Raw genomic sequence first — 175,367 nt, forward strand, 5'->3', positions numbered from 1 at the left:
GAACCACCACCATGTTGCCAGCCGTCTTTCACAGCTTGTGGTTTCAACCAGGTACGTGTACCCAATTCTTTTTCGCCAACTTTCAGTTGATCGTTAGGGATCTTTTTGAAAGAACCACCTTGTTTGTTACCACCGTTTACGTCTTCGTATACTGACAGAGCGTTGTATTGTGGGTTATCTTTGTTGGTGTTAGCGTCGTGCAAGATTTCGCTGTCTGGACCTGTTGAGTAAGCTTTCCAAGCCAGAGAACCATCTTTCAAGTTGTATGCAGCGATAAAGCAACGTACGCCGAACTCAGCACCAGAGCAACCTGTCAGGACTTTGTCTTTGATCACGTGTGGAGCGTTGGTGTTAGTTGCGCCAACTTTTGGATCAGTGTTTTTAACGTCCCAAACTTTAGCACCGGTTTTTGCATCCAAAGCAACCAGCATACCGTCGTTTTGTTGCAGATAGATTTTACCGTCGCCGTAGCCCAGACCACGAGAAACGTTGTCACAGCACAGTACTGCTTGTACGCTTGGGTCTTGTTTTGGGAAATAAGACCAAACGATTTTTTGGTTGTCGTTCAGGTCAAGGGCGTATACGTTGTTTGGGAATGCTGTATGAACATACATCATGTTGCCCACAACCACTGGTGAACCTTCGTGACCACGGTTTACACCGGTTGCAAATGTCCAGGCAGCTTTCAGGTTTTTAACGTTGCCCTTGTTGATTTGTGCCAAGGCGCTGTAACCGTTGTTTGAGTGGTTACCACGTGGGTGGGCCCAGTTGTTAGGATCTTTAATCGCAGCTTCTTGGTCAGCAGCAGCAAATGCAACCATTGGCAAAGCAGCAACCAGACCCAAGGCTAGTTTGATTTTATTAACTTGCATATTGATCTCCAAAGTTAGTACTAAGGGTTTAATATTAAGTACGCATCTTAATCGCTGACACTAGGAATGAGCTTTAAACATGCATACTTTACACACCAGAGACAAGGGAAAATATCCTGAAATAAACTTGGAAATAATCACTTGCTACATGTGAGGATTGCAATATAGAACAATTTGTTTTCAATTGCAACACTTTAGTTACAAATTGGTTACAATTTTTTCAAATTATTTTTTGGGTTATTTTGCCCACACACAAACATTATTTTTTTACATCTAAAATCAAATAGTTAAACAAAGCTCTCTTATGAAAAACCTCGCCCTCTTTCCAGAATGCCAGCCATTCAAACAGTGGCATCTTGCCGTGACTCCGTTACATTCTGTTTATATTGAACAGTGCGGTAATCCAGATGGCATTCCTGTGATTTTTTTACATGGTGGTCCAGGCAGTGGCTGTAATCCGGCACAAAGGCGCTTTTTCGATCCGGCGCATTACCACATCATTCTGTTTGATCAGCGTGGCTGTGGACGCAGCACGCCAGCAGGGGAAACTAAAGACAACACCACGCAACATTTGATCGCGGACATTGAACAGATTCGCACCAAGCTGAATATTCCGCGCTGGCATGTGTTCGGCGGCTCATGGGGGAGCACCTTGGCACTCGCTTACGCCAATCAACACCCCGAAACTGTGATCAGCCTGACTTTACGTGGCATTTTTCTAAGCCGGCCGCATGAAATTAACTGGTTTCTGGGGCAGGTGGCATTATTTTTCCCAGAAGCATGGCAAACATTGCTGGCCCCTGTGCCGTTACAAAACCGCAGCCAGGTGCTTGAGTATTATGCCACCCAGGTTTTCCATCCTGACCCAGCCATCAGCATTCCGGCAGCCATTCATTGGAATGCATTTGAGTCCAGTATCATGAGCCTACTCCCCAAGATGGACAGCAGCGCACCGGATGGCGAGATTGAACTCGCACGCGCCAGGGTACAAATTCATTACATCCGTCATTTATGTTTTGTCGATGGCGAGCAGATGCTGATTGATGCGGGCGAAAAACTGAGGAAGATTCCAACAACCATTGTTCAGGGCCGTTATGACATGGTGTGCCCGCCGCAAACGGCCTGGGCCTTGAGCCAAGTTATGCCCCATGCCAATTTTGTGATGGTGCCAGATGCTGGTCACTCTGCGATGGAGCCGGGAACCTGCCTTGCTTTATTGAATGCAACCGAGCAATACAAGCAGCTATCAAGCTGAGACTCAACGGACAGAAGTCATGAGGCCATCCGCATTCTGGACAACGTTGCAGCAACATTGGCAAGGATTGATACATCAGTTCTCTGCTTATCTTTATTGCACGCCTTTATTTGTTCTGCAAACGACCTGGCATGGCGTGATTCGCCACCGCCTGATGGCGCTGGCGGCGGCACTCTCGTTTTACGCTTTGTTCGCCCTCATTCCGCTCATCGTGCTGATTTTCTTTTTACTCAGCCATCTGGTCTACTCGTCTGATTATGCGATTGTCAAACTGGCTATTCTGACCAGCAACCTGTTACCGGAATTCAGTCAGCGCATCATGGTAGAGGTCTATCACAACACACAAACAGAAGCAGCCTGGGGTGCAGTCGGTTTCTTTATATTGTTATGGACCATTACACCTTTGGCGGCCCATATGCGCTCAAGCTTTTACTTGATCGCCAGTAGCCAGGATGTCCCATCGTTCTGGCATAAAAAATTGCGTGACATCATGGCGGTGCTGGGTGTACTACTAGTATTTTTTCTGTTTACGGCAGCCGGGTTTGTCCTGGAGTCTGTCATTGTATTTTTAGCACAGCACCTGCCAACAGCAATCATTACCGGAGCGGGTATGCTTGCTTCACTTTTGCTCACCACCCTCCTCATCGCCGGTTTCTATCATAGCTTTTGTCCAATCAACGTCCGCTGGCGACACCTGTTCATCTCTGCCTTGTTAACTGCCAGCTTGTGGATGTTAATGCGTCCGGCTTTTGGCCTATTTTTGAGTGTGAATAAAAATTTTGGGGCGGTGTTTGGCAGCATGAAAGCCATGTTTGTCTCTATCAGCTGGCTTTATATGAATTTTGCCGTCTTTTTGGCGGGGCTAGAATTAATGGTGACGCTAAAACAAAAAGAAGTCTTATTACTGAAAGGGCTGTTTGATGACCTGCCCAACCAGCAACATTACTTGCAGGCACTCATGCAAACCTATGGAGTGTCCTGCAGTCAGGGCGACTACCTGATCCGCCAAGGTGCTTTGAATCCCTATTACTATATGGTGGTAGAAGGCACCTTGCATCTAACCCAGCAATCTGCGGGACAAGAACACACATTACGCATTTTGCAGTACGGTGACTTCTTTGGTGAAATCGCCTTGTTTTCACAACACCCCGCCACCGCTAGCGTCGTCGTCGCCTCTAAACATGCCTCGGTGATCAGAATAGACAGCGAATGCATGCAAAGCCTGCTACAACAAGCCCCGGAGATTGCCGTGCGGCTGCTGCATCAGCGCGCCCACCAAACCCAACTCCATTAACACCCCAGCAACCCCTTATAGCCAAAATCCACCCAAATAGACGGTGTTTGCGGCACATCAACACAGGCAATCATTGCGGAATTGTAATATCTGTTACAAAATTGTAACTATATTGGAATTTTTCATGATGGCGACTTCACTGACACAAGAAATTAACGCGTTGATACAGCAATTGAACCATGGCCAGTTTGAACGCGTGATTGCGCGCGCACGTCCATTGATCAGCCAGCATCCGCGTGAGTTTATTCTGCATCACTTGCTGGCACTGGCCTTGGATCAACAGCAAGCTTATCCGCAAGCAGCAGAGGCTTACCAGAACGCGCTCAACCTGAACCCCAAAGCGCCTGAGCTGTGGTTTAACTATGCGATCGTCAAAACCCACCTCAATGATCTGGTTGCTGCAGAGCAGGCCTATGGCAAAGCCATCGCCTTGAATCCGCAATTTTTCGAGGCCCACGGCAACCTGGGGACCATCCTGCAAAAACAAGGTCGGCTGGACGAAGCGGTTGCCAGTTATCAGCGCGGTTTGCGCATCCAGCCACAAGATGCACGTGGCCACTTTAATTTGGGCACGGCACTGCGCGACAAAGGCGAGCTCCAAGCCGCCGTGCAAAGCTATGAGCGAGCCATTGCCCTTTTTCCCAACTACACAGATGCCTATAACAATTTGGGCGAAACCTGGCGGGATCAGGGGGAGATGACGCATGCCGTAGACTGTTATCAGCAAGCCTTGCAGCGCAATCCACAACACCCTGCGGCCAATTACAACATGGGCGAGTTTCTTTATCTGGCCAAGGGTTTCGAAGAAGCGATCCCTTACTTTGAGGCATCACAACTGGAGGATTGGCAAGCAAGAGTCTTGTATTGCTTATATCGCGCTGAAAAGTTTGACGCATTTAAACAGCACCGGGACGCACTCATCTCGCAAGGGCCCCATACCGCCCCTTTTATCGCCACCCTCTCTACCCACTACAGTATTAATCATGGCGAAGCTGACCCTTACCAGTTTTGCCCGGATGGCCTCTCGTTTGTCTATCATCGCAGCCTGCCTGAGCTGGCCGCAGGCAGCCCCTTGCTTGCCGAACTGTTACAGGATATTGCCCAGGCAGAAATTGCTGAGCGCAAGCAAGCCCGTCTCACAAATGGCAAACAATCTGCTGGCAATTTGTTCAAGCGCCCCGAGTCTTCGTTCAGGGCACTGGGTGAGATCGTCAAACGTGAATTCCGCTTATACCAGGAACAATTCAAGCAGGCGGACTGCGCCTTGATTACGCATTTTCCAACGGCGCTGGAATTCACCAGCTCATGGTACGTCAAGATGCAAAAAGGCGGCCATCTGGATGCGCATATCCATGAGATTGGCTGGATCAGTGGTGCCGTTTACCTGGCCATGCCAGACACGGAGGACGCACGGGAAGGCGCATTTGAATATGGCACACATGGCGACCAATACCCGCAATTGCATGACCAGTTTCCCACGCGTTTCATCAAGCCTGCCGTAGGTGATATCGTGCTTTTCCCTTCCTCCCTGTTTCACCGAACGATTCCCTTTCACGCAGAGGCTGAGCGCATCTGCATTGCCTTTGACTTGAAACCTGCGACGTCCAGCGGCATGTCCAGCAATCATTACTAGCGCGGCGTCCGCGCAGGCCGACGTCACCTTATCAAACCGATACAGAATTTATCAATTTTGCTGATTGTGGATGATAAGTCCCAAGGTATGATAGACGTTGCATCAAACGGCTGACCCTTAACCGGCCCCGTGCCGGGAAGTGCGCAGTTTCAATGGCCGCCGTTCGATCAGATCCGCCACACTTTTGGAGTCAGATCAAGATGATTTCCGCACGCCCCTCTTATACCTGCCTGATCTTGCTTCCGCTTATGCTCTGCTGTCCCTGGCTGATACCACAGGCACATGCCAGTCTGGATGAGGCACGCACTTCAAAAAGCGAGCTACTGTATAACCTGGCCCTGTTAAGCCAGACGCCTAACCGTCCCCGGCAGGAGATTTATACCGTATGCGCATTTGAGGAAGACATTGGCCACCTCAAGGCAACCTCGCTAGAGTCGCAAAAATTACAACAATCGCAGATATTTTTAGTGACGCTAAAAACACAAGCCGATGTGAAACGCTGCAATTTGCTATATATTCAAGATGTCATCTCACAAAAGCCGTTAGAATTGCAGCAAATCATCCAAAAAGAGTCTGTGCTCACTGTTGTCCATCAGGGCAACAAGTTTGCCGAATTTGGCCATGTAGAAATCAGCGAACAAGAAAAACGCTACCAGTTCGTACTCCATTTGGGTTCAGCCAAACAGGCTGGCATTGTTTTTGATTCCCGCTTAATCAAACTGGCGAATAACCTTATTCAGTGATTGTGTATGTTTAAACTGCTGCCTCATCTCAAGATTGCCCACAAGCTCCTACTCACCGAACTGGTGATGACCTTGAGCATGTTTCTGGTGTTTATCGTGTTTGCATTTGGCAGCCACTACCACAATCTGCGCACACATATGATCCGTGACATCCTGGTGCAAACCCAGGTGGTGGCGACTTCGATTGGTCCCGCAGTGATGTTTGGGGAGGTCAACTCGTTGACTAAAACCCTGGAGCCTTTGACGGAGAATCAAAATATCCGCAGCATCACGATTTTTAACCAGCACCATCAAGCCATTCAGCAACTTAATCCGCAACACCCGCAATCCACTGCCGTCTGGCAATGGCTGTATCCTTTTTTTAGAGATATGGAAGTGTCGACCCCGATTGTGGTCAATGAAAAAACCGTGGGCACCTTACAAGCGACAATCAAGCAAGCGCAAATTGTCGATGTACTGATTGGGTTCGCATGGTCTAACGCCCTTGCCGTCTTGGCAGCGGCATTAGTGGGCTGCCTGATTATTTGGCGGCTCAACCGCAACATCGTCAATCCGATTCACGCTTTGCAAAGCTTTGTCAGTAACATCACGCGCAATCACCATTACGACCAGCGGATAACAATCCGTAGCCAGGATGAAATTGGCATGCTGGGTCATGACATTAACAATATGCTGGAAAGCATCCGCCAGCGCGACGCGCAGTTACAAACCGAGCTGGAACACCGTAAGATTATTGAAGAAAAATTGCAATTTTTGGCCCACTACGACAAAAACACGCAATTACTTAACCGACATGCCTTTGAAGAAGCGATTACCCGCAAAATCACCGCGCCTCCGACCAGCCAATCCAATGTCTACCTGCTCTTGCTGGATCTGGACCGCTTTAAAATCGTCAACGACACCTTTGGTCACAACACGGGCGATAAACTCTTACTCCAAGTGGCGCACCGCCTGCGTGGCAACTTGTCGCAAAAAGATGCGATTTTCCGATTGGGCGGAGACGAATTTGCCATTCTGCTGGATGCCCCCGGCAGGCAGACGATAGAGCAAGTCTGCAAGCGCATCATCCAGACCATTTCAGCCCAGTTTATTGTCGATGACCACGAGATTCACATAGGCGTCAGCATCGGTATCGCCCAATTGCGGGCCGGCTTCGACTCTAAAACTGAAGTGATGAAGAATGCAGATGTGGCGCTCTATCAAGCCAAAGACGCCGGCCGCAACACTTATCGCTTTTACAGTGAAATGGATGAAGCCAACACCTCCGAGCTACGCAACCTGCGTGAGGCCCTGCACTTTGCTTTGCAGAACCAGGAGCTGGAGTTGTACTACCAACCCATTATCCATACACAACTCTTGAAAACCATAGGCTTTGAAGCCTTGCTCAGATGGCGCCACCCGACCAAAGGCCTGCTAAGTCCTGACCAGTTTATTCATCTGGCAGAAGGCTCGGGACTGATTGTCAGCATCGGCGCCTGGGTCATTCACCAATCCCTCAAACAACTGGCCATGTGGCAAGAAATGTTCGACCAGGACCTGTTCATGAACGTGAACATTTCTTCGCGGCAGATTGATGATGATAGTCTGTCAGATACCATCCGCCATGCGCTGGATTTTTACCACATTTCCCCACGCACCCTGAACCTGGAGATCACAGAATCCATGGTCATGCGCAATATTGATGCCGCCAAACAAATTTTGTATTCGCTGAAACAGTTGGGCATAGGCATTGCGATTGATGATTTTGGCATTGGTCACTCATCGATGAATTACTTGAAACAGTTGCCGGTCGATATTCTAAAAATTGACAAGCAATTTACCGCTGGCATTCCGCATGACAAAGTGGATATCGCGATTGTCGACGCCCTGGTTGCGCTCGCGGTCAGCCTGAATTTAAAAGTGGTGGCAGAAGGCGTGGAAAGTGCTATCCAGTTTGAATACCTGCAATACAAACTCTGCCACCATGTACAAGGCTACTTGTTCAGTGCCGCTTTGTCCGCCAGCCAGACCACCACGTTTATGGCAGATTTTCCGGAGAGTATTCCAGCCGTATTCCGCAAAATCGCCAGCGCAGATAACCAGTGAAAATAATTAACGCCGTCACAATCACGGCGTATGATGGCGATTGCCAACCATTAAAAACAAAAAGTCGTTTAGGGGATTACATGTCACGTTTACCATCGGCCAGCCTCGGGCTGGGACTAATGCTGATGAGCATGCATGGGGCCAGTGTTGCCGCAGGCTTCGCCCTGTCTGAACAAAGTGGTAGCGGCCTGGGTAACGCTTTTGCTGGCGCTGCCGCCGTGGCAGAGGATGCCAGTACTATTTTTTTCAATCCAGCCGGCATGACTTATTTGCAAGGTCGCCAGGCGGTGGGTGCACTCAACCTGATTAATGTCAGAGGCGATTTTGATAACGAAGGCAGCATCGCACCTTCGGGCCGCCAAGCTGGGGGTGAAGGTGGTAATCTAGGCAGTTTTGCCGCTATACCCAATCTCTATTACAAACAGGATATCAATGATCAGCTCAAAATCGGGGTGGGCATTGGCAGCCCATTTGGACTTAAAACCGAATACGACAAGAACTGGATAGGCCGCTTTCAAGCCATTAAGTCAGAACTTAAAACCGTGAATATCAACCCCTCACTCGCATGGAAACTCAATGAGCAGTGGTCCGTAGGCCTGGGCGTGTCGGCGATGTGGGCGCAGGCAGAGCTCACCAGCGCCGTAAATCCGCCCTCATTGGCGCTCAGCGAATCATCCATCAAGAGCAAAGGACAAGACTGGGGCTTTGGTTACAATCTCGGTGCAATTTATCAAGTCACTCCCGATACCCGTCTAGGCTTGGCTTACCGTTCAAAAGTCGACCAGCATTTGAAAGGTCAAGCGCGATCGCCTTTTACGTTGGCCAATGCGAATCCAGCCGGCACATTGAATACTGACATTACTGCAGACCTCACTTTGCCAGAGACGTTGTCGCTGAGTAGCTTTAGCAAGCTGGACCCACACTGGGAGCTATTAGCAGATATCACCTGGACGCACTGGAGCCGCTTTCAAGCCTTAAGCATCATGCGGGACAATGGTTCGAACACTGCTATTGGCACCACTCAGGAACGCTGGAACAATACCTTACGTTACTCGGTCGGGCTTAATTATCTATACTCTGACAGCCTCAAACTCAGGACCGGCTTTGCTTACGATGAAGAGGCCATAGACAAGCAACATAGAACCCCACGCATTCCTGGTAATGACCGCATCTGGCTTTCTTTTGGCGCCAGCTGGCAATACAGCCAGCAAACCAAACTGGATATTGGCTATGCGCACCTGTTTATCCAGGAAGCCAGCATCTACGACGACCAGCGGGCACTGAACAGAGGATTGGTAGCCGGCAAATACAACGGCAGTGCCGATATTCTCAGCCTGCAGTTTAATCACCAGTTTTAAGGCTTAAAGGCGCTGCGATGCAGCGCCTAACCAGTCATCTCCCCCTCATTTGTGACGAGTGAATTATGACAGGCGTAAGTTTCGCGTAAGCCGTATGTCATCTAATCGTCATTTGCCAACCCGAGAATGCATTGTCTTGTGACAACCCGCAATACTGCATACAACATTGAGATTAAGATGACCATCAGACACCTTTTTAAACTGGCATTTGTTCCCCTTGCAATCAGCCAGGCATTCAGCGCCCAGGCACAAACCCCAGCAGCAACGACGACTACCAATGATCAAGGCAGCAGCTCGTTCATGACCCGTTTTATGAACGATGATAATCCATTGCGCCTGGACTTCAACGTGGGCGATCACCCATCGAATGTACAACTGTATGGCATCATCGATATTGCACGCACCAGCATTAATCACTCTTTGCCAGAAAACTACGAATTACCGAACAACTTCTATCCTTACAATGGTGCAAAAATCACACCGAGAACGACCTCAAGAACTGAGTGGGTCAATGGTGGTTTGCAAGCCTCCCGCCTGGGGATCAAAGGTGAAGTCGGCAAGCTACAAATGTGGGACCGTGATTTTAAATTCATGTACCAGTTTGAGGCTGGCTTTAACCCACTAGACATGAAGTTACACAATGCGGCACAGACCTTGGCAGATAACTCCGGCACCAACGCCAACTCCAGCGTCAGCGCTGACTCGTCAATGAACGGTGAGTTTTTTGCGCGCCAAGCCTGGGTAGGCATTGATGGCGGCAAACTGGGCCGTGTTTCTTATGGTACCCAATACAACCCGTTTTTTGAGATTACCAACCCGTATGACCCGAACAGCAAGGCGGATACTTTCTCGCCTCTGGGTGAGAGCGGCACTGTTGGCGGCGGTGGCGGTATCTCTGAAAACTCCCGGATGAAAAACACCATCAAGTACGGCAATACTTTTGATGTCGAATGGCTGGGTAAGGTCAACTACGCCGGCATGTACCAATTTGGCAATACTGCGGGCACTTCTGAGGGCTATGGTTACACCGGCCAACTGGGGTTTGAAAACAGCGTATTTGGCCTGCAATTCGCCTTTAACGGCTTTAATGATGCGGTCAAGGCGGGCTCTGCGGCGGCAGGCAATCCAGCAGCCAATGACACCATTACGGCTTCATTGTATAACACCGAAGCCACTTTGCTCGCTTTCAAATGGATGCCGAACAAGGAAATCAAATTCACTGGCGGCTGGGAATGGTACCGTTTGAAGCCTTCATCAGACCGGACCATCAAATACAGCAAACTGTTTGACCAGACGGTATTTGGTGGCATCGCCACCTCTGCATTACAACCAGGCTATAAACAAGATAACAATGTGTACTACATTGGTGCCAGCTACGATTTTTCACAGCGCATTCCAGCCCTGGCAGGCCTGACAGCGTCGGTCGGCTACTATGCGACGCGCTTTGATGCGATTGATGGCCCCACCGTTTCTACCAATTCGGAAGGTAAAATCGACACTTGGACGTCAGTCATTGACTACAAGATCAACAAGCGTGTGGATACCTACATGGCATACACCAACAACCACTTTTCAGGTGATAAGTACCCGCGCTCAACCTGGTATCAGGACGTGAAGGCCGTTGGTGCTGGCGTGCGCTTCCGCTTCTAACGCGCCTGTTTGCTTCTGAAAGGCTCAAGCCATGCTTGGGCCTTTTTGCATTGAACAACCCTAATCACTGAATCAGCGCCGCTTCATCACGCGACTGCTGCAATAGCATGTGCTCAAACGCTTCCGCAGGTACGGGTGGTGAGTAGAAAAATCCCTGGGCAAAATCACAGTGGATATCCACCAGCAAATCCCGTTGCAGGGCTGTTTCCACACCTTCGGCAATGACCTTCAGGCCTAACTTGTGCGCCATGACGATAATGGCTTCACATAAGACATAACTTTCATTGCCCGCATTCAGGTTACGCGTAAAAGACTGGTCGATTTTCAAATAATCAATATCAAATCTGCTCAGGTACGAAAGCGAAGAATAGCCTGTGCCAAAATCATCAATGGCAACTTGTATACCCATATCCCGATACTGGAGCAATCGCTGCTCGACAATCGGGTCTGGATTCAGCAACAGGCCTTCGGTGATCTCAACCACCAGATGTTTGCCGGCCAATTGCGTTTCCTGCAAAACTTGCACCCAGTCATTAATCATACGTTTTTCATCGACGAACTGTACCGGTGACTTATTGACGCTAATGGCAAAATTTTCTCCCACCATGCCATGCCATTGTGCTGCATAACGCGCCGCCTGGCGGAATATCCAGTCGCCCATGGCAATAATATCCCCGGTCTCTTCAGCCACCGGAATAAACAGGCTGGGACTGATCAAGCCACGCTGCGGATGCTGCCAGCGCATCAACGCTTCTGCTTTTGCAATTTTGCCTGTGGTGAGATCGACGATGGGTTGGTAATAATCGCGCAACTCACCATTTTCAAGCGCCACGCGCAAATCACGCGCCAAACTGACGCGCTGCGAGAGGGCTTCTTTAATCGCCAGTGAGAAAAAACGCAGGTTGTTACGGCCGCGATTTTTCGCCTCATACATGGCTTGGTCTGCATGCTGTATCATTTCCTCAGCATTAACCGCATCTTCTGGATATTGACTGATGCCAATACTGACAGTGACATAGACGCGTTCGCCTCCCAGAATCATCGCTTTAGAGATTTCCTGCAGCACCTGCTGGCCAAAGGCTTGAACATCCGCGCAGACGGGCTCTGGCAAAATAATGGCAAATTCATCACCGCCTAAACGGGCCACCAGCATTTGGTCAGACAGGCACTGGCGGATGCGTTGACCGATCTCTATCAGCAATTCGTCGCCACTCCGGTGACCCAGCGTATCATTGACCTCTTTAAAACGGTCCAGATCCAGTAACAACAGGCTGAGTTTTTGCTGATGGTTAGCGGCCTCAGCAATCGCCTCACCCAGGTGACGATTGAAATAATGCCGGTTGGGCAGTTGCGTCAGGCTGTCGTAATTGGCCTGTTGCCAAATCACCGCATCCGCTTCTTTCTTGTCAGTGATATCAATATGGGTACCCCGCATGATCCATGGCTCACCACTGCTGGTACGCGAAATCAGCCGCCCCCTATCGGTCACCCATACCCAGTGCCCGTCGTGATGCCGCATCCGGATATCGCACTCATAAAAATCAATTTCACCCTTGAGATGGCGTTCCACTACCGCAAGCGCAGTTTGCCAGTCATCAGGATGCGTTAATGATCTGATCTTGTCTGTATTGAGCGGGGCCACCGCTTCAAGCGTATAACCCAGCATGTCTGCCCAACGGTGATTCACCTGGCAAACACCTGTTTGTATATCCCATTCCCAGGTCCCGGCGCGGGTGGCATCAATAATGTCAGTCAGCCGTAACCGCTCCAACTCAAGCTCCCCACGTTTACTTTCTATTTCAGCGGTTTTCCGTTTCACAGCAAGCCTGAGCATGAACACCAGCAACACCAAACTCACAGCAATAATCAAAGCCACCGCCAACACCCACAAGGCTTGGCCGTCATAGAGCTCTTGCTGCAAAGAGCGGCCCTTCCATTTTGCCTCAATGGCCGTCATTTCAGCAGGCGTGATCATCGCCATGCCCTTTGCAATCAAACTGAGTGTTTGCTCGTTGCCTTTTAGCACTGCCCGGTGGAATTCGCCCTGATAAAGCGTAAAAGCGCGCAATATTGTGTGGTCCAGATGGGCGCGATAGAGGTAATAAGTGGCAGGATAATCATCCATACACAGGATTTTGATCTCGCCCTTACGGGTGGCCGCGATCATTTCCTCGTAATTGTTATATAGCCTGAATGATTGAACCCCTGCTTGTTTGAGATGAAAAATACAGCCATCGCCTTTTTGCACCCCCACCGTGAAACCACTTAAATGGCTGGCTGTGGCAAGCCCGCCTATGCTTTTATGCGCATAAATGCCGACGGGCAAGGTGGCATAGGGTGCACTGAAACTGAACCGCTTTTCTCGCTCAGGATCCTGATAGATCATTTCGATGACATCGGCATGCCCGCTCTGTAATTGCTTTAGCGCCTGTTCCCAGACGATGGCCAGCAAAGTCACCTTGACCCCGGTTTTTTGCTCCCACAACTTCCAGGTATCCGCAACAATGCCCACCGTGTTGCCGTCCGCATCCTTGAATAAATACGGCGGATAGTTATCATCACTGACGATGGTAATTTCTGATACAGGCTCTGCTTGAGCCAGGCAGGGATAGAGCATGACAGCGGACAGCATCCATGCAAACAGCATGACGCGCAGCATCGTCTTTCTGGCAACCCTGTATGCAATCTGGCTGTTCACGGCGTGCTGCATCCCCTCATTGAAATCGCTATCTCACCTGCATCTTACAAGCATTGGTGACAATTTTGTTTCGCATGAATGTTTAGTTTCAGAAAATATTACACTCTCCACCACCTAGCATGCAAAATACCTGAAAGAGGCTAAAGCTGCCAAGCGTTATCTTGCGCAAACATCAATAAAAAAGCGCAACCTGTGTTGCGCTTTTTTCAGCATAAAACCGATCGTTTTTTAATCGCTCTCAAACATCCGGCGCACCGGCCTTGATCTTGGCCATCCAGTCTTCTGGTTGAATGAAGCCTGCCTGCTGTGCCTTTTGTGCATCCTCTGCAGAAATCACATCCTGCATCAACTCCATCCGCTTCCACTCGGCGAGTGGCGTTTCACATTGTGCAGAAGGCACATAACGCGACGCGCTGTCCCGCTGGTAGCGGTGAATATACCGTGGGCAATTTTGCCAAAGCTCTGACAACTTCACCTTAACGACAAATTCCGCCTCCTTGTAATGCGCCAGCAACGCCGGATCAGTCGAGACTTCACTCACGCCTTGCAATCGGATGCGATGCGGGCGCTCAAAAGAAATAAACAGCAAGCCAACCTCGCCTTGACCCATCATATTACCGACGGAAAGTTGCATGCCATTGCCATTGTAAATCGGGAACATCAATGTCTGGTTATCGACGACGCGGACAAATCCCGGAAAGCCCCCTTTGTAAGACACCGTAGGTCTACCATTGTGATCTACCGTGGAAAGAAAAAACATATCCAGCGACTCAATAAAGCCTTTGGCATCTTCATCAATTTCTGTTTTACAGACAATTTCTTCAACACGGTCCGCCAGTTTGCGTGTCCCTTGCGCGTCTTGCACCTGGCGATGAATGTCTCCAAATAAACGACTCATAAATCCCCCAATTAGTTAGATGTTGGTTTGTAGCAATTAATCTCTGCACGGCTAATCTTAACTTGCTTGGGGCATCATACTTGATTTAAACGGTACTGGATCTATGAAATATGCCTTCTTGCTGGGAACCGTAGCAAAACATGTGCGCCTAAAGTGCGGTCCGTTTTCAGGCATCCAGAAAGCCATTAGCAAACGCCAGCGCAATGAGGAGGAACAGCAATAAAGTGAACGCCAGCCGGGCATCCATTCCCCAGCCAGCCCGATAAAAACCTGCCCGCCCCACCTGCGCCATGGCAAGTGTACAAAGCACAACCAACAAGGCACTGATCATCTTGTTCTCCTGTACTTTCTAGCGCGTTTACCAAAGCAATGGCCTTGTACCTTACGCTTTTGCTATCGCCATCCGTTTGGATCAACCGCAGTAATCCCCTAAAAAACATGGCATCAGATGCATCGAGCATTACGTATGAGGGGAAGCAAGACACTCACTCCACCGTCACCAACACAGCGTTTGAATCAGTGTTTTTGCTACACCCCTCATGCTTTTCTGCTCAATCAGGTATGTTAGGCTGGGAGATGCCATTCAATGCCTCGCCTGCCGCTTGCCGCTGGCTCAAAGAGACATCGCCTAGCGACACAATGCCTACGAGTTGGTGTTCGTGATTCACCACAGGCAAACGCCTTACTTGTAACTCGCTCATGTAGCGTGCGGCTTCTTCGACCGAGTCATCCTCAAAAATATAAGCGATCTCTGCACTCATAATTTTTTCCACTGGCTCCGTGGGGGACAATCCCTCTGCCACGGCACGGATGGCGATATCGCGATCTGACAACATCCCGACCAATTTCGTTTGCTCGCCCACCGGTAATAAGCCGACATCACATTCCCGCATCATTTGCGCGGCAGTTTGCAAGCTGTCATTAAGGGTCACAATCGTGACATCACGCGTCATGACCTGGCTAATATTAAGCGTAGTGGTATTAAGCGTACTGGGCATCATGCGTCTCCTTGTTACAGGTTTAAAACCCCAGTTTAACTAAGCAGCCACGCCTATGCAGTCAGCCCGCATAGCAAGACAATGTAGGACTTGTCAAACCGGTAGCGAAGCATCGCTATAGCGAATGCATGCCCAGCCCCAACCGTTTGCGCTAGGAATTCTGACAGGGCGATCAGGGCCTTACTGATAAAAAAGGCAGCCTATCCTGGCTACGCTACAAATCTACTGGCACCGCCAGTCATTTCAAACCCATGCAAGGAGGCCTGAATGCCCTATTTTTCACATACCCTACATTTGCCGCATGCACCAAAGCATTCGCCTGGTCATCCGGCTTCGCCAGAAGAAATTCACAAGCCAGTTAACCCAGACCCTGATACACCGTATGAACCGATAGAACCTGCCGAACCAGATGTGCAACCACCCATTATTGGTGACCGCTAGTGGCAGTTGCCATCCCCCGCGACCCGGTATTTGACAGTACCTTATCGTTGCTGTGGCAAGGCTATCCTTTTGTTGCCCAAAAGTGCAGGCAATTAAACAGCGATATTTTTAAAACGCGGTTGTTGCTGCAGCCAGTGATTTGCATGCAAGGCGCAGACGCGGCACGGTTGTTTTACGACCCGCAAAGATTCGAGCGTCATGACGCGATGCCGATGCGGGTACAACGGACACTGACGGGTGTCGGAGGCGTACAAGGCCTGGATGGCGTGGCACATCAACAGCGCAAACACCTGTTTTTGCGGCACCTCATGCAGCAGGACAGCATTGATGCACTGGCGGCCCTCCATCGTAACCATTGGCATTTGGCACTCTCGCACTGGCCGCTGCATCAAGAGATGGTGCTCTTTGACCAAGCCCAGATTTTGTTATGCCAATCTATCTGTGAGTGGGCAGGTATTCCCGTCGCGGAGCAAGCACTCACCTCGCATGCAAAAGACTTGGGGCAAATGATCGCGGGCGGGGCACGCCTGGGTCTGCCGCATTGGCGGGGACGCTGGGCGCGAGCACGCTGTGAAGAATGGATACGTCAGGAGATTGAACGCGTGCGCAGGGAATCTCCCCAGCCCGCTGTGAGCTTATTGCAGGCCTTCGCCTGGCACCGCGATGAACATGGACGGCTGCTTTCTTCTCAAATTGCCGCGGTGGAAGTATTGAATATCGTGCGCCCCACCGTGGCGATTGCGCAATTGATTGTATTTTGCGCCTTGGCGATGCATGAATACCCGCACGTCAAAACAGCCTTGCGCACGGGCGATCCTGATTACTTGCATTGGTTTATTCAAGAGGTCAGGCGTTTTTATCCCTTTTTTCCTTTCCTCGCCGCCTATACCCGCCATCCATTCAACTGGAAAGGCTATATATTTCCGGCCCACACGCTGACACTCCTGGATATTTATGGCACTCACCATCATCCCAGCGACTGGCCGCAAGCCGGGCATTTTCTTCCTTCCCGTTTTCAAAGCTGGCAGGACGATGGTTTTCATTTGCTGGCAAATGGTGGTGGCGAGTATAGCCATCACCGCTGTCCTGGCGAGTGGATCACCGTGACGCTCCTGAAAGAGGTGGTCACGCTACTGGTGAATGACCTTGATTACACCGTGCCCGCGCAGAATTTGAACCTGTCGTTGCGCAATATCCCAACCTTGCCTAGTAGTGGTTTTATCTTGCGCCCAAGACGTTATACCCCGTCCTCGTCATTATTCGCGAAACACGGTCACTGACTGCATCTGTTTGAAGACTCTAGCGATTAAGCCCGCGTTTACGGTGATGCATCCAGACCGGTGATGACGAACCGACCACTTGATATCCCGCTTTGGTGAGCCTGAATGCGTCATCCAGAGGATCAATCCATTCATGGGACTTGGCATAAGCAATCGCCTTCACTAAGTCTTGCTGGCTGCGGTCACGGTCATACCACACCCCGCTTAATTGCTGAACACGTAATGCCTCACCTGACTGCCGTTGAAAATCGGTGACAAAAATGTCCAGTAGTAACCGCGCGCCTTCCTCCGCACTGAGGATGCGAGAAGAAGCCCGCTGGGCCTGCGCAGCCGTCACCGAATAAGGGAATTGCCGTGTATCACGCATAGGCTTACCCGCCTCTCATCAATAGCAATAACACAATCAGTAACAAGACGAGGCCACCACTTGGGAAATAGCCCCAGCCGGTGCTATAAGTCCAGGTGGGTAAAGCACCAATGACGGCAACAATTAAAATCACCATTAAAACGGTATTCAACATAGATATGCTCCTCTCATTCATCCGGGAAGCGCTTAACCTGCGTGCCGCAGCCACGGACGATACTCATTGATCGAACCGCTATCATGCCTGCTCGCCCCACGCAGCAACCATGCTCACCAGACTGAAATCGGTGTAGGAAGATTGAGGTCGCTAGGTTTTCCTACAGTCGTTGTTAACTTCCACTGACAGATGAGAAGCCCCATACTTTGTATGCTGGCAAGCCCAATTGGTATGAATGAATGAATGTATGTATGGATGCAGCCTTATTTCAATTAAGCGTGCCGTGGTGGGAAATCGTGCTGCGTGGCAGCCTGATGTTCTGGTTTTTGTTCCTCATTTTCAGATGCCTGTTACGGCGTGATATGGGCAACGTGGGGATCGGGGACTTTTTGTTCGTCGTGATTGTGGCCGATGCCTCTCAAAATGCGATGAGTGGGGACGCCAAGTCGATTACCGACGGGATGGTCTTGGTGGCAGTTTTGGTCGGCTGGAATTTGTTGCTGGATTGGTTAAGCTTTAGAAGTCCACGCCTGAGGCGGCTACTCGAAGCGCCGCCTTTGCCACTGATCCACCATGGGCAACTGCAAACGCGGGCCATGCGCCGTGAATTCATCACCAAAGAGGAGATACTCGCTAAACTCAGAGAGGCCGGGATAGAAAAAATTTCCCAGGTCAAATACATGCAACTGGAAACCGACGGACAGTTAAGCATTATTCCCTATGACAAAAAATAAAAGCCCCGCTTCAGGCGGGGCTTGATCACTGAGTCGTTCATGCAAATCATCAGGATTTGAAAAACTGGATCGGGTAACTATGCTTATGCTCATCCACACACACGCCATCGCCAATCACATAGACGCTACCGAGTAATCCATCCCCTTCAATATTGATCTTGAAGTCACAATTAAGCACGGCCTTTTGGTTGGCGATTAAAAAACTTTTGCCTGAATAGGCCCGGCGTACCACCGCGTCAGAAGCACTTTGCGCATCCACCGTACGCACCACCGGCGCGACCGCACTGGTAGCCGTCCATTTGCCAGCAAGCGTCCCATAAGGCGATTCATCAAACTCAATATCACCATCATTACTGATATCGTTAATCAAGATGCTCCCCGCATATACCGTCCCATCTGTCCCAATCAACTGCGCTTTATTTTTATACACGCCCAGTTTTACCATATTCACAGAACAACCCGCTAACAACCACATTGCTGTCAGCAATACACCCATCTTTTTCATGCACCGGACTCCCTTAGCCAGTTATTTATTCATATGCCTGCTCAAGCAGCTTTAACGCATACAAGCTTTCGTGACAGTTTATCAGTACTTAACTTATTTTTAATGACAGTCACTCGTTTTAATTAGCTGCTGATAAAGCTTCACGCCTGCATGAACAGTCAACCACACTGATAGTCTAATTTAACTGACGCTGACATATTTAAATAAAAAACTGCAAAAATGACTTTATCTTTTGCATTTAACACAGTAGCACTCGTATACCATTTAAGGCTACATTTACCCAAAATAATAAAGGGGATTTAGATCATGGCTTGCCGCAGTGTAGACTGGCTCGGCGCGGTCGCCCGCTTTCTTGGACTTTTGTGTCTGGTGCTTGGCATCAGCATGGCCGGGGGCACGCTACAAGCCGAAGAAATTTTGCCTGGCGACTTATCTCAGGCAACAGTGCTGCCGCTCACCGAACAAGAGTATGCCTGGTTGCAACAGCATCCCCGCCTAAAGGTAGCGGTAAAAAATGGCTGGATGCCAGTCGAGTTTCAGCTGGAAAACCACAACCATGCCGGCGTCTCCGTCCAGTATTTAGAAAAAATCAGCCAACTGACCGGTTTAACCTTTGTACTGGTCAATGACCTTGAAAATATCACGCCAGCTGAAGCGCTCTTGCGCTCGGGCATCCGTGGACAAAATCCGCCAGCAGGCTTTCAGTTGCTGGAACAACCATACCTAGTCTCTAACAATGCCATTTATATGGCCGCTCACCATCCATTGGCACACCATGAGGTCAACCTTGGTGATCTCGCAGGAAAAACGGTAGCGGTCTTCAAGGGCGGCTCCGTCGCGCAAAAGCTTAAACAAGCGGTCCCCACCATCAAAATCAAACTGATTGATATCGCCGATGAAGCGTTCGAGTATTTAGCGTCCGGCTATGTCGATGCTTACGTCGGCAACGAACTGGTATTGGACTACCATCTTGACCTGCATAAAATCGATTCGATCAAAAAAGTCGGCGTCACTGCGATTACCAGTGACGTCTGGATGGCAGTAGATGCGCGCCAACCTTTATTAATCAGCATCCTCAATAAAGCAACGCAACAGATTGGGACCAATCCGCCGGAAATCATGAATACCTGGAAAGTATCGCCAGCGCCGGATCACACGCAATACCTGATTGCGATCCCCGGCATCTTGGTCTTGCTTTTATTACTACAATTGCTCAACGTCTACCGCAAGAGCAAAAAACAGGCAGTAGCCGCCCAACGGGAAATCTGGTTCCAGGCCAACCATGACTTTCTCACCAAGCTGCCTAACCGCTTCCAGTTGAAACATGAAATCGACCAGGCCATGCAACTTGCCCGGCAATCAAAGCAATCCTTAGGGGTCATCATTATTGATCTCGATAATTTTAAGCAGATCAACGACACAGCCGGTCATAGCTTTGGGGATGAGGTACTCATACAAGTCGCCAGGCGCATACAATCCGTCGCGCAACCACCCAGCCTTACTGCACGCTTTGGCGGTGACGAGTTCTTGATCATGATCCCCTCCGGCATCGACCAGCAAGGCCTGCATGCATTATGCGAGCAACTGTTGCGAGTCATGGCCTTGCCCCTCGAGGTTCAATCCAAATCAGTGAGCGTCTCCATGAGCATAGGTGCGGCGCTGTTTCCTGACCATGGCCAACATGCCGACGAATTGATTATGTTTGCCGATCAGGCGCTGTATCAGGCAAAAAAAGCGGGCAAGCATCAATGCGTGTTATTCAACCAGGCCATCTATGAAGAGTTTGTCAGAAAAACCCAACTCACAGAGGCCTTAAAATCTGCCATCAGCGCGCAGCAACTATCATTGCATTACCAGCCTATCTTTAATTTGACAGAGATGCGCTGCGAAAAACTTGAGGCCTTGCTACGCTGGCATCATCCGCAGCTCGGTACCATCCCCCCCGACATTTTCATTCCGATCGCCGAAGAAAATAATTTTATTATTACGCTGGGCGAATGGGTCTTTGCGCAAGCCATCCGCGATTTGCCACAGATCCAGCACCAATTCGGCAAGGTTGAGATCTGTCTGAATATTTCGCCTTTGCAATTTGCCCGCCCTGGCAACATTGAGCATTTTCTCTTAGCGATTCACGCGCGCAATATTCCCGGAAACCAGTTCTGTTTTGAAATTACCGAGCGGCTGTTACTTGAGCTCTCGCCCAATACAATGGAGATGCTGGAAAGACTGCACAACGTAGGGATCAAACTGGCCATTGATGACTTTGGCACCGGCTACTCTTCGCTCGCCTACTTGCATAAATTCATGATTGATTATGTCAAGATAGACAAATCATTTATCAGCCGACTGACCGATAACGAGAAAAATCAGGCCTTATGCAAAACCATGATCTATATGGGTAACCAGCTAAACATCAAGCTGATTGCAGAGGGTGTAGAGACCGTCGCACAAGAAACGCTACTCAAGCAAATGGGTTGCCATTATTCACAAGGCTACCTGCGGGCAAAACCTGCCCCGCTAGGCAGTGTTTAGCTATCACGCGCTTTATTGCATGGCATGCAGCCGGTCAATTTCAGTGTTATTTTCTATCGTATGGCATTGCAGAAGATCAGCATCGCCTTTACCCAAGGTGAGTTTTTCGACTGTATTGATATTGCTGGCAAATTTGCTATCCAGCTCGCCACATTTTTTGGTGCGGTGGCTGACAAAACTTAAGTATTCTTTTTTTCTTGCGTCCAGCTGTGCGGCTGGTACCGCACTATCATTCATATAAGACGCGTACGCACTTCTCAGCCTGAGCTCGGAAACACTCCAAATATTAAATACAATCATTTTCTTTGAAGGGTCTTTTTGCAGGGGCTCTTCACTCGCGGCAGGGGGGGCGGCATCAGTGACCACATGTTCATGTTGCACGACCACAGCGCTTGAAGCTGCCTGTTCAGGGTTGGATGCCGGCGCCACATTTTTTTTGTGACGGGAATGATCAGCTTTGTTGATGTCCTTTTTGGCAGGCATCTCCTCGGCGGCAGGGGGAGGGGGCGGTTCCGCCACCGCTTGCGTCAACTGTTGGGTTGTTTCTGCACTGACTTCAGGGGAGGCTACTGCAGATACCTGATTCTGAAAACGCATGGATGCAGAATTGCCTTCTTCGCGCTCTTCTCCCTTGATAATCAGGCCAAATAAAATAACGATCAATACACCAATTAATAGCACATTGATTTTACCAATCTGGATTTCGCCACGCTGAGTAGGCGCAAAATGGTACGAACAGTAGATCATGATTGATACACCCTTATTCGCAAGGGCGATGGTTGATTTTCAAGACAAAGCATATTTCTAAAAATTCGGCCGGATATAGTTTTACACCAATAGGATATGCAATGTCGAACAATGCCTTAAAATTTGATAAATTTCAATATTTGCTTGTATGTTTACACCCTTTTGCATCCTAAGCAATGATACCTAAATCCTGCCATTATGCATTCACCCGCTTAACCGCACGGCAATGGCCTAGGCACGAAGCACCCCTTGCCGTCGCCAAATAAGTTCTGGGGAGTTGCACATTCGGCAAGGCGGCAACTTCGTCAGAGTCTTCCGCAATCATTTCTGCACCTTCCCTGAACAATGCATCGCTCAGGTGTGGGCTTCTCAACGTTTCTACTGGAACTCGCTCATCGCCCGGCAAAGCGACCGCAACAGCACGGGGCATTTGCTGCACTACCGCAGCCGCCTGCACATTCACTTTGGCGGAAGTATCTACCGAAATAATGGTGACATACATACCGATGCACATCACAATTAAAGCCGCTGACACGGCACCGACGGTAATTGCCAGTAAAGAAAGTGCGCTTGCAAACGCGTTTGGTGATTTTTTTGTTGGCATCATAAACCTCCCAGATCTCTTTTACTTATTTCACAGGGCCTATGATCCAACAATCGGTGCCATTATCGAATACAAACGAGGCTGAACCTCGTGTAGGAATTTTCGTACAAGAGAGATCAAGCTGCGTTTAGTCTCCGGCATAAAACTTGAGATCAAATGACGCACCAAACAAAAAAGCATCTCCGAAGAGATGCCTTTTTGTAGCATTGAGATCAATATGCGTTTAATCGAATGCGGGGGTTGGTTTACCCCGCTGAAAATAACCGAGGTGACGTTCAGTGGTCCTAGTGGTAAATCAAGCCCTTGAATGGCATCATGCCGGGATCGCGTAGAGTTGCCTATAGGAGTTTTTCCCGAATCGCTACCCGGCATATGCGATAGCATGAATAGTGCTCTGTTTAATGGCTAGGTGACTCACTCCATTGCTGCATCGCCTGCTCGCCAGGGCGATCCACCACCACCCTGCCATCCTCTGTACTGGTCACCCAACTGGTAGGAATATAGTGATGCTTGCCCTGCGCATCTTTTTTCAACTTGATTGAGTCACTGCCCTCCATATGGTCCACCGTGGCAAACTGACCGCCCTGTGAACACACCACTGGCATTTCTGGCAAAATCTCCTGCGGATTCATACGCATTCTCCTGTCATCAACAATGTATTAATCAAGCAAACAGCATAGCCGGCCAAGGAGGGGCAGCTTATCGCAATCGCGCTGATTGTGTTGTAGGCGCCTGCATAAAATTCAAAAGCAATTTTCAGGGTGTTTTACTGTGGATGTACTGGTATCTTTGAAAATAATAAGCAAGTGAGAACGCCATGCATAAGACAATCAAGCCGCTTCCAGCAGCCACAGTCACCGTAAACGACCCTCGCTGGCAACAAGTTGTTGCCCGTGACCACAACGCTGATGGGCAATTCTTTTATGCGGTCACAACCACCGGGATTTATTGCCGCCCCTCCTGTGGCGCGCGCCAGCCACGCCCCGAGCATGTGAATTTTTACCTCACCCCTGCCGCCGCTGAAGCTGCCGGATTCCGTGCCTGCAAACGCTGCAAGCCTAACCAACACGCCCCAAAGGAGACCGATGCACTGAAAATAACCCACGCCTGCAGGTTAATAGAAACCTCGGAAAGGCTCCCTGGCCTGGCCGAACTCGCTGAACAAGCAGGCCTAAGCGCCTCCCATTTCCACCGCCTATTTAAATCGGTGACTGGCCTAACACCCAAAGCCTACGCCTCCGCGCACAAGGCGAAGCGATTGCGCAAACTGCTCGCGGGCAACATGCCCGTGACTGACGCGATTTATGCTGCTGGCTACGAATCAAGCAGTCCGGTCTATGCGGTTGCCACTCCGCTACTGGGCATGAAACCACGTCAATATGCACAAGGCGGCACCAATACCACCATCCATTTTGCACTCACCGAATGTACCCTGGGCAGCCTCTTGGTCGCCATCAGCGAAAAAGGCGTATGCGCGATTTCCCTGGGTGATGAGCCAGAACGTTTGCTAAAAGAATTACAAGACCGCTTTCCGCATGCCAACCTGATTGGCACTGACAGCGCATTTGAAGCCATGATCGCCCAAGTCATCGCCTTTGTTGAAGCGCCCAATATTGGCCTAGAATTACCGCTAGATATCCGCGGAACCGCCTTCCAGCAACGTGTCTGGCAAGCTCTCCAAGATATCCCCTATGGGCAAACCACCACCTACACAGAGCTTGCTCACAAAATCGGCAAGCCTAAAGCCATACGCGCAGTCGCCAGTGCGTGCGCGGCAAACATCCTGGCTATTGCCATTCCATGCCACCGGGTAATCAGGCAAGATGGCTCACTCTCAGGATATCGCTGGGGAGTTGTGCGCAAGCACGCATTATTGAAGAAGGAAAGCAAAAAATAAAGACCCAAGGCGTTAACCTTGAGTCTCTCTATCAATGGTGGCCCCTCTGTGAGTCGAACACAGCACCAACGGATTATGAGTCCGCTGCTCTAACCAAGCATGAGCTAAGGGGCCGGAAAGCGTGGGATTATAAACTAATCCTGACCGTTTTCTAAGAAGCTGCGCAGGCGTTCCGAGCGGGTCGGGTGACGCAGTTTACGCAGAGCCTTAGCTTCGATCTGGCGGATACGTTCGCGGGTGACATCAAACTGTTTGCCGACTTCTTCCAGCGTGTGGTCGGTGTTCATTTCAATACCAAAGCGCATGCGCAGCACTTTGGCTTCACGTGGGGTGAGTGATTCCAGCACTTCACTGGTGGCATCACGCAGGCTGGCGTACACCGCTGCGTCCATTGGCGCCAGTGTGGTGTTGTCTTCGATAAAGTCACCCAAGTGGCTATCTTCGTCGTCACCGATTGGGGTTTCCATGGAGATCGGCTCTTTGCTGATTTTGAGGATTTTGCGGATTTTTTCTTCCGGCATATCCATTTTTTCAGCTAGGGTGGCAGGATCAGGCTCCAAACCAGTTTCTTGCAGGATCTGGCGGCTGATACGGTTCATCTTGTTGATGGTTTCGATCATGTGCACCGGGATACGGATGGTACGCGCCTGGTCAGCGATAGAACGCGTAATCGCCTGGCGAATCCACCATGTCGCATAGGTAGAAAATTTGTAACCACGGCGGTATTCAAACTTATCCACGGCTTTCATCAGGCCAATGTTACCTTCCTGGATCAGGTCAAGGAACTGCAAGCCACGGTTGGTGTATTTTTTAGCAATAGAGATCACCAGACGCAAGTTAGCCTCGATCATTTCGCGTTTGGCGCGACGGGCACGGGCTTCGCCGGTGGTCATTTGCTTATTGATTTCACGCAACTCTTTAATTGGCAGGCCAACGCGGGTTTGCAGGTTTTGCAAACGCTCTTGCTGGTCGAGAATAGAGTGTCTAAAACGCTCTAAACGCTCACCGTAGGCAGGTTTACCTGCCAGCTCGTCATCCAGCCAGTTGAGGTTGATCTCGTTGCCAACAAAGCTCTTGATGAATTGCTGGCGTGGCATATTGGCTTTTTCTACGCAGAAATCCATGATTTTGCGCTCGTGCGTACGCACTTCTTCGACCATGTTGCGCACTTGGTCGCACAATGCTTCAACCTGTTTGGCTGAGAAGCGGAAAGCGGTCAGCTCATCGAGCACTTGCTGATGCAAGGTTTTATACTCAGCATCGTTCGTGCCTTTGGCTTCGCGGATAGTGTTCATTTGCGTATTGGCGGCGCGAATCACGGCAAAGCGTGACAACACTTCTTCCTTCAGTTTCGCCAGCGCTTCAGCAGAAAGCGCAGAGGCTTTGGCATCGCTGTCTTCGTCCTCGTCTTCGTCTTCCTCGTCGGCGGCTTCCTCTTCCTCAGCATCGGCCACAGCCAAGGCGTCATCCAGGCCCAAATCGCTGTCGATCAAACCATCGACCAGCTCGTCCACGCTCATTTCGTCTTTTTCAACCTTGTCTACCATCTCCAGCAATTGGGCGATGGTGGTTGGACAGGCAGCAATGGCTTGAACCATATGCTTGAGGCCATCCTCGATACGCTTGGCAATCTCAATTTCGCCTTCGCGGGTCAGCAGGTCTACCGTCCCCATTTCACGCATATACATACGCACTGGGTCAGTGGTACGGCCAAACTCTGAATCCACGGTAGCCAAGGCTTGCTCAGCTTCTTCGGCGGCATCTTCGTCAGTCACGGCTGGCGGCGCATCAGACATCAGCAACACTTCGGCATCTGGCGCTTCTTCATACACCTGAATACCCATGTCGTTGATCATGCCGATAATGCTCTCGATCTGCTCGGAGTCTTGTACATCGTCTGGCAGGTGGTCGTTGATTTCGGCGTAGGTAAGGTAACCGCGCTCTTTACCTAAAACAATCAGGGTTTTGAGGCGGGTGCGGCGTGCCTCGGCATCCATTGCCTGGGTGGCGGGGTCTTTGTGTGTTTCGACTTCGTTGATTCCGAGTTCTTTGTCTAAACTTTTATCTGCTTTGGGTCTGGCCATGGCCGATTCCACCTCTAAAATGATTGATGCCGAGTGCTGGCAAATGCTACAGGCACATCACTCGATTTAACATTACGGGAAACCCTCTATTTTACCAGATTTTTGCATGTTTTTTAAGCATGCCCTCATGGTTTTTAGGGAATTACCGACTAGCGCTTGCTGGTTAATTGCCGCAAGGCTTCACGCTCTTCTTCAGACAACATTGAAAAGGGTTTTTCAGTCAACTGCCCTAGCAGCGACTTTTCACGCGCAATCAGCGCCATCTCTGATAATTGGGTACACGCCCCCTCAAATTCAAGCGTAAAGTCCAGGCTCTCATCCAACAAAGACAACTCACGCTGCAATTGGTGTCTTAATGCCTCAGAAATATATGGTGCAATCATTTGCAGCAACACGACTGGTCTGGAGGCCGGCTTAGCAATCGCGGCCCTCATCACCACCCGCAACATCTGCGCCTCATCGCTATCACCAACCACTTGCTCAAGCAATGCGGCTTGCGCCAACTGCGGGCGCATCAGCAACATCAAGGCCAAACGCACATGTAATGACAAAGGCGTGCGCGCCCGTTGACGGACTGATTTTTCTTGCGTTTTAGCCGGATTGGGTAATTTAAGCATGCGCTGCATTTCACCTTGCGCCAACCCGGTCATCTCAGCCACTTTTTTGCGCAACAGCATGGCGTAACGCGGCGCCTGAATCTGCTTGAGTATGGGTTCAGCATCATTCAAAAATTGCACTTTGTCTTCTTGCGAGGCCAAGGGATTATGTTCACTTAAATGCTGAATGATATATTGCGACAAGGGCATGGCTTGATTCATCTCGGCCTCAAAGGCTTCTTTACCGAATTCGCGCACAAAACTGTCTGGATCATGCTCCGCAGGCAAAAACAAAAACCTTAATTTCAGGCCATCTTTAATCGCAGGCAAGGCATTCATTACCGCGCGCCAGGCCGCCGTGCGCCCGGCTTTATCCCCGTCAAAGCTAAAGACAATTTCATCCGTTTGCCGCATCAGCTTGGCAATATGAAAAGGCGTGGTTGCCGTGCCCAACGCGGCGACGGCATATTCAATCCCATACTGTGCCAGCGCCACCACATCCATATACCCTTCTACCACCAACACCCGACCCGCATCGCGGATGGCACGGCGTGCCATAAACAACCCATACAGTTCGTGCCCCTTTTGAAACACAGGCGTTTCCGGCGAGTTGTAATACTTGGGGGTATCTTCCGGATTGATCACACGGCCACCAAAACCGATCACCTCACCTTTTTGGTTGTGTATGGGGAACATAATGCGATCGCGGAAACGGTCATAGCGGCGGCCTTGCTCGTTTTGCACCACCAAGCCAGCAGTTTCCAGCGGCTCGGCATCATATTGCGGAAAAACGGTTTGCAGATTTTGCCAGCCAGCAGGCGCGTAACCAATCTGGAACTTTGCCGCGACCTGACCGCTTAAACCTCGCGCTTTCAGGTAATCAATCGCTCGCTGCGATTGCTTTAACTCAGCTTTATAATAGTTGGCCGCCTGTTGCAAGGTTTCCTGCAAACTCAGCAAAACCGCTTTAGAGGCTGGCGCAGGCTGGTTAGGGTCGCGCTGCTCTTGCGGCACGATCATTCCGACTTGCTTGGCGAGGTCATGCACCGCCTCGACAAAACTCAAGCCGTTGTATTCCATTAAAAAACTCAAGGCGGACCCATGCGCACCACACCCAAAGCAATGGTAAAACTGCTTGGTCGGGCTCACAGTAAAACTGGGGGATTTTTCGTTATGAAACGGACAACAGGCGGAGTAATTGGCCCCGGCTTTTTTCAGTGGTACTGCCTTGTCGATCACATCAACAATATCTACGCGATTCAGCAGTTCTTGAATAAAACTTTCGGGGATCATAAATGCAAGTATCGCTGATGCGGGTTAAAAAAACAAAGGGCGCAAATGCGCCCCTTACTCAATGCCAGCAAGCGCTTCTTATCCCAAGGCAAGCTTGATCAAACCAGACACCTTTGCCATATCGGCCTTACCAGCCACCAATGGTTTCACAGCCCCCACGACTTTACCCATATCTTTGGCACCAGCTGCGCCTGTGTCAGCAATCACTTTAGCGATCACCGCATTGATTTCTTCTTCGCTTAACTGCGCAGGCAAATAAGCTTGCAACACCGTAACTTCAAACTTCTCCTGATCAGCCAAGTCATGGCGATTGGCGCCTTCAAACGCAGCAATCGAGTCACGGCGCTGCTTAAGCATTTTCTCAATCGCGGCAATCACAGCATCATCGTCCAACTCAATCCGCTCATCCACTTCCCGCTGCTTGATAGCAGCTTGCAACAAACGAATCACGCCCAGCTTGGGCATGTCTTTCGCCCGCATCGCGGTTTTCATGTCTTCGGAGATTTGTGCTTTCAGGCTCATAGAAGTATCTTTATTTGAATAAATGGGCTGTATAAATAGCTAAAGGTTGCGGAAACCCACAACCTTCGCATCATCGGTTAACCTGGAGTAGGCTAACCGTTCACATCCACTAAAAAATTAGTAGAGTTTTGTTGGCAACTGTTGGTTGCGCAGACGGCGGTACTGACGTTTAACCGCAGCAGCCGCTTTACGCTTACGCTCCCAAGTTGGCTTCTCGTAGAACTCGCGAGCACGCAAGTCGTTCAACAAACCAGTTTTCTCAATCAAACGCTTGAAACGGCGCATTGCAACGTCAAACGGTTCGTTCTCTTTCACACGAATAGCGGTCATGTAAATCCCTATCCTTACAAATATTGGTTAGACAATGGTGCTTGCGGATTGATGCAGCACTGAAAACCGCGTATTCTATCGCGCTTATTTGGATTTATCAATCCTTTCTGCAAAAAAACGTATGTGAGACTTATCTTAGATGTTGGTATTGGGCATTGAATCCTCTTGTGACGAAACCGGCGTAGCGTTATACGACACCCGCCGCGGCTTGCTGGCACACGCCTTGCACTCGCAAATCGATATGCATGCCGCTTATGGCGGCGTGGTGCCAGAGCTGGCTTCACGTGACCATATCCGCCGTGCGCTCCCCTTGACGCAGCAAGTGCTGACACAAGCCGACAAAACTCTGCAAGACATCGAAGGCATTGCCTACACCCAAGGCCCCGGGCTGGCTGGCGCCTTATTGGTAGGCACCAGCATCGCTCAATCGCTGGCCATGGCGCTGAATGTGCCTTCTATTGGTGTGCATCACCTTGAAGGTCATTTGCTGGCGCCCATGCTGGAAGAAAATCCGCCGGCGTTCCCATTTGTTGCCCTGTTGGTTTCTGGTGGACATAGCCAACTGATGCGGGTAGATGGCATTGGCCAATACGAGTTACTAGGCGATACGCTGGACGATGCCGCTGGCGAAGCTTTTGATAAGACCGCAAAACTTTTGGGCCTTGGCTATCCCGGCGGACCCGCAGTCTCAAAACTGGCCGATCAAGGTAAGCCCCAGTTTCAGCTACCTCGCCCCATGCTGAACAGCAAAGATTTAAACTTCAGCTTTAGCGGACTCAAAACCGCAGTGCTCACCTTGGTAAACAACCAGCCAGAACTAGATGATGAAACGGTTAAAGATATTGCTTGGGAATTTCAAGAGTCCGTCACTGAGATTCTGGTCAACAAATGCTTAAAGGCACTCAAGCAGACCAAACTCAAACGCTTGGTAGTCTCTGGCGGCGTGGGCGCAAACAAGCGGCTGCGAACCAGATTGAATGAAGCGGCTACCAAACGTGGTTTCAGTGTGAGTTATCCACGCCTGGAATTCTGCACCGATAACGGTGCCATGATTGCTTTTGCCGGCGCCATGCGCCTGCATGCTATGCAAACAGGCAAACAGGATTACAGCTTTAGCATCCGGCCGCGCTGGGATTTGGCAGAACTCAAAGCCCCAGCTTAAATCTTAGCCGGATTATTTTTTGCCAAACCGGCTTTCAGTGCCGGCCAATAATTTTTCAATATTGGACTGATGGCGAATAATCAAAAACGCCGACATCACCACGACCACCGCCACATATACCGGGTAAGGTGACAAGAACTGCCAAGCAATAATGGGGGCCAATACGGCAGCCACCAAAGCAGACAAAGAAGAAATGCGGCTGATTAAAAATACCACCAACCAAACCGCTACCACGCTTAACGCCAACCAGCCAGAAAAGGCAATCATCACGCCTAATGCCGTCGCTACCCCTTTACCGCCTTTAAACTTATGGTAAATCGGGTACAAGTGACCAATAAACACCGCCAACCCCACCAGCGCCACCACGTCCATGAGCATGCCCGCCTGCAGCGCCAGCCATGTCGGCAACCAGCCCTTAAAGGCATCGCCCAACAAGGTCAAAATTGCAGCGGATTTTTTACCACTACGCGCCACATTGGTCGCACCGATATTGCCACTCCCCACGGTGCGTGGATCTGGCAGGCGATACAACTTGCTGATAATAATGCCAAAAGCAATCGAACCTATCAGGTAAGCTGCCACGATCCATACTAGCGCTTCAATATCAAAACCAATTTCATTCATTCACTTAATTCCACTGAAATGCAGCCACTTAGCCAGCCTCTGCACGATGTTGTATGATGCCGAATCATACTGGATTCCGGCCTGCGCGGAAATAAAAGGACACAGATTCATGGACACAATTTTTCTCGAACAAGTCAAAGTGCAAACCAAACTGGGCGTGCCAGAATGGGAGCGTACCGTGCCGCAAACTGTGATTCTGGATATTGAAATTGGCTATGACTTTAGCAAAGCATGCCTGAGTGATGCGATTGAGGATACGATAGATTACGGCCAAGTGGCAGCGCGGATTCGGGAAACATTAGCCGAGCATAGTTTCAAACTGGTTGAGGCATTGGGTGAACATGTGTGTCAGCTGATTTTGCAGGAGTTTAAAGCTCAAAGTGTGAAGTTGAAGGTGAGCAAGCCGGGGATATTGCCGGGGTTGAAAGCCTTAGGAGTATTTATCGAAAGAGGAAACGATGCCTAACAACCAATGTCCGATTTGCAAATCAACCAATCTTAAAGAAACAGTCATTGGTGATGGTGCAGTAATAAATTGTCCCAGATGTGGGCAATTCACGATATCAGAAACGGCTGCAGAAATATGGCGTAATAAATACCCATCTCTCCGCAAAATCGCTAATGCTAGCGGATGGATCAAAGAGCACCAAGATTGTGAAATTAACTCCGATCAAATTGAATCTCTTTTAAAAATTCCCACTCCTTCTGTTGCAGAGAGAGCCAAAAGGTTATTAATACTATTAAGTAGCTTGCTCCCAGATATTTCCTCTCGAATTTCGTTTGACCTTGGCGGAGAAACTAACCAATGGTTAGCTACAACCTACTCAGATAATAGTCTTGAGCTTCTCTATTTATTCAGAGACTTCTTAAAAGAAGAGTCTGGCTTTATCAATTTTACTGAAAGCATTACTAATGAATTACTTCAACTCAGAATCACACCCAAAGGCTATAGCTTTTTGGACTCATTAAAGCAGAGAAATGACTCAAGCAATATAGGCTTTTGTGCAATGTGGTTTGACCATTCAGTTTTCGAGGTGTGGCAAGAAGCAATAGAACCAGCCATAAGATCGGCAGGTTATCTACCAAAAAGAATAGACTCACACGCCCATAACAATAGAATTGATGACGAGATTATAGCAATGATCCGACAAAGCAAATTCGTCGTTGCTGACTTTACAGGCCAAAGAGGAGGCGTGTATTTTGAGGCAGGCTTTGCGCTAGGTTTAGGATTACCGGTGATTTGGACCTGCAAAAAATCTGACCTGAGTTCAGTTCACTTTGACAACAGACAATATAACTTTGTACTTTGGGACGAAACCAAGTTAGACGAGTTCAAGTCTGCATTGCAAAACAGAATTGAAGCAACGATTGGCAAAGGTTCGCTTAGATTATAAACCAGATGCACCCCCATCATCCCCTTGGATGATGCACCTTATGCAACTGCTGCAACCGCTCCCTCGCCACATGCGTATAAATCTGCGTCGTAGAAATATCCGCATGTCCTAACAGCATCTGCACCACCCGTAAATCCGCGCCATGATTGAGCAAATGCGTGGCAAACGCATGGCGCAACACATGCGGGCTGATATGTTGCGAAATCCCCGCCTGCAAAGCATAGCGCTGGATAATGTGCCAGAACGCATGCCGTGTCATGGCATCGCCACGCGTGGTGACAAATACCGAGTCACTCAAACCACCTTTTAAAATCTCTGCGCGGGCGCCTGCCAAGTAACGGTCTATCCACTCCGCAGCCTCCTGCCCCATAGGCACCAGCCTGGTTTTACTGCCCTTGCCCGTCACCTGCACCACACCATCCTGTGTGCTGATTTCAGCAATACTCACATTCACCAACTCCGATACGCGCAGCCCACTGGCATAGAGCAACTCCAGCATCGCCCGGTCACGCATTCCGAGCGGCGTATTCACATTCGGCGCTTGCAATAATGCCTCCACTTGCGACTCACTTAGCGTTTTTGGCAGCGATTTTGGCATTTTCGGTGCTTCAATATGCAGGGTGGGATCTTGCTTGATCAGATTAGCAGCCAGCGTGTAACGGTAAAAACGGCGCAAAGTGGCAATCAAGCGGTTAATACTGCGCACTTTAACTAGGGGAAAGCGGTGGGCAAGATACTCCTGCAGGTGGTGTGACTGTACCTCCCATAAACTCAAAGACTGCTGGTGACACCACTGGGCAAATCCTTTGAGGTCATTGCGATAGCTAGACAATGTATTCGGTGACAGCCCATCTTCCAGCCAGAGCTGGTCGATGAAGGTATCGATTTCCGGGAAATGGCCCGCCTCTGTGGAGATATTCTTTTTTTGCCGCATCTGCTTTATTTTTTGCGTTGCTCATGCGCCAGTAACCAGCGCTTAATTTCCAACCCACCGTCGATGCCTTGCATAAAACCGCCTAAGCCATTGCTGGCGACCACCCGGTGGCAAGGATTAAACAAGGGCAAGGGATTGGCGCCACAGGCATTGGCGACGGCACGTGGCCCAGATCCCACTGCCGCGGCTAACTGAGTGTAAGTCCAGGTTTCACCGACAGGGATGGTACGCATGGCTTGCCAGACACGTTGTTGAAATGGCGTGCCACGACTGGATTGTATGGGTTGCCAAGCAATATACGGATCTTCAAGATACGCCGCGACTTGGTCAGCAACAATTTGTGCACGCGGATTTGGTCTGGCTTTCACTGGTAAAGCATGCAGCAGGAATTGAAGTGTTTCGCCCGTCTCATCACTGCGCACCCCTACAAAACCAAATGGCGCCAAAATTAAAGCATCAAGTGCATCATCAAGACTTTTCATACGGCTATTTAACTGTAATCCTGCCTAAGCTGCAACTCTCTACAGCCTGTCCATGGCAATAAAAAAGCCCTTCATTTGAAGGGCTTTTTTGTGCAACGCTTGAATTAAGAGTTGTCTGCTGCGATTTCTTTTTCGCGGGCAACCAATTTCTCTTTAATACGTGCAGATTTACCTGAACGCTCACGCAAGTAGTACAACTTGGCACGACGAACGTCACCACGGCGTTTCACTTCGATGGAAGCAATTTGTGGAGAGTAAGTCTGGAATGTACGCTCAACGCCTTCACCGGAAGAGATTTTACGTACGATGAAGGATGAGTTCAGACCTTTGTTACGTTTAGCGATCACTACGCCTTCGTAAGCCTGTACACGTTTACGGTTACCTTCAACCACGTTTACACCTACGATTACAGTGTCACCTGGCGCAAAGCTAGGGATAGTTTTGTTCAAGCGAGCAATTTCTTCTTGCTCTAACATTTTGATAATGTCTGCCATGCTGGTTCCTTTTAATTGTAAAGTGACTCGTTCCTACTCCCAAGTCCACTGATTCAAACTGCGCGTATCGTCTACTGCGTTGCGCGGTGCTCAACATCCTCATGTACCGAATGTACATTCCGGTGTTTGTGCGCCGTGCGCCTTGTATCCAATGACGCTCGTTCTTGACTCAGTGGTCTTGGCTATCTTTAAGTAGCCTAGCCTCTTCTTTCGTCAACGGCCTTTCAGCCAATAAATCCGGGCGTTTAGCCCTTGTTAGCAACAGCGATTGTTGTAATCGCCATTGTCTAATCTTTTGGTGGTGCCCTGACAGTAATACCTCAGGCACCTTCAATCCTGCAAATTCCTCCGGGCGTGTGTAGTGCGGATAATCAAGCAGGCCATTCACGAACGAATCTTCCTGCGCTGAATCAGCGTCGCCTAGCGCACCTGGTAGCTGGCGTATCATCGCATCCAGCAACACCATGGCAGGCAACTCACCACCACTTAACACATAATCGCCGATGGAGATTTCTTCATCCACCAGGGTATCCAGCACTCGCTGGTCTACTCCTTCATAGCGACTGGCTAACAACACCACTCCTTTTAATTCTTTGAGCTGCAACACTTTTTCGTGTGTCAGCGGTTTGCCTCGGGGTGACAAATGGATCACTCTGGGCGTGATGTTTTGCGACTGTAACCGCGCTTTTGCATCCCCAATGGCATTTGCCAGTGGTTCCGCCAGCATCACCATGCCAGGGCCACCGCCATAAGGTCTGTCATCAACCGTATGGTGTACATCCTGCGTATACTGGCGCGGATTGGTCAGAGTTATCTGGTACAAACCACGCTGTCTGGCGCGGCTGGTAATGCCATATTCCGTCAGTGCTGCAAACATCTCAGGAAACAAACTGATCACTTCAATCTGCATCATGAGATCAGCTTTCTTTTAAAAATCGGCATCCCAGTCCACCAGCACGGTGCCAGCCTGAATATCCACCTCTGGCACAGCTTCGCTGGTAAATGGAATCAAACGCTCGCGGTACTCTTCGCGTAATTTGCCATCCTTGCCTTTAACTTGCGTCGGCTGTAACTCACGCACGACCAGCACGTCGTTGGCACCCGTTTCAAATACTTGTGTAACCTTGCCGAAATCCACACCTTCAGTATTGCTGACATGCAAGCCGACCAGATCAGACCAGTAATACTCGCCTTCTTCTGTCTCAGGCAATGCCTCACGGGGCACAGCAATCTGCTGACCTTTGAGCGCAAAAGCCGCATTGCGGTCACTCACGCCCGACAGCTTGACCAACAACACATCGTTATGGATTTTGGCTTGCTCTACGGAGGTTTCACGCCAGTGAGGTGCTTTACCTATCCACCATGCCTCGTAGTCGAGCAGGCCATCCAGATACTCCGTGTCAGGCACAACTTTCACCCAGCCATAAACGCCATATGGGGCGACAATGCGCCCCATCACAACCATGTTCTCAAACGCCATCTGAATTCAGGCGTTGAAACAATTACTCAGCAGCTGGCGCTTCAGCGGCGGCAGCTTCTGCAGCAGCAGCGTCGGCTTCTGCTTTAACCTTGGCAGCAGCTTCTGCAGCGGCAGCAGCAATAGCTTTCTCTTTGGCAGCTTCAGCTTTAGCAACTTCTTTTGCTTTAGCAGCAGCCATACCTTCAACGCCTTTGGCGTGGAATTTAACCAGACGTGCTACGGTGTCAGACAGTTGCGCACCGTTCTCAACCCAGTATTGGGTACGTGCTTCATCGATACGCAGGCCTTCAGCGCCAGCGCGTGCAGATGGATTGTAGAAACCAACGCGCTCGATAAAACGACCGTCACGACGGTTGCGGGAATCTGCCACAACAACGCTGTAAAACGGGTTCTTTTTGGAGCCACCACGTGATAAACGAATAACGACCATAATCTTGTTCTCTTAAAAATGAATTTCTTTGCAGAAAGGCGCGGATTATACTTGATTTTATAAAACCGTGGCAAGTCTTTTTCACGCACCATGCTGTGTGTGTTTATAGGGTGTCGGATCAGGTACGCCAGCCTGTGCAAACCCCGCTTTGCGAAAGCGGCAGGAATCACAGACGCCACAAGCAGCCCCATGATCATCAGCCTGATAACAGGACACGGTTAAACCGTAATCCACACCCAATGCATGGCCAGTGCGGATAATTTCAGCCTTGGTCATGTCGATCAAGGGCGCATATACGGTAATGGTTTGCCCCTCTACCGCGGCCTTGGTGGCAAGATTGGCCATTTGCTGGAAAGCTTTGACATACTCACCACGGCAATCTGGATAGCCAGAATAATCCAGCGCATTGACACCGATAAAAATATCCCGCGATTGCAACACCTCTGCCCAGGCCAACGACAGGGAAAGCATAATAGTGTTACGGGCTGGCACATAAGTGACAGGAATACCCTGTGTCTCATGCTCCGGCACGGCGATACTATTATCAGTGAGGGCTGAGCCGCCAAACAGTGACAAATCAAGCTGGACCGTTTTATGTTCAGTCGCCCCCAGCGCGTGAGCCACGCGTTGCGCCGCCAGCAATTCGACATTGTGACGTTGATGATAGTCCAGACTCAGGCAATAACAATCATACCCTTGTGATTTTGCAATCGCTAATACCGTACTTGAATCCAGGCCGCCGGATAACAAAATCACGGCTTTTGGTTTTGCTGCTGCCACACTTAAACTCCTTGTTTCTCGCCCCAGAGAATTTTATGCAGCTGGAGCTGCATCCGCACCTTAAGGTGGTCTTGTAAAATCCAGCTGGCTAAAGTTTCACCACTCACCTGATGAAAACTGGGCGAAAATAATTGATCACAATGTCCTGGAAATGGCCGTGTCTGCAACATTTGTTTCGCCCAGTCATAATCTTCACGGCTGCAAATCACCCATTTCACCTCATCACCCGCTTTGAGCAAAGGTAAGTTTTCCCAGAGGTTTTTCTCTACTTCACCAGACCCAGGCGTTTTAATGTCCATCACGACTTTCACACGCTGATCGACTTCGGCGATGTCCATGGCACCACTGGTTTCCAGCGAGACGTGGTAACCGGCATCACCAAGCTTGGTCAGCAATTCGATACAGCCTTTTTGCGCCAACGGCTCGCCGCCGGTCACGCAGATATAACGCGTATCATACGTTTCGATCTGCTGCATGATCTGATCCAGCGTCATATTGCTACCGCCTTTAAACGCATATTCGGTATCACAATAACCACAACGTAACGGACAGCCGGTTAGCCGGATAAAAATGGTAGGCAGCCCGACGCGTGAGCTTTCGCCCTGCAGGGAGTAAAAAATCTCGAAAATTTTGAGTGTGGTCATGGCTAGACTAAAAATAAACGGGCAGATATTGCTATCTGCCCGTTATTATCGCCGAAATAAGCGAAATGCTATAACGAAAAACTGCTACTTGATGGTTTCAAGCACTTTCAGGCGCTTTTGAGCACTGGGCGTCACTTCCGCCGATGGGTACGCCGCAATCAGGTCCTTCAACGTCTTTTTGGCGGCCGGAATTTGCCCTAACTGAATTTGGCTATTTGCCAAATTCAACATGGCATTGGGCGCCAAAGGATGCGAAGCATAACTTTCCAGAAATTTCTGCTGCGTCGCCGCAGAGGATTTGTAGCTCTTCAGTGCAAACTGCGTATACCCCATGCCATACATGGCATCCGGCACCAACTTGCTGTTAGAGTAGGTTTTCAGGAAAGTATCATAAGCATTAAAAGCGTCTTTATACTTACCAGCCTGGTTCAGCGCCTCAGCCTCGGCAAAGGCACTGGTTTCTTGCTGGGAAATATCTGCTTTATCATCACCTGTGCTGCCAGCCGTTCCAGTGGCTGGCAAACCTTGACCACTGGTTACAGACTGCGCCAAGGTTTCCAGCTTGCGTACACGCGTATCCAGATCGGTGTAAGAAGCATTCTGCTTGGTACGCATATCTTCAAGCTGATGTGTCACCACTTCAAGGTCGCCTTTCAGCTGCGCTACATCCTGGCGGATCTGCTCCAGCTGGTTCTGCATGTCCAGCAAGCCCTTGCCGTTGATCAGCATTTCAAGACTTTGCACACGTCTGTCCAGTGATTGCTGGGTGCGTGTCAGGTCGGTGATGGCTTTTTGCTGGGCATCATAATCAGCACCCTGCTTGGTTTCGAGCTCAAGAATACGTTTTCTGGCTTCCGTATCATCGAACAAAGCCGCCTGGCTGACGATGGATACCGTCAAACCAAGCGCCATCAATAATGCAGCGTATCGCAAATTACTGACCTGCATAGACGATGTCTACACGGCGGTCTTGCTGGAAGCAAGCATCATCCGCGCAGTTTTGTTTTGCACGCTCTTCACCGTAGCTGACTGTTTCAATTTGGCTATCACTCACACCCAATACGTTCAAGGCATTTTTTACAGCCACTGAACGACGCTGACCCAAAGCCAGGTTGTATTCGTGCGTACCACGCTCATCGGTGTTACCTTGCAGTACCACTTTAGTTTGTGGATGTGCCACCAGGTATTTTGCATGGTTAGCAACCAGGCTCTTGTACTCTTCACGGATCGCATCGCTATCGTAGTCAAAGAATACCTGACGCTTGGCCAATTCAGCAGCACTCAACTCATCTTTGCTGGTGTCTACATCAACAGTTTTGATGTTGATTTTGTCTGTGCTTGCAGAACCATCGCTACCATTACCATTTTGTTTTGCCATTGGGCGAGTCACGCTGGAATCTTCCACTTTGGCCGGGTTCATCGGGGTGCTTTTACAAGCGGTCAACACTAATGCAAGTGCTGCAATTGTCCAAATACTCTTCTTCATACTTTCTCCTTAAAAATGATTGACTGAATAAAATTAACCTAGCAGAGACTGTTAGCCGCTACTTGGCTGAAGCTTGTGCAGGCCCCCAGGCGGGTTCACGGATATCACCACCGGCCTCAGACAGACGCTGTCTGACCAAGCCGTCGACGGTGACCGTTGCCAACGTCCCTTTTCCGCCAACGCGGGTGGCATACATGATGGTACGTGCGTTAGGCGCAAAGCTGGGGGATTCATCTTGCGGGCCATTACTCAGCAATTTGACATTGCCAGTTGCCAGTTCCTGAACGGCTACTTTAAAAGAACCACCGTCGTTGCGAATGTAGGTTAAATATTTTCCATCGGGTGAAAAGCGTGGGCTTACGTTATAGCCGCCCTCAAAAGTCACCCGTGAAGGCGAGCCTCCAGAAGCAGACACCTTGTAAATTTGTGGGCGGCCACCACGGTCAGAGCTGAAATAAATGAACTGGCCATCCGGCGAAAACGCTGGTTCAGTATCAATCGCACTACTCTTGGTGATTTGTTGCAGATTAGACCCATCGGCAGCAATGGTATAAATCTGCGAATTGGCCCCGTAGGTCAACACCACGGCCAATTTACTGCCATCTGGCGACCACGCAGGCGCGCTGTTATTGCCTTTAAAGTTAGCCACCACTTTACGCTCGCCCGTGTACAAGGACTGCACAAATACGATGGGTTTCTTTTTCTCAAAAGACACATAAGCCATTTTGGTTCCATCAGGCGACCAGGCCGGAGAGATAATCGGCTCGTTCGAAGACACCAACGTTTGCGCATTGTAACCATCGTAGTCTGCTATTTGCAGCGTAAAGCGCTTACCAACCTTAGTCACATAGGCGATGCGGGTAGCGAAGGCGCCAGGCTGACCGGTAAATTTTTCATAAATCTGGTCAGCGATCATATGTGCGACATGACGATACTGGCTGGAAGAAACCGTATAAGTCAGTTGCAACAAAGCCGTCTGCCGCAACACATCCATTACCTGCACCGAGATTTTCAGATTACCGTTACCAGTCGACTGCACCTCACCCAGGCTCAAGCCTTGTGCCTTGAGGGCTGTCCAGTCTGTATATTTGATCTGTGAAGCACTGGTTGGCAACGCAGGCATGCCACTGGTATTAATGATGCGGAACATGCCACTGCTGCGCAGATCGTTGCTGATGATCTCATGCAGCTTACTTTGCGCTTGTGGATTATCCGTTTCAGCCATCGGCAAAATCGCCACTGGAATCTGTATGGCACTGCCACCACTAATCTCGAGTTCCAGGGCTGCATGGGCGGGGACCACGGCCAATAATGCCAATAACCCGGCAACCATGGTGGTTGTAAAAGCGTGAATCAAACCTCGTGTGTGTGTTTTCATGGTAACAATATTATTCATCTGGTTTGCTTATATATCTGAATTATAACGAAAAGCCGCTTCATCGTCATTGCTTGCTTAGCCACGTGGCTTCAGCTTCAAACGAATCTGGTCCACCATTTTTCTGCGTGCGGCCGGATCATCTGGCAAGTCAAAGGGTTTTGCAGCCAAAATGGCACGGATGACTGCGTCATCACAAATCGCATCCCCGGAACCTCTCACCAGCTTAGGCATGCCGGAAATATCCCCAGAATTCATCATCTGAATATCCACCAGCAACTCAGGGTTAGAGACCGGACACAAGCCCGGGTTCACATTGCTGCGGATTTTACGGCTCATCAAGCCCATGTAATAACTCAGGACTGAAGGATCAACCGCGGCAGCCGCCGCTGCCTGCTGAGCGTCCAACTCTTGTTGGCGCATCGCATCCTGAATTTTTTTGAGCTTGTCCTCTTCCTCTTGTTTACGCAAAGCTTCCTGTATTTTTTTCAGCTTTTCTTCCTGCTTTTTCTGCTCAAGTTCTTTCTTTTTCTCTTCTTCTAGCTGGCGTTTCTTCTCATCTTCTTGCTTTTTGAGTGCAATTTCCGCTTCTTGTTCCGCCTGCTTAACCTGAGGCGCTGGCTCAGGTTTGGGTTCGGGCTTAGGCGCTGGCTCTGGCGGCTTTGGTGGTGGCGTCGGTTCTGGCTCAGGCTCAGGAGGTGGCGGCTCTACTGGCTTGGCCACCGGTTTGGCAGGTTGTTTACTGGGCAGACTATCCCACAAAGTCGCCTCCATCACACTGGGATTCACATGCACAGCCTTCCAGTCAATCATGAAGACCATCCCCATGAACAGCAGCACGTGCATGAGCACAGAGAGAACTGCCGCACGCTTGCGAATGGCTTGATCTTGTGGGGAGTAAGTCACTTTCATGGGGATTCAGCAACCTGCCCGTTATTTCTCATTCTGAAACAGCAAACCAACTTGATTCACTTGTGCCTGCTTGAGCAGATCCATGACAGACACCACTTCACCATAAGGCGTGTTTTTGTCTGCGGAAACCACTACCGGCTTTTGCGTTTCCGACAGGCGTTGTCGGATCAAGGCCAGCATATCGTCTCGCTGCATCTCTTTACCCTCCATCAGCACAGTGCCTTCTTTTTGCACGGTAATGACAATCGGGTCACCACTCTGCTTGAGCGCCTGCCCCACTTTAGGCAACTCCACCATGCCAGGATTGGTCATGGGTGCGGTCACCATAAAAATCACCAGCAATACCAGCGTGACGTCGATATAGGGGACGACGTTAATCTGGTTCATCATGCGACGTTTACGCGTTCTGCTCATCGCGGCTCCTATCAGGCTCTACGTTGCAAAATGTTGGTAAATTCTTCAATAAAGCTTTCGTAACGCACAGATAACCGGTCTACGCCCGCCGCAAACCGGTTATAGGCGATCACCGCGGGAATCGCCGCAAATAAGCCGATAGCAGTCGCCACAAGCGCCTCGGCAATGCCAGGGGCAACCTGGCTCAACGTCGCCTGCGCCACATTAGAGAGGCCGCGGAAGGCATTCATGATGCCCCATACGGTGCCAAACAGACCAATATAAGGACTGACTGACCCCACCGAAGCCAAGAATGGCAAATGCGCATCGAGATAATCGAGCTCGCGGTTATACGCCGCACGCATGGCACGACGGGTGGCTTCCATCACATCGCTGACTTCTGCATCTTTTTGCTGCTTGTAGCGGACAAATTCTTTTAACCCTGCCTGAAAAATGCTGGCCATGCCTTGAGGTGTCTTGCGGCCAGCCGTAATACGCTCATAAAGCTCATTCAAATCGCCACCGGACCAGAATTGCGCCTCAAACTGATCAACGTTTTCGTTAGCCGCCTTGATTGAAAACACTTTAATAAAGATATACCACCATGAAGCAAGTGAGGTCAGCAGCAAAACCAGCATTACCAGCTGAACTGGCAGACTTGCCCCGCTCACCAGGGTAAAAATCGACATATCGTTTGCTACATTCATGAAGACTCCAGTGCAATTTTGATACGGGCCGGAATACCCGTGGGTTTAAATGAATCCGCATCAACACAGGCGACTTTCACCTGTGCCTCAATTAAAATCGTTTCATCACGCATGATCTGCTGCTGGCAGCTAAAACTGCCACGCCCCATCTCGAGCAACTGCGAAACTACCCGTAACTGGTCATCCAGCCGGGCCGGTTTTTTGAATTGTAACTGCATGCTGTGAACAACAAACAACACATGTTCTTGTTGCTTGAGGACACTTTGATCAAAGCCCGCTGCCCGCAACCATTCGGTGCGCGCACGCTCCATAAAGTTCAGGTAGCGGCTGTGATACACCACACCACCCGCATCAGTATCCTCGTAATATACCCTGAGTGGAAACTCGGCCATCTTATTGCCCGGCATCTTGCCATAAATCAGCTGACACCATGCTGACAGGCGCTTTCAAGCCAAAATGCTGGTACGTCAACTGCGTTGCAACCCGCCCACGCGGAGTACGCATCAGGTAGCCCTGCTGGATCAAATATGGCTCCAGTACATCTTCTATGGTGTCGCGCTCTTCACCAATGGCGGCCGCAAGGTTATCCAGCCCAACCGGTCCGCCACCAAATTTTTCAACGACCGCTTGCAACAGCTTGCGGTCCATCACATCCAACCCTTGCTGATCCACGTCCAGCATTTTCAATGCTGCATCCGCAATCGTATCGGTGACAACGCCATCCGATTTAACTTGCGCATAATCTCTTACCCGGCGCAGCAGACGGTTGGCAATTCGGGGGGTGCCGCGCGAACGTCTGGCAATTTCCAGCGCCCCTGCCGCTTGCATCTCAACCTCAAGCAAATTGGCTGAGCGCATGACAATCTTGGACAATTCCGCATGACTGTAAAACTCCAGCCGCGCCACAATCCCAAACCGGTCACGCAAGGGATTGGTCAACATACCCGCACGCGTCGTTGCCCCCACCAGCGTAAATGGCGGCAAATCGAGCCGTACGCTGCGTGCCGCCGGGCCTTCACCGATCATGATATCCAGCCGGTAATCTTCCATGGCTGGATATAAAATTTCTTCGACCACTGGACTCAAACGATGAATCTCATCAATAAACAAGACATCATTGGGTTCAAGATTAGTCAACAATGCAGCCAAATCCCCAGCCCGCTCTAACACAGGGCCAGAGGTCATCCGCAGGTTGACACCCATCTCCTTAGCCACAATATGGGCAAGCGTGGTTTTACCCAAGCCAGGCGGGCCGAATAGCAGCACGTGATCCAAGGCCTCTTGCCGGCCACGGGCGGCATTGATGAAAATCTCTAATTGACCGCGCGCCTTCTCCTGGCCCACATACTCATCCAAATGTTTGGGGCGTAAGGCACGCTCAAGCGCTTCTTCTTGAGCACTGGCAGTAGCGGGGGCAACAAGTCTGTCGGTTTCTATCATGGGTGATGGGCGATGAAGTGCAATGCGATACTCAACAATGAAGGCCTCATGCCGCGATTGAATCAATTATTTTTGCCATCATACCATGCAGCGTATGACTATTACAGACTCGCAGTCAGTCTGGCCGGACTACTTGGCGAGAGACTTGAGGGCCTGGCGGATACCGTCACTCACACTCACACCAGGCTCCAGTAACTTGATCGCGGCAGCTGCTTCCCGCTCATGGTAGCCCAGTGCCACCAGTGCATTGAGGATATCATCGGTCGCTGCTTTGACAGAGGGTTGCGCAGAAGTCGAGCCTGTCACCACAAACTTGTCTTTCAGCTCGAGCAACAGGCGCTCGGCGGTTTTTTTACCGATGCCGGGGATGCGTGTCAGCAAGGTCACTTCTTGCTGGCTCACCGCCAGCATTAAATCATTGACACTGACACCGCTCAAAATCGCCAGCGCCGATTTGGCGCCTATGCCGTTCACTTTCAGCAATTGCTTAAACGTATTTTTCTCTTGCTCACTGCCAAAACCATACAGCAGCTGCGCATCTTCACGCACCACCATATGCGTCAAAATCTGCACAGATTGCCCCAGCTCAGGCAAATTATAGAAAGTGCTCATGGGCACTTCGACCTCATAGCCGACGCCATTGCAGTCGACCACGATTAAAGGCGGGGACTTTTCCAGCAAGCGGCCGTTCAAGCGTGCAATCATATTAATCTTCCATTTCTAACCCTGAAGCCGGTCGTAGCCATCGCCCCCAAGCCCTGACCGCCATGTGCATGACAAATTGCGCAAGCCAAGGCATCTGCAGAATCTGGGCTGGGTGTAGCTGGCAATTTAAGCAGGCGCTTGACCATTTCTTGCACCTGCTCTTTTTGGGCATGCCCGTTACCGACCACGGCTTGCTTCACTTGCAACGCTGTATACTCGGCCACGGGTAACTGGCGGATGACCGCTGCCGAAATAGCAGCACCGCGTGCCTGGCCCAATAACAGGGTGGATTGCGGATTGACGTTGACAAACACTTTCTCAATCGCCATTTGTGTCGGTTGATAGGTGGCAATCACCTCGAACAAGCCGTCCAGAATCACTTTCAGACGTTCTGGCAACGCTTCTTTTTCGGACTCGCCCTCTTCGGTTTTTTTCGCTGACGCAGTTTTAATCACGCCACTGGTTACATAGGATAATTTGCCATCGATGGCCTCTATCACACCGAAACCGGTAATCCTGAGGCCGGGATCTATCCCTAAAATGCGCTGTGAGGCCATTAAAAAATAAGCTGTAGAACCAATGGCAAATCTCAGCGGCTAATCTTCGATCACAGCAGAAGTATAGACCTCCTGCACGTCATCCAAGTCCTCTAGCATATCGAGGATTTTTTGCATTTTGACCGCATCATCGCCAGTGAACACCACTTCATTCAAAGGTTTCATGGTCACTTGCGCCATCACCGCCTTCAGGCCCGCAGCCTCAAGCGCTTCTTTCACCGTGACAAAATCGCCAGGGGCTGTAATCACTTCAATACTGCCGTCGTCATCGGTAATCACGTCTTCAGCGCCTGCTTCCAGAGCAGCTTCCATCACCGCATCCTCAGAGACACCAGGCTCAAACACCAGTTGGCCACAATGCTTGAACATAAAAGCCACACTGCCATCGGTGCCCAGGTTACCCCCATGCTTGGTTAAGGCGTGGCGCACGTCCATCACCGCCCGCTGCCGGTTGTCAGTGAGGCAGTCAATAATGATGGCTGCACCATTGATGCCATAGCCTTCATACCGAATCTCTTCGTAGTTGACGCCTTCCAACTCGCCGGTGCCTTTTTTGATGGCACGCGTGATATTGTCCGAAGGCATATTCTCTTCTTTGGCCGCCGCTACCGCCGCGCGCAAACGCGGGTTCATCGCTGTATCACCACCACCCATGCGGGCAGAGACGGTAATCTCCTTAATCAGCTTGGTGAAGATTTTGCCACGCTTGGCATCCTGGCGGCCTTTACGATGTTGAATATTGGCCCATTTACTATGTCCAGCCATATTACTTCCTTGTATTTTTTAACAACGGGATTGAATGTTTAACTGGCGGATTTTACCACAGCCACAGACCGGCTTGGCGGCCGCTTGATGGCGCAAAGATAGGCGAGCAGGGAAAAGCCAGACCCAACGAGGTCAGGTCTGGCATGATAGAAAACTCAGAAAAATGGCTTGCTGCTGTACTTAAACATTGGTGGCCGCAGGTGGAATCCCGTGATACGCGGGCCGCATCATCAAAATAGAAATCAAACTGAGCGAAAACAGTATCAGCGCCATCCCCGTCATTTCCATGCCATCCGGCACTTCATTGAGTTGTATCCACGCCGCAATCACCCCAATGACGGGGGCCAACATGGAGGCCATACTGGCCACCCCGGCCGGTAGCCGTTGCAAGGCAAACAACCATAACAACCAGGCCAAGGCTCCGCACAAAACCACATTAAACAATACTGCCCCGATCAGATAACCCGACCATTGCATAGGCGGGGCGGGCACCAGGTAAGCAATCAGCACCATGGGTAAAGAACCCAGGAGCATGGGCCAAGCCGTCAGGTTGATCAGGTCCAGCGTTGGATGACGTCTATGCAGCTGCTTGGTCATAATCGCAGACACCGCCCACGACACGCCAGATAACACCGCCAACAGCATGCTAAAACTGTCTGCACGCAGATGTAAGGGATCAAAAATAAACAGCATGCCCAACACCGCAGAAATCACTGCCAGCCATTGCCAACCGTGTATGCGCTCGCCGAGCATGGGCCAGGCAAATAACAAGGTCCAGAAAGGCATGGTATAAGTCAGGACAGCCGTCTTGCCGGCGCCGCCTTGCACCAACGCCCACATGAGCACACCGGTAAATCCCACATTTTGCAATATCCCCAGCAGCAACATGGTTGGAAACTCGGTCAACCCCATGGGTCTGCGCGTAACATATAACACCAGGAACAATACCAATGCGCCAAAAAAAGTACGCATGGCTGCAAACTGGAACGGCCCTGCATATTGCAACGCACTCTTCATCACCACCCAGTTATACCCCCAGATGATCGTCAACACGAGGAGTGCTGTCAGTGCCTGTGACCGCTGCTTAAGCAATTGATCCATGATTTATTCCGCTGCTTTAATTCCAGATATGGGTCACTGCCAACCACTGGCCATCGGGTTGCTTTTGAAACACCACCTGTACATTGCCCCCAAACTGTTGCTTGACCCCATCTTCCCCCATCATGGCCGCAGCCCAATGCCCGGTCTGGGTAACCAGCGTGTCACTGACCACCGCCTCTTTCATACTCAAAGCATGCTCAACCACCCCTGCCTGAATCAAGCCAGCAAAAAAATCTGCCACCGCCTGGCGGCCCTTCACCACTTGGCCAGCTGGTGCTGGCATTACGATTGCCTGCTCGGCATATAAGGCAGCAATCGCTTGTGGATTCTTGCTGTTAAATGCAGCATCAAACTGTTGGTTTAACGCGATGAAGTGATCAACATTGGTCATACAAAACTCCTGAATAAAATACACCTTACTGTTTAAAATCCCAGGCAGAGATTCCTTGGTCTATCACGCCTAAAATCATTTGCAAATCGTTGCGCTGCTGCTCGCTTAGCCCCTGCATACACTGTCGTAGCCGGGTGTAATAATCTGGCATCACCGCATCCAGCCTGGCTTGCCCAGCTTCGGTTAAACGCACTTTGACGCTACGCCTGTCCTCTGGCACCAAAATGCGCTGTACCAATCCACCCTGCTCCAGCCCATCCAGCAAGCCTGTCATGGTGGCGCGGCTAACACCCAATTTTTCAGCCAGCACCGAGGGAGTTGAAGTCAGGTCGGTTTCGCGCATGAGTAATATCAACACCCACCAGCGCCCTTGCAACAAGTCATGCTTGCTAAGGCAAGCATCCAGCGCGACCGACAAATCGGTTGCCACGCGCAACAACATCAAAAAACTGGCAATAGCCGTCACATCCGCAGCCGGATAGCGCTGGGCGAACCGCTGCAGGACTTCTGGCGTTGGAAGGTCTCTAAGCTGTAACATAATTAGCCACATTATAGTTAGCTGGCTAATTATGTCAACAAAAATCTAAGGTTTTGCTTGTCGGCACATGGGTGTATATTAGTGATTCGTGCCCTATGAAAGGAGGAAGTAATGAAGACGCTTCAGCAAGTACTCTCTCATAAAACACATCAAGGCATCATTAGTATTGCGCCTAACCGCCCCGTGTATGACGCACTGGTGATTCTGGCGGAATACCAGATTGGTGCACTGGCCGTGATCAAGGATGGTGAATTGGTCGGGATTTTCTCGGAGCGCGATTACGCCCGTGAGATTATCCTCAAAGGCCGCTCATCCAAAACCACACACATCAGTGAAGTGATGACGGAAAAAGTCATTACCGGCAAACCAACCGACCTGGTGGAGTCCGCCATGAATACCATGCTGGAAAAACGCATTCGCCACCTCCCCGTGGTTGATCATGGCAAAATGCTGGGAATGCTGTCGATTGGTGACATCCTGAAAGAAACCATTCATTACCAGCAAGAGTTGATCAAACAACTCGAAAGTTATATTCATAGCTGATCGTTTTAAGCATGCAATAAAAAAGGGGAGCGCGCTCCCCTTTGATCGCTGCCTGGCCTAGTCTAGCCAAACCTAGCCTTACAAATACTTGGCGACCATTGCATTCTCAAGACTGGTGGCTGCAATCGGCAATTTGACAAAATGCCCGCTGCCAGCCGCTTGCTGCACGCGTTCGCCCCGCTTATCAAATAATTGTTCCACCACAATATCACGGTTGCCACTGGGGTGTATCAGTTGCAACTTGTCGCCAACGGCAAACTTGTTACGTGCCTGAATGGAAGCCAAGCCCTGTGCAGCATCATAGGCCACCACATCGCCGACATACTGGCTGCGATTGGCACTCGAGTGCCCTTGGACGTAATTCTGGTGTTCAGCGGTATGGTGGCGCTGGTAGAAACCATCGGTATAGCCACGGTTAGCCAGGTTTTCCAGCTCACCCAACAAGCGCCAATCAAACGGACGCCCGGCTACGGCATCATCAATCGCCTGACGGTAATTCTGGCTAGTGCGCGCCACGTAATAGCGTGACTTGGTGCGACCTTCTATTTTCAGCGAGTCTACGCCTAACGCGATCAGCTTCTCCACGTGTTCAATCGCGCGCAAGTCCTTGCTGTTCATGATATAGGTGCCGTGTTCATCTTCCATGATCGGCAACAATTCACCTGGACGGCCTTTTTCCTCGATCAGGTACACCTGATCAGCAGCGGGATGGCGCGGCAAGGAACCACAGGAAGACAGATTGGACTGCTCCAGTTCAGCCTGAAAATCAAACTCTTTCAACCGGATCACGCCTGCAGCGTCAGGTTGGGCGTCATGCACTTTGTAATCCCAGCGGCAACTATTGGTACAGGTCCCCTGATTTGGGTCACGCGAATTGAAATACCCGGAGAGCAGGCAACGGCCAGAATAAGCGATACACAATGCGCCGTGAATAAACACTTCCAACTCCATATCCGGGCATTCCTGGCGGATTTCGGCGATCTCATCCAGCGACAACTCGCGTGACAAAATCACGCGCGTCAGCCCCATGCGCTGCCAGAATTTGACCGAGGCGTAATTGACCGCATTGGCCTGTACCGACAAATGGATAGGCATGTCCGGCCATTGCTCGCGCACCATCATAATCAGGCCAGGGTCGGCCATAATCAGGGCATCGGGCTGCATGTCAATCACCGGCGCCATATCGCGCATATAGGTTTTGACTTTGGCGTTATGCGGGGAAATATTGCTGGCGACAAAAAACTTTTTGCCGCGCGCATGCGCCTCCTGAATGCCAATCGCCAGATTCTGCATCGAAAAGTCATTTTCACGCACACGCAAGCTATAGCGAGGCTGCCCGGCATACACCGCATCTGCGCCATAATCAAATGCCGTCCGCATACGGTCAAGATCACCGGCGGGCGCTAACAATTCAGGGGATTTCATTTCAATTTATTCCATAAAAAAATACATCACCGCTCAAACACTTGCAGCGAAAGCGATTATTCACCAATGATTTTCACCAGCACCCGTTTGTTACGGCGGCCATCAAACTCGCCGTAAAAAATCTGTTCCCACGGACCGAAATCCAGCTTGCCTTCAGTAATGGCAACCATCACTTCACGCCCCATGATCTGGCGCTTGATATGCGCATCGGCATTATCTTCACCAGTATCATTATGGCGATAACCACTCACTGGCTCGTGTGGCGCCAGCTTTTCCAGCCAGACCTTATAGTCATGATGCAGGCCACGCTCGTCATCATTGATAAAAACACTGGCCGAAATATGCATGGCATTAATCAGTACCAGGCCCTCTTTCACACCACTTTCACGTACGCACGCAACCACATCGGTGGTGATGTTTTTGAAGTCCATACGCGCCGGAATGTTAAACCACAGCTCTTTACGAAAACTTTTCATGCTTACCCTTTCTCCAAATAGTGTTATTTTAGCATCCACGGTCATCAGGCCAAGCAGCCAATATTTTGCACATACCCGTGCCACACAAATAAAAAGCCCTGCAAATAAAAAAGGCCTCCTAAGAGACCTTTTTCATCTGCGCAACGTTTAACTATGGACATCCACGCTTTGCGTAAACGTCTTGCCTTCGTTATCCGTCGCCACCACTTCGAGCTTGCCAGGCGCATCTGGAATAAAACTGAATTTCATGTAAGGATCTTCACTGGTACCGACGCCAACATCGACAGTCATCAACTCTTTGCCATTGTAGCTAAACGTGGTTTTGTTGATATAAAACGCCGGCACATAGCCTTGTGAAACCAGGTCACGTTGCAGGCCAGTCCGCATCACATGCTTGATGTTGAACGTTGCCGTGGCAGGCTCACCAAATTTTGGCGCATCCACACTCATTTTGATCTTGCCAGCCGCGGCACGTACTTCGGATTCATTATTATCGACGGTGCCACCGCAGCCGCCTGCGGCACGAATCTCGCGTTTACCCATATACAACTTGCCATCTGCAGTTTCGCCAATCAGACGCACATAAGAATCGGTTTCCTGGCGAATACGGGTCGCCATCTGAAACCCATTCAAGCTATCGGTTAAATGATAGGTTGATGCCAACTGGATAGGATTGGCATCGACGATCACATAGAGTTTTTTTAACTGGATGCCATTGGCAGCGGCTTTATCGTAAATGAAAGTGACAGGTACCTGTGCACCACTTTCGGCACGGCGCGGCCCTTCCACTTTTAGAAAATCCACTTCTTGAATCTCCCGCTTGGGGAAAAAAGCCTCTTTCACCACCGGCCATAATTTTGGATCAGCCTCAGCCTGAACCAGGCTAGCCGTACAAAAAGCCAACAATCCTACTGCCATCACCCATGTTTTTTGCATACGTTTCCCCATCTTCCATTTTTTAATCTTAGATTGCATGAAACGGATTTTCTTATGCTTTGGCAAAGACAATATGTGATACGCATCACATTGCCAGTCACATTTTGCTCGGATCCCCAGATGGACGCATGACATACGTCGCGTCACGGTATTCTTCAAAGTTGAGTTCAACACCATTGCCAGCCGGGTCGCGCAAATTGATCTGGCGAACACCATTGGCCAGGATACGCGTGGTGTAGGTAATGCCATGCGTCTGCAAATGTGCCTCCATAGCGGGCATGTCTGTGCAGGTAAACGATACGTGATCGTAGGTCCCATGTACATGCAGCTGCGGGGCTTCGGCCGTTTTGTACTCGGCCAGGTGGATCACATCGTTATCCCCAATATACAGCCAATACCCATAAGTGGTGCTTGCTACGCGCTTGCCGACGGTCAGCCCAAGCACCTCGCAATAAAAATCGCGCAGTTTGTGCATCGTTTCGCGGTCAGAGCGAAAATTGACATGATTGATTTCGGTCAGTGGCATAGTAATCCTGTATGAGATCCCGCGTGTTAAATGGCGTGCAAGTCGGCCACTATAGTACAAAAATTAATCGCCCTCAAATTGATACAAGGCAAAGCCTTGGACGCCTGCATTGGTCAAATGTTGCATCCCGCCCAAATCGGGCAGATCAATGATAAAAGCGGCCTGCGTGACTACCCCGCCGAGTTGCCGGATCAACGCGACCGCGGCTAGTGCGGTGCCACCGGTGGCGATCAGATCATCCACCAGCAAAATTCGCTCATTCGCCAGAATCGCATCGGCATGGAGTTCCAGCGTGTCGGTGCCATATTCAAGGCTGTAAGACTGCTTGATGGTCTGCGCTGGCAATTTGCCTGGTTTACGCACCGGCACAAAGCCTGCACCCAGACGGGCAGCCAGAGCTGCGCCAATAATAAAACCGCGTGCCTCTACGGCAACCACTTTATCTACGGCCTGTTTGCAGCAATGTGCTGACAATGCATCCAATATAGAAGCAAACCCTTGCTTATCCTGCAACAAAGGCGTGATATCGCGGAATTGAATGCCAGGTTTCGGGTAATCAGGAATCGTGCGTATCAGTGACAACATTGTTTGATCATCCAATAAAAAACGCGCCCAGACGGGCGCGTTAATCAGGGCAAGTAGCCTGCAACAATTTCGTGGCAAGCCGCCCGCATATTAGCTCCCGGCAACATTTTGCTGGCGGACGCGGATATGCAATTCACGCAGTTGTTTCTCGTCAACCTCATTTGGCGCATTGGTCATCAGACATTGTGCACGCTGCGTTTTCGGGAAGGCAATCACGTCACGGATAGACTCAGCCCCGGTCATCAGCGTGACCAAGCGGTCCAAGCCAAACGCCAAGCCACCATGCGGCGGCGCACCGTATTGCAACGCATCCAGCAAGAAGCCAAACTTCTCTTGCGCCTCTTCTTTGCTGATTTTCAATGCATCAAAGACTTTGGATTGTACGTCCTGTTTGTGGATACGCACGGAACCGCCACCCACTTCCCAGCCATTGAGCACCATGTCATAGGCTTTGGACAAGCAAGCGCCTGGATTGCTGACCAGCAAATCTTCATGGCCATCTTTTGGTGAAGTGAACGGGTGATGCAAGGCGACCCAGCGATCCGCTTCTTCGTCATGCTCAAACATTGGAAAATCCACCACCCACAAAGGCGCCCACTGGCGACCATCCACATGGCCTTTTTCATGGCCAACCTTGGTACGCAAAGCCCCCAATGCTTCGTTCACGATCTTGGCCTTGTCGGCGCCAAAAAAGACGATATCGCCGTTTTGCGCACCGGTACGTTCAATGATTGCTTGCAGCGCATTGACGTGAATGTTTTTCACGATCGGGCTTTGCAGGCCTTCTTCGTTCAGTTTGGTGATGTCGTTGACTTTGATATAAGCCAGACCTTTGGCACCGTAAATCTTGACGAACTCGGTATACGCATCAATTTCTGAACGACTGATGGCGGCGCCGTTCGGTACGCGGATCGCAGCCACGCGGCCACCGGCCATATTGGCAGCACTAGCAAACACTTTGAAATCCACATCTTTCATCACATCGCTGAGCTCGGTGATTTCCAGGGTCACGCGCATATCAGGCTTGTCCGAACCATATTTATTCATCGCTTCGGAGAACGGCATGCGTGGGAACTTGGCTGGCAAGTCGACGTTTTGCACTTTTTTCAGCATCTGGCGGATCATCTCTTCGACGATATCCATGATGTCATTTTCTTCCAGGAACGAAGTCTCGATATCCACCTGGGTAAATTCTGGCTGGCGGTCCGCACGCAAGTCTTCGTCACGGAAGCACTTGGTAATCTGGAAATAGCGGTCAAAGCCAGACACCATCAGCAATTGTTTGAACAACTGCGGTGATTGTGGCAAGGCAAAAAACATCCCGTGGTGCACACGGGATGGCACCAGGTAATCGCGCGCGCCTTCAGGCGTTGAGCGGGTCAGCATCGGTGTTTCCACCTCAATAAAGCCGTTTTCGTCCAGGTAGTCACGCAAGTTTTTTGCGACCTTGTAACGCAACATGAGATTTTTCTGCATGGCTGGGCGACGCAGGTCAATATAACGATGCTCCAGACGGACGGTCTCGGTCAGATTATCGTCATCCAGCATGAAAGGTGGCGTCAAGGAAGCGTTCAGCACTTCGATTTCGGTCGCCAGCATTTCCACTTCGCCAGTCGGCAAGTTTGGGTTCACTGTGCCTTCTGGACGGGCACGCACTTTACAGACCACGCGCAACACAAACTCGTTACGTACCGTTTCGGCAATGGCAAAAGCGTCTTTAGTGTCCGGGTCGATGACGATTTGCGCCAAACCTTCGCGGTCGCGCAAGTCAATAAAAATCACCCCCCCATGGTCACGACGACGGTGAGCCCAGCCACACAGGGTCACGGTTTGTCCAATATGTTCGCGGTTCAAGTGACCGCAGTAGTGTGTACGCATCATAATAATTGTATAAAGTTAAAGTGGTGTTGCGGTTAATGTTGTTTAGGCAAGGGCGCCACTGTACCCATGCTGATGATGTATTTCAAGGCCTGATCCACACTCATATCCAGTTCAATCACGTCCGCCTTGGGTAGCATTAAAAAGAAACCCGAGGTGGGATTAGGCGTGGTAGGCACGTAGACACTCACATATTCGCCCGGCAAGTGGTTACTCACATCACCGCCTGGCGTCCCGGTCAAGAAGGCGATGGTCCAGACGCCCTGGCGCGGATACTGAATCAGCAACGCCTGGCGAAAGGCATTACCAGAGTCAGAGAACAAGGTGTCTGACACTTGCTTGACGCTGGAATAAATAGACTTGACCACCGGCACCCTAACCAGCAAGCCCTCCCATAACACAATCAATTGTTGGCCAAAAATATTGGTTGCTACCAGGCCGGTCGCCAGAATAATCCCCACCGTCAGGATGACGCCAAACCCCGGAATATCTACGCCCAGCCAGGCTTCTGGCCGCCAGGCAACGGGTAAGAGCAACAGGCTCTGGTCTAGCGTTTGCACTAAAGTTTTAAGCACCCACACCGTAATGAACAGTGGGACCAGTACTAACAATCCTGTAATAAAGTATTTTTTCATGCTTGTCTTTTTAGTGGCAGGCGCAGCCTGGTGAGCACTTGGCAGTCTCTGCACTGCTTGCAGTGTCTGTCGTGAAACTGCTTTTTGTGGACGCGTTATTTTTAAAATCGGTGGCATACCAGCCACTGCCGGTCAGCTGAAAATTGGGCGCCGAAACTTGCTTGCTAAAGGTTTGCTGCTGACATTGCGGACAAGCCTCCACTGCAGGCGCAGAGACCTTACGCATCAATTCTTGCTGGTAACCACAGGCGGTACATTGAAAATCGTAGATAGGCATTTGTGAACATCACCCGGAAAGATAACTTGCTTAAAAAATGAACAAAAACAAATTATACCCGATTCGCGTTGCAATTCATAAAAAGCAGCGCGATGTATTTGAATTAAAAAGACTTTAAGGAACCCGCCATGCATTCACTACCATTGAAAATGCCGCTGATGCTAATCGCCCTATTTTTTCTTGGCCTGGCAAGCCGGGATTTAAATATCCACCATCAGCGGTTGTCGCTGAATCAAGCTTCGGATTCTTTGAAAGTAGCGGCAATTTCCCCGGCGGAGCTCGCAGCGTCCAAGCCACCGCTCAGGATCAAACAAGCCGACTAAATCTCCCACTCACGAAAGCTGGGACTCATAAGCAGCCTGGTCCAGCAACGCCTCCATGCCGGTGGCATTCGCACTGAGTTTGAACAACCAGGTATCATAAGGATGATCGTTGATGCGCTCAGGGGAAGACACAGCCTGCTCATTGACTATTTCCACGACCCCAGTTAAGGGCGCATAGAGGTCAGAGCCGGTTTTTACAGATTCAATCAGGCCGCACACAGCCCCTTGCTCAACAGACTGCCCAACTTTAGGCGGATCCACAAACACCACATCCCCCAGCATGTTCTGGGCGTAATCAGTAATGCCTACCAACCAAAAACCATCCTCGGTTTGCGCTGCCCAGGTGTGGTCTTTGGAAAAGAAGTATTTCAAGCCTGCTGACATAGAATTTAAAAATCAAAAGTTTAGTAGATAATTATTGTGCCATAGTCTGCACAACGCACCAAAACTTATTCAGACAGGCCAATAAATTGCTTAACTTTTCACACGAAAAAATTACGATAAGTGATTGACGCTGAATAATTACTGGGCAATAATGAGTCGGGTTTCAGGAAGGTTGATTATGAGTTTTTACAAGCACTGTTTTAAAGTTTTGCTAATGTGTTCAATTGCTTTTGCGCCTGCGGGTCAAGCCATTGCCAAATCATCCTCCAAGAAACAAAGTGTTTCGGCGAGCAACAGTAAAAAAAATAGTGCGCGCGTCTCTTCGCAATACCGCGTAAACCAGGAAAAAACCAAAGGCATGCGCCCGGTCAAATTGCATACCCATGCAAGAAAAGCCGCGAGACCGACGGTCGATGCCGAGATGTTCGATTCTTTCCAGGGCAAATCGCTCAATAATGGCAATTTGTCTATCGCCTCCACCAAAGCACTGGTGATGAACCAGAATACGCACGAGATCATCTACTCTAAAAACCTGGATACCCCAACACCGATTGCATCAGTCACTAAACTGATGACGGCCATGGTCGTGCTGGATGCGAAATTGAACCTGAATGAAGAAGTATCCATCACTGAAATGGATGTGGACTACCTGAAGGGCACTTCTTCACGCTTACCCGTCGGCACGATCATGACACGTGCCGACTTGTTGAATCTGGCATTGATTGCTTCTGAAAACCGCGCAGCTTCTGCGCTGGCCACCAACTACCCTGGTGGAAAGGCACGCTTTATCCAAGAGATGAACGCAAAAGCGGCCAGCCTGGGCATGATGAATACGCATTTTGAAGATTCCACCGGCCTCACCAGCAATAATGTCTCTACCGCCATGGACTTGGCAAAAATGGTGCATGCGGCCTACCAGTATCCATTAATACGCCAGATTACCACCACCTCTGATTACGACTTGTACGTTAATCACAGACGCCAGCCAATACACTTTCACAATACCAATGCATTGGTTCGTGACAGCTCGAATAGCAGCTGGGAAATTGGCCTGTCCAAAACAGGTTATATCAGTGAAGCAGGCCGCTGCCTGGTGATGCAGGCAACCATTGCAGGGGAGCCTTTGATCATGGTTCTGCTGGACTCAGTAGGTAAGCTGACCAGAATCGGCGATGCTAAACGGATTAAGAAGTGGATGGAGCACAACTACAGCACACTGTCCTCACAAAACGAAAACTCAGGCATTGTGCTTACCGGGCTATCCATGAGCAAATCGCTGAATGAAGATGCTAATTAATCGTTAAGACCTGATTCAAACAAAAAGAAAAGCCCGCGGATGCGGGCTTTTCTTTTTGTGTAAATTAATGCTCAGCGCCATCAAACTCAGGATCATAGCCTTCGCTGATGGCAGATTTTTGCTTGTGCTGTTGCCACTGTTTGCGCAAGGCTTCTTTTTTCTCAGGACTTAAGCTTTGAAACTGCTGATACCGCTTGCGCGCGTTCTCACGCTCATATGGCGTCATGCGGCTCCACTTGACCAGTTGATGCTGTATGCGCTGCTGCTTTTGTGCATCCATCTTCGGATACTCTTTCGCGATATCAAGCATCTTTTCACGCTGCCAGGGCCGCAAACTATCCCACTCACTAGCTAATGGTGCCAATACGGCTTTCTGCGGCTCGGTCAACTGCGCCCAAGTCACATTGGCAGCCGGATCCGTCGGCGCCAGATCATTTTTGATCGCACCAATATCTGCCATCGCCACCAAGCGCGGGCTCGCCACATCAACCGATGCAGCGCCTCCCAATGCAAGGTCTGGCAGCAAAGCGCCGACACAGATCATCCACCCTATCCATACAGAATGATTTCGTATCATTTCTCGTTATTCCATGAATGCAATTTGTATCATTAGGCACTCAAATCCACTGAGCACACCACATTAAATATCTTCTGAATACTGCCAGGCAGGAAACCCGTTATCAACAAAAGCCTCTACTGGCATATCATCACTTAACAACAGCGCATCATCATTTTGGCTATTAGAAATAAACATCAAGCCCACCGCAAAAAATATAGAAAATGCGGCCATCCCGGCGACGCGCGGATGCCCCCATGCAGCCCATGACAAAACATCCGACCAAACAGAACGGCCCCGATGCGCAACAGCGTGTTGTTCTAAAGCGGCCTGACGCGCCTTCGCCAACCTGTCTTGTACTTCTAAAGACAGCGGGCGGTCATCTTGCTTGAGTGCCTGCAACCCTTCGCGCAGAGGGGTGGGCAAGTCATCATCCGTGTGACGTTGTATCCTCATCGCTTACTCCTTGTTTGGCAGTTTCCGTCGACCAATGCCGGCCTGCTCCATTAACATTGATAACGCACTGACTGCTCTAGAGCAGTGCGTTTTGACACTTCCTTCTGAACATCCCATCACCGACGCTGTTTCCGCAACGTCTAATTCTTCCCAATAACGCAGCACGAAGGCTTCCCGTTGACGTGCCGGTAACTTTGTCAGTGCTTTTTCAATCAGCCGCATGACTTGTGAGCGCTCCAGCTGTTCGGCCGGATCGCCCTCCTGGTTCTCAACTGCTATCGTTTCAAGTGGATCATAGTCTTCGTCTTCTTGTGAGCCGAGTGATGAAAACAAGCTGGTCCACAAATTACGTACTTTTTGCCGCCGCCAGTAATCGCGCATGGTATTTTGCAAAATACGCTGAAACAGCAAGGGATACTCTTCAATCGGCTTGCTGGCGTACTTCTCAGCCAGTTTCATCATGGCATCTTGCACAATATCCAATGCGGCATGGTCATCCCGGACGGCATACGCCGTTTGCCGGAAGGCCCGCTTTTCAACTTGGCGTAAAAAATCTGCTAATTCTTGTGCACTCGCCACTACAAATTCCCATTCCCGCAATCGTCAGCGTTTCACACTGACTAAGGTGCCATGTTTGCGACATTGTTGTGAGTGTTTTTCCGTCTTCAAACAAATGTGCACGGTTTTTATCTCCCCATTCGCAGTGAGTATATCAGTTTTGAATTTAATTACTGTTAGAATAAGCCTGCCTATTGCCCAGTAATCACGGCCGCAAGCCACCTTGCAAAAGCACACGATCCATACTCACAATTAAAAAATAATGTTTATGACTTGTCCAGTAAAGTGCCAGGGAGTACACGCTGCCCATCGGCAAGCAGCCGCTACACCTGCCCGCATATGATGATAAGCCCGATGGAAAGAACCCCTGACATCCAGCATTTGCGTTTGTATACCCTGTTCAGGCTGGGGGCATCCGGCATGCTGTTCGGCAGCCAATTGTGGCCATTCTTCCGCAATGCGCCGGCAGAACCTTCACTGACTTTCTGGGCGCTATTGCTGTTCTTTTTATATGCCATCGCCGTCAGCGTCAGTTTTGAATCGCTACAATGCAAACAAGGGCTGGCGGTTAAGATCCAGACCAGCCTGGATATCATCTTTATCGTACTCATGTTGCATTTTCTCCCTGGCAACCAGAGTGCGATTGGATTGTTGCTCATCATCAACATCATTTTTGCCGGATTGATCAGTGACGGGCGCTTTGCCCTGTTTTATGCCGCAATCGCAACCATAGGCATTTTGCTCGAAAACACCTTTCAGCTGTTAAACCGCAATGTGCCCATGAATGATTACAGCAATGCAGTGCTCTTATCGCTGAGCTGCTTTGCCACCGCCTGGCTTGCACAAACGCTGACTGCACGGATGCAAAGCAGTGAAAAACTGGCCAGCCAGCGTGGACGTGATATCGAACAGTTAGCCAAAACCAATGCCCTGATTACACAAGAAATGCCCAACGGCGTGTTGGTGATAGACCAACACCAGCAACTCAAGCACTACAACTTGCAAGCTTGCAAACTACTGGGATTGGAGGAGTCGCAAATGCTGGCAGCGCTCGAATTATCCACCCCGGTAGAACAACTGATTCCGGCGATCATGCAATTATTGCGCACCACCTCCTCGGCCAAGCTGGCCGCGCCAGATGCGACCAAACTCAGCATCAACAACCGCGATCTCGGCATCCGCTTTCATGCTATTTCAGAGAGTGCAGACAATGGCGTGGTGATCTTTATTGAAGACTGGTCTCAAATACAAACCCAGGCCCATCAGGTAAAACTGGCGGCGCTGGGGCGGCTAACGGCGAATATTGCGCACGAAATCCGCAATCCACTCAGTGCCATCAGCCATGCGACGCAATTGATGCAGGAGGACTCGCAACAGCCGGGGACGCAGCGCATGCTGCAAATTATTTCTGATAACGTGCAGCGGCTGGACCAGATCATCAAGGATGTACTGGAGTTAAACCGGCGGGACCGCACCAATCAGGAAAAATTAAATCTCAATCCCTTTGTGCTGGAGTTTTATCAGCAGTTTTGTGCGGTAGAAAAAATTGCGCTGGGCGATTTTACCCTGAGTCTGCCAGAGGCAGAGACCGGCATTATTTTTGATCGTCGGCACATCAACCAGATTTTATGGAATTTATGTAAAAATGGATGGCGGCACAGCCAGCAGCAGGCACAAAGCCTGCAACTGAAAGTGGTCAGCGATAAAAGCGGGCAGTTTATTCACCTGCTGGTGAAAGACGATGGCGAGGGTGTGGACCCAAAAATCCAACCGCACTTGTTTGAACCGTTTATGACCACAGAGAAAACCGGCACTGGCCTGGGATTATTTATCGCCCGTGAACTGGCGGAAGCCAATGGCGCAAAGTTAAGTTATACCACGGGTGCAGGTGGCACCCAATTTTCACTGACAGTTAAAAAGGCAATTGTTTAAATGGCAAACACTTATCGTTGTCTGGTAGTCGATGACGAAACCGATATTCGCGAACTGGTCGTCCTGACACTGGAGCGCATGGGCATACAAGCCGAGAGCGCCAGCACCGTCACGGATGCTAAACATATGCTGCAGTCTTTCAGTTATGACCTGTGCCTGACTGATATGCGCCTGCCGGACGGCTTGGGCCTGGAATTGGTACAGCATATCAATGCCCAATTCCCTGGGTTGCCGGTCGCCGTCATTACAGCTTATGGTAGCGCTGAAAATGCGGTCTCTGCCCTCAAAGCCGGGGCCTATGACTACATCACCAAACCGATCTCACTCAAACAGTTGCGGCCATTGGTCGAATCCGCCCTCAAGCTTTCCTCACAAAAAGAATCGCAAGGAGTCAACACCGTCGATTTAATTGGTGCGTCAGCGGCCATGAGCTATGTCAGGACCATGATTGCCAAGCTGGCACGTAGTCAGGCGCCAGTCTACATCAGTGGTGAATCAGGCAGTGGTAAAGAACTGGCCGCACGCTTGATTCACCAGAATAGCGCCCGCAAAGACCAGGCATTTGTGGCAGTCAACTGCGGCGCCATCCCCGAGAACCTGATGGAAAGTGAATTCTTTGGTTATAAAAAAGGCGCGTTTACCGGCGCTGTGCAGGATACGCAAGGCCTGTTTCAAGCGGCCAGTGGCGGCACCTTATTTCTGGATGAGGTAGCAGACCTGCCGCTGGCCATGCAGGTGAAACTGTTGCGCGCAATTCAGGAGAAAAAAGTCCGTGTGGTGGGCAGTACCATAGAAGAGGCCGTGGATGTGCGCATCATTTCTGCCACGCACAAAAACCTCAACGCCATGATGGAAAAAGGCGAGTTCCGGCAAGACTTGTATTACCGGCTTAATGTGATTCAGCTCAAGATGCCTGCCTTGCGTGAACGTCCGGAAGACATCCCCGAATTGACCGAACGGTTACTGGTTAAGCTGTGCCAGACCCAAGGCATAGATATCCCGGCAATTGCCGATGATGCCAAGGTGTTTATCCAGCAGCTGCCTTTTCATGGCAATGTCCGTGAATTGGAGAACATGCTGGAGCGTGCTTTGGCGCTCTGTGATGGCCAGACCATTACCGTAGAAGATTTATCACTGGATGACCTCCCTGCACAACTCAGCGACCGGCCTGTTATCCCCTGGAATGCCCCTGTCATTGAGCACCCGGCCGCACCGAGCACGAAACCCCTGGACGTAGTCACGCCGCCTGCCATCTCAGCAGCTAATACGACGATGTTGCCTATGGATGTGAGCCTGTCTGACTATCTCGAAGATATTGAAAAACGCACAATTTTGCAGGCGCTGGAAAAAACCAATAACAATAAAACCGCCGCAGCCAAGTTACTGGGTATCAGCTTCCGCACTTTGCGTTACCGCTTATCCAAGCTTGGGTTGTCTAAAGAGCAAGACGCGGATCTGGACGACGCAGACGGCGACGAAGAGTAAAACAAAAAGGCGACCGGGTGGTCGCCTTTTTCATCAAGCCAAGTTTAACTTAATACAATCGCCAGATAGGCCAGATAGAACAGGCCGTTGACAAGCAGGTGCCATACCAGCAAGCCACCCTTGGCAATGCGGTAACGCACCCAGATGGCCGCCAGCAAAGTGATGATGATGCCGAGCGCGACTTCTTGCCGTGGCGACCAGTCAGTCAGCATAATGCCAATGGCAGGTAACAACGTGCCTTGAAACACCATGGCGCCAGTAATATTGCCAAACGCCAGCGTGTCTTTGCCTTTGCGTATCCACAAAATACTGTTCACTTTTTCTGGCAGCTCGGTGGCAATTGGGATAATAAGCAATGACAGCAGCAAGGCTGAGACGCCCAAAATAGCAGCGGCAGTTTCCACTTCATTAATGAAGCCTTTGGCACCGACGATGAGCAATGCCAGGCCAAGGACCAATTGCAGCAAAATGGTCAGCATATTGGTTGGCAAGCCGACTCTGGACAGCATCATGACATCCTCGGCCTCGGTCGCATGCCCCTCCTCTACCAGGCCTTTAGACGCCTTGATGGTCATCAGCACATACACAAAATAGATCAGGATCATCAGGATACTGATCCCATAACGCACCATGGGGATAGTGTGTGGAATAAACATCGCTACCGTGGCAAAGATAAACGCCAGGATAAAGAAATTCAGATCACGGATCAGGCCGGTACGCTCGGGACGGATATGACCGTGTGCGCCGCGACGCTTTAATACTGAAAAAGCCATCAAGCTGATGGATAACGTCGCCAGCATCAAGGGCGCACCTAGAATGGCCCCGACCCCGATATCATTGCCAGCATGGCTGTCGCCAGTCGAAGATGTATAAGAAAAAATCGCCAGCAATGGCACCAGCGTCTCTGGCAAGGCGGTACCTACCGCCGCAAAAATAGAGCCGGTCACGCCTTCAGAAATGCCCAGGCGCTCACCCAAATGTTCCAGCGCATTGGTAAACACCTCTGCAGCTACCAAAATCAGCACCAGCATCAGCAATAATTGTAAAAAAACCATACCTGTCCCTGTCTGGCGGTCGTCAGTCTTGCATGCGCCCACCGCCAGGTCCGCATGTGCATGCCAAAGGAGTGCACGCGGGCGAAATCATAACGCAATTCGGCCAAATTCACCTACAATGTTCGCATGTCACGTCATTTGTCACCCATGATAGAAATTGATCATGCTGGCTTTGCCAGTCATGCCCGCATTATTACCTCCCCCAATCAGGACGACCGGCCTGAGCATGCAGTCATCGACATGATCGTGATCCACAATATCAGCCTGCCTCCCCAACAGTATGGCGGCGAAGGCATTACCCAATTATTCACTAACCGGCTCAATGCAGACGAACACCCTTACTATGCAGAAATTGCGCAGCTCAGAGTGTCTTCACATTTTTTGATCCGCCGTACCGGTGAGCTATTGCAGTATGTGAGTTGCGCGCAGCGGGCCTGGCATGCTGGCGTTTCACAATGGCAAGGCCGCGAACGATGCAACGACTTTTCAATCGGCATCGAACTCGAAGGCTGTGATATTGAGGCGTTTGAAGATGCGCAATATGTCACCTTGCAAGCCTTGGTCAAGGCGCTACAACACCGCTATCCCATCGAGCATATTGTTGGCCACGCGGATATCGCACCGGGGCGTAAAACCGACCCCGGCCCGTTTTTTGACTGGCAGCGCCTCTCTACGAATGCTTAAGCCTTCGTAGCCTTATCCAGGCTCACCGCCATCACTCCAGCCAGCACCAGCAGGGTGCCCAGCCCCTGTATCCAAGAAATATGCTCACCCAAAAACAGGTAAGCCAGCAAAATGGTAGAAACCGGACCTATCGCGCTAATCAGCGAGACTTTTCGGCTCCCTAGTTGCTGAATACCCAGATTCATCAACACCGAAGGCAGTACAGTCGCCACCAGCGCCATCAGCAAAGCCAACCCGTAAACGGCCTGCGGGAATGAGGCCACCTTTTCGTACGAACCATTGCAGGCAAAATGTGTAGCGCTAGCGAGCGCGGCCAGCCCCATGGTCAACGCAGTGAAGCGGCTGGCCCCCAGCTTGGGAATCAGCTGCCCGCTCACTAGCAAATAACCGGCATAGACAATCGCACTCAGTAATACCAGCCCGGCGCCATACAAGGTGTCTGCAGAATCGAGTCCCGCCAGCGCGACATCATGCCAGACCACCAGCACGACACCTGCATAGCTGGTCACCATGGCAAACCACTCACGCCGGGTAATCTGGTGTTTAAGAAAAATCGCACTCATCACAACGACCAAGGTTGGGTAGAGGAATAAAATGACTCGTTCCAGCCCGGCAGAGACATAACGCAAGCCTTCAAAATTAAGCCACATCGACCCATACCCACCAGCCATCGCTAACAGTGCCAGCTTCAACCAATCGTGGCGCACCATATGCACAGGCGTGCCTTGGCGCATGGCCCACCAGCCTAGTGCAGCGAAGAAAGGAATGGCAAACGCCATCCGCAAGGCGATCAAGGTCGCTGCATCAACATGATAGGCATAGGCCAGCTTGACCATAATCGCTTTTGACGAAAAGGCCACGGAGGATAACAGTACCAACATGGCACCGTAATAGGGGTGTGTCGCGTCTTTCATATGTGCCCTAAACAAAAGGGCTCGCCGGGAGGGAGGAACAACAGATCAACCGCGGAGAGCCCGCGGTTGCATGAGATTTACGACAAGCAGCAACCGCGGCACGATGTGGCGACCAGCCACAATGCCTTTCGGTGCATTGCCAACAAAATAGTTGAGAAGAATTGCTTGTTCATAGGGTTATGCAATTTACGTGGATAAGAAAGCTTGGTCAAGCATATTGTGCTCTATGGCCCGCACAGCTTGTACCTGGTGATTACCACATCAGACTCAATTCACGCCCAGCGGCTTTTGCAAGGTGAGCAATTGCATATTCTCAACCTTGGCCTGCCACATCGCTGGCTGATATGGAAACGGCCTCACTTCACCAGTGGGCTGATAGCCTAGCCGCTGATAGAACGCAATTAACTCCCGCCGCAAACTGACGACGGCCATCTGGCTAACACTGGCCTGCCAATGCGCAAGCGCCCATTGCTCAGCCGCCAGAATGATTTTTTTACCATATCCGCGGTTCTGCTGCGTTGGCTCAACTGCAATCATGCCCAAATGGACCGCTTGTTGCACGGATTGATGCACCGAGTGATGCGATCCATGCCGCTCTGCACAAAGCGTCACCATCAATTGCGAAGCGACCCAACCAGTCAGTATCTGGATATCATCCCGTGCGAGCAAAGCCATTACCTCTTCAGCAGTGGTACGCTTGCCATCGAGTAAATCCGCCTCAGTGGTCCATCCCGCCCGGCTGCTTTCGCCGCGATAAGCACGGTTGACCAGTGCCGCAATTGCAGCGGCTTCCTGCCCTTGCGCAGGTCTAATGATTAATTCAGTCATGCTATTGTTGTTACGCTATTTGTTCAATGCGGTGCTGCACCACCAAACTACCTATCATATCGCCTTCCACATTGACGGCCGTGCGTACGGTATCCAGCAACCGATCTATTGGCAACAAAATAGCGATCGCCTCAGCCGGTAATCCTACACTTTGCAACACCATCACCATGGTCACCATCCCAGCACTCGGAATGCCAGGCGCCCCCATGGCAGCGATCATGGTCGTCAGGCATACCACCAATTGTTGCCCCAGCGACAAATCAATGCCTGCCAGCTGCGCGACAAACAGCGCTGCAGCAGCTTCGTACAAAGCGGTGCCATCCATATTCATAGTCGCGCCGAGTGGCACGACAAAACCTGCGATTTCAGGCTTCACCTGCATATTTTGCGTGGTGCAACGCAAAGTCACCGGCATGGTGGCATTGCTGGAACTGGTCGCAAAAGCGGTTAATAATGCCTCCCTGGCTTGTCGCAAAAACCACAGCGGATGCTTACCCGTCCACAAAAAGAGCAGCAGTGGCAAAACAACCATGCCATGAAACACCGTCGTACCCGTGACCACCAGCATAAACTTGGTCAAAGAGGCAAACAGGCTTAAATCCTGCGTTGCGACCAGCTTGAATAAGAGGGCAGCAATCCCCCAAGGGGCCAGCCGCATGATCCAGCTGATCATTTGCATGCATACGCCCATCCCCTCTTCAAACAAGGCCAGCAATTGTGGATACCGCTCAGCGCCCATCACCAGCGCAATCCCCAAACACACAGCATAAGACACAATCGCCAGAATATTGCCCTCGGCGAGTGCCTTGAATGGATTCATAAAAACCCCATGCAAAAACTGTGTGAAGAACTCGAGAAGGCTCATCTGCCTGGATTCAAACTGCTGCATGGCATGGGAAAACATCTCGAGATGTAATCCTGCCCCCGGCTTAAATAGCTGGCTGGCAGTCAAGCCTATCGTTACCGCGATGACAGTCGTGGTCGCAAAAAACAGTAAGGTGGTTTTCCAAACCACCGTGACCTGACGATGCCGGCGTAAATTGGCGATGCCAGTCACGATGGCGCAGAATACCAGCGGAATCATTACCATTTTCAATAAATCGATAAATAACGTTCCTATCAGCCCGGCCGCATATAAGGCATGCTCAGGCGGACGCCCCTGCACAAGTAAACCAAAGGTCACGGCCATCAATACAGCCAGCAGAATTTGTCCGTTCAGTCCAAGCTTACTCATCAATTTACCTAAGGCTAATCATATGCGCCAAAACAAGAAAAAAGCAGCCGAAGCTGCCTGTCATGGCATGTTTAAGCAGTTTTTTCAAATACCGCCGCAAAGAAGCCATCCGTACCATGCAGATGCGGCAATAATTTCAGATAGTCACCTGTATCCATCGCAATATTTTGCTGAGCTAAAACTTCATTGGCAGGGATGAGTTTGAAGTCAGGGTGTGCAGCAAGAAAGGCTTCGGCGATGGCTTCATTCTCGTCACGGAGCAAACTACATGTGGCATACACTACGCGGCCACCCGCCTTGCAGAGCTTAGCGGCGCGGGCAAGGATATTGGTTTGCTTGACATTGAGCTCAGCCACATCTTCTTCAGCCTGACGCCATTTTAAATCCGGGTTACGGCGCAGGGTGCCGAGACCGCTACAAGGGGCGTCGACCAGCACTCGGTCAAACTTGCCGTTGAGGCGTTTGAGTTTGAGGTCATTTTCGTTGTTAATCAGTTGCGCTTGCAGATTGGATAAGCCGCTGCGTTTGAGGCGTTGACCCAGATTATTCAAGCGTTTTTCCGAAACATCAAAGGCATAGAGCCGGCCGGTATTTTTCATCAGTGCGCCCAGGGCCAGGGTTTTTCCGCCTGCACCGGCGCACAAGTCGGCCACCATCTGGCCGCGCTTGGGGGCAACCAGGTAGCTGAGCAACTGGCTGCCTTCATCTTGTACCTCAATTTTGCCTTCGGTAAACAGGATATGTTTGCCGATGTTTAACCGAGCGCCCATGCGGATACCGACGGGTGAGTACGGCGTTGGCGTGATCACATTATCTTTAACGGTGTTTTCAGCCAGCATGCGGGCCAGCACTTCTTCACGGCTAGCCTTAATGGTGTTGACGCGCAAATCCAGACTGGCTTGCTCAAACATGCTACGGCAGATAGTCATGGCCTCCGCCTCACCATATTGTTCTACCAGCTTGTGCCAGAACCAGTCTCGCACATCAGCCAGCACGGCCGGCGCAAAGCCTTCACTGTTTTTGGCTTTGATGGTGACAGCCCACTCTTTTTGCCGCTCGTCAAGCATCTCATCCAAGTCACGGATGCTTTTGCCTTCTACTTTAAGTAGCCAGGCAATAATCAGTTTGCGTGTATCTTCCTGCTCTTCTGGTTCGCTGACACTGACCTCACGCAAATAACGGTATCGGCGCAGGACGCCGTAGGCAGTTTCAGCTACCCAGGCGCGGTCTTTGGTGCCCAGCTCGCGGTGCTGACGGAAAAATTCGCCAAGTTTAGCATCAGCCGGACTTTCAAACTTCAGCAGGTCGTTTAACAGCATCGCCGTCTGGCGCATCAGAGATTGGTTCATCAGAGTCTTTCAATACTTACAACAGTTGCAATATTTGCATTATTCGGCGATCAACCGCGTGGCAACTTGCTCAATCACCATGCCGTTTTTCTCAAGTTTCTTGATTTTGACTGGTAGATAGCGATAGCCGCTAGCCAGCCATAATTCTACTTTTTCATCCGTATCCCCGCGGGTGTGTGCAATATGCAGGGTAGGGATAGATTGCTCGGCGATCTCCAGCGTTTCCTCACCTTCGAATACGTATTCGTACTCGCCCAGCCTGCGGCCATTGGTTAATGTCACCCGCATCTCTTGTAGCGGCGGCACAAACATAAATTGGTACATAAAGCTCAAAATATCCTGCGTATTGGCAGGCAACTCGCGCTTTTGCTCGCCTTTGCTGGTTTTGAGGATTAATTCGCCAATATCCCAGTTAAAAGTCGCCTCATAGGTCTTGCTTTCACGATTACCAAAGGCATACCGGTAATAATGCGGTTTAAGCCCGGCCAGCCCCACCTCGCCCCGGCTTTGCTGTTCAAGCGAAGGGTATAGCAACTTCAACAAGCCTTTACCCTCGACCAGCCAGCGCAAGGAATAACTGTCGGCGGTTTCGCGTAAATACTCAATACTGGCGCTACCAGCCGGGCGCCCTTCGCCATTCACATACACGGCATACTCAGTCACCACATGATGGTAAGGCGGGGCCGGCCGCTCATCCTCGGTGGCCTCAGGGTGGTCGTTGGCGTGCCATTCAGCGATTTGCTCTGCCAGGGCCTCGGCTTCTGGGACCGTCCCCACCTCCTGGCCGTACGGGCTGGCCTCCGCCGTGGATGCTTCACCAGAAGAATCAGGCATCGGGTTTTCAACAGCAACTGCTGACTCAGCACTCGTCTCCGGAGGCAATCGCGGAGAAACCCGCTTTTGCACAGCTGGTGCTGAACGCGGTGGTTGTGCATCCTTTTTTGACTGCATAGGCTGGTTCTTGGCAGGTAATACCAATCGCGCCTGCAATAGCTGTTGCTTTTCTGTGTCTGCAGGTAACCATTGACGCCAACCGACTTCACTCAATGCAAGCAAATGCAACAGCAGGGAAACACAAAAAGCAAAAAACAGCGGCCACGAAACATGCTGTTTTATTCTTTCTCGCAATCCTAAAGCTGGCATAGTTATGTTCCCAGCATTGGGGGTATCACTGGCCGGTGATGCTAGTGATCACTTGCTCCATCTGCTTACCATCATCCTGCACAACCAGTTTGACTGGCAGATAGCCTTTATCCTTGGCCAAATATAAGGTTTTTTCACCCTCGGCATCGGCCAGTTTGATCACGTTAAAGGTTCCTGCTTCGGTGACCAATGGCGTTTTTTCTTCCGTGACCACAAAGCGATGGGAAGACAGCTTTTTACCATTGGCCACATCCAGGCTGATTTGTTTACCCTTGGGCGCCTGCCACATCCAGCAATACATCACGCTCAGCAAATCCTGCACAGACTTGGCCTGCTCATTTTTTGGCAGAGGCACCGTTTCCTGCTCGTCCTTGATTTGCATGTTCAGGGCTTTTTTGGCCCAATCAAATTCACTGATCAAGGCTTTATTGGGGTGTTTGGATTGACGCGACTCAAAATGGGCAGGACGTAAATTATTTGAAATCACCTGGCCTTGGCTGGAGAGTGTGCGCTCACCCATCAGTTTATAAATGCCTTTACCTTCTGCCAGCGAGTGAATCTCATAACGCACCCCCGAAACAGAGAGCTGATCCTTGATGGTGCCAATACTCACGCCTTGCTGCAGCAGATCGTAAGTCACCGTCAGCTGCTTGGGGGCCGCCCACAATGACGGCGCCAGCAGTAAGCCTGCGAGTGCAACAATCACGGCCAGCTGCGGGAAAAAGCGATTCAATACTGGCATTACACCACCACGGTTGGGGCTTCGCCCGCTTGCTGCGCACGAATCTGGCCAATCCGGTAAACGGTTTCGCCTGCGGATGCCAGCACTGCTTGCGCTTGCTCAGCGTGCTCTGCAGCAACAATCACAGCCATACCAATGCCGCAGTTAAAGGTGCGGTACATTTCAAGCGGTTCGATATTGCCTTGCGCTTGCAACCACTGGAACAACGGCGGCAACGTCCAGCTGGATTTCTGCACTTCAGCGGTCAAGCCGGCCGGTAGAACGCGCGGAATATTTTCGGTGATGCCCCCGCCAGTAATATGGGCCATGCCTTTGACTGGCAAAGTTTCCAGCAACTTGAGAATAGACTTCACATACAATTTAGTCGGCGCCATCACCACGTCTTTGAACTTGCGGCCATGGAAATCAGACTCCATATCAATGCCTGATTTTTCAATCAGTTTGCGGATCAACGAGTAACCGTTTGAATGGGCACCGCTGGAAGCCAGTCCAAGCACGACATCGCCGGCTTGAATCGTAGAGCCATCGATAATATTGGCCTTGTCTACACAACCGACAGCAAACCCGGCCAGGTCATATTCACCTGCTGGATACATGCCAGGCATTTCAGCCGTTTCGCCACCCACCAGCGCGCAACCAGACTCTTCACAGCCTTGCGCAATGCCTTTGATCACCGCTGCCGCAGTCTCCACTTCCAGCTTGCCACAGGCAAAATAATCCAGGAAAAACAAAGGCTCGGCACCTTGCACCAGAATATCATTCACACTCATGGCCACCAGGTCTATGCCCACGGTGTCATGCTTGTTCAACTGAAACGCCAACTTGAGTTTGGTGCCCACCCCATCCGTGCCAGAAACCAGGACAGGTTCCTTGAATTTTTTAGGCATGGCAAACAATGAGCCAAAACCACCAATGCCCCCCATCACTTCCGGGCGCAACGTGCGCTTGGCAAAAGGCTTGATTTGCTCAACCAGGGCGTCCCCTGCCTCAATGTCTACGCCGGCATCACGGTAGGTAATAGAAGTTTTATCAGAAGAAGTCGTCAAGATACTCTCGTTTCTTTCAATGCAATTAATTGTGCGGCGCGCTGCAGCTTATGTGCAGATGTTTGCAACAAAGCGTGAGACGGCGTCGAAATTCAGTATAATTTTAAAATAATCATTATTTTAACGCATCTTGCCAGTTCGACCTATGCCGGATTCGCGGATGTGTCTCTACCCATGTCTGACCACGACCATCACAAGTCTATTGCCACCCAGTTTGTCAGTGACCACCGCTGGTGGATTGTGACCGGCATTTTCATCTACCTGTTTTACCTGCTGGAGCCCATCCTCACGCCTTTTTTGGCCGCTGCGGTGATTGCCTACATGCTAGACCCCATGGTAGATAAATTAAGTGAGGCAGGCATAGGCCGCTGGAAGTTTGGCCGCACAGTTGCCACCTTACTGGTGATGACAGGTGTGATCCTGGCCGTGATCGGTTTACTGCTCATCTTGATCCCGCTATTACAACAACAATCCCTATTGATCGCCCAACGCTTGCCAGTCTTGCTCGACCATTTTCACCAGCAGGTTGAACCCTGGCTGCGCGCCCGGTTTGGCATACACCTGGACATTGACAGCAATGTGGTGCAAAAGTTGATCAGTGAGCACTGGCAAACCGCAGGCAGCATGCTGGGAAGCGTATTACTGAGTGCCGGACAAAAAGGCCTTAACCTGATCGGCATGTTTGCCAATATTTGCCTGTTACCTGTGGTGCTGTTTTACTTTCTGCGTGACTGGGACGATATGGTGGCCGAAACGGGGAACCTGATTCCGCGCAACTGGATAGGCCGTGTGAAAACCATTTGCAAGGACATAGACAGCGTGGTGGCAGAATTCTTGCGCGGCCAACTCTCAGTCATGCTCTCGCTCTGCGTGTTTTACAGTGTAGGCTTGTGGTTGGTCGGGCTGGATATGGCGCTGTCTATCGGGATGATTGCCGGCTTATTGAGCTTTGTCCCTTACCTGGGCTTTGCCCTGGCTTTTGTGATGGCAGTCTTGCTCGCCCTGTTACAGTTTGCCTCGCTACCAGAAGTCTTCCCGGTGTTGCTGGTGTTTGGCGTTGGCCAATTTGTAGAAAGCTTTTTACTCACACCGATCCTGGTGGGGGACCGCATCGGTTTGCATCCAGTCATCGTTATCCTGGCATTAATGGCAGGCGGGCAACTGTTTGGGTTTGCCGGCGTATTGCTGGCTTTGCCTGTGAGCGCCGCGATTGCCGTGGGCCTACGCCATACTAAACAAAGCTATTTGCGTAGTGAGACCTACCTGAATAGTGAACCCAACCTGATCCAGACCCTGGATGAGTAAGCCCGGACGATAGACTTGCTGTGAAACAACTGCTACTGAATATCCAGCCGCCGGCTGCGCCCGGCTTCGACAACTTTATCCCCGGGCAAAATCAAGAAGTACTGGCTAGCCTGCATGCCGTGCTGGACGGACAAGCGCCGACTCGTTTTATTTACCTGTGGGGTGAAGCTGGCAGCGGCAAAAGCCATTTATTACTCGCTGCGCAAGCGTTGGGGGCGCACATTGCCGATGATGTGCACCTGCTGGATGAGGAGTCACAAATTATCTTGTTTGACACCTTTAACCAGATCAAGGCTGAGGGCGGCATCCTGGTGACGGCTGGCAGCCATGCACCTACACAAATGGGCTTGCGCGATGACCTCGCAACCCGGCTGGCGTGGGGTTTGGTCTATCAGTTACATCCCTTGAGTGACAGTGAGAAAGCCGAAGCCCTGCGCGCACATGCCAACGAACGTGGCATGAAGTTACCCGAAGAGGTGATCGCCTACTGCTTACGCTATTTACGCCGGGATTTGCCTACGCTGATGGCCGTATTGGAGGCACTGGATAAATGGTCATTGACCACTAAAAAGCCGGTCACAGTCGCCCTGCTCAAAAAAATGCGCCAATTGCAGCCTGACGCCTAAATCAAGCTGCAGCTAAATCACCTAAGGGTAGCTTAGGCGCCAAAGCTATAGCGGTTCTTGCCATTTTTCTTAGAGTCATACATGGCTTTATCCGCCACATGTAATAACTGCTTCACGTTTTTGCCATGGTGTGGAAATTCTGCAATGCCAATACTCACCCCTATTTCCAGCGGTATCCCGCGCACCACCACAGGTTGCGTAAACAAATGAATCAGGCGCTGGGCCAATTGCGTCAACTCCAGGCGATATAAATAATGACTTACCACCAGCACAAACTCATCGCCACCCTGGCGCGCCAGAAAATCTGATTGCCTGAGTACTTTTTTAAACATATTCGCCACTTCAATCAGCAAGGCATCCCCCACATCATGCCCATAGGCATCATTCACCCGCTTGAATCCATCCAAATCCATAAAAAAAACGGCAAATTGCTTGGAGCCTATCCTGGCCATATCGTAGGTATTTTCCAGATACATATTCACGCTACGGCGATTTGGCAGGCCAGTCAGCAAATCGTGATCCGCCTGGTGACTGAGTTGTTTCGCCACGGCCTGATTTTCCATCACCTGCTCCAGCAGCAGGGTGGTACTACGATAAGAAAATACCAGGACGCTGATAATGACAATACTTAAAATAATCGCCACTGTCACCGACGCGAGGATGCGGTTACGGATCGCTTGTTCAAACCCCTGGCGTTGAATCATCAACTGCTCATCAATCTGGGCCAGATGTCCATCAATCAGTTTCATCAATTCACGCCCGCGGTCTCTGCTTAATGAAAGGTGGGGCGCATATTCACCAGCATGCATTTGCACCTGCACACTTTTATCCATGGCAGTAAATTTTTGTTGCACCAGCTGCTTAATTTTAGAAAGCAAAGGGTGGGCAGCCGAAGACTTATTCAGGTCATGTTCCAATAACGAAATTTCCTTCATGGCTTCAGCTTGCCCTTGCTCCAACGCATCCAGGAACAGGGTATGCCCGGTGAGTAAATAACCGCGCTGCCCATTCTCGGCATTCGTGATCGCCTTGCTCAGCGCCACCACCTGATAGCGCTGCCTATCGACCAAATCTTTCTGCTCGGAGTAATCGACCAGCTGATACATGGCAACAAACAGCCCCCCCATTGAGATGCACAACAATGCAGCCGCAATGATTAATGGGATAAGTATTCGTTGCTTGTAGTTAAACATACACCATTGATATCGTCACAATTTCACAGTTTTTTTAGGGAAAATTGCCAACTGATTCATGATAAAGCCTTGCCAAGTATAATAAAATAGCCTTTTGATAGATAACCACTATCCCATTATGCTCAGAATCACAGAAATTAAACTCCCAATTGAGCTTGCAGATACGCTCAAACACCAAGACGACCAGATCAAGGCCGCATTACTCAGGCGCCTTGAAATTCCCGAAAGCGAATTGATCCGCTTTGAAATCTTTAAACGCGGCGTGGATGCACGCAAGTCCCATGCAATTCTTTATGTGTACAACCTGGATGTAGAAGTCAAAAACGAAGCCAAGCTATTGGCACGCTTTAAAAAAGACCCGCACATCAAACCAGCCCCCGACACCAGCTACCATTTTGTCGCGCGTCAAGCAGCGGTCAACGTCCACCGACCCGTCGTGATCGGCTTTGGACCGGCGGGTATTTTTGCCGCCCTTATCCTTGCCCAGGCTGGATTCAATCCGATTGTGCTCGAACGTGGCAAAGAAGTCCGTAAACGGACCAAGGATACCTGGGGGCTGTGGCGCAAACGCACATTGAACCCTGAGTCCAATGTGCAATTTGGCGAAGGCGGTGCGGGCACGTTTTCAGACGGCAAACTCTACAGTCAGATCAAAGATCCCAAGCATTACGGCCGCAAAGTCTTGCAGGAATTCGTTAATGCCGGGGCGCCAGAAGAAATTCTTTACGTCAGCCATCCTCACATCGGGACGTTCCGCTTGGTCGGCATGGTGGAGGAAATGCGTAACACCATCATCAGCCTGGGCGGTGAGATTCGCTTTGAAAGCCGGGTAACCGACATTGCCATCGAAAACAACCAGGTGCAGGGCGTTACGCTACAGAGTGGTGAATTTATCCCGACCAACCATGTGGTACTCGCTGTAGGCCATAGCGCGCGCGACACCTTTGAAATGGTGCATGAAAAAGGCATTTATGTGGAGGCCAAACCGTTCTCGATCGGCTTCAGGATTGAGCACCCGCAAAGCCTGATAGACCGTGCCCGCTATGGTAAAAGTTACAGCGATGACATTCTTAAAAAACTGGGCGCGGCGGATTACAGGCTGGTCCATCACGCACAAAATGGCCGCAGTGTGTATAGCTTTTGCATGTGTCCAGGCGGCACCGTGGTCGCCGCCACCTCTGAGCCAAACCGTGTGGTTACCAATGGCATGAGCCAATATAGCCGCAACGAGCGCAATGCCAATGCCGGGATTGTGGTCGGCATCACACCAGAGGTGGATTATCCAGGCCACCCACTGGCTGGCGTCGAATTCCAGCGCCAGCTGGAAAGCCAGGCCTATGTGCTGGGGGGCAGCAACTATTCCGCCCCCGGCCAATTGATTGGCGACTTTCTCGCTAACCGGCCCTCCACACAATTCGGCGAAGTACAACCTTCATACACCCCCGGCGTCCATTTAACCAATCTAGATACCGCACTGCCCGAATTCGCTATTACCGCCATGCGCGAAGCGATTCCGGCCTTTGCCAAACAGGTGCCAGGGTTTGACCTTGCAGATGGCGTATTGACTGGTGTAGAAACCCGCACCTCCAGCCCCATCCGCATCAAACGCGACGACGACACGCTGCAAAGTATCAATACCAAAGGCTTGTACCCTTGCGGCGAAGGCGCGGGTTATGCGGGGGGGATTTTGTCGGCGGCGGTGGATGGCATTAAAGTGGCAGAAGCCGTTTCAATCGCCATGACTCGTTAGTGATCAGCACGCATTTCACATGCGTGCTGACCTCATTTCTCCGGCATCTGCATGTGCGCATGATGGAGGTGTGGTGGCACGTGATCAGTCATGCGCATGTGCAGGCTATACATAATCCAAACCGAGCCCGCCACAAAAATCGCCATAATCAATACGGTGAACAACAAGGACATGACATTCCAGCGCTCAGAAGCAGAGCGGTCTAAATGCAAAAAGAAGTGTAAATGCACAACCATCTGCACAATCGCTGCCAGTGTCACACCAACCAAGAGTCCTGATTGCGGCAACAAGCCGTTCATGACGAGCGCAAACGGCACCGCTGTCAGTACAAGCGCCAATACAAATCCAGTCACATAGCCTCGAATAGTCCCGTGATAGGGCACTTCATCGTGCCCGGCATGCTGTTGTATTTCTGTCTGCATCAAATGACCCCCATCAGATAAACAATGCTAAAGACGCCAATCCAAACAATATCCAGGAAATGCCAGAACAGGCTTAGGCGCACCAGTCTAGAACGCACTGGCGTATTCAGCCCACGGGTAGCAACTTGTGCCATCATGACGGCAATCCAGATCAAGCCGAAACTGACGTGTGCACCGTGGGTACCCACCAGCGTAAAAAAGGCTGATAGAAAACCACTCCGTGAAGGCCCATGCCCGGCCATCACCAGATGATGAAACTCATTGACTTCCATGCCGATAAATCCGAGACCCAGCAAAAATGTCAGCCCCAACCAAAGAATCACTTTCTGTACCTGATTCTTTTGCATATTGAGCATGGCTAAACCATACGTCACACTACTAACCAGCAATACCATGGTTTCAGCAAACACATAAGGCAGCTCAAATAAGGTTTTGCCACTGGGGCCGCCGGCAAAACTTTGACTTTGTACGGCAAAAGTCGCAAACAATGCCGCAAACAAGACACAATCGGTCATGATATACAGCCAAAAACCGAAAATAGTATTGCCAACAGGATCATGCCCGGCATGACCATGTGTGTGCATCACTTGGGTTGAATGTTGTACGCTCATGGTTGCACCTGATAATGAAAGACTTGAGAAGAATCGGAAGACTGGGTGCTTAATTCTGTCAACTGGCGATAGCGCGCGTCCTCAATTTTTTTCACTTCGGCGGCCGGAACGTAGTAATCCACGTCGGTATCAGAAGCACGCACAATGACACTCACCACTAAACCAATGGCACCGACCAAGGCTAGCCACCAGATCTGCCAGATCATGGCAAAACCGAAAATAAACGCCAAGATGCCCATGACAAAACCAATCGCGGTATTTTTTGGCATATGAATATCTTCATACGGTTGCGAGCGCTGATATGCCATCCCCTTCTCCTTCATATCAGTCCAGGCATCAAGGTCCGCTACTGTAGGAATCACTGCGAAATTATAGAAAGGGGGTGGCGATGACATAGCCCACTCCAAGGTATGGCCGTTCCATGGATCACCACTAGCATCGCGCAGCGCAGCCCGATTTTTATAGCTGACCACCAATTGAATGACCTGCATGGCTATGCCAGCGAAGACAAACACGGTACCGACCAGCGCGACCATGAGCAAGGGATGCCATTCAGGATTGATGTAGTGTTCCAGGCGACGGGGCATCCCCATCAGGCCTAAGGCATACAATGGCATGAAAGCCAAACCGAAACCGAGTGTCCAGGCCCAGAAGGCTCGCTTGCCCCAAACCTCATCAAGCTTGTAGCCAAACATTTTAGGAAACCAGTAGGTAAAGCCCGCAAAATAACCAAACAAAGCCCCTGGAATCAGCATGTTATGGAAGTGCGCAACCAGGAACAGGCTGTTATGCAACACGAAGTCGGCGGGTGGTACGGCAAGTAGCACCCCCGTCATGCCGCCGATACTGAAATAAACGATAAACGCCAACGCCCACAACATGGGAGAGGTGATTTGCACCCGCCCGCGGTACATCGTGAACAACCAGTTAAAAATCTTCACGCCAGTGGGCACCGCAATAATCATGGTGGCGATCCCAAAGACAGCATTGACATCGCCGCCTTCACCCATGGTAAAGAAGTGATGCAACCATACTGAGAAAGAGAGCACACCAATCGCCGCAGTGGCATACACCATGGATTTATAGCCAAACAGCCGTTTTTGCGAATAGGCAGACACGACTTCAGAGAACATGCCAAAGGCCGGCAAGATCACAATGTAGACCTCAGGATGGCCCCATATCCAGAACAGATTGGGGTACATCATCATATTACCCCCCAGACTGTTAGTGAAAAAGTGCATATCCAGGTAGCGGTCCAGGCTCAACAATGCCAAGGTCACGGTCAGTACCGGAAAAGACAACATGATCAGCACATTCGTCACCAGTATCGTCCAGGTAAACACCGGCATCCGCATCAACGTCATCCCGGGCGCACGCATCTTAAGAATGGTGACAAAGAAATTAATCCCCGTGACCATGGTGCCGATCCCTCCAATCTGAATACTCCAAATCCAGTAATCGACGCCTACACCCGGGCTGTAATCCATCTCTGACAGTGGCGGATAGCCAGTCCAACCTGCTTTGGAAAACTCCCCGACGGCTAACGACAACATGATCAACATGGCACTGACCGCGGTCAGCCAAAAACTCACCGAGTTCAGGAAAGGGAAAGCCACATCCCGCGCACCAATCTGCTGTGGCACAACCACATTCATCAAACCGATAAAAAAGGGCATTGCCACAAAAATAATCATGATGGTGCCATGGGCACTGAAAATCTGGTCATAGTGTTCTGGTGGCAAATAGCCATAAGAAGAGCCCACGGCCATGGCTTGCTGGATGCGCATCATGATGGCATCGGCAAAGCCCCGCATCAGCATAATGCCGGCGAGCACAATGTACATGATCCCAATGCGCTTATGATCCACACTGGTGAACCATTCACGCCACAAATACCCCCACTTACCCTGAACAGTGATCCATGCCAGGATCATCAGGCCGATCAGGGCGGAGACGCCAACCGCCCCCATGATGATAGGATTGTCATAGGGAATTGCAGAAAGCGTCAGCTTTCCAAACAGCTCTGTTTCCAAGGTATTACTCCCGAGAATGCGAAATTTTTGTAGCGTGCGGCGCAGCAGAAGCCAGTTGCTGAGGGCTAATGCGCTGGCGGCATAAAGCAGACTGCCCCATTGAAGGCATGTCAGGCATGTACTTCATCAGGACACTATCGAAGAGACCAGGCGTGATCTGGCTAAAATACTGCACCGGCGTATGATGGCTAGGGGTCTCTAGACTTTTAAAATGTTGATTATCCAGTGGCGTACTGGACTGACGCACCTTGCTCACCCAAGTGTTAAACCCTTCTGTATCTGTGGCAATCGTATCAAAATGCATGCCTGAAAAACCATCGCCGCTAAACTGGGAGTTCAAGCCTTGAAACACGCCAATTCTGCTGGCTTGTAAATGCAATTTGGTTTCCATCCCGGCCATGGCATAAATTTGGCTGCCAAGCTGCGGAATAAAGAAAGAAGTCATGACCGAGTCTGAGGTAATCCGGAAACTGACAGGCACATTTGCAGGCACCACCAACTGGTTAACAGAGGCCACCCCCAACTCAGGATAAATAAATAGCCACTTCCAATCCATGGAAACGGCTTCCACATGCAGGGGTTTCACGGTTGACGCAAGTGGCTGATACGGATCGAGCCGATGTGAATAGTCCCACACCAGTGCGCTTAGTATGGTCACAATCACGGCCGGCACCAGCCAAACCACGGCTTCAATCTTGAAAGAGTGCGCCCATTTAGGGGAGAAATCAGCTGACTGATTAGAGGCCCTGTACTTCCAGGCAAACATGATCGCCATCACGATGACCGGGATGACCACCGTTAACATGAGCGCAAACGCAATCATGATTAATCTTTTTTCATCTGCTGCCACCGGTCCTGCGGGATCTAAAAGCACCCAGGGTGAGCAACTGGACAGACACTCTACAGCATGTTGGGGAAGAATTTCACTCAACGGGATTTCCTGCATATCGCAACTTCCTTAACTAACTTGCGCCACATCAAACCTGTGACTAGGTGAGAAATGACAGTGGCCGGCATGAATGTCACCGCCCATTCCTCATGAACCTTTTGAGTTCTTGCAAGTATGCTAAATAAATTGTCTTACATTGACCTTGCAGGCTTAACGATTAAACGCCTTCCGACAAAAAATGACGCCCTCTGTCTTTGGAATTAACCCAAAGACAGAGGGCGATGCAAACGTACTTTACTACAGTTAATGATGCATTATTGGCGAATCAGGTAATCAAACGCGCCCAGTGCTGCATTTGACCCTTCCCCCATCGCAATGATGATCTGCTTATAGGGAATCGTCGTCACATCCCCTGCCGCAAATACACCAGGCAACGAGGTGGCATTGTGGTGGTTAATTTCAATTTCACCATATTTGCTCAGGTCCAGGGTGCCTTTCAACCAGTCACTGTTGGGCACCAGGCCAATCTGGATAAACACGCCTTCCAATGCCACATGCTTGCTTTCACCAGAAACACGGTCTGTATAGGTCAAGCCGTTCACACGTGTGCCGTCACCAGTGATTTCTGTGGTTTGGGCACTGGTCAAGATCGTCACATTTTCCAGTGAACGCAATTTGCGCTGCAAAACCGCATCAGCTTTCAGCTCAGTATCAAACTGCAGCAAGGTGACATGTCCGACCACACCTGCGAGGTCAATCGCCGCTTCCACACCGGAGTTACCGCCACCGATCACCGCGACATGCTTGCCTTTAAACAACGGACCGTCGCAGTGGGGGCAATAAGCCACGCCTTTGTTTTTATACTCGCTCTCACCAGGCACATTGAGGTTTTTCCAACGTGCACCGGTCGCCAGAATCACTGACTTACTACGCAGAGTCGCACCACTTTCAAGCTTCACCTCAATCAATCCAGCATGCTTGTTGTCGGTTTTAGCGGGCTCAGCCAAACCAACCGCACGTTGCAAAGAGATGATATCCACATCATAGGCTTTGACGTGTTCTTCCAACGCAGCCACCAGCTTGGGCCCTTCCGTTTCTTTCACAGAAATAAAGTTTTCAATCGCCAGGGTATCGTTGACCTGCCCCCCAAAACGCTCAGCGACAATACCCGTGCGTATGCCTTTACGGGCCGCATAAATTGCGGCTGAAGCACCCGCCGGGCCACCACCCACCACCAGCACATCAAACGCTTCTTTGGCATTGAGTTTTTCGGCTTCTTTGGCCACTGCGCCAGTATCCACTTTGGCCAGAATTTCTTCGACCAGCATACGGCCGGAAGCAAACATCTCGCCATTGAGGAAAGTCGCAGGCACCGCCATAATGTTGCGCTCGTTGACTTCGTCCTGAAACAGCGCGCCGTCAATCACGGTGGTCTGGATGCGTGGGTTGAACACGGTCATCAGCGTAGTTGCCTGCACGACATCCGGGCAGTTATGGCAAGACAAGCTCATATAGACTTCAAAATTCAAATCGCTATCCAGCGCCTTGATCTGGTCAAGTACATCCTGTTCAACCTTAGGCGGATGGCCACCGGTCCACAATAAGGCCAGCACCAAGGAGGTGAATTCATGGCCTAATGGAATCGCCGCAAAGCGCACACCATGGGTTTCGCCTTCTTTAGCAATCACGAATGAAGGTTTGCGTGCATCATTGCCGCTCTCATCCAAGGTGACTTTGTCGGACAGTGCAGCAATTTCCTGCAGCAATTCACGCATTTCTGCTGCACGCTCGCTGCCATCCAGCGAAGCGATCAAGCGGATAGGCTGGCGCAACATGCCCAGGTAGGTTTGTAACTGGGTCTTTAAGGTGTCATCTAACATATTCATTCTCCAAAATCACGGCTGGTGCATTTCTTCAGGCAACAACAAGCCGTGGCCATCACGCATGGCAATCAAAAATGGTTGGGGGAAACTCGCTCAGGAAAAACCACAGTGACAACACATCCACTCAGTGACCTTTCCTGAGCGCCCTGCTTGCGCAGGGCGTTGCTCATACCAATCTCAACGAGATTAGATCTTGCCTACCAAGTCCAAAGATGGCGTCAAGGTTTTTGCACCTTCGTTCCACTTGGCTGGGCACACCTGGCCTGGGTTAGCAGCGGTGTATTGCGCAGCCTTCAATTTGCGCAGTGTTTCTTTCACATCACGGGCGATTTCGTTGCTGTGAACTTCAACAGTCTTGATCACGCCGTCTGGGTTGATCACGAACGTACCGCGCAGAGCCAAACCTTCTTCATCAATATGCACGTCAAAAGCACGTGTCAATTGGTGCGTTGGGTCACCCACCAGTGGGAATTTTGCCTTGCCAACTGCAGGTGAAGTCTCGTGCCAAACCTTGTGGGAGAAGTGGGTATCGGTGGTCACGATGTACACTTCAGCACCAGCCTTCTGGAATTCTGCGTAGTTGTCAGCCGCATCTTCAACTTCTGTTGGGCAGTTGAAAGTGAATGCTGCCGGCATGAAAATCAACACAGACCATTTGCCTTTCAAAGACTCTTCAGTCACCTCGATAAATTTACCGTTGTGGAATGCCTGGGCCTTGAATGGTTGTACTTGTGTGTTAATCAATGACATTTAGTTCTCCTTTATGATTTAGAACATGGGTTAATTAAACAGGGCTAATTAAAAATTAGCTGTGTCTCAACAGCGAATGTATGCATTTTAGACATACAAAATTAATATGTAAAATTGATTATTTTAATTTTATTAATAAATTATTTTTATCAAACTATGTAGTAACCGTGACTTGCCCATGTCCCTCAAGGCCACGGTTATCCTGCCAGTTTACCGTAATCACATCACCAATCCGGGCATCCTGGAGGTAAAAGGTGAAATAAGGATTACGCGAAATCGCGGTACCTGTCTGGGCATCGACAATGACCTGCCCATTCATCACCACTTGCATCAGTTGCATAAAATGCGCGGGCATTAACTGGCCGTCCTCGTTTTTGCTACGACCCGTACGCATGGGATGCACAATAATGATTTTAAGTTCAGTGACATTGCTACCCAGCGGGCTGCTCTCCAGCATGCGCGCACGCATTTTCATGCTGCTGGCGAACGGCTCTTCACGTTCGCTGCTGGCACAACCGTCTTCCAGCACAATCACCTGGCGCCGTTGCTGCACAAACTGGCCACTCACCTGCTCTGCCAAGGCGATCACCTCGCCGGATTGCGCAAGCTTGACGCGCGTCACCAGCCTGGGCAACACTTGCTTGCCCAGCTCAAAACTCGCAATCAACGGTGTAGGGTTGGCATCGGCCAGCAACCGCAGGCTACGCAACTTGCCAGCAGCCTCTGTGCTACTGAGCTCGATTTGCACCACGGCGCCGTTTTCAGCCTTTTGTGGCGCGTCAATATTGAGGTCGCTGTTGACAGGCACGGCGCTGGCCTTGAGCGCCGCCAACACTTGTGCCGTTTGCTTGGCCTCAAAAGCTGAAGCAAACCAGGTAGCCGCCTGCAGTTTACGGGCCACCAGCCAGAATGGCAGCATCGCCACCATCAGACTGTGCTTTATCCAGTCACGCCTTTGCATGTCGCCCTCCTAATCATTTTTATCATCACCCTGCTCCAGTTTGAGTTGCAATCTAAGCGCTTTCAATCTTGCCTCAACTTTGGATTGCAGGTAAAAATCGCCATCTTTGGCTTTGCTGGCAATTTCAAACTGTTCAATCGCACGCGGCAAGTCATATTTACGCACATAGGACTCTCCCAGTGCCTGATGCCGCAACATCTGCTTATCCTGGCCTTGATAAGCGTCGGCCAACCATCCATAGAGCTTGGGGTCCTCGGGAAAGGTCTCCAACGCTTTTTGGATAAAACTCACTGCAGATGCCCACTGGTTACTGCGGATGAGTAACTCAGCCTCCCCTTGCGCCAACGCCCGATGTTGCGGGTATTGCTGCACGCCTTGCATAAACCGGCTTTGTGCTTGCGCGATCTGCCCCAGCTTGGCCAAGGTCAGCCCTTGCAGCGTCACCAGGTAGGGATTAGACATGCCATGCTTTACCAGCCAGTCAATTTCGGTTTGTGCTTTTTGTGGCTGGTTTACGCGCAACCACGCATAAGCCAAGCCATAATGCTCAGCCAGCTCGTTCTGAAAGCGGCCTTCACTGATGTTGTTCTGAAATTCTTCTACCATTTGTTGCGGCGCTCCTTGAAAAGCGCGGATTTTTGCACGCATCAAAAAAAACGCCAGACTCTCATTGACCTGTTTGTAAGGCAGGTTTTGCACACGGTTGCCAATATCGGCAATCCGCTCACTGGTAAGTGGGTGGGTGCGCAAGTAACTGGGCATATTGCCATCTGAAAAACGGGTCGCCCGCTGCATAGTGGTAAAGAACGCAGGCATGGCGCGCACATCAAAGCCGGCATCCTGCAAAATGGTCAAACCCACCCGGTCAGCCTCCCGCTCATGCTCACGCGTATAATCCAGCTGCTTTTGTATCCCCGCCGCTGACACTGCCGTCATCGCGCCCATGCCCACTTGCGGATTGGAGCGGGCCACCAGCAAGGCCAACGCCGTCGCCGCAATATTCTTGAACAGGTCGTATTTTTGCGATGCCAGCATACGCGCCAAGTGATGCTGGGTCACATGGCCAATCTCGTGCCCGAGCACACTCGCCAGTTCAGATTCACTATTGGCTACCATAAACAAACCGGTATGCACACCAATCACGCCACCAGGCATGGCAAACGCGTTAATCGACTTATCCTGCACTACAAAAAAATAAAATTTTTGCTCGCGGTCGGGGCTGCTGGCACCCAAGCGTGTGCCCAACGCCTGCAAATAATCGGTCACCTCGGCATCATCAAACACATCTGCGTCGGTGGCGACTTGTTTTAGAATCTGGTGCGCGATTTTCTCTTCATCACGCAAGGACAATACGGTTTGTGAAGCGTCACCCAACTCTGGCAGCTGATTTGACGAGTCCGCTGGCAAAGTCAGGTCCAGGTCCGTCGGCTCATACGGTTTACCAGAAAAAATACCCGTCGCGTTATTCGCAAACAATTGCGACTCAGGCACGATCAACAGCGCGCACAGAAACAATCCACGCAACAGCAGCGCGCCACCTGCACGCAGCTTGGCCGGTTGAAACGCCGTGTTATATGGTTTAAAACGCATGTACCCTGTGCTAAAGACCCAAACTTGTTATGATAACGACTTCACTGCCCGAGTTCATCCTTTTTCACTAGCGCTAAGTTAAGAACACCCATGTCAACTGCCAACAACGGACTCACCCACTTTAACGCCCAAGGCCAGGCCCATATGGTCGATATCGGTGACAAAGCTCACACCAAACGCATCGCCATCGCTGAAGGCCAGATTGAAATGCAAGCGGCCACCCTGCAAACCATCCTGCAAGGCAACGCTAAAAAAGGCGATGTACTCGGCATCGCCCGTATTGCAGCGATCCAGGCCAGCAAAAAAACCAGCGACCTGATTCCGCTCTGCCACCCGCTTAGCCTAAGCCGTGTAGATGTCAGTTTTATGGCGGATGAAACGCAACACAGTATTACTTGCCGTGTGCAATGTGAGACCACTGGGCAGACCGGCGTGGAGATGGAAGCGTTAACTGCAGTTCAAGTTGGTCTGCTGACAATTTATGATATGTGCAAGGCTATTGATAGAGGTATGACCATCCAAGGTGTGAGAGTGCTGGAAAAGCATGGCGGGAAGAGTGGGGATTGGGTTGCGGCGAAGGCCGTATAAGGCTTTCCCATCCTTTCATGTATTCACGAATCCATCCCCCACTTCGTCTGTGCTACTCGGCGTGATGGGATGAGACTCATCTCGCCTAACTCACACTGGTAAATTTTGAACCGTTCAAAAAAATAATTCTTTTGTTAAATCCAATAATGCTGGCACTCGCACGGTTTTCTGGGTCCCCATCTGCCGCGCCGAGTAGCGCAGGCAAAATAAGATCAAGCGAGCGGCTGTTCGAATCCCGCGGTGGCCTGCGGTGTGTGCAGGCCGCTAGGATGAGTTCTGCGAGCGCTTATTTTGATGAGCAACGCAGGAAACAAGCGGAAGCTGGGGTGCACTTTCTTTTGGTTACTTTATCTTTGGGCAAACAAAGAAAAGTAACTCGCCGAGAGGCGAAAAAGAACATCACAAACAGTAATTAATCATCCGCGTGGGCATAAATGCCCACCCTACAACGGGAAAATGCATATCACTCTTATTTTGCAGAAGCGCAAGGAGAAGAGACTAGGCCGACGCTATACCTGCATCGCAATCATTCAAAGTCATATCATATTGACTATGGTTTCTTTGGAAGCAAGTGGAAAATCACACAAGTAGCGCTTGGAAAGCCAGAGGAATGGCTTATGTTCAGTGATCACATGCCCCTACTATTTGAGATATCCCAGTAAACTAAAGCAACAATTGCTAAATCAGCTTTTTCAATTCCTCTGTCTCAAGCCAACAACGCAGCAATTCGGCGCGCGCATTCTGGCGCCATGGTCACGCCATAGCGGAAATGCCCGGTATTCAAATACAGATTTTCAATATTCGGATGGCGGCCTATGGTTGGGATATTGTGCGGCGTGCCAGGACGCAATCCACTCCAGTGTTTGATCACGGGCTGTCCGCGCAAGGCTGGTAGCATGGCTTCGGCTTTTTGCAGCATTTCCTGACGCATGCTGTCAGTCACCCCGGTATCAAAACCGACATCCTCTAGGCTGCTCCCAGCCAGCAAGTGACCATCGCGGCGTTGCAGCATGTAAAACCCTTCGCGGTAAATAATGTGCGGCAGCAGGCCAGGGGGCATCTGGTACAACAGCATTTGTCCGCGCATGGGCTTGATCTCGAGACTGAGGGCCGTTTGCTTGAGCAGTTCAAAACTCCAAGCACCTGAGGTGACGACAAAATAATCCGCCGACAAGGTTTCGCCTGCGGTGGTTTGCCAGGTTTGGATGGTTGAAGCGCCTTCTTGCAAGGGCATGAGCTGGGTTTGTTCGCGCAGAGTGACGCCATGCTTGATCAGCCAGGCTTTGAGGGATTGCAGCAAGCGCGGATTACGGATTTGCACCACTTCCGGAATCAGCAAATCATCGCCTTGCATTTTGGTTTGCACCCCAAAGCGCTGACACCAGGCCTGGGCTTGTTGCAGGTCGAAGGGTGACTGAATCAACATGCCGCTACGGGTACATTCGGGGTCTATGCCGGTTTCAGCAAAGAGCTCGGCACTCACCCCGGGATAAGCACGTGCGCCGGCCAGCGCCAACTCGTTGACAACATCCTGGTAAAACCAGGGCAATAGTGGAAAAGCGATGCCAGCCCCGGCCCACGAAGACTCGCCTGAGGTTTGGGCCGCGACGATATTGCGCTCAACCAGCGTGACGGTGTGTCCTTGTTTGATCAACTGCATGGCAGTGAGGCAGCCAACTATGCCGCCCCCCACCACAACCACGGAAGTATTTGCCATAACGCGATGTATTGATGAAGAAAAGCCTGATGCCTCTGCGAGGACATCAGGCCGGTATTGTCTTACGGTTTGCGGCCGGAAATCAAATAGACTTCCATGGCGATCAGGGCAGCGTTACTGCCGAGCAAGACCAGAATATCGCCTTCGGTGAGGATAATATCCGGGCGTGGCGCAATCGGCTCTGGCATATTCAGGCGCCGCAATTGTTTGACCTCAACCGCAAAGTCTTCAAACGGGATGTGATCAAGGCGCAAGCCATGTGCATAAAAGTTTTTATACATTTCAACCGAGTGTAGTTGCGGCAAGGCGGCGGTAGCGGTGTCTGCATCACTTACCCCGCGGAAATAGCCTTTAAACATCTTGTAGCGTTCTTCGCGGAATAAACGGATGCGTTTGACCACACGGTTGAGCGGAATCCCCAGCGTTACCAGCGCATGTGAGGCCAGCATTAGGCTGCCTTCCAGAATTTCTGGCACGACTTCAGCGGCACCGGCATCGCGCAATATATCCATTTCACTGTCATCATGCGTGCGCACAATCACAGGCAGCATGGGATATTTTTCCTGGATCACATGCAATACTTTCATGGTGGCACGGGTTTCGGCATAGCTCACAATCACCGCTTTGGCGCGACCCAGGCCAGCAGCCTCAAGGACAGAGCGACGCCCCGCATCCCCATAAATCACATTTTCGCCAGCCGCCGCCGCTTCTTGCACGCGGCTTGCATCCATATCCAGGGCAACATAAGGAATGTTTTCTTCACGCAAAAACCGGCCTAAATACTGGCCGCTACGGCCATAGCCGCAGATAATCACATGGTCACGCAAGTCCAAGCTATGTTCCTGGATGGTTTCCACCACCTTGTAACTGTTTCGCGTGTAGCTTTTGACCAGTTTGCGGGCAATACGCCCGTTATACTGGATAATAAATGGCGCTACCAACATCGAAAGCACAGCGACAGACAGCACCAGCTGTAGCGACTCGCCATCAATCAAGTGCGTTTGCAAGCCAAGCGCCAGCACCACAAAACTGAACTCACCCGCCTGCCCAAGAATAATACCCGTACGGACACCGACACCCATCTCGAAGCCATAAAACTTGGTCAGCAAGGCAATCAAGCCGATTTTAAATACCAGGAACAACGCTAACAGGAACACAATCAGTACGATATGATCAACCAGCACCGACACGTTTAATAACATGCCTACGCTGATAAAAAACAGGCCCAGCAATATATCGCGGAAAGGCGCAATATCCGACTCCACCTGGTAGCGGTACTTGGTCTCGGAAATCAACATGCCTGCGACAAACGCACCCAGCGCAAACGATAAGCCCACGTAATTGGTCGCGGCAGCCATTAGCAAGGTCACCATCAACACATTCAACACGAACAACTCGCGTGAGCGCTGTTTTGCCACCAACTCAAACCAGAAGTTGAGCATATTTTTACCAAACTTGAACAGTAAAAACAGCAGGACGGATGACTTGACCAGTGTGAGCCCCAGCACATCCAGCCAGTTATCACTATGGGCGCCTAGTGTCTGGATCAACACCAAAATAGGGATCACCGCCAGATCCTGGAACAGCAACACACCAATACTCAGTCGGCCATGCCTGGAGTTAAGGTCGACGCGCTCCATCAGAATTTTGGACACAATCGCCGTCGAAGACATGGTGATGGCGGCGCCAATAATAAAAGCGGAAGTCAAGCTAAGGCCGGCCATTTTGCCCAGCACCAAGCTAGCGAGCAAGGTCAGCACCACTTGTCCGCCACCCAGCCCGAACAGGGTTTTACGCATGGCGTATAGCTTAGGCAAACTAAATTCCAAGCCTATGCTAAACATCAAAAACACAATCCCGAACTCGGCGACCTGCCGGCCAGACTCCTCGTCTTCCAGCAAGCCCAGTGCGTGTGGCCCCAACACGATGCCGATCATGAAATAGGCAAGCATGGCAGGCAGGCCGAGGATGCGGAATAAACCCACGGCAAAGACTGAACTGGTCAGCAGTAATAAAAGATGTATCAGGGAATCAAACATGCAAAGCTCTAAAGCGTTTATACCAAACTGGCCAAACAGGCGTTTGACCGCAATCAGCCTGTGCTGAAAGGTTAATGTCTATTATGAAACGCAATTGTTTCAGGATGATGCATCCTGCCACAAATCTTTGTTTTATGCAAAAAATGTGCCTAGTAGTAAAAAAACCGTAAAAAAAGAGTCTTTTACTTTATCGTGAGGCAACTCGCTTGTTATACTAACCCGCCATGATGACAGCAAATTCCGGCATCCATCTTGTTAAAACACCAGACATCGTGACTCGCGCACGAGGGGTGTTGGTGCACGAAGCCGATGAAATCAGGCAATTGGCAGACCGGATAGGCAGTGCATTTGAAGCCGCGGTGCATATGATTTTGGCTTGCAAGGGACGGGTGGTCGTCACGGGCATGGGCAAATCAGGCCATATTGGTGGCAAAATTGCAGCCACTCTAGCTAGCACCGGCACCCCGGCTTTTTTCATGCATCCGGCGGAAGCTAGCCATGGTGATCTAGGCATGATTACCGCAGAAGATGTCGTGATCGCACTGTCCAACTCCGGCGAAAGTGATGAAATCATTAATATTTTGCCGGCCATTCGCCGTATTGGCGCCCGCGTATTGAGCATTACCGGCAGTGAAGCGTCTACGCTGTCACGCGAATCGGAAGTGCATTTGAGTGCAGCCGTAAGCCATGAGGCTTGTCCGCTCGGCTTGGCCCCAACGGCCAGCACCACGGCCGCCTTGGCGCTTGGTGATGCCTTAGCACTTTGCGTGCTGGACTTGCGCGAGTTTACTGCAGAAGACTTCGCCCGCTCGCACCCTGGTGGCAGCTTGGGCAGACGATTGCTGGTGCGGATTAAAGATGTGATGCGCACCGGCGCAGCGGTCCCTCAGATTGCTGAACAAGCCTCCATTCAGGAAGCCATTACGCAAATTTCGCTTAAAGGCATGGGTTTTACAGCGATTGTGGATCATGCGCAACGCCCTATTGGCATTTTCACCGATGGTGATTTGCGGCGGCTGTTTATGCAAGGCAATACACAACCTGATTCACCAATCCATACCGTGATGAACAGAACACCGCATTTACTGGAAACCAGTCAGATGGCGGTTGAAGCAGTCAACATGATGGAGCAACACAAAATCAATGGCTTTTTGGCGGTAGATACAGAGGGGCGATTGGTAGGGGCTTTCAATATGCATGATCTATTGAAAGCCAAGGTTGTCTAGCATAGAAAGTTCTCAACTCAAGCATGCTTAAACACCCTATTTTATTGCCGATTGCGCTCATGCTACTGCTGGCGCTGCTGACCTTCTGGATTAACCAGAATGTGCAGGAAGAAGCATTGAAAATGAGCAAGCTCAATCGCCAGGCACCCGATTATATGCTCTACAACTTTGTCAGCACACGTACAGATGCCGCCGGCAACACCAAATATGTGCTGGCCGCTGCAAAAATGCGTCATTTCCCAGTGAATGACTATACCGAGCTGCAACGACCCCGCTTTACCCAGTTTGGGCTGGACAAACCTTATACGCAAATTTATGGTCAGCGTGGACAGGTATCAGCCAATGGTAAACTGGTGGAATTTAGCAAGCAGGTCAAGGTGATCCGCCAAGCATCAGTAACCAAGCCGGAAACAGAGATGCAAACCGAACAACTTTGGATGGAGCCGGATACCGAAGTGGCCCATACAGACCAGCCCGTGGTAATCCGACAAAAACCGGCAACCGTCATTACTGGGACGGGGATGCGCTTTGATAACAGAGCCGATACCATGCAGCTATTTAACCGGGTACACGTTCATTACGAACGTCCACCCGCAGTGAATCGTTCGGCAAGCCCTGTCCAGGCAACGGATACAGAACGCGCCAATGAGCGTTGATGATGGAGAAATGAGTTGAACACGCAGAAGTCTTTATTTTTAGTGACATGCATACACGTATGGCTGCTATTTTCCCTCCCAGCCACTGCGCTGGCTGAAGAGTCTGACCGCGACCAACCGATAGAACTGGAAGCAGATACCGTCACCGTGAACGATGCCAAAAAAATCAGCATCTATACTGGTAATGTGATCCTGAATCAGGGTACCTTGCAAATCAAGGCCGACAAAATGATCGTACGTGAGGACCAGGACGGCTTTCAGCACAGCACCTGTACTGGCAATCCAACCACCTTCAAGCAAAAACGCACCGGTAAAGACGAGTGGATGCAAGGCAGTGGTCAACGCATTGAATACAATGCCCGCATGGATAAGGTACAACTGTATACCAATGCCTGGGTTAAACGCGGCGAAGACATTGTGAATGGCGACTACATCAGCTATGACGCCAATGCCGAGTATGCGGAGGTCATTGGCGGCACTAAAGCCAACCCGAACGGTACAGCCGGTAGCCGCGTTAAGGCCACGATCCAGCCTAAAAACAAAACCACGCCACCAGTGATTGACAACAAACCCACCTCGCAGCAAGGGTTGCGCATGAATCGCTCACTGCAACTCAAGGTGGAACCTGCACCCGCTGAAAGCACCAGCGAACAAGGTAAAGAGTAAGCTTAAAGATGGAAACCATGGCGTTAGCAGAGCAAAACCATTTGCAGGTCAACCACCTGAAAAAAACCTACCTGGGCCGTACCGTCGTCAAAAATACGACGCTTGAGTTACGTAGCGGCGAAGTGATTGGCCTGCTTGGCCCCAATGGTGCGGGCAAGACCACCAGCTTTTACATGATTGTCGGCCTGGTCGCGCTGGATGAGGGCAACATCACCCTCAATGGCACCGATGTTAGCCGCGCGCCCATGCATGAACGTGCGCGTATGGGCCTCGCTTACCTGCCACAGGAAGCCTCGATTTTCCGCAAGCTCAGCGTGACCGACAACATCCTCTCCATTCTGGAGACGCGCCCCTACACAGAAGAGGAGCGTGAGGCCAAGTTGGAGTCGTTGCTGGATCAATTACATATCCAGCACATCCGCAATAGCCAGGCAGTCAGCTTATCAGGGGGGGAGCGTCGGCGCGTTGAAATTGCACGCTGCCTCGCTACTGACCCTAAATTTATTTTGCTTGATGAACCGTTCGCCGGGATTGACCCGATTGCCGTGATTGAAATCCAGAAAATCATCCGCTACCTGAGCAGCCAAAATATTGGTATTTTAATTACAGACCACAATGTCCGCGAGACGTTGGACATCTGTGATCGCGCATACATCGTCAACGAAGGCGCTGTGTTTGCGGCAGGGACCCCTGATGAAATCATTCAGAACGAGGGTGTACGTGAAGTCTATCTGGGCAAGAATTTTAGGCTGTAATCCGTCATGAAACAGAACCTGCAATTACGTATTTCGCAAAACCTGGCGCTGACTCCGCAGTTGCAGCAGTCTATCCGTTTGCTGCAACTGTCCACGCTGGAGCTGAACCAGGAGCTGGAAACCATCCTGCAAGAAAACCCTTTGTTAGAAATGTCTGACGGAGAAGACGGCGAGTTTGAAGAGGGTTCAGCGCCAGCGGCCAGCCCCGAGCCAGAGCTGACAGATGCCAGCTCGTTTGACATGGCCACGCAGCATGAAATCACAGCACCCGCGGAAAGCTTGCGCGAAGAGCTGCATGACGACCTTGGCGGGAGCGAGAGCGATCTGCCTAACTTAAGCGAGGAATTCACCCCGCCAGAATTTGAAGATGATTATGAGGAGTTTGGCAGTACCAGCAACTGGGATGAGGCCGGCCGCAATCATCAAGAAGATGAAGACAGCGACTTTTCCCGGCAGGAAACCACCAGCATCAGCTTGCGTGAGCATTTAATAGACCAGATCCAGCTGGCACACTTGTCGCAGCGGGACATGAGCCTGGTCAAGTTATTGCTGGACAGCATTAATGACGATGGCTATCTCGAACAGGATTTACAGGAGATCGTTGAGCACCTGCCTCTTGAACTTGAAGTAGAGCTGCTAGAACTGGAAACCGCGCTCAAGCTGATCCAGAACCTGGACCCCCTGGGCGTTGGTGCACGTGATTTACGTGAATGCCTGCTGTTGCAACTGATGCACTTGCCCGCAGAGACGCCATATCTGCAAACGGCGATTGCAATCGCCAAAGACCATTTGGCGCTGCTAGCCAACAAAGACTTTGTCAAACTGCGAAAAGTGCTGGCTTGTGACGAAGCCGCACTCAAAGCCGCACAACAACTGATCCGCCAACAAAACCCCAGACCCGGCAGCGAGTTTTCCAACTTTAGTCACGATCACTTTATCCAGCACGATGTGGTGGTGAAAAAAATCAAAGGCATCTGGGTCGCCTCCTTAAACGATGGAGTGATTCCCAAGCTACGCATCAACCAGATGTACGCAGACATCCTCAAGCGCAACCGCGAGAGCTCAGGCCAATACTTGCAAAGCCAGATGCAAGAAGCCAAATGGATGATTAAAAACATCCAGCAACGGTTCTCGACCATTCTGCGCGTGTCGCAAGCCATTGTGGACCGCCAGCGCAACTTCTTTGAGCACGGGGAAATTGCCATGCGGCCACTGGTGCTGCGTGAAATCGCCGAAGAGCTCGATTTACATGAAAGCACCGTTTCACGTGTCACCACGCATAAGTACATGCTCACACCGCGGGGCGTCTATGAACTCAAATACTTCTTTGGCAGCTCGGTTGCCACCGATGCAGGCGGTTCATGTTCTGCCACGGCCATCCGCGCATTGATCAAGCAAATGGTGGCTGAAGAAAACCCGAAAAAGCCGTTGTCGGACAATCAGATCACCGACACACTCGCCCAGCAAGGCATCGTCGTTGCCCGCCGGACGATTGCCAAATACCGTGAGTCACTGAATATTCCGCCCGCAAATTTGCGCAAATCGCTTTAAAACAAAAGGCCGCATTCGCGGCCTTTTTGCTTGTCGGGACAAACTTATCAATCCCTATTACCTGATCGTAATCTTGGCAAATTTGCGTTTACCAACCTGCGCAACCACCGTGATCCCTTTTGCCAAGGGTAGATTTTTATCGTCGACCTTGACGCTGTCTAGCTTGACACCGCCCTGCTGTATGGCTCGCATCGCTTCGCTAGTACTTTCGACCAGGCCTGCCTGCTTGAGCAATTGGCTAATGCCTATGCTTTCGCCTTCAATGGTCACTGACACTTCAGGCACCTCGTCTGGGATGCCGCCTTTGGCTCGGGTTTGAAAGTCTTGCAACGCTTTTTCTGCGGCAGCTTGGCCATGAAAACGCGCCACAATTTCCTGTGCAAAGCCGACTTTGATATTGCGGGGATTTTCACCAGCTGCGACTTGTGCTTTCCACTCGGCGATGGTTTCCAGTGTCGCAAAAGACAGCAAATCAATGTACCGCCACATCAGTTCATCTGAAATTGACATAATCTTGGCAAAAATAGTCTCTGGCGCTTCACTGATCCCAATATAGTTACCCAGTGATTTGGACATTTTATTCACGCCATCCAGGCCTTCCAGCAGCGGCATCATCAATACACATTGCTGCGCCTGACCCGCCTGCTTTTGCAACTCTCGCCCCATGAGCAGGTTAAATTTCTGGTCAGTGCCGCCAAGCTCAAGATCGGCTTGCAGTGCCACTGAGTCATACCCTTGCAACAGCGGGTATAAAAATTCGTGTATCGCGATCGGTTGATTGCCTTTAAAGCGCTTGGAGAAGTCATCGCGCTCCAGCATGCGGGCCACAGTATGGCTGGCAGCCAACTTGATCATGCCAGCCGCACCGAGCTCACTTAACCATTTGGAGTTAAAAACGATCTCGGTTTTAGCAGGATCAAGGATTTTGAAGACTTGTGCCGCATAGGTATCGGCGTTAGCTTTAACCTGCTCCACGGTAAGCGGCGGGCGCGTAGCACTTTTGCCAGTCGGGTCACCAATCATGCCGGTAAAGTCACCAATCAGGAATAAAATCTGATGACCCAAGTCCTGCAATTGACGCAGTTTATTAATCAGCACAGTGTGGCCCAAATGCAAGTCTGGCGCGGTGGGATCAAACCCGGCTTTAACACGCAGCGGCTTGCCCGTTTTAAGTTTTTCAACCAGCTCTTGCTCGATCAATAACTCATCTGCGCCGCGCTTGATAATCGCCAGCGCTTTTGCAATTTCCGGGCTCAAGGCCTGGGTATCAGATGAGGGTTGCTTGGTATCCGTCATGCTAGGTATCCGTGAAAAATAAAAACGATGCACAGCCCCGGCATCGTCTCAAATTAAGTAAAACAGCTATTTTAACGTAATCCCATGCATTTCTGTAAGCATGGCTGGAGCAGTGTTAAAATGGTGCCCATGCAACTTTCAGCGGATCGCTCCCAGCCACGGTTATTTATTGGTCTCATGTCTGGCACCAGCCTGGATGGCGTGGATGCCGTGCTGACCTCATACACAGGCGAGCAAGTGTCGCAAACGGCCTGTTACTTCCTGCCCTACCCTGAGGAACTGAAACAACAACTGCTAGCCTTGCACACGCCCGCCCAAAACGAGCTCCATGCCGCTGCCGTGGTTGCCAACCAGCTTGCCGAGCTTTATGCGCAAGCTGTCAATCAGCTACTCACACTCGCCGGTACGCCTGCCGATGCCGTAACCGCCATCGGTTGCCATGGTCAGACCATCCGGCACTGTCCAACCCTGGCTAATGGCATGGCATACACCATACAACTGGGCAACCTTGCCCGGCTGGCCGAATTGACAGGTATCACGGTCATTGGCGACTTCAGAAGCCGGGATATTGCGGCCGGGGGGCAAGGCGCACCGTTAGTCCCCGCGTTTCATCAAGCTGTTTTTGCGAGTGCAAACACGCATCGCGTCGTGATCAATATCGGTGGCATTGCCAACCTGAGCGACCTGCCAGCCAACGGGCCAGTGACCGGTTTTGATTCAGGCCCCGGCAACCTGCTCATGGATGCCTGGACGCGCCAACACACAGGCCAACCTTATGATGCCGGTGGACGCTGGGCGGCCAGCGGAAAGGTGAATCAAGCGTTGCTAAATACGCTGATAGCCGATCCTTACTTTGCGCTTGCCACCCCCAAAAGTACTGGTCGCGACCTGTTTAACGACAACTGGTTAATGCAGGCGCTGGCTCAGCATGCTGACAGCGCACAAAATGTGGCGCGTACTTTGCTTGAGTTAACGGCAATCAGTATCACAGAAGCCCTGACGCGCTTCTGCCCAGGGGTTCAAGAAATCTATGTCTGTGGCGGGGGGGCGCATAATCTGGCCTTGATCGATAGACTGCAGGCACTCTCTGAGATGCAGGTGCAACTGACGGATCAATTGGGCGTTGGCGTAGATTGGGTAGAGGCAGTGGCTTTTGCCTGGTTGGCTCAGCGCTGTGTAGACCATTTGCCCGGCAACTTGGCAGCGGTCACCGGCGCAGCAGGTCCGCGTATTCTAGGTGCGATTTACCCCAACTAAAGGATTCCCAAAAGCAGTGCAAACGCACCAATGACTTGATTATATCTGGTGCAGGCTTTTGATTGTTTTTTTAACTTTTCCGCGACAGTCACCGCACAAGCAGTGATAAAACAATACGATTGCGTATAATTTAACCAACTTGATTAAAGACTGAGTACGTTATGGCTACCAAGGCGACCATTACATTTGACAACGATAGTAGCGCAATTGAGCTACCGGTATTAAAAGGCTCACTGGGCACCGATGTGATTGATATCCGCAGCCTGGGCAAACATGGTTATTTCACGTTTGATCCTGGCTTCATGTCTACCGCGTCGTGCAATTCTGGCATCACCTTTATTGATGGTGAAAAAGGATTGCTTTACTACCGTGGCTATCCGATTGAACAACTGGCGGAAAATTGCGACTTCCTTGAGGTCTCGCATCTGTTGCTGCATGGGGAACTGCCTGACCACAAGCAACGTGAAGAATTCGTTAGCACCATCAGCGAGCACACCATGTTGCACGACCAGATGAGCAATGTATTCCGAGGTTTCCGCCGCGATGCGCACCCGATGGCGGTCATGATCGCAGTGGTCGGCGCCATGGCCGCCTTCTATCCAGACAACAACAATGTGTCCGACCCGGAATCACGCAAAGTCGCAGCCATGCGACTGCTGGCCAAAGTCCCTACGATTGCCGCATGGAGCTACAAATACAATATCGGCCAACCATTTATGTATCCCAAAAATAAATTGGGCTATGCAGAGAACTTCATGCACATGATGTTCGCCACGCCATGTGAAGAATATGTCCCCAACCCGATTCTGGCCCGCGCATTTGAACGTATCCTGATTCTGCATGCAGATCACGAGCAAAATGCTTCCACCTCTACTGTCCGCCTGGTCGGCTCCAGTGGCGCCAATCCTTTTGCCTGTATCGCGGCCGGCATCGCCTCACTATGGGGTCCCTCACACGGGGGCGCTAACGAAGCCACCCTCAACATGCTGGAAGAAATCGGCGACGTCAGCCGCATTGGTGAATTCATCAAACGCGCCAAAGACAAAACCGACAGCTTCCGCCTGATGGGCTTTGGCCACCGCGTTTACCGCAATATGGACCCACGCGCCTCCATCATGCGCAAAACCTGCCACGAAGTACTCAATGAGCTGGGCCTGCACGATGACCCAATGTTCAAACTGGCAATGGAACTGGAAAAAATTGCGCTTGAGGACGAATACTTCGTTTCCCGCAAATTGTATCCAAATGTGGACTTCTACAGCGGCATCGTCATGCGCGCCATGGGGATTCCTAACTCGATGTTTACGGCCATTTTTGCCCTGGCGCGCACTGCAGGCTGGATTTCACAATGGTGTGAAATGAATGCAGACCCTGACCAGAAGATTGGCCGTCCGCGCCAGCTTTATGTCGGTTCAGAAAGAAGAGAGTTTGTGCCACTGCATCAGCGCTAACCCCATGAGACAGCCGTAAAAAAACGCCAGACAAGTCTGGCGTTTTTTTATTTTGAAACGCTTGATTAAACTTTAAACCGAGAACGAGCTGCCACAGCCGCAAGTGGTCGTCGCATTTGGGTTACGAATCACGAACTGGGAGCCTTGCAGGCTATCGGTATAGTCGATTTCGGCGCCCATCAGATATTGCAGGCTCATCGGGTCAATCAGCAAGGTCACGCCGTCTTTATCGACCTGCGTATCGTCATCATTCACCTGCTCTTCAAAAGTAAACCCGTACTGAAAGCCTGAGCAACCACCACCGCTCACAAACACGCGTAGTTTTAAATCTGGCGTACCTTCTTCATCAATCAGCTCTTTAACCTTTTTAGCAGCATTGTCGGTAAACACCAAAGGGCTAGGCATTTCAAGGGTGGCTTCTGTGGTCATCATAGACTCCTGTAAAATTCGTAATCAATATATGGCGGTAATCCGCCGGATTTCAAGTGGCCGCGCTTAGCTGGCTTCTGTCGTTGATGTTTCTGTGGGGCTGGCTTCGGCCTGCTCGCCCAAGTAGATCAGTTTTCCTTCAATCACAGCGCCTGTATGCATTTCGAGCGACTTGTAATACAGGTCACCGATAATACGCGCTTTGCTTTGCAGCTCAATAAAAACAGAAGATCGCACAGGCCCGCGTATCATTCCGTTTAATACAATTTTAGAGGCTTCAACGGCGCCAGTCACGGCCCCATTTTCACTAATAATCAGCGTGCTTGGATGCGCTTGCTTTTCAATCACATTACCGACAATCAAGCCATCTACTCTTAAGCCACCGGCAAACTGCATATTGCCATTTAACTGCGTTTCATGGCCAATCAGGGTATCAATGTGACTATCGATTTGAACACTTTTCTTGAAAAACATGCGACTTCCTGTTCCAAATTTACTTAAATGGCAATCCCGCTCACGCTAGCACACGCTTCATCTCTGCGCCCTCAACTTCAGTGCTTGGTCATGTTCTTGTAAAACACCAACTCTTCTTTGAGCTTGATATTTTCATCTTGTTGCGCCGTCAGCGTCTTGGCTAGGTTATTACTCGTGGCTAACTCGACCTGCAGCTCACGCTGGGAGGCGATGAGTTTTTTCTGTAATTCAATATTTTCAGCGGTGACTTGGCGCAGCCGCTGACGAACATTCTCACTGTCGTCATCATGCAACACCCAGTAAGCCAATGCAAAGCCAATCACCACGTAAGAGACCGCCAACATGCCCTGGAAGTACCAAGGGCGATGTGAGCGCACCGCGACCTGTTTGGCAGTCAGGCCGAAGTGATTTCTGAGTCTTCTGCGGATGGGCCTGATCATTAGGGCAACAATGGCAATACTTGCAAACCAGCCTCTGGATCAAAGTCGAACATCAAGTTCATATTCTGCACTGCCTGACCAGAAGCCCCTTTGACGAGGTTATCCTGCACCACAATGATTGTGACATAATCATCTGTCTGCGGGTATATCGCCATCCTTAAAACATTCGATCCACGCACTGAACGTGTTTCTGGCAAGGCGCCGGCAGGCATCACATCCACAAATACCGAACCTTGGTAACGCTGCTCATAAAGCTGTTGTAAAGACTGCTGCTTCGCCTGTGCATTGAGTTTAACATGTAGCGTGCTCAACATACCACGGATCATCGGAATCAGGTGCGGCACAAAGATCAGCTGTACAGCATCATTGCCTGAGAGCTTTTTGAGCTGGGCCAGAATCTCGGGATGGTGCCTATGACCAGCCACACCATATGCCCTGAGATTGTCACTTGCTTCAGAAAACAAGGTAGCAACCTCTGCTTTTCTACCCGCACCTGAGACGCCGGATTTGGCATCCGCAATGATGGGGACAGAGAAATCAATCAAACCTTGCTCCAGCAAGGGCGCCAAACCCAGCAATACAGTAGTTGGATAACAGCCTGGATTACCAATCACTTGCGCCTGCTGCACATCCTTAGCATACAACTCTGGCAATCCATACACAGCCTGCTGCAAAATGTCGGTGCAACTATGTGGCAGCTTGTACCATTTTTCAAACACAGCAGCATCTTGCAAGCGGAAATCTGCTGCCAGATCAATGACCTTAACACCAGCGGCCAACAGAGCAGGCGTCTGCGCCATGGCAACCCCGTGCGGGGTAGCAAAGAAAACCACGTCACATTGGGTCAAATCAACGGTCGCAGGATCACTAAATGCCAAATCCACCACGCCACGCAGACTAGGAAACATATCAGCAACAGGCAAGCCCGCTTCACCACGAGAGGTAATGACCTGCAACTGCACATTCGGGTGACGTGCCAGCAAACGCAATAACTCTACACCAGTATATCCAGTGCCACCAACGATGCCTACCTTGATCTTTTCCATCTGCCTAATCCAGTTGAGGGATTAAAACGCACAGGGCGTAAAAAGTTAATTAATATAAATGAAAAAGGCCGCCAATGCGACCTTTTTGCACAACAGGTTTGTAACAAACGTTGAAAAATTAACGTTTGGAGAACTGTTTACGACGACGTGCTTTACGCAGACCGACTTTCTTACGTTCAACTTCACGTGCATCACGTGTTACGAAACCAGCGTGAGACAATGCGCTCTTCAAAGCCGCATCGTAGTCGATCAACGCACGGGTGATACCGTGACGAACTGCACCAGCCTGACCGGATTCACCACCACCGTGCACATTGACCAAGATGTCAAAGCTAGCAGTGTTGTTAGTCAATTCCAGTGGCTGACGCAAAATCATGCGAGAAGTTTCGCGTGAGAAGTAAACGTCAGCTGGCTTGTCGTTAACAACGATATTGCCACTACCGGACTTAATGAACACACGTGCCACTGAACTCTTGCGGCGGCCTGTGCCGTAGTTGTATTTACCGATCATGTTTTATCCTAATCGTCTTGAATTAGATGGTTAATGTTTGTGGTTGCTGCGCAACGTGCTCGTGCTTGTCGCCCGCATACACTTTCATTTTTTTGATCATGGCATAGCCCAAAGGACCTTTTGGCAACATGCCTTTGACCGCTTTTTCCAACGCACGGCCTGGGAAACGGTCTTGCATTTTGGAGAATGAAGTAGTGGTGATACCGCCTGGATACCCGGAGTGACGGTGGTACAGTTTGTCACCAGCCTTGTTACCGGTTACTTTAATTTTGTCCGCATTGACTACGATGATGTAGTCGCCTGTATCCACGTGTGGTGTGTAAATAGCTTTGTGCTTACCACGCAGGCGATGAGCGATTGCGCTAGCCAGACGGCCCAATACCAAGTCTGTGGCGTCAATCACGAACCAGTCACGTTGTACTTCATGCGATTTTGCTGAAAAAGTTTTCATTTTATAACTACCGAGTTATAGCGTATAAATTAAGAGGGCGGATTATATGCCAGCTTGAGAAAGCTTGTCAACGGATTATTCTAAAATAATCCAAGACAGAAGGTGTGTATCTTTGCCAAGCAGTGAGGCATGCAGATTTGCCTGTGCTTGCCATCAATTTTGCAAATAAGTTGATGTAAAGTATGCTTTTTAGGCAAAAGCGCTTTGTTTTTTCAGGAATAATTGCAAACAGGTGCTATATTAGCTTAAGTTTTAACTTCACGCACTCAATCATTTTAACCGTAGCGATTACAAAATAATATTTTCATGCGCTTAGGCAATCCACAGAGGCGTCAGTCCATTATCAACACGGCATTGGGCCATACGGCATGGCCATTGTATTTTTTGTTGGCGCATATTTCAGCCTTGCAAGCCGCAGACTTATCTGCACTCCGCTTTGAATCTGAACCAGGTCAACCATTGGTGGCACAAGTCCCCGTCACCAATATCACGGTGAATACAGATGTCAGCTGCTTTCAATTAGCGCAATCTGTAGCTGATATGGTGCATTTGGAATACACCACCCTGAGCACTGAGCGTGGAATGCTCATGCTATGGTCAGAGCGGGCAATGACAACCCCAGTCAAACTGACATTAACAGATCAGTGCCAGCACACCTCGCAACAATTTACCCTATATCCGGACATGAAGGTTTCTTTCGAGCAGGCCGCCGCTGTGGACACAGCTGCACTGCAAGGTAACCAAGCGTCCACGGCATTACTGGCGCCGGTCACCGAGCCTGTGCAGACAGGCATTCCTCTGGAGGCCTATGACAAGCTCCAGGGACAAGTCAATGAATTGCAACAGGCATTTAATACCCTGCAAAGCAAATCAGATATGCTGTACGCAACCAGCTTGGCACAAACCAACCTGCTGACTTCGCTGAAGACGCAACTGGTTCGCCTGCAAAATGAAAACCATCTGCTTCGCACGCTGGTGATGACATTAGGATTGACATTGATTGCCAGCGGGTTTTTCTTTGCCGACTGGCTCAGGAGGCACACAGCAGTGCCCAAACGCATCAAGGGGCGCGCGCCGCAAGCAGCCATGGAGGAAGCCACCGGCCCAGCCACCCAGCCACATACTAGCCAGCGCTTTGCAAGCACGCTGCCGCCTTTAACCAGCTCGCCGGATCATTCACCTCAGGGACCGTCGACCCAGCCACCGCTGCAGATGAAAGCAGGCAGCCGTCTAAAAGCGGTTCCTACCCACGCCAATGATGATGTGCTCGGTTTGGAAGCGGTTCCCCAAAAACTCAGTTCGCAAAAAAGCACGCAGTCCGTGATGCAAGATGCATCACGACTGTTTACCCATGGCCGCGTCAATCAGGCGATAGAACATTTACAGCAACACTTGGCCAAACATCCTAAATGCTCCCCCTGGATGTGGTTGTATTTACTGGATTTACTGTCCAAGGAAGGAAAACGCCAAGAGTTTGACATGATGGCCAGCGAATGCCGTAAGCATTTCAACCTGAATGTAGAACATGCGCCAGATCCCAAACAACAAGGCATCGAATCATTTCCGCGGGTGATGAAAGCCTTGCAACAGGCTTGGGGCACGCCGCAAGTGATCGCCCTGATTGACGACTTGGTTTACAACACCCGTCTCGTCCCTCGCATGGGTTTTGAACGCAGCGTCTTTGAGGACCTGATGCTGTTAAAAGAAATTGCTTGCCAGACACAAAACCTGCCTGCAATGCCGCCGCCCACCAAAACTTCTGCGGAAGAAGTCTCCATGAGCGGAAATTTGCGTGAGCTTCAACAACTCTCAGAAGACCTTTACATTCTGGCCCCGGCCGAACAGGCGCCTTTCCAGTATTGGACTGACTTCACGTTTGAGCTGGATGAATCCTCCATCTCACGCAAATCAGCCTAAGTAATAGCCGCAAGCCATACCGGCGGTTAATGCGCCACCTATCCAGATATTCTCAAGAAATCCTTTAAAGCAGTCTTCGCGCTGGCGGCGGCTGATCAAGCGGTATTGCCTCACCAATTGCAAGGCAGCGAACAGCCATCCCAGCCAGAATGCCCAGCCCAACATCAACTGCCAGGCAACCCCTGCCACGATTGCCAACATTACGACCTGACAGACCAGGATGGCTAATACGTCCCAACGACCAAACGTAATCGCCGACGAGCGGATGCCTATTTTAAGGTCATCCTCACGGTCCACCATGGCATAGGCCGTGTCATAAGCCACAGACCATAAGATATTCGCCAATAACAACCACCATGCGATCGAGGGCACTTGCCCCTGCAGGGCCACAAACGCCATGGGGATGCCAAAGCCGAAGGCGATGCCTAAATAGGCCTGGGGAATGGCAAAAAAGCGTTTAGTATAAGGATAGCTCACCGCGAGGAACAACGCCGGCACAGACCACAGCACCACCTGCATGCCTAGCGTACACACCAGCGCAAACGCCAGTAAAGATAATCCCAATGCGACGGCATAGGCTTCTTTCACTGAAATCTCACCTGTGGCTAACGGCCTGCGTTGCGTGCGCGCGACTGCGCCATCCCAGCCGCGGTCAGCAATATCATTCAATGCACATCCCGCCGAGCGCATCAATATTGTCCCTAATACAAACACCGTTGCCACCCACGGATCGGGATACCCTGCCCCCGCAATTAACAGCCCCCATAATGTAGGCCAAAGCAATAACCATATTCCTACCGGTTTATCCAGCCGAGTGAGGCGATAATACGCATGCCAGTTGACGGATGACGGCATTAGAAACACTTTCCGATTAAAAAATTAACCATTGTCTTGCTCCACACAGGCCGGCAAAAACACCTCAGTGACCAGCAAGAGGTGCTGATGCAGACAAAATAAGGAGCGTCTGGCCCAAAGGGGAGATTGCTGCAACTGCGGGTGATAACGGCATACCGTCTGATGCAGGGGATGATGGGCGCATAACTTACGGAACTGCAACGGCCCACGCCTCACCCTGGGATTGGCAAACAGTGCCGCCCCGAGTGGCATCCGGCCGATGCTGCGCAGACGACTCCATGGGCCACGCAAATCCTGACGCGCGATGACGCTATGCGCAAACACCCGTGACTGCCCATTGCCCGTCAACATGACCTCGCGTACCCATGCCTGACAAGCCGCGTTTATTCGCAAAATCGACTGCTCATCCACATACGGCTTGCGCCAGTCTTGCGACAGCAACGCCACAGAAAACGCCGGATAATGTTTTTTTAACCGGGCGGTTAACGAACCTCGTTCAAGCAACCAGGGCCTGAAGGCTGTGTGACCAACCACCCTAGGCTGCCAAGCAGCCTCGCATGACCGTGTGTGCTGTGGCATACCCATCAATGCGGCAAAGGAAATGTTTTGGGTAACCATACCCACAATTTCCCCTGCTGACGCATGGCCCCCGCCAATTTTCCAGCAGCCTCGCCTTCCCCCCAGTACACATCAGCACGCACCCCACCCTTGATAGCTCCCCCTGTATCCTGGGCTTGCATCAGTTGCTGCAACGGGGTGGCATCGTTCGGGTAAGTGGTCGCCAGATAAACAGGGGCACCCAGCGGAATATAAAAAGGATCGACAGCAATACTCCGTGCCGCTGTCAGCGGCACCCCTAGCGCGCCCAATGGGCCAGACAAGCCGGGCGGAAGCAATTTAAAAAAGACATAGCTGGGATTCGCATCCAGCAAACCGCGCAACTGATCAGGATGCTGTTGCGCCCAAGTCTTGATCCCTTGCATGGAGGCCTCACTGGCGGCCATTTCTCCACGCTCAACCAGTATCTTGCCTATGGACTGGTAAGGATGTCCGTTCTGGTCTGCGTAACCCACAGGGACACGCTCACCATTTTCGAGCATCACAATCCCGGACCCTTGCACTTGTAAAAAAAACGCTTCTACTGGATCACTGACCCAGAGCAACTCGCTACCATTGAGCGGCGATTGCGGCTGTTCAATTTCGGCCCGCGTATAATAGGGAACCAGGGTTTGACCTTGCACGCGGCCACGCACGCGCTTGTATTTTAGCTCAGGGAACAAACCTGACAAATTCACCGTAATCAGGTCAGTCGGGACCTGGTAAAGCGGGACGCGGTAACGAGCACTTGCCTGCCTGGCTCCTTGTAGCACGGGCTGGTAATAGCCGGTGATCAAGCCCTGCTCAGCCCCCTCCGGTTGCTGTGTGGCATAAACATTAAAATATTGCTGCCAGTAGGCCTGTATGGCAGCGGCATCCTCTGCCTTGACCATCAGCGCAGCTGCACAAACCGCTTTCCAGTCAGCTTTGTTTTTGAGCCCTTGACAGCCTTGCAACCAGGCACGCCAGCTGGCAACCCAATCCTCTTTTTCCAAGCCAGGCATATCAGCCCATTGTGCCGATTTCAGCAACCCAAATGGCTGTGCGGGGGGCACCGTGGGCACACTGCCTGTGGTACTTGGCTTCTCACTCACAGGCTTGCCAGTAGGCGGCTTAACGGAAGTATCACTGGTTGGCACAGTCTGGCAGCCTGCCAGCCATAGCAGGCTGAACAATACAACACACTGACGGAAGATAAGGCTTTTTTGGGTGGCTAACACGTTTGTGACTTCAAATAAAAGACCGATTTAAGGGCCTGCGGCCTAGACCAGAAAGGAAATAGGCAACTTATCCAGCGCGCTTTTAATGCAAACACGCCGCTAATGTAAACCCGCCGCCTGGTGCAGCCAGAAAGTTGGAATATCCACTTCAAACCAGTGACCATCAACGGCCACCATTTGGTAGGTGCCATACATTTCGCCACTCGGCGTGCTGAACATAACACTACTGGTATAGCGGTATTCTGCATCAGGCGCCAGCAAGGGTTGCTCACCAACCACGCCCAGGCCTTTTACCTCACGGACCTGCTGCATGGCATCAGTAATCACCCAATGACGACTAATCAACTGGGCGGGCGTTTGCCCGGTATTGCGGATCGTTATCGTGTAGGCATAAATGTACTGGCCAGCTGCAGGCGAAGACTGGTCAGCCAGATACTCTGTCTCAACTGAAACTTGGCAGGCGTAAAGGGCGCGTTCGGTCACACTTATCCTATCATGCCAGTGGTTGGCGAACTGGGGCTGGCTGAATACAGTTTTTTCGCCATACGCCCGGCCAGGAATGACTCACGTCCCGCCTCAATCGCCTTTTTCATCGCCCCTGCCATCAATACTGGATCACGCGCAGCCGCAATGGCGGTATTCATCAACACGCCGGCACACCCCAGCTCCATTGCAATCGCCGCATCAGAAGCACAACCGACACCGGCATCCACCAAGACCGGAATCTTGGCATTTTCAATGATGATCTGCAGGTTCCATGGATTTAAAATCCCCATGCCGGAACCAATCAGTGAAGCCAGCGGCATCACAGCCACGCAACCAATATCCTCCAGCTGCTTGGCAATAATCGGGTCATCTGAAGTGTATACCATCACCTCAAATCCCTCTTTCACCAGCGTTTTGGCGGCGGCAATGGTTTCGGTGACATTAGGATACAGGGTATTCGGATCGCCCAGCACTTCCAGCTTCACCAGGCGGTGATCATCTAGCAATTCGCGCGCCAAGCGCAAGGTACGCACAGCCTCTTCGGCGCTGTAACAGCCCGCAGTATTTGGCAAATAGGTAAACTCGCTTGGCGGCAAATAATCCAGCAACGAGGGTTCGTTTGCGTTTTGACCAATGTTAGTCCGGCGGATGGCAACGGTAATAATTTCAGCGCCACTGGCGTCTATCGCAGCACGTGTCTGCGTAAAGTCCTTGTATTTGCCAGTGCCAACCAGCAATCTGGACTGATAACTTTTACCGGCGATTACCAAAGCGTCATTCATCATTAAAACTTTCTACTCCATTCTTAGCATCAACATCCTGGCGCAACTTTAATTAACCGCCACCGACCGCACCCACGATTTCCAGTCGGTCATCCGCTTGCAACTGCACTGCGGCAAACTGGCTGCGCGGCACAATATCGCCATTGCGCTCAATCGCAATCCGCTTGCCCGTCAGTTGCATATGTTCAACCAGGGCTTGCACACTCATAGCCTCTGTAGCAAGTTGCATCGCTTTACCATTGACAAAAATTTGCATGCTGCTTTTAAAGGTTTTATCAAACAAGCCGATATTCTACGAAAAATAAGCGGATTTGGCTTTCAGTTTTTACTTCAAGATTTTTCAAAGCCATCTTCAACGCGTGTCATCCAAGCTAGAGGAGTATGCGTTATTTTAAGCGTGAACATGGCACCATGTTTGCTTGAATGTTGCAGCAATACAAATATGCCTGAAGAATTTGACAAGTTTGGTCACTACGGCAAATTCCGCATTGCTGCACAGTGAACTTTTTGTTAATTTTGGCGCCACAAGCACGACGAACACAATTCGTTGTTTTGTGTAATGAATATTGAGAATCCCAAAAGGAAGAGTAAAAATGCAAATTGTAGAATCCTACCAAGCCGTTTCATCACAACATTTTTTGATTGATGAAATTTACGCCCCCAGCCTCAATAATGCTGCTCCGAACGCAAAAGCGTTTGCCGAAGAACAGCAACACCTGAAAGCAATCAACGAGCTTCATCGCTTTTTAGAATCTAGTTGCGACTGCGTTTAAGACGCAGGGCGTTTCACACCGACCCTACACCGGGTCACTGATTTTAAGATTGGAGCGTTGACTCCAATCGGTTAACTCTAGCTAAAGTGAGTAGAACTTAATTATCTACTCATCACTGGAATCCTTTACTCACGCAAAAATGAGACAAACAAAAAAAGATGGCCTATAAGGCCATCTTTATTTTTTTCAGCGCTTATTAAGTTTTGGTTATCCATGCCAGTGGTTGCCGTACAAGACCACCACTGGCAGCTCAACCTGACAGAGCGTTACTCAACAACCAACTGTGGACGACCGGCTTCTGGCCAATCCAGGTGGAAGAACTGACCGCGCGCCTGGTCTTTACGCTCGTAGGTATGCGCACCGAAGTAATCACGCTGACTTTGCAGCAGGTTGGCTGGCAAGTCTGCACTTCTGTAACCGTCATAATAAGCCAGTGCGGCCGCAAAACCTTGTGCAGGGATACCGTTGGTGACCGCCAGTGCAATCACTTTACGCCAGCCCGCTTGACCTTCGTTCATCGCATTGGTGAAGTAAGGGTCCAGCATCAGATTTTTCAAACGTGAGTTCAATGCATAAGCATCGGTGATTTTTTGCAGGAAACGCGCGCGGATGATACAACCACCACGCCAGATCTGGGCAATTTCACCAAAATTGAGTTTCCAGTTATAGGCCACCTGTGCTTTATCAATGAGCTGGAAGCCTTGTGCATAAGCGCAGATTTTGGAGCAATACAAGGCGTTCTTGATCGCCTCAATGGTTGCTGCCTTGTCTTTTTCTTGCACAATCGCCGGGCCTTTGAGGATCTTGCTGGCTTCAACACGCTCCTCTTTCAGGCTGGATAATGCACGCGCATAGACGGCAGCTGCAATCGCATTGGCGGGCGCGCCCAACTCCAGCGCATTGGCTGCCGTCCACTGGCCGGTCCCTTTTTGACCGGCAGTATCCAGAATCTGGTCAACCAGGAAGCCTTTGCCAGCAGGATCTTTTTGTTGCAGGATATCTGCCGTAATTTCAATCAGGAAACTGGACAGCTCACCTTTGTTCCACTCGGCGAACACTTTGCCAATCTCGTCTGCCGGCATGCCCAACAAGTTCTTCATCAACCAGTAGGCTTCACAGATTAACTGCATATCAATGTACTCAATGCCGTTGTGCACCATTTTCACATAGTGACCAGCACCGTCTGGGCCAATGTATTCCGCACAGGAGAAACCGCCCTGGACAGGCTTGCCTGGGGCGCCGCCTTCTAACGGGGTGCCGGTGACAGGATCCACTTTGGCGGCAATATCACGCCAGATCGGCTCGAGGCTGGCCCAAGCTTTGCGGGTGCCAGAAGGCATCAGTGAAGGACCGAAACGGGCGCCAGTTTCACCGCCAGAGACGCCGGAGCCAATAAACTCAATGCCTTTGGCCGCGAGCTCTTTTTCGCGACGGATGGTATCCGTCCACAACGCATTACCACCATCAATAATAATATCCCCTTGCTCCAGGAAAGGCAGCAGGGCATTAATCGTCACATCGGTCGCGCTACCGGCTTTTACCAGCAACACAATCTTGCGTGGGCGCTTGATGCTTAATACAAAAGAGGCCAAATCAGCATGTCCCACCACACGCTCGTGTGAAGGCTCATTCTTTTTACACTCCTCGATAAAATTCAGCATTTTTTTCGGGTCACGGTTATAGACCGCGATGGTATAGCCGTGATCCGCAATGTTTAGTGCCAGGTTTTGGCCCATCACTGCCAATCCTACCAATCCAATATCCGCATTTTTTGTAGTCATAGTTCTCTCTAAAAGGGTTAATTTAGTTGAAAAAAAAGCACAGGCTTTTGGCCTGTGCTTGGACTAGGGCATGTATTGAATATTCCATGCAAGTTGTTTTGAGAGTCGCAACTGGCATAACATATTCAGAGCACCTTAGTTTTCTTTCGCTCAAGTATTCCGGTGACTTACTTGAGTACGTTACCGAACATCTGCAAGGTCAATTGATATCCGATGTTGACCAGCTGCGCATCGTAACGTTCACCTTCATCGCGCATAAAGGCATGTTGTCCATTAAATTCATGCCAGGTGTAATGCAGGCCGGGCACCGCTGCAAAGCGGTTGTAAAGCTCAGCACGTTTATCGCCAGGAATGTGTGGATCCTGCTTACCCCAGATCATCAGCAACTCACCCTTGATCTCGCCAATGCGGTCCATACTATGCTGACCGGGCTGGTTAGGGATAATCGTCGTGTGCAAATCAGTGGCGTAGAAACAGGCCGTCGCTTTAACCTCAGGTTGCAAGGCGGCGCGGAATGCCAGATGGCCGCCGATACAGAAACCCGCCGCGCCCAGCTTGCCGTCATACCACGCCTGTTTGTTCAGGTAATCAATCATGGCACGGTTGTCGGTGTCATATGCCTGCACGTCTTTGGCCATTTTGTCGGCGTTGCCTTTGTCGCGACCGGCGTCATCGTAACCTAATACGGTACCAATCGGATTCAACTCATGGAACACTTCTGGCACCAACACGGCATAGCCATGCCCAGCCAAAAAGCGCGCTGCACGTTCAATTGGGCCCGTCTGCTGAAAAATTTCAGAGTAAAACAAAACCGCAGGTACTTTGCCATCGTGTTTTGGACGATGAACATAAGTACGCATCACCCCGGTTGGGGTGTCCAAATCAACGATTTCGCTCGTAATCAGCATGATAAATCCTTAAACAATCAAAAAATACCGGCTATTCTAGCGCTGTTTGCATGGCTTTTCACGGGTATTGTGCGAGTGCACGCAGAATTTTTTGCAATTTATCCAGACAAACCTGAGATGGTTTCTACCCATGCCCAATAACCGGAGCTTGTATGCGCACTCTATACAAAGTTATTTGCTTGATTATCTTCAGCACGCACACGTTGATGGCCCAGACTGAGCTCGACCACGAACTGGTTTATCGACTCAAAGGCTCTGTGGTCAAAGTACACAGCATGACACAATCCGGTGGACATGGCGTCGGGAGTGGCGTGGTGGTCGCCGCGGATACAGTCGCCACCAACTGCCATGTGCTGGCGAACAGCAGCGGCGTCAGCGTTTCCAAATTCGGTGATAGCGTCAGCCCGGTTGGCATGGTCGCGGACTGGAAACACGATATCTGCCTGTTGAAATTTCAATACCTGGAGCTACCGGCCGTCAAACTGGGCAGCACCCGCGCATTACATTATGGCGATACTGTTTTTTCGATTGGCTTTCCAGGGGGACCGCCTAAACCACAAACCATCGCCGGCCACATTAAAGCCTTGTATCCCTATGACGGCAGCCTGATTGTCCGCTCCGATGCAGCGTTTATCATGGGCGCCAGTGGCAGCCCGACCTTTAACCAGGCGGGCGAACTGGTGTCTTTGAGTACGTTTAAAAGCCCTGGTAAATATGCCTACTTTTACAGTGTGCCGGTCGAGTGGATACAAAACCTGCTTAGCAAACCCGCCAGCAACACGACGCAAGCAGAGGCAACCGCCTTTTGGGACCAGCCTCTGAATGAACGCCCGCTCTGGATGCAAGTCGTGATCCCCTACCAAAACAGTGACTGGCCAGCTGTGGAGCACATCGCGCGCGCCTGGTTAAGCCAGCAAGCGGACGCCGCAGAAGCACATTTCTATCTTGCCAGTGCGCTGCATGGACAAGGTCAGCTGGCGGCAGCGCAGCAAGCCTATTTAAAAGCGACCACGCTAGAGCCGAATTATCTGGAAGCTTGGTCAGGGCTGGCATTGCTTGCGCAACAATCTGCGCAGCCAACCTTGCAGGCGGAAGCTGAACGTCATCTGCAACAGCTAGACGGCCAACCATAACAGGCCTGGCCTGCATGCTTCCCGGTGAGCAATCCAGCCAAGCGCAAGCATGATCAATACAAAAGGCTCTGCTAGAATAACGTTTTTAATGTTTACCCGATTGCCCCGTCATGACCTCTCGCAACCAGCAACTGTTTGAAAAATCCCAGCAACTGATTCCAGGCGGTGTCAATTCGCCAGTACGCGCGTTCCGCAGCGTCGGTGGCACGCCCATCTTCTTCAAAAAAGGGTTAGGCTCAAAATTGTGGGATGCAGACGGCAAAGAATATATCGACTACATCAACTCCTGGGGACCGATGATTTTGGGGCATGCCCATCCAGAGGTCATTGCCGCCGTACAGCAAGCCGCCGCAAACAGCCTGAGTTTTGGTGCGCCGACCGGCCTAGAACTCGAAATGGCTGAGTTAATTAATCAATTGGTGCCCAGCATGGAACAAGTGCGCCTGGTCAGCAGTGGGACAGAAGCCACCATGAGCGCCATTCGGGTGGCGCGCGGGTTCACCAAACGCAACAAGATCATTAAATTTGAAGGCTGTTACCATGGGCATGCTGATGCGCTGTTGGTGAAAGCGGGCTCTGGCCTGCTGACCTTTGGCGAGCCAAGCTCTGCCGGTGTGCCGCCAGAAGTGGCTGCGCATACCCTGACGCTCGATTACAACAATACGCAAATGCTCAAAGAAACATTTGCCAGCATCGGTGATGAAATTGCCTGCGTGATTCTGGAGCCTGTGGTCGGCAATATGAACCTGATTGTGCCGCACCGAGAGTTCTTAACCACCTTGCGTGAACTGTGCAACCAGCATGGCACCGTACTGATTTTTGATGAGGTCATGACCGGTTTCCGCGTAGCCCTAGGCGGTGCCCAGGCACTGTATGGCATCACACCTGACATGACGACTTTAGGCAAAGTGATTGGTGGCGGCCTGCCAGTGGGCGCCTTTGGTGGGCGTAAAGAGATTATGAGCGTGCTGGCTCCGTTGGGTCCGGTCTATCAGGCAGGCACACTGTCTGGCAACCCCGTGGCAGTAACGGCCGGGCTGACCACCCTCAAGCTGGTTCAGGCACCCGGCTTTTACGAGGCATTAACAGCAAAAACAACGCAATTAATGGATGGCATGAAGCAAGCTGCGCAAAAAGCCGGCGTCACCTTTAGCGCACAAAGTGTAGGGGGCATGTTTGGCCTCTATTTCAGTGCCAGCAACCCTACCAGCTACGCCGACATGATGCAGGCAGATAAAAATGCCTTTAATCACTTCTTCCACAGTATGCTGGATAGTGGCATTTATCTGGGCCCTTCTGCATTTGAGGCGGGCTTTGTCTCGGCGGCCCATAGCGATGACGATATTCGCCAAACAGTGCAAGCGGCTGAACAAGCCTTTGCCAGCCTGTAATCCCGCTTTTTAGGCGTGGCGATCCAACCTTGGGTCGCCACTGAATCACTTCGCATGGTTGTTTCGCGCGATGTACCTTTTTATGCAGGGTGCCAGCCAAGCAGTTTGGGCTTTTCTTTCTGCGACATCGTCACACTCTCCAAGCACTACGGCTCAGGCTTTTGCCCAGCGCAAAACTCTAAACGCTCAGCGATTTTGTAGCTGGCAGAATCCAAAGACGCTCACCCCCGCTGCAACCCGTGATTGGCACCTAACAATGACACGCGCCCAGGCCCATTTAAATGGTAAATAAAAACCATTCTCAACTAAAAAATAAAATGCCTTTATCCGTTATTTAACGCAGGCTAAACAATTGAAATTGCTAAACTTTAACGGTATCATTGAAGGTTCCTCCAAATGTTTTGTAAGTGAAGAATCTGGCAATGGACATGCAGTCTGACAACAACCTGATGAGTGCTTCTCAAGATACCGCAACCGCCCGGGACGACCAGTTTGGTTTAGCTCCACAATCCCAGGGTTTATACGACAGACGCCACGAAAAAGATAGCTGTGGCGTGGGCTTTGTCGCCCATATTAAAGGCCAGAAAAGCCACGACATTGTCGCTAAAGGCCTGCAACTGCTGGACAACCTGACCCATCGCGGCGCAACCGGTTACGACCCTAAACTGGGTGACGGCGCAGGCTTGCTGATGCAAATGCCAGACACCTTTATGCGCGAAGAGGCTGCCAAACTGGGCATGACCTTGCCAGCCGCCGGACAATATGCCGTCGGCCAGGCGTTTTTGCCACAGAATGCTGACAACCGCGCGCAATGCGAGGCCATCTTTGCAAAAATTATTGCTGAAGAAAACCAAACCTTGCTGGGCTGGCGTGATGTGCCGGTAGACAACAGCAACATCGCCGACGCTGCCCGCGCCGTAGAGCCTGTAATGCGCCAGGTGTTAATCGCCAGCACCGTAGCTGACAACAAAATATTTGAACGCAAATGCTTTGTGATCCGCAAACGGATTGAGCACGCGATTCGTGCGCTCAACCTGCAAGACAAAGCGCAGTTCTACATGCCTTCCTTCTCTTCGCGCACCATCGTCTACAAAGGCATGCTGCTGGCTAATGAAGTGGGCGTGTACTACAAAGACTTGAGAGATGAGCGCGTGATTTCAGCGCTTGCCCTGGTGCACCAACGTTTCTCTACCAACACCTTCCCGGCCTGGGATCTGGCCCACCCTTTCCGCATGATTGCGCACAACGGTGAAATCAACACCGTTCAAGGCAACGTCAACTGGATGGCGGCGCGCCACGAAACCATGAAGTCCGCAGTATTGGGCGAAGACCTGGAAAAGCTGTGGCCATTGATTGCTGAAGGCCAGTCTGACTCTGCCTGTTTTGACAACTGCCTGGAGTTGCTGGTAGCTGGTGGCTACAGCTTGCCACACGCCATGATGATGCTGATCCCAGAAGCTTGGGCCGGCAACCCATTGATGGACGAAGACCGCCGTGCATTCTACGAGTACCATGCAGCGCTGATGGAGCCATGGGATGGTCCGGCTGCGGTCGCGTTTACCGATGGCAAAATGATTGGTGCAACGCTGGACCGTAATGGCTTGCGTCCAGCCCGCTACCTGGTGACCGAAGATGACATCGTCATGATGGCGTCTGAAATGGGCGTGATCACCTTCCCACAAGAAAAAATCGTTAAAAAATGGCGCTTGCAGCCAGGCAAAATGTTGCTGATCGACATGGAGCAAGGCCGCATTATTGATGATGAAGAAGTCAAAACCGAGTTGGCTCAAGCCAAGCCATACCGCCAGTGGATTGAACAAACCCGCTTCCATTTAACAGACCTGCCTAGCGTAGGTGCTGGCGAAGTTAGCCTGAACGCTGATTTACTGGATACCCAACAAGCCTTTGGTTACTCACAGGAAGATTTGAAGTTTGTTTTGCAGCCTATGCTGGACAACGGCGAAGAAGGCTCAGGCTCTATGGGTAACGATGCCGCCTTGCCAGTGTTGTCCAATAAAGCCAAGACACTATACAACTACTTCAAGCAGCTGTTTGCACAAGTGACCAACCCACCAATTGACCCGATCCGGGAAGAGCTGGTGATGTCTTTGGTGACCTTTATTGGCCCTAAACCTAACCTGCTGGCAGTGGATGAAACCAATCCGCCATTGCGTTTGGAAAGCAGCCAACCAGTATTAAGCCTGGACGGCCTGGAAAAACTCAAACAAATTGAATCACTGACCAAAGGCCAGTTCAAGTCCATCGTGCTTGACCTGACCTATGATGCAGCCCAAGGCAAAGCGGGCATGAAACAGGCGCTGGATGTGTTGCATGACCAGGCCGAAAAAGCCGTGCATGATGGTTATAACGTGTTGATTTTGTCTGACCGCAGCGTGTCTGCCACCCGCATCGCCATTCCAGCGTTGCTGGCCTGTTCTGCCACCCATGAATTCCTGGTCAAAGCCGGTTTGCGCACCAGCACAGGCCTGGTGATTGATACCGGCTCAGCGCGTGAAGTACACCACTTCGCCTTATTGGCAGGGTATGGTGCTGAAGCCGTCTGCCCATGGTTGGTGTATGAAACAATGAAGACCATGACCAGCGACGTTGAAAAAGCGGGTAAGAACTTCGTCAAAGCGATTGGCAAGGGCTTGTACAAAGTCATGTCCAAAATGGGCATCTCTACTTACCAGTCCTACTGCGGCGCACAGATTTTTGAAGCCATCGGCCTCAATAGCCAGTTTGTGAATGATTACTTTACCGGCACCGTCAGCCAGATTGAAGGCATCGGTCTGGAGCAGGTGGCTGAGGAAACCGTACGCATGCACATGCAAGCGTTTGGCAATGATCCGGTGCTTTCTAACGCGCTTGAAGCCGGTGGTGAATACGCCTTCCGTGTACGCGGTGAAGAGCACTTGTGGACACCGATGTCGATCAGCAAATTGCAGAATGCAACACGGACCGGCAAATATGAAACCTACAAAGAGTATGCAGCGCTGATTAACGATCAGACGCGCCGTCATATGACTTTGCGTGGCCTGTTTGAAATCAAACCGGCTGGAGCAGCCATCCCATTGGACCAAGTTGAATCCGCCAAGGAAATCGTTAAACGCTTTGCAACTGGCGCGATGTCTTTAGGCTCTATTTCAACCGAAGCGCATGCCTCGCTGGCAATTGCCATGAACCGTATTGGCGGTAAGTCCAACACGGGTGAAGGGGGTGAAGACGTTAAACGTTTCATTCCATTGCAAACAGAATCCAGCCTGGCCAAAGTCCTAGGTAGCGAACTGATTGAAGCGGATGTGCCCTTACAAGCAGGCGACTCCTTGCGTTCACGCATCAAACAGGTGGCGTCTGGCCGTTTTGGCGTGACTGCAGAATACCTGAGCAGCGCTGACCAGATCCAGATCAAAATGGCGCAAGGTGCCAAGCCTGGTGAAGGCGGTCAACTGCCTGGCCATAAAGTATCGCCCTATATTGCGAAACTGCGTTTCTCAGTGCCGGGGGTAGGTTTGATCTCACCACCGCCACACCACGACATCTACTCCATTGAGGATTTGGCACAGCTGATTCATGACCTGAAAAACGCTAATCCAAAAGCGTCTATTTCGGTCAAACTGGTGTCAGAAACCGGCATCGGTACAGTCGCTGCTGGCGTAGCCAAGGCCAAATCAGATCACATCGTGGTCGCTGGTCATGATGGTGGTACCGGTGCCTCACCGATTTCATCCATCAAGCACGCAGGGACGCCTTGGGAACTTGGCCTGGCTGAAACCCAGCAAACACTGGTTCTAAACCAGTTGCGTGGCCGCGTGGTCTTGCAAGTTGATGGCCAGATGAAGACTGGCCGTGACGTGCTGATTGGCGCCCTGCTCGGTGCGGACGAATTTGGCTTTGCCACCGCACCACTGGTGGTCGAAGGCTGTATCATGATGCGTAAGTGCCACTTGAACACTTGCCCGGTCGGCGTTGCGACACAAGATCCTGAGCTACGTAAGAAATTTACCGGCCAGCCTGAGCATGTGGTGAACTACTTCTTCTTTGTCGCTGAAGAAGTACGTGAGCTGATGGCCAGCATGGGCATTGCCAAGTTTGACGACCTGATCGGCCGTGCCGATTTGCTGGACATGAAAGCCGGTATCGAGCATTGGAAGATCAATGGTCTCGACTTTAGCAAAGTGTTCCACCTGCCAGAGATGCCAGCCAGTGTTGCCCGCAAAAACAATGACGTGCAAGATCACGGCATTGCCAAAGCACTGGATAACCAATTGATCGCATTGGCTAAACCGGCGCTGGAAAAAGGCGAAAAAGTCACGCTTGAGTTACCGATTGTGAACACTAACCGTACGGCAGGCACCATGCTGTCACACGAAGTGGCGAGCCGTTATGGCAATGCCGGACTGCCTGATGGCACCATCCACGTGAAATTCACCGGTACCTCCGGCCAGAGCTTTGCGGCATTCCTGGCCAAGGGTATTACTTTTGAACTGACTGGCGAAGGCAACGACTACGTGGGCAAAGGCCTGTGTGGTGGTCAGATCATTATCAAACCACCGGCAACATTCCGTGGCTTGTCCTATGAAAACATTATCGTCGGCAACACCGTGATGTATGGTGCGACGACAGGCCGCAGCTTCTTGAGCGGCGTAGCCGGTGAGCGCTTCTGCGTGCGTAACTCAGGCGCAACTGCAGTGGTTGAAGGCGTGGGTAACCATGGCTGCGAGTACATGACGGGTGGCACAGTGGTTGTGCTGGGCCAGACCGGCCAGAACTTTGCAGCGGGCATGAGCGGTGGCATTGCCTATGTCTATGACATTGACGGCCAGTTTGCCAAACGCTGTAACATGAGCATGGTATCGCTGGAAAAAGTCGAAGCCGCTGAAGCGGATCTTGGCAAGGCACAACATTTGGGCCAGCCAGACGAAGTGATTCTAAAAGGCTTGATCGAGCAACACCTGGCATTAACAGGTAGCCCTCGAGCAAAAGAGTTGTTGGCCGATTGGTCTGCCGCTCGCGCAAAATTTGTCAAAGTATTCCCTAATGAATACAAGCGCGTACTGACCGAAATGACTGCAGCCTCTGCCAAGCAAGCCGCATAATCGTTTTTGTTAATTGAATGCCCCGCGTATTTGGCGGGGCTGTTTAAAGTTGCGTCTATCACGAGCAACTGGGAAGAGATGATTTCACATGGGTAAAGTCACAGGTTTTATGGAATTTGACCGCCTGGCAGAAGAAAACCTGCCGGTTCAGGACCGCGTCAAAAACTACAAAGAGTTCGTCCTGCATTTGACAGACGACCAAGCCAAACAGCAAGGGGCACGTTGCATGGATTGCGGCATTCCTTTCTGTACCACTGGCTGTCCAATCAACAACATCATTCCAGACTGGAACGATCTGGTGTATCACCAGGACTGGCGCAGCGCCATCGATGTGTTGCATTCCACCAACAACTTCCCTGACTTTACTGGCCGTATCTGCCCGGCACCGTGTGAAGCGGCATGTACGCTCAACATTAATAACGATGCGGTCGGCATTAAGTCTATCGAGCACGCCATCATCGACAAGGCTTGGGAAAACGGTTGGGTCACCCCGCAAATCAACCCGAACAAAACAGGCAAAACCATTGCAATTGTCGGTTCCGGCCCAGCAGGCCTGGCAGCTGCACAACAATTGGCACGCGCTGGTCATGCGGTGACTGTATTTGAGAAAAATGACCGTATTGGTGGCTTGCTACGTTATGGCATCCCCGACTTCAAACTGGATAAAGCCAACATTGACCGTCGCATCGCCCAGATGGAAGCCGAAGGCGTGACCTTCAAGGTGAACCAGAACGTGGGTGAAAACGTCAGCGCTGCAGATCTGGAACGTGATTTTGATGCTGTCATCCTGGCCGGTGGCGCCGAGTTACCGCGTGACCTGCCTGTGCCAGGCCGTGAACTGGATGGTGTCCATTTCGCCATGGACTTTTTGACGCCCAATAACAAAATGGTGGCGGGTGATACCGTGCCTGGCCAGATTAAAGCAACTGGTAAGCATGTCGTGGTCATTGGCGGCGGCGATACCGGCTCCGACTGCGTAGGCACCTCTAACCGCCACGGTGCGGCCAGCATCACCCAGTTTGAATTGATGCCGCAACCACCTGAGAAAGAAAACAAATCACTGGTCTGGCCAAACTGGCCGCTCAAAATGCGCACCTCCAGTTCACATGAAGAAGGCGCAGCCCGCGACTGGTCGATTACCACCAAAGAATTTATTGGTGAAAACGGCAAACTGACTGCACTAAAGGGTGCTCGCGTCGAATGGAAAGACGGCAAAATGGTTGAAGTCCCAGGCTCTGAATTCACCATTCCAGCCGATTTGGTATTCTTGGCCATGGGCTTTGTTTCGCCTGTGCAAAAAGTGCTGGATGCCTTTGGCGTGGAAAAAGACAACCGCGGTAATGCCAAGGCAACCACCGATGGAGAAGGCTGCTACAAAACCAGCAAGGCTAAAGTGTTTGCCGCCGGGGATATCCGCCGTGGCCAATCGCTGGTAGTGTGGGCCATCCGTGAAGGCCGTCAGTGTGCACGCGAAGTGGATGCGTTCCTGATGGGCAGCTCAGACTTGCCACGCTAAGCTCAGAGACCATACACTGAGAAACGCCGATGGTTTTCATCGGCGTTTTTATTTGTGGTATCGCAAAAAAACCGCATTCTTTCAAGTGAAACAGTGGCCCGCCCTTTATAATCATGCTTTTACAAGTTGCTTACCTGAGCACTTAGGTAACAGAAACCAGAACAAATGACCACTCTGCAAAACGACACCTTCCTGCGCGCCCTGTTGCGCCAACCCACAGAATACACCCCGGTATGGATGATGCGTCAGGCAGGCCGCTATCTGCCTGAATACCGCGAAAGCCGCAAAAACGCAGGCAGCTTTATGCAACTGTGCCAAAGCCCAGCCTTTGCGACCGAAGTGACCCTGCAACCGCTGGACCGCTATCCACAACTGGATGCTGCCATCTTGTTCAGTGACATCCTCACGGTCCCGGATGCCATGGGCTTGGGCTTGTATTTTGAAGAAGGCGAAGGGCCTAAGTTTGAACGCACTTTGCAAGCGGAAGCCGATATTCTGAAGCTGGAAATCCCAGACATGGCCAAACTGCAATATGTGTTTGATGCCGTCAGCAGCATCCGCAAAGCGCTCAATGGTCGGGTGCCCTTGATTGGTTTTTCAGGTAGCCCATGGACATTGGCCACGTATATGGTGGAAGGCAAAGGTGGCACTGACTTCCTGAATACAAAAAAAATGGGGTATGCCAGACCAGAGCTACTGCACCGTATTCTGGATATCACCGCACAAACCGTGACTCAATACCTGAATGCGCAAATTGCCGCGGGTGCCCAAGCCGTCATGATTTTCGACTCCTGGGGCGGTGCATTATCGCACCAAGGCTATCAGGAGTTTTCACTGCAATACATGCAGAAAATTGTCGCGGGCCTCACTAAAACAGCAGAAGGCAAGCCAGTGCCCAGCATCGTGTTTACCAAAGGCGGCGGCTTGTGGCTAGAGTCTCAGGCGGCCATCGGTGCCGATGCACTTGGATTAGACTGGAGCGTTGATCTCGGCCAGGCACGGGCACGGGTCGGTGACAAAGTGGCGCTGCAAGGCAATATGGATCCGGCGATATTGTTGAGTTCTCCTGCCGCCATTGAAAAAGAAGTGGGGCAGATTCTCGCAAGCTACAGCCATGGTCATGGCCACATCTTTAACCTGGGACATGGCATTACGCAATGGACGCCTCCCGAGCATGCTGCCTGTATGCTGGAAACGCTGCGCAAGCTGAGCCCGCAGTATCACGTCTAACCGTGGTTAGTCACCTGGTCATCGCTCACCCAAGATGACCACGCGCTAGAGCGGGGTCTGGCGATGGCAAAACTGTGCAATCTGCGCTGGACTTAATCGCCACAAATAGTGGTCACGCACCGTCGCTACTGGTGCAATGCCAGCAAGCATCGGGTAATGCGCGGTATTGCCTGGGTCACCGGCGACCCAGGCTGCCTGCTCAGGCGCCAGCTGGCAAAGATGTTGCGACAGCATACTAGGCGTTAACAAGGTGTTGGCTGCGGCTTGCGGATCAAAATGCTTGGCCTCAATCAATTCTTTTTCCCAGCTATCATCCAACACTTCATGCTCTGCTGCGCGCCAGTCAGTTACCATCCAACCAGGATGCGCTAAGCGCAGATAAAACATCAGGTCAAACTGGTATTTATTAAGCAGAATCAATTGATCCTGTTGGCTTGCCAAAGGTTGCGCTTTGGTTGCCAACAGGAAAGAGGCTGTCTTATGCGCGTGTTGAATCACCATCCCCATGGCAATTACGCAGCTCAGCCCCGCCGCCACAAAGGTGATCCACAAGCACTTGGGGAAGTAGTGTTGCCATGCTTGCCGCATGCCCATCGCCGTCAAGGCAGCCATCGCGGGCATAACAGGCATGATGTAACCCAGCGGTTTAGACACCGGAATGGAAAAAAATAACAGGATCAACACCAGCCAACACAGCATCAACCAAGCGATATCCGTCTGACGTCTGCTCCAGCTTTGCATTGTAGACTTGCGCAATGTGAGCAACCACACAGAAGCAGGCAAGCAGAGCGCAAATAACACTGGCAAATAAAACCAGAACGGCTCTTGGTTATTAAAATTTGACCCAGCAAACCGCTGAAAGTGATGATGAATAAAAAAGTACTCCAGAAACCCCTTAAACTGCCATTCCATGCTTAAGAACCACGGACTCGCCAGCAGCAAAAACAAACCCAATGCAGGCCACCAGAAAAAGTACCTGATATACCTTAGGCGCCGGGTCACTAACATCCAGCCACTCACGACCAGCACCGGCAATACAATGCCGATCAAACCCTTTGCCATCACGCCGCCCGCTGCAAACACCATGGCCAGCAGTAGATATCGATAGCCAGACTGACCTTGTTCTAAACTCCAAACAAACTCTGCCGCCAGCATGATGGTGAATGTCATGATGCTGGCAACCAGCATATCCAGATTGGCAAACTGGGCACTGGCAAAAAAGAAAGGTTGCGTCACCAATGTGGCAAAAGCCAGCACAGCGGTTTTCTTATCCAGATGCCGCGCCATAAACCAATACAGCGCAATGACCATGAACAAGGCTGCCAGCAAGGGTGCCAGCCGGCTCGTAAGCAGTGAAGGGCCAAATAACTTAAAGCTGGTCGCTGTGATCCAGTAAAACAAGGGGGGCTTGTGAAAGTAAGGTAACCCGTCAAGGTGGGGAACTGCCCAATCGCCAGAGGTCAACATCTCCCAGGCAATGCCGACATAACGGCCTTCGTCCGGCAAAGTCAGCGGCCGGCAAACGGCGGCCACCCCTAACCATAGTATCGTCACGGCTAACCAGAGACCGTGACTAAAATGTAGCCTTTGTTTTTCATTGAGTTGCAACATGCTATCCGTTTTTATTGATTACTGACTGGATGGCGGATAAGACGCTTTCACGCTGGTAGCGGAAGCCCCTTTATTCCCGACATCCAGTACTTGATAGCAAAGCACGTACCTATAACACAACCATTTAAAATCAATGGCTTAAATAAAACCTTAATAAATTTTGTGCATTTTTTGCAGATAAATTATTTATCAAGCCAGGAGGTATGCACCTTTTGCAGTAAGGTGCATACCCTTAGGTGAAAAGGCAAATAAAAAAGCCTGCTCTCGCAGGCTTTTAACGCAGACAAAATCGTTTTATTTGAGGGACATACGAGACATGGTCTCGTCTTTATCTTTCCATTTATGTTTGAGCGCACCCAACACATGCACAATAAATGCCGCCAGCATCAGATTGGCAAATAGCTCGTGAGATTCTTTAAACGTATCACGCAAATCGGCATTATCCAGACCGCCAAAAACTTCCAAGCCAAACCACTTCAAGCCGAATTTGCTGTAAAGCGTCATCAGCACACCACTCAATGGGATCAAGACCATCAACAAATACAAAATGTGATGCACTGCGGTCGCTAATTTACGCTCCAGCGCTGAATAGCTGGCCAACATGGCAGGCGGGGTGTGCATCACACGCCAGTAGACGCGGAAAATCACTAACCACAGCAATGTGAAGCCAATGGACTTATGCAAATTGAAATACAGGTTTCTGGCGCTCACAGGCTCGTCCATCTGCCAAGTAAAGAGGCCGAGATCAAATACGTCAAAAGCTGTTTGCTTGGGACCGTCTTTTGGCAACTCGCCCATGTACCAGCCCAATGCAAACATGGCAATAATCACCAGTGCGATCAGCCAATGCAAAATAATCGCCACCTTGGTATAACGCTGGGTTGAACTCATTGAATCTCCTTTGTTGTTAGATGTTACCAGCCTGTGACAGCGGTCACTTTGACTGCCTCCATGAATTGTTTATGATGCATGAATCATTCATGGGTGAGCCGTCATGTTATCAAAAATCAACCGCTTTGGTGTGCGTCTTGCATACGTATTTGTAACGCTGTGTAGCCAAGCCTGGGCCGAAGACTTTGAGTTTAAACAGGTCGCGGATGGCATCTACGTGCACCATGGCAAGCATCTCGATATTGATGAAGGCTATCAGGGCGACATCTGCAACCTCGGCGTCATTATCGGTCACGATGCGGTTGCTGTGATTGACAGTGGTGGCAGTAAACATACCGGCGAGCAACTACTCGCCGCCATTCGCCGCATCAGCCCCCTGCCCATCCGTTATGTCATTAACACCCATGTTCATCCTGACCATACCTATGGCAACGCCGCGTTTCAAAATGGCAGCACCCACTTTGTGGGGCACGAAAAATTAGCGACCAATATGCTGCTGCGTAAGGAACAATATGAAAAGCTAAACGCACGGTTACTCGGGGCAGATGGCGCCGCGAGTGCCACGATCATCCCGGATACCCTGGTGCATGCCGAGCAAACCCTAGACCTCGGCAATCGTGTATTGCAGCTACAAGCACGCAAAGTGGCGCATACGCATACCGACCTGACTATCCTGGACACACAAACTAATACTTTGTTTGCCGGTGACCTGCTGTTCGCACAACGCACACCCGTCGTAGAAGGCGACCTCAAAGGCTTGATTGCTGTGCTTGAACAGATCAGCCAGCAACACTATCAGCTTATTATCCCTGGTCATGGGCTGGAGAGCACTGACCAAAAAACCATCATCGGTAACGAGTTACGCTACCTCAATTTGTTATTGAGTGATATCAGGAACAACATTAAAAAAGGCATCAGCATGGAGCAAACCATGGACACCGCCGCCGCCTCTGAACATGACAACTGGGTCTTGTTCGACATCGCCAACCGACGTAATGTCAATGTGGTTTACCCGCAGCTAGAGTGGGAGTAAGCCTGCGCTACAAAAACCGTTTCGCCAGGCGTGCTTGTTGCTTCAAGCCCAGATTCACCAACTTGGGGGCAACGCCATTGAGCCAGGCGAAGAAGCTTTGTGGTTGCCCGATAAAGAGTTCTTGCTGGTCTTTGAGTAGCGCCTGGATGATTTTATCCGCCACGAATTGTGGCTCATCTACCGCCTGGCCGGACGCTTGCCACATGGCATTGGTACGGTCGTCATTCATGGGGGTGGCGATGGCGCGGGGGGCGATATAGGTGACACCGATCTTGCTATCAATAAGCTCTCGGCGCAAGGCCTGACTAAAACCATGGATAGCAAATTTGCTGGCACAGTAGGTGGCAAAATGCGGAAAACCCAGTGAACCAAAAATAGAGCCCACAAATGCCAGATGGCCATGGCCACGCTGGTTAAAATAGGTCACAAACTCGCGGCTCAATACCAACGTAGAGGTGACATTGGTATGAATCATGTTATCAATGCTCACCTCGGCTTGTTTTGCAAACTCGGTAAACTCAATGATGCCCGCATTATTTATCAGCAAATCCACATGACCCATCTCGCGCAAGGACTGGGTTAAGAGCTGGCTGGCCATATTGGGCTGCGCAAGATCGGCAACCATAATGTGCGACTTGCCCCCCTGGCTGGTGATTCTTTTTTGCACAGCATGCAGCTTGACCGGATCACGACCAACGAGCCCGATCACCGCGCCTCTGGCGCTCAATGCCAGGGCTAATACCGAGCCCAAACCTCCGGTTGCGCCGGTCAATACCACGTGTAAATTACGCAATTCCATGGCTGATCGCTCCTAAGCCGCCTGTTGTAGTGTGTCATTGAGTGCCGCTTGTGCCGCGACATAATTAAAGATGTCGCCATACAAGCGGTAAAACCGTTTAGCCGCGTGGATAATCGCTTGCTGGTCTTCTGTTTTAGTCACCTGGTTCATCAGGCTCTCGTAGAAGCTCACATGGCTAATGTCCAGTGATCCGTGAGAAAACAGGTAACTGAAAGCTTTTTTGGGCAGTTGCAGGGCCTGCATGATTTTTTCACCGGCTTGGGTGGCAACCGCGGTGCTGGTGCCTTCCAGCACGAGTACCATGCCGAAAAAACCCAGTGGGTTCACGCGGTTGATCATGTCATACGCATAAGCCACCATGACCTCGGTGGCATGGCAGGCGGCATGCGCTTCACTGGTGCTGTGGCGCACAGCCTCTTTATCGCCACCACAGGCCTCAATATCATTTAGCACCCATTCCTGGTGCCCCATCTCTTCTTCGATATATTCACCAATCGCGGTCCGCAACCACTCATATTCGCCGCTCAAACGGCCGCCGCAGGCCATCAGTAACGGCGTAGTATGTTTGACATGATGATACGCTTGCGTCAGAAAAGCACGATAGGTTTCCAGGGTGATATTGCCCTGTGCTCCTTGTACGATCAAGGGCAAAGTCATTAAGGCGTTGCGCTCCTGCTCTGTAGCGCTCAATAATTGCTGATAAAAACTCATGCTGATATTCCTTCGTAAATAGCGTTGATTTCTGCCGCATAAGCGGCAGCAATCACATCGCGTTTTAAACGGCCATTGGCTGTCAGTTGTCCGTTTTGTGGGGTAAAAGGCTGCCTGACGACAATCACATCGCCGACTTGCGCATAATCAGGCAAACCCTGATTTGCGCGTGCAATGCCTTGCAGCACTTGCGCCTGGCTGACCTGCGGTGCAGGAAATACCACTGCCACGTTATACGGCCTCGCTTCTCCAAACACGCAAACCTGTAACAATCCGGCCTGGTGCATTAATGTACTTTCGACCCATTCGGGCGAGACATTGCGCCCAAATGAAGTAATAAATAGATTTTTTTTGCGGCCTGAGAGTATCCAGCGGCCTTCAGCATCCTGATAGGCCAAATCGCCCGTGGGCAAATAGCCTTCGGCATCTAACGCTGGCTCAGAAATCGTCCCATCCGCCGCCATATAGCCTGCATAAATGGCCCCTTTGACCCACAACTCGCCTTGGCTATCCACACGCAATTGCACATGGGGCAAGGGCTGGCCAATGCTGCCAGGCTGGTTGGCATCAGGGATATTCAGCGTCACCACAGATGCACACTCAGATAAGCCATAGCCCTCGTATACTGGCAATCCAAGTGCATGCGCTTGTAACAGCAATTCCGCCGCCACCTTGGCGCCGCCCACCGCGACAAATCGCAACTGCGCAAGGGCGGGCTGACCAGCTTGCAGGCAAGCCACTAAAGCCCGTAATAGCTCTGGAATTAAAATAGCGGTCGTCGCTTGGCTGGCTTGCAATCCACAATAAAGCTTAAGGATATCAAACTGGCTACCAGTAAAGCCAACAGCCTCGCAACGATAGACTACAACAGTGGTGCCCGCAATCAGGCTGGCATAGACCCCTGCCACATTCTCCAACAAGGTCGCCAGGGGCAACACGCAAAAATGGCAGTCATCGTGGCCTGGCTGCACCATGGCCCGAATTGAACTGGCAACTTGCCACATCTGTTGCTCGCCCAGGCAAACGCCTTTGGGTGCACCTGTCGTGCCAGAGGTATAGGTGATTTTGGCCACAGGCGTAGCCCTGTCACTCGCCTGCACCCGCAGTACGGTGACCGTTTTCCCTGCCACCTGCCATGCTGCAACCGTCTCGGCCTGCGAGAACAATGCGGTCCAGCTGGTGGGGAGATCGGTCAGAATCAGACTCACAGCCGCATTTTGAACAGCATGTTGTTTTTGCGTAGCAGAGAAAAAGGCTGGGATTGGCACATTGGTCCAACCCGCCGCCAATATGGCCAAATCCAACAGAATCCAGGCCGGGCTATTATCGAGCGCCAGGGCGACACTGGCTTGGGCTGTGACCGCAGTCAATGCCGAGGACCAACGGGTGATTTCGCTCGCCAACTCCGCATAGCTCAATTGTGTCTGCTCGCCCTGCAAGGCGATACGCTCTGGCACTTGCAAAGCCTGCGATTTAATTTCGTTCAGGATCATGACGAAAAGTTATAAGGGATCAGCCACACCACGGATCGCGACAATCTGCGGCGTATGTTTGTAATAACTCCCCCACTTTGCACGCTCTTGCGCATCCAGGCGGTCTGGATTCGCTGCCGCCAATGGATACAAGTCACGCCCACCTTTAATCAGGCCGTTTTGCAAGCTGTGATGCGCAGTTGCCACACCCCATGGTAAATTCATGCTCAGGCTATGCTGAATCACATGCGCAATCAGCACGCCGGCATTACGGGGGTTCGCTACAGCCAGGTTACCAAAATAGGTAATTTCCTCACGTGCAATGTCGCGGCCAAGCTGGCGTGACATCAATTGCTCAATCTGTTCATCAATATACTGCTCAAGAAACAGGCGGCCCTGCGCTGCATTGTGTAAGCCGAATGCAGCCATGAGCACACCGTTGGCATCCCGCAAGGCGACTAACTGCGGCATAAATTGCGTCAGTTCAGCGCCATAAATTTGTTTAAACACGGCAGCAATAAAGGCTTCCACTTCCGGACGGCAGGAAGCCCCCTGTTCCACCAGATGCCCGGTAATTTCATTGACCTGGTAACGCTTGGCCTGGGCGAAGTCCCTCAACTCATAGGCAGAGGCCGCGTGATAAAATGCTGTATTGGGTTCTGAATGTAACATATCAACCGTCTCGCAAAAAATGCTGTTGCGATTTCATTTGCAATCCGCATGCCAATAAAATTAACACTTATAAAACATACACTTAAGAAACAACAAATGCTTACGCCCCTGCATCTTTTGCAGAATACTTTTCAAATCTGCTGAATCATCTGCATCTTTTGCATAAAGCCCTCCCTTCCTGTCGCTGTATTATTTGCAAAAAAATTATTTTTTCTAATAAAAATCAGTCGGTTAAAACGCAATCCTGTTCTTTTATAGAAAGTGGCACGTGGCTTGCATTTACTGTCCACGTTTTTGGAAATAGCATACGCACTGACTAACCATCGTGCGCATATGGATAAGAACAGGGATACATACAAAGCAATGAAAACGCACACAACATTACCGCAACCTTGGTTACCCAAACCGACCTTGGGTATGCTTTGGAAAGCATGGTTACTCTCTGCCATGGTTATTGTGTGGCTGGCGAATGGCACCAGCATAGACCTTTACCTGGCCGACCAGCACTTTGATTTCGCGCAACAGGCTTTTAGCCAAAAGCATGCTTTTTTTTACGAAACGATCATGCATGAATATGCCAAACAGGTGCTGACGTTACTCTGGCTAACCCTGCTATTGCTCTGTTATTTGCCTGAGCGCTGGGTGGGCAAGTGGCTGAGCGCATCAATGCGTTATAAATTACGCTGGATTCTCTTTTTAGCCTTGCTGAATGCCTTGCTCGTTTCAGGCCTAAAACATCAAATGCCACACGCTTGTCCTTGGGATGTTGCACGTTATGGCGGTGATCTTGAATGGGCGCCTACATTTAGTAGCCATGCCGGCGTTGAAGAAGGTCATTGCTTTCCGGCCGGGCATGCCTCCAGCGGCGTTTGGCTATCGGCACTTTGCCTGTTGTGGTTACCACATGCGCCACGCAAAGCGCTAATAGTCGGGCTCTCGGGTTTGGCGGTCGGTTTTATGTTGGGGTGGGCGCAACAAGTCAGGGGCGCGCACTTTTTATCACATACCCTGACAACACTTTGGCTGATGTGTAGTTGGCTATTGCTTGTCCTTACTTATACCAAGAGTCGTATTGAATGAAATTATTCGCAAGTCTTAAGCGTGCATGGCACGCGATGTTTACCCCACAAATTTGCCTCATCTGGGCGGTGAGCCTTTGGTTGATGCTCACTAGCAACCATGCATTATTTGCGCACATCCTTAACCTTTACCCCTGGGACACAGAGAATGCTGGCTTTATCGTCAGCTTGAGCCTGTTTTTTACGTTTAGCATTACCTGGTGGCTCATGCTGTTGAGCCATGGGAGATCAGCCCGCTGGGTATTGGCGGCGATTGTGTTGTCTGCCGCCTGGGCCGCGTTTTATATGGATGAATTCGGTGTCATTATTGATCATGTCATGCTGGATAACGCCGTCAAAACCGATGCGCGTGAAGTCATGGGCCTATTATCCTGGGGATTTTTCATCAAAATGCTGGTGCTGGGGTTGATCCCGGCAATTGTGCTGATTAAAGCCGTGCCTGCCCGTTTTTTTGTGCGTGATGCGCTCAGCGTTCGCCTCAAACAGATCGGCCTGTTGATGTTAGGCATGGTGCTGGTGGTGATCCCGTTTAGCGCCGATTATGCGACCTTTATCCGTGAACACAAGATGGTGCGCATGTACGCCAACCCCACCTTCTTTCATTACTCGCTAGTGAAATGGGCCTCAAAGAAAGTATTCACCCGCAGCATTACCGGCCTGCAAAAAACGGCGGTCGATGCCATCAATGTGGGCGAAGTAGGTCACCATGAACTGATTATTATGGTGGTCGGTGAAACCGCCAGGTTTGATCGTTTTTCATTGAACGGCTATCACCGGTTAACCAATCCCCGGCTCAGTAAAGAAGCGGTACTGAGCCTTAAACAAGTGACTTCTTGCGGGACATCGACGGCGGTGTCTGTGCCTTGCATGTTTTCTTTACTGACGCGCAAGCAATATGACGAAGAAAAAGCCTTGCATATGGAAAACGCTTTGGATGTCCTCAGTGCGCACGGCGTGAGCGTGCTCTGGCGTGACAATAACTCGGATTCAAAAGGGGTGGCGTTACGCGTGCCTTATGAGGATTTCAAGTCTCCGATCCACAACCCGGTCTGCAACGATAACGAATGCCGCGACATTGGCATGCTGAGCGGCTTGGACAGTTTTGTCGCAAAAAATAAAGACAAGGACATCCTGATCGTGCTGCATCAGATGGGTAATCACGGGCCGGAGTATTACCGCCGTTATCCGGATGAATTCAAAAAATTCACCCCCGTCTGCAAAACAGGCCGCCTATCAGAATGCACGCAAGAAGAAATTGATAACTCTTACGACAATGCGATTTTATATACCGACTATTTTTTATCTGAAGTGATTCAGTTTCTGAAAAAGTACGACGACCAACGTGAAACAGCCATGCTCTATGTGGCTGACCATGGCGAGTCACTGGGCGAGCATGGAATTTACCTGCATGCAGCGCCTTACATGATTGCCCCGCAACAGCAAACGCATGTACCGGCTATTTTGTGGCTGGGCCAGCATTTTGACTATCAGCTGTCGCAGGTGAAGCCTTACGAAAACTATCCGCTCAGCCACGATGATGTGTTCTGCACGCTGCTCACAGCCTATGAGCTGAAGTCAGAGGTCTGCCACGCTGAATTTAGCTGGTTGGCACAAAACCGTGAATTGATTGAAGAGCAAAGAAAGCACCTAATACCACCCGCTGGGCAAACTGCCATCCCGGCCAATTAGTTTGAATCACACCTCAAGGTGGGCGCATCAGCGCTCACTTTGCCCGCGGTCAGCCATAGCACTGCTTTGACGCGGTCATCTACATGGCAGGCATCAATATAACCGACGGCACCATCCGTTTCGGCCACGTAACGGATCATCGCCTCCTCGGATTGCACGGTGTAGGGAGGCTGCACCCCGTGGAAGTAGAGACCGTTCCAGTAGTTGATCTGTGAGCGCGGTGTACTATGCAACACCCACTGTGAAAATCTGAGCCTGAGTGGGTGCTCACTGTGCAGATTCACCGGATGCAAGGCTTGCCCATGTTCAGCATAGAGTTTTTTGCGCCAGAAAATCAGCCCCAGTTCATCGGCATGGATGCTAGGCGCCAGTCCTGCCTGCGTTGGAACAATGACGGCAATCGGGCGGTTATCGTCAGCAGCCTGAACGGCCGCCAGCGAGAGCATGAACGCGCCCAGGCTTAAGAGCAGTGCCCGCATGTAATGCTGTGTTCGTTGCAACAACATTAAAACATCACCGCAAAAGAAGTCACGAACCCACGCGGAACATCACTGTATTCCCCGCTACCGCCAATAAACTCAAACTTGAGCAATTGATTAGGCTTAACGCGCTTGGTCATCCCGAGCACCCAGCGGTCCGCATCTTTGCTCTCTACTTCGTGTAGCGTTTCCAGGCGGGTGATCCAATACCATTCCTGACCCAAGGCATAAGCGCTCTGCACATAGCCGCCGCTACCGCCGTCATCACCACCAGTGGTTCTACGCTCATACACTTCACCACTGAACTCCCAGCGGTTCAGTTCAAGCAAAAAATCCAGGCCAAAGACATGGTAAGTAGGCGAGCCAGCATAGTTTTTCTGGTAGCTCATCACATTCAGGCCCAAGGTATTTAAACCAGCATTGGCGCCGGTCAGGCCTAAAATATTATTGAAGGCGACACGGGCGCCCATCACGTCGCGAAAGATGATCTCGTCGCCGTCCTTATGCTGGTCTTTGAGGGCTTCTGCGTATACCTGGTACTCAAGGTCGACCTGTTTGACCGGCAAACTGCCAAACATCATGGCGCCATTGATGCCATACGGAAACATGCGGCGCGTCACCAAGGGGCGGCTGGCAGTCCAGACCAGTGGCGGCGCATGCAACTGGTTCCAGCGTCCGGCAGGGGTCAGAAAACGTCCCAGCCTGACATTGGCTTTATCATTCAGGTTGTAATCAAAATAAAAACGTTCGAGGTCAACGTAGCTTTTCTTGGTATTGACGCCTTGATGATGGTCGTAAGACAGCGGATCTTCCAGCTCCAACTCGCTAAAAAATTTGACACGGCCCCCTTGGTCCCAAGTGGTGATCATGCTGATCTGGTTCAGCGTAAACTGGGTGGATTGCGTGCGAGGGACGCGAATGTCAGCACTGGTGTAACCACCCACATGAAAGGCATTCCAGAATGCATCCAGGTCTTCGGCAGCCACCGGCTTGCATAGCATACTCAGGCTGATTACACTGAGCATGACTCGAATACTGAGCACAACCCGACTGAAGCTGCTTAACATATCTGACCCATGATGATCGTCCCGGCTAAAACCATTTAATGCGTATTTTCTCACATCTGCTGCGCTTACAAACGCCACTCACCATCCGCAAAATGCTTTTAATTGTGTTTTTGCTGGCGGGCTTGTTGCCGGCGCTGATGGTGAGCCTGATCAGTTTTTACCAGGCCAGGCAAGCGCTGCGCGTAGAAATCAAGCATGACCTGCAAACCACCGGCAAAGCGGTGGCCGAACACGTAGACCGCGTCCTCAACGAGCGCGTCCAGAACGTGCGGAGCTGGAGCCAGCTGGGCATCATGCAGGATCTGCTGATTGAAGATATTGATAAACGCTTGTCGATGTTTTTGGCTGAGACCCGTAAAAGCTACGCCGAGCAGTACATCAGCCTGGATGTGATAGACCTCAAAGGACATGTCGCAGCCTCCAGCGAGCCCGCACATATCGGCCAGCCCCTGGCGATTCCAGCTAAGTGGATGCAGTTCCAGGATGATGGCCAGGGGATCACGATCTACCGCCTGCATCAGCAGCAACTCATGATTTCAGCCCCCATCCTGTCGCAGAATACGCTGCAACCATTGGGTACGCTGGTCGCCACTTTTAATTGGCGTGTGATTGAAAACCTGCTCGATCATGCCGCACAACACAGCACTGAGCTGGCCCTGTTTGACCACAATTTACACGTGTTGGCGCAATCCAGCCACTGGTCCGATCAACAGCACAGCCTGCACTCGCAAGCGCAACTGGTCAGCCGTTTGCCCTGGCAGGGATGGCAAATCCACTTGAATAAAGATCACGATGCAGCGGTCGCGCCGGTACATCGGCTAGGCATGATTTTTATTGTCGTGCTTGGGGTAACATTGGTCTGCTCACTACTGCTCGTCCGCCCGATTGCGCAAAACATCAGCCGTCCGCTGGAAGCCTTGACGCGTTATGTGCAACGCTTCCGCCAACTGGATGCCATCGCCCCGGCATCCAGCGGCCCCGCAGAAGTGCAATCTTTGCATCAGGCATTTACAGACATGGTGGCAGAGCTGGCGGCCTCTGAGCAACAGCTGACACGGGCTGCCAAATTGGCTGTCGTCGGTGAAATGGCTGCGGCCATGAGTCACGAAGTGCGCACCCCCTTGGGCATCATGCGTTCGTCAGCAGACGTATTGCTGCGTGAACCCAACCTGTCTGCAGATGGGCGAGAGGTATTAGGTTTCATTATTTCAGAAACCGAGCGGCTGAATAAACTCGTAAGTACCCTCATAGATTCGGCACGGCCACGCGCACCGAGTAAAATCCCGCTAGACCTGCAAGCGCATTTGCAGCATGTGATTGCCCTGCTACAGCCGCAAGCGCAATCCAAACAACTGACCTTATCGCTGTCGGCGCCGCAAGCCGTAGTGGTTGAAGCCGACCAGGACCAGATGACACAGGTTTTGCTCAACCTGATGATGAATGCGATCCAGATTTTGCCCAAGGGCGGCAATATTGCCCTCAATTTGTGGTCAGACGAGAAGCATGCCCATCTCTCGGTGGCCGATGATGGGCCTGGCGTGCCCCCGGCGCAACAAGCACATCTATTCGAAGCGTTTTTTACGCAACGGGCTGGCGGCGTTGGGCTCGGCCTGGCCGTGGTCAAACAAATCATGGAAACCCATGGTGGTACAATCCAATACTCAACCAGCCCCTGGCAAGGGGCGCAGTTTAACCTGACGTTGCCACTTGCAAAACCATAACCATGTCTAACCCACAGCACACCATTTTAGCCGTTGATGACGAACCCCATATGCGCAGGCTGCTCGAAATCAGCTTGCGGCAAGCCGGATATAAGGCGCTGTCGGCAGGGAATGGCCGCGAAGCCTTGGAGCTGATCCAGCAACAGCAGATTGACCTGGTCGTCAGTGACCTGCATATGCCGGGCATGAGCGGTTTGCAATTGCTTGAAACCTTGCGCAAGCAGTTTGAGCGCCTACCATTTATCATGGTGACGGCTCAAGGTGAAATCAAAACCGCGGTTGAGGCCATGAAACTGGGCGCCAGCGATTATATTTTGCGGCCATTTGAGCTCGAAACCCTGGAAATCGCCATCCAGAAGGCATTGGCGATTAACCGGATTCAACTGGAAAACTCCTTTTTTAAGGAAAGCAGGCAGCCCACGGTCACGGGCCTGATCGGCGATAGTGCGCCCATGCAGTCGCTCAAACAAATGATCCAGCAAGTGGCCCCGGAAAAAGCCACGGTCTTTATTGTGGGTGAAACCGGGACGGGTAAAGAACTGGTCGCCAAAGCCCTTCACGATGCCTCCCCCAGAAAATCCGAATTATTTGTTGCAGTGAATTGCGCGGCGATTCCGGCAGACATCCTCGAGTCTGAGCTGTTTGGTCATGAAAAAGGCGCATTTACCGGGGCCGTGAAAGAACGGGTTGGCAAATTTGAGCTGGCCAATGGTGGCACCCTGTTTCTGGATGAAATTACGGAAATGCCGATTCAGCTGCAATCGAAACTGCTGCGCGTATTGCAGGAAAATGTGGTGGAAAAACTCGGTGGCAACCGCCAAATCACGCTGGACGTGCGCGTGGTGGCAGCGACCAACCGCGACCCGCTGCAAGCGGTTAAAGAAGGCAAACTGCGCGAAGATTTGTATTACCGCCTGAACGTGATTCAACTGCAAGTGCCGCCGTTACGTGAGCGGGGCGACGATGTCGGCCTGCTGGCTGAATATTTTTTGGCTAAACGCCACGGCCAGCTCAGTGAAAGCGCACGCCTGTGTTTGCAACAATACCGCTGGCCGGGCAATGTGCGTGAACTGGAAAACATCCTGGAGCGCGCCGCGATTCTCGCCGGGACGCAAACCATACAGCCCCAGCATTTACCTGCAGACATTGCTCAATCATCTGTCACCAAGCCGACTTCCGCTGACGCGGCTGCCGAGACGGCGCCTGCAACAATTGAAAATGATCTCTCCATTCCGCGCGCCACTGAAGCGATAGAACGGCGCCTGATCCTCAAAGCGCTAGAGGCGTGCCAGGGCAACAAAACCAAGGCCGCCAAGCAATTAGAGATTAGCGAGCGCTCACTGTGGAATAAATTGAACCAGTACGGCCTGCGCTAACTGCCCTCAAACCTGGCTTGCCCACAGGTAGGCATCCATAGCCAAAATGCCATATGTGTATTCCGGCCGGTAGCGCTGTACGGGCGCCCATTCAGCCATCAGTGCGGTCTCTTGCTCGCTGCCAAATGCATTGGCAGCCACACTCCCGGCCGCCACAAAAAGCGGCATCACATGATCCTCAGTGGGATGCGCTAGGCGAGCCCAGGGGCATTCATTGCGGTAATTGAGCAGCGATGCCCACTGTTGCTGCAAGAGACGCGACGCCATCCAGTCGGAAAAAGCATCCACATAAGCCAACGGCGAGGCATTGCGATCTGCGGTATATAAATCCGCTAAATTATGCGTGATGGCGCCAGAGGCCAAGATCAACACATTTTGTGCGTGCAATGGCCGCAAGGCCTGACCCACTGCAAACTGTGCCGCCGGGGAACTGCGGCTTTGGATGGACAGCTGAGTCACCGGAATATCCGCCTGCGGATACATCAGCATCAATGGTACCCAGGCACCATGATCCAGGCCACGCTCAGCCTGCGTCTGTACCGGAATATCCTGCCCCTGCAGCAAAGCGACGACTTGCGCCGCCAGTGCCGGTGCCCCCGGCGCCGGATAAGTCAGCGCATACATGGCTGGCGGAAAGCCAGCAAAGTCATGAATGGTTTGTGGCTGGCTAGCCAAGCTGATGGTAGGCACACGTGTATCCCAATGGGCTGACACCACCAGGATCGCGTCAGGCCGGGGCAGGCTGGCAGCAATCTCTGCCAGCACTTGCCCGGTGTGGCCTGGTTCCAGTGCCAGGGTGGGCGCGCCATGGGAAACAAATAAGGTGCTCATCACTCTCCCTTGCTTGGCTTTATCTTGGCTTGGCTTTTTCTCGGCGTCACTTGACTGTGCCTGACTTAGCGGCGACGGTTATCCAGGCTGAATGCCCCTGGCCCAAACGCCACCACCATCAACAAACCACCCGCGATGGTCAGGTTTTTCAAAAACATGATCTGCTGGATTTGGTCTGCCATGTTTTGGTGGAACATAAACGCCGTTGCCACGGTAAACACCGCAATCCCTGCCGCGGCCAAGCGGGTTTGGTAACCAACCAGCAAGGCAATCCCCAGCACCAGCTCAACAAACAAGGCAATCGCATAAGCGAGCTCAGGCAGTGGCGCCCCAACGCTTTGGATATAGCCGATGGTCCCGGAGGGATTGGCGGCTTTGCTCAAGCCACTGATGATAAAAATATGCGACAACAAAATACGGCCGGTCACACTGGCGGCGGATTGCAAAGCATTCATGAGAAGTCTCCTAAAAAAAGCGTGGGCAGCAAAGTCTGCCAGCACGCATCGTATGTAAAAAGTCGGTTTCATCCGGCTCACTGACAGATCGAATTGTATGCTTAGGCAATAAAAATGATAATTCCCCTATAATGCGTAAAACTGTCTCATTAAAGTTGACAATATATGACCAATTTTGAAGATCTGCATTTTTTTGTCGAGGTGGTAAAACACGGCAACTTCACCACGGCGGCGCAAGCACTGGGTATTTCCAAGCAGCTGGTCAGCCGCCGGATTATTGCCCTGGAGGCGCGGCTGGGGGTGCGGTTACTGCAACGCACGACCCGTAAACTCTCGGCCACAGAAACCGGCAAACTGTTTTTCCAGCGGGCACAAAAAATCCTGCAAGCCCTCAATGAAGCCGAGCTCGAAGTCAGTAACCGCTCAGGGGAATTACGCGGCCTGCTCAAAATTTCGGTGCCACTGTCTTATGCCAGCTTGCGACTGGCCCCGGCCTTAACCGCCTTTATGCAGCAACATCCGCAATTGGAAATTTGGCTGGATGCCGATAACCGTCATGTGGATATGGTGAGCGAAGGCTATGACATGGTCATTCGTGTCACCGACCAGCCGGAAGAAGGCATGGTGGCACGCAAACTGGAGGACGCAGCGATGCGCTATTGCTGTAGTCCCGACTATATTGCCCGCCATGGCCTCCCCAGCAACCCACAGGCCCTGGCCAAACACATTTGCCTCACCCACCGTGCCAGTGAATGGTTATTTGCCGAACAAGACCAAATTCATCGCATCCCCATCCAGCCACGATTAAAATCCAATCATGGCGAAGTCTTGCGCAATGCGGCCCTGGCGGGCCTTGGCATCACCGGCCTACCCGCGTTTTATGTGATGGCTGACCTGAAAGCAGGCCGCCTGGTAGAAGTGCTGGCCGATTACCGCCTGCCGCAGGGAGGCATTTATGCCATGTACCCTTATCACAAACAGGTTTCGGCCAACACACTCGCCTTGATTGAACACTTGCGCCTATGGATGCAAGCGCCAGAGGTAGCGGCTGTCACTCAGGCAAGATGATGCGTTTCCCACCGTCGACGCTGTAGCCCCCCGGGCCAAAAGCAATCACAATCAGCAGGCCGCCAATAATGGTGATGTTTTTTAAAAACATAATGACTTGTACCGGATCAGCCATGTTGTTGTGAAACGCCAGCGCCGTGACAAACGTAAACAACGCAATGCCTGCAGCGGCGAGCTGTGCCCTGAACCCCACCAACAAGGCAATGCCCAAGCCAAGCTCAACCACCAGAGCCACCGCGTAAGCCAATTGCGGAAATGGCAGGTGCGCACTGGCAATATAAGCCATGGTACCCGCCGGATCCATCACCTTCGCCACACCGCTCACAATAAACACTAGAGATAACAGTACCCGCCCCAACAAACTGATCCAACGTTGCCGCACATTCATAGTGATCGCTCCTTGTCATTATTTGAATTGAGGAAGCATTGAGTGACCCCGCACCACGGTTAATCCTGCCTGGCGAGGCGCCGCCCGACTCGGGATATCCAGAAACAATATCCCTGCCCCATGATCTCATCCGGCCTGCGCTGCACCCGTTTATCACTCAGCGGCCCAGCTTGTTCCTGAATACCGGTGTATCACATTTGTTACTCTGCACTATTCGGCCAAGAATTACCAGCACCCGTTGACATTTAAAAATTACAATGTTAACTTAACGTTGTTATATTTATTTACAGGCTCGTTACATGCCCCCCAAGATCAAAACAGAAGTCGAGAAGCAAGCGATCCGGACCCGGATCATTGATGCCGCGCGCGAGCTGTTTATTCATCAGGGCGTGGAATCAGTCACCATGCGCGCCGTCGCCCAACGAGTAGGCTACACCGCTACCAGCCTGTACTTGTATTTCAGCGATAAAGAAGCCCTGATCCGGGCGGTGATGGATGCCGATGCCCTCAGGCTGGCCCACTCCCTGAGAAGCACTTTGGAAATCAGCGACCCGCTGCAGCGCTTTTTGCAATTTGGCCAGCATTACATCCAGTTTGCCCTCAACAACCCCAATCACTACCGCATGATGTTCATGACCCGGCATCCCTCCCTCGTGCCGGAGCAGTCAAGCATAGAACGCTACAACCCTGAGCAGGATGCTTACGCCCAACTGATTGAAGTCGTCTCCAGTGCCTGGCAGGCTGGCATTTTCAAGCCTGCGCTGACCGACCCGGTACTGATTGCGCAAACAGTATGGTCCGCCATGCACGGCCTGTGCGCCCTGCAGATCAATATGTGCGATGATGCCTGGATCAACTGGCGGCCGCTGGAATCCCGCATTCAAGCCATGGTCCGCATGTGTACCGACGGTTTTATGAAAGAACCCACGCATGAATAACCCTCGCATTTACCTATACAGCCTGGCGCTCATGATCCTGTTGAGCGGCTGCCAGCCTGAGCAAGAAGAACAATCTGCCCCTCGCCCAGTATGGGTAATGACGATTACAGACACGGCTGCCCCGCAATCATCGCGTTATACCGGCGAGGTCAAATCGCGTTACGAGTCCAATATCGGTTTCCGCATTAATGGCAAAATCACTTCACGTGCAGTCAATGTCGGTGACCTGGTTAAAAAAGGCCAGCTGATCGCACAACTGGATCCAAACGATACGCGCCTGAACGCCCTGTCAGCCAGCGCCGAAGTACAAACAGCGCAAGCCAACCTGGCACTGGCACAAGCGGAATTGGCAAGACGCCAGCAGCTTTACCAGCAGCAATTCATTTCAAAATCGGCGCTGGACAGCTACGAAACCCAGGTAAAAACCAGTACTGCCCGGCTGGAGCAAGCCAAATCGCAAGCGGCAGTCAGCCAACATCAAACAGGCTATACCCAGTTGCTGGCAGACCGCAGCGGAGCCATCGGCATGATTCAGGCAGAGCCCGGCCAGGTGGTGTCCGCCGGACAAACCATTGCCCAGATTTATGACCTGCAAACACTGGAAATCCTGATTGCGGTGCCGGAAACCGTGATTGACAGCTTGCATGTCGGAGATAACGCCAGCGTGACGGTGGAAGGATTAGCGCATCCTTACCAGGGGCGTATCCGCGAAATCTCGCCCGCCGCCAATAGCCAGACCCATGCCTTCGACTTGCGCATCCAATTGCTGGATAGCGATAGCAAAATCAAACTGGGCATGACGGCAGACGTACGCTTTTTGCATGCCAACAACAAGCAAACGATCATGGTACCCAGCACCGCAGTCACGCAGGTTGCCAACCACGCAACTGTTTGGGTCATTGATGCCAAGCAACAGGCACACCGCCGCCGCGTGACCACCGGCAAACTCAGTGAATCCGGCGTTGAAATCACTTCGGGCTTGCAAGCCAACGAGACCATTGCCACCATCGGTGTGCATACCCTCACCGAGGGCATGCATGTGCAACCGGTAACACCTGGCCTGGAGGTATTACGCTAATGAGCGAGCACAGCACGCCAGAACAGACCGGCACGGCCTCCCTGTCGCACCGTTTTAATCTCTCGACCTGGGCATTGAAAAACCAGGCGCTGGTGCTGTATTTTATTTTGCTGACCTTGCTTGCCGGCAGCTTTGCCTACACCCATCTGGGGCAATCCGAAGACCCGCCATTCACCTTTAAAGTCATGCTGGTCCGCGCCAGCTGGCCAGGCGCTTCTGCACAAGAGGTAGAGCAACAGGTCACGGATAAAATTGAAGAAAAGCTGCAGGAGATCCCCTCCATCGATTACACCAGCAGCTATTCGCGCCCGGGCGAATCAGTGGTGTTTATTGTCATCCGCGATAATACGTTTTCCGAAAAAATCCCTGAGCTCTGGTACCAGGTCCGCAAAAAAATTGGCGATATCCGTCACACCTTTCCGCGCGACCTGCAAAGCCTGACCTTTAATGATGAGTTTAGCGACGTGTATGGCAGCATGTATGCCATCACCGCCGACGGCCTCAATCCGCAGCAATTGAAAAGGCAAGCCGAATGGGTACGCGCACGCCTGCTCAAGTTGCCGGATGTGGAAAAAGTGGATTTGTTTGGTGAGCAACCGCAAAAAATCATCATAGAAATCTCCAATCAAAAGCTGACCTCCCTCGGCATCACACCGGCACAACTGGTGCAAATCCTGCAACAACAAAACAGTGTGGTAGGCGCCGGCACTTTTGACGCAGGGCCGGAAAGAATCCGCTTAGATGTGAGTGGCCGCTTACAAACGCTGGAGAATTTACGTCAATTCCCCATCCGGGCGGGCACCCAGAACCTGACCCTGGGCGACATTGCGACCATTAAGCGCGGCTACGCCAACCCGCCAGCAGAGCGCATTCACTTTAATGGCACCCCCACCTTGCTGATCGGGGTGAGTATGCAGGCCGGGGGCGACGTGATCGCCTTGGGCAAAGCGATGCAAACCACCATCAAAACAGTGCAAAACCAATTGCCAGTCGGTGTGCAATTGCACCTGGTCACCTCGCAACCCGAGATCGTCCAGCACTCGGTGCATGACTTTGTCCGCTCGCTGATTGAAGCCTTGCTGATTGTCCTGGCGGTGAGTTTGCTCTCCCTGGGCTGGCGCACCGGCATTGTGGTCGCTGTCGCCATCCCCATCGTACTGGCCGGGACCTTCCTGCTCATGGACTGGTTTCAAATCGGCCTGCACAAGATCTCCCTAGGCGCCCTGATTCTTGCCTTAGGCTTGCTGGTGGATGATGCCATTATTGCGGTGGAGATGATGGCAGCAAAAATGGAGCAAGGCTGGGAGCGCATGCAAGCCGCCTCGTTTGCCTTTACCTCGACCGCCATGCCCATGCTTACCGGCACCCTGGTCACGGTAGCGGGTTTCCTGCCGATTGCAACCGCGGTGTCTTCTACCGGCGAATATACGCGCTCCATTTTCCAGGTGTCCGCCATTGCGCTCAGCCTGTCATGGATTGCCGCCGTCATCGTCGTCCCCTTTTTAGGCTACCATCTGCTCCCGGATGCCGCCGATCACCACCAACCAAGCTTATGGCATCGACTCAAACAAAAATTAGGCTTTAAAAGCGCGCCAACAGAAGCAAGTACTCACAACGAAGAGACGCTCTACGCCACGCCTTTTTACCAACGCCTGCAAGGCACAGTCACCTGGTGCGTGCGGCACAAAGGCCTGGTGATTCTGGCAACCATCGCCTTGTTTGTGTTTGCCATGGTGAGTTTTGGCAAAGTGCAACAGCAGTTTTTCCCCGACTCTACCCGCCTCGAAATCGTGGTGGATTTACGGCTGGCTGAAAATGCCAGTGACCGTTCTACCGAAGCGGCCGTCACCAAGCTTGAGCACTGGCTCACCGACTGGCAAGCGCAGCATGGCCAGGTCGAAAATGTGGTGTCTTACCTCGGCTCTGGCGCCCCCCGCTATTACCTGCCGCTAGACGTGCAGCTACCGCACCGCGCTTTTGCCCAGCTAGTGATTTTGACCAAAGACCTGCAGCAACGCGAAACCTTGCGTAAAGACCTGCTGACCTTGTTTGAGCACGACTTTCCACAACTGCGCGCCTCGGTGTTGCGCCTGGAAAACGGGCCGCCGGTGGGCTTCCCGGTGCAGTTCCGCGTCGATGGCCAAAACCTGAAAGCCATCCGCGAGGTGGCGCACAAGATTGCAGACGCCATGCGTGCCAACCCGCACCTGATCAATGTGCAACTGGGCTGGGAAGAGCCGAGCAAAGTCATTCATGTTGATATCGACCAACATAAAGCCAGGTTATTGGGCGTTAACTCCCCCGACATTGCGCAACTGCTCAACACCCAGTATTACGAGCAAGTGGTCAGTGAGTTCAGGGAGGGAAACGAGCGCATAGATCTGGTGATGCGCAGTCCGGCGGAGGAACACGCTCAACTCTCGCAAATCGGCCAGTTAACCGTTTTGAGCCAGCGTGGCGACCGCGTGCCCTTGGCACAAGTGGCAACCATTGCCTATGGCTTTGAAGAAGGCGTGATCTGGCGCCGCAACCGTGTGCCCTCACTCACCGTACGCGCCCATTTACGCGGCAAAATGCAGGCGCCGGTGGTTTCCGGCCAGGTGCAACAAGCCATCGCGCCGATTTTGCAGCATTTACCTGCAGGCGTCACGGTAGAAACCGGCGGCGCCATTGAAGAATCCGCCAAAGGGGCGACCTCGGTCGCCAAAGGCGTGCCCCTGTTCCTGGCGGCCGTATTCACGTTGCTGATGCTGCAACTCCGCAGCCTGTCCAATGTCTTTCTGGTGGTATTAACCGCCCCCTTGGGCATGATAGGCATCACCTTTGCCCTACTGATTTTTAATATGCCGTTTGGCTTTGTGGCGATGCTGGGCAGCATTGCGTTGTCCGGCATGATCATGCGTAACTCGGTCATTCTGGTCGACCAGATCAATCAGGATATTGCCGAAGGTGCCACCCTGGAGCAGGCTGTGGTGCAATCGACCGTACGCCGTTTCCGGCCGATTGTACTCACCGCCGCCGCGGCGATCCTGGCCATGATCCCGCTCACCCGCAGCGTGTTTTTTGGCCCGATGGCCGTCGCGATCATGGGGGGATTGGCCGCGGCGACGTTATTGACGATTTTGTTTGTGCCCGCGCTGTATACCTTCTGGGCGGGATTAACCGCCAGAACCATGCAATCGTGGCGTAATCAATGATAAGGCGTTCAAATGACTCAGCCAGGCCAGGCGCGATGAGAAAATTTCGACGCTGCAGCGATTGAATCGCTAAGGTGATATTTTTTATGAACAACGAAGTATCGCAACGGAAGTTGAATGAATAGAAGTGCCCTATAATGTTTTTTCTCTTTAATACGGATAGTGGGATTCAAAAATGACAGACCAGGCAACCGCACGTTTTAACATGATTGAGCAACAAATCCGCACCTGGGAGGTGCTGGACCCGCAGGTATTGGCCACGCTGAGCAACACGCCGCGTGAGGCGTTTGTGCCAGAAGCCTACCGCGGGTTGGCGTTTGCCGATATTGAGATCCCGCTGGCGCTGGGCCAACACATGCTCAGCCCCAAAATCGAAGGCCGCTTTTTGCAAGCCCTGCAACTGCAAGCCAAAGACAAAGTGTTGTTAGTCGGTGCAGGCAGTGGCTATCTGGCCGCCCTGATGGCGCAACACTGCGCCCAGGTGACAGCACTGGAAATCTTCCCTGAACTCTGTGCGCTCACGACACAAAACCTGGCCAAGCAAGGCATCCAGAATGTACAAGTGATTGAAGCCGATGGTCACGATGGCTATGAAGGCCAGGCGCCTTATGACGCGATTGTATTTACCGCCTCCAGCCCGGTCGAGCCAGAAGGCGTGCGTTACCAGTTGAGTATCGGCGGCCGTATGCTCATCGTGCTGGGCAAAGCCCCGGTCATGCAAGCCACCCTGGTACAACGCTTGGCCGAGCACAGCTTTAAGCAAGACGTGCTGTTTGAAACCAGCCTGACTGAAATGCAAAATGCGCCGCAGGCTGTCGCTTTTCGTTTTTAACGTTTGAGAGCTACTGACGCCCTATGTCTACCCGTGCCTGTTTTAAAGTCGCGATATTGATTGCCAGCCTGTGGTGTTCGCCACCGGCCAGTGCCGCCACGCAAAGCCTGGTAGACATTTATCAGGAAGCCCTCGCCAGTGACCCGGTGCTGGCGTCGGCGGGCAGTGCCAATCAGGCAGCGCAAGAGGTCATAGAACAAGCCAAGGCAGGTTACCGCCCTTCAGTCAATTTTACGGCAGGCGCCAACGCCAACCGTACCGATTTGAAAATCATCGGCCACCAGGCGCCCTTCCCCGGCGGCCGTAATTACTACGAAGGTTATCAGGCACAAGTACAAGCTAGGCAACCCATTTTTCGTAAAGAGACCTTAGAGCGCATAGACCAAAGCAAGGTACAGGTGAGCATTGCCGACAAGCAATATCACCTGGCGCAACAAAACCTGATGTTGCGCACCACCCAGGCCTATTTTGACGTGCTGCTGGCGCAAGACCGCAACACCTTGATCGTTGCCCAAAAAGAAGCCATTCAACGCCAGCTGCAACAGGCCAAAGCCAACTTTGATGTTGGCACAGCGACCGTGACCGATGTGAATGAAGCACAAGCCCGCTACGACCTCATTGTGGCGCAAGAGCTGGCGGCGCTTAATGAAATTGAAATTGCCAAGCGAAGTTTGCAGGCGATCACCGGCAAATTGCCAGAACGGCTGGCCAGCGTGCGCGAAGATATCCAGATCAGCCCCAGCCTCAAACCCATGCAAGAATGGCAAGAGGTTGCCCATGCCAGCAACCTGAATATCCAGATTCAGCAAGAAACCGTGCAAGTGAATGAGAAGGATATCGAAATTGCGCGCGCCGGGCATTACCCCACCGTTGATGCGGTCGCCAACTATCAAGACAGCTACGCCAATGGTGGCCAATATGGCTTTGGTGGCGACCTGAAAACTGCCAGCATCGGCGTGGAAGTGTCTGTGCCGCTCTACCAAGGCGGCGCCGTGAACTCACGCATCCGCCAGGCCGCCTACACCCGGCAAAAAGCACTGGATGACTTGCAAAACGCCCTGCGCCAGACCTCCCTTGAGACACAGCGCGCTTACCTCAACCTCAACACCAGCATTGCCCAGGTCAAAGCCCTTGAGCAAGCCCTAAAAAGCAGCCAAAGCCAGCTCGACTCGACTAAGCTTGGCTACGAAGTCGGCATACGCACCAGCGTAGATGTGCTCAACGCCCAGCAACAGTTTTACAGCGCCAACCGTGATTTATTGCAGGCCCGCTATAACTACCTGGTGAATATCATCCGCCTCAAAACCGCCAGCGGCATCGTCTCCGAAGCCGACCTGCAAGATATCGACCAACAACTCGCCAAGAGATAAGCCCATGAAGCCAGTCATTGCCAGCACAGATGCCGTTTGGATGTTGATTGATATACAAACCCGCCTCTGTGACGCGATGCACCCTGAGGCCATGGCCGCCGTCATCAAAAACATCCAGCGCCTGATCCAAGGCGCCCAGCTCCTAAACATCCCGCTCTGGGTGACTGAACAATACCCCGAAAAACTCGGTGAAACCCTGCCCGCGCTGCAAACCCTCTTGCCCGACTACACCCCTCGCACCGCAAAACTCGCCTTCTCCGCCTGGCACGAATCAGCCTTTCAAGAATCCTCTGTCAGCGTCGCCCCACAAGTCGTGCTGTTCGGCCTGGAAGCCCATATTTGCGTACAACAAACCGCCCTAGATGCACTGGCCGCAGGCAAGCAAGTGTTTATCGTGGAAGACGCCGTCATCTCACGAAATGAAGCCAACCGCAACAATGGCATCGAGAGAATGCGCAATGCCGGTTGTATCATTACAAATACAGAATCCATGCTATTTGAGCCCATGCAAGGCGCCACGCATGCGCAATTCAAGGCTGTATCGGCACTGATTCGGTAAGACATCACCGCACTCATATTTTATTGATTGGCAAAAATTCCCTCGTGCGGTAATTAGCCCGCCTAATTACCGCAAAACATGCGGTAATGATTGACGCTCGCTCCACCCCATGTCATGATCACCGCATGACTAGCGGTGATCATCAAAAATATCTCTGGCAATCGGCAGACTGGCCGCACTGGACATTTGTGTCTGCAACCCTGATGCCGCTGTTATCGGAGGCCAACCTGGCGCGCGGCAAGTTACTGGGTGCCATCCAAACCTTGGGATTTACACTCGCCGAAGAAACCAGTTTGCGTACGCTCACCAACGACGTGGTTAAATCAAGCGAAATCGAAGGCGAACATCTGAGCAACGAAGTGGTGAGATCATCCCTTGCAAGAAAACTAGGGCTGAACATTGATGGCCTGCTGCCATCGACTAGACACGTCGATGGTGTCGTGGAAATGATACTAGATGCCACGCAAAATCACGTGCAACCACTGACGCATGCACGCCTGTTTGGCTGGCATGCCGCACTCTTTCCTAACGGTTATAGCGGTATGCATAAAATTACAACCGCAGCCTATAGAACCGACGCAGACGGCCCCATGCAGGTGGTCTCCGGCGGTATAGGGCACGAAACAGTACATTATGAAGCACCACCCGCGAAAATCATCGCTGACGAAATGCAGTTGTTTTTAGACTGGTTTAACCAATCACCAGACACAGATCCATTGCTCAAAGCAGGACTGGCGCATATGTGGTTTGTCAGTTTGCATCCATTTGAAGATGGTAATGGCCGCATTGCCCGTGCCATAGGCGATATGGCTTTGGCAAAAGCCGACCAATCAACGCAACGTTTTTATAGTTTATCCACGCAGATACAACTGGAGCGCGAAGACTATTATTTGCAACTGGAAATGGCACAAAAAGGCACCATGGACATTACAAACTGGCTGCACTGGTTTTTAAGCTGCCTGCTTCGTGCTATACAACAGGCCAATCAAGACCTCAAAGGTGTCGTATATTTGACACAAGTCAGCCAACGCAGTCTCAACGGCGCGCTGAATGAGCGGCAAATCAAAATGCTTGATAAGCTCATGCACAATTTTGAAGGCCACCTCACCACTGGCAAATGGGCAACTTTGACCAAATGTTCAACTGACACCGCTTTACGCGACATTACCGAGCTGGTTTCCATAGGGGTGCTGGCCAAAGCAGGTGAATCTAAACGGGCAGCGCACTATGTGTTGACCTGGGAATAAGCATTTGCAAACGAGGTTATTAATGAATCAAATCGAATGGAATGACTTCACCAAGGTTGAGTTACGCGTTGGCAGGGTGATTTCGGCAGAAGTATTTGCAGAAGCGCGCAAGCCAGCCTACAAACTACACATCGACTTTGGCACCGTGATCGGCATGCGTAAATCCAGCGCCCAAATTACTGCGCACTACACACCAGAAAACCTGATCGGCAAACTGGTAGTCGCCGTCGTTAATTTTCCGCCCAAACAGATTGGGCCATTGATGTCTGAATGCCTGGTGACGGGCTTTCATGATGCGGAAGGAAGAGTCACTTTATGCGTGCCGGAACATGAGGTTCCACTTGGGACAAAGCTACTTTAAAAATACATAAAACCAGTCGCTCTGACAAATTATCTCCATACAGAAGAGCTATCTAGATTAAATCAGAGCACCGACTTAGATTTAAATTCTAAGGAATCTTTCATATGCACTTTCATCGTCAAACAATAAGGCAACCATAATTTGAAATATCTCCGCGGAATGGAGGCTGTTTTCGGCATCCGCTCTGGTAATGTCTTTTGGCCGACTTTTAAGCTTTCCATTTTCATGAAGGGAAACGTATAAAGCATCTTGTTTAAGGTGATCTTTAACCGGCTTGCGCAAACGCTTTTTTGCTTTTGCGACGACCTCTTTGAATTTTTCTTCGTCAGAGAATGTCCACGCCAAACCACCAACTAATTCAATCGATTTCTTGAGCCAAATAATGTATTCAACCAAGGCTTCTGCCAAGCCTTGTTTATTAGCATGACTCCGCAAGGCAGAATATAGATTGGAGTCCCATCGTTTATTAGCTGCACTCAATTTCAATGTGAAGGCTTTACTTAACTCTTCTTCCGCTAGTATTGATAACGCTGTTGCACGGGAGTAACGATGCGCTTCATAAAGAAACTGCGCATCATTTAATAGTTCGCAACCATTGTCATAGGCAGCTTGGGCAACCAACTCGAGATCTTTCTGTAATTTTTCATTAACCGCTTTAACCCAACCCTCTTTAATTTCGGCCATCTTTTCATTCTTTCTTTGATTTAGAAATTATGTTGCGTTTGTTCCTGTAGCCTTTTATAACTTCAGTAAACGGTGTCTTTCCAGAGGAATTTCTATTTTATCCAATGCCCGTTTTATTCGGGTGTTTCTGAAGATCCTTGATTGAGAGCTTCGGGTATCAAATGGTCAGCGAGTTTGTGTAGCAAAGCTTTTAACCTACTTTGATCCATGTGAGCCATAGCAATATCGATGGCATCATGCCCATGATTTCCTCGGTACTTCTCAGCTTCTTCACGTAAATCCGATGCCGTTCTTGATCGAATTTCAAGGCTTGGTGCGTCTTTAGAAGAAACGTAACTATCGACTTCCTTAATTAATACATCATCAATTAAACCAACAATCAAATTCAAACAAGCCAACCCACAAATAGCTTTTTCCAAAGACCCCCATCCGGTCTGATACTTGCCTGTTTTTTTCATCCATCCGATAAGTAATTTTCTTATATCCAGCGCTTCTTCATAGCAATCTCGTTTATGTGCATCTACCGATGCTTCAAACAAATGATTGGCAATTTGGAAATGCTCCATAAATTCAATAGTTACTTTATCGTCCGGAATCCAAGATAAGACACTGATAAGCCATATGGCTGACCTTCTAAGTTTTTCAGTAAGATGTGGCTTGCAAGCCCTAGATCCTGATACTGCAAAAAGAATTTCTGTTACGTGAACTATCCAATAAACAATATCAAATGTGAATTGAGATCTTTGAGCAACTGCTTTTAAGAGTATTTCTTTTTCAGTTTCATAAATGCCATCAGACCATTCAGCGATGTTCCGAATAACATGCTGGGCATCTTTGTCATCGGCATCTTTTTCTAAAATTGCATTCGTTAAGTTTGACAACCATATAGATAATGAATCTTGCGAAGTAGGCGAATAGTAAGGGGCAAGGCTATTACTATGTATTTTCGCCAAAGGTGTTTCATTTGTGTTTAGATACAATTCAGCAATTAATCTAATATCGTCACGAACCTCTTTTACAGCGAACCTTATATTAGAACTCTTGCACCTAAGTAAACTGTAGGTGATCAGTGCAAGCTGTTTTACTGCTACGGGCGTTACTGGCTGGTATTTCTTATTTACACTTCCTGTGCATGCCACAACAGCTATTTTCTCCGAGAGATTCGCAATATGCTCTGGCTTGTCGTAATCGAGAATTAGCTGGGCAGCCCTTCCAAGCAAGGTCATACTTTCAATTAATACGTCTGCCATGTCGTGTGGCACAATCGTTTCTACTGAGCTTGCCAGATAACCTGCTACCAAATGTGCATGGGATCGAGTTGCCTGTTCTTCTGCATAATCTATCAACAGATATAAATGCGTAAGTTGAGTCAGACAGTGGAGGTTTTCCTCAATGAACTGTTCATCTCTTCTTGAGATTCCAATTTGAACGTTCTGCCGCAAATGCTCAAGGGTATTCGTTAAAAAGCTATCAGAGGCAAGTGGGTTATCAAATAAATAATTATTGGAATAAAAGGTCTTTCCTTTGGTTTTAATATATGCCTTGTGGATTTCGACTATCCCATACAACGCTACTCTAGAAACCTCCTGATCACCTTGTTCTGCATACCGCCTAGAAAAGGTTATGCAATATAAAATTGCTCGTTCAGCTAAAACTGTCCAGTTTGTATGAGTTCTAAAATACATAACGCGATTCAAATCATGTTTGCTAGGGGGCTCATTTTTTGCATTATTTTTATCGGCCTCTTTGTTAAACATTGGTGAGATACGGCTGAAGGCTTTGTCCAGAGTATTGAAGTTATTTTGCGTATCAGTAACTAGCAATTCGATTTGCTTAGTTGGACTAATTAAATCAAGTGCTCTGCGATATGCAACTCCAAATAACAATAAGATAAGAATCAAACTCCATGCTGAGATGACGGCGGCCAATGCAACCCAAGATTCATCTGGAATTAAAGACAAACTTATAGTCAGCGATGCCAAGGAGAATGTCGCCACAAACGTGAGAATAAGTCTTCTATCTGTGCTGAACTTTCTGAAGAGGCCATGCGGCATCCGTTCAACATTCACTTGCATTGCAAACATGATGAGAGAAAATGCAATGGCAGTCGCACCAATCAAAGCACTACCAAGATTAAGACACAAATCTCTCACTGCTGAGACTCGGTCTGAATCCGATATATATGGCCCTAGTTGCTTTTGGAGTAATGGAACAAGTGCAAAGCTTACAACCACTGACGTTATTAGTACCACCAAAACGATCTTAGTTTGATATCTTTGTTGGTTGACTAGAAACCAATTTCGCATGATGTAGATGCTACGCCAGCCTAAGGCACGCCTAAGTTTGAAAGACTCATGAAAATGATATCTTTTTTCTTCTAAATTCTGCTTGAGAGTTGCTGTAACAGTTTGTGCCTTATGCTCAAAGTGTGATGTGAATGTACTCAGCTTTTGCTGAAATCGTGTTTTGTATTGATATGACTTCTGCTTTAAATTACCCAATATTGATAAAGCATTAGTGATCATCTTTTATGTATCCAAGATATAGAATATTGAGCAATGATTTTACCCCTCCAATTAGTCCTAACACCTACTTTCCCAGCTTGATTAGTTCGCTTCGAAAGGGCAAGCCAGATTGAATAAGTGAGCGACCTCAACTATCTAGGAATAATATGCACTTTCGCATGCGTCACGCCTGTCTGTGACGAGATCGCATTCACACAAGCCTCTACTTCAGCAATCTTGCCTTTCAGGATCACCGTCTCCATGCAGTTGTCATGATCCAAATGCACATGTTGAGCAGTGATAATCACATCATGGTGGTCGTGTTGTAGTTGATTTACCCGGCTGGCGAGCTGGCGTTCGTGATGGTCATACACATAACTGAGCGAGGCGACGCATTCAGCTTCCGCGTGATCGGCATCTTCAATTACCGCTTCATCGAGTGCTTTTCGCACGAGGTCACGAAAAGCTTCTGAGCGATTGACGTAGGCCCGCACGGCGACCAGTTGGTCAAAGGCGTCGGCCAGGTCGTCTTCAACTGAAATTGTAATGCGTCGCATAAAGTATCTCTGGGTATAAATTGAAAGTCGCCCATCGCATTGGGCATTAGCCATTTTAATATACCGAAAAATCTTTTGTGAGCGTTGCAGCTGGTAGGTAAAAATAAACCTCGCCCGGCTTTTGGGGGCTGACCAACTATGCGAGGTTTATTTGGAGGCAGTTTGACTAAAAGTTATAGGTAACGGTTAACCTTGCTGACCTGGGTTCCACCGGGTGAAAATGAATATCGTTGACCGGTGCAGCCTCGCCTTTGAGTTGTGATTCGTAGTAGTAGTCGATATCACTGGCTTTGCGGTTAAACAGGTTAAAAATATCCAGTGTCAGTGTCGTTTTGGGATTATAGCGGTAGCCGACACGCGCGTAAGTGAGGAAGGTCAAGTTGGAGCGTACTGAGTTATCTTCAACAAGTGGCCTTGGCCCAAAATAACGTAGTTGCACGCAGCCAAACCAGTTGCCGAATTGCGTCACGGTGGCGCCAATTGAGGCGACTTTATTGATGGCACCGGGGATATATTGGCCAGCAGGATCTCTATCTGTGAATCTGGCTCTTGAGAGCGCGAGATCCATGTCCAGCAACAACCAGTCGTTCACTAAGTAATGGTTGTTCCATTCCACGCCATAGCGGCGGCTGGCGCGGCTGGGTTCGGTTTCACCGGCATCACCCACAAACAGGAGCTCGGAATCAATATCCAGTTGCCAGACGGCCAGCGAACTTTGCAGGCCGGGTATCCATTCTGAGCGCACACCGACCTCACTACCGCGCGTGCCAACCAAAGGCGTTACCGGGGTGGCTGGATTGCCGTTGGGCAATACGGTTTGCGTGGCGCCGCGGGCATCGTTACTATGAAAACCTTTGCCAATATTGTAAAAAAACTCAGTATTGGCCCATGGGCCGAAAATGACTGAAAGCTTGGGTGAGGTAATGCCATCCCCTTTACTACCTGAGTTGCCATTGATGCTGCTGTTCACATCAAACTGGTAGCGGTCATAGCGAATGCCAGCCACGGTGCGCAGTTTGTCGTGCCACCAAACGGTATTTTCTGCAAACAAACCTACGCTGCTTTCTTCAACTTTGTCTGAGCGGATCAGTGACAAACGCTGCTTTTGTGCCGTGTTGTACAGCGCAACGGGGGACAGTTTGTCATAACGAGTTTGCACGCCCAGCTTGTTTTCCATAGGTAAACCGGCCAATTCACCCAGCCACGATTTACTAAGATTCACGCCCAGCATGGTGCGTTTTTCACTTTGGTTAAACTGGTCACCGTTCACCGGGTCATTCAGGAAGTAAGTAAAGTTGCTGTACAAGTCTAACGATGACCGCAGAGCATAGGCGCTCATTTGCCAGCCGCCATGCTGATCACGATGCTGTTTGTTAAATGATAGGCTGTAACGTGATGAATCGCCGCCATCGGTAGGGTCTATGGCATCAAAGCGGCCAATTTGCCCGGAACGGACGGCGCGCAGCGGAATCTGGTCGGTACTGTTCCAGCGGTTGTGGTACGCCATGGCAGTGAAGGTGGTGCTATCGTGTGCATCGCCTTCGCTGTAGCGCAACAGGCCGTTATATTTCCTCACGCCTTCGGCCACCTGCCACGGCCCATCATAATGGTTCACATCCAGGGCATAGAGTAAATGGCCGTCTGCCACGGCTACTGAGTTTGCCAGCAGCATGCGCTGGTAATCGTAACTGCCCACGGTCAGGCTAGCGATGCCTTGAGGCAATTCGTTAAGCAGATGCAACCTGGCGGCACCAGCGGAGGAAAAATCGCCCTCCTCTGCTGCATAAGTGCCTTTTTTATAGTGGATATGACTGACTAGCTCGGGAATCAGGAAATTCAAATCGGTGTAGCCTTGCCCATGGGCATGCGTGCGCATATTCACTGGCATCTCATCCACATAAGTGGCAAAGTCAGTGCCGTGATCAAGGTTAAAGCCGCGTAAAAAATACTGATTGGCTTTGCCACTACCGCTGTGCTGGGTGACGATCATGCCCGGCACAAACTCAAGAATTTCACCAGTACGTGCAATGGGACGATTTTTAATCAGGCTGGCGTTAACCTTGCCTTCACTGGCCGCATCTGAAGAGCCAATTGCATTATCATAATGTGCACGTACTTGCACTTCATCCAGGTCCAGCGACTCATTTGCCAACACAGGCAGGCTGGAAAACAGGCTAGCCAGCAGCAACGATATTTTGGAGTTTATATTCATGTGTCTCATATCTCTTTTGTATGATTTTTTTTAAATTATTCATACGATGGGATTATGCAACACATCAGGGTGTGACTTGATACGTCACTTGACTAAGAAATGTAGATCAGGAAAAACTCACGCCCATAAAAAAGCCCGCTTGCGCGGGCTTTTGATTGCTTAACGACTTATTCAGCCGCTGGCGCTTCTTCTTTTGCTGGTGGATCAATCAGGGCTTTCATGCTCAAACGCACTTTGCCTTTGTCATCCAACTCAACCACTTTCACTTTCACAATGTCACCCTCTTTGAGGTAATCACTCACCGCTTTTACACGCTCGTGGGCGATTTGTGAAATGTGTACCAGGCCATCTTTACCTGGCAACAAGGTCACCACGGCACCAAAGTCGAGGATCTTGACCACTGGGCCTTCGTAGATCTGGCCGACTTCCACTTCAGCGGTGATCTGTGCAATACGGCGTTGTGCCTCAGCCCCTTCATCCGCATTGGTGCACGCGATCTTCACGGTACCGTCATCTTCGATGTCGATGCTGGTGTTGGTTTCTTTGGTCAGTGCCTGGATCACAGCGCCACCTTTACCGATCACGTCACGGATTTTGTCCGGATTGATCTTCATGGTGATGATACGAGGGGCAAACTGTGACATTTCGGTGTTGACGCCAGACACGGCTTGTTTCATCAAGCCCAGAATATGCGCGCGGCCTTCTTTGGCTTGTGCCAGGGCCACTTGCATGATTTGTGCAGTGATGCCGGTGATCTTGATGTCCATTTGCAGGGCAGTCACGCCTTTGTCGGTACCGGCTACTTTAAAGTCCATGTCACCCAGGTGGTCTTCGTCACCCAGAATGTCGGTCAGCACCGCAACGCGGTTGCCTTCTTTAATCAGCCCCATGGCCACACCAGCCACGTGTGCAGTTAATGGCACACCGGCGTCCAGCATGGAGAGGCAGCCACCACAGACAGATGCCATGGAGCTGGAACCGTTGGACTCAGTGATCTCGGACACGACACGCAGGGTGTAGTCGAAGTCTTCTTTCTTAGGCAATACGGCTTTCAATGCACGTTTAGCCAGGTTACCGTGACCGATTTCGCGGCGCTTTGGTGAACCGACACGGCCAGTTTCACCAGTGGCGAACGGAGGCATGTTGTAGTGCAGCATGAAGTTTTCGTAGTATTCGCCAGCCAGCGCGTCAATGATTTGCTCATCTTTGCCTGTACCTAAAGTCGTCACGACCAAGGCCTGTGTTTCACCACGGGTAAACAGCGCAGAACCGTGGGTGCGTGGCAATACGCCGGAACGGATGGTGATCGGGCGCACGGTACGTGTATCGCGGCCATCAATCCGTGGTTCACCGTTCAAAATCTGGCTACGCACGGTTTTCGCTTCGAGTTTAAAGAATTCGTCTTTAATCTTGTTGGCTTCTAAAGTAGAAGTTTCTTCAGTGATCAAAGTGCTCATCACGCGGGACTTGATTTCGTCCAGCTTGGCAGAGCGCTCACCTTTGGATTTGATTTTGAAAGCAGCGTTGATGTCTTCAGCGGCAATCGCTTCCACTTTTGCAATCAGTGCAGTGTCTGGCTCTGGTGGTGTCCAGTCCCAGGCATCTTTACCAGCTTCAGCAGCCAGTTCGTTAATCATTTTGATCACAGGTTGCATTTGCTCGTGGCCGAACACAACGGCACCCAGCATCACGTCTTCTGGCAATTCTTTGGCTTCGGATTCCACCATCATCACGGCAGTTTCAGTCGCGGCAACAACCAAATCCAGCTCGGACTCTTTCAACTGTGTCGCGGTTGGGTTCAACACGTATTCACCGTTGATGTAACCCACTTTTACCGCACCCATTGGGCCGTAGAAAGGGATGCCTGCCAATGCGACGGCAGCAGAAGCACCGATCATGGCTGGGATGTCAGCATCGATTTCTGGATCGATGGACAATACAGTCGCGACGATTTGCACTTCGTTGTAGAACGCATCTGGGAACAGCGGACGCATCGGGCGGTCGATCAAACGTGCCGTCAGGGTTTCTTTTTCGCTAGGACGGCCTTCACGCTTGAAGTAACCGCCTGGAATGCGGCCAGCCGCATAGGTTTTTTCCTGGTAATCCACGGTCAATGGAAAGAAATCCTGACCTTCTTTGACTTCGGTTTTCGCTGTCGCGGCCACCAGCACAACGGTATCGCCATAGCTCACCATCACTGCGCCATCGGCCTGGCGTGCGATTTCCCCGGTTTCAATGGTCAGGGTATGCGCCCCAAGCTGGAGGCTTTTTTTCGTAATTTCAAACATTGTTTTTCCTTTATCTACCACGGCTATTCACTACCCAATAGCCAATCTCTCTACAATTATGCGGTGACTTCCATCAGCACGCTTTTTGTTCAAAATAAGCACAAAACGCACTCACAGAAGCCACCCCGGTTGGTGAGAAGAAAATCCGGCAAATTCAAAATCTGCGGATTTTTAAAGCAAAAAAGCCGAGGCAGTCACCATGCCATCGGCTTTTATTTCGTTAAAAGTGAACTGGATTAAACGTCACTTTTAGCCAAATTATTTACGCAGGTTCAAGCGCTCGATCAGCGTTTGATAACGGCTAACGTCTTTACCTTTGAGGTAGTCCAGCAAACGACGGCGCTGGCTAACCAAAGCCAACAGACCACGGCGTGAGTGGTTGTCTTTTTTGTTGGATTTGAAGTGTTCTGTCAGGTAGCTGATACGGTATGTCAACAAAGCCACTTGCACTTCTGGGCTCGCTGTATCGTTAGCACTGCGTTGAAAATCTTTAATGATTTTTGCGGATTGTTCTGCGGTAATCGCCATCTTTATTTTCCTTGAGTTAGCGTCAATATCGTCGCAGCCAGACAACCCATTTGCCTACCGCACCGACATTCAATTTACACGAAACGCGCATTATAGCGGCAAGTGCCATCCTTGCATAGGCTTTTATCACATTAAGTTTCTGTTTTTATGAATTAAATTGACTGGCACCCACTTTATTGCAGGCTTACAGAAAATCATCATAAAAGTCGGCAGCGGCTGGCACCGCCCCGCGAATGCCACAAATAGAGGCCGCAAAACTGGCCGCACGCGTCAGGATGGTCTGGCGCGACCAGCCAGCCAGCAACCCTCTAATCACCACCGAGGTATACGCATCCCCGGCGCCAACGCTATCGACAAATGCCGTGCTCAGGCGCACTGGCGGTACGCGAAAGCCCTGGCCAAACCGGTCCAGCCAGAAGCTGCCCTCTTCACCACAGGTGACAAACATTTCGGTTAAACCAAACACCATTAACAAGCGCCGGGCCAACTCATTGATATCCGCCGAACCAGGCACGCCCAGCAGCTTGCATACTTCTGGCAACTCTTCATGATTGATTTTCAGGATATCGGCCGCCTGCAAAGCCATGCGCACACTCTCAGCGTCATACCAGGGGGCGCGCAGGTTGATATCACAAAGCACGGTAGCGGGCTTGCAGAGTGCTAACCATTGCGCCGCCACCGCCTGCATGTGCGCATGCCGCAACGCCAGCGACCCGAAATACACCAGCCGGGGCGGATACTTCAAGGTAAGGGCCTCAACGGGCGGCCATTGCAGGTCATCATAGGCTTGCTGATCCAAAATCTCGAACTGATGGCCATTGGGGCCCAGGTGCACCTTGACTTGCCCGGTCGGCAAGCGCGTAGATTGCTGCACGCCTTCTGCCGAGAGGCCACTCGACTGCATTTCAGCCACAATGCGCTCACCCAATGCATCCTGGCCAACGGCCGTGAGCAAATGCACAGGCAAGCCAAACGCGTGGCAATGACGCGCTACGTTGTAAGGCGCCCCACCAATGACGGTTTGCTCAGGAAACACATCCCCCAGCACCTCACCCAAAATCATGATCGAATCTGACATCTATTTATCCTGCCTTTAATAACCATCCGAAAGCCATAAATGCTGGCAACAGCCAAAGGATAGAGATCCGCTTGCTTGCCAACAACCACAGTGCCAAGACCACCAAGCCAGCAGCGGCCACCTCCAACGCCCCCGGCCAGACCACATGCCGGGTCAGCGTGAGTGCCAGCGCCACCATGCCTGCGATCACCGCCGCACTAATGGCATGTAGTGGCGCCGTCCAACGCCATTGCTGGCGCGTACGCTCTATCCAGGGCGCACCCAAAAACACCATGACAAAACTGGGCACAAACGTAAACCAGGTCACAATCGTGGCACCTATCAAGCCCGCCTGCCAATCAGGCAATGCCAACCCGGCCTGCCAGGCCGCAACAAAACCAATATAGGTGACCACCATAATTAGCGGGCCCGGTGTACTCTCACCCAAAGCCAAGCCATCCAGCATTTGCGCCGTCGTTAACCAATGGTAATGCTGCACACTGGCATCAAACACATAGGGCAAAACCGCATAGGCGCCGCCAAACGTCAGAAAAGCTGCTTGGCTAAAAAAGGTGGCCAAGCGGGTAAACAGATGCGTCTGGCCATAATAAAACACTAATGCGGCAGCGACCCCAACCCCACAGAGCGCGCCCCAGATCAACACACTCGCCGTCCATCGGCGCAAACTGGCCAGTCCGGCCACGGCAGTATTGTCATCAATCACACTCGCCACACCAGGCTGGGCACCTGCCGTGGCATGCGCTGATGAAGTTTCGACCCAATGCGGCCAATATTGTTGCACAACGATGCCTAACACTGCCGCCACCAGGATAATTGCAGGGAATGGCAGATGGGCAACTTGCAGGCACAGGGCCAGCAAAAATACGCCCCATAACCAGCGTGCACGCAGCACCTTTTTTGCCAAGCGCCAGGCCGCACAGCAGACCAATGCCACCACCAGTGGCTTAACCCCATACAGCAAAGCAGCCACGGCTGGCAGGCTGCCCCACTGCATATACCCCCAAGCCAGCAAGACCAGCAACGCAAAAGCGGGCAGCACAAACAAGCAGCCGGCCACGATGCCGCCCCAGGCGCCATGCAATAGCCAGCCCATATAAACCGCCATTTGCTGCGCCTCGGGGCCGGGCAGCAACATACAATAATTCAAGGCATGTAAAAATCTGGCTTCTGAGATCCAGCGCTTTTCTACGACGAGTGCCTGATGCATCAAGGCGATCTGTGCCGCGGGCCCACCCACGCTAATACAGCCCAAGTGCAACCAGTAGGCCCAGAATACCCGTGGGGAAGGCTTGTTCGGGGCAGACAATTCTTGAGGCGTCTCTACGGCAGACATCAATCATTCCTTTTTAAAAAAAACCGGCGTCAAATACCGCTTCGCAAGCATATCAGGATTTTTTTTATCTTTTGTGTGCATTCTTGGCGTTCTTTGCTATAATGCGCGTCTTGCGATTCGGGACACACCCAAATTGCTGTTGGCCAGATAGCTCAGTCGGTAGAGCAGAGGATTGAAAATCCTCGTGTCGGCAGTTCGATTCTGCCTCTGGCCACCACTCCTCTTGCCTTCCGGCACATTTCTTTTTCTGGGTTTGTTGATGTCATTAAAACACTTAACACCGGATGAATTACAGCCATTACTCAATGATCCCTCATTGCTGCTGATCGATATCCGCAATGACCATGAACTGGTCTCTGGCATTTTGCCTGGCGCCATGCATTTACCCTTAGGCCATCTCGCAGCAATGTTTCACCAGCTGCCTCAGGATAAAAAAATCGTGTTTTACTGCCGCAGCGGCGTACGCTCGATCTCTGCGGGTGAATTTGCATTGGCACAAGGCTGCAGCGATGTTTCGCATTTGGCTGGCGGCATTCTGGCCTGGGCACAACATGGCCTGCCAATCGAACCCGCTTAATTCAGAAACTCAGGATTGTTTATGCAATACGATAAAGAAGTAGACGCCCGCCACCTGAATTGCCCATTGCCCATTTTGCGCTGCAAAAAAGCCTTGAACGAATTGCAGCCTAGCCAAGTACTCAAAATCATGGCAACGGATCCTGGCTCAAAAAAAGATTTTGATGCGTTTTGCCGCCAGACCGGCCACACCTTGATCGAAATGCAAGAGGCCGAAGGGGTATTTACGTTCTGGTTACGCAAGCGCAGCCAGTAAGCCTCTGCCCGCGGGTTAGCGCTTAACCCGCCCCCCCAACTGTATTCAGCCCAAAAAAAGGGCTTCCGAAGAAGCCCTGTGAGGAACGACGTTAACCCTAGGGTTAACGTGGTCTGCATGCCGAAACAACGGTTGCGCAACTGGCATAGTCAGTGACTCAACCTGACTTGCAGACTTGCCGGCATGGCTTCCGGCAAACTGCACATTCCAGACGCAATCATTGTCATCTAAGTTTGTTTACGGCGGCCAGGGATAAAACTTTAGGGCGCTCACAAAAAATTTACTCAAAAAAAAGCCCGCCTATCCTGGCGGGCTTTTTTACAAATTGAGCGCACGTGGCGCGCAATTTACATCGCGCTTTATTACTTAATGACTTATTACTTGGCGTTTTCCAAACTGCCCATTGCTTTAGGGAAGGTCACGACGCCCCAAGGCATGTTCTTCACTTCCACCTGCTTGGTCACTTCGAGCTTATCTGCATCAATCACAAACACCGCATCAGACTTGCCGCACGCTAACAGCACCTGCTTGTTATCTGGCGTAAAACTGAAATGCCAGCAACGGTTACCGGTCGGCACTTCCTTGATTTTTTCAAAGGTCTTGGCATCAAATACCTGTAACAGTTTTGCTTTGTTGGTCGCAACAAAAATCCGCTCACCTTTGCTGTCGTAGGCAATCCCGTATGGTGTTTCAGCGGTATCGACGGTGCGAACCACGTTGAAGTCCTTGTCCATCACTATAAATTTGTTACCAAACTCCAGGGTGGCAAGATAGGTACTCCCATCCGGTGACACTTTGATGCCGCGCGGACGGTCACCATATTCATGGGTGGAGATGGTTTTGACCAGATCGCCAGTTTCGATGTTATGGACAGTCACGGTATTGTCCGCTTCATTGGTAATCACCAGTTGCTTGCCATCGGCCGAAAACTCCACGCCTTCGGTTTCTGGACCGCCAGTGATTTCGCGGATTTTTTCACCCTTGGTCAAATCGACAATCGCAATTTTGGCCGGGACTTTTTCTTCATCATCATCGTCATCCTCTTCTGGCTTGCTGCCAGGCTTGGGTGGCGGACCAGCTTTAGAGCTAGGCTCGGACGAAACAAAAGCATAATTACCACTCACCCGCACAAACTCAGGGTTTTTGCCGACTTCGATCTGCTTAACAAGCTCGCCGGTCGCGGTATCAATCACAGAAACACTGCCATTTTCACGCGTGGCGACCACCAGTTGTTTGCCATCATCAGTAAGTGCCAAGCCGCGCGGACCCTGGGCTTTCACATCCAGGCTTTTGGTGACTTGCATGGTCGCCAAGTCAATCACGCTGACCCCTGCATCCTGGGTTGAAACGTATGCCACTGCGGTACTGGCAGGAGCTTCAGTCACGGCGCTTTCGGGCGCGGCTGCGGGCTCTTCCTGTTTGTTACAGGCGGTGACGCTGGCGAGCAGGGCCAACATCCACAAGCTGGTGCGCGTACGCCGCGCCAAGGATGAATTCAACATTTGTTTATATCTCCTGATTTATTATCTAAGTTTCATTGCTTTCAATGTGTAGGCTTAGCCAGCAAGAATCGTTCTCGCCACACCAGCGATCCTGCCGCTTGCTTTTCTGCCAACGCTCATTGGCTGTCGGCTATATACAACCACCAACATGGCTTCATACAACCAACCGCAACACCTGCACGCTAGCCTAAAAATAACCGGTAAGCAGGGTTGTGACTTTCATCCCAGTAGGGATACCCGAGTTGCTGCAAAAATTGCTCAAATGCCGCTTGATCTTCAGGCGGCACCTGCATGCCTACCAATACCCTGCCAAAATCCGCACCATGATTACGGTAGTGAAACAGACTGATGTTCCAATTGTGACCCATGGATTCGAGAAAGTTCATTAACGCCCCGGGTTTCTCTGGAAACTCAAAGCGGTAGACCACCTCATTTTGCACTTGTGGTGCGTGCCCGCCGACCAGATGCCGCAAGTGCAACTTGGCCATTTCATTGTCACTTAAATTAATCGCAGGCAGGCCTGCGGCCTCCAGCTTGGCTGCGATGGCATCGGCCTCTGTCGGATGATGCACCGCCAAGCCGACAAAGATGTGCGCCTGCTGGCTGTCAGCAAACCGGTAATTGAATTCGGTAATATTGCGCTGCCCTAGCAAGCGGCAAAAGCGCTTGAAGGCACCAGGCGTTTCTGGAATAGTCACGGCAAAGACCGCCTCGCGGTGCTCGCCTAGCTCGGCGCGCTCGGCAATAAAACGCAAGCGGTCAAAATTCATGTTAGCGCCGGATGCCACTGCCACAAGTGTCTTGCCTTGACACTGCTCACGCGCAGCGTAGGCTTTCAAGCCAGCGACGGCCAGTGCACCTGCAGGCTCAAGAATACTACGTGTATCTTCAAATACATCCTTGATGGCGGCACAAATTTCGTCGTTATCGACCACGATCATTTCATCGACATATTGCTGCACAAGCGCAAAAGTATGCTCGCCCACTTGCTTAACCGCTGCCCCATCGGCAAACAAACCTACTTGCTCCAACATGACCCGCTCGCCAAGCTTCAGTGACTCTGTCATCGCCTCGGCATCCTGCGCCTCGACACCAATCACCTTGATTTCGGGGCGGACCGCTTTGAGGTAAGCCGCAATCCCCGCCAGCAAACCACCACCACCGACACAACAGAAGACCGCTTCAATCGGTGCGGCATGATCTTGCACCAGTTCCAGCGCAATCGTGCCCTGGCCAGCGATGACATCCGGATCGTCATAAGGGTGTACAAAGGTCAGGCCTTGTTTTTTTTCCACCTCAAGCGCATGCGCATACGCATCGGAATAACTATCCCCGAATAACACCACCTCGGCACCGCGGGCGCGCACCGCATTGACCTTGATCGCCGGCGTGGTGGTGGGCATCACAATGACGGCGCGGCAACCCATTTTTTGCGCACTCAGGGCGACACCTTGCGCATGATTGCCAGCGCTGGCGCAGATCACCCCGCGTTGCAAGGCTTCCGGCGTCAGGTTAGCCATTTTGTTATAAGCCCCGCGCAGCTTGAATGAAAATACCGGCTGCATATCTTCGCGTTTAAGCAACACACGGTTGTTCAAGCGTGTGGACAAGTTGGGCATGTCATCAAGCGGCGTATGTCTGGCAACAGCATAGACTTGGGAATGTTCGATTTTTTCGCGGTAATTGATGGTCATGAAATACGTGGAGATTTTAAAACCGCAAGGTTGCAGTGTATGATAGAGAATTGTTTGTATTATAAAGAATTAATCAAGGATTGAAGCACATGGCGATGGATAAAGCACAACAAGACGCACTCAAACTCGAAGTAGCAAAAGCAGCCGTCACTTACGTCAAAGACGGGATTATTGGCGTAGGCACCGGCTCAACTGCCAACTTTTTCATCGACGAACTGGCAAAAGTGAAACATAAAATCACCGGCGCAGTGGCTAGCTCTGAAGCGACCGCACAGCGCCTGCGTAACCACGGCATCGAAGTATTTGATTTAAACAGCGTCGACAGCCTGGACATCTACGTGGATGGTGCGGACGAAATCACTGAGCACATGCACATGCTAAAAGGCGGTGGCGGTGCGTTGACCCGTGAAAAAATCGTCGCAGCAGTCGCTAAATCTTTTATCTGTATCTGTGACGAAAGCAAATTTGTGCCGGTACTGGGCAAGTTCCCGCTGCCCGTTGAAGTCTTGCCTATGGCACGTAGCCATGTCGCACGCGAGCTGGTCAAGCTGGGCGGTCAACCCAAACTGCGTGACTTCACCACAGACAATGGCAACCTGATCCTCGACGTCCACGGTTTAACCATTAGCGACCCGATTGACATGGAAGCCAAAATCAACCAGATTGTTGGTGTGGTAACCAACGGTTTATTCGCCGCCCGCCCTGCAAACGTCTTGCTGCTGGCGACGCCAAATGGTGTCAAAACCATGACCAAGTAATTGCAACTTTGCCCCGCTGAAAATTATCATATAGTTGTCATATTGTGCTGGTAACCTGCATCGGCACAATAATTAGGAAAAATTTGTCATGCAATTTGAACACACCTCTAAGCAATATGATGTTGAACTGGAGTCAGTCCGTGCCAAGGTTCTCGAAATGGGCGGGGTGGTGGAGCAGCAGATCGTCAATGCGCTGGAGTCACTGACCAACGCGGATGTCAAACTGGCCAAAGACGTCATGGAGCGCGATACGCGCGTCAATGCTTTAGAGGTTCAGGTCGATGAGGATTGCAGCCATATCATTGCGCGCAGACAACCTGCTGCACGTGATTTGCGCATGATCATGATGATGGTGAAAACCATCACTGACCTGGAGCGGATTGGTGACGAAGCGACAAAAATCGCCCGTACCGCCCAGCGTATCTACGAGCAAGACCGCATGTATAAACCACGGTTTAACGAGATCAAAACCATGGTGGGGATTGTGCGTGAAATGCTGCGTACCGCATTGGATTCATTCGCCCGCCTGGATGTGAGCCAGACTGTGGAAGTGGCCAGACAGGATGAGCAGGTGGACGAACAGTTCCGTGCCGCCATGCGTCAACTGATCACATTCATGCTGGAAGATCCACGTACCATTTCCATGTCACTCGAAGTGCTGTTTGTTGCAAAAGCGATCGAGCGCATTGGTGACCATGCCAAGAATATCTCGGAATACGTGGTTTATATGGTGAAAGGCAAAGATATCCGCCATACCAGCCTGGAAGATATCCAGCGCGAAACGCAGTCATAATTCAGCGCAAATAAAAAGCACTCCCAGGAGTGCTTTTTATTTTTGTTGGCGTGGAGATACTTGAAGTCTCAGCTGCCTTAAGCATGATGACTAAGCCGAAGGAGGCACATAGCCACTGGCAACATCAGCACCGTCACCAAAAAAGTATTTTTCGGTTTGCTCGGCCAGATATTTACGTGCGCTAGGGTCAGCCAGACTTAAGCGGTTTTCATTCACCAACATGGTTTGCTGTTTCAGCCAGCCTGCCCATGCCTCTTTAGACACATGCATATAAATCTTTTTACCCAGCTCACCCGGATAAGGCGGAAAATCCATGCCTTCGAGCTCTTTGCCCAGTTTCACACATTGCACCAATCTTGCCATGTTCGATCCTCACTACACTGCTAAAAGCGCTATCATAGCGCATGTTAAAATCTGATGTTCGCAATTTTAGAGATAACCCATGCAAAACACTCCCCCTACAGGTCACCAGGAAAGTCCCTTCAAAGGCAAAACCGGCCTCCGGCGTTTAATTAATGCCTTTGGCTACTCCATGGATGGCTTTAAAGCCGCTTATCAGCATGAAGATGCTTTCCGTCAAGAGGTCTGGCTATCTCTGGTACTGATTCCATTGGCATTTTACCTGGAGTCAGAAGCCCTGCACCGCATTCTCATGGTCGGCAGTGTGTTGCTGGTCATGATTGTAGAACTCCTGAACTCTGCTGTGGAAGCAGTGGTTGACCGTGTATCGATTGAACGGCATGCCCTGGCCAAGCGCGCCAAAGATATTGGCAGTGCCGCCGTACTGCTGGCCTTGATCAATCTGGCGGTCGTGTGGGGCTTGATCCTACTCAATTAAAAGGACAAAAGGCTGACCCGGTCAGCCTTTTGCTTTCATCCCACCGCCCTCAGCGCACCGCAAAATAGGGCACCTAGGGCAGCATAACAAGTCTTTTAAAAGTCAGCACGCGCCCCCAACAACAGCGCTCTCGCGCCAGCCGGCGCAATATCTTTCAGGAAAGACGCATGCTCGCGGATCTCTTCGTTCAGCAGGTTATTGGCCTTGGCAAACAACTCCACGTGCGATTTGACCGGCAACTTGTAAGCCACCAATGCGCTTAAATTGGTATATGCATTGGTTTTGAGCTCGTTTTCTGCCACGTGATTCTGTTTGAACGCATGCAGCACATCGACGCGCGCATTCCAGTTACCCAGGCGATAGTCCAGCCCACCCCCAAGTCTTAAAGGGGAGATCCGTGGCAAGTATTGATTGTTACGCGTGTCTTTAGCATGCACGTAATCGCCTCGCATTTTCAACGTCCACTCGTCATTCAAGGCAAATTTACCTTCCAGCTCCAGTCCCTTGAACAAGGCAGGAACCGCTCTGAACTGGGCTTCAGGGAGTAACTCACCATCCACCGGTACCTCAATGCCTGTATTGAACAAGCCGATAAAGTTTTTAAATTTGGTGGCATACGCACCCAGGGTCACGCTGTGACCACCCGATTTCCATTTTAGCTGCGCATCAATACCATTCGAGCGCTCTTTGCTAAGATTGCTATTGCCCACTTCCACCTGCCCCGTGGCAATGTGTGGCCCATTGGCGTACAACTCAAAATAGCTGGGGGCACGCTCGTTATGCGATAAGTTAGTCGTCACACTCCAGGAGTCATCAATGGTGTACAGTCCACCCAAAGCAAAACTATTGGGATTAAATCGCTTGCTATTCGCTTGTGTGAATTTGTCGTCGGCATGCGAGTCAACCGTGGTGTCACCAAACCGCCCGCCAAAGGTGACTTTATGTTTATCAATTGCATACTCTTCGTAGACATAAGCCCCTTGGTCCACGGTGGTGACACTAGGGACAAAAGCTTCCTCGCCCAAGGCCTGAAAACGCGTGTTCTGGAACTGGTAGCCGACCACCCCATTCAAGCCGGCCAGAGGAACATGCGTTGCTTCCATGCTACCCTGTAAGCCTCGGTTTTTAAATGTGGTTCCAACGACGCCACTCTCTACTTCCTCGTGCTGGTAATCGGTGTAAGCCATTCTCACCTTGATTTTTTGCACAGGTCCCTTGAGTTCTCTCACTTCACCCGCCAACTCCGTACGTTTGTTTTCCATATTGATTCTGACATTTTCTTCCGCCACGGTGCCGTAGTGGTTATTGGAGTCAGCATACGAAATTCCAAGATAGCCTGTATCAAACGTCCAGGAAGCACCCAATGCGCCGCCATTGGCCAGCGCAGAACTATTATTGAGCTTGTCCTTGCCGCGACTATCGCGCGCAATCCCATCGGCCAAGCTCTTGCGTTTGGAGACCGCATACCCAGGGATTTCCAGATTGCTGGTTTCACGGCTATAGACATCCGCGTGCAATGCAAACAGGCCATTGCCGACATCCACCACCGCTGCACCATTGCGCGTATTGTCTGGCCCACCAAACCTGGCTTCAGCCCGGCCGGTATAGCCATTCAAGGATTCTTTAGGAATACGGTGATCAATGGCGTTGACGACACCACCCATGGCACTGCCACCATAAAGTAATGCCGCCGGGCCACGTACCACATCAATTTGCTCAATAATCAACGGGTCCACACCCACCGCATGGTCAAAACTGAGTGAGGAAGCATCGAGGATACCGACCCCGTTTTGCATGATACGCACGCGCTCGCCATCCAAGCCTCGGATAATCGGCCGCGAAGCATTCGGACCGAACTGGGTAGCTGTCACGCCCGGAATGCCATTCAAGGTTTCACCGAGGGTGCCCTGCCGACGCAAACTGAGTTCACGTCCGCCAAGTACAGAAACCGGTACCACCATATCATCAGACGCCACGCCGAGCGGGTTCCCTGTGACAGGCACGTTATCAATATCCAGTGTTTTTGCATCTTCCGCCAAGACCAGCATTGGCGTACTCAACGCCGCCATCAATGCCAGCCATAATGATTTTTGCTGCCCACGTGCAGACATCCTCTTTTGTAATATTTTCATTGTTTTTTCCAGACAAGGTCAGGCAGTGCATCAGTGCACTGCACAAACAAAAGCCTCCGGGTGCAATTGCAACCAGGAGCGTAAAGGGTCAGGGGTTAAACAATATAAGGAGGAGCGCGTGCGGCATAGACCGCGAGCGTTGGGCGCAGGATGGCAATCGCCAGAGCGCTGATGACGGCAAGATAGCTAAGCTCTGGCAAGTTCCATTGCAAGGCCTGCGCCATCACCCCGACGAGATGCGAGTAGGCGACACAGAGCCTGCATTGGTCTTTGCTTTGATGCTTATCAGATTGCGAATGTTGCGCCAGTTCTTTGATATGGGTAATTTCATGCGTGACAATGCCTGTCTGCGTTATCGCAAACAGCATCGCCAATAGAAAATACACATAAAACCGCTTTAACATATTGAATATACTAACATAAACCCTTACACCAACAATGCAACTTTATTGCATTTTTAGCTAAAAATAAGTTCATTCAAGCAAGGGAAAATTAGAGATTGACGACGCGTTTGGGAGCAATACGGCCATCGCGCTGTTGCTGACCTATCCCCAAAAACAAGCCAGCGGTACTATAAATACGTAAGTCGCCTGCGGGGATGGCACCTGACAGCCAGACCGGATTACCCTGTTTAAAATAATACGCGGCATCCTCATGCAGCGCTATTTTCGGCAAGCGCTCGATGGCCGTGTCCACAGGGAGCAGCAAAGCATCACGCTGCTCCATAGACATTTGTTCCAAGGCTTCTATCGTAATAGTCTCAGCGATTTGATAAGTCGCAGTCGCGGTACGCCGTAAAGCGGTTAAGTGTGCACCGACATTGAGGGCTTTGCCGATGTCTTCACCCAAGGTCCGGATATAGGTACCCTTACTGCAACAGACTTCAATGTCTGCACTGTTTTCTTCGCAGGCCAATACGCGCAATGCATGAATCGTCACCTGCCGCGGCTGACGCTCCAGCTCAACGCCATCTCGTGCATATTCATACAGAGGCTTGCCATTGACCTTAAGCGCAGAATACATCGGCGGGACCTGGGTAATTTCACCCATAAATTGTGGCAATACGCGCGTAATGTCCGCATGCGACACCTGACAAGCCACCTCACTGACGACTTCTCCCTCTTTATCGCCGGTGGTGGTGCTCACACCAAACTTGACGGTTGCCACATAAGTTTTGCTTTCATCGGTCAGATGTTGGGCGAATTTGGTTGCCTCACCAAAGCAGATCGGTAACACTCCCGTGGCAAGCGGATCCAAGGTGCCGGTATGCCCGGCTTTTTGTGCCTGATATAACCATTTGACCTTTTGCAGGGCTTGGTTCGAGGAAAAACCATAGGGTTTATCAAGCAGCAACACGCCATGGACGGCGCGTTTAATGCGTTTGGTTTGCATAGCGGAAAGGTAAAATTAGTCTTGCGGTGGGGTGTCGGACAAAGCGTCGTTGATCAACTTGTCCATATGCATGCCACGGTCTATCGATTCATCATAGACAAAATGCAATTGCGGTACGGTACGGATCATCATGCGTTTGCCAAGCTGCGAACGCAAGAAACCGGCCGCTTTTTCCAGCCCGGCTTGCAGGCCTTTACTGTTTTTCTGCGCGGTATAAAAGACCTTGGCATGTGCCATATCACCAGCCACCTCAACCCCTGTCAAGGTGACCATTTGCACACGCGGGTCTTTGACCTCGAACATGAGCAAATCCGCCAGTTCACGGCGCATTTGCTCTGAGACGCGGTCGTTTCTTGAGAATGCTTTAGCCATTAGAGTGTTCTGGCCACTTCAACGACTTCATAAACTTCCAGGATATCGCCGACTTCAATCTCATTGTAGTTCTTGAGAGACAAGCCGCACTCAAAGTTATTTTTAACTTCTTTAACGTCATCCTTGAAGCGCTTGAGTGAATCCAGCTCACCAGTGTGAATAATCACATTGTTACGCAGCAAACGGACTTTAGAATTACGTTTAACCACGCCATCCTGTACATAACAACCAGCCACTGCACCCACTTTGGAGATCCGGTATACCTCGCGGATTTCTACCGTACCGATCATTTGCTCTTTCTGCTCTGGTGCCAGCATGCCGCCCAGCGCCGCTTTGATCTCATCCACAGCTTCGTAAATGATGTTGTAGTAACGCAAGTCCACATCCAGGTTTTCAACCAGCTTACGTGCACCGGCATCCGCGCGCACGTTAAAGCCGATCAATACCGCACTGGAAGCCGCGGCCAGGTTGACATCAGACTCACTGATAGCCCCCACGCCAGTGTGAATAATGTTCACACGCACTTCACTGGTTGACAGTTTTTGCAGGCTGGTGGTCAAGGCTTCGTAAGAGCCTTGTACATCTGACTTGATAATCAGGTTCAAGGTTTGCACTTCGCCTTCGGCCATCTGCTCGAACATGTTTTCAAGTTTGGCAGCTTGCTGTTTAGCCAGTTTCACATCCCTGAACTTACCTTGACGGAACAGGGCAATTTCACGCGCCTTACGTTCATCGTTAAGCACAATGGTCTCTTCACCGGCACTAGGAACATCTGACAAGCCAAGCACCTCGACTGGGATAGAAGGACCAGCCTCTTTAATATCCTGACCATTCTCATCCAGCATGGCACGTACACGGCCATAAGCAGTCCCTGCCAGCAGCATATCACCGCGGCGAAGCACACCAGACTGCACCAACACGGTAGAGACTGGGCCACGGCCTTTATCCAGACGGCCTTCGATCACCAGGCCTTTGGCAGGGGTATTGAGTGGTGCTTTTAATTCCAGCACTTCCGCTTGCAACAACACAGCTTCCAGCAACTCATCAATGCCTTTACCGGTTTTAGCAGACACTTCACGGAACATGGTTTCGCCACCGTACTCTTCTGGCACCACTTCATGCGTAATCAGCTCGTTCTTCACACGCTCTGGTTGCGCTTCTGGTTTATCAATCTTGTTAATCGCCACCACGATAGGCACGTTACCCGCTTTCGCATGGTGAATGGCTTCAATGGTTTGCGGCATCACGCCATCATCGGCAGACACTACCAGAATCACGATATCGGTCGCCTTGGCACCGCGGGCACGCATGGCAGTAAACGCCTCGTGACCAGGAGTATCCAGGAAGGTCACCATGCCACGTGGCGTTTCCACGTGGTAAGCACCAATGTGCTGGGTAATGCCGCCTGCTTCACCTGAAGCTACGCGACTGCGACGGATATAATCCAGCAAGGAGGTTTTACCATGGTCAACGTGACCCATGACCGTGACCACCGGTGGACGAGCTTCCAGAATCGCTTCGACGCCTTCTGTTTCTTCCAGGAAGCTTTCAGGATCGTTTGCAGCCGCGGCTTGCGCTTTGTGACCCATTTCTTCGACCAGAATAATCGCAGTGTCTTGATCCAGCACCTGGTTGATGGTCACCATCATGCCCATTTTCATTAAGGCCTTGATCACTTCTGCCGCTTTAACAGACATTTTGTGCGCCAAATCAGCAACCGAAATGGTTTCCGGCACCATCACCTCTTTGATGATAGGCTCAGTTGGAGCATTAAAGGCGTGCTGATCATCTTTACTGGATTTGTGATGCTTGCCCTTAGGGGTGCGCCAGCCTTGAGCGCCCCCTGCGGGTGCATCACCACGGGTTTTAATGCCGCGTTTCTTGTTCTCGTTTTCATTCCAGTCGCGGTTATCGGTCTTGGCTTTTTTATCTTTGTTTTCTGGCTTGTCTGTCGCTTTGGCAGCAGGCTTGTGTAAAGTACCTTCAGAGAGCTTGGTCGCTGCGGGTTTGTTTTTCGCTGCCTCAGCTTCTGCCTGACGCTTGGCTTCCTCTTCTGCACGACGTTGTGTCAACGCTTGCTTGCGCTTGATATCTTCTGCCTGCAAGGCAGCCAGCTTGGCCGCACGCGAAGCTTCTTGTTCGCGTAAGGCAATCTCCTGTGCCGACAGAACCACGCCTTTTTTCACGGGGGCTGGGGCTTCTACCACTGGCGCAGGCGCGGGCTCCTCAACAATGGGTTCCGGCTCAGGCTCTGGCTCGGGTTCAGGAGCGACGGCCTCCACGATCTCTTCGACAACGGGCTCTTCCACCACCACTGGCTCAATTTCAGGTGTCGCGGTCTCCACGATGTCAGCTTGCATGACCTCGGCTTCTTCATAAGCAGCATCCGCAGACTGTTCATACCCCATTTCAGGACGTTCCAGCACGCGTTTTTTACGCACTTCCACCTGGATAGTACGGGCTTTGCCTGAGCTATCCAGTTTTTTGATTTCGGTGTTTTGCTTACGGGTCAACGTGATCTTGTTTTTAGGTGCGTTACCTGCCCCATGCTCTTTACGCAAGTAATCCAGCAAGGCAGCCTTGTCACCCTCTTCCAGGAAATCATCCACAGACGTTTTGTGAACGCCTGCGCTTTTCAGTTGCTCGATTAGCAGGGTCGTTGGTAGACCCAGCTCGGCGGCAAATTGTGCGACGGTTGAAAGTGCCATGTACTGCTCCAGTTCAATTACTTTATTTTTTAATTAAGAGGTATGCATGATGTTTTAAACGCATAAATTATTTAAAACGCCTGGTTACTTAAACCAGGGTGCTCGCGCTGTCATAATTAATGACTTCGCACGCTCTTCATCTATTCCGGTCAACTCAACCAGCTCATCGACCGCCAGTTCGGCCAGATCTTCACTGGTATGAATTTCGCTGGCTGCCAGTTTATGGGCAGTGTCAGCATCCATCCCCTCCAGGGTCATCAGGTCGTTAGTATCTTCTTCAACTTTTTCTTCTTTGGCAATCGCCTCAGTCAACAAAGCAGCACGCGCGCGTGAACGCAACTCATTGATGGTATCTTCATCAAAGGCCTCGATTTCAGCCATCTCTGCCAACGGTACGTAAGCAATTTCCTCGAGTGTACTAAAGCCTTCTTGCACCAGAATGTCAGCGACCTCTTCGTCCACATCCAGTTTTTCGATAAACAACTGGCTGATTTTGGCATATTCATCCTGGCTTTTCTGCGCTGCCGCTTCTTCCGTCAGGATATTCAGAGTCCAGCCTGTCAGCTCAGAGGCCAGACGCACGTTTTGACCATTACGGCCAATCGCCACTGCCAATTGCTCTTCATTCACCACCACATCCATGCTGTGTGCATCTTCGTCGACCACAATTGAAGTCACTTCCGCAGGCGCCAAGGCATTAATCACGAATTGTGCCGGATCCATGCTCCACAATACGATATCCACGCGCTCCCCACCAAGCTCGGAGGTCACCGCTTGTACACGAGACCCACGCATACCAACACAAGTACCTACAGGGTCCAGGCGCTGATCGTTGGTTTTCACTGCGATTTTGGAACGCAATCCAGGGTCACGTGCAGCAGAACGGATTTCAAGCAGGCCTTCTTCAATTTCAGGCACTTCCAGCTCAAACAGACGCTTGAGGAATTCCGGGGCTACCCGTGACAAAATTAATTGCGGGCCACGGCCACCACGGTCTACGCGTGACAAATAAGCACGCACGCGGTCACCTACGCGCAAGTTTTCCTTTTGGATCATGGCTTCGCGCGGCAGCAGGCATTCAATCCGGCCCACTTCGATAATTGCATTGCCTTTTTCCATGCGCTTGATCACGCCGGTCACCAGGCTTTCACCACGAGCCAGGAAGTCCTGAATCATCTGCTCACGCTCAGCTTCACGAACCTTCTGCAAAATCACCTGTTTTGCCGCCTGTGCGCCAATACGGCCAAATGCAATCGACTCTAATGGCTCCTCAAAATAGTCGCCAATTTGTCTACCCGCAGCGCGTTCATCTTCTTCATCAAATTGATAAGCCGAGCTTTCCAGCAAGTCGTATTCTACATACTGCCAACGTCTGAAGGTTTTATAATCTCCGGTCTCGCGATCAATCTCAACACGGATATCAGCCCCTTCTTCATGGTTCTTTTTTGTAGCTGAAGCCAATGCCAGTTCCAAGGCAGTAAAGATTACCTCTTTATCCACATTTTTTTCATGGGCCAGGGCATCAACCAACAACAATAATTCACGACTCATCGTAATCTCCAACTCACCGTACGGATCAGCTATAAAAAATTAATCAAAAACCGGGCTCAAACGAGCCTTGTCTATATTATCCAGCGACAATCTATAAACCCAGCCATCGCACTCAATCACTACTTTGCCATCTTCGACACCTTGCAGTAGCCCCAGGAATGTTTTCCTAGGCAAGCTGGTTGCCGTCGCTTTAGGTCCATCATCCTGAATACCCACGCGCAGCTTGATTTGGGCGCGCTCACCGGCAAACCGCACAAAATCACTGTCTTTACGCAAGACACGATCCAGACCGGCTGAAGAGACTTCAAGGCGGTCATAATCAATGTCCAACTCAACCGTCAATACATTGCCAAGCTGGTTACTTACCAACACGCAATCATCAATGGTAACGCTATCCTTATTGTCTTTTGGGTTCAGCTTATCGATAAACACGCGTAGCAATTTACCGCGATTGGCTGCTTCAAAATCAACCAACTCGTATCCCAATTGGGTAACCGTCTTTTCAACCACTGAATGCAAATTTTGCATACGCACCCTTAATTCAAAACGCTACGTCCAAAAACAAAAAATGGGCGTAACGCCCATCTATCTTTTTAATTATACCAAAAATCCTTTTAAATTCAAAGCTGCCCATGTAAGCAGTAACACAAGGGATGTCGCATGTTTACGCCACAGATACCCCCCGTGCATTCTTGATAGCCCTAATGGGTCAATGACATGTTTGGTGTTATTTTTTAAGATGTGTTTAAAAGAGGGAGAAGCAGTAAACCAACAACCGCACAAGCGGTGGCAACGATTTTTC

General features: G+C 51.0%; 173 protein-coding genes and 2 tRNA genes. 60 read left to right on the top strand and 115 right to left on the bottom strand.

The features are described 5' to 3' along the window. Positions 1–872, bottom strand: an 872-nt coding sequence (locus ACIDF8_RS12170; protein ID WP_412010885.1) for a PQQ-binding-like beta-propeller repeat protein, incomplete at its 3' end; no start/stop codon positions are given. A gap of 304 nt (positions 873–1,176) precedes the next feature. Here ACIDF8_RS12170 and pip point away from each other — a divergent pair. From pip to ACIDF8_RS12205, 7 genes are all read left to right on the top strand, one after another. Next, positions 1,177–2,127 carry a prolyl aminopeptidase gene (pip, locus tag ACIDF8_RS12175; RefSeq protein ID WP_412010886.1) on the top strand — a complete coding sequence of 317 codons (951 nt, stop codon included), beginning with the start codon at positions 1,177–1,179 and terminating at the stop codon, positions 2,125–2,127. Between the two features lie 19 nt (positions 2,128–2,146). Then, complete coding sequence (locus tag ACIDF8_RS12180; protein ID WP_412010887.1) at positions 2,147–3,421, top strand: YhjD/YihY/BrkB family envelope integrity protein; 1,275 nt, start codon at positions 2,147–2,149, stop codon at positions 3,419–3,421. A gap of 127 nt (positions 3,422–3,548) precedes the next feature. Next, positions 3,549–5,054, top strand: coding sequence for a tetratricopeptide repeat protein (locus tag ACIDF8_RS12185; protein WP_412011043.1), 1,506 nt, complete (start codon positions 3,549–3,551; stop codon positions 5,052–5,054). A gap of 200 nt (positions 5,055–5,254) precedes the next feature. Further along, on the top strand, positions 5,255–5,797 hold the full coding sequence (locus ACIDF8_RS12190) for a YfiR family protein (RefSeq protein WP_412010888.1): 543 nt from the start codon (positions 5,255–5,257) through the stop codon (positions 5,795–5,797). Positions 5,798–5,803: 6 nt separating this feature from the next. After that, positions 5,804–7,882, top strand: a complete 2,079-nt coding sequence (locus ACIDF8_RS12195; RefSeq protein WP_412010889.1) for an EAL domain-containing protein — start codon at positions 5,804–5,806, stop codon at positions 7,880–7,882. An 80-nt stretch (positions 7,883–7,962) separates the two neighbouring features. Further along, entirely contained in the window at positions 7,963–9,240 is a 1,278-nt protein-coding gene (locus ACIDF8_RS12200; protein ID WP_412010890.1) for an OmpP1/FadL family transporter, read from the top strand. Between the two features lie 177 nt (positions 9,241–9,417). Then, entirely contained in the window at positions 9,418–10,890 is a 1,473-nt protein-coding gene (locus tag ACIDF8_RS12205; protein ID WP_412010891.1) for a porin, read from the top strand. Positions 10,891–10,954: 64 nt separating this feature from the next. Here ACIDF8_RS12205 and ACIDF8_RS12210 read toward each other — a convergent pair whose 3' ends face one another. The 4 genes from ACIDF8_RS12210 to ACIDF8_RS12225 all read right to left on the bottom strand — a co-directional run bounded on the left by ACIDF8_RS12210 (position 10,955) and on the right by ACIDF8_RS12225 (position 15,487). After that, the gene (locus ACIDF8_RS12210; protein ID WP_412010892.1) at positions 10,955–13,600 is read right to left on the bottom strand and encodes an EAL domain-containing protein; all 2,646 of its coding nucleotides are present in this window, start codon (positions 13,598–13,600) and stop codon (positions 10,955–10,957) included. A gap of 226 nt (positions 13,601–13,826) precedes the next feature. Then, positions 13,827–14,486, bottom strand: coding sequence for a pyridoxamine 5'-phosphate oxidase family protein (locus ACIDF8_RS12215; RefSeq protein ID WP_412010893.1), 660 nt, complete (start codon positions 14,484–14,486; stop codon positions 13,827–13,829). Positions 14,487–14,652: 166 nt separating this feature from the next. Beyond that, positions 14,653–14,817: a DUF3309 domain-containing protein gene (locus tag ACIDF8_RS12220; RefSeq protein ID WP_412010894.1), complete on the bottom strand. Its 165-nt coding sequence runs from the start codon at positions 14,815–14,817 to the stop codon at positions 14,653–14,655. Positions 14,818–15,037: 220 nt separating this feature from the next. Beyond that, positions 15,038–15,487: a CBS domain-containing protein gene (locus ACIDF8_RS12225; protein ID WP_412010895.1), complete on the bottom strand. Its 450-nt coding sequence runs from the start codon at positions 15,485–15,487 to the stop codon at positions 15,038–15,040. Positions 15,488–15,751: 264 nt separating this feature from the next. Between ACIDF8_RS12225 and ACIDF8_RS12230 the strand changes: the two genes are divergently transcribed. Then, positions 15,752–15,925 carry a hypothetical protein gene (locus ACIDF8_RS12230; RefSeq protein ID WP_412010896.1) on the top strand — a complete coding sequence of 58 codons (174 nt, stop codon included), beginning with the start codon at positions 15,752–15,754 and terminating at the stop codon, positions 15,923–15,925. Next, positions 15,925–17,205: a cytochrome P450 gene (locus ACIDF8_RS12235; protein ID WP_412010897.1), complete on the top strand. Its 1,281-nt coding sequence runs from the start codon at positions 15,925–15,927 to the stop codon at positions 17,203–17,205. The genes ACIDF8_RS12230 and ACIDF8_RS12235 overlap by 1 nt, the downstream gene beginning before the upstream one ends. A 19-nt stretch (positions 17,206–17,224) precedes the next feature. Here ACIDF8_RS12235 and ACIDF8_RS12240 read toward each other — a convergent pair whose 3' ends face one another. Beyond that, a complete protein-coding gene (locus ACIDF8_RS12240; RefSeq protein ID WP_412010898.1) occupies positions 17,225–17,572 on the bottom strand; it encodes a hypothetical protein in 348 nt (115 codons plus the stop codon). A gap of 4 nt (positions 17,573–17,576) precedes the next feature. Next, a complete protein-coding gene (locus ACIDF8_RS12245; RefSeq protein ID WP_412010899.1) occupies positions 17,577–17,726 on the bottom strand; it encodes a DUF3309 family protein in 150 nt (49 codons plus the stop codon). A 251-nt stretch (positions 17,727–17,977) separates the two neighbouring features. Here ACIDF8_RS12245 and ACIDF8_RS12250 point away from each other — a divergent pair, with 251 nt between their 5' ends. After that, positions 17,978–18,460 carry a DUF421 domain-containing protein gene (locus tag ACIDF8_RS12250; protein WP_412010900.1) on the top strand — a complete coding sequence of 161 codons (483 nt, stop codon included), beginning with the start codon at positions 17,978–17,980 and terminating at the stop codon, positions 18,458–18,460. Between the two features lie 49 nt (positions 18,461–18,509). On the opposite strand, the gene ACIDF8_RS12255 is transcribed toward ACIDF8_RS12250, so the two are convergent. After that, entirely contained in the window at positions 18,510–18,965 is a 456-nt protein-coding gene (locus ACIDF8_RS12255; protein WP_412010901.1) for a hypothetical protein, read from the bottom strand. Between the two features lie 306 nt (positions 18,966–19,271). Between ACIDF8_RS12255 and ACIDF8_RS12260 the strand changes: the two genes are divergently transcribed. Then, positions 19,272–21,497, top strand: a complete 2,226-nt coding sequence (locus tag ACIDF8_RS12260; RefSeq protein WP_412010902.1) for an EAL domain-containing protein — start codon at positions 19,272–19,274, stop codon at positions 21,495–21,497. A 12-nt stretch (positions 21,498–21,509) separates the two neighbouring features. On the opposite strand, the gene ACIDF8_RS12265 is transcribed toward ACIDF8_RS12260, so the two are convergent. The 3 genes from ACIDF8_RS12265 to ACIDF8_RS12275 form a co-directional block, all read right to left on the bottom strand. After that, positions 21,510–22,244, bottom strand: a complete 735-nt coding sequence (locus tag ACIDF8_RS12265; protein WP_412010903.1) for a hypothetical protein — start codon at positions 22,242–22,244, stop codon at positions 21,510–21,512. A gap of 196 nt (positions 22,245–22,440) precedes the next feature. Beyond that, positions 22,441–22,851 (bottom strand): hypothetical protein, encoded by a 411-nt coding sequence (locus tag ACIDF8_RS12270; RefSeq protein ID WP_412010904.1) that lies wholly within the window; start codon positions 22,849–22,851, stop codon positions 22,441–22,443. Positions 22,852–23,246: 395 nt separating this feature from the next. Then, positions 23,247–23,480 carry a DUF2171 domain-containing protein gene (locus ACIDF8_RS12275; protein ID WP_412010905.1) on the bottom strand — a complete coding sequence of 78 codons (234 nt, stop codon included), beginning with the start codon at positions 23,478–23,480 and terminating at the stop codon, positions 23,247–23,249. A gap of 185 nt (positions 23,481–23,665) precedes the next feature. Between ACIDF8_RS12275 and ada the strand changes: the two genes are divergently transcribed. Beyond that, positions 23,666–24,745: a bifunctional DNA-binding transcriptional regulator/O6-methylguanine-DNA methyltransferase Ada gene (gene ada, locus ACIDF8_RS12280; protein ID WP_412010906.1), complete on the top strand. Its 1,080-nt coding sequence runs from the start codon at positions 23,666–23,668 to the stop codon at positions 24,743–24,745. Between the two features lie 35 nt (positions 24,746–24,780). Here the strand turns inward: ada and ACIDF8_RS12285 are convergent. The 5 genes from ACIDF8_RS12285 to rpsU all read right to left on the bottom strand — a co-directional run bounded on the left by ACIDF8_RS12285 (position 24,781) and on the right by rpsU (position 29,570). Then, positions 24,781–24,859, bottom strand: a tRNA-Ile gene (locus tag ACIDF8_RS12285). Positions 24,860–24,879: 20 nt separating this feature from the next. Next, positions 24,880–26,829 carry an RNA polymerase sigma factor RpoD gene (rpoD, locus tag ACIDF8_RS12290; RefSeq protein WP_412010907.1) on the bottom strand — a complete coding sequence of 650 codons (1,950 nt, stop codon included), beginning with the start codon at positions 26,827–26,829 and terminating at the stop codon, positions 24,880–24,882. 149 nt (positions 26,830–26,978) lie between these two features. Next, positions 26,979–28,718, bottom strand: coding sequence for a DNA primase (gene dnaG / locus ACIDF8_RS12295; RefSeq protein WP_412010908.1), 1,740 nt, complete (start codon positions 28,716–28,718; stop codon positions 26,979–26,981). A 78-nt stretch (positions 28,719–28,796) separates the two neighbouring features. Then, complete coding sequence (locus ACIDF8_RS12300) at positions 28,797–29,240, bottom strand: GatB/YqeY domain-containing protein (RefSeq protein WP_412010909.1); 444 nt, start codon at positions 29,238–29,240, stop codon at positions 28,797–28,799. Between the two features lie 117 nt (positions 29,241–29,357). Continuing rightward, positions 29,358–29,570, bottom strand: a complete 213-nt coding sequence (gene rpsU, locus ACIDF8_RS12305) for a 30S ribosomal protein S21 (RefSeq protein WP_018987466.1) — start codon at positions 29,568–29,570, stop codon at positions 29,358–29,360. A 139-nt stretch (positions 29,571–29,709) separates the two neighbouring features. Here rpsU and tsaD point away from each other — a divergent pair, with 139 nt between their 5' ends. Next, the gene (tsaD, locus tag ACIDF8_RS12310) at positions 29,710–30,732 is read left to right on the top strand and encodes a tRNA (adenosine(37)-N6)-threonylcarbamoyltransferase complex transferase subunit TsaD (protein WP_412010910.1); all 1,023 of its coding nucleotides are present in this window, start codon (positions 29,710–29,712) and stop codon (positions 30,730–30,732) included. Between the two features lie 12 nt (positions 30,733–30,744). On the opposite strand, the gene plsY is transcribed toward tsaD, so the two are convergent. Further along, the gene (gene plsY, locus ACIDF8_RS12315) at positions 30,745–31,356 is read right to left on the bottom strand and encodes a glycerol-3-phosphate 1-O-acyltransferase PlsY (RefSeq protein WP_412010911.1); all 612 of its coding nucleotides are present in this window, start codon (positions 31,354–31,356) and stop codon (positions 30,745–30,747) included. Between the two features lie 109 nt (positions 31,357–31,465). Between plsY and folB the strand changes: the two genes are divergently transcribed. Then, entirely contained in the window at positions 31,466–31,822 is a 357-nt protein-coding gene (gene folB / locus ACIDF8_RS12320) for a dihydroneopterin aldolase (protein ID WP_412010912.1), read from the top strand. Next, complete coding sequence (locus ACIDF8_RS12325) at positions 31,815–32,750, top strand: hypothetical protein (protein ID WP_412010913.1); 936 nt, start codon at positions 31,815–31,817, stop codon at positions 32,748–32,750. The genes folB and ACIDF8_RS12325 overlap by 8 nt, the downstream gene beginning before the upstream one ends. A 16-nt stretch (positions 32,751–32,766) precedes the next feature. Here the strand turns inward: ACIDF8_RS12325 and xerD are convergent, their stop codons facing one another. The 22 genes from xerD to ACIDF8_RS12435 form a co-directional block, all read right to left on the bottom strand. Continuing rightward, a complete protein-coding gene (gene xerD / locus ACIDF8_RS12330) occupies positions 32,767–33,684 on the bottom strand; it encodes a site-specific tyrosine recombinase XerD (RefSeq protein WP_412010914.1) in 918 nt (305 codons plus the stop codon). A gap of 5 nt (positions 33,685–33,689) precedes the next feature. Next, positions 33,690–34,166: a methylated-DNA--[protein]-cysteine S-methyltransferase gene (locus ACIDF8_RS12335; RefSeq protein ID WP_412010915.1), complete on the bottom strand. Its 477-nt coding sequence runs from the start codon at positions 34,164–34,166 to the stop codon at positions 33,690–33,692. A gap of 104 nt (positions 34,167–34,270) precedes the next feature. Further along, a complete protein-coding gene (gene rplS, locus ACIDF8_RS12340; RefSeq protein ID WP_412010916.1) occupies positions 34,271–34,660 on the bottom strand; it encodes a 50S ribosomal protein L19 in 390 nt (129 codons plus the stop codon). Between the two features lie 169 nt (positions 34,661–34,829). Next, entirely contained in the window at positions 34,830–35,570 is a 741-nt protein-coding gene (gene trmD, locus ACIDF8_RS12345) for a tRNA (guanosine(37)-N1)-methyltransferase TrmD (protein ID WP_412011044.1), read from the bottom strand. An 18-nt stretch (positions 35,571–35,588) separates the two neighbouring features. Continuing rightward, positions 35,589–36,140 carry a ribosome maturation factor RimM gene (gene rimM / locus ACIDF8_RS12350; protein WP_412010917.1) on the bottom strand — a complete coding sequence of 184 codons (552 nt, stop codon included), beginning with the start codon at positions 36,138–36,140 and terminating at the stop codon, positions 35,589–35,591. 22 nt (positions 36,141–36,162) lie between these two features. Continuing rightward, positions 36,163–36,570: a 30S ribosomal protein S16 gene (gene rpsP, locus ACIDF8_RS12355; RefSeq protein WP_412010918.1), complete on the bottom strand. Its 408-nt coding sequence runs from the start codon at positions 36,568–36,570 to the stop codon at positions 36,163–36,165. A gap of 81 nt (positions 36,571–36,651) precedes the next feature. Beyond that, positions 36,652–37,350, bottom strand: a complete 699-nt coding sequence (gene queC / locus ACIDF8_RS12360) for a 7-cyano-7-deazaguanine synthase QueC (RefSeq protein WP_412010919.1) — start codon at positions 37,348–37,350, stop codon at positions 36,652–36,654. A gap of 2 nt (positions 37,351–37,352) precedes the next feature. Next, positions 37,353–37,994, bottom strand: coding sequence for a 7-carboxy-7-deazaguanine synthase QueE (gene queE / locus ACIDF8_RS12365; RefSeq protein WP_412010920.1), 642 nt, complete (start codon positions 37,992–37,994; stop codon positions 37,353–37,355). 84 nt (positions 37,995–38,078) lie between these two features. Continuing rightward, the gene (locus ACIDF8_RS12370) at positions 38,079–38,942 is read right to left on the bottom strand and encodes a YbgF trimerization domain-containing protein (protein WP_412010921.1); all 864 of its coding nucleotides are present in this window, start codon (positions 38,940–38,942) and stop codon (positions 38,079–38,081) included. After that, positions 38,929–39,480, bottom strand: coding sequence for a peptidoglycan-associated lipoprotein Pal (gene pal / locus ACIDF8_RS12375; RefSeq protein ID WP_412010922.1), 552 nt, complete (start codon positions 39,478–39,480; stop codon positions 38,929–38,931). The genes ACIDF8_RS12370 and pal overlap by 14 nt, the downstream gene beginning before the upstream one ends. Positions 39,481–39,538: 58 nt before the next feature. Further along, positions 39,539–40,876 (bottom strand): Tol-Pal system beta propeller repeat protein TolB, encoded by a 1,338-nt coding sequence (gene tolB, locus ACIDF8_RS12380; protein ID WP_412010923.1) that lies wholly within the window; start codon positions 40,874–40,876, stop codon positions 39,539–39,541. Between the two features lie 57 nt (positions 40,877–40,933). Beyond that, complete coding sequence (gene tolA / locus ACIDF8_RS12385; RefSeq protein ID WP_412010924.1) at positions 40,934–41,767, bottom strand: cell envelope integrity protein TolA; 834 nt, start codon at positions 41,765–41,767, stop codon at positions 40,934–40,936. 21 nt (positions 41,768–41,788) lie between these two features. Then, on the bottom strand, positions 41,789–42,181 hold the full coding sequence (locus ACIDF8_RS12390; RefSeq protein ID WP_412010925.1) for a biopolymer transporter ExbD: 393 nt from the start codon (positions 42,179–42,181) through the stop codon (positions 41,789–41,791). 11 nt (positions 42,182–42,192) lie between these two features. Next, on the bottom strand, positions 42,193–42,867 hold the full coding sequence (tolQ, locus tag ACIDF8_RS12395; RefSeq protein WP_412010926.1) for a protein TolQ: 675 nt from the start codon (positions 42,865–42,867) through the stop codon (positions 42,193–42,195). Beyond that, positions 42,864–43,259, bottom strand: a complete 396-nt coding sequence (ybgC, locus tag ACIDF8_RS12400; protein WP_412010927.1) for a tol-pal system-associated acyl-CoA thioesterase — start codon at positions 43,257–43,259, stop codon at positions 42,864–42,866. Before ybgC ends, tolQ begins: the two co-directional genes overlap by 4 nt. Position 43,260: 1 nt before the next feature. Beyond that, complete coding sequence (ruvB, locus tag ACIDF8_RS12405) at positions 43,261–44,307, bottom strand: Holliday junction branch migration DNA helicase RuvB (RefSeq protein WP_412010928.1); 1,047 nt, start codon at positions 44,305–44,307, stop codon at positions 43,261–43,263. Between the two features lie 129 nt (positions 44,308–44,436). Further along, positions 44,437–45,012 carry a Holliday junction branch migration protein RuvA gene (gene ruvA / locus ACIDF8_RS12410; RefSeq protein WP_412010929.1) on the bottom strand — a complete coding sequence of 192 codons (576 nt, stop codon included), beginning with the start codon at positions 45,010–45,012 and terminating at the stop codon, positions 44,437–44,439. Then, positions 45,009–45,569: a crossover junction endodeoxyribonuclease RuvC gene (gene ruvC, locus ACIDF8_RS12415; protein WP_412010930.1), complete on the bottom strand. Its 561-nt coding sequence runs from the start codon at positions 45,567–45,569 to the stop codon at positions 45,009–45,011. Before ruvC ends, ruvA begins: the two co-directional genes overlap by 4 nt. A gap of 39 nt (positions 45,570–45,608) precedes the next feature. Further along, complete coding sequence (locus ACIDF8_RS12420) at positions 45,609–46,334, bottom strand: YebC/PmpR family DNA-binding transcriptional regulator (RefSeq protein ID WP_412010931.1); 726 nt, start codon at positions 46,332–46,334, stop codon at positions 45,609–45,611. 180 nt (positions 46,335–46,514) lie between these two features. Further along, a complete protein-coding gene (locus tag ACIDF8_RS12425; protein WP_412010932.1) occupies positions 46,515–47,435 on the bottom strand; it encodes a DMT family transporter in 921 nt (306 codons plus the stop codon). Positions 47,436–47,451: 16 nt separating this feature from the next. Then, on the bottom strand, positions 47,452–47,826 hold the full coding sequence (locus ACIDF8_RS12430; RefSeq protein WP_412010933.1) for a YybH family protein: 375 nt from the start codon (positions 47,824–47,826) through the stop codon (positions 47,452–47,454). A 25-nt stretch (positions 47,827–47,851) separates the two neighbouring features. Then, positions 47,852–48,364 carry a MarR family winged helix-turn-helix transcriptional regulator gene (locus tag ACIDF8_RS12435; RefSeq protein WP_412010934.1) on the bottom strand — a complete coding sequence of 171 codons (513 nt, stop codon included), beginning with the start codon at positions 48,362–48,364 and terminating at the stop codon, positions 47,852–47,854. Between the two features lie 111 nt (positions 48,365–48,475). On the opposite strand from ACIDF8_RS12435, the gene ACIDF8_RS12440 reads away from it, so the two are divergent. Further along, positions 48,476–48,907, top strand: a complete 432-nt coding sequence (locus ACIDF8_RS12440) for a CBS domain-containing protein (RefSeq protein ID WP_412010935.1) — start codon at positions 48,476–48,478, stop codon at positions 48,905–48,907. A gap of 78 nt (positions 48,908–48,985) precedes the next feature. On the opposite strand, the gene yegQ is transcribed toward ACIDF8_RS12440, so the two are convergent. From yegQ to ACIDF8_RS12480, 8 genes are all read right to left on the bottom strand, one after another. Next, positions 48,986–50,332, bottom strand: a complete 1,347-nt coding sequence (yegQ, locus tag ACIDF8_RS12445; RefSeq protein ID WP_412010936.1) for a tRNA 5-hydroxyuridine modification protein YegQ — start codon at positions 50,330–50,332, stop codon at positions 48,986–48,988. A 56-nt stretch (positions 50,333–50,388) separates the two neighbouring features. Beyond that, the gene (locus ACIDF8_RS12450) at positions 50,389–50,808 is read right to left on the bottom strand and encodes a secondary thiamine-phosphate synthase enzyme YjbQ (RefSeq protein ID WP_412010937.1); all 420 of its coding nucleotides are present in this window, start codon (positions 50,806–50,808) and stop codon (positions 50,389–50,391) included. 147 nt (positions 50,809–50,955) lie between these two features. Further along, complete coding sequence (locus tag ACIDF8_RS12455) at positions 50,956–51,744, bottom strand: quinoprotein dehydrogenase-associated SoxYZ-like carrier (protein ID WP_412010938.1); 789 nt, start codon at positions 51,742–51,744, stop codon at positions 50,956–50,958. A gap of 97 nt (positions 51,745–51,841) precedes the next feature. Then, a complete protein-coding gene (locus ACIDF8_RS12460) occupies positions 51,842–52,270 on the bottom strand; it encodes a VOC family protein (RefSeq protein ID WP_412010939.1) in 429 nt (142 codons plus the stop codon). A 63-nt stretch (positions 52,271–52,333) separates the two neighbouring features. After that, positions 52,334–52,855: an adenine phosphoribosyltransferase gene (locus ACIDF8_RS12465; protein ID WP_412010940.1), complete on the bottom strand. Its 522-nt coding sequence runs from the start codon at positions 52,853–52,855 to the stop codon at positions 52,334–52,336. Positions 52,856–52,945: 90 nt separating this feature from the next. Continuing rightward, on the bottom strand, positions 52,946–54,736 hold the full coding sequence (aspS, locus tag ACIDF8_RS12470; RefSeq protein WP_412010941.1) for an aspartate--tRNA ligase: 1,791 nt from the start codon (positions 54,734–54,736) through the stop codon (positions 52,946–52,948). A gap of 32 nt (positions 54,737–54,768) precedes the next feature. Next, positions 54,769–55,368: a DUF502 domain-containing protein gene (locus ACIDF8_RS12475; RefSeq protein WP_412010942.1), complete on the bottom strand. Its 600-nt coding sequence runs from the start codon at positions 55,366–55,368 to the stop codon at positions 54,769–54,771. Positions 55,369–55,378: 10 nt separating this feature from the next. Next, positions 55,379–55,645 carry an FmdB family zinc ribbon protein gene (locus tag ACIDF8_RS12480; RefSeq protein WP_412010943.1) on the bottom strand — a complete coding sequence of 89 codons (267 nt, stop codon included), beginning with the start codon at positions 55,643–55,645 and terminating at the stop codon, positions 55,379–55,381. A gap of 128 nt (positions 55,646–55,773) precedes the next feature. Between ACIDF8_RS12480 and ACIDF8_RS12485 the strand changes: the two genes are divergently transcribed. Next, entirely contained in the window at positions 55,774–55,968 is a 195-nt protein-coding gene (locus ACIDF8_RS12485; RefSeq protein WP_412010944.1) for a hypothetical protein, read from the top strand. A gap of 9 nt (positions 55,969–55,977) precedes the next feature. Here the strand turns inward: ACIDF8_RS12485 and ACIDF8_RS12490 are convergent, their stop codons facing one another. Further along, positions 55,978–56,352, bottom strand: coding sequence for a glycine cleavage system protein H (locus ACIDF8_RS12490; protein WP_412010945.1), 375 nt, complete (start codon positions 56,350–56,352; stop codon positions 55,978–55,980). A gap of 214 nt (positions 56,353–56,566) precedes the next feature. On the opposite strand from ACIDF8_RS12490, the gene pbpG reads away from it, so the two are divergent. Further along, positions 56,567–57,649: a D-alanyl-D-alanine endopeptidase gene (pbpG, locus tag ACIDF8_RS12495; RefSeq protein WP_412010946.1), complete on the top strand. Its 1,083-nt coding sequence runs from the start codon at positions 56,567–56,569 to the stop codon at positions 57,647–57,649. 64 nt (positions 57,650–57,713) lie between these two features. On the opposite strand, the gene ACIDF8_RS12500 is transcribed toward pbpG, so the two are convergent. The 3 genes from ACIDF8_RS12500 to ACIDF8_RS12510 all read right to left on the bottom strand — a co-directional run bounded on the left by ACIDF8_RS12500 (position 57,714) and on the right by ACIDF8_RS12510 (position 59,240). After that, a complete protein-coding gene (locus tag ACIDF8_RS12500) occupies positions 57,714–58,223 on the bottom strand; it encodes a DUF3106 domain-containing protein (RefSeq protein WP_412011045.1) in 510 nt (169 codons plus the stop codon). A gap of 66 nt (positions 58,224–58,289) precedes the next feature. Beyond that, complete coding sequence (locus tag ACIDF8_RS12505; protein ID WP_412010947.1) at positions 58,290–58,661, bottom strand: DUF3619 family protein; 372 nt, start codon at positions 58,659–58,661, stop codon at positions 58,290–58,292. Between the two features lie 3 nt (positions 58,662–58,664). Then, the gene (locus ACIDF8_RS12510) at positions 58,665–59,240 is read right to left on the bottom strand and encodes an RNA polymerase sigma factor (RefSeq protein ID WP_412010948.1); all 576 of its coding nucleotides are present in this window, start codon (positions 59,238–59,240) and stop codon (positions 58,665–58,667) included. A 333-nt stretch (positions 59,241–59,573) separates the two neighbouring features. Between ACIDF8_RS12510 and ACIDF8_RS12515 the strand changes: the two genes are divergently transcribed. Then, on the top strand, positions 59,574–61,151 hold the full coding sequence (locus ACIDF8_RS12515) for a two-component system sensor histidine kinase NtrB (protein ID WP_412010949.1): 1,578 nt from the start codon (positions 59,574–59,576) through the stop codon (positions 61,149–61,151). Further along, the gene (locus tag ACIDF8_RS12520; RefSeq protein WP_412010950.1) at positions 61,152–62,636 is read left to right on the top strand and encodes a sigma-54-dependent transcriptional regulator; all 1,485 of its coding nucleotides are present in this window, start codon (positions 61,152–61,154) and stop codon (positions 62,634–62,636) included. It abuts the gene before it with no gap. Positions 62,637–62,680: 44 nt separating this feature from the next. Here the strand turns inward: ACIDF8_RS12520 and ACIDF8_RS12525 are convergent, their stop codons facing one another. After that, on the bottom strand, positions 62,681–63,691 hold the full coding sequence (locus ACIDF8_RS12525; protein ID WP_412010951.1) for a sodium:calcium antiporter: 1,011 nt from the start codon (positions 63,689–63,691) through the stop codon (positions 62,681–62,683). Positions 63,692–63,817: 126 nt separating this feature from the next. On the opposite strand from ACIDF8_RS12525, the gene ampD reads away from it, so the two are divergent. Then, the gene (gene ampD, locus ACIDF8_RS12530; RefSeq protein ID WP_412010952.1) at positions 63,818–64,375 is read left to right on the top strand and encodes a 1,6-anhydro-N-acetylmuramyl-L-alanine amidase AmpD; all 558 of its coding nucleotides are present in this window, start codon (positions 63,818–63,820) and stop codon (positions 64,373–64,375) included. Here the strand turns inward: ampD and ACIDF8_RS12535 are convergent. The 7 genes from ACIDF8_RS12535 to purM all read right to left on the bottom strand — a co-directional run bounded on the left by ACIDF8_RS12535 (position 64,372) and on the right by purM (position 71,631). Further along, entirely contained in the window at positions 64,372–65,289 is a 918-nt protein-coding gene (locus ACIDF8_RS12535; RefSeq protein ID WP_412010953.1) for a DMT family transporter, read from the bottom strand. The genes ampD and ACIDF8_RS12535 overlap by 4 nt on opposite strands. A 267-nt stretch (positions 65,290–65,556) precedes the next feature. Beyond that, positions 65,557–66,117 (bottom strand): GNAT family N-acetyltransferase, encoded by a 561-nt coding sequence (locus ACIDF8_RS12540; RefSeq protein ID WP_412010954.1) that lies wholly within the window; start codon positions 66,115–66,117, stop codon positions 65,557–65,559. A 10-nt stretch (positions 66,118–66,127) separates the two neighbouring features. Then, positions 66,128–67,351 carry a dicarboxylate/amino acid:cation symporter gene (locus tag ACIDF8_RS12545; protein ID WP_412010955.1) on the bottom strand — a complete coding sequence of 408 codons (1,224 nt, stop codon included), beginning with the start codon at positions 67,349–67,351 and terminating at the stop codon, positions 66,128–66,130. A 71-nt stretch (positions 67,352–67,422) separates the two neighbouring features. After that, positions 67,423–68,700 (bottom strand): RsmB/NOP family class I SAM-dependent RNA methyltransferase, encoded by a 1,278-nt coding sequence (locus ACIDF8_RS12550; protein WP_412010956.1) that lies wholly within the window; start codon positions 68,698–68,700, stop codon positions 67,423–67,425. Between the two features lie 39 nt (positions 68,701–68,739). Then, on the bottom strand, positions 68,740–69,843 hold the full coding sequence (locus ACIDF8_RS12555) for a DUF3108 domain-containing protein (RefSeq protein WP_412010957.1): 1,104 nt from the start codon (positions 69,841–69,843) through the stop codon (positions 68,740–68,742). 25 nt (positions 69,844–69,868) lie between these two features. Beyond that, on the bottom strand, positions 69,869–70,585 hold the full coding sequence (locus ACIDF8_RS12560; protein ID WP_412010958.1) for a DUF3108 domain-containing protein: 717 nt from the start codon (positions 70,583–70,585) through the stop codon (positions 69,869–69,871). Then, a complete protein-coding gene (purM, locus tag ACIDF8_RS12565; RefSeq protein WP_412010959.1) occupies positions 70,585–71,631 on the bottom strand; it encodes a phosphoribosylformylglycinamidine cyclo-ligase in 1,047 nt (348 codons plus the stop codon). The genes ACIDF8_RS12560 and purM overlap by 1 nt, the downstream gene beginning before the upstream one ends. 174 nt (positions 71,632–71,805) lie before the next feature. Between purM and ACIDF8_RS12570 the strand changes: the two genes are divergently transcribed. Beyond that, positions 71,806–72,936 (top strand): AI-2E family transporter, encoded by a 1,131-nt coding sequence (locus tag ACIDF8_RS12570; RefSeq protein ID WP_412010960.1) that lies wholly within the window; start codon positions 71,806–71,808, stop codon positions 72,934–72,936. Between the two features lie 20 nt (positions 72,937–72,956). Then, the gene (locus tag ACIDF8_RS12575; RefSeq protein WP_412010961.1) at positions 72,957–73,562 is read left to right on the top strand and encodes an HdaA/DnaA family protein; all 606 of its coding nucleotides are present in this window, start codon (positions 72,957–72,959) and stop codon (positions 73,560–73,562) included. Positions 73,563–73,594: 32 nt separating this feature from the next. On the opposite strand, the gene ACIDF8_RS12580 is transcribed toward ACIDF8_RS12575, so the two are convergent. Continuing rightward, a complete protein-coding gene (locus tag ACIDF8_RS12580; protein WP_412010962.1) occupies positions 73,595–74,755 on the bottom strand; it encodes a diguanylate cyclase domain-containing protein in 1,161 nt (386 codons plus the stop codon). Positions 74,756–74,873: 118 nt separating this feature from the next. Between ACIDF8_RS12580 and ACIDF8_RS12585 the strand changes: the two genes are divergently transcribed. After that, positions 74,874–76,505, top strand: coding sequence for an NAD(P)/FAD-dependent oxidoreductase (locus ACIDF8_RS12585; RefSeq protein ID WP_412010963.1), 1,632 nt, complete (start codon positions 74,874–74,876; stop codon positions 76,503–76,505). 32 nt (positions 76,506–76,537) lie between these two features. On the opposite strand, the gene cyoD is transcribed toward ACIDF8_RS12585, so the two are convergent. The 8 genes from cyoD to ACIDF8_RS12625 form a co-directional block, all read right to left on the bottom strand. After that, positions 76,538–76,927: a cytochrome o ubiquinol oxidase subunit IV gene (gene cyoD, locus ACIDF8_RS12590; protein ID WP_412010964.1), complete on the bottom strand. Its 390-nt coding sequence runs from the start codon at positions 76,925–76,927 to the stop codon at positions 76,538–76,540. Beyond that, positions 76,927–77,538, bottom strand: a complete 612-nt coding sequence (cyoC, locus tag ACIDF8_RS12595; RefSeq protein WP_412010965.1) for a cytochrome o ubiquinol oxidase subunit III — start codon at positions 77,536–77,538, stop codon at positions 76,927–76,929. Before cyoC ends, cyoD begins: the two co-directional genes overlap by 1 nt. Further along, positions 77,535–79,571 (bottom strand): cytochrome o ubiquinol oxidase subunit I, encoded by a 2,037-nt coding sequence (gene cyoB / locus ACIDF8_RS12600; RefSeq protein ID WP_412010966.1) that lies wholly within the window; start codon positions 79,569–79,571, stop codon positions 77,535–77,537. Before cyoB ends, cyoC begins: the two co-directional genes overlap by 4 nt. Positions 79,572–79,575: 4 nt before the next feature. Further along, entirely contained in the window at positions 79,576–80,517 is a 942-nt protein-coding gene (gene cyoA / locus ACIDF8_RS12605) for a ubiquinol oxidase subunit II (protein WP_412010967.1), read from the bottom strand. Positions 80,518–80,774: 257 nt separating this feature from the next. Then, the gene (gene ahpF / locus ACIDF8_RS12610; protein WP_412010968.1) at positions 80,775–82,340 is read right to left on the bottom strand and encodes an alkyl hydroperoxide reductase subunit F; all 1,566 of its coding nucleotides are present in this window, start codon (positions 82,338–82,340) and stop codon (positions 80,775–80,777) included. Between the two features lie 189 nt (positions 82,341–82,529). Further along, entirely contained in the window at positions 82,530–83,093 is a 564-nt protein-coding gene (ahpC, locus tag ACIDF8_RS12615) for an alkyl hydroperoxide reductase subunit C (RefSeq protein WP_313986261.1), read from the bottom strand. Between the two features lie 154 nt (positions 83,094–83,247). Then, positions 83,248–84,054: a thiosulfate oxidation carrier complex protein SoxZ gene (gene soxZ, locus ACIDF8_RS12620; RefSeq protein ID WP_412010969.1), complete on the bottom strand. Its 807-nt coding sequence runs from the start codon at positions 84,052–84,054 to the stop codon at positions 83,248–83,250. A 9-nt stretch (positions 84,055–84,063) separates the two neighbouring features. Then, positions 84,064–85,644: a M48 family metalloprotease gene (locus ACIDF8_RS12625; protein WP_412010970.1), complete on the bottom strand. Its 1,581-nt coding sequence runs from the start codon at positions 85,642–85,644 to the stop codon at positions 84,064–84,066. Between the two features lie 90 nt (positions 85,645–85,734). On the opposite strand from ACIDF8_RS12625, the gene moaC reads away from it, so the two are divergent. Next, the gene (moaC, locus tag ACIDF8_RS12630; RefSeq protein WP_412010971.1) at positions 85,735–86,232 is read left to right on the top strand and encodes a cyclic pyranopterin monophosphate synthase MoaC; all 498 of its coding nucleotides are present in this window, start codon (positions 85,735–85,737) and stop codon (positions 86,230–86,232) included. A gap of 706 nt (positions 86,233–86,938) precedes the next feature. On the opposite strand, the gene ACIDF8_RS12635 is transcribed toward moaC, so the two are convergent. Then, positions 86,939–87,949 (bottom strand): NAD(P)/FAD-dependent oxidoreductase, encoded by a 1,011-nt coding sequence (locus ACIDF8_RS12635; RefSeq protein WP_412010972.1) that lies wholly within the window; start codon positions 87,947–87,949, stop codon positions 86,939–86,941. A gap of 62 nt (positions 87,950–88,011) precedes the next feature. After that, on the bottom strand, positions 88,012–89,988 hold the full coding sequence (locus ACIDF8_RS12640) for a cation:proton antiporter (RefSeq protein WP_412010973.1): 1,977 nt from the start codon (positions 89,986–89,988) through the stop codon (positions 88,012–88,014). A gap of 224 nt (positions 89,989–90,212) precedes the next feature. Here ACIDF8_RS12640 and ACIDF8_RS12645 point away from each other — a divergent pair, with 224 nt between their 5' ends. The 5 genes from ACIDF8_RS12645 to ACIDF8_RS12665 are packed head-to-tail and all read left to right on the top strand — an operon-like array spanning position 90,213 to position 94,842. Beyond that, positions 90,213–91,214 (top strand): KpsF/GutQ family sugar-phosphate isomerase, encoded by a 1,002-nt coding sequence (locus ACIDF8_RS12645; RefSeq protein ID WP_412010974.1) that lies wholly within the window; start codon positions 90,213–90,215, stop codon positions 91,212–91,214. 23 nt (positions 91,215–91,237) lie between these two features. Further along, positions 91,238–91,870 (top strand): LPS export ABC transporter periplasmic protein LptC, encoded by a 633-nt coding sequence (lptC, locus tag ACIDF8_RS12650; protein WP_412010975.1) that lies wholly within the window; start codon positions 91,238–91,240, stop codon positions 91,868–91,870. Between the two features lie 15 nt (positions 91,871–91,885). Further along, positions 91,886–92,536: a lipopolysaccharide transport periplasmic protein LptA gene (gene lptA / locus ACIDF8_RS12655; protein ID WP_412010976.1), complete on the top strand. Its 651-nt coding sequence runs from the start codon at positions 91,886–91,888 to the stop codon at positions 92,534–92,536. A gap of 17 nt (positions 92,537–92,553) precedes the next feature. Beyond that, complete coding sequence (lptB, locus tag ACIDF8_RS12660) at positions 92,554–93,291, top strand: LPS export ABC transporter ATP-binding protein (RefSeq protein WP_412010977.1); 738 nt, start codon at positions 92,554–92,556, stop codon at positions 93,289–93,291. A gap of 6 nt (positions 93,292–93,297) precedes the next feature. Next, positions 93,298–94,842, top strand: coding sequence for an RNA polymerase factor sigma-54 (locus ACIDF8_RS12665; RefSeq protein ID WP_412010978.1), 1,545 nt, complete (start codon positions 93,298–93,300; stop codon positions 94,840–94,842). 57 nt (positions 94,843–94,899) lie between these two features. On the opposite strand, the gene tyrS is transcribed toward ACIDF8_RS12665, so the two are convergent. Next, the gene (gene tyrS / locus ACIDF8_RS12670; protein WP_412010979.1) at positions 94,900–96,138 is read right to left on the bottom strand and encodes a tyrosine--tRNA ligase; all 1,239 of its coding nucleotides are present in this window, start codon (positions 96,136–96,138) and stop codon (positions 94,900–94,902) included. Between the two features lie 129 nt (positions 96,139–96,267). Here tyrS and ACIDF8_RS12675 point away from each other — a divergent pair, with 129 nt between their 5' ends. Together ACIDF8_RS12675 and gltA are read left to right on the top strand one after the other, a co-directional pair. Beyond that, positions 96,268–97,395 (top strand): anhydro-N-acetylmuramic acid kinase, encoded by a 1,128-nt coding sequence (locus tag ACIDF8_RS12675; protein ID WP_412011046.1) that lies wholly within the window; start codon positions 96,268–96,270, stop codon positions 97,393–97,395. A gap of 161 nt (positions 97,396–97,556) precedes the next feature. After that, the gene (gltA, locus tag ACIDF8_RS12680) at positions 97,557–98,846 is read left to right on the top strand and encodes a citrate synthase (RefSeq protein ID WP_412010980.1); all 1,290 of its coding nucleotides are present in this window, start codon (positions 97,557–97,559) and stop codon (positions 98,844–98,846) included. Positions 98,847–98,918: 72 nt separating this feature from the next. Here gltA and erpA read toward each other — a convergent pair whose 3' ends face one another. From erpA to rplM, 6 genes are all read right to left on the bottom strand, one after another. Further along, a complete protein-coding gene (gene erpA / locus ACIDF8_RS12685; RefSeq protein ID WP_412011047.1) occupies positions 98,919–99,275 on the bottom strand; it encodes an iron-sulfur cluster insertion protein ErpA in 357 nt (118 codons plus the stop codon). 66 nt (positions 99,276–99,341) lie between these two features. Next, complete coding sequence (locus ACIDF8_RS12690; protein ID WP_412010981.1) at positions 99,342–99,749, bottom strand: bactofilin family protein; 408 nt, start codon at positions 99,747–99,749, stop codon at positions 99,342–99,344. A gap of 77 nt (positions 99,750–99,826) precedes the next feature. Then, the gene (locus ACIDF8_RS12695; RefSeq protein ID WP_412010982.1) at positions 99,827–100,189 is read right to left on the bottom strand and encodes a hypothetical protein; all 363 of its coding nucleotides are present in this window, start codon (positions 100,187–100,189) and stop codon (positions 99,827–99,829) included. Then, entirely contained in the window at positions 100,189–101,235 is a 1,047-nt protein-coding gene (gene argC, locus ACIDF8_RS12700; RefSeq protein ID WP_412010983.1) for an N-acetyl-gamma-glutamyl-phosphate reductase, read from the bottom strand. The genes ACIDF8_RS12695 and argC overlap by 1 nt, the downstream gene beginning before the upstream one ends. Before the next feature lie 118 nt (positions 101,236–101,353). Next, positions 101,354–101,746 (bottom strand): 30S ribosomal protein S9, encoded by a 393-nt coding sequence (gene rpsI, locus ACIDF8_RS12705; protein ID WP_049639496.1) that lies wholly within the window; start codon positions 101,744–101,746, stop codon positions 101,354–101,356. Between the two features lie 22 nt (positions 101,747–101,768). Then, positions 101,769–102,197 (bottom strand): 50S ribosomal protein L13, encoded by a 429-nt coding sequence (gene rplM, locus ACIDF8_RS12710; RefSeq protein ID WP_049639497.1) that lies wholly within the window; start codon positions 102,195–102,197, stop codon positions 101,769–101,771. A gap of 306 nt (positions 102,198–102,503) precedes the next feature. On the opposite strand from rplM, the gene ACIDF8_RS12715 reads away from it, so the two are divergent. Then, entirely contained in the window at positions 102,504–104,114 is a 1,611-nt protein-coding gene (locus ACIDF8_RS12715) for a FimV family protein (protein ID WP_412010984.1), read from the top strand. Here the strand turns inward: ACIDF8_RS12715 and ubiA are convergent. From ubiA to thiS, 6 genes are all read right to left on the bottom strand, one after another. Beyond that, positions 104,106–104,969 carry a 4-hydroxybenzoate octaprenyltransferase gene (gene ubiA / locus ACIDF8_RS12720; protein ID WP_412010985.1) on the bottom strand — a complete coding sequence of 288 codons (864 nt, stop codon included), beginning with the start codon at positions 104,967–104,969 and terminating at the stop codon, positions 104,106–104,108. The genes ACIDF8_RS12715 and ubiA overlap by 9 nt on opposite strands. A gap of 24 nt (positions 104,970–104,993) precedes the next feature. After that, positions 104,994–105,587 carry a chorismate--pyruvate lyase family protein gene (locus ACIDF8_RS12725; protein ID WP_412010986.1) on the bottom strand — a complete coding sequence of 198 codons (594 nt, stop codon included), beginning with the start codon at positions 105,585–105,587 and terminating at the stop codon, positions 104,994–104,996. Beyond that, the gene (locus tag ACIDF8_RS12730; protein ID WP_412010987.1) at positions 105,554–106,786 is read right to left on the bottom strand and encodes a murein transglycosylase A; all 1,233 of its coding nucleotides are present in this window, start codon (positions 106,784–106,786) and stop codon (positions 105,554–105,556) included. The genes ACIDF8_RS12725 and ACIDF8_RS12730 overlap by 34 nt, the downstream gene beginning before the upstream one ends. Positions 106,787–106,885: 99 nt before the next feature. Next, positions 106,886–107,269, bottom strand: a complete 384-nt coding sequence (gene apaG, locus ACIDF8_RS12735; RefSeq protein ID WP_412010988.1) for a Co2+/Mg2+ efflux protein ApaG — start codon at positions 107,267–107,269, stop codon at positions 106,886–106,888. Between the two features lie 2 nt (positions 107,270–107,271). Next, complete coding sequence (locus tag ACIDF8_RS12740; protein WP_412011048.1) at positions 107,272–108,054, bottom strand: thiazole synthase; 783 nt, start codon at positions 108,052–108,054, stop codon at positions 107,272–107,274. A 52-nt stretch (positions 108,055–108,106) separates the two neighbouring features. Continuing rightward, complete coding sequence (thiS, locus tag ACIDF8_RS12745) at positions 108,107–108,310, bottom strand: sulfur carrier protein ThiS (protein WP_412010989.1); 204 nt, start codon at positions 108,308–108,310, stop codon at positions 108,107–108,109. Here thiS and ACIDF8_RS12750 point away from each other — a divergent pair. Further along, positions 108,305–108,556, top strand: coding sequence for a hypothetical protein (locus ACIDF8_RS12750; protein ID WP_412010990.1), 252 nt, complete (start codon positions 108,305–108,307; stop codon positions 108,554–108,556). The genes thiS and ACIDF8_RS12750 overlap by 6 nt on opposite strands. Before the next feature lie 91 nt (positions 108,557–108,647). Beyond that, positions 108,648–108,827, top strand: coding sequence for a hypothetical protein (locus ACIDF8_RS12755; RefSeq protein WP_194749724.1), 180 nt, complete (start codon positions 108,648–108,650; stop codon positions 108,825–108,827). A gap of 266 nt (positions 108,828–109,093) precedes the next feature. Here the strand turns inward: ACIDF8_RS12755 and gndA are convergent, their stop codons facing one another. Continuing rightward, positions 109,094–110,608: an NADP-dependent phosphogluconate dehydrogenase gene (gene gndA / locus ACIDF8_RS12760; RefSeq protein WP_412010991.1), complete on the bottom strand. Its 1,515-nt coding sequence runs from the start codon at positions 110,606–110,608 to the stop codon at positions 109,094–109,096. Between the two features lie 167 nt (positions 110,609–110,775). After that, complete coding sequence (locus tag ACIDF8_RS12765) at positions 110,776–111,516, bottom strand: dienelactone hydrolase family protein (RefSeq protein ID WP_412010992.1); 741 nt, start codon at positions 111,514–111,516, stop codon at positions 110,776–110,778. Between the two features lie 206 nt (positions 111,517–111,722). On the opposite strand from ACIDF8_RS12765, the gene ACIDF8_RS12770 reads away from it, so the two are divergent. From ACIDF8_RS12770 to hemE, 5 genes are all read left to right on the top strand, one after another. Beyond that, complete coding sequence (locus ACIDF8_RS12770) at positions 111,723–112,649, top strand: S1 family peptidase (protein ID WP_412010993.1); 927 nt, start codon at positions 111,723–111,725, stop codon at positions 112,647–112,649. Between the two features lie 110 nt (positions 112,650–112,759). After that, on the top strand, positions 112,760–114,040 hold the full coding sequence (gene hemL, locus ACIDF8_RS12775) for a glutamate-1-semialdehyde 2,1-aminomutase (RefSeq protein WP_412010994.1): 1,281 nt from the start codon (positions 112,760–112,762) through the stop codon (positions 114,038–114,040). Positions 114,041–114,489: 449 nt separating this feature from the next. Further along, entirely contained in the window at positions 114,490–119,139 is a 4,650-nt protein-coding gene (locus tag ACIDF8_RS12780) for a glutamate synthase-related protein (protein WP_412011049.1), read from the top strand. 88 nt (positions 119,140–119,227) lie between these two features. Further along, on the top strand, positions 119,228–120,655 hold the full coding sequence (locus ACIDF8_RS12785; RefSeq protein WP_412010995.1) for a glutamate synthase subunit beta: 1,428 nt from the start codon (positions 119,228–119,230) through the stop codon (positions 120,653–120,655). A 165-nt stretch (positions 120,656–120,820) separates the two neighbouring features. Next, complete coding sequence (gene hemE, locus ACIDF8_RS12790) at positions 120,821–121,885, top strand: uroporphyrinogen decarboxylase (RefSeq protein WP_412010996.1); 1,065 nt, start codon at positions 120,821–120,823, stop codon at positions 121,883–121,885. Positions 121,886–121,930: 45 nt separating this feature from the next. Here the strand turns inward: hemE and ACIDF8_RS12795 are convergent, their stop codons facing one another. Continuing rightward, complete coding sequence (locus ACIDF8_RS12795) at positions 121,931–123,496, bottom strand: glycosyltransferase family 39 protein (protein ID WP_412010997.1); 1,566 nt, start codon at positions 123,494–123,496, stop codon at positions 121,931–121,933. Positions 123,497–123,790: 294 nt separating this feature from the next. Then, positions 123,791–124,387 (bottom strand): cytochrome b, encoded by a 597-nt coding sequence (locus ACIDF8_RS12800; RefSeq protein ID WP_412010998.1) that lies wholly within the window; start codon positions 124,385–124,387, stop codon positions 123,791–123,793. Positions 124,388–124,490: 103 nt separating this feature from the next. On the opposite strand from ACIDF8_RS12800, the gene ACIDF8_RS12805 reads away from it, so the two are divergent. Further along, a complete protein-coding gene (locus ACIDF8_RS12805; RefSeq protein ID WP_412010999.1) occupies positions 124,491–125,420 on the top strand; it encodes a quinoprotein relay system zinc metallohydrolase 2 in 930 nt (309 codons plus the stop codon). A gap of 7 nt (positions 125,421–125,427) precedes the next feature. On the opposite strand, the gene ACIDF8_RS12810 is transcribed toward ACIDF8_RS12805, so the two are convergent. The 4 genes from ACIDF8_RS12810 to ACIDF8_RS12825 are packed head-to-tail and all read right to left on the bottom strand — an operon-like array spanning position 125,428 to position 129,074. Further along, a complete protein-coding gene (locus ACIDF8_RS12810) occupies positions 125,428–126,219 on the bottom strand; it encodes an SDR family oxidoreductase (RefSeq protein WP_412011000.1) in 792 nt (263 codons plus the stop codon). 12 nt (positions 126,220–126,231) lie between these two features. Beyond that, the gene (locus ACIDF8_RS12815) at positions 126,232–126,930 is read right to left on the bottom strand and encodes a TenA family transcriptional regulator (protein WP_412011001.1); all 699 of its coding nucleotides are present in this window, start codon (positions 126,928–126,930) and stop codon (positions 126,232–126,234) included. Further along, positions 126,927–128,423: an AMP-binding protein gene (locus ACIDF8_RS12820; RefSeq protein WP_412011002.1), complete on the bottom strand. Its 1,497-nt coding sequence runs from the start codon at positions 128,421–128,423 to the stop codon at positions 126,927–126,929. The genes ACIDF8_RS12815 and ACIDF8_RS12820 overlap by 4 nt, the downstream gene beginning before the upstream one ends. Positions 128,424–128,432: 9 nt before the next feature. Next, positions 128,433–129,074, bottom strand: a complete 642-nt coding sequence (locus ACIDF8_RS12825; RefSeq protein WP_412011003.1) for a thermostable hemolysin — start codon at positions 129,072–129,074, stop codon at positions 128,433–128,435. A gap of 363 nt (positions 129,075–129,437) precedes the next feature. Here ACIDF8_RS12825 and ACIDF8_RS12830 point away from each other — a divergent pair, with 363 nt between their 5' ends. Further along, entirely contained in the window at positions 129,438–130,154 is a 717-nt protein-coding gene (locus ACIDF8_RS12830) for a phosphatase PAP2 family protein (protein ID WP_412011004.1), read from the top strand. Continuing rightward, positions 130,151–131,842 carry a phosphoethanolamine transferase gene (locus ACIDF8_RS12835; protein ID WP_412011005.1) on the top strand — a complete coding sequence of 564 codons (1,692 nt, stop codon included), beginning with the start codon at positions 130,151–130,153 and terminating at the stop codon, positions 131,840–131,842. The genes ACIDF8_RS12830 and ACIDF8_RS12835 overlap by 4 nt, the downstream gene beginning before the upstream one ends. On the opposite strand, the gene ACIDF8_RS12840 is transcribed toward ACIDF8_RS12835, so the two are convergent. Next, positions 131,839–132,321 carry a hypothetical protein gene (locus ACIDF8_RS12840; protein ID WP_412011006.1) on the bottom strand — a complete coding sequence of 161 codons (483 nt, stop codon included), beginning with the start codon at positions 132,319–132,321 and terminating at the stop codon, positions 131,839–131,841. The two genes, ACIDF8_RS12835 and ACIDF8_RS12840, sit on opposite strands and share 4 nt — an antisense overlap. Positions 132,322–132,347: 26 nt before the next feature. After that, positions 132,348–133,346 (bottom strand): hypothetical protein, encoded by a 999-nt coding sequence (locus ACIDF8_RS12845; protein WP_412011007.1) that lies wholly within the window; start codon positions 133,344–133,346, stop codon positions 132,348–132,350. 80 nt (positions 133,347–133,426) lie between these two features. Between ACIDF8_RS12845 and ACIDF8_RS12850 the strand changes: the two genes are divergently transcribed. Together ACIDF8_RS12850 and ACIDF8_RS12855 are read left to right on the top strand one after the other, a co-directional pair. Next, positions 133,427–135,109, top strand: a complete 1,683-nt coding sequence (locus tag ACIDF8_RS12850; protein ID WP_412011008.1) for a sensor histidine kinase — start codon at positions 133,427–133,429, stop codon at positions 135,107–135,109. 2 nt (positions 135,110–135,111) lie between these two features. After that, on the top strand, positions 135,112–136,485 hold the full coding sequence (locus tag ACIDF8_RS12855; RefSeq protein WP_412011009.1) for a sigma-54-dependent transcriptional regulator: 1,374 nt from the start codon (positions 135,112–135,114) through the stop codon (positions 136,483–136,485). 6 nt (positions 136,486–136,491) lie between these two features. Here ACIDF8_RS12855 and ACIDF8_RS12860 read toward each other — a convergent pair whose 3' ends face one another. Next, positions 136,492–137,316, bottom strand: coding sequence for a DODA-type extradiol aromatic ring-opening family dioxygenase (locus ACIDF8_RS12860; RefSeq protein WP_412011010.1), 825 nt, complete (start codon positions 137,314–137,316; stop codon positions 136,492–136,494). A gap of 65 nt (positions 137,317–137,381) precedes the next feature. Beyond that, positions 137,382–137,771 carry a DoxX family protein gene (locus ACIDF8_RS12865; RefSeq protein ID WP_412011011.1) on the bottom strand — a complete coding sequence of 130 codons (390 nt, stop codon included), beginning with the start codon at positions 137,769–137,771 and terminating at the stop codon, positions 137,382–137,384. Between the two features lie 165 nt (positions 137,772–137,936). Between ACIDF8_RS12865 and ACIDF8_RS12870 the strand changes: the two genes are divergently transcribed. Further along, a complete protein-coding gene (locus ACIDF8_RS12870) occupies positions 137,937–138,839 on the top strand; it encodes a LysR family transcriptional regulator (protein ID WP_412011012.1) in 903 nt (300 codons plus the stop codon). Here the strand turns inward: ACIDF8_RS12870 and ACIDF8_RS12875 are convergent. Then, positions 138,823–139,227, bottom strand: coding sequence for a DoxX family protein (locus tag ACIDF8_RS12875; protein ID WP_412011013.1), 405 nt, complete (start codon positions 139,225–139,227; stop codon positions 138,823–138,825). The genes ACIDF8_RS12870 and ACIDF8_RS12875 overlap by 17 nt on opposite strands. 299 nt (positions 139,228–139,526) lie before the next feature. Between ACIDF8_RS12875 and ACIDF8_RS12880 the strand changes: the two genes are divergently transcribed. The 8 genes from ACIDF8_RS12880 (at position 139,527) to ACIDF8_RS12915 (ending at position 148,809) form a co-directional block, all read left to right on the top strand. After that, on the top strand, positions 139,527–140,165 hold the full coding sequence (locus tag ACIDF8_RS12880) for a TetR/AcrR family transcriptional regulator (protein WP_412011014.1): 639 nt from the start codon (positions 139,527–139,529) through the stop codon (positions 140,163–140,165). Next, complete coding sequence (locus ACIDF8_RS12885) at positions 140,158–141,243, top strand: efflux RND transporter periplasmic adaptor subunit (protein ID WP_412011015.1); 1,086 nt, start codon at positions 140,158–140,160, stop codon at positions 141,241–141,243. Before ACIDF8_RS12880 ends, ACIDF8_RS12885 begins: the two co-directional genes overlap by 8 nt. Beyond that, positions 141,243–144,440, top strand: a complete 3,198-nt coding sequence (locus tag ACIDF8_RS12890) for an efflux RND transporter permease subunit (protein WP_412011016.1) — start codon at positions 141,243–141,245, stop codon at positions 144,438–144,440. The genes ACIDF8_RS12885 and ACIDF8_RS12890 overlap by 1 nt, the downstream gene beginning before the upstream one ends. 175 nt (positions 144,441–144,615) lie before the next feature. Continuing rightward, entirely contained in the window at positions 144,616–145,272 is a 657-nt protein-coding gene (locus ACIDF8_RS12895) for a protein-L-isoaspartate O-methyltransferase family protein (protein WP_412011017.1), read from the top strand. A 23-nt stretch (positions 145,273–145,295) separates the two neighbouring features. Then, positions 145,296–146,642: a TolC family outer membrane protein gene (locus ACIDF8_RS12900; RefSeq protein ID WP_412011018.1), complete on the top strand. Its 1,347-nt coding sequence runs from the start codon at positions 145,296–145,298 to the stop codon at positions 146,640–146,642. Between the two features lie 4 nt (positions 146,643–146,646). Then, a complete protein-coding gene (locus tag ACIDF8_RS12905; protein ID WP_412011019.1) occupies positions 146,647–147,201 on the top strand; it encodes an isochorismatase family protein in 555 nt (184 codons plus the stop codon). 125 nt (positions 147,202–147,326) lie between these two features. Further along, the gene (locus ACIDF8_RS12910) at positions 147,327–148,448 is read left to right on the top strand and encodes a Fic family protein (protein ID WP_412011020.1); all 1,122 of its coding nucleotides are present in this window, start codon (positions 147,327–147,329) and stop codon (positions 148,446–148,448) included. A 22-nt stretch (positions 148,449–148,470) separates the two neighbouring features. Beyond that, positions 148,471–148,809, top strand: coding sequence for a tRNA-binding protein (locus ACIDF8_RS12915; RefSeq protein WP_412011021.1), 339 nt, complete (start codon positions 148,471–148,473; stop codon positions 148,807–148,809). An 81-nt stretch (positions 148,810–148,890) separates the two neighbouring features. On the opposite strand, the gene ACIDF8_RS12920 is transcribed toward ACIDF8_RS12915, so the two are convergent. The 8 genes from ACIDF8_RS12920 to chrA form a co-directional block, all read right to left on the bottom strand. Beyond that, positions 148,891–149,493: an AbiV family abortive infection protein gene (locus ACIDF8_RS12920; protein ID WP_412011022.1), complete on the bottom strand. Its 603-nt coding sequence runs from the start codon at positions 149,491–149,493 to the stop codon at positions 148,891–148,893. Positions 149,494–149,606: 113 nt separating this feature from the next. Next, positions 149,607–152,018: a hypothetical protein gene (locus tag ACIDF8_RS12925; protein ID WP_412011023.1), complete on the bottom strand. Its 2,412-nt coding sequence runs from the start codon at positions 152,016–152,018 to the stop codon at positions 149,607–149,609. A gap of 131 nt (positions 152,019–152,149) precedes the next feature. Next, positions 152,150–152,554 (bottom strand): nickel-responsive transcriptional regulator NikR, encoded by a 405-nt coding sequence (gene nikR / locus ACIDF8_RS12930; RefSeq protein WP_379073339.1) that lies wholly within the window; start codon positions 152,552–152,554, stop codon positions 152,150–152,152. A gap of 166 nt (positions 152,555–152,720) precedes the next feature. Continuing rightward, positions 152,721–154,766 (bottom strand): TonB-dependent receptor, encoded by a 2,046-nt coding sequence (locus tag ACIDF8_RS12935; protein WP_412011024.1) that lies wholly within the window; start codon positions 154,764–154,766, stop codon positions 152,721–152,723. A 167-nt stretch (positions 154,767–154,933) separates the two neighbouring features. Next, the gene (gene pnp, locus ACIDF8_RS12940) at positions 154,934–157,054 is read right to left on the bottom strand and encodes a polyribonucleotide nucleotidyltransferase (RefSeq protein WP_412011025.1); all 2,121 of its coding nucleotides are present in this window, start codon (positions 157,052–157,054) and stop codon (positions 154,934–154,936) included. Between the two features lie 258 nt (positions 157,055–157,312). After that, positions 157,313–157,582, bottom strand: coding sequence for a 30S ribosomal protein S15 (rpsO, locus tag ACIDF8_RS12945; protein ID WP_194749762.1), 270 nt, complete (start codon positions 157,580–157,582; stop codon positions 157,313–157,315). Between the two features lie 184 nt (positions 157,583–157,766). Further along, a complete protein-coding gene (locus ACIDF8_RS12950; protein ID WP_412011026.1) occupies positions 157,767–158,660 on the bottom strand; it encodes a PfkB family carbohydrate kinase in 894 nt (297 codons plus the stop codon). Between the two features lie 4 nt (positions 158,661–158,664). Beyond that, positions 158,665–159,993 (bottom strand): chromate efflux transporter, encoded by a 1,329-nt coding sequence (gene chrA / locus ACIDF8_RS12955; protein WP_412011027.1) that lies wholly within the window; start codon positions 159,991–159,993, stop codon positions 158,665–158,667. A 141-nt stretch (positions 159,994–160,134) separates the two neighbouring features. Here chrA and ACIDF8_RS12960 point away from each other — a divergent pair. From ACIDF8_RS12960 to ACIDF8_RS12970, 3 genes are all read left to right on the top strand, one after another. After that, positions 160,135–160,210, top strand: a tRNA-Phe gene (locus tag ACIDF8_RS12960). A 42-nt stretch (positions 160,211–160,252) separates the two neighbouring features. Next, on the top strand, positions 160,253–160,570 hold the full coding sequence (locus ACIDF8_RS12965) for a rhodanese-like domain-containing protein (RefSeq protein ID WP_412011028.1): 318 nt from the start codon (positions 160,253–160,255) through the stop codon (positions 160,568–160,570). Between the two features lie 21 nt (positions 160,571–160,591). Further along, positions 160,592–160,825 (top strand): sulfurtransferase TusA family protein, encoded by a 234-nt coding sequence (locus ACIDF8_RS12970; RefSeq protein ID WP_412011029.1) that lies wholly within the window; start codon positions 160,592–160,594, stop codon positions 160,823–160,825. A gap of 377 nt (positions 160,826–161,202) precedes the next feature. Here the strand turns inward: ACIDF8_RS12970 and ACIDF8_RS12975 are convergent, their stop codons facing one another. Both ACIDF8_RS12975 and ilvA read right to left on the bottom strand, forming a co-directional pair. Next, a complete protein-coding gene (locus ACIDF8_RS12975; protein WP_412011030.1) occupies positions 161,203–162,327 on the bottom strand; it encodes a hypothetical protein in 1,125 nt (374 codons plus the stop codon). A 182-nt stretch (positions 162,328–162,509) separates the two neighbouring features. After that, positions 162,510–164,021 carry a threonine ammonia-lyase, biosynthetic gene (gene ilvA / locus ACIDF8_RS12980; protein ID WP_412011031.1) on the bottom strand — a complete coding sequence of 504 codons (1,512 nt, stop codon included), beginning with the start codon at positions 164,019–164,021 and terminating at the stop codon, positions 162,510–162,512. Positions 164,022–164,116: 95 nt separating this feature from the next. On the opposite strand from ilvA, the gene rpiA reads away from it, so the two are divergent. Both rpiA and phoU read left to right on the top strand, forming a co-directional pair. Continuing rightward, on the top strand, positions 164,117–164,779 hold the full coding sequence (gene rpiA / locus ACIDF8_RS12985) for a ribose-5-phosphate isomerase RpiA (RefSeq protein ID WP_412011050.1): 663 nt from the start codon (positions 164,117–164,119) through the stop codon (positions 164,777–164,779). A gap of 88 nt (positions 164,780–164,867) precedes the next feature. Then, a complete protein-coding gene (phoU, locus tag ACIDF8_RS12990) occupies positions 164,868–165,572 on the top strand; it encodes a phosphate signaling complex protein PhoU (protein WP_412011032.1) in 705 nt (234 codons plus the stop codon). A gap of 90 nt (positions 165,573–165,662) precedes the next feature. Here the strand turns inward: phoU and ACIDF8_RS12995 are convergent, their stop codons facing one another. After that, positions 165,663–165,935 (bottom strand): oxidative damage protection protein, encoded by a 273-nt coding sequence (locus ACIDF8_RS12995; protein ID WP_412011033.1) that lies wholly within the window; start codon positions 165,933–165,935, stop codon positions 165,663–165,665. A gap of 79 nt (positions 165,936–166,014) precedes the next feature. Between ACIDF8_RS12995 and ACIDF8_RS13000 the strand changes: the two genes are divergently transcribed. Next, complete coding sequence (locus ACIDF8_RS13000) at positions 166,015–166,410, top strand: diacylglycerol kinase (protein ID WP_412011034.1); 396 nt, start codon at positions 166,015–166,017, stop codon at positions 166,408–166,410. 95 nt (positions 166,411–166,505) lie between these two features. Here ACIDF8_RS13000 and ACIDF8_RS13005 read toward each other — a convergent pair whose 3' ends face one another. The 8 genes from ACIDF8_RS13005 to ACIDF8_RS13040 form a co-directional block, all read right to left on the bottom strand. Then, complete coding sequence (locus ACIDF8_RS13005) at positions 166,506–168,542, bottom strand: TonB-dependent receptor (RefSeq protein WP_412011035.1); 2,037 nt, start codon at positions 168,540–168,542, stop codon at positions 166,506–166,508. Positions 168,543–168,637: 95 nt separating this feature from the next. Next, the gene (locus ACIDF8_RS13010) at positions 168,638–168,946 is read right to left on the bottom strand and encodes a hypothetical protein (RefSeq protein WP_412011036.1); all 309 of its coding nucleotides are present in this window, start codon (positions 168,944–168,946) and stop codon (positions 168,638–168,640) included. An 88-nt stretch (positions 168,947–169,034) separates the two neighbouring features. Then, positions 169,035–169,934 (bottom strand): tRNA pseudouridine(55) synthase TruB, encoded by a 900-nt coding sequence (gene truB / locus ACIDF8_RS13015; protein WP_412011037.1) that lies wholly within the window; start codon positions 169,932–169,934, stop codon positions 169,035–169,037. A 15-nt stretch (positions 169,935–169,949) separates the two neighbouring features. Continuing rightward, the gene (rbfA, locus tag ACIDF8_RS13020; RefSeq protein WP_412011038.1) at positions 169,950–170,306 is read right to left on the bottom strand and encodes a 30S ribosome-binding factor RbfA; all 357 of its coding nucleotides are present in this window, start codon (positions 170,304–170,306) and stop codon (positions 169,950–169,952) included. Further along, complete coding sequence (gene infB, locus ACIDF8_RS13025) at positions 170,306–173,014, bottom strand: translation initiation factor IF-2 (protein ID WP_412011039.1); 2,709 nt, start codon at positions 173,012–173,014, stop codon at positions 170,306–170,308. Before infB ends, rbfA begins: the two co-directional genes overlap by 1 nt. An 84-nt stretch (positions 173,015–173,098) precedes the next feature. Then, on the bottom strand, positions 173,099–174,565 hold the full coding sequence (nusA, locus tag ACIDF8_RS13030) for a transcription termination factor NusA (protein ID WP_412011040.1): 1,467 nt from the start codon (positions 174,563–174,565) through the stop codon (positions 173,099–173,101). 39 nt (positions 174,566–174,604) lie between these two features. Continuing rightward, complete coding sequence (gene rimP, locus ACIDF8_RS13035; protein ID WP_412011041.1) at positions 174,605–175,093, bottom strand: ribosome maturation factor RimP; 489 nt, start codon at positions 175,091–175,093, stop codon at positions 174,605–174,607. A 69-nt stretch (positions 175,094–175,162) separates the two neighbouring features. After that, a partial coding sequence (locus tag ACIDF8_RS13040; protein ID WP_412011042.1) for a hypothetical protein occupies positions 175,163–175,367 on the bottom strand: 205 nt, incomplete at its 5' end.

It is taken from the genome of Methylophilus sp. 3sh_L (assembly GCF_046766015.1).
Lineage (GTDB): Bacteria > Pseudomonadota > Gammaproteobacteria > Burkholderiales > Methylophilaceae > Methylophilus.

Bases quoted from the DNA above. Each gene is read 5' to 3' on its own strand.
- pip (WP_412010886.1), top strand. From the start codon at position 1,177: ATGAAAAACCTCGCCCTCTTTCCAGAATGCCAGCCATTCAAACAGTGG.
- ACIDF8_RS12180 (WP_412010887.1), top strand. From the start codon at position 2,147: ATGAGGCCATCCGCATTCTGGACAACGTTGCAGCAACATTGGCAAGGA.
- ACIDF8_RS12185 (WP_412011043.1), top strand. From the start codon at position 3,549: ATGGCGACTTCACTGACACAAGAAATTAACGCGTTGATACAGCAATTG.
- ACIDF8_RS12190 (WP_412010888.1), top strand. From the start codon at position 5,255: ATGATTTCCGCACGCCCCTCTTATACCTGCCTGATCTTGCTTCCGCTT.
- ACIDF8_RS12195 (WP_412010889.1), top strand. From the start codon at position 5,804: ATGTTTAAACTGCTGCCTCATCTCAAGATTGCCCACAAGCTCCTACTC.
- ACIDF8_RS12200 (WP_412010890.1), top strand. From the start codon at position 7,963: ATGTCACGTTTACCATCGGCCAGCCTCGGGCTGGGACTAATGCTGATG.
- ACIDF8_RS12205 (WP_412010891.1), top strand. From the start codon at position 9,418: ATGACCATCAGACACCTTTTTAAACTGGCATTTGTTCCCCTTGCAATC.
- ACIDF8_RS12210 (WP_412010892.1), bottom strand. From the start codon at position 13,600: ATGCAGCACGCCGTGAACAGCCAGATTGCATACAGGGTTGCCAGAAAG.
- ACIDF8_RS12215 (WP_412010893.1), bottom strand. From the start codon at position 14,486: ATGAGTCGTTTATTTGGAGACATTCATCGCCAGGTGCAAGACGCGCAA.
- ACIDF8_RS12220 (WP_412010894.1), bottom strand. From the start codon at position 14,817: ATGATCAGTGCCTTGTTGGTTGTGCTTTGTACACTTGCCATGGCGCAG.
- ACIDF8_RS12225 (WP_412010895.1), bottom strand. From the start codon at position 15,487: ATGATGCCCAGTACGCTTAATACCACTACGCTTAATATTAGCCAGGTC.
- ACIDF8_RS12230 (WP_412010896.1), top strand. From the start codon at position 15,752: ATGCCCTATTTTTCACATACCCTACATTTGCCGCATGCACCAAAGCAT.
- ACIDF8_RS12240 (WP_412010898.1), bottom strand. From the start codon at position 17,572: ATGCGTGATACACGGCAATTCCCTTATTCGGTGACGGCTGCGCAGGCC.
- ACIDF8_RS12245 (WP_412010899.1), bottom strand. From the start codon at position 17,726: ATGTTGAATACCGTTTTAATGGTGATTTTAATTGTTGCCGTCATTGGT.
- ACIDF8_RS12250 (WP_412010900.1), top strand. From the start codon at position 17,978: ATGGATGCAGCCTTATTTCAATTAAGCGTGCCGTGGTGGGAAATCGTG.
- ACIDF8_RS12255 (WP_412010901.1), bottom strand. From the start codon at position 18,965: ATGAAAAAGATGGGTGTATTGCTGACAGCAATGTGGTTGTTAGCGGGT.
- ACIDF8_RS12260 (WP_412010902.1), top strand. From the start codon at position 19,272: ATGGCTTGCCGCAGTGTAGACTGGCTCGGCGCGGTCGCCCGCTTTCTT.
- ACIDF8_RS12265 (WP_412010903.1), bottom strand. From the start codon at position 22,244: ATGATCTACTGTTCGTACCATTTTGCGCCTACTCAGCGTGGCGAAATC.
- ACIDF8_RS12270 (WP_412010904.1), bottom strand. From the start codon at position 22,851: ATGATGCCAACAAAAAAATCACCAAACGCGTTTGCAAGCGCACTTTCT.
- ACIDF8_RS12275 (WP_412010905.1), bottom strand. From the start codon at position 23,480: ATGAATCCGCAGGAGATTTTGCCAGAAATGCCAGTGGTGTGTTCACAG.
- ada (WP_412010906.1), top strand. From the start codon at position 23,666: ATGCATAAGACAATCAAGCCGCTTCCAGCAGCCACAGTCACCGTAAAC.
- rpoD (WP_412010907.1), bottom strand. From the start codon at position 26,829: ATGGCCAGACCCAAAGCAGATAAAAGTTTAGACAAAGAACTCGGAATC.
- dnaG (WP_412010908.1), bottom strand. From the start codon at position 28,718: ATGATCCCCGAAAGTTTTATTCAAGAACTGCTGAATCGCGTAGATATT.
- ACIDF8_RS12300 (WP_412010909.1), bottom strand. From the start codon at position 29,240: ATGAGCCTGAAAGCACAAATCTCCGAAGACATGAAAACCGCGATGCGG.
- rpsU (WP_018987466.1), bottom strand. From the start codon at position 29,570: ATGACCGCTATTCGTGTGAAAGAGAACGAACCGTTTGACGTTGCAATG.
- tsaD (WP_412010910.1), top strand. From the start codon at position 29,710: ATGTTGGTATTGGGCATTGAATCCTCTTGTGACGAAACCGGCGTAGCG.
- plsY (WP_412010911.1), bottom strand. From the start codon at position 31,356: ATGAATGAAATTGGTTTTGATATTGAAGCGCTAGTATGGATCGTGGCA.
- folB (WP_412010912.1), top strand. From the start codon at position 31,466: ATGGACACAATTTTTCTCGAACAAGTCAAAGTGCAAACCAAACTGGGC.
- ACIDF8_RS12325 (WP_412010913.1), top strand. From the start codon at position 31,815: ATGCCTAACAACCAATGTCCGATTTGCAAATCAACCAATCTTAAAGAA.
- xerD (WP_412010914.1), bottom strand. From the start codon at position 33,684: ATGCGGCAAAAAAAGAATATCTCCACAGAGGCGGGCCATTTCCCGGAA.
- ACIDF8_RS12335 (WP_412010915.1), bottom strand. From the start codon at position 34,166: ATGAAAAGTCTTGATGATGCACTTGATGCTTTAATTTTGGCGCCATTT.
- rplS (WP_412010916.1), bottom strand. From the start codon at position 34,660: ATGGCAGACATTATCAAAATGTTAGAGCAAGAAGAAATTGCTCGCTTG.
- trmD (WP_412011044.1), bottom strand. From the start codon at position 35,570: ATGCAGATTGAAGTGATCAGTTTGTTTCCTGAGATGTTTGCAGCACTG.
- rimM (WP_412010917.1), bottom strand. From the start codon at position 36,140: ATGGCGTTTGAGAACATGGTTGTGATGGGGCGCATTGTCGCCCCATAT.
- rpsP (WP_412010918.1), bottom strand. From the start codon at position 36,570: ATGGTCGTTATTCGTTTATCACGTGGTGGCTCCAAAAAGAACCCGTTT.
- queE (WP_412010920.1), bottom strand. From the start codon at position 37,994: ATGACCACACTCAAAATTTTCGAGATTTTTTACTCCCTGCAGGGCGAA.
- ACIDF8_RS12370 (WP_412010921.1), bottom strand. From the start codon at position 38,942: ATGCAGGTCAGTAATTTGCGATACGCTGCATTATTGATGGCGCTTGGT.
- pal (WP_412010922.1), bottom strand. From the start codon at position 39,480: ATGAAGAAGAGTATTTGGACAATTGCAGCACTTGCATTAGTGTTGACC.
- tolB (WP_412010923.1), bottom strand. From the start codon at position 40,876: ATGAATAATATTGTTACCATGAAAACACACACACGAGGTTTGATTCAC.
- tolA (WP_412010924.1), bottom strand. From the start codon at position 41,767: ATGAAAGTGACTTACTCCCCACAAGATCAAGCCATTCGCAAGCGTGCG.
- ACIDF8_RS12390 (WP_412010925.1), bottom strand. From the start codon at position 42,181: ATGAGCAGAACGCGTAAACGTCGCATGATGAACCAGATTAACGTCGTC.
- tolQ (WP_412010926.1), bottom strand. From the start codon at position 42,867: ATGAATGTAGCAAACGATATGTCGATTTTTACCCTGGTGAGCGGGGCA.
- ybgC (WP_412010927.1), bottom strand. From the start codon at position 43,259: ATGGCCGAGTTTCCACTCAGGGTATATTACGAGGATACTGATGCGGGT.
- ruvB (WP_412010928.1), bottom strand. From the start codon at position 44,307: ATGATAGAAACCGACAGACTTGTTGCCCCCGCTACTGCCAGTGCTCAA.
- ruvA (WP_412010929.1), bottom strand. From the start codon at position 45,012: ATGATTGCACGCTTGAACGGCCGCTTGCTGGAAAAGTCCCCGCCTTTA.
- ruvC (WP_412010930.1), bottom strand. From the start codon at position 45,569: ATGGCCTCACAGCGCATTTTAGGGATAGATCCCGGCCTCAGGATTACC.
- ACIDF8_RS12420 (WP_412010931.1), bottom strand. From the start codon at position 46,334: ATGGCTGGACATAGTAAATGGGCCAATATTCAACATCGTAAAGGCCGC.
- ACIDF8_RS12425 (WP_412010932.1), bottom strand. From the start codon at position 47,435: ATGGATCAATTGCTTAAGCAGCGGTCACAGGCACTGACAGCACTCCTC.
- ACIDF8_RS12430 (WP_412010933.1), bottom strand. From the start codon at position 47,826: ATGACCAATGTTGATCACTTCATCGCGTTAAACCAACAGTTTGATGCT.
- ACIDF8_RS12435 (WP_412010934.1), bottom strand. From the start codon at position 48,364: ATGTTACAGCTTAGAGACCTTCCAACGCCAGAAGTCCTGCAGCGGTTC.
- ACIDF8_RS12440 (WP_412010935.1), top strand. From the start codon at position 48,476: ATGAAGACGCTTCAGCAAGTACTCTCTCATAAAACACATCAAGGCATC.
- yegQ (WP_412010936.1), bottom strand. From the start codon at position 50,332: ATGAAATCCCCTGAATTGTTAGCGCCCGCCGGTGATCTTGACCGTATG.
- ACIDF8_RS12450 (WP_412010937.1), bottom strand. From the start codon at position 50,808: ATGAAAAGTTTTCGTAAAGAGCTGTGGTTTAACATTCCGGCGCGTATG.
- ACIDF8_RS12455 (WP_412010938.1), bottom strand. From the start codon at position 51,744: ATGCAAAAAACATGGGTGATGGCAGTAGGATTGTTGGCTTTTTGTACG.
- ACIDF8_RS12460 (WP_412010939.1), bottom strand. From the start codon at position 52,270: ATGCCACTGACCGAAATCAATCATGTCAATTTTCGCTCTGACCGCGAA.
- ACIDF8_RS12465 (WP_412010940.1), bottom strand. From the start codon at position 52,855: ATGTTGTCACTGATACGCACGATTCCTGATTACCCGAAACCTGGCATT.
- aspS (WP_412010941.1), bottom strand. From the start codon at position 54,736: ATGATGCGTACACACTACTGCGGTCACTTGAACCGCGAACATATTGGA.
- ACIDF8_RS12475 (WP_412010942.1), bottom strand. From the start codon at position 55,368: ATGAAAAAATACTTTATTACAGGATTGTTAGTACTGGTCCCACTGTTC.
- ACIDF8_RS12480 (WP_412010943.1), bottom strand. From the start codon at position 55,645: ATGCCTATCTACGATTTTCAATGTACCGCCTGTGGTTACCAGCAAGAA.
- ACIDF8_RS12485 (WP_412010944.1), top strand. From the start codon at position 55,774: ATGCATTCACTACCATTGAAAATGCCGCTGATGCTAATCGCCCTATTT.
- ACIDF8_RS12490 (WP_412010945.1), bottom strand. From the start codon at position 56,352: ATGTCAGCAGGCTTGAAATACTTCTTTTCCAAAGACCACACCTGGGCA.
- pbpG (WP_412010946.1), top strand. From the start codon at position 56,567: ATGTGTTCAATTGCTTTTGCGCCTGCGGGTCAAGCCATTGCCAAATCA.
- ACIDF8_RS12505 (WP_412010947.1), bottom strand. From the start codon at position 58,661: ATGAGGATACAACGTCACACGGATGATGACTTGCCCACCCCTCTGCGC.
- ACIDF8_RS12515 (WP_412010949.1), top strand. From the start codon at position 59,574: ATGGAAAGAACCCCTGACATCCAGCATTTGCGTTTGTATACCCTGTTC.
- ACIDF8_RS12520 (WP_412010950.1), top strand. From the start codon at position 61,152: ATGGCAAACACTTATCGTTGTCTGGTAGTCGATGACGAAACCGATATT.
- ACIDF8_RS12525 (WP_412010951.1), bottom strand. From the start codon at position 63,691: ATGGTTTTTTTACAATTATTGCTGATGCTGGTGCTGATTTTGGTAGCT.
- ampD (WP_412010952.1), top strand. From the start codon at position 63,818: ATGTCACGTCATTTGTCACCCATGATAGAAATTGATCATGCTGGCTTT.
- ACIDF8_RS12535 (WP_412010953.1), bottom strand. From the start codon at position 65,289: ATGAAAGACGCGACACACCCCTATTACGGTGCCATGTTGGTACTGTTA.
- ACIDF8_RS12540 (WP_412010954.1), bottom strand. From the start codon at position 66,117: ATGACTGAATTAATCATTAGACCTGCGCAAGGGCAGGAAGCCGCTGCA.
- ACIDF8_RS12545 (WP_412010955.1), bottom strand. From the start codon at position 67,351: ATGAGTAAGCTTGGACTGAACGGACAAATTCTGCTGGCTGTATTGATG.
- ACIDF8_RS12550 (WP_412010956.1), bottom strand. From the start codon at position 68,700: ATGAACCAATCTCTGATGCGCCAGACGGCGATGCTGTTAAACGACCTG.
- ACIDF8_RS12555 (WP_412010957.1), bottom strand. From the start codon at position 69,843: ATGCCAGCTTTAGGATTGCGAGAAAGAATAAAACAGCATGTTTCGTGG.
- ACIDF8_RS12560 (WP_412010958.1), bottom strand. From the start codon at position 70,585: ATGCCAGTATTGAATCGCTTTTTCCCGCAGCTGGCCGTGATTGTTGCA.
- ACIDF8_RS12570 (WP_412010960.1), top strand. From the start codon at position 71,806: ATGTCTGACCACGACCATCACAAGTCTATTGCCACCCAGTTTGTCAGT.
- ACIDF8_RS12580 (WP_412010962.1), bottom strand. From the start codon at position 74,755: ATGTTTAACTACAAGCAACGAATACTTATCCCATTAATCATTGCGGCT.
- ACIDF8_RS12585 (WP_412010963.1), top strand. From the start codon at position 74,874: ATGCTCAGAATCACAGAAATTAAACTCCCAATTGAGCTTGCAGATACG.
- cyoD (WP_412010964.1), bottom strand. From the start codon at position 76,927: ATGCAGACAGAAATACAACAGCATGCCGGGCACGATGAAGTGCCCTAT.
- cyoC (WP_412010965.1), bottom strand. From the start codon at position 77,538: ATGAGCGTACAACATTCAACCCAAGTGATGCACACACATGGTCATGCC.
- cyoA (WP_412010967.1), bottom strand. From the start codon at position 80,517: ATGCAGGAAATCCCGTTGAGTGAAATTCTTCCCCAACATGCTGTAGAG.
- ahpF (WP_412010968.1), bottom strand. From the start codon at position 82,340: ATGTTAGATGACACCTTAAAGACCCAGTTACAAACCTACCTGGGCATG.
- ahpC (WP_313986261.1), bottom strand. From the start codon at position 83,093: ATGTCATTGATTAACACACAAGTACAACCATTCAAGGCCCAGGCATTC.
- soxZ (WP_412010969.1), bottom strand. From the start codon at position 84,054: ATGCAAAGGCGTGACTGGATAAAGCACAGTCTGATGGTGGCGATGCTG.
- ACIDF8_RS12625 (WP_412010970.1), bottom strand. From the start codon at position 85,644: ATGCGTTTTAAACCATATAACACGGCGTTTCAACCGGCCAAGCTGCGT.
- moaC (WP_412010971.1), top strand. From the start codon at position 85,735: ATGTCAACTGCCAACAACGGACTCACCCACTTTAACGCCCAAGGCCAG.
- ACIDF8_RS12635 (WP_412010972.1), bottom strand. From the start codon at position 87,949: ATGGCAAATACTTCCGTGGTTGTGGTGGGGGGCGGCATAGTTGGCTGC.
- ACIDF8_RS12640 (WP_412010973.1), bottom strand. From the start codon at position 89,988: ATGTTTGATTCCCTGATACATCTTTTATTACTGCTGACCAGTTCAGTC.
- ACIDF8_RS12645 (WP_412010974.1), top strand. From the start codon at position 90,213: ATGATGACAGCAAATTCCGGCATCCATCTTGTTAAAACACCAGACATC.
- lptC (WP_412010975.1), top strand. From the start codon at position 91,238: ATGCTTAAACACCCTATTTTATTGCCGATTGCGCTCATGCTACTGCTG.
- lptB (WP_412010977.1), top strand. From the start codon at position 92,554: ATGGCGTTAGCAGAGCAAAACCATTTGCAGGTCAACCACCTGAAAAAA.
- ACIDF8_RS12665 (WP_412010978.1), top strand. From the start codon at position 93,298: ATGAAACAGAACCTGCAATTACGTATTTCGCAAAACCTGGCGCTGACT.
- tyrS (WP_412010979.1), bottom strand. From the start codon at position 96,138: ATGACGGATACCAAGCAACCCTCATCTGATACCCAGGCCTTGAGCCCG.
- ACIDF8_RS12675 (WP_412011046.1), top strand. From the start codon at position 96,268: ATGCAACTTTCAGCGGATCGCTCCCAGCCACGGTTATTTATTGGTCTC.
- gltA (WP_412010980.1), top strand. From the start codon at position 97,557: ATGGCTACCAAGGCGACCATTACATTTGACAACGATAGTAGCGCAATT.
- erpA (WP_412011047.1), bottom strand. From the start codon at position 99,275: ATGACCACAGAAGCCACCCTTGAAATGCCTAGCCCTTTGGTGTTTACC.
- ACIDF8_RS12690 (WP_412010981.1), bottom strand. From the start codon at position 99,749: ATGTTTTTCAAGAAAAGTGTTCAAATCGATAGTCACATTGATACCCTG.
- ACIDF8_RS12695 (WP_412010982.1), bottom strand. From the start codon at position 100,189: ATGATCAGGCCCATCCGCAGAAGACTCAGAAATCACTTCGGCCTGACT.
- argC (WP_412010983.1), bottom strand. From the start codon at position 101,235: ATGGAAAAGATCAAGGTAGGCATCGTTGGTGGCACTGGATATACTGGT.
- rpsI (WP_049639496.1), bottom strand. From the start codon at position 101,746: ATGATCGGTAAATACAACTACGGCACAGGCCGCCGCAAGAGTTCAGTG.
- rplM (WP_049639497.1), bottom strand. From the start codon at position 102,197: ATGAAAACTTTTTCAGCAAAATCGCATGAAGTACAACGTGACTGGTTC.
- ACIDF8_RS12715 (WP_412010984.1), top strand. From the start codon at position 102,504: ATGCGCTTAGGCAATCCACAGAGGCGTCAGTCCATTATCAACACGGCA.
- ubiA (WP_412010985.1), bottom strand. From the start codon at position 104,969: ATGCCGTCATCCGTCAACTGGCATGCGTATTATCGCCTCACTCGGCTG.
- ACIDF8_RS12725 (WP_412010986.1), bottom strand. From the start codon at position 105,587: ATGGTTACCCAAAACATTTCCTTTGCCGCATTGATGGGTATGCCACAG.
- ACIDF8_RS12740 (WP_412011048.1), bottom strand. From the start codon at position 108,054: ATGAATGACGCTTTGGTAATCGCCGGTAAAAGTTATCAGTCCAGATTG.
- thiS (WP_412010989.1), bottom strand. From the start codon at position 108,310: ATGCAAATTTTTGTCAATGGTAAAGCGATGCAACTTGCTACAGAGGCT.
- ACIDF8_RS12755 (WP_194749724.1), top strand. From the start codon at position 108,648: ATGCAAATTGTAGAATCCTACCAAGCCGTTTCATCACAACATTTTTTG.
- gndA (WP_412010991.1), bottom strand. From the start codon at position 110,608: ATGACTACAAAAAATGCGGATATTGGATTGGTAGGATTGGCAGTGATG.
- ACIDF8_RS12765 (WP_412010992.1), bottom strand. From the start codon at position 111,516: ATGCTGATTACGAGCGAAATCGTTGATTTGGACACCCCAACCGGGGTG.
- ACIDF8_RS12770 (WP_412010993.1), top strand. From the start codon at position 111,723: ATGGCCCAGACTGAGCTCGACCACGAACTGGTTTATCGACTCAAAGGC.
- hemL (WP_412010994.1), top strand. From the start codon at position 112,760: ATGACCTCTCGCAACCAGCAACTGTTTGAAAAATCCCAGCAACTGATT.
- ACIDF8_RS12780 (WP_412011049.1), top strand. From the start codon at position 114,490: ATGAGTGCTTCTCAAGATACCGCAACCGCCCGGGACGACCAGTTTGGT.
- ACIDF8_RS12785 (WP_412010995.1), top strand. From the start codon at position 119,228: ATGGGTAAAGTCACAGGTTTTATGGAATTTGACCGCCTGGCAGAAGAA.
- hemE (WP_412010996.1), top strand. From the start codon at position 120,821: ATGACCACTCTGCAAAACGACACCTTCCTGCGCGCCCTGTTGCGCCAA.
- ACIDF8_RS12795 (WP_412010997.1), bottom strand. From the start codon at position 123,496: ATGTTGCAACTCAATGAAAAACAAAGGCTACATTTTAGTCACGGTCTC.
- ACIDF8_RS12800 (WP_412010998.1), bottom strand. From the start codon at position 124,387: ATGAGTTCAACCCAGCGTTATACCAAGGTGGCGATTATTTTGCATTGG.
- ACIDF8_RS12805 (WP_412010999.1), top strand. From the start codon at position 124,491: ATGTTATCAAAAATCAACCGCTTTGGTGTGCGTCTTGCATACGTATTT.
- ACIDF8_RS12810 (WP_412011000.1), bottom strand. From the start codon at position 126,219: ATGGAATTGCGTAATTTACACGTGGTATTGACCGGCGCAACCGGAGGT.
- ACIDF8_RS12815 (WP_412011001.1), bottom strand. From the start codon at position 126,930: ATGAGTTTTTATCAGCAATTATTGAGCGCTACAGAGCAGGAGCGCAAC.
- ACIDF8_RS12820 (WP_412011002.1), bottom strand. From the start codon at position 128,423: ATGATCCTGAACGAAATTAAATCGCAGGCTTTGCAAGTGCCAGAGCGT.
- ACIDF8_RS12825 (WP_412011003.1), bottom strand. From the start codon at position 129,074: ATGTTACATTCAGAACCCAATACAGCATTTTATCACGCGGCCTCTGCC.
- ACIDF8_RS12830 (WP_412011004.1), top strand. From the start codon at position 129,438: ATGAAAACGCACACAACATTACCGCAACCTTGGTTACCCAAACCGACC.
- ACIDF8_RS12835 (WP_412011005.1), top strand. From the start codon at position 130,151: ATGAAATTATTCGCAAGTCTTAAGCGTGCATGGCACGCGATGTTTACC.
- ACIDF8_RS12840 (WP_412011006.1), bottom strand. From the start codon at position 132,321: ATGCGGGCACTGCTCTTAAGCCTGGGCGCGTTCATGCTCTCGCTGGCG.
- ACIDF8_RS12845 (WP_412011007.1), bottom strand. From the start codon at position 133,346: ATGCTCAGTGTAATCAGCCTGAGTATGCTATGCAAGCCGGTGGCTGCC.
- ACIDF8_RS12850 (WP_412011008.1), top strand. From the start codon at position 133,427: ATGCGTATTTTCTCACATCTGCTGCGCTTACAAACGCCACTCACCATC.
- ACIDF8_RS12855 (WP_412011009.1), top strand. From the start codon at position 135,112: ATGTCTAACCCACAGCACACCATTTTAGCCGTTGATGACGAACCCCAT.
- ACIDF8_RS12860 (WP_412011010.1), bottom strand. From the start codon at position 137,316: ATGAGCACCTTATTTGTTTCCCATGGCGCGCCCACCCTGGCACTGGAA.
- ACIDF8_RS12865 (WP_412011011.1), bottom strand. From the start codon at position 137,771: ATGAATGCTTTGCAATCCGCCGCCAGTGTGACCGGCCGTATTTTGTTG.
- ACIDF8_RS12870 (WP_412011012.1), top strand. From the start codon at position 137,937: ATGACCAATTTTGAAGATCTGCATTTTTTTGTCGAGGTGGTAAAACAC.
- ACIDF8_RS12875 (WP_412011013.1), bottom strand. From the start codon at position 139,227: ATGAATGTGCGGCAACGTTGGATCAGTTTGTTGGGGCGGGTACTGTTA.
- ACIDF8_RS12880 (WP_412011014.1), top strand. From the start codon at position 139,527: ATGCCCCCCAAGATCAAAACAGAAGTCGAGAAGCAAGCGATCCGGACC.
- ACIDF8_RS12885 (WP_412011015.1), top strand. From the start codon at position 140,158: ATGAATAACCCTCGCATTTACCTATACAGCCTGGCGCTCATGATCCTG.
- ACIDF8_RS12890 (WP_412011016.1), top strand. From the start codon at position 141,243: ATGAGCGAGCACAGCACGCCAGAACAGACCGGCACGGCCTCCCTGTCG.
- ACIDF8_RS12895 (WP_412011017.1), top strand. From the start codon at position 144,616: ATGACAGACCAGGCAACCGCACGTTTTAACATGATTGAGCAACAAATC.
- ACIDF8_RS12900 (WP_412011018.1), top strand. From the start codon at position 145,296: ATGTCTACCCGTGCCTGTTTTAAAGTCGCGATATTGATTGCCAGCCTG.
- ACIDF8_RS12905 (WP_412011019.1), top strand. From the start codon at position 146,647: ATGAAGCCAGTCATTGCCAGCACAGATGCCGTTTGGATGTTGATTGAT.
- ACIDF8_RS12910 (WP_412011020.1), top strand. From the start codon at position 147,327: ATGACTAGCGGTGATCATCAAAAATATCTCTGGCAATCGGCAGACTGG.
- ACIDF8_RS12915 (WP_412011021.1), top strand. From the start codon at position 148,471: ATGAATCAAATCGAATGGAATGACTTCACCAAGGTTGAGTTACGCGTT.
- ACIDF8_RS12920 (WP_412011022.1), bottom strand. From the start codon at position 149,493: ATGGCCGAAATTAAAGAGGGTTGGGTTAAAGCGGTTAATGAAAAATTA.
- ACIDF8_RS12925 (WP_412011023.1), bottom strand. From the start codon at position 152,018: ATGATCACTAATGCTTTATCAATATTGGGTAATTTAAAGCAGAAGTCA.
- nikR (WP_379073339.1), bottom strand. From the start codon at position 152,554: ATGCGACGCATTACAATTTCAGTTGAAGACGACCTGGCCGACGCCTTT.
- ACIDF8_RS12935 (WP_412011024.1), bottom strand. From the start codon at position 154,766: ATGAATATAAACTCCAAAATATCGTTGCTGCTGGCTAGCCTGTTTTCC.
- pnp (WP_412011025.1), bottom strand. From the start codon at position 157,054: ATGTTTGAAATTACGAAAAAAAGCCTCCAGCTTGGGGCGCATACCCTG.
- rpsO (WP_194749762.1), bottom strand. From the start codon at position 157,582: ATGGCGATTACCGCAGAACAATCCGCAAAAATCATTAAAGATTTTCAA.
- ACIDF8_RS12950 (WP_412011026.1), bottom strand. From the start codon at position 158,660: ATGTCAGATTCGATCATGATTTTGGGTGAGGTGCTGGGGGATGTGTTT.
- chrA (WP_412011027.1), bottom strand. From the start codon at position 159,993: ATGTCTGCCGTAGAGACGCCTCAAGAATTGTCTGCCCCGAACAAGCCT.
- ACIDF8_RS12965 (WP_412011028.1), top strand. From the start codon at position 160,253: ATGTCATTAAAACACTTAACACCGGATGAATTACAGCCATTACTCAAT.
- ACIDF8_RS12970 (WP_412011029.1), top strand. From the start codon at position 160,592: ATGCAATACGATAAAGAAGTAGACGCCCGCCACCTGAATTGCCCATTG.
- ACIDF8_RS12975 (WP_412011030.1), bottom strand. From the start codon at position 162,327: ATGTTGAATTCATCCTTGGCGCGGCGTACGCGCACCAGCTTGTGGATG.
- ilvA (WP_412011031.1), bottom strand. From the start codon at position 164,021: ATGACCATCAATTACCGCGAAAAAATCGAACATTCCCAAGTCTATGCT.
- rpiA (WP_412011050.1), top strand. From the start codon at position 164,117: ATGGATAAAGCACAACAAGACGCACTCAAACTCGAAGTAGCAAAAGCA.
- phoU (WP_412011032.1), top strand. From the start codon at position 164,868: ATGCAATTTGAACACACCTCTAAGCAATATGATGTTGAACTGGAGTCA.
- ACIDF8_RS12995 (WP_412011033.1), bottom strand. From the start codon at position 165,935: ATGGCAAGATTGGTGCAATGTGTGAAACTGGGCAAAGAGCTCGAAGGC.
- ACIDF8_RS13000 (WP_412011034.1), top strand. From the start codon at position 166,015: ATGCAAAACACTCCCCCTACAGGTCACCAGGAAAGTCCCTTCAAAGGC.
- ACIDF8_RS13005 (WP_412011035.1), bottom strand. From the start codon at position 168,542: ATGAAAATATTACAAAAGAGGATGTCTGCACGTGGGCAGCAAAAATCA.
- ACIDF8_RS13010 (WP_412011036.1), bottom strand. From the start codon at position 168,946: ATGTTAAAGCGGTTTTATGTGTATTTTCTATTGGCGATGCTGTTTGCG.
- truB (WP_412011037.1), bottom strand. From the start codon at position 169,934: ATGCAAACCAAACGCATTAAACGCGCCGTCCATGGCGTGTTGCTGCTT.
- rbfA (WP_412011038.1), bottom strand. From the start codon at position 170,306: ATGGCTAAAGCATTCTCAAGAAACGACCGCGTCTCAGAGCAAATGCGC.
- infB (WP_412011039.1), bottom strand. From the start codon at position 173,014: ATGGCACTTTCAACCGTCGCACAATTTGCCGCCGAGCTGGGTCTACCA.
- nusA (WP_412011040.1), bottom strand. From the start codon at position 174,565: ATGAGTCGTGAATTATTGTTGTTGGTTGATGCCCTGGCCCATGAAAAA.
- rimP (WP_412011041.1), bottom strand. From the start codon at position 175,093: ATGCAAAATTTGCATTCAGTGGTTGAAAAGACGGTTACCCAATTGGGA.